This is a genomic window from Aequorivita todarodis, from assembly GCF_028561335.1.
GTDB classification, from domain to species: Bacteria; Bacteroidota; Bacteroidia; order Flavobacteriales; family Flavobacteriaceae; genus Aequorivita; species Aequorivita todarodis.
In genome coordinates, this window is the sequence record NZ_JAQQTG010000002.1 from 57,672 (window position 1) to 222,286 (window position 164,615).

At 41.3% G+C, this 164,615-nt stretch carries 152 protein-coding genes, 3 tRNA genes and 1 pseudogene (1 of these 156 only partly in view); 89 read left to right on the plus strand and 67 right to left on the minus strand.

The annotated features are described in order from the left end of the window. The 13 genes from POV26_RS00570 to POV26_RS00630 form a co-directional block, all read left to right on the plus strand. A protein-coding gene (locus POV26_RS00570) for an MFS transporter (RefSeq protein ID WP_272854550.1) crosses the window boundary here: on the plus strand, positions 1-11 show its 3' portion. The gene continues 1,354 nt to the left of window position 1, outside the view; only the last 11 of its 1,365 coding nucleotides appear in the window; the start codon falls outside the window, past its left edge; the stop codon is at positions 9-11. 151 nt (positions 12-162) lie between these two features. Next, complete coding sequence (locus POV26_RS00575) at positions 163-1,464, plus strand: APC family permease (RefSeq protein WP_272854551.1); 1,302 nt, start codon at positions 163-165, stop codon at positions 1,462-1,464. Continuing rightward, positions 1,461-2,273, plus strand: a complete 813-nt coding sequence (locus POV26_RS00580) for a DUF6090 family protein (protein WP_272854552.1) — start codon at positions 1,461-1,463, stop codon at positions 2,271-2,273. The genes POV26_RS00575 and POV26_RS00580 overlap by 4 nt, the downstream gene beginning before the upstream one ends. Positions 2,274-2,515: 242 nt before the next feature. Next, positions 2,516-3,655, plus strand: coding sequence for an FIST signal transduction protein (locus tag POV26_RS00585; protein WP_272854553.1), 1,140 nt, complete (start codon positions 2,516-2,518; stop codon positions 3,653-3,655). A gap of 170 nt (positions 3,656-3,825) precedes the next feature. Continuing rightward, positions 3,826-4,995, plus strand: coding sequence for an FIST signal transduction protein (locus POV26_RS00590; RefSeq protein WP_272854554.1), 1,170 nt, complete (start codon positions 3,826-3,828; stop codon positions 4,993-4,995). A gap of 134 nt (positions 4,996-5,129) precedes the next feature. After that, entirely contained in the window at positions 5,130-6,365 is a 1,236-nt protein-coding gene (locus POV26_RS00595; protein WP_272854555.1) for an FIST signal transduction protein, read from the plus strand. A gap of 176 nt (positions 6,366-6,541) precedes the next feature. Continuing rightward, positions 6,542-7,612 (plus strand): sensor histidine kinase, encoded by a 1,071-nt coding sequence (locus tag POV26_RS00600; protein ID WP_272854556.1) that lies wholly within the window; start codon positions 6,542-6,544, stop codon positions 7,610-7,612. Positions 7,613-7,614: 2 nt separating this feature from the next. Continuing rightward, on the plus strand, positions 7,615-11,793 hold the full coding sequence (locus POV26_RS00605) for a nuclear transport factor 2 family protein (RefSeq protein WP_272854557.1): 4,179 nt from the start codon (positions 7,615-7,617) through the stop codon (positions 11,791-11,793). 12 nt (positions 11,794-11,805) lie between these two features. Next, on the plus strand, positions 11,806-12,177 hold the full coding sequence (locus POV26_RS00610; protein WP_272854558.1) for a response regulator: 372 nt from the start codon (positions 11,806-11,808) through the stop codon (positions 12,175-12,177). A 98-nt stretch (positions 12,178-12,275) separates the two neighbouring features. Next, positions 12,276-13,316, plus strand: a complete 1,041-nt coding sequence (locus POV26_RS00615; protein ID WP_272854559.1) for an adenylate/guanylate cyclase domain-containing response regulator — start codon at positions 12,276-12,278, stop codon at positions 13,314-13,316. Positions 13,317-13,352: 36 nt separating this feature from the next. Beyond that, positions 13,353-13,916: a Pycsar system effector family protein gene (locus tag POV26_RS00620; protein ID WP_272854560.1), complete on the plus strand. Its 564-nt coding sequence runs from the start codon at positions 13,353-13,355 to the stop codon at positions 13,914-13,916. A 90-nt stretch (positions 13,917-14,006) separates the two neighbouring features. Then, entirely contained in the window at positions 14,007-15,527 is a 1,521-nt protein-coding gene (locus POV26_RS00625) for a tetratricopeptide repeat protein (RefSeq protein WP_272854561.1), read from the plus strand. A 103-nt stretch (positions 15,528-15,630) separates the two neighbouring features. Beyond that, positions 15,631-16,257 (plus strand): carbonic anhydrase, encoded by a 627-nt coding sequence (locus POV26_RS00630; protein ID WP_272854562.1) that lies wholly within the window; start codon positions 15,631-15,633, stop codon positions 16,255-16,257. 141 nt (positions 16,258-16,398) lie between these two features. Here POV26_RS00630 and POV26_RS00635 read toward each other — a convergent pair whose 3' ends face one another. The 7 genes from POV26_RS00635 to POV26_RS00665 form a co-directional block, all read right to left on the minus strand. Continuing rightward, on the minus strand, positions 16,399-16,977 hold the full coding sequence (locus tag POV26_RS00635) for a T9SS type A sorting domain-containing protein (RefSeq protein WP_272854563.1): 579 nt from the start codon (positions 16,975-16,977) through the stop codon (positions 16,399-16,401). Positions 16,978-17,124: 147 nt separating this feature from the next. Further along, positions 17,125-18,012 (minus strand): DUF5777 family beta-barrel protein, encoded by an 888-nt coding sequence (locus POV26_RS00640; protein ID WP_336375894.1) that lies wholly within the window; start codon positions 18,010-18,012, stop codon positions 17,125-17,127. 5 nt (positions 18,013-18,017) lie between these two features. Next, on the minus strand, positions 18,018-18,395 hold the full coding sequence (locus POV26_RS00645) for an OB-fold protein (RefSeq protein ID WP_272854564.1): 378 nt from the start codon (positions 18,393-18,395) through the stop codon (positions 18,018-18,020). Between the two features lie 8 nt (positions 18,396-18,403). Next, positions 18,404-18,946, minus strand: a complete 543-nt coding sequence (locus tag POV26_RS00650) for a YceI family protein (protein ID WP_272854565.1) — start codon at positions 18,944-18,946, stop codon at positions 18,404-18,406. A gap of 6 nt (positions 18,947-18,952) precedes the next feature. After that, the gene (locus POV26_RS00655) at positions 18,953-19,312 is read right to left on the minus strand and encodes a c-type cytochrome (RefSeq protein ID WP_272854566.1); all 360 of its coding nucleotides are present in this window, start codon (positions 19,310-19,312) and stop codon (positions 18,953-18,955) included. A gap of 164 nt (positions 19,313-19,476) precedes the next feature. Continuing rightward, a complete protein-coding gene (locus POV26_RS00660) occupies positions 19,477-19,944 on the minus strand; it encodes a hypothetical protein (RefSeq protein WP_272854567.1) in 468 nt (155 codons plus the stop codon). A 196-nt stretch (positions 19,945-20,140) separates the two neighbouring features. Next, positions 20,141-21,901: a hypothetical protein gene (locus tag POV26_RS00665; RefSeq protein ID WP_272854568.1), complete on the minus strand. Its 1,761-nt coding sequence runs from the start codon at positions 21,899-21,901 to the stop codon at positions 20,141-20,143. A gap of 103 nt (positions 21,902-22,004) precedes the next feature. On the opposite strand from POV26_RS00665, the gene POV26_RS00670 reads away from it, so the two are divergent. The 3 genes from POV26_RS00670 (at position 22,005) to POV26_RS00680 (ending at position 26,159) form a co-directional block, all read left to right on the plus strand. Then, positions 22,005-22,514: an RNA polymerase sigma factor gene (locus tag POV26_RS00670; protein ID WP_272854569.1), complete on the plus strand. Its 510-nt coding sequence runs from the start codon at positions 22,005-22,007 to the stop codon at positions 22,512-22,514. 191 nt (positions 22,515-22,705) lie between these two features. Beyond that, positions 22,706-23,617 (plus strand): FecR family protein, encoded by a 912-nt coding sequence (locus POV26_RS00675; protein ID WP_272854570.1) that lies wholly within the window; start codon positions 22,706-22,708, stop codon positions 23,615-23,617. A gap of 52 nt (positions 23,618-23,669) precedes the next feature. After that, entirely contained in the window at positions 23,670-26,159 is a 2,490-nt protein-coding gene (locus POV26_RS00680; RefSeq protein ID WP_272854571.1) for a TonB-dependent receptor, read from the plus strand. Positions 26,160-26,330: 171 nt separating this feature from the next. On the opposite strand, the gene argS is transcribed toward POV26_RS00680, so the two are convergent. From argS to ctlX, 3 genes are all read right to left on the minus strand, one after another. Beyond that, complete coding sequence (gene argS / locus POV26_RS00685) at positions 26,331-28,124, minus strand: arginine--tRNA ligase (RefSeq protein ID WP_272854572.1); 1,794 nt, start codon at positions 28,122-28,124, stop codon at positions 26,331-26,333. Positions 28,125-28,226: 102 nt separating this feature from the next. After that, the gene (locus tag POV26_RS00690; protein WP_272854573.1) at positions 28,227-28,433 is read right to left on the minus strand and encodes a hypothetical protein; all 207 of its coding nucleotides are present in this window, start codon (positions 28,431-28,433) and stop codon (positions 28,227-28,229) included. A gap of 175 nt (positions 28,434-28,608) precedes the next feature. Then, complete coding sequence (gene ctlX, locus POV26_RS00695; RefSeq protein ID WP_272854695.1) at positions 28,609-29,511, minus strand: citrulline utilization hydrolase CtlX; 903 nt, start codon at positions 29,509-29,511, stop codon at positions 28,609-28,611. Between the two features lie 148 nt (positions 29,512-29,659). Between ctlX and POV26_RS00700 the strand changes: the two genes are divergently transcribed. Together POV26_RS00700 and POV26_RS00705 are read left to right on the plus strand one after the other, a co-directional pair. Continuing rightward, positions 29,660-30,154 carry a DinB family protein gene (locus POV26_RS00700; RefSeq protein ID WP_272854574.1) on the plus strand — a complete coding sequence of 165 codons (495 nt, stop codon included), beginning with the start codon at positions 29,660-29,662 and terminating at the stop codon, positions 30,152-30,154. A gap of 58 nt (positions 30,155-30,212) precedes the next feature. Next, complete coding sequence (locus POV26_RS00705; RefSeq protein ID WP_272854575.1) at positions 30,213-31,793, plus strand: T9SS type A sorting domain-containing protein; 1,581 nt, start codon at positions 30,213-30,215, stop codon at positions 31,791-31,793. A gap of 4 nt (positions 31,794-31,797) precedes the next feature. Here the strand turns inward: POV26_RS00705 and POV26_RS00710 are convergent, their stop codons facing one another. From POV26_RS00710 to POV26_RS00720, 3 genes are all read right to left on the minus strand, one after another. After that, positions 31,798-32,175 (minus strand): hypothetical protein, encoded by a 378-nt coding sequence (locus POV26_RS00710; protein ID WP_272854576.1) that lies wholly within the window; start codon positions 32,173-32,175, stop codon positions 31,798-31,800. A 123-nt stretch (positions 32,176-32,298) separates the two neighbouring features. Then, a complete protein-coding gene (locus POV26_RS00715; protein WP_272854577.1) occupies positions 32,299-32,697 on the minus strand; it encodes a rhodanese-like domain-containing protein in 399 nt (132 codons plus the stop codon). Between the two features lie 100 nt (positions 32,698-32,797). After that, a complete protein-coding gene (locus POV26_RS00720) occupies positions 32,798-33,109 on the minus strand; it encodes a rhodanese-like domain-containing protein (protein WP_272854578.1) in 312 nt (103 codons plus the stop codon). Between the two features lie 306 nt (positions 33,110-33,415). Between POV26_RS00720 and POV26_RS00725 the strand changes: the two genes are divergently transcribed. From POV26_RS00725 to POV26_RS00775, 11 genes are all read left to right on the plus strand, one after another. Continuing rightward, positions 33,416-34,885 carry an anthranilate synthase component I family protein gene (locus POV26_RS00725; RefSeq protein ID WP_272854579.1) on the plus strand — a complete coding sequence of 490 codons (1,470 nt, stop codon included), beginning with the start codon at positions 33,416-33,418 and terminating at the stop codon, positions 34,883-34,885. A 73-nt stretch (positions 34,886-34,958) separates the two neighbouring features. Further along, entirely contained in the window at positions 34,959-35,600 is a 642-nt protein-coding gene (locus tag POV26_RS00730) for an anthranilate synthase component II (RefSeq protein WP_272854580.1), read from the plus strand. A 125-nt stretch (positions 35,601-35,725) separates the two neighbouring features. After that, positions 35,726-36,718, plus strand: coding sequence for an anthranilate phosphoribosyltransferase (gene trpD, locus POV26_RS00735; RefSeq protein WP_272854581.1), 993 nt, complete (start codon positions 35,726-35,728; stop codon positions 36,716-36,718). A gap of 85 nt (positions 36,719-36,803) precedes the next feature. Next, the gene (gene trpC, locus POV26_RS00740) at positions 36,804-37,586 is read left to right on the plus strand and encodes an indole-3-glycerol phosphate synthase TrpC (RefSeq protein WP_272854582.1); all 783 of its coding nucleotides are present in this window, start codon (positions 36,804-36,806) and stop codon (positions 37,584-37,586) included. Positions 37,587-37,648: 62 nt separating this feature from the next. Continuing rightward, a complete protein-coding gene (locus POV26_RS00745) occupies positions 37,649-38,257 on the plus strand; it encodes a phosphoribosylanthranilate isomerase (protein ID WP_272854583.1) in 609 nt (202 codons plus the stop codon). Between the two features lie 68 nt (positions 38,258-38,325). Continuing rightward, positions 38,326-39,513: a tryptophan synthase subunit beta gene (gene trpB, locus POV26_RS00750; RefSeq protein WP_272854584.1), complete on the plus strand. Its 1,188-nt coding sequence runs from the start codon at positions 38,326-38,328 to the stop codon at positions 39,511-39,513. 47 nt (positions 39,514-39,560) lie between these two features. Further along, positions 39,561-40,337, plus strand: a complete 777-nt coding sequence (gene trpA / locus POV26_RS00755; protein ID WP_272854585.1) for a tryptophan synthase subunit alpha — start codon at positions 39,561-39,563, stop codon at positions 40,335-40,337. A gap of 85 nt (positions 40,338-40,422) precedes the next feature. Continuing rightward, positions 40,423-40,551 (plus strand): hypothetical protein, encoded by a 129-nt coding sequence (locus POV26_RS00760; RefSeq protein WP_272854586.1) that lies wholly within the window; start codon positions 40,423-40,425, stop codon positions 40,549-40,551. Then, positions 40,551-40,682 (plus strand): 30S ribosomal protein THX, encoded by a 132-nt coding sequence (locus POV26_RS00765; protein WP_076692428.1) that lies wholly within the window; start codon positions 40,551-40,553, stop codon positions 40,680-40,682. The genes POV26_RS00760 and POV26_RS00765 overlap by 1 nt, the downstream gene beginning before the upstream one ends. Positions 40,683-40,853: 171 nt before the next feature. Then, positions 40,854-42,170 (plus strand): hydroxymethylglutaryl-CoA reductase, degradative, encoded by a 1,317-nt coding sequence (locus POV26_RS00770; RefSeq protein WP_272854587.1) that lies wholly within the window; start codon positions 40,854-40,856, stop codon positions 42,168-42,170. A 205-nt stretch (positions 42,171-42,375) separates the two neighbouring features. Next, positions 42,376-42,657, plus strand: a complete 282-nt coding sequence (locus POV26_RS00775) for a type II toxin-antitoxin system RelE/ParE family toxin (RefSeq protein WP_272854588.1) — start codon at positions 42,376-42,378, stop codon at positions 42,655-42,657. Here POV26_RS00775 and POV26_RS00780 read toward each other — a convergent pair. Further along, on the minus strand, positions 42,652-42,963 hold the full coding sequence (locus POV26_RS00780; RefSeq protein ID WP_272854589.1) for a hypothetical protein: 312 nt from the start codon (positions 42,961-42,963) through the stop codon (positions 42,652-42,654). The two genes, POV26_RS00775 and POV26_RS00780, sit on opposite strands and share 6 nt — an antisense overlap. Before the next feature lie 48 nt (positions 42,964-43,011). On the opposite strand from POV26_RS00780, the gene POV26_RS00785 reads away from it, so the two are divergent. Next, positions 43,012-43,926, plus strand: a complete 915-nt coding sequence (locus POV26_RS00785) for a GYDIA family GHMP kinase (protein WP_272854590.1) — start codon at positions 43,012-43,014, stop codon at positions 43,924-43,926. An 84-nt stretch (positions 43,927-44,010) separates the two neighbouring features. On the opposite strand, the gene POV26_RS00790 is transcribed toward POV26_RS00785, so the two are convergent. Continuing rightward, on the minus strand, positions 44,011-44,298 hold the full coding sequence (locus tag POV26_RS00790; protein WP_272854591.1) for a GIY-YIG nuclease family protein: 288 nt from the start codon (positions 44,296-44,298) through the stop codon (positions 44,011-44,013). Positions 44,299-44,349: 51 nt separating this feature from the next. Next, positions 44,350-44,422 (minus strand) — tRNA-Phe (locus tag POV26_RS00795). A 146-nt stretch (positions 44,423-44,568) separates the two neighbouring features. On the opposite strand from POV26_RS00795, the gene POV26_RS00800 reads away from it, so the two are divergent. The 18 genes from POV26_RS00800 to POV26_RS00885 all read left to right on the plus strand — a co-directional run bounded on the left by POV26_RS00800 (position 44,569) and on the right by POV26_RS00885 (position 60,996). Continuing rightward, on the plus strand, positions 44,569-45,297 hold the full coding sequence (locus POV26_RS00800) for a type III pantothenate kinase (RefSeq protein ID WP_272854592.1): 729 nt from the start codon (positions 44,569-44,571) through the stop codon (positions 45,295-45,297). Continuing rightward, entirely contained in the window at positions 45,297-46,535 is a 1,239-nt protein-coding gene (locus POV26_RS00805) for a BamG family beta-barrel-assembly machinery protein (protein WP_272854593.1), read from the plus strand. The genes POV26_RS00800 and POV26_RS00805 overlap by 1 nt, the downstream gene beginning before the upstream one ends. A 25-nt stretch (positions 46,536-46,560) precedes the next feature. Next, positions 46,561-47,925 (plus strand): tetratricopeptide repeat protein, encoded by a 1,365-nt coding sequence (locus POV26_RS00810; protein WP_272854594.1) that lies wholly within the window; start codon positions 46,561-46,563, stop codon positions 47,923-47,925. Between the two features lie 2 nt (positions 47,926-47,927). Then, entirely contained in the window at positions 47,928-48,506 is a 579-nt protein-coding gene (gene lptC, locus POV26_RS00815) for an LPS export ABC transporter periplasmic protein LptC (protein WP_272854595.1), read from the plus strand. Then, positions 48,496-48,693: a hypothetical protein gene (locus POV26_RS00820; protein WP_272854596.1), complete on the plus strand. Its 198-nt coding sequence runs from the start codon at positions 48,496-48,498 to the stop codon at positions 48,691-48,693. The genes lptC and POV26_RS00820 overlap by 11 nt, the downstream gene beginning before the upstream one ends. Positions 48,694-48,741: 48 nt before the next feature. Beyond that, the gene (locus tag POV26_RS00825; RefSeq protein WP_272854597.1) at positions 48,742-49,995 is read left to right on the plus strand and encodes a hemolysin family protein; all 1,254 of its coding nucleotides are present in this window, start codon (positions 48,742-48,744) and stop codon (positions 49,993-49,995) included. A gap of 193 nt (positions 49,996-50,188) precedes the next feature. Then, positions 50,189-52,303 (plus strand): peptidylprolyl isomerase, encoded by a 2,115-nt coding sequence (locus tag POV26_RS00830; RefSeq protein WP_272854598.1) that lies wholly within the window; start codon positions 50,189-50,191, stop codon positions 52,301-52,303. A gap of 165 nt (positions 52,304-52,468) precedes the next feature. After that, positions 52,469-53,374, plus strand: coding sequence for a tryptophan 2,3-dioxygenase family protein (locus POV26_RS00835; protein WP_272854599.1), 906 nt, complete (start codon positions 52,469-52,471; stop codon positions 53,372-53,374). A gap of 137 nt (positions 53,375-53,511) precedes the next feature. Continuing rightward, a complete protein-coding gene (locus POV26_RS00840) occupies positions 53,512-53,859 on the plus strand; it encodes a DUF488 domain-containing protein (RefSeq protein ID WP_272854600.1) in 348 nt (115 codons plus the stop codon). Positions 53,860-53,921: 62 nt separating this feature from the next. After that, positions 53,922-54,674, plus strand: a complete 753-nt coding sequence (locus POV26_RS00845; RefSeq protein WP_272854601.1) for a DUF481 domain-containing protein — start codon at positions 53,922-53,924, stop codon at positions 54,672-54,674. A gap of 112 nt (positions 54,675-54,786) precedes the next feature. Next, the gene (locus POV26_RS00850) at positions 54,787-55,125 is read left to right on the plus strand and encodes an arsenosugar biosynthesis-associated peroxidase-like protein (protein ID WP_045081020.1); all 339 of its coding nucleotides are present in this window, start codon (positions 54,787-54,789) and stop codon (positions 55,123-55,125) included. 54 nt (positions 55,126-55,179) lie between these two features. Beyond that, on the plus strand, positions 55,180-56,256 hold the full coding sequence (gene arsS / locus POV26_RS00855; RefSeq protein WP_272854602.1) for an arsenosugar biosynthesis radical SAM (seleno)protein ArsS: 1,077 nt from the start codon (positions 55,180-55,182) through the stop codon (positions 56,254-56,256). A 24-nt stretch (positions 56,257-56,280) separates the two neighbouring features. Continuing rightward, positions 56,281-56,781 (plus strand): rhodanese-like domain-containing protein, encoded by a 501-nt coding sequence (locus tag POV26_RS00860; protein ID WP_272854603.1) that lies wholly within the window; start codon positions 56,281-56,283, stop codon positions 56,779-56,781. Between the two features lie 61 nt (positions 56,782-56,842). Continuing rightward, positions 56,843-57,535 carry a TIGR04282 family arsenosugar biosynthesis glycosyltransferase gene (locus POV26_RS00865; protein WP_272854604.1) on the plus strand — a complete coding sequence of 231 codons (693 nt, stop codon included), beginning with the start codon at positions 56,843-56,845 and terminating at the stop codon, positions 57,533-57,535. Positions 57,536-57,537: 2 nt separating this feature from the next. After that, on the plus strand, positions 57,538-58,356 hold the full coding sequence (locus POV26_RS00870) for a purine-nucleoside phosphorylase (protein ID WP_419179997.1): 819 nt from the start codon (positions 57,538-57,540) through the stop codon (positions 58,354-58,356). A 43-nt stretch (positions 58,357-58,399) separates the two neighbouring features. Further along, entirely contained in the window at positions 58,400-59,296 is an 897-nt protein-coding gene (locus tag POV26_RS00875) for a sterol desaturase family protein (protein ID WP_272854605.1), read from the plus strand. Positions 59,297-59,322: 26 nt separating this feature from the next. Beyond that, entirely contained in the window at positions 59,323-60,126 is an 804-nt protein-coding gene (locus POV26_RS00880) for a DUF547 domain-containing protein (RefSeq protein ID WP_272854606.1), read from the plus strand. A gap of 120 nt (positions 60,127-60,246) precedes the next feature. Next, positions 60,247-60,996, plus strand: coding sequence for a TIGR04283 family arsenosugar biosynthesis glycosyltransferase (locus POV26_RS00885; protein ID WP_272854607.1), 750 nt, complete (start codon positions 60,247-60,249; stop codon positions 60,994-60,996). 45 nt (positions 60,997-61,041) lie between these two features. Here the strand turns inward: POV26_RS00885 and POV26_RS00890 are convergent, their stop codons facing one another. Next, positions 61,042-62,091, minus strand: a complete 1,050-nt coding sequence (locus tag POV26_RS00890; protein ID WP_272854608.1) for a glycoside hydrolase family 113 — start codon at positions 62,089-62,091, stop codon at positions 61,042-61,044. 131 nt (positions 62,092-62,222) lie between these two features. Here POV26_RS00890 and POV26_RS00895 point away from each other — a divergent pair, with 131 nt between their 5' ends. From POV26_RS00895 to POV26_RS00905, 3 genes are all read left to right on the plus strand, one after another. Further along, the gene (locus POV26_RS00895; RefSeq protein WP_272854609.1) at positions 62,223-63,530 is read left to right on the plus strand and encodes an NAD(P)/FAD-dependent oxidoreductase; all 1,308 of its coding nucleotides are present in this window, start codon (positions 62,223-62,225) and stop codon (positions 63,528-63,530) included. Between the two features lie 387 nt (positions 63,531-63,917). Further along, positions 63,918-64,139, plus strand: coding sequence for a hypothetical protein (locus tag POV26_RS00900; protein WP_272854610.1), 222 nt, complete (start codon positions 63,918-63,920; stop codon positions 64,137-64,139). 69 nt (positions 64,140-64,208) lie between these two features. After that, on the plus strand, positions 64,209-65,795 hold the full coding sequence (locus POV26_RS00905; RefSeq protein WP_272854611.1) for a 4Fe-4S binding protein: 1,587 nt from the start codon (positions 64,209-64,211) through the stop codon (positions 65,793-65,795). A 31-nt stretch (positions 65,796-65,826) separates the two neighbouring features. Here POV26_RS00905 and POV26_RS00910 read toward each other — a convergent pair whose 3' ends face one another. Further along, positions 65,827-66,222 carry a DUF2784 family protein gene (locus POV26_RS00910; RefSeq protein ID WP_272854612.1) on the minus strand — a complete coding sequence of 132 codons (396 nt, stop codon included), beginning with the start codon at positions 66,220-66,222 and terminating at the stop codon, positions 65,827-65,829. Positions 66,223-66,351: 129 nt separating this feature from the next. On the opposite strand from POV26_RS00910, the gene POV26_RS00915 reads away from it, so the two are divergent. From POV26_RS00915 to POV26_RS00925, 3 genes are all read left to right on the plus strand, one after another. Next, a complete protein-coding gene (locus POV26_RS00915; RefSeq protein WP_272854613.1) occupies positions 66,352-67,047 on the plus strand; it encodes a glycosyltransferase family 2 protein in 696 nt (231 codons plus the stop codon). Next, positions 67,044-68,534 (plus strand): cellulose synthase family protein, encoded by a 1,491-nt coding sequence (locus POV26_RS00920; RefSeq protein ID WP_272854614.1) that lies wholly within the window; start codon positions 67,044-67,046, stop codon positions 68,532-68,534. Before POV26_RS00915 ends, POV26_RS00920 begins: the two co-directional genes overlap by 4 nt. Before the next feature lie 139 nt (positions 68,535-68,673). Beyond that, positions 68,674-69,279 carry an FMN-binding negative transcriptional regulator gene (locus POV26_RS00925; RefSeq protein ID WP_272854615.1) on the plus strand — a complete coding sequence of 202 codons (606 nt, stop codon included), beginning with the start codon at positions 68,674-68,676 and terminating at the stop codon, positions 69,277-69,279. Between the two features lie 82 nt (positions 69,280-69,361). On the opposite strand, the gene POV26_RS00930 is transcribed toward POV26_RS00925, so the two are convergent. The 16 genes and pseudogenes from POV26_RS00930 to POV26_RS01005 form a co-directional block, all read right to left on the minus strand. Next, positions 69,362-70,717, minus strand: a complete 1,356-nt coding sequence (locus tag POV26_RS00930) for a UDP-N-acetylmuramate--L-alanine ligase (RefSeq protein ID WP_272854616.1) — start codon at positions 70,715-70,717, stop codon at positions 69,362-69,364. A 126-nt stretch (positions 70,718-70,843) separates the two neighbouring features. Then, complete coding sequence (locus POV26_RS00935) at positions 70,844-71,818, minus strand: tetratricopeptide repeat protein (RefSeq protein ID WP_272854617.1); 975 nt, start codon at positions 71,816-71,818, stop codon at positions 70,844-70,846. Between the two features lie 120 nt (positions 71,819-71,938). Beyond that, complete coding sequence (locus tag POV26_RS00940; RefSeq protein WP_272854618.1) at positions 71,939-72,460, minus strand: DUF4136 domain-containing protein; 522 nt, start codon at positions 72,458-72,460, stop codon at positions 71,939-71,941. A 117-nt stretch (positions 72,461-72,577) separates the two neighbouring features. Beyond that, entirely contained in the window at positions 72,578-73,693 is a 1,116-nt protein-coding gene (locus POV26_RS00945; protein ID WP_272854619.1) for a sensor histidine kinase, read from the minus strand. Beyond that, positions 73,690-74,457, minus strand: a complete 768-nt coding sequence (locus tag POV26_RS00950; protein ID WP_272854620.1) for a LytR/AlgR family response regulator transcription factor — start codon at positions 74,455-74,457, stop codon at positions 73,690-73,692. The genes POV26_RS00945 and POV26_RS00950 overlap by 4 nt, the downstream gene beginning before the upstream one ends. A 173-nt stretch (positions 74,458-74,630) precedes the next feature. Continuing rightward, the gene (locus tag POV26_RS00955; RefSeq protein ID WP_272854621.1) at positions 74,631-75,182 is read right to left on the minus strand and encodes a hypothetical protein; all 552 of its coding nucleotides are present in this window, start codon (positions 75,180-75,182) and stop codon (positions 74,631-74,633) included. Positions 75,183-75,497: 315 nt separating this feature from the next. After that, a complete protein-coding gene (locus POV26_RS00960) occupies positions 75,498-79,016 on the minus strand; it encodes a T9SS type A sorting domain-containing protein (RefSeq protein WP_272854622.1) in 3,519 nt (1,172 codons plus the stop codon). Between the two features lie 110 nt (positions 79,017-79,126). Next, entirely contained in the window at positions 79,127-80,125 is a 999-nt protein-coding gene (gene obgE / locus POV26_RS00965) for a GTPase ObgE (protein WP_272854623.1), read from the minus strand. 65 nt (positions 80,126-80,190) lie between these two features. Then, positions 80,191-80,766: pseudogene (locus POV26_RS00970) on the minus strand (adenylate kinase); the annotation flags it as partial. A 116-nt stretch (positions 80,767-80,882) separates the two neighbouring features. Next, positions 80,883-81,227, minus strand: coding sequence for a hypothetical protein (locus POV26_RS00975; RefSeq protein WP_272854625.1), 345 nt, complete (start codon positions 81,225-81,227; stop codon positions 80,883-80,885). Between the two features lie 97 nt (positions 81,228-81,324). Then, the gene (locus POV26_RS00980; RefSeq protein WP_272854626.1) at positions 81,325-81,639 is read right to left on the minus strand and encodes a hypothetical protein; all 315 of its coding nucleotides are present in this window, start codon (positions 81,637-81,639) and stop codon (positions 81,325-81,327) included. A gap of 4 nt (positions 81,640-81,643) precedes the next feature. Beyond that, complete coding sequence (locus POV26_RS00985) at positions 81,644-82,153, minus strand: hypothetical protein (RefSeq protein WP_272854627.1); 510 nt, start codon at positions 82,151-82,153, stop codon at positions 81,644-81,646. Between the two features lie 136 nt (positions 82,154-82,289). After that, a complete protein-coding gene (locus POV26_RS00990; protein ID WP_272854628.1) occupies positions 82,290-83,858 on the minus strand; it encodes a phage tail sheath family protein in 1,569 nt (522 codons plus the stop codon). Between the two features lie 126 nt (positions 83,859-83,984). Further along, positions 83,985-84,527: a GNAT family N-acetyltransferase gene (locus POV26_RS00995; RefSeq protein WP_272854629.1), complete on the minus strand. Its 543-nt coding sequence runs from the start codon at positions 84,525-84,527 to the stop codon at positions 83,985-83,987. A gap of 143 nt (positions 84,528-84,670) precedes the next feature. Continuing rightward, positions 84,671-86,428 carry a serine hydrolase gene (locus POV26_RS01000; RefSeq protein ID WP_272854630.1) on the minus strand — a complete coding sequence of 586 codons (1,758 nt, stop codon included), beginning with the start codon at positions 86,426-86,428 and terminating at the stop codon, positions 84,671-84,673. 195 nt (positions 86,429-86,623) lie between these two features. Next, entirely contained in the window at positions 86,624-86,980 is a 357-nt protein-coding gene (locus POV26_RS01005) for a DUF6249 domain-containing protein (RefSeq protein ID WP_272854631.1), read from the minus strand. A 145-nt stretch (positions 86,981-87,125) separates the two neighbouring features. Between POV26_RS01005 and POV26_RS01010 the strand changes: the two genes are divergently transcribed. Next, positions 87,126-87,716 carry an RNA polymerase sigma factor gene (locus POV26_RS01010; RefSeq protein ID WP_272854632.1) on the plus strand — a complete coding sequence of 197 codons (591 nt, stop codon included), beginning with the start codon at positions 87,126-87,128 and terminating at the stop codon, positions 87,714-87,716. After that, positions 87,697-88,107, plus strand: a complete 411-nt coding sequence (locus tag POV26_RS01015; protein WP_272854633.1) for a hypothetical protein — start codon at positions 87,697-87,699, stop codon at positions 88,105-88,107. Before POV26_RS01010 ends, POV26_RS01015 begins: the two co-directional genes overlap by 20 nt. Before the next feature lie 29 nt (positions 88,108-88,136). Here POV26_RS01015 and POV26_RS01020 read toward each other — a convergent pair whose 3' ends face one another. Next, positions 88,137-88,718, minus strand: coding sequence for a YdeI/OmpD-associated family protein (locus POV26_RS01020; RefSeq protein WP_272854634.1), 582 nt, complete (start codon positions 88,716-88,718; stop codon positions 88,137-88,139). 125 nt (positions 88,719-88,843) lie between these two features. Beyond that, positions 88,844-89,044: a hypothetical protein gene (locus tag POV26_RS01025; RefSeq protein WP_272854635.1), complete on the minus strand. Its 201-nt coding sequence runs from the start codon at positions 89,042-89,044 to the stop codon at positions 88,844-88,846. A gap of 416 nt (positions 89,045-89,460) precedes the next feature. On the opposite strand from POV26_RS01025, the gene POV26_RS01030 reads away from it, so the two are divergent. From POV26_RS01030 to POV26_RS01060, 7 genes are all read left to right on the plus strand, one after another. Next, positions 89,461-92,727, plus strand: a complete 3,267-nt coding sequence (locus POV26_RS01030) for a toxin-antitoxin system YwqK family antitoxin (protein ID WP_272854636.1) — start codon at positions 89,461-89,463, stop codon at positions 92,725-92,727. A 5-nt stretch (positions 92,728-92,732) separates the two neighbouring features. Continuing rightward, positions 92,733-94,454 (plus strand): hypothetical protein, encoded by a 1,722-nt coding sequence (locus tag POV26_RS01035; RefSeq protein ID WP_272854637.1) that lies wholly within the window; start codon positions 92,733-92,735, stop codon positions 94,452-94,454. A gap of 138 nt (positions 94,455-94,592) precedes the next feature. After that, positions 94,593-95,747, plus strand: a complete 1,155-nt coding sequence (purK, locus tag POV26_RS01040) for a 5-(carboxyamino)imidazole ribonucleotide synthase (protein ID WP_272854638.1) — start codon at positions 94,593-94,595, stop codon at positions 95,745-95,747. 342 nt (positions 95,748-96,089) lie between these two features. Further along, a complete protein-coding gene (locus POV26_RS01045; RefSeq protein WP_045081779.1) occupies positions 96,090-96,269 on the plus strand; it encodes a hypothetical protein in 180 nt (59 codons plus the stop codon). After that, a complete protein-coding gene (locus POV26_RS01050) occupies positions 96,266-96,646 on the plus strand; it encodes a type II toxin-antitoxin system death-on-curing family toxin (RefSeq protein ID WP_272854639.1) in 381 nt (126 codons plus the stop codon). Before POV26_RS01045 ends, POV26_RS01050 begins: the two co-directional genes overlap by 4 nt. Before the next feature lie 73 nt (positions 96,647-96,719). Then, positions 96,720-97,205: a 5-(carboxyamino)imidazole ribonucleotide mutase gene (purE, locus tag POV26_RS01055; protein ID WP_272854640.1), complete on the plus strand. Its 486-nt coding sequence runs from the start codon at positions 96,720-96,722 to the stop codon at positions 97,203-97,205. 106 nt (positions 97,206-97,311) lie between these two features. Then, on the plus strand, positions 97,312-99,390 hold the full coding sequence (locus tag POV26_RS01060; RefSeq protein WP_272854641.1) for a M3 family metallopeptidase: 2,079 nt from the start codon (positions 97,312-97,314) through the stop codon (positions 99,388-99,390). Between the two features lie 56 nt (positions 99,391-99,446). On the opposite strand, the gene POV26_RS01065 is transcribed toward POV26_RS01060, so the two are convergent. Then, positions 99,447-100,892 (minus strand): M20/M25/M40 family metallo-hydrolase, encoded by a 1,446-nt coding sequence (locus POV26_RS01065; protein ID WP_272854642.1) that lies wholly within the window; start codon positions 100,890-100,892, stop codon positions 99,447-99,449. Positions 100,893-101,062: 170 nt separating this feature from the next. Here POV26_RS01065 and POV26_RS01070 point away from each other — a divergent pair, with 170 nt between their 5' ends. Both POV26_RS01070 and POV26_RS01075 read left to right on the plus strand, forming a co-directional pair. Then, positions 101,063-101,611, plus strand: a complete 549-nt coding sequence (locus POV26_RS01070) for a sigma-70 family RNA polymerase sigma factor (protein WP_272854643.1) — start codon at positions 101,063-101,065, stop codon at positions 101,609-101,611. A gap of 5 nt (positions 101,612-101,616) precedes the next feature. Then, entirely contained in the window at positions 101,617-101,865 is a 249-nt protein-coding gene (locus POV26_RS01075; RefSeq protein ID WP_272854644.1) for a hypothetical protein, read from the plus strand. 2 nt (positions 101,866-101,867) lie between these two features. Here the strand turns inward: POV26_RS01075 and POV26_RS01080 are convergent, their stop codons facing one another. After that, on the minus strand, positions 101,868-102,686 hold the full coding sequence (locus tag POV26_RS01080) for a UbiA prenyltransferase family protein (protein ID WP_272854645.1): 819 nt from the start codon (positions 102,684-102,686) through the stop codon (positions 101,868-101,870). A gap of 196 nt (positions 102,687-102,882) precedes the next feature. Between POV26_RS01080 and gcvP the strand changes: the two genes are divergently transcribed. The 8 genes from gcvP to POV26_RS01120 all read left to right on the plus strand — a co-directional run bounded on the left by gcvP (position 102,883) and on the right by POV26_RS01120 (position 112,115). Then, positions 102,883-105,747 carry an aminomethyl-transferring glycine dehydrogenase gene (gene gcvP, locus POV26_RS01085; protein ID WP_272854646.1) on the plus strand — a complete coding sequence of 955 codons (2,865 nt, stop codon included), beginning with the start codon at positions 102,883-102,885 and terminating at the stop codon, positions 105,745-105,747. A gap of 114 nt (positions 105,748-105,861) precedes the next feature. Beyond that, positions 105,862-106,920 carry a 3-oxoacyl-ACP synthase III family protein gene (locus POV26_RS01090; RefSeq protein WP_272854647.1) on the plus strand — a complete coding sequence of 353 codons (1,059 nt, stop codon included), beginning with the start codon at positions 105,862-105,864 and terminating at the stop codon, positions 106,918-106,920. Between the two features lie 119 nt (positions 106,921-107,039). Beyond that, positions 107,040-107,576, plus strand: a complete 537-nt coding sequence (locus tag POV26_RS01095) for a methyltransferase domain-containing protein (RefSeq protein WP_272854648.1) — start codon at positions 107,040-107,042, stop codon at positions 107,574-107,576. A 12-nt stretch (positions 107,577-107,588) separates the two neighbouring features. Continuing rightward, on the plus strand, positions 107,589-108,377 hold the full coding sequence (locus POV26_RS01100; RefSeq protein ID WP_272854649.1) for a class I SAM-dependent methyltransferase: 789 nt from the start codon (positions 107,589-107,591) through the stop codon (positions 108,375-108,377). A 55-nt stretch (positions 108,378-108,432) separates the two neighbouring features. Next, a complete protein-coding gene (locus POV26_RS01105; protein ID WP_272854650.1) occupies positions 108,433-109,287 on the plus strand; it encodes a glycosyltransferase family 2 protein in 855 nt (284 codons plus the stop codon). A gap of 110 nt (positions 109,288-109,397) precedes the next feature. Next, positions 109,398-110,498 carry an alkaline phosphatase gene (locus POV26_RS01110; protein ID WP_272854651.1) on the plus strand — a complete coding sequence of 367 codons (1,101 nt, stop codon included), beginning with the start codon at positions 109,398-109,400 and terminating at the stop codon, positions 110,496-110,498. A gap of 115 nt (positions 110,499-110,613) precedes the next feature. Continuing rightward, a complete protein-coding gene (locus POV26_RS01115) occupies positions 110,614-111,351 on the plus strand; it encodes an MlaE family ABC transporter permease (RefSeq protein ID WP_272854652.1) in 738 nt (245 codons plus the stop codon). Continuing rightward, a complete protein-coding gene (locus POV26_RS01120) occupies positions 111,351-112,115 on the plus strand; it encodes an ABC transporter ATP-binding protein (RefSeq protein ID WP_272854653.1) in 765 nt (254 codons plus the stop codon). Before POV26_RS01115 ends, POV26_RS01120 begins: the two co-directional genes overlap by 1 nt. 3 nt (positions 112,116-112,118) lie before the next feature. Here the strand turns inward: POV26_RS01120 and POV26_RS01125 are convergent, their stop codons facing one another. The 9 genes from POV26_RS01125 to porU all read right to left on the minus strand — a co-directional run bounded on the left by POV26_RS01125 (position 112,119) and on the right by porU (position 124,918). Then, positions 112,119-113,555, minus strand: a complete 1,437-nt coding sequence (locus POV26_RS01125; RefSeq protein ID WP_272854654.1) for a DUF389 domain-containing protein — start codon at positions 113,553-113,555, stop codon at positions 112,119-112,121. After that, the gene (locus POV26_RS01130) at positions 113,556-114,635 is read right to left on the minus strand and encodes a mannose-1-phosphate guanylyltransferase (protein WP_272854655.1); all 1,080 of its coding nucleotides are present in this window, start codon (positions 114,633-114,635) and stop codon (positions 113,556-113,558) included. 93 nt (positions 114,636-114,728) lie between these two features. After that, entirely contained in the window at positions 114,729-115,328 is a 600-nt protein-coding gene (locus POV26_RS01135) for a SprT-like domain-containing protein (RefSeq protein WP_272854656.1), read from the minus strand. Between the two features lie 3 nt (positions 115,329-115,331). Then, a complete protein-coding gene (locus POV26_RS01140; RefSeq protein ID WP_272854657.1) occupies positions 115,332-116,012 on the minus strand; it encodes an SDR family NAD(P)-dependent oxidoreductase in 681 nt (226 codons plus the stop codon). A 54-nt stretch (positions 116,013-116,066) separates the two neighbouring features. Next, a complete protein-coding gene (locus POV26_RS01145) occupies positions 116,067-117,800 on the minus strand; it encodes a pyruvate dehydrogenase complex dihydrolipoamide acetyltransferase (protein WP_272854658.1) in 1,734 nt (577 codons plus the stop codon). Between the two features lie 111 nt (positions 117,801-117,911). After that, positions 117,912-118,910 carry a pyruvate dehydrogenase (acetyl-transferring) E1 component subunit alpha gene (gene pdhA / locus POV26_RS01150; RefSeq protein WP_272854659.1) on the minus strand — a complete coding sequence of 333 codons (999 nt, stop codon included), beginning with the start codon at positions 118,908-118,910 and terminating at the stop codon, positions 117,912-117,914. Between the two features lie 274 nt (positions 118,911-119,184). Continuing rightward, the gene (cdd, locus tag POV26_RS01155; RefSeq protein ID WP_272854660.1) at positions 119,185-119,667 is read right to left on the minus strand and encodes a cytidine deaminase; all 483 of its coding nucleotides are present in this window, start codon (positions 119,665-119,667) and stop codon (positions 119,185-119,187) included. Between the two features lie 123 nt (positions 119,668-119,790). Next, entirely contained in the window at positions 119,791-121,020 is a 1,230-nt protein-coding gene (porV, locus tag POV26_RS01160; protein ID WP_272854661.1) for a type IX secretion system outer membrane channel protein PorV, read from the minus strand. Positions 121,021-121,054: 34 nt separating this feature from the next. Then, a complete protein-coding gene (gene porU / locus POV26_RS01165) occupies positions 121,055-124,918 on the minus strand; it encodes a type IX secretion system sortase PorU (protein ID WP_272854662.1) in 3,864 nt (1,287 codons plus the stop codon). 222 nt (positions 124,919-125,140) lie between these two features. On the opposite strand from porU, the gene gldJ reads away from it, so the two are divergent. Both gldJ and POV26_RS01175 read left to right on the plus strand, forming a co-directional pair. Further along, positions 125,141-126,808, plus strand: coding sequence for a gliding motility lipoprotein GldJ (gene gldJ / locus POV26_RS01170; protein ID WP_419179999.1), 1,668 nt, complete (start codon positions 125,141-125,143; stop codon positions 126,806-126,808). A gap of 68 nt (positions 126,809-126,876) precedes the next feature. After that, a complete protein-coding gene (locus POV26_RS01175) occupies positions 126,877-128,157 on the plus strand; it encodes a UDP-N-acetylmuramoyl-tripeptide--D-alanyl-D-alanine ligase (RefSeq protein ID WP_272854664.1) in 1,281 nt (426 codons plus the stop codon). A gap of 90 nt (positions 128,158-128,247) precedes the next feature. Here the strand turns inward: POV26_RS01175 and POV26_RS01180 are convergent. Continuing rightward, positions 128,248-128,322: transfer RNA gene (locus POV26_RS01180), tRNA-Val, on the minus strand. A gap of 80 nt (positions 128,323-128,402) precedes the next feature. After that, positions 128,403-129,383 carry a YitT family protein gene (locus POV26_RS01185; protein ID WP_272854665.1) on the minus strand — a complete coding sequence of 327 codons (981 nt, stop codon included), beginning with the start codon at positions 129,381-129,383 and terminating at the stop codon, positions 128,403-128,405. Between the two features lie 149 nt (positions 129,384-129,532). Here POV26_RS01185 and POV26_RS01190 point away from each other — a divergent pair. After that, a tRNA-Val gene (locus POV26_RS01190) sits at positions 129,533-129,610 on the plus strand. Positions 129,611-129,650: 40 nt separating this feature from the next. After that, positions 129,651-129,896, plus strand: coding sequence for a GIY-YIG nuclease family protein (locus POV26_RS01195; protein ID WP_272854666.1), 246 nt, complete (start codon positions 129,651-129,653; stop codon positions 129,894-129,896). 309 nt (positions 129,897-130,205) lie between these two features. Here the strand turns inward: POV26_RS01195 and POV26_RS01200 are convergent, their stop codons facing one another. The 11 genes from POV26_RS01200 to POV26_RS01250 form a co-directional block, all read right to left on the minus strand. After that, the gene (locus POV26_RS01200; RefSeq protein WP_272854697.1) at positions 130,206-131,423 is read right to left on the minus strand and encodes a bifunctional folylpolyglutamate synthase/dihydrofolate synthase; all 1,218 of its coding nucleotides are present in this window, start codon (positions 131,421-131,423) and stop codon (positions 130,206-130,208) included. Between the two features lie 125 nt (positions 131,424-131,548). After that, entirely contained in the window at positions 131,549-134,092 is a 2,544-nt protein-coding gene (locus POV26_RS01205) for a T9SS type A sorting domain-containing protein (protein ID WP_272854667.1), read from the minus strand. Between the two features lie 88 nt (positions 134,093-134,180). Further along, positions 134,181-134,417, minus strand: coding sequence for a hypothetical protein (locus tag POV26_RS01210; protein ID WP_272854668.1), 237 nt, complete (start codon positions 134,415-134,417; stop codon positions 134,181-134,183). Further along, positions 134,414-134,626, minus strand: coding sequence for a hypothetical protein (locus tag POV26_RS01215; protein ID WP_272854669.1), 213 nt, complete (start codon positions 134,624-134,626; stop codon positions 134,414-134,416). The genes POV26_RS01210 and POV26_RS01215 overlap by 4 nt, the downstream gene beginning before the upstream one ends. A 74-nt stretch (positions 134,627-134,700) precedes the next feature. Next, positions 134,701-135,534, minus strand: coding sequence for an energy transducer TonB (locus POV26_RS01220; protein WP_272854670.1), 834 nt, complete (start codon positions 135,532-135,534; stop codon positions 134,701-134,703). Between the two features lie 172 nt (positions 135,535-135,706). Continuing rightward, positions 135,707-136,099 (minus strand): ExbD/TolR family protein, encoded by a 393-nt coding sequence (locus POV26_RS01225; RefSeq protein ID WP_272854671.1) that lies wholly within the window; start codon positions 136,097-136,099, stop codon positions 135,707-135,709. Next, complete coding sequence (locus tag POV26_RS01230) at positions 136,099-136,797, minus strand: MotA/TolQ/ExbB proton channel family protein (protein WP_272854672.1); 699 nt, start codon at positions 136,795-136,797, stop codon at positions 136,099-136,101. The genes POV26_RS01225 and POV26_RS01230 overlap by 1 nt, the downstream gene beginning before the upstream one ends. A 48-nt stretch (positions 136,798-136,845) precedes the next feature. Beyond that, positions 136,846-138,225: a sodium:proton antiporter NhaD gene (gene nhaD, locus POV26_RS01235; RefSeq protein WP_272854673.1), complete on the minus strand. Its 1,380-nt coding sequence runs from the start codon at positions 138,223-138,225 to the stop codon at positions 136,846-136,848. Positions 138,226-138,246: 21 nt separating this feature from the next. After that, complete coding sequence (locus tag POV26_RS01240; protein WP_272854674.1) at positions 138,247-139,473, minus strand: Glu/Leu/Phe/Val dehydrogenase dimerization domain-containing protein; 1,227 nt, start codon at positions 139,471-139,473, stop codon at positions 138,247-138,249. A gap of 304 nt (positions 139,474-139,777) precedes the next feature. Continuing rightward, positions 139,778-140,203, minus strand: a complete 426-nt coding sequence (locus POV26_RS01245; RefSeq protein ID WP_272854675.1) for a hypothetical protein — start codon at positions 140,201-140,203, stop codon at positions 139,778-139,780. Between the two features lie 86 nt (positions 140,204-140,289). Beyond that, positions 140,290-141,348 carry an anhydro-N-acetylmuramic acid kinase gene (locus POV26_RS01250; RefSeq protein ID WP_272854676.1) on the minus strand — a complete coding sequence of 353 codons (1,059 nt, stop codon included), beginning with the start codon at positions 141,346-141,348 and terminating at the stop codon, positions 140,290-140,292. 195 nt (positions 141,349-141,543) lie between these two features. Here POV26_RS01250 and POV26_RS01255 point away from each other — a divergent pair, with 195 nt between their 5' ends. Then, positions 141,544-142,686: an acyl-CoA dehydrogenase gene (locus POV26_RS01255; RefSeq protein WP_272854677.1), complete on the plus strand. Its 1,143-nt coding sequence runs from the start codon at positions 141,544-141,546 to the stop codon at positions 142,684-142,686. Between the two features lie 242 nt (positions 142,687-142,928). On the opposite strand, the gene POV26_RS01260 is transcribed toward POV26_RS01255, so the two are convergent. Continuing rightward, a complete protein-coding gene (locus POV26_RS01260; protein ID WP_272854678.1) occupies positions 142,929-144,812 on the minus strand; it encodes a putative porin in 1,884 nt (627 codons plus the stop codon). A 125-nt stretch (positions 144,813-144,937) separates the two neighbouring features. Between POV26_RS01260 and POV26_RS01265 the strand changes: the two genes are divergently transcribed. The 8 genes from POV26_RS01265 to POV26_RS01300 all read left to right on the plus strand — a co-directional run bounded on the left by POV26_RS01265 (position 144,938) and on the right by POV26_RS01300 (position 154,376). Continuing rightward, positions 144,938-145,537: a ribonuclease HII gene (locus POV26_RS01265; protein ID WP_272854679.1), complete on the plus strand. Its 600-nt coding sequence runs from the start codon at positions 144,938-144,940 to the stop codon at positions 145,535-145,537. A 136-nt stretch (positions 145,538-145,673) separates the two neighbouring features. After that, entirely contained in the window at positions 145,674-147,059 is a 1,386-nt protein-coding gene (locus tag POV26_RS01270; RefSeq protein WP_272854680.1) for a right-handed parallel beta-helix repeat-containing protein, read from the plus strand. Positions 147,060-147,124: 65 nt separating this feature from the next. Then, entirely contained in the window at positions 147,125-147,556 is a 432-nt protein-coding gene (locus tag POV26_RS01275) for a LytTR family DNA-binding domain-containing protein (protein WP_272854681.1), read from the plus strand. Positions 147,557-147,656: 100 nt separating this feature from the next. Beyond that, positions 147,657-150,110 (plus strand): hypothetical protein, encoded by a 2,454-nt coding sequence (locus POV26_RS01280; protein ID WP_272854682.1) that lies wholly within the window; start codon positions 147,657-147,659, stop codon positions 150,108-150,110. Positions 150,111-150,219: 109 nt separating this feature from the next. Further along, the gene (locus POV26_RS01285; RefSeq protein WP_272854683.1) at positions 150,220-153,012 is read left to right on the plus strand and encodes an ATP-binding response regulator; all 2,793 of its coding nucleotides are present in this window, start codon (positions 150,220-150,222) and stop codon (positions 153,010-153,012) included. A 123-nt stretch (positions 153,013-153,135) separates the two neighbouring features. Then, positions 153,136-153,288, plus strand: coding sequence for a hypothetical protein (locus POV26_RS01290; protein WP_272854684.1), 153 nt, complete (start codon positions 153,136-153,138; stop codon positions 153,286-153,288). 18 nt (positions 153,289-153,306) lie between these two features. Further along, a complete protein-coding gene (locus tag POV26_RS01295) occupies positions 153,307-153,627 on the plus strand; it encodes a hypothetical protein (protein ID WP_272854685.1) in 321 nt (106 codons plus the stop codon). Between the two features lie 62 nt (positions 153,628-153,689). Further along, entirely contained in the window at positions 153,690-154,376 is a 687-nt protein-coding gene (locus POV26_RS01300; protein ID WP_272854686.1) for a TapB family protein, read from the plus strand. A gap of 80 nt (positions 154,377-154,456) precedes the next feature. Here the strand turns inward: POV26_RS01300 and POV26_RS15320 are convergent, their stop codons facing one another. The 4 genes from POV26_RS15320 to POV26_RS01325 are packed head-to-tail and all read right to left on the minus strand — an operon-like array spanning position 154,457 to position 160,073. Continuing rightward, positions 154,457-157,540 (minus strand): choice-of-anchor B family protein, encoded by a 3,084-nt coding sequence (locus POV26_RS15320; protein ID WP_336375895.1) that lies wholly within the window; start codon positions 157,538-157,540, stop codon positions 154,457-154,459. Between the two features lie 36 nt (positions 157,541-157,576). Then, positions 157,577-158,398: a hypothetical protein gene (locus POV26_RS01315; protein ID WP_272854687.1), complete on the minus strand. Its 822-nt coding sequence runs from the start codon at positions 158,396-158,398 to the stop codon at positions 157,577-157,579. Between the two features lie 19 nt (positions 158,399-158,417). Beyond that, a complete protein-coding gene (locus tag POV26_RS01320; protein WP_272854688.1) occupies positions 158,418-159,257 on the minus strand; it encodes a hypothetical protein in 840 nt (279 codons plus the stop codon). A 12-nt stretch (positions 159,258-159,269) separates the two neighbouring features. Then, positions 159,270-160,073 carry a hypothetical protein gene (locus POV26_RS01325; protein ID WP_272854689.1) on the minus strand — a complete coding sequence of 268 codons (804 nt, stop codon included), beginning with the start codon at positions 160,071-160,073 and terminating at the stop codon, positions 159,270-159,272. Between the two features lie 219 nt (positions 160,074-160,292). Between POV26_RS01325 and POV26_RS01330 the strand changes: the two genes are divergently transcribed. The 3 genes from POV26_RS01330 to hemL all read left to right on the plus strand — a co-directional run bounded on the left by POV26_RS01330 (position 160,293) and on the right by hemL (position 163,417). After that, positions 160,293-161,216, plus strand: a complete 924-nt coding sequence (locus POV26_RS01330) for a 1-aminocyclopropane-1-carboxylate deaminase/D-cysteine desulfhydrase (RefSeq protein WP_272854690.1) — start codon at positions 160,293-160,295, stop codon at positions 161,214-161,216. A gap of 1 nt (position 161,217) precedes the next feature. Next, complete coding sequence (locus POV26_RS01335; RefSeq protein WP_272854699.1) at positions 161,218-162,054, plus strand: glucosaminidase domain-containing protein; 837 nt, start codon at positions 161,218-161,220, stop codon at positions 162,052-162,054. Between the two features lie 73 nt (positions 162,055-162,127). Next, positions 162,128-163,417, plus strand: a complete 1,290-nt coding sequence (hemL, locus tag POV26_RS01340) for a glutamate-1-semialdehyde 2,1-aminomutase (protein WP_272854691.1) — start codon at positions 162,128-162,130, stop codon at positions 163,415-163,417. 105 nt (positions 163,418-163,522) lie between these two features. Here the strand turns inward: hemL and POV26_RS01345 are convergent, their stop codons facing one another. Beyond that, positions 163,523-163,870: a hypothetical protein gene (locus POV26_RS01345; protein ID WP_272854692.1), complete on the minus strand. Its 348-nt coding sequence runs from the start codon at positions 163,868-163,870 to the stop codon at positions 163,523-163,525. A gap of 93 nt (positions 163,871-163,963) precedes the next feature. Then, positions 163,964-164,392: a hypothetical protein gene (locus POV26_RS01350; protein ID WP_272854693.1), complete on the minus strand. Its 429-nt coding sequence runs from the start codon at positions 164,390-164,392 to the stop codon at positions 163,964-163,966. Positions 164,393-164,615: the final 223 nt, after the last annotated feature.

A 164,615-nucleotide genomic window follows, 5' to 3' on the forward strand; every position in this document is an offset into this window, starting at 1 on the left:
TAAAAGATTGATTTCAAAAAAGAAAATCCATTGCGGGAATTTGTTTCGGGTTTTAAATGCGAATGAAAAAAATAAATTAGCACCACAGAGACACAGAGAACACGAAGAAATCTCTGTGCGCTCTGTGCCTTTGTGGTGAAAAATTCAATTAACCAACAACAAATGATTCAAAAAGAGGAAGGTTTAAAAAGAAGGGTTGGCGTATTTGGCTTATCGGCTAATATCGTCAACATCATCATCGGGTCCGGTATTTTTGTGCTGCCTGCAATTGTAGCCAGTTATATGGGAGCATCCAGCATCATTGCGTATCTGTTTTGCGGACTTTTAATGGCAATGGTAATGCTTTGCTTTGCCGAAGCTGGAAGTAAAGTTACAAACACCGGGGGGCCTTACACCTACATAGAAACCGCTTTTGGAAATTACGCTGGCTTTGTAGCTGGTTTTTTTGCCGTTGGAAGCAACTTGTTTGCAGATGCCGCAGTTTCAAATGCGTTAGTAAATGTAGTCGCTTCAGCATACCCAATATTTGAAACCGGATGGCCCCGTTTTTTGTTTTTATTTATTCTTTTTTATGGTTTGGTTTACGTCAATGTAATTGGGTTAAAGCAAGGCATAGGCTTGGTGAAATTCAATGCAATTGTAAAGCTAATACCATTGCTTTTACTAATTACTATTGGCTTTAAAGATGTATCGGTAAGCAATCTGTATTTTCAAAATATGCCAAGTCTCAAAACATTGGGTGAAACCTCGCTTATTTTATTTTTTGCTTTTCAGGGTTGTGAAACGGGAATTATTGTTGGCGGGGAAGTTGTCAACCCAAAACGAACAATTCCGAGGGCTATCTTAATAAGTATTACAACTGTTGCGGTTGTTTATATCTTGATTCAAACCGTTTCACAAGGTGTTTTAGGGGATGCTTTACCAAATTTTACAGCGGCTCCACTCGCAGAAACCGCTAAAGTAGTTTTTGGCAATTTTGGATATTTACTTTTAATTATTGGCGCCGTTATATCTATGTTTGGGTACATGAGCGGCACTATCCTTAACAGTCCAAGGATTGTTTACGCACTTTCAAGAGATAATGTAATCCCGATAAAAGCACTTTCCAAAATTCACAAATCTTATGCTACGCCATACATAGCCATTATTATTTATGCAACCATTGGCTTTATGCTGGCTGTTTCCGGCAGTTTTGAGCAATTGGCAGTCATTGCCAGTAGTTCTATGCTCATTCTTTATTTAGGCGTAGCACTATCTGTAATGAAGCTGCGTAATTCTAAAAAAGAATATTCCGGCGGATTTAAAATTCCAGGAGGTTGGGCAGTTCCCATAATAGCAATTGCTATAATTCTATACTTTTTATCAAGTCTTTCAGCAAATGAAATGATTGGTACGGGAATATTTATAGGTTCATTAACGCTTATTTTTTTCGCTATTAAATTTCTAAAAAAGAAAGTGGTATGATAAAACTCTTTAGAAACATTCGAAGAAACCTTCTCGCTGAGGGCAAGACTTCAAAATATCTTAAATATGCCATTGGCGAAATAATCCTTGTGGTCATCGGTATTTTAATTGCCTTGAGCATCAACAACTGGAATTCCAACCGTATTGAACGTCATAAGGAATCTGTGTATCTATCAAATATTCAACGCGATTTGAAAGAACAGTTCAAATCCATCGAGCAACAAATGGGTTTCGAATTTGAAATTAACAAAGCTGCGAAACCGATTATTATTTACTATAAAGCACATCACGAATTTAAGGTGGACAGTACCTTTACAGCCAGCATTGGCAAATTAAGCGCACGTATAACTTTTGTAAAAAACAACCCAACTTATATTGAACTGCTATCGTCGGGCAATATCGATATTATTAGTAATGATGGCTTTAAAAACGAGTTGATAAAATATTACCAAGAAATGGAACGTATTGAAAAAGTTATCAATAAAAACAACAATCTTTTTACCGATGCTGTATTTGTTCCCGAAATGCTAAAATTGACTGAGATTCAATCGACCGACCTTTATAAAAGAAAAATGTTTCAAGATCTCTTATCTGATATACCTGCCGAAATTTCAACTGATATCGTGAGCCTAAATGAAGCTAATTTAGAAGCCATTACTCGGTCGAATTTGCAAATTCCCGAGAAACAACTTTTAATGATTAATGCGATAAATTTCAGATATCAATTGGCAATTCTTCATTATAGGTATCTGAATAAACAAAAAATAAAAACCCAAGAATTGCTGGACAAATTGAAGACAGAGGATTAAACCTTGAGAAAGGTTCGTATAAATTTCCTGATGCCCTTTAATCAAAATAAAATGCTTCGGTAACAATTTCAAGCGTCTCGGACAGTTTTAAAATGTCTTTGTCCAAAAAAGTTAACTTCTTAAGGCATAATTTCTTAACTTTAGCATACTCCCCATAAAACACATCCCCAATTTAAAAAAAAACACGGATCAGTGCCATTGGCCTACAACGTCATGGTTTATGACCTATAAAAATTAGCATAATGAACGCAAAATCCATCAAAGGAAAATCAGTCGCAGAAATCAAGGCGGCGCTGGAGAAAGCCACAGAAAACGGTTTCAAGCCTACCCTGGCAATCTGTTTTATTTCAAAAAGCCTGGACAGAATGGCCATTTGCAAACTATTGGACGAAAGGAGCATTAGCGTGTTTGGCTGCACCACCAATGGCGAATTTATAGATGAAGTTTCTGAGAAAGCATCGGCAGCCATTTTACTACTCGATATGGACAAAGAATATTTTCAACTTTATTTTGAAGAATATCCCAATGAAAATTATCGTGAGGTTGCCAGGGGAATTGCCCAAAAGGCAAAAGCAAGCTTTAAAGAGCCAGCTTTTTTAATTGGCATCAGCAATGCCGCGGCCGATGGCGAAGAAATCCTCCGCGGTATCGAGGAGGTTGCCGGCCCAGAGGTAAATGCCTTTGGCGGTGCCGCCGGCGACGACTACGCCTTTACCGAAACCTATGTTTTTACCAATGGAAAGGACAGCGGCAATGCCATGGTGTGCCTCGCCCTGGATGAGGAAAAGGTTGAAGTGCAAGGTATCGCCACTTGTGGCTGGAAAGCCGTGGGCACCGTAAAAACGGTTACCAAGAGCGAGGGCAACCACGTTTATACCGTAGATAATATGCCCGTATTGGATCTTACCGCAAAATATGGCGGCATTGAAAATGCAAGTCCACAAAACAATAATCTCCTCATTGAGATTGCCGCAAATTTCCCCTTGCAACTGCAGCGTGAAAAAGGCGATCCGGTAATGCGGCCCGGCCTGGTGGTAGATTGGGAAGACCGTTCCTATTACACCAGCGGTTCGGTGCCAGAAGGCTCAAAAGTACGGTTTTCCCTTCCCCCGGATTTTGACGTGATGGACAAAGTGGTAAAAGGGGTAGCGAATCTAAAAGCGACAAAAATGCCGGAAGCAGACGCTTTGGTGGTGTTCAGTTGTGCGGGCAGAATCTTATCGCTTGGCCCTTTAATGGCCGACGAGCTTGAAGGCATCAAGAATGTCTGGAACGTCCCCATGGCCGGAATGTTCAGCAATGCGGAACTGGGAAGAGCAACGGGCGGAAATCTGGAAATGCACAACCTGACCACTTGTTGTGTGGCTTTGAAGGAAAAGTGAAATGGTTATTGAGTTACTGAGTTATTGAGTTATTGAGTTATTGAGTTTTTTTGGCGAACAGTTCTTAGTAACTTAATAACCAATAACTTAATAACTCATATATCTAAAATGTTTAAATAATTTACATATATGGAAATAAGCAAACTATTTTCAATTTAAGACCAAACCCAATGCAAGCAAAAACCATAAAAGGACATTCCATTGAAGCTATAAAATCAGCTTTCTCTGAAAGCATATCGGATAACTTCAAACCCACCTTGGCCATCGTTTTCCTGTCCATAAAACAGGACTGGGAGACCGTCTGCAAAATATTTGAAGATCCAAAAATTGCCATCTTTGGCGCCACCACTTCGGGAGAATTCATTGATGGCGACATTGAAGAAGGAAGCATAACCGTAATGTTGCTCGATATAAATCCAGATTATTTCACACTAAAATTCTTTGAAACCGGTGAAAAGTCCACTTTTGAAAATGCGAAGCAACTGGGCGCAGAAGGCAAAAATACCTTTAAAAACCCTGCATTTCTCATCGTCACAGGATGGTTGACCGAAGAAGGTGAAAATATCGTAGAAGGTATTACGGCAGGTTTTGGCATGCCTGCCCCGTCGAAGGACGGGGTGACGATTTTCGGTGGGATGGCCGGCGACGACCTTTCCCTCAGTGGCCCGATGGTTTTTACAAAAGACAAGAGTAGCGACAAAGGACTTTTGGCACTCATTATTGACGAAGATAAGATTGAAATAAATGGCATTGCAACCTGTGGGTGGAAAGCCATTGGCACTACCAAAACCATTACCAAAAGCAAAGGGAATATCGTTTACACCATTGATGATAAACCTGCTTTGGATATGATAATAAAATACCTTGGGGTAGATTATAATTTTAGTACGGGAAATGAAATAGTTACCCAAATCGGCGCGTATTACCCATTGCAAATGGAACGTGAAGGCGTGGCCCCAGTAATGCGCACCGCAATGCTCGCAAACCGGGAAGACCGCTCGCTCATCTGCGCCGGCAACGTGCCACAAGGCTCCAAGGTCAAGTTTTCACTTCCACCGGATTTTGATGCCATTGAAACGGTTATAGAAGAATGCAACGAGTTAAAGCAGGAGCATCAACAAGAGGCTGATGCGCTCATCATGTTTTCATGTATCAGCAGACATTTGTCCTTCGGCATCTTAATGAGCGAAGAAATAAGTCAGGTAAAGCAGGTCTGGGATGCCCCCATGGTAGGCTTCTTCACTTATGGCGAATTCGGAAAATCGAAAACCGGGAAGCATGAGTTCCATAACAATACCTGCTGCGTAGTGGCCTTAAAGGAAAAATACAATGGTTACTGAGTTATTGAGTTATTGAGTTTTTTAGCGAACAGTTCTTAGCGACTTAATAACTCAATAACTCTGATATCTAAAATGTTTAAAAAATTTATAAATATCGAAATACGCAAATTATTTTCAATTTAAGAACGAACCCAATGCAAGCAAAGACCATAAAAGCAAATTCCACCGAGGAAATCAAAAAAGCGTTTCAGCATAGCATAGCGGACGCCTGCCGGACGGACGGGCAGGGCTTCAAACCTACCTTGGCCATTATCTTTCTGTCCATAAAACAGGATCGGGAGGCGGTATGCAAACTATTTGAAGATGCCAATATTGCCATCTTCGGCGCAACAACCGCGGGTGAATTTATAGACGGCGACATCGAGGAAGGAAGCATCACAGTGATGATGATGGATATGCCCCAGGCGTATTTCAAAATTGAATTTCTTGAAACTACCTTGGAAACGACCTTTCAGGATGCCAAAAATTTGGGCGCCATTGGAAAGAAAACCTTTCCCAATCCGGCGTTTATTATAGCCACTGGAGGAATATTTATCGACGGGGAACAAATCATTGATGGCATTATTGAAGGTTTTGGAAAACCTGCCAATTCTAACGGCGAAGTAACTATTTTCGGAGGAATGGCGGGAGACGATCTGGTAGCCGAAAAACCACTTGTTTTTACCAACGGGAAAAGTAAGGACAACGCCTTACTGTCCCTCATCATTGACGCCGACAAAATTGATGTTAGGGGAATTGCAAGTTGTGGCTGGAAGGCTATTGGCACTTCAAAAACGGTTACCAAAAGCGAAGGCAATATTGTTTATACCATAGACGACAAACCGGCTTTGGATATGTTAATGAAATACCTGGGCGTGGAGATAAAGCAGGAAGACAACAAAAACATAGCACCATTCCTGAATTCCTGGTATTACCCCTTGCAGGTAGAACGCGACAATGGCGATACCGTGATACGTGCTACCCGTTTTGCCAATAGCGAGGACCGCTCGCTTATCTGTACCGGCGGGGTGCCCCAAGGGGCAAAAATCAAGTTTTCCCTGCCCCCGGATTTTGATGCTATCGAAACAGTCGTTTCAGAATGTGAGAGCATTAAGGACAACGCCCAGCAACAAGCCGACGCCCTGATTATGTTTTCGTGCGTGAGCAGACATTTGTCGTTTGGAGCTTTGATGAAAGAAGAGATAGAACAGGTAAAAAATATATGGAACGCCCCTTTGGTCGGCTTTTTCACCTACGGCGAATATGGAAAATCCCTGTCTGCCGTACAGGCAGGAAAAATCGGCACTAATGAATTTCATAACAACGCCTGTTGTGTGGTGGCACTAAAGGAAAAGGCCCCCTCTAGCTCCCCGAAGGGGGAGAATAAGTAGGTTCCTCCCTCCCGATTGCTATCGGGATTCAAGGGGAAGTGTCCGCCGCGGCGGACGGAGGGGTTAAATAACTCAATAACCAGTAACTTAGTAACTTTAAAAAAGATAAAAACCTCAATGAAAATCATAAATAAAATAACAACAAAACAAGATTTCCGCCTGCGCGGGGAATTAATATGAACCAAAACCTACAGACCATCCTCGATTTTATCCAGCAGTCCGAACATCTTTCGGAAGAAGAAAAAACAGCCCTAACAAAAGCTGCAAAGGAGGCAGACCGCGCGCTGACCATTTCGGAGTTTAAATTGGAACGCACCGAGAAGGTAAAGCGCACCACCGCCATCCTGCTGGAAGAGACCATTGAGGAACTGGAGCAAAAACGAAAATCCATTGAGGAAACAAACGATGCGTTGAGCAAATCGTTGGAAGAACTGAAAGCTACGCAAGCCCAATTGATCCAATCGGAAAAAATGGCTTCCCTGGGCGAATTGACCGCGGGAATCGCACACGAAATCCAAAACCCGCTGAATTTCGTCAATAATTTTTCCGAAGTGAGCAGGGAACTTTTGGAGGAAATGCAGGAAGAATTGGATGCCGGCAACCTGGAAGATGTAAGGGAAATTGCAAGCGATGTTATTCAGAATCTAGAAAAAATAAACCACCACGGCAAGCGCGCAGATGGCATCGTAAAGGGAATGCTGCAGCACAGCCGAAAAAACACAGGCGAAAGAGAGGCTACAGACATCAATGTTTTGGTTGACGAATATCTTCGCCTCGCCTATCACGGGCTTCGTGCAAAGGACAAAAGTTTCAATGCCACGTTGGAAACGGATTACGACAATTCCATCGGTAAAATTGAAATCGTACCACAGGATATTGGGCGGGTTGTTTTGAATTTGATTACGAATGCGTTTTATGCAGCCCCCCTGCCCCCCGAAGGGGGGTTCAAAAACCAATCCCAACCCCACAAACCAACAGTATGGATCAGCACGAAAAAGAACCCCCCTTCGGGGGGCAGGGGGGCTTGGCTTATGATTTCAGTTAAGGACAATGGCCCCGGAATCCCAAAAAAAATAATGGACAAAATATTCCAGCCCTTTTTTACCACAAAACCAACAGGCCAAGGCACCGGTTTGGGCTTGAGCTTAAGCTATGACATCGTAAAAGCCCACGGTGGCGAATTGAAAGTGGAAACCAAAGAAGGCAAAGGCACCGAATTTATAATCAGCATCCCAATCAAAAAGTAAAGATGAAACTGACCAAGCAAATAGAATCGGAAGTATGCAAGGTATATGATACTTGGTTGCAAAGCTATCTCAATGGCGATGTGGAAACGTATGACCACTATTTGGATGATCACTACCACTTTATCGGTTCTACCAATAACGAGGAGTTCTTGAACAGGAAGGAAACCACAAAGTTTTTTGCAGCTACTGCCGAACAACTCGCGGGAAAGAGTGAATTGCGGAACGAAACAAAAATAATTGAGCAGTTTGGCGAACTTATTTTTATCACCCACGTCTTTGATGCATGGTTCCTAAATGGCAAGGAATGGACCTATTACAGCAGGTTCCGATTTTCAAATGCACTAAGAAAAAACAAGCACGGGTGGCGGTTTATCTACCAGCATTATTCCGTTCCGGATGGTAAGGCCGAAGAGGGGGAAACCATTGGTTATGACAAAATAAACGAAGAAAACCAAGCGCTCCGGGAAGCCATAAAACGCAGGACTTTTGAATTGGAAGCGAAAAACCGGGAACTGGAAATTGAAACAGCTTTGGAACGTGTCCGGTCCCGAACCATGGCAATGCAAAAAAGTGAGGAACTCAAAGAAGTGATTCAAACAGTTTATGACCAGTTCATCGGTTTAAAAATCAATATTGAGCATACTGGTTTTATTATAGATTACAAGAAAAATGACGATATGCACATTTGGTTGGCGGACAAAAACGAAGTTGCCACCGAGATAATTCTCCCCTATTTTGACAGTGCACATTGGAACAGTTTCAAGGAAGCAAAAGCAAAAGGGGGAAATTTCTTTGCCAATCAACTCACTTTCAAAGAAAAAAACAAATTTTATAAGGATCTTTTCAAGCTTATCCCTGATGTACCTGAAGGACTTTTGGAAATATATCTAAATTATCCCGGCCTTGCCATCTCCACGGTTTTAATGGACAATGTTGGCCTGTACATCGAGAATTTTGATGGTGTTCCCTATTCCGAAGAAGAAAATAATACGTTGATGCGTTTCGGAAAAGTGTTTCAACAAACCTACACCCGTTTCCTCGACCTCAAAAAAGCAGAGAAGCAAGCAAGAGAAGCACAAATTGAAGCAGCTCTGGAAAAAGTTCGTTCAAGTTCATTGGCCGTCCAAAAAATTGATGAATTTAATAAAGTAGTAAAAGTTGTTTTTGAAAGACTGGACGAATTGGAAATCCCTGCATACTCCGTTACCATGATGGTTCCAAAAGGAGATACGGAAGATTGGGACGTGTTTGGTTGCGGTGTAAGTGATTCTGGACTGATAACCCTGAAATTTAAACTCCCTTACTTCCCCAGTGCGATGATGGATGATTTTAAGCGAATTGGCAACCATCCTGAAGCCGGCTACACCACAAGAATCTATACCGAGGAAGAAAAAAACCAATACTACGAATATGCTTTTAACAATACCGAACTCAAAGCGCTGCCCGAAGATATAAAACAAAAGGTTTGGCAAAGTACCTCCTATGCGGTAAGCATTGCCTACGCTAAAAATTCGATACTTGTGGTAAACGATTTCGAAGGAAATATTTTGGATGAAAACCAAGCCGAGATATTAAAGCGTTTTTCAAAGGTTTTTGAACAAGCCTATATTCGATTTATGGATTTGCAAAAAGCAGAGGCCCAAGCACGGGAAGCCCAGATTGAGGCCTCACTTGAAAGGGTTCGGGCAAAGGCCATGTCCATGCAGAATTCCGATGGGCTGGACGAAGTGCTTTCCGTTCTCTGCGAACAGTTTGATGTATTGGGCATTGTTCCCATGAGCACGCACATGACGGTTTTCAATTTTGAAGAAAATACTTTTACCTTCCGTGAAACGGGAAAATTCGGTAACCGAAGTTTTGGAGAGCAAACGGTTGAGCTCGATGCCATGGACAATTGGAAGGAAACCGTTGACAAATGGAAAGCAGACAAGGCAACTGCCATAAACAAATTGCATTTCCCAAAAAAGCAATTACCTAAAGTCTGGGAAGTGTTTCATGAATCCTTTGCCTCGATGCCAGAAGGCTCACGCATCACACCGGACGATTATCCGGATGGAATTTATCACACCGCAGGAAAACACCCATTTGGCTACATTGGCATGAACCAAATCCGTCCGACAACCGAAGAGGAAGAACAGATTGTCATAAAATTTGCCAATGAATTTGGAAGGGCCTACCAGCGTTTCCTCGACCTTCAAAAAGCAGAAACACAGGCAAAAGAGGCAAAAATAGAAGCCTCGCTGGAAAAAGTGCGTTCTGTAGCGCTAAGTCTGCAAAAGTCCGAAGATATGCTGGACATCGCCAAAGTGCTGTACGAGCAATTGCTGGAACTGGGCTTTACCGAAATCCGAAATGCCATTATCGACATCCACAACAACGAGAAGGAGACCTTTTTAGACTACGATTATTCCCACGATATGTCCAGTGCAGTTACGGAATTCTCTTTCTATGGCGATCCCGTTATCGAGCAACAAATTGCAAAGATTGAATCCAGCAGTGATGCTTTCTTTGAAATTGAACTGAAAGGCAAACAATTGGATGAGCTCATAGAAACGCGCTTGCGCAATGGCGAAAAAGACGACCCACGGCTTCGGCAAACAGACCATCTTACCTATAATCTGTATTCCTTTGGGAACGGCGCCATTGGTATTTCCAACTTCGGAATTTTGAGCGAAGAACAAAAAGTAATCTTGAAACGTTTCCGGAACGTATTCACCTTCGCCTATAAACGATATACCGATCTGGCAAACGCCGAAGCACAGGCACGGGAAGCAAAAATTGAGGCCGCGCTGGAAAAGGTGCGCTCCGTAGCCCTCAGTATAAACGAGTCCACAGAACTGCTGCATATAGCAAAGGCATTGTACGAACAATTGCTGGAACTGGGCTTTACCGATATTCGCAATGCCCTCATAGACGTAAACAACGAGGATGAAAAAACCTTTTTGGACTATGATTATTCCCACGAAATGGGCGGCACCGTTACCTTGATGTCCTACGACGATGATCCCACGCTTGAAGAACAGGTACGGGTTATTGCCAATACCACCGATGGTTTTTCCGAAATGGTTCTGGAAGGCCAACAGCTACAGGATTTGATAGCGATGCGGCGAAAAAATGGCGAGGCGGATGACCCGCGTTTGCTGCAAGCCGATAGCATTTCCTATAATTTGTACGCCTTTGGCAATGGAGCCGTCGGTATTTCCAATTTTGGCACCTTGGGCAAAGATCAAAAGAACATTTTGGACCGTTTCCGCATAGTCTTCACATTTGCCTACCAGCGCTTTAAGGATCTGCAGGTGAAAGAAGAACAATCCGCTGCCCTGCTTGCCGAGAAAAAACAGTTGGAAAAAACCCTTACCGACCTTCAGCAAACCCAAAAGCAACTCATCCAAAGTGAGAAAATGGCAAGTCTGGGAGAACTCACAGCAGGAATCGCACACGAAATCCAAAATCCGTTAAACTTCGTCAATAATTTTTCCGAAGTGAGCAACGAACTTTTGGATGAAATGGAGGAAGAAATACAGAATGGCAATTTTGATGACGCAAAGGAGCTATTGCACGACATAAAACAAAACCTCGAAAAAATCAGCCACCACGGCAAACGCGCCGATGGTATCGTAAAGGGAATGCTGCAGCACAGCCGAAGCAGCAGTGCCGTAAAAGAACCCACGGACATCAACAAGCTGGCCGACGAATACCTGCGCCTCGCCTATCACGGCCTGCGGGCAAAGGACAAATCCTTCAACGCAACTTTAAAAACAGATTTTGATGAATCCATCGGAAGAGTACATGTAATTCCTCAGGATATGGGAAGGGTTATTCTCAATTTGATTACCAATGCTTTTTATGCTGTTAATGAAAAGAAGAAAAGCCCAAGAACCCCCGAAGAGGGAAAATTGTACGAGCCTACAGTTTCAATAAGCACAAAAAAGAACCCCCCTTTGGGGGGCAGGGGGGCTGGACTCGTCATTTCAGTAAAAGACAACGGCAACGGCATTCCAACACATGTTTTGGACAAGATTTTTCAACCCTTTTTTACCACAAAACCCACCGGACAGGGCACAGGGCTTGGCCTTAGCATGAGTTATGATATTGTTACCAAAGGCCATGGCGGCCAATTGAAGGTAGAGACCAAAGCCGGCGAAGGAACCGAATTTAAAATTATTGTACCAATCCATTAAATTAAAAAAGTTATGAATATACTTGTAGTTGATGATGAAAAAGATGTACAGGACCTGTTCCTGCAACGCTTCCGAAAGGAGATAAAAAACGGCGAAATGAATTTCGATTTTGCCTTTTCGGGGGAAGAAGCGCTTGATTATCTAAACAAAAACGAGCAAAAAGCCGTCCTTATTTTGAGCGACATCAATATGCCCGGAATGAGCGGTCTGGAACTTTTGGAACACATCAAACAAAAATTCCACAAACCGCCGCCAACGGTAATGATGATTACGGCCTATGGCGATGACGAAAATTATAGCACCGCCAAAAGATTGGGTGCTGATGATTTTTTGACCAAACCCGTGGATTTCAAAATGTTGAAAGAAAAATTGAGGAAGGCTTGATTTTTTTATGATACGAAATGACGGATGAACGATGAAAGAAATTTTAAAACAACATTAAAAGTCGTTTGAATTTTGAAGACGACATAAACTCAAAAATTATGGCTAAGATACTTGTAGTTGACGACGAAGCAGATCTGGAAACGCTCATAAAACAGAAATTCCGAAAACAGATCCGCGAAAGGAAATACGAATTTTCCTTTGCCATCAATGGCGTGGACGCATTGGAAAAGCTCAGTAGCGAACCCGAAACGGATATCGTTTTGAGCGACATCAATATGCCCGAAATGGACGGGCTGACGTTACTTTCAAAACTCAGCGAACTGAAACCCCTGCTTAAAGCGGTAATCGTTTCCGCCTATGGCGATATGGAAAATATCCGCACCGCAATGAACCGTGGCGCTTTTGATTTTATCACAAAACCCATCAATTTTGAAGACCTCATCATAACCATTGAAAAAACCATAAAACACAGCAATCAGTTAAAAGAAACCCTGCAGGCCATTAAAGAAAACAACATCCTGAAAATGTATGTGGACCAAAACGTACTCAACTTTATGGGCAGCCGCGAGTACGAAAATACCCTTATGGCAAACGAGACCGTTGAGGCCACAGTGATGTTCATAGATCTGTGCGGGTTTACCAAAATTAGCGAGACCGCCCCACCGGACACGGTGGTAACCATGATAAATAGCTATTTTGATGTTATGGTCGCGGAAATAATGGAACAACAAGGCTTTATTGATAAGTTTATCGGCGATGCCGTGATGGCCGTTTTCCGGGGCGATTATCATTTGGATCGCGCCCTCGATGCGGCATTGGCGGTGCGGAACAAAATAAACAAGCTCCCAAAAATGAAAGCCTTGAAGGATTTTGAACCGAAAGTCTCCATCGGCATTAAAAGTGGCGAAATGGTTTCAGGGAACATCGGCTCTTCCAGTTTAAAACGATTGGATTATACAGTAATCGGAGACACGGTAAATACGGCAGCACGTTTTCAGGATGCCGCAAAACCAAACCAGATAATCATTGGCGAAAGCTGCTACCATAAAGTGAAAGAGGCTTTTAAATGTAAAAAACTGGACAGCATCACCGTAAAAAACAAGGCCGAACCCTTATCGGTTTACGAAGTTCTGGAATAAAACCAAATCCAAACCATTTCAAAAAAAGACAGCATTATGGAAGAACAAGAAAAACAACCCATCCAAGCCCCAATCCTAAAAAACAAACATACGGACGATCTGGTGGATCATTATTGGGGCAGCATAAATTACGTAGCTGGCTTGATAAAAGCTTCCGAACTGAAAGCGGGGCTTATCCTTTCGTTCTATGGAATTTTACTGAATTTTATCTATCAAAGTGCGACCATGGCAATAAAAAATGTGCCAAATGGAATGGTGCTTTATATTCTTTTGGGGCTTTGGCTTTGCTGCACCGTGGCATCCATTTATTTCAGCATACGGTGTTTTATCCCACGGATTGAAGCCAAATATGACAAGAACGTTTTCTTTTTCCGCGACGTTATCTCAAAATTTGGGACTATTAAAGAATTTTCAAAAACCTTTTATGGCATAAGCCGCGACGAAGACCAGCTTTTTGACCATTTGGGACAACAGGTGTTTATCATTTCAAAAATTGCGGCAATAAAGTTTAAAAACGTGCAGCGATCACTTAAATTTCTGGCATTGGGATTATTGGTGCTTTTGGTTACCATCGTTTATTATGTGATTACAACCGTATAAGAACTCCAATGAAATAGTCTTATCATAAATGCTTCCAATTAAAATTGTTTAGAAATCGCTATCTTTAAACACCCTCCTAAATTATTAATTATGAGATTTCTAACCTATTTTTTCACATTGCTTTTAATAGTTTCGTGTAAACAAAAAGAAACGGAAAAAAATCATCTTGGCGTAGTAAGCATCACAATAACTGGAAAGGAAAGTGCCCAGCCCCACTTTGAAAAAGGGTTGCTGCTGCTGCATTCCTTTGAATATGAAGACGCCCGAGAGGCTTTTCAAAAGGCACAAAAAGAAGACCCAAAAATGGCAATGGCGTATTGGGGCGAGGCTATGACCTACAACCACAGTCTGTGGCAGCAACAGGATTATGAGGCTGCAACAGCCGTTTTGGCAAAAATTGACAATCCGGATACTGCAAAAAACACAACCGAAATTGAACGGGATTTAATTGAATCCGTCCACATACTTTACCAACCAAAAACCGAAAAAAAACAACGCGATCTTGCCTATTCCGAATTTATGGAAGGTCTGTACAAAAAATATCCTGAAAATCAAGAAGTGGCCGCCTTTTATGCCCTGTCGCTATTGGGCTCTGTGGAAGAAGGCAGGGACGATGTTGTTTATGGAAAAGGGGCGAAAATCGCAAAAGGCATTTTAAAGGAAAACCCAAACCATCCCGGCGCGCTGCATTATTTGATACATTCCTATGACGATCCCGACCACGCTACCCTTGCTTTGGATGCCGCCAATGCCTATTCAAAAGTAGCACCGGATGCCGGCCATGCGCTGCATATGCCCTCCCATATTTATGTTGCCATGGGGATGTGGGACAACGTGATTTCTTCGAATATTGCTTCCTATCAAGCAAGCATTAACAGAATGGAGCAGAAAGAACTGGACAATGATGCCCGTGGCTATCACGCTTTCCATTGGCTGCAGTACGGCTATCTTCAAAAGGGAAATTACGAAGAAGCAAAAAAAATGGTGCTCGATATGAAAAAGTATGCCACCGAAACCCCTTCAAAAAACGCGCGGGCATATTTGGTGTTTTTAAAAGGAACCTATTTAACCGAAACCGATAATTGGGAGGACGAAGTAGCAAGTATTCCTGTAAACATAACCGATTTGAATATTTCCGTCCGTTCCAAATATCACTTTTTGGAAGGGATGAAAGCATATAAAGCGGGCAACACCCAAAAACTGGACAGCATACTTGCTGTTATGGACCAAGACCATAAAAGGGAATCGTTTATTGTTTCGGAAGGCAGTTCCAAACTCTGCGCAGGCGTTACCCGCGATGAAGCTACGCAAATGGACCTGAAAGGAGCTGAAATTAGGCAAAACCAATTAATGGCACTTCGCGCTGAGCTGAATAATGATACAAAACTGGCGGAAGAACATTTCATAAAATCCATCGAGATTGAAAACAGCATAAGTTACAGCTATGGCCCACCAGCCATCCAAAAGCCTACACATGAACTTTATGCTGATTGGCTGATCGCCCAAAATAGAAATGAGGAAGCTGCAGAACAATTCGAACTTGCCCTAAAAAATGGCCCCGGCAGATTGCGCATTTTGAAAGGAATAGAAAAAGCAAAAGAGATAATGTGAGTTTTACAACTTCAAAAAAGCTTCGGACTTAAATTTTCAATTTCCATTTTGTGGGCACACCCGCTTTTTTCTATCTTTAAATTCTGAAAAAAATCAAGAAAACATGAACATAGAGCAAATATTCAAAAACAACCAAAATTGGGTAAACGAGAAACTTGGAACAGATCCTAACTACTTCAAAAACCTGTCAAACGGACAAAGTCCTGAAATACTCTATATAGGTTGCAGTGATAGCCGCGTTACCGCCGAGGAAATTATGGGCGCCAAACCCGGGGAAGCTTTTGTGATGCGCAACATTTCCAATATGGTCTCAAATCTGGACCTCAGCGCTATGAGCGTCATCAACTATGCTGTAAGCGTTTTAAAGGTAAACCATATAGTTGTCTGTGGCCATTACGGATGTGGCGGCGTAAAGGCCGCAATGCAATCCAAGGATCTGGGGATATTGAACCCTTGGCTGCGGAATATTAGGGACGTGTACCGCCTGCACCGTGACGAATTGAAGGATATCACGGATGAAGAACAAAAATACCGTCGCTTAGTGGAGCTAAACGTACAGGAACAGTGCGTAAACGTCATCAAGACCGCCGATGTGCAGTTGGCTGCCAGAAATAGGAACCTCAACGTCCATGGCTGGGTTATGGACATGGAAACCGGAAAATTGATCGATCTAAAAATTGATTTTGACAAAGTGCTGAAAGGCATCATGGAAATTTATCATTTGGATTAATTTAGCCGTGAGCTTTGAGTTGTGAGCCGTGAGCCATAATAAAAGCTTTGTGACTTTGCGTGCTAAAATTTTCTCGCAATGGCGCAATGAAAAAAAAGACCGCCCTTTCGGACAGTCTTTCCTTTAAAAATGTAAAAATTTCTATTGCTTCGTAACTTTAAAAGTTGCCTGTAATTCGCCCGAAGTTGCATTAATAAAATACATACCGCTCTGCAGGTTTGACATATCAATTTCTGTGATATTGCCGTTGGCCGCGCCTTGCGCCACCATTTTGCCCAAAATATTGTAAATTTTGTAGCTGTCCAGTTTAAAAAGGGAAGCAACAGTTAACCTGCTTTTCACAGGATTGGGATAAAAAGAAATATTCAAACGGAATTTATCTTCAATAGAAGTGGTTTGATCCACGGTAATGACTCCTTCCATATTAGAGTGAACATCACATTCGTAGGGATTCACGCCCACTTCCGTAAAAGTGTAGGAAAACTGGGTTCCAGAACCCGTAAGTATTCCACTGTCAAAATCCTCCTGGCTCCCAGAATCGCTAGTTACGGAATGCGGAACTTCATCCGTCCAGGTCCATCGTACCGTATCGCCGGGCGCTATAGTAATACTCACATTGCCACTGGGCACTCCAACGAACCAGTCAAGGTCAAAAGTTGTTTGCGCACTTGCCATTGTAGCGGTAAGCGCAATCATAAAAAATAGTTTGATTTTTTTCATAATGTTTGATTTTAAGGTTAATAATTAATTGTTGTCACTAATTTTTTTATCATCCGCAATTGGCCAGAAATCCAAGTCCTGATGGCTTTGTCATTCCGACGCAGGAGGAATCTCATTAAATTTCATATCCGCTTCGCAACCAATTTCTCAAAAAACCCGGCTGATATTAAAGCCGAAAAAGAAATCGCCGTCGGCCCAATTGCCCTGCCCTTGGACTATGAAGCCATCTTCAAACATACCCTGTGCATTGGTAAAGTGCATTTGAAACACGTGCCCGCCTGTTTCTATATCTACCCCAACAGACAGAGGATTTCTGAAATTGGAATTTTTGTTTCTATTTAAATGAAGCCCGTAGTCTGCATTAATACTCACGCGGTTTGATATTTTGTACCTTCCGCCCATGCCCAGTGCAAATTGATCGTGTTTTTCATCGAAATTTAAAGTGGTCCCATCTTCCAAAACTTCCCGACTTCGGGTTGCCAAGTTTTCGTGGATAAATGTTGGCGCGAACAACAATGAAAGTGATTCATTGAATTTTCTGGACACCAAAAGCTGTGAAGTGTAGGTGAGCCTATCTGCAAATTCCAAGTTTGCATACTGATCCTTTTCCAAAGAACTATTTATTGTTGCCAAATTATAGCCCACGAGCGTTACCGGGAAACCATCCTTTTCCTGTGGCATTAATTGATATTTTGCGTGGATTCCGTATTTTTTCTGAAAGGAGCTTCTTGCAATTCCTATATTTAGCCATTCGGTAAATCCGTAAATGAATTTTAACTGGGTTACGGCATTGTCCAGACCGAAGAAATCGTCAAAACCATTTTTTACCGACCCGAAGCGATGGGCCACCACAAAATAGAAATCCTTTTTACTGGCAAGTTTGGTAGATTCAAAATTTACTACTTTCAAACCCTTAAAGGCCGCAATTACCGTTTTGTCAACTTCTACTTCGCTTTCCAGATCGTTCAGCAAATCCTCTTGTGAAAAAACACAAAACGGAAGAAAGAACAATAAAGCTGTAATTTTTTTCATCATTGAAGCTATTTTATCACGGTACATTGATCCAGTTTTACAATTTCGAAAAGCTCGTCGTACCCAATACACCTGCCTTTGATTGCTATTTTATCATTCACCTTCAGCCCAGAACTTTTCCCGGAAAAACTTGCATATACACTTTCGTCAAGGGTAATGGCGCCTTCCTCCATACCGGTTATCGTTCCCGTTACGGTTATGGTTTTGTTCAGCAGACCAGTGCCATCGTTTGTTTTGAACCGTTCCAGCAAATAGGGTGCGGTAATTTCCAGTTGTGGGGTTTCGGACTTGATGTCCCTATGGTCTTGGTACATATAATTATAGACCATAAAACTACCGACTGCAACCAGCAATATCAGAATCAGAAATATCCTTTTCTTTTTCATAATTATTTTTATTGAAGTTTAAACACTGCGGAAACGTTAACCTCATCGGCAATTTTTTTGCTTACGATGGATGGGATTTTAATATTGAATTCTTCGGGTCGTAGCACAAACTGGGCGGTGACCCAAACTTCTCCATTCCTTTTTGAAATGGTGGCCGGTACCTCCATCGTTTTGTCGGTACCGTGAAGGTTGAAAGTTCCTTTTATAACAAATGCTTTCTCCCCCGATAATCCAGAAAAATTAAAATCGGTGATTTTACCTTTAAAAGTGGCCTTTGGGTATTTGGAGGATTCTATATAGTTTTCGTTAAAATGCTCTTCCATTAAAGCCACTTTAAACCGGAAACCTTTCATTAGGGCAAGTGCCGCAAAATTTCCTGTTTCGGCTTCCAAAACCGCGCTCACATTGGTGTTTTTCGCCTTTACTTCTTCAAAAGAGGGAACCGAAGCCTCAAAAGTGATTTCCCCGGTTTTGGTGGTGTATTTTTCTTGTCCAAAAGCCGTAGCCATAAAAGCCAAGCAGATAATTGATAAAGTGATTATAGTTTTCATCTGTATTTAATTTTCCAGTAGCCCATCTCGGTTCCACTGTATTATTAGATCTATTTGTTGTTGTGGCAAGCGCGGACCGCCCAAGGGCATAAGCCCCTGTTCGCCTTCATTCCTGCTTATCCGATCCAGAAGTGCTCTGGTTTCTACTGCGTTTTTAACTTCGGAATAGTTAGTTAAAGACATCGGGGCACCATTTTGAGGCGGATTGCTGTGGCAGGCAGTACAATTGTTTTCAAAAACAAAAGCCACATCCTGAAAGGTTACCAACGCTGTGGGATCTTCGTCCTGAATTTCTACGATATCATCATAGGTGCTGGTTGTGCAGCTTACTATCAAGGCAGAAAAAAGGAGGAGGTATTGTTTCATAAAGCATTTGTGGTTTTTCCTGTTAGTATTATTAGAACAATTAAAAAAAGAAATACCCTACTTTATTTTAAAAAAAGAACAGTAAAAATCCTGAAGACCAGCTATTTATAGAAACAAAAAAGCCACGGAAAACCGTGGCTCAGTCGTGGGGAGAAAAAAGGCAACTATAGTTTTTCAAAAGTTAGGAAATCGGTGCCGCCATTGCCGCCGCTAACATCGGTAAGTTCAATTTTTGAATTGCCCACGGAAATAATATCCCAATCATCCGAAAGGTCTTCAAAATCTGGTGGTGAAGCAAAGAAAATATTGAAATCGGTATCGTTTGAACCTCCGTCATCATCACTGGAATTGCTGTCTATTACAGACCAGGTTCCCGTTACTGTCGTGCTTCCCTTTACGGCTACTAACGAGCCGTTAGTATTGAAAGTAAACACATAGCCTGTAAAATGGTCTGTCTCGTCTTGGTCGGAGTCAAAAAAGTAAGTGATCTTCCAACTACCACTTTGCGCAGTATTTATGGTCTGCGCAATCGTTGTGTCTTGCTGTTGGCTGTTATCATCGTCTTTATCACAGGACATTGCGAGGCCTGAGTAAATAAAAATTACGAGAATTGCTTTTAGTATGTTTTTCATAAGTAAGGGTTTTTTTGTGATTATTATTTGATTAAAAATATTAGATGACCGTCATAATTGTTACTTAGAAAGCAATGGATAAGGTTTACTATTAAGAGGAGACTTAATGCGATTTCTCCTGCATCGAAATGACAAAACCATTAGGACTCCAGATTTCCAACTCATTACGGACTATAAAAAATTAATTAGGCTTATTTTAATTCTTTTTAAAGATCAAGGTATCTTCAATATTGCCTTGACTGTCTCGGGTAATAAAGGTTACCGAGGTTGGGGAATATTGCAGGGCCTTATAGTTTTGGTCATCAGCTCCGTTAATCGGGCTGTCCATATCAAATTCAAAATTGAGTTCTTGGCCGGTTACGGTAACTATCCAAATTCCATAAACATATACCGTTCCGTTGCTGGCATACACGGTCTGGTTATTGTAAAAATTGAAATCGAAGCCGTAAAAATCCGCGGTCTCGTCTCGGCCATCGTCCAGAAATTTATCTACGTACCAAGTGCCATCCTCAAGAATATCCCGCAATTCCTGTGGGTCCGGGCCGCCACCGCCTCCACCGTTCGGCTCGCGACCAAAAGTGAGAAGATCCGTTCCGCCCCCGCCGCCGCTCACGTCAGAAAGACGGATGATGGTTTGCGTAGCTTCCAAAACATCCCAATCGTCGTTCAGTTCAGCGAAATTACCATTGGTTCCCGTTTCAAAGTTTATAATGAAGTCCAAATTGCCGCTGTCCGTCTGTGCAGTCCAAAAACCGTTGATGGTATTATTGCTGCTTACGGCAACCGCAGAACCGTTTCTTAAGAAAGTGAATTCATATGCATTGAAATTTGCCGTGTGGTCGGTTCCGTTCTCCTCCAGCAAGTTTACGAACCAACTTCCGGTTATCAGATTTTCGATAAAAAGATTCAATTCCGTATTGTTTCCACCCGTATTTGGATTTCGGCCAAAGGTTAAGTAATCTGTACTTCCATCGCCACTAATGTGTTTCAGCTTAATAATTTCAGAAGTGGCTTCCAATATTTCCCAGTCTTCGTCCAGTTCATCCAGCGGCGCGCTTGTTCCGAAGAACAAATCAAATTTAAAATCGGTAAGGAGTGCCCAAGTTCCAGGTATGTTGACTCCAGACTTTACAGCTTGTGCCGTTCCGTCCAAAGCGAAGGCAAATTCATACCCCGCATAATTGTCGGTTTCGTCATAATCGTCAAAAAAATACGCAATGTACCACGGGCCCGTAGTCAAATCTTCCTCAAACTGCGAAATATCTATCGGGTCGTCGTTGGTATTCGCCACACAGTCAACAATCAATGTTTGCAGCTCTTGGTTGCTGTTCACTTCTATCGTAGAACCATTTTCCAAAATAACCGAAATCGGAAAATCAAGACTTATAAAATCGTCCGGTGTCAAATTTTGCAGAAAAGCGAAAAGCTCCAAATCACTATTAACACTAACGCTTCCCGTCTGCTGCTGATCTGCATTATATGTAAAAAAAGAAATGGGGTACACAAAATCCAAACAGCCAATTTCAGTATTGTTTGTGCCACAGCTTGCAGCAAGCGCATCCAATTCGCTCTGGCTGTTTACGGTTACCTGGGTATAATCAAAGAGTTTTAAAGTTATTGGAAATATAATTTCCAACGTATCGGTATCGTTCGGGAACAGGTTGAAAATATCCTTGATTATAGTTACGTCTTCGGGTGAATTGATCGTCACTTGCTGGCCATTGGCAATAACCGTAACGGGAAGCACCACCGAGGCGCAGCTATTTCCGTCAATTATGTCGTCATAAGTACCCGGGTTTTGGGACGTGCGCAACAACATTCCAGTCAATGGCGAATTTGCGGTAATAGTTTCATCGTTGGTTTCGTCTATATACTCCTCTTCTTCCTTTTGGCAAGAAAAAATAGAAACACTTAAAAAAAACAAAACAAAAAAACGGAAGAAGTGCACTCTTTTCAAATTTTCGATCTTTACTTTACATTAATAACAAATTAATAAAAATCTACCCTACCCTGCAAGTTGAAAAACTTTTAAATATATTTGGAATCCATCAACCTCCTTTATGAAAGAACCCGAAAACGTCTGTAACGAAAATACGTTCAACCGTCTGTATGAAGCCCACGGAAAAACGGTTTGGCGGTTTATTTATTTTAAATGCGGAGACACAGCACAGGCGGACGATTTGGTGCAGGAAGCTTTCATAAAACTATGGCAAAACTGTGCGAAAGTTACCAAAGAAAAGGCAAAATCGTTTTTATATACCGTTTGCAACAATGCCTTTTTGAACGAGGTGGCCCACAAAAAAGTAGTTTTAAAGCACGCCAAAAAGCAGCCCGCTAAAACGAATTTCCAATCCCCGGAGTTTTTGATGGAAGAAGCGCAATTTCACGAAAAGCTCAAAAATTCCATCGAAAATCTTACCGAGGCGCAACGTACCGCTTTTCTTTTGAACCGCATTGAAGGAAAAAAATATGCGGAAATAGCCGAAATGCTCAATATTTCAGTAAAAGCCGTAGAAAAACGGATGAGCCAAGCCTTGGCAACCCTCCGGAAGGAAATTGGGAATGTTTGAAATAGACTTAAAACGGTATGACATCGGACTTAGGGCAAAATATTATTGTAAAAGTAAAATTCAATTTTTTTAGTCCTATGTCTTACGTCCTTTTGTCCCACGTCGAAGTTATTATTAAGTTTACTTAAAAAAATAAAAAAAATGGTAGGGTAACGCTCAGTTTGGCTGTTTCACCTATGAACACAAGTAAAATGGAAAAAGACCACTTATTGCACAAATGGCTCAACAACGAAGCTACGGCGGAGGAACTGGAAAAGTTAAAGTCTGATCCGGAATATGCTTCCTATGTCCAGATTGCCGATGCCAGCACGGGCTTTGAGGTTGCCGATATGGATTCGGAAGCAAACTTTGAAGCTATTTCAAACAAAATAAAACCCGTCCGCCCATTAAAAACCCCGAATATCTTTTCAATTGTTTGGAAAGTGGCCGCCGTATTTGCCTTGCTACTTGTGGGGTATTATTATACTACTACGCTCGATACTTCAGTAAAAACTGAAATTGCACAGACCGAAACCTTTTCGCTGCCCGATGGTTCCGAAGTTGTTTTAAACGCAGGTTCAAAAATAACTTACAACAAAACGAACTGGGCCAATTCCCGCGAGCTTTCCTTGGATGGTGAAGCGTATTTCAAAGTAACCAAAGGGAGTAAATTCAGCGTAAAAACTGCCGAAGGCACCGTAAGCGTGTTGGGCACACAGTTCAACGTTTCTGCGAGAAACGGTCTTTTTACGGTTGCCTGTTTCGAAGGTCTGGTTAGCGTTGCCTTTAACGATACACTTCTAAAACTGCCCGCCGGGAAAAAAGTACAGATAGAAAATGGTAAATTGATGGTGAATGAAGCCACCGAAACCCAATTGCCGGTTTGGCTTCAACACGAAAGCAGGTTTGAAAATATCCCGCTACAAATGGTTGTAAAAGAGCTGGAAAGGCAATACCCAATCCACGTCGCTATGAAAAACGTGGATTCTGCCAAGAGATTTACCGGTACCTTTACCCACAAAAACCTAGAACTTGCCCTAAAATCAATTTGTGAGCCCCTTCAGTTGCATTATAAAATAAATAATAACGGAGCAGTAACCATTGATGCCAAAAATAGCAAGTAGCTGCAAAATATTAGTTTTACTTTTGGTGTTCTGTGCTTTTGGAGCAAAAACCATGGCACAGGAAACCGAAGAAACTACCCTTTTGGCCTATTTGGAAACTTTGGAAAAAGAAAAAAACGTACGCTTTTCCTACGTTCGTGAAGAAGTGGAAGGAATAAACCTGAAACTGCCTTCCAAAGAAAATGCTTCCATTGAGGACATCCTTTCCTACCTTCGGGAAAACACGCCATTTCACTTCAACCAAATCAATGAACGTTATATTACCATTGCTTCCAATGAAAATTCCGGCAGCCTTTGCGGAAGGGTAATCGACCTTGAGACCCAGTTGCCCCTGGAAGGTGCGACCATTATTTCTGAAAACAATACGTTCAATACCATTACAAACGCCGAAGGTTTTTTTTATATTCCACCGCAAAAAGGAAACACAGCCTTCACAGTTTCGTTTGTGGGTTATTCAAAAATCACGAAGCATACTTCAGAATTATCAACGGAATGCACCGCTATACTCCTTACTCCCTCGGTTTTGGAGCTTGCCCCCGTATTGGTCCAAAATATCTTTACCAAGGGAATCAGCAAAAACCTGGACGGTTCCATTTTACTTGCCACACAACATTTCGGTTTGTTGCCGGGCCAGGTAGAAAACGATGTGCTGCAGATTGTGCAGGCACTTCCGGGCGTGGAAAGCGCGGACGAAACCATCTCGAACATCAACATTCGCGGGGGAACACACGATGAAAACCTGTTGCTCTGGGACGATATAAAAATGTACCAGAGCGGGCATTTTTTTGGGCTTATTTCCGCCATTAATCCAGACATCACAAAGCAGGTAACCCTTTATAAAAACGGAACCAACATCCGCTATGGCGAAGGGGTTTCGGGCGTGCTAAATATGCGTTCAAAAAATACGGTTTCATCAAAAACCGAAGCGGGTATCGGTTTCAATTTGATAAACGGAAACGGGTTTTTGGATGTTTCCATATCAGAAAATCTTAGCATCCAAGTTGCCGCACGAAAATCCATAAACCATCTTTGGGAATCGCCCGTTTATGAAAATTATACCAAACGGATTTTTCAGGACAGCGAAATTTCAAATGTTGAAAACGCTGAAAACAATATCGCCATTACTACCGATGAAACTTTTGATTTTTACGATTTCAGCACCAAATTGCTTTGGGATATTTCAGAAAAAGATAAGCTCCGAGTCAACTTTTTGACGATTGACAATTCGCTGGATTTCACCGAAACTATGGAAGCCAATTCACAGTCAAAAACCAGCGAGCTGGACCAACGTAGCTTATTGGGCGGGGTTTCGTGGAATCGTTTATGGAACGACAACATTGAAACTACAGCTTTGGCTTACGGAACGTATTACTTGCTGGATGCCATAAACAAAGACATTTTTACCACCCAGGAACAAATCCAAAAAAACGAAGTTTTGGAAACTGGGCTTAAATTTGATGCGAATATTGGGCTTTCGGAAACCTTAAAACTCCAAACGGGGTATCAATTTTCGGAAATAGGAATCGCAAACACACAGGATGTAAATTTGCCGCGATTCCGCGATTACGAAAAGGATGTTTTGCGAACGCACGCCCTTTTTACGGGATTAAATTATGTTTCCAACAATCAAAAAACCTTTGTTTTTGGAGGCGTTCGTGGAAATTATTTTTCAAAGTTTGAAGAGGTTTCAATTGAACCGCGGTTGAGTCTGCACCAAAAATTCGGAAATGGGTTCGCCATCGAGGTTTTGGGGGAATTCAAAAGCCAAAGCACTACACAGCGAATTGATTTTGAAAGTGATTTTTTGGGGATTGAAAAGAGAAGATGGGTTTTGGCTGACGAGGAAAATACCCCAATCATAAAAAGCAGGCAGGCCTCCGCAGGTGTGGTCTATAGCAAAAATGGACTTTTTATGAATGCGGAAGGGTTTTATAAAATTGTGGAGGACATAAATAGCGCAAACCAAGGGCTTCAAAACCAGTTTCAATTTTCAAAAGCGATTGGAAATTACACGGTAAAAGGTGCCGAATTTGTTATCAACAAAAAAACAAAGGCCGTCAGCATTTGGGCCAGTTATATGTACAGCAAAAACGATTATGAATTCGAAGCCCTTTCTCCTTCAACATTTCCAAACAATCTGGATATACAGCACACCGCGACACTGGCGGGAAGCTATGCGTGGAATGCCCTGAAAATTGCATTGGGACTGAATTGGCACAGCGGAAAACCATATACCATTCCTTTGAAAGGTGCCGAAACCACGATGGAAGGTAGCGCAACCACCATTCAGTTTGGTGTGCCAAATGGCCAAAGGTTGCCAGATTATTTCCGTACGGATCTTTCCGCCGAATACCTTTGGAAGCTCTCCCCAAACATCGATGCCAAAATAAACATCGCACTTTTAAATCTTCTAAATACCGAAAATACCGTAAACATCCGCTATGCATTGATCCGGGATGAAAACAATGAAGTTTCGGTAAATAAAATTGAGGAAATCTCTTTGGGGATTACGCCGAATTTTTCGTTTCAGGTTTTGTTTTAAGAAGGGATGAGGAATGAGGAATGAGGGATGAGGGATGAGGGATGAGGGATGAGGGATGAGGGATGAGGGATGAGGGATGAGGGAAAAATATCATTCAAACTTTGCGTCTTGGCGGCTTTGCGTGCTAAAATTTTCTCGCAAAGACGCGAAGGCGCAAAGAAATTCTTTAAATTACATACGTTCGGGAACCTCAATTCCCAATAGTGCGAAAGCACTTTTTATAACTTCCCCAACGGCTTTTGAAAGTTTTACGCGGAAGGCTTTTTCAGTTTCATTATCGGTTGCCAGAATTGGCACATTTTGATAAAAACTGTTGAATTCCTTTACCAAATCGTATGTATAGTTTGCAATCAACGCCGGACTGTAATTTTCCGCCGCCAACTGAATGGTCTCTGGAAATTGCTGGATAATTTTAATGAGTTCCTTTTCTTTGGGGTGTAAGATAATATCGGAAGCAATATGCTTCGACAAGCTCAGCATGACATTTTCATTCTCATTAGCTTTTCGGAGAATAGACTGAATCCGCGCATAGGTATATTGAATAAACGGCCCGGTATTTCCTTGAAAATCCACACTTTCCTCGGGATTGAAGAGAATCCGTTTTTTAGGGTCAACTTTCAGAATATAGTATTTTAAAGCTCCCAAACCGATCATTCTGTAAAGCGCTTCCTTTTCTTCTTTGGAAAAATCGTCAATCTTTCCAAGTTCCTCAGAAATGGTTCGCGCCGTATCGGTCATTTGGGCAATCAGATCATCTGCGTCAACCACGGTTCCTTCACGGCTTTTCATTTTTCCCGAAGGCAGGTCCACCATTCCATAACTTAAGTGGAATAGATTTTTGGCCCAACTATAGCCGAGTTTTTTCAGAATTAAAAACAGCACTTTAAAGTGGTAATCCTGTTCGTTGCCAACCGTGTAAATCATTCCGCCAACGTCCGGGTGATCTTTTACACGTTGAACCGCGGTGCCGATGTCCTGCGTCATATAAACCGCGGTGCCGTCGCTACGCAGCACCAGTTTTTCATCCAGTCCCTCATCGGTAAGATCGCACCAAACGGAGCCGTCGTCCTTCATAAAAAAGACGTCTTTTTTAATGCCTTCTTCAATGATATCCTTTCCGAGCAAATAGGTGTCGCTTTCGTAATAATAAAAGTCGAAATCTACGCCAATGGACTTGTAGGTTTCCTCAAAACCTTTATAGACCCAGCCGTTCATTTTGTTCCAAAGGGCCACGGTTTCTGCATCGCCAGCCTCCCACTTTCGGAGCATTTCTTGGGCTTCCAAAATTAGCGGGGCTTGTGCTTTTGCTTCTTCCTCGGTTTTTCCTTTTGCCTTTAAAGCTTCAATTTGCTTTTTGTATTCTTTGTCGAATTTTACGTAGTAATTCCCAACGAGCTTATCGCCTTTCAAATCAGTAGAATCCGGCGTTTCCCCATTTCCGAACTTTTCCCACGCCAGCATACTTTTGCAAATATGGATTCCGCGATCGTTAATGATTTGGGTTTTATAAACTTTTTTTCCGGCCGCCTTTTCAATTTCAGCAACGGAATAGCCGAGCAATACATTCCGAACGTGTCCCAAATGCAAGGGCTTGTTGGTGTTTGGCGAGGAATATTCAACCATCATCGCCTCATTTCCCTGCGGAACTTTTCCGAAGGAAGAAAAATCTCCCACGGAATTGAAAAAATTTAAATAATACGCATCGCTCAAAACAATATTCAGAAACCCTTGAACAACGTTGAATTTTTCAATCTCAGAAACATGTTCAACCAAATAATTGCCAATAGCCTCCCCAATCTGCGCCGGATTTCCTTTAACCACGCGTAACATTGGAAAAACCACCGCGGTAATATCGCCCTCAAAATCCTTGCGGGTTGGCTGCAGTTCTACCGATTCAAGTTTTGCGCCGTACAGTTTTTCTACTGCGGTCTTAATTTGGGTTTCCAAGGTTTGCTGAAATGTCATTTTTTAAATGCTGGATGTTTGGTGCTGGATGCGTGAAGCTTCCGTTACTGATAGTTATTTTTAAAACCGCAAAGATACTTTTTTGAATTTTGAAGCGAAAAACTATCTGCGGTTTTTAATCAATGCGCCGGCAATAAGCGCCAAGACCCCGATCCCGATCATTCCCAAAGTTTGGTTAGTCAAGCCCTCCTTTTTGTTGACCTCCAATGGGCCGATATCCAAAACTTCCTGTGGCACGAAGGCGTTGTACAGCCCAAAGACGATTAAAACCACTCCGACGATGAGTAAAACTATTTTTAGGATTTTCATAGATAAAATCTTTTTGTTGAAGAATTAAAGATACGGGAAAATGGTTTAAAAATTTATGGGTTTATGGGCTTATGGGTTTATGGGTTTATGGGTTTATGGGAAAATAAAACAACTGCGATAGACTACAAACCTTTTAAATTGAAAAAAACAAAATGCCTTTTGGGTATTTAGGGGCTTATTCCTTCGGAAGAAACACCTCGGCCATCATACAGCGGGCGCTTCCGCCGCCACAGGTTTCAATGGTAGTAAGGTCGCTGCTCAGGATTTCGCAGTGCTTTTCAATGGCCTCAATTTGTTCTTTGTTTAAGCTTTTATGGGCAGCGGCGCTCATCACCAAATATTTTTTGTCGCGTCCCTGTACTTGGAGCATATTGCCCGCAAAATGGTGCATTTGTGCCTCGGATATTTTAATGATTTCCTTTCCGTCCTTTTTTAGGTGTTGGACCACGTTTTTCTTTTCTGCAGCATCATCAATTGATTCCAAACAAATTACGCAGAATTCCTCTGCAAGACACATCATTACGTTGGTGTGATATATTGGCAACCGTTTGCCGTCCACAGTTTGGTTTGCGGTAAAAATTACTGGCAAGTATTCAAAATCCTCGCAGAATTCAATAAGCAATTCTTCATCAGCGCGAGGTGAAAGTGCGCAATAGGCCTTATGGTTTACACGGTCCAACAACAGGCTGCCGGTACCTTCCAGAAAATAGCCTTCGTCCTCAGCAGGGGTATAATCGTAAATATTGTTGATTTTAAAGCCTTCGTTTTCCAAACGGATCAAAACCTCCTCGCGTCTTTCGCGACGGCGGTTTTCAGCAAACATTGGATACAGGCCTATATCGCCATTTTCGTGAAAACTGATCCAGTTGTTCGGAAAAATGGAGTCTGGCGTGTCCATCCGCAAATCGTCATTCTCGACAATCACGTTTACGCCAACGCTTCGCAATTTTTGCACAAAGGCATCAAACTCTTCCTGTGCTTTAGTATTGATTTCAGCATTTTTAAGGGCGATGTCTTCCTGAAAAAAATTATTGACCGCCGTTTGCTCATTCATTCGGAACGCAACGGGGCGAATCATTAGGATGGTATCTGTGATCTGTTTTGCCAATTGAAGGAATTTTAGGTTGCAAATTTACAGGAATTTCCTGTTGAAAAATGCTTTTGAATGGGTAAATTAGTTGTTCAAAATTAATTTGATTTTTTAAAAACCAAAACATTCAAAAATTATGGATACGCTAAAAAATTTAAAGGACGAACTTACCGAAGAGTACAACACCACCAAAAAATTTCTGAATAATTTTCCAAAGGACAAAAACGATTATGCCCCGCATACAAAAAGTATGAAGTTGATGGATTTAACAACGCATATTGTGGATATTTTCGGTTGGCCGCAGGTTATTTTGAATACCGATTATTTGGATTTTGCCGATGGTTACAATCCGGAAAAAATGGGCGGAAAAGAAGATTTGCTGCAACAATTGGACAAACAGTACAAAGCTGGCATGAAAGCGTTGGAAAATGCGAAAGAAGCAGACTTAAAACCCAATTGGAGCATACGGATGAACGGCCAAAAAATTATGGAATGGAGTAAATACGGCGCCATCAGGCACGGACTGAACCAGATTACCCACCACCGCGCGCAACTGGGCGTTTATTATAGATTGCTAAATATTCCGGTGCCGGGCAGCTATGGGCCTTCGGCGGATTCGCCAAATGGATAAAAAAATTATCTTTTGGAACAATCATAAAATTTTCGCCTTCAAATTAAATAATCGAATAATGTCAAAAAGCAATACAAATTCAATACTGGTTTTATTCACACTCCTATTCTTTCAACTTTCTATTGCACAAGAAGGAGTACTGGATTTAAATTTTGGCGATCAAGGAACAACAAGATTTGCCTATACCGATAAAGGTGCAAGAGCAATGGACATGATCCTTTTGGAGGACAATTCAATAATTTTAGGAATAAATAGTGAGCTTAGACAAAACGGGGCAACATATAATCGTGGGTTTTACATTTATAAATTAACACAAGATGGTGAAATTGATACTACGTTTGGACAAAATGGCCAATTATATTTTCCAAACAACGGAACAAACTCTTCCTATTTCAACTCTATGCTTTTGCAATTTGACGGGAAAATTCTAATAATGGGCTCTATAGAAGGAGAAGGAAAATTAATCAGAATAGACCAAAATGGTGTATTTGATCCATCCTTTGGAATCAATGGAATTCAAGATATGGATAGCGGTTATAGAATTGCGCAACAATTCACGGGCAAAATAATCGTCCAAAGTCAATACTTTGATGGCTACAACAATATGTATCGTTTTTCAAGGCGAAACACGGATGGATCATTGGATACAACATTTGGAAATAATGGCATCCAAATTACCGATGTTACAAATTATCGTTTTGATCTTTGTTTCGCCATTAAAATAGACTGGGAAGACAAAATACTTGCTGGAGGCCCTTCCTATAATAATGGCGATGACTACCATCCCGTTATAACGCGTTTCAACGAAAACGGCACCTTGGACACTTCATTTGGGAACAACGGCACGGTAATTACTACTTTTGGTCCAGAATCAAACTTGGGAGAGGTAGATGATATCGCTATTTTGGGCGATAAAATAATTCTCGGCGGAAACTACCAGTATTACGGCGGAACCGGAGGTTTTGGCGGAATTAAACCAGCAGTTGCAAAATTTAATAATGACGGCACACTAGACCAAACCTTCGGCCAAGGAGGCAAAGTAATTATGGATACTTATTTTGAAGCCAATGATTATCTGAGAAGTATTGCCGTTCAGCGGGACGGAAAGATTTTGTTGGGAGGCGGTGCCTCCATGCCCTATCCTTTTGAACAAACAAATTTTTTCGTAATCAAATTGAACAACGATGGTAGTATTTATTCAGATTTTGGGGATAGTGGAATTTTTATAACCGATTTTGGGGGCTCAGACACAAATTATGTTACCGATTTGGTATTGCAAACAGACAATAAAGTTTTAGCTTTTGGCGTCACCGAAGATGCGAACGATGAACATAGAAACGCAATAGTATGCCGACTGGACAATGAATTTTTAGGCATACCGGATTTATTGGCCGACAATGATATTCAAGTTTATCCAAACCCAACAAAAGGTTATGTGAAAATAAAAAGCAAATACCCAATCAAAAAATTGGAAATTTATAATTTCTTGGGACAGCTTTTAGCCTCTAAATTATATAACAATACTACTCTTGAAAAAGAATTTGACATAAATAAATTCCAAAATGGGATATACACCTTACTGATTTTTTCTGAAGGCGAACGTGTTTTTTCAAAAAGCATAATTAAAAGATCAAATTAAACTTTTATGCACTCAATATGTCATCATTTTCACTGGAATAATCACCATATTCAAATAGCATCTTTTTATAAAAATTATGCTGAAGCTGGCCGTCTTCAAGACAGCCTATTAATGTTTCCTCCAAATCGTTGTAGCCTACCCTATCTGAAATTGCCTCGTTTAGATTATAAAGCCTAACAGGATCTTTGGTCAACGGTTTTGAATTCCAAATGGAAATCAATTTGCTTTGGTAATCAATATTTACATCTATTGAATTGAAGAAAAAATTCAATAGATTTTTATGAAATGCTGCGAATTTTTTTGTGGGACGTTTATCAAAAAGGCAACTTGCGGCAATAAGGGTTTGCATTTCCCGACGTACTTTTTCTTTTCCACTCCCCATAACAAACGTATTTTCTTATTTGAAGATACGATACGTTTGCCTTCATAGATTTCGGAAAGAGGAACTTTAGCGCGAGTTTAACTGTAACGATTCCAAGTAGTTAAAAAAATTAAGAAGAAATAGCTATTTTTCATTCGGAAGCCCATCACTTTCCCAGTGCAGGAAACCCCCTTTCATATCATAAATCTGTTTGAAGCCAACGTCTTTTAAGATCAAAGCTGCTTTTGCACTACGTTTTCCGCTTCGGCAATAAATATAGATTGGTTTTTCCAGATCCAGTTTTTCGACTTCGGTTATAAAATCGGTTTCCAAAACATTGATGTTCAGTGCGTTTTCAAGATGTCCTTCCGCAAATTCTTCAGGCGTGCGAACATCAACCAACTGAACATCTTTTTTGTCTGCCATTGCATCGTGGAATTCCTGTGGCGTCAACACTTGGATTTCCTGCGCAACACTATTGTCTTTGCAAGCGGTGAAAAAAAGTATAACAGTAAGTCCAAAAAGGATCGATAGCTTTTTCATAATATTCTTTTTTAAATAACAATGGTTTAGAACAACGTCGAATTCAGATTTCTATTTCCGGGGTTTTAAAATTTCCAGAGGATGCTATAACAGCACTTTTTTAATTAGTGGTTTCGCCTTTCCATTCCATAATTCCACCTTTTAGGTTGTAGGCGTTTTTTATGCCCACGGAATTTAACAACATACAGGCCTGTCCGCTTCTTCCGCCAGAGCGGCAATACACGTAATAATTTTTTTTAGGATCCAGTTCCTTGGCTTTTTTAAGAAATTCGGCACCGTTATATATGTCTATTTGTATCGCTCCCGGAATGTACCCTTCCTGAAATTCGGCATCGGTACGCACGTCCAGAATTACTGCATTGGTGTCCTTTTCACATTGTTCGCACCATTGTTGTTGGGTTAAATCTGCCATTTTTAAAATAATTTTTTGGTAAAATTAAACATTCTTGACTAAGCAACATGCAATTTCAAAAAAAATTGCAATTCATACAATTTTTAAAAAAATGGTTCTATATTTGAACCTCAAACATGAACAACATTACACAAAATACTTGGTGGTGGAAAAACTTACGGCAAACCTCGTGAGCGGAACACCTGTAGTATAAAATATACGAAAAGGCTTGTCAATCACGACAAGCCTTTTTTTATTTGGGTTCCCGCCGCTGGGCGGGACCGCTTAAATGAAATTGATTTATTCTTTTGAAGCTTTCAATAAACAATGAGAACAAAAAATAAAAAATATCAACTAAAAACATATTCAAAAAAACTGCTGGCAGACACCCTAACCCCCGTTTCGGTGTATTTGCGGTTGCGCGATAAATTCCCGAACAGCCTTTTGCTGGAAAGCAGCGACTATCACGCTAACGACAACAGTTTTAGCTATATCTGCTTTAACCCAATTGCTTCCATAAAAGTGGAAAATGAAACCATTTTTCAGCATTTTCCGGATGGAAAAAGTACAGTAACAGATTTGAAAAGTCCCCCTTCGAAGGGGGATTTAGGGGGATGTTCACAAAGTGTTCCGAATACTTTAGATGAATTTGCCGCGACCTTTTCCATTGAGTACATCAACCCATCCCCCGCCGCGGCGGGGTACCGAGGGGGGCATAACGGCCTTTTCGGTTTTATGGCGTTTGATGCGGTGCGTTATTTTGAAGACATTTCGCTTTCAAAAAAAGAAGAAAATCTTGAAATGCCCGATTTATATTATGCGGTTTACCAAAACATAATAGCGATAAACCATTTCAACAACGAAGCGTATATTTTTGCGCACTGTTTTGAAGCTGAAAATAATATTCCACAGATTGAACAAATTTTAAAATCGAAGAGTTTTGCGGAATATCCCTTTGAAAGAAACGGCGAACGCACTACAAACTTGAACGATGAAGATTTCAAAGCTTTGGTGCGGAAATGCAAAGAGCATTGCCAACGCGGCGATGTATTCCAAATTGTTCCGAGCAAACGGTTTTCACAGAAATTTACGGGCGATGAATTCAACGTTTACAGGGCTTTGCGCAGCGTGAACCCCTCGCCCTATCTTTTCTATTTCGACTACGGAAATTTTAAAATCTTCGGAAGTTCGCCCGAAGCGCAATTGGTCGTAAAAGGAAATACGGCAGAAATCCACCCAATCGCGGGAACCTTTAAACGCACAGGAAACGACGAACAGGACGCCGAACTCGCAAAAAAACTTTCCGAGGACAAAAAGGAAAACAGCGAACACGTAATGTTGGTCGATTTGGCGCGAAACGATTTAAGCCGCCACGGCACGAACGTAAAAGTGGAAACGTACCGAGAGGTTCAGTTTTTTTCGCACGTGATTCATTTGGTGAGTAAAGTTACGGCAACGAAAAACCCTACCGTTTCCACAATGCAAATTGCGGCAGACACCTTTCCCGCAGGAACTTTGAGCGGCGCACCGAAACACAAAGCCCTGCAATTGCTGGAAAAATATGAAAATAGAAGCCGCGAATTTTACGGCGGCGCCATCGGGTTTATGGATTTCAGCGGTAATTTTAATCATGCCATTATCATTCGCTCCTTTGTGAGCAAAAACCATACATTGCATTACCAAGCCGGTGCTGGCGTTGTTTCGGAAAGCGATGAGGAAAACGAATTGCAGGAAGTTTATAACAAATTAGGCGCACTAACAAAAGCGCTGGAATTGGCTGAAACGATAGCCCCCTAACCCTTGCCTACGTGCCACTTCGGCAGGCAGGCCCAAAGGGGAATTAATACGGTATTTAATGGAAAGTAAAAATATGAATAAAAATAACGAACAATCTCCCTCCCCTTCGGGGAGGGCCGGGGTGGGGCTGAAAATATTAGTAATAGATAATTACGACAGTTTTGTGTACAACCTCGTCCATTATTTAGAGGAATTGGATTGCGAGGTAACCGTAAAACGGAACGATAAATTTTATTTGGAAGAAGTAGAAAATTACGACAAAATCCTGCTTTCTCCCGGTCCCGGAATTCCCGATGAAGCAGGATTATTGAAAGAAGTAATCCAAAAATACGCAGCTTCAAAACCAATTTTTGGCGTCTGTTTGGGGCAACAGGCCATTGGCGAAGTTTTCGGCGGCAAGTTGGAAAACCTCAGCAAGGTTTTTCACGGCGTTGCAACGACAGCGACAATTTTAAAGAAAGACGAACCCCTTTTTAAGGGAATTGATAAGGAATTTGAAATAGGCCGTTACCACAGTTGGGTGGTTTCAAAGGAAGATTTTCCGGAGGTTTTGGAAATCACTTCCGTAGATGAAAACGGGCAAATTATGTCCCTTCGCCATAAATTTTATGATGTTTGCGGAGTACAATTTCACCCTGAAAGTGTGCTGACGCCAATGGGGAAACAGATTATTAAAAATTGGATAAAAGCCCCCTCACCCCCGAAGGGGGAATAGTGTGCGGTATTTAGTACAGTTGGCAGTAAATCCAACTAAACTTTTAAACTCCTAAACTTATAAACTCATCGACTCAAATAGAAGATGAACTAAAAACAAAAGATACCCGCCTTCGCGGGCATGATATGAAACAGATTTTAAACAGATTAATAAACCACGAACAACTCAGCAAAACTGAGGCTCGAACTGTTCTTGTAAACATTTCCGAAGGGAAATACAACCAAAGCCAGATAGCCGCTTTTTTAACGGTTTACATGATGCGGAATGTGAGTTTGGAAGAACTGGAAGGCTTTCGCGATGCTTTGTTGGATTTGTGTTTGGCGGTTGATTTCAGCGATTATAACACCATCGATTTATGTGGCACGGGTGGCGACGGAAAGAATACGTTTAATATTTCAACATTGGCTTCATTTGTTACGGCTGGTGCGGGAATAAAAGTTACAAAACACGGCAATTACGGGGTTTCATCCGTTAGCGGAAGCAGTAATGTGATGGAAGCGTTAGGCATAAAATTCAGTAATGAAAAGGATTTTTTAAAGCGTTGTTTGGACGAAGCGGGAATCTGCGTTCTGCATGCGCCCCTCTTCCATCCTGCGATGAAAAACGTTGCACCAATCCGCAAGGAACTGGGCGTAAAAACTTTTTTCAATATGCTCGGGCCAATGGTAAATCCAGCGTTTCCGAAGAATCAATTAGTTGGAGTTTTCGATTTGGAGCTCGCAAGGATGTACGGCTATCTCTATCAAAAAAACGAGAAAAATTACGCCGTGCTGCATGCGATGGACGGCTACGATGAAATTTCGCTTACGGGGCCTGTAAAAGTGATTTCAAAAGCCTCCGAAAAGATTTTGAATGCAGAAGATTTCGGAGTGAAGCAGGTTGAGGAATCTGAAATATTCGGTGGCGAAACGGTAAAAGCTTCCGCTGAAATATTTTTGGATATTTTAAACGGAAATGGCACCGAAGCCCAAAATAACGTGGTCTGCGCGAATGCCGGAATGGCTATTTCAGTAGTTGAAAATTGCACGATAAAAGAAGGTTTTGAAAAAGCAAAGGAATCGTTAGAATCTGGCAAAGCTTTGAAATCATTGAAGATATTGCAGCAAATATCCAATTGAATCAAGAAACAAGAAACAAGAAACAAGAAACACGACTCACGACTCACGACTCACGACTCACGACTCACGACTCACGACTATAAATATGACAATTTTAGATAACATAACAGCCTACAAACAAAAAGAAGTTGCCGCAAAAAAGGACGCAATCCCAATTCGTTTACTCGAAAAATTTCCACTTTTTGCAAAGGAAACCAAATCATTGGCGGAAGCGTTGCGAATTTCCACAACGGGAATTATCGCCGAACACAAGCGCCGCTCGCCCAGCAAATCGGTGATTAACGAGCGGGTTTTGTTGCCCGAAGTGGTTTCGGGCTATGAAAATGCCGGGGCAAAGGGAATTTCGGTTTTAACGGATTCCAACTTTTTTGGCGGTTCGCTCGATGATCTTTTGGTTGCTGAAAAAACGGTTTCCATTCCGATTCTTCGGAAGGAATTCATCATCGATCCCTATCAGATTTACGAAGCGAAAGCATATGGCGCCGATGCAATTTTGTTGATTGCGGCTTGCCTTTCGGCAGAGGAACTGAAACAGTTTTCGTTTTTGGCAAAAAGCTTAAAACTCGATGTTTTATTGGAGGTCCACAATTTTGAAGAGCTTCAAAAATCACTTTTGCCCAATGTGGATATGATTGGCGTGAACAACCGGAACTTGAAAAATTTCAAGTTGAATATCGACATCAGCAAAAAACTGTCCGAAGAAATTCCGGCCGATTTCGTGAAAATTTCCGAAAGCGGAATCAGCGATGTGGAAACCATAAAAGAGTTGAGAGCCTACGGTTTTGAAGGGTTTTTGATTGGTGAACATTTTATGAAAACCGAAAATCCCGGCGAAACCGCAAAACAATTTATAACGAAATTAAGATGAAGATAAATAAACAAACTCCCTCCCCTTCGGGGAGGGCTGGGGTGGGGCTGAAAATTTGCGGAATGAAACACAATATTGCCGAAGTGGCCACACTTCAGCCCGATTATTTGGGCTTTGTTTTTTACGAGAAAAGTCCACGTTATTTTGACGGAGAAATTCCTGCGTTACCGCCGCGAATAAAGAAAGTCGGGGTTTTTGTGGATGAAAAGATTTCAAAAGTGATTGATTTGTGCAAAAAATATGCTTTGGATGTAATCCAGCTTCACGGTAACGAAACGAAAGAATATGTCCTCGACTTGCAGGGCTATCTTACCTTGCTTTATCCCGATGTGCTGGTGTGGAAGGCTTTTAGCGTTGACGAAGAATTCGATTTCAGCGAAATAAAAATTTTTGAAAATAAAGTGGATGCATTTCTTTTTGACACAAAAGGCAAAGAAAAAGGTGGCACCGGAAAAACCTTTGATTGGGAAATTTTAAAAAAGTATCCATCGAAAAAACCTTTCATTCTTAGTGGTGGAATTGGTTTGGAAGAAGTTGATCCATTGAGAGAACTGCTAAAAACAGATCTTCCCATACACGCAATTGATGTGAACAGTAGGTTTGAAACTGAGCCGGGGAGGAAGGATGTTTTAGCATTGACATCATTCATAGAACTGTTGAAACACGACTGAAATGACCCACGACTCACGACTAAATACTCATTAATAATTACTCAATCTTGAATTTTAAACTTTGAATTTTGAATAAAAAATATAACGTAAACGAAAAGGGTTATTACGGCGATTTTGGCGGCGCGTATATTCCCGAAATGCTGTACCCAAATGTGGAGGAACTCAGACAGAACTATTTGAAAATAATGGCCGAGGAATCTTTTCAAAAGGAATTCCGACAACTGCTGAAAGATTACGTGGGGCGGCCAACGCCGCTTTATTTTGCGAAGCGTCTTTCGGAAAAATACAGTACAAAAATTTACTTAAAACGCGAAGACCTTTGCCATACGGGAGCCCATAAAGTGAACAACACCATCGGGCAAATTTTAATGGCAAAACGATTGGGCAAAACCCGAATTATTGCCGAAACCGGCGCCGGACAACACGGCGTAGCGACCGCAACCGTGTGTGCTTTGATGGGTTTGGAATGCATCGTTTTTATGGGCGAAATCGACATAAAACGCCAAGCGCCAAACGTAGCCCGAATGAAAATGCTAGGCGCAAAAGTGGTTCCCGCAACAAGTGGAAGCAAAACTTTGAAAGATGCTACAAACGAAGCCATCCGCGATTGGATAAACAATCCTTTGGACACACATTATATTATCGGCAGCGTGGTTGGCCCACATCCGTACCCCGATATGGTGGCGCGGTTTCAAAGTGTGATTTCCGAAGAAATAAAAAAGCAGCTGAATGAAAAAGAAGGACGCAAAAACCCAGACTTTGTGGTTGCCTGTGTGGGTGGCGGAAGTAACGCGGCCGGTGCTTTTTATCACTATTTGAACGAACCCGAAGTTGGAATAATCGCCGTGGAAGCCGCCGGAAAGGGAATTGACAGTGGCGAGAGCGCCGCAACCTCGGCTTTGGGAAAAGTGGGAATTATCCACGGCAGCAAAACGCTGTTGATGCAAACTGCCGATGGGCAAATTACAGAACCCTATTCTATTTCCGCAGGTTTAGACTACCCTGGAGTTGGCCCAATGCACGCCAATCTTTTTGCCAGCGGTCGCGGTGAGTTTATTTCGATAACCGATGACGAAGCGATGCGGGCCGGACTGGAACTCTGCAAACTGGAAGGCATTATTCCCGCCATTGAAAGCAGCCACGCACTCGCGATTTTTGAAACCAGAAAATTCAAAAAAGATGATGTGGTTGTAGTGAACTTGAGCGGACGTGGAGATAAAGACCTCGATACGTATATTAAATATTTTAATCTGTAATTGAGACCTCACAGGTTTTTGAAACCTGTGAGGTCTATTTCTATATTATGAACAGAATTCAAAGTAAACTTTCAGAAGACAACCTGCCTGCCAAACTGCTTTCCATATATTTCACCGCAGGCTATCCAAAATTAAACGACACGGTGGAAATACTTCAGCAATTGGAAAAAAGTGGAGTCGATTTTGTAGAAATCGGTTTGCCCTTTAGCGACCCTTTGGCGGATGGGCCTACCATTCAAGCCAGTTCGCAAATTGCATTGAAAAATGGAATGACTACCGATTTGCTTTTTCAGCAACTAAAAAATATTCGGAAAACGGTTTCCATGCCGCTGATTTTGATGGGATATTTCAATCCCGTGCTTCAATTCGGGATCGAAAATTTCTGCCGAAAATGTGCTGAAGTCGGCATTGACGGCTTGATTCTTCCCGATCTTCCTTTAGCAGAATTCGAAGAAAATTATGCCGAAATTTTCAGAAAATACAATCTTATAAACATCTTTTTGATAACGCCACAAACTTCGGAAGAACGCATCCGGCAGATTGACGCAGCTTCCGAAGGCTTTATTTATATGGTGAGCAGCGCGAGTGTTACCGGAAGCTCTTCAGGTTTTGGGGAGAAACAGGAAGCTTATTTTAAAAGAATTGCTTCGCTTTCACTTAAAAATCCACAAATTATTGGGTTTGGAATAAACAATTCGGAAACATTTCAGCAAGCAACAAAACATGCCAAAGGGGCAATCATTGGCAGTGCCTTTATAAAAATGCTTTCGGAAGAAGGAATAGCCGGAATTTCAGCATTTATAAGCGCTATCCGCAAGGTTTAACCATTCTTTAGCAAGGGTTTAAGGGAATTTGTGATTTGGTTTTTCTATTTTAGAGGTTCAATTAAAAACGAAAAATAGAACTATTATGGAAAAGAAATTTGAAAGAAAAACAGAACAGAAAAATCCCACGAACCCAACGGGAAATACCAATCAAAAGACCAATGAGTTTGACATAGATGAGAAAACCATCAAAAAACAACAAAACAAGAAGTAATGGGCAAAGGTGACAAAAAAACAAAACGGGGCAAGATTAGCATTGGCAGTTTCGGCAAATTAAGGCCGAAACGAAAAAAATTTAACGTGCGCCCAAAACCAACCAAGGACGCCCAAATTAAAGAAACTTAAAATAGATTGATTTTCGTTTTAAGTTGAATAAAAAGGTTTTTGAGAACAGATTTTAGTTCTTAAAAACCTTTTTTAATGCCAATAATCGTCAATAAAACAATTTTTTTAGGAATTCCCCCTGCAAGGGCTAGGGGGCTTCACTATCTTTGCAACCAAATGATATTTACGTAAATGAACCAACCCGTTTCAGGATTTTCAAAAAAAACAAAGCAGGAAAAGATTGATTGGCTTGCAGAAAATTACCTGCAAAACAATCCTGATGCCGTGCAAATCCTAAAAAAGTATTGGAATGAAGATGCCCAACTGCAGCAGCTTCACGACGATTTTATAGAAAATACACTCTCCAACTACTATTTGCCCTTTGGCATTGCGCCCAACTTTTTAATCAACGGAAAACTCTTCGCATTGCCGATGGTTACCGAAGAAAGCTCGGTGGTTGCAGCTGCCAGCAATGCCGCAAAATTTTGGCTTGAACGCGGCGGATTTAAGGCGGAAGTGTTTTCCACTGAAAAAAATGGTCAAATCCATTTCAATTTCTACGGAAGTGAAAAAAGTATCGAAGCATTTTTTGAAGCAGTAAAACCGAAACTTCGCGAGAGCATCCAATCCATCGAAAAAAACATGAAAGCCCGTGGCGGCGGACTTTTGGAGCTTTCTTTAGTAGATAAATCGCATATTCTCGATGGCTATTTTTACATTCACGCCACTTTTGAAACGCTGGATGCCATGGGCGCCAATTTTATAAACAGTTGTTTGGAGCAAATGGCACATACGTTTGAGGAGGAAGCGAAGCATTTTGAACCTTTTCAGCAAAAGGAAACCTATCCCGACGTGGTGATGAGTATCCTTTCAAACTATGTTCCCGAATGTTTGGTGCGTGCCGAGGTGAGCTGTAAAGTAGAGGAATTGACTACCAAACATTACGACGGAAAGCAGTTTGCTGAGAAATTTGTCCGTGCCATTGACATCGCAAAAACCGAAAGCCGCCGCGCAGTGACCCATAATAAAGGCATTATGAACGGGGTTGACGCAGTTGTTTTGGCAACGGGAAATGACTTCCGCGCGGTGGAAGCCGGGGTTCACGCCTATGCTGCCCGAAACAGCTATTACGGCAGTTTGACGCACGCAAAAATCGAGGATGATGTTTTCACTTTTTGGATTGAATTGCCATTGGCCGTTGGAACTGTTGGCGGGTTGACATCACTCCACCCATTGACAAAACTGGCTTTTGAAATCCTCCAGAAACCAAATGCCAAGGAGTTGATGAAGATTATGGCCGTTGCCGGGCTTGCGCAAAACTTCGCCGCTGTTCGGTCGTTGGTTACCACGGGCATTCAAAAAGGCCATATGAAAATGCACTTGATGAATATTTTGAACCAGTTGCAGGCTTCCAAGAAAGAAAAGGAAAAGGCGATGGAGCATTTTATGAAAAATACCATTTCGCACAGTGCCGTTGTGGATTTTTTGGAAGAACTCAGGAAACATTAACAAACTTTGCGCCTTTGCGACTTTGCGTGCAAATTTATCTCGCAAAGACGCGAAGAACTACAGAAATGAAAAACAGCTATCCCAGCAACGGAAAATTATTGCTCACGCGCCAGTATGTGGTGCTTGACGGCGCAACAGCTTTGGCCATTGAGAAAACCAAACCTTAAGTAAATAGTGTGAAAATTGATTGACCATTTACAAAACTATGGAAATTATTTGGACAGATTTGGCTTTTTATAGTTATGACAGGAACGTTGAGTATCTTTTGGGCGAATGGTCAAGGGAAGTTACGCTAAAATTCATATTTAAAGTCGAGGAAGCAGAAAAATTACTGATTAAAAACCCAAATTTAGGAAGGTTTGATGAAGAATTAAACCTTCACAAGTTATTGATTGTGAAACAGATTTACCTCTTTTACGAATTAGAGGGGAACCATATAATTTTTATCGATTTTTGGAATAATTTTCAGAAACCGTATTGGTTATAATTTATATTTTTCTTTGATAAAATCCCTTACCTCCTTACTTGTTTTGGTTCTTCCTTCACGGTAATCTTGCCTACCTCTTTCAATATTTTCCAGCATTTCATTTTTATAAACTTCTTTCGGAAATAATAGGGCGGTTAAAATTTCTACCTCATGGCTCGTAAAGGCATTTTCCCTTAATTTTCGGTACATAGTAGGTTTACTGATATTTAATTTATTCACAAAAAAATCGAGTTTATAATCCGAATTTTCAATTAACTTTGGCAAACTTTCTATATAAGAATTATATTCTTTAACCAATGCTATCATAATTTAATACTATTTCGTTTAAATAATTTATCAAATTTAATCATAATTTTGAAAAAATCATTCCACAGTAACGGAAAATTATTGCTCACCGGCGAGTACGTGGTGCTGGACGGTGCAACAGCTTTGGCCATTCCCACAAAATATGGGCAGTCTTTGGAAGTTTCCGTTTCAGAAAAAGAAGGAATTCACTGGAAAAGCTTCGATGAAAAAGGAACGGTTTGGTTTGAGGATTTCTTCGACTTAAAAACTCTTGAAGGTAAAAACCAGCGGAGTGAACTTTCCAAAACACTTTCAAAAATAATTGTAGAGGCCAAAAAGCTGAATCCAGATTTTCTGTCACATAATGAAGGAATTTTAGCTGAAACCCAGTTAGACTTTCCGCGCAATTGGGGTTTGGGCACCTCATCAACCTTGATAAGCAACATTGCACAATGGGCAGAAGTGGATGGTTTCGCTTTGCTCGCCAACAGTTTTGGCGGAAGCGGGTACGATATTGCCGCCGCACAAAGTGACGCTCCTATTTTATATGAATTAAACCACGGAACCCCAGAATTCAAAAAAATAAAGCTGCCGTGGAACTTTACCGATTCCTTATTTTTTGTGCATTTGAATGAAAAGCAGGACAGCAAAGAAGGTATTGCGCGCTACAGAAATACTTCGGCAGAAGAAAAAAATATTCAAAGAATTTCAGACATCAGCAATAAATTGTTGGCTTGTGATTCGCTTTCAGATTTTGAAAAATTGATGGATGCACACGAGGAAACTATTTCAGAAATTATAAATCTTCCAACGATTAAATCAAAACTTTTTAAGGATTTTCCTGGAACTATCATAAGTCTGGGCGCTTGGGGCGGCGATTTTGTTTTGGTTACGGGCGATGTTTCTGATATGGATTATTTCAAGAAAAAAGGGTTTGGAACAGTTATTCCTTTTGATGAAATGATTCTGAAAACAACTTCTTAAGAAAAGGTTATAAAACAAAAATCCCCAAACAGAAACCGTTCGGGGATTAAATGTGGTGCCTCCAACCCCGAAGCCTCGGGGGAACTAGGGACAGTTTCTTCTTAAAATATCTTTTAAAATTTCAGGATTGGCAATCACTTTCCTTAAAAAAGCACGACTTTTCATTTTTTTGATGAACTTTTCAAGAAACAAAGCTTCATTCCTATCTGAGCATTGGTAGCTGACTAGCACTTTCCAATCATTTGCGTTTTTGGTAAAATTATTTTTAAAATAATTATTATTGTGCTGGTGAACCCTAATCGCTAAATCTTGAGTTTCTCCAACATAATGCTTATCGACCGTTCGTGAATAAATAATGTATAGATAATGCATAATCCATATTAAACAAAAATCCCCAAACAGAAACCGTTCGGGGATTAAATGTGGTGCCTCCAAGAATCGAACTAGGGACACACGGATTTTCAGTCCGTTGCTCTACCAACTGAGCTAAGGCACCATTATTGAGACGGCAAATATAAAGCTATTTTCGTTTTTGCAAAACAATAATTAAAAAAATAAAAAAGATAATCCATACCCAATTTAATAAGGCATTAACAATTACTTGCTGCTTCAAGTTGTATTTTTAACCCCTCAACAAAAAAAATGAATCTCACAATTGATGTAGGGAACACCCTAATAAAGCTTGGAGTGTTCGATTCCGGAAAACTCAAGCTGAAAAAAACGTGCCTAAAAAAAGATTTTTTGCACACGCTTGCCGAAATTTCAGAAGCTTTTCCCGCTATTCAGAAATGTATTATCTCTTCGGTAGCGAATCTTTCAGAACATCAATCAATAAAGCTACAGCATCAATTTGACGTTCTGATTTTAAACCATCAAACTAAAATTCCATTTACCAATAAATATGAAACACCGAATACTCTGGGTATAGACCGGATTGCCCTAGTAAGCGCGGCGGCCGAGCAATATGCTGGCAAAAATGTTTTGGTGATCGACGCAGGGACCTGTATTACGTATGATTTCTTAAATTCGAAAAGCGAATACTTGGGCGGGGCTATTTCTCCAGGCATTTCGCTTCGCTATAAAGCTTTGCATACGTTTACCGAAAAATTACCGTTACTGGAGGCAAGCAATCCAAATTTATATATAGGAAACAATACCGCAACCTCCATCCATTCAGGAGTGGTGAACGGTGTTTTGTACGAAATAGATGGCTATATAAGTGAGTATAAGAAAAATTACGACAATTTAACAGTTATTTTAACAGGTGGGGACGGACATTTTTTGCGAGATAGCATAAAAAATGACATCTTTGCCAACTCAAATTTTTTATTGGAGGGATTGAACCATATTTTAGAATATAACAAACATTGATGTTTAGAAAAATAGTAATTGGTTTATTTATACTTATAACCAGTATCGCCTTTGCCCAGGAAGGAACCACCTCTCCTTATTCTTTTTATGGTATCGGGTCGTTAAAATTTCGGGGAACTGCCGAAAGCAGATCTATGGGAGGCATAGGTGTTTTCTCGGACAGCATCCACTTAAATCTTCAGAATCCTGCTGCCTACGGAGGCCTGCGACTGATCAACTTTTCCGTGGGAGGGAGCCATCAAGCCCTAAAACAAAAAAACGACATCGAAAGTCAAAACACTTCCGCTTCAACGCTCGATTACTTGGCAATGGGTATTCCTATGGGTAAATTCGGAATGGGTTTCGGGATGCTTCCCTATACTTCCGTGGGCTATGATTTTTATTCCGAATTACCCGACGGCATTACACAATACACAGGAAATGGGGGCCTAAACAAAGCATTCCTTTCCCTGGCATATCAAGTAACACCTGAACTGAGCCTTGGTGCGGATGCCAATTATAATTTTGGCAAAATTGAAAACACGGCTGTTACCCAAAAATCAGAACTTCAATACGGAACCCGCGTTGTCAATAGATCAAACCTGTCAGGTTTCACTTTTAATTTTGGAGCGTTGTATAAAAGAATGGTTACCGAAAACCTTGAGCTTTCCGGATCTTTCACTTTTACACCCGGCACAAACATTAACTCAGAAAACCTCCGAAGGACGGGAAGTGTGTCCATACTTCCTTCCGGTATATATGAAGTTGATGAAAGAGAAGTACCCGTGCCCGATACAGAATTCAACTTTCCTTCACAAGTTACATTTGGGGTTGGGCTAAGCAAACCAAAATATTGGGGGCTTGGAGTAGAATATGTAAACCAAAAAACTAGTAATTTTACAAACCGTTCTTTTACCAGCGAAAACGTAACCTATAAAAATGCTTCCAAATATAATGTGGGAGGTTTTTATATTCCCAATTACAACTCTTTCGGAGAATATTATAAAAGAGTCGTTTACCGCGCCGGAGCACGATATGAGCAAACAGGCTTAAGTGTCGATGGGCACGACATAGATGAGTTTGGCATATCTTTTGGAGTTGGGTTACCCATCGGACGATTATTCTCCAATATGAACTTAGGTTTTGAATATGGAAGCCGCGGAACCACAGACTATGGTTTGATAAAAGAAAACTTTTTCAATATATATTTAAGTTTCTCATTAAACGACCGTTGGTTCGAAAAAAGATTATATGATTAAGATTAATACTACTAATAACAATACCATGAAAACAAAATTCATTTTATTATTTACCCTTGCACTCCTTTCTATTTCTGCAAAATCTTTTGCACAAGCACCGGATGACTGTACAATTTTAATGTCCTATTTTACAGAACAGGCCAAAATAAAAAACTACGAGGCAGCGCTTCCACACTACGAAAACCTAATAAAAGACTGTCCAAATTACAATCTTGCCATCTACCAATACGGCATTAAAATGTTTGAATATTTTGTTGAAGAAAAAGGTGATAAAAGCAAAATAAACGATCTTATTAAAGCCTATCAATTGCGATTAGAAAACTTTCCAGAGCAAACTAAGGAAGGTGAAGTTCTTTCAACTATTGCCCAAATAAAATTTGACAACAACATTGGCACAAAAGCGGAACAGTTCAAGGCTTTTGACGAAGCTTTCAAAAAAGATCCAGAAAACTTTACCAGTGGGAAAAGTCTGTATGCCTATTTCTCTTTGGCAGTAGATCTTTTTAATGATGGCCAAAAAGATATTCAGGAAATCTTTGACCTATATGATGTGGTGATAAACAAAATAGACACCGAAAAAAACAGTCTTGCATCAAAACTTACTCCTTTAATGGATAAAGAAGAAGCAGGCACCACCCTTACCGATAAAGAAAAACGCGCCAAAGAAGTTTATGAAAACAACTTAGGTGTTTATGCAACGGTTGAAGAAAGCGTTAACGGAAAATTAGGCCAATTGGCAGATTGTCCTAACCTTATCCCGCTTTATGAAAAAGACTACGAGCAGAAAAAGAACGACATTGAATGGTTGAAAGGCGCCAGCAACAGACTGGATGCGAAAGATTGCGAAAGCCCGCTATCAAACAAACTGGCAGTGCGTCTTCACGAATTGGAACCAAGTTCTACCTCTGCCTACCTTTTAGGGAAACAAGCCGAAGCTGAGGGAAAAGCCTCCCAAGCCTTGGAATATTTCAACCAAGCCGCAGAGCTTGAAAAAGACAATTCAAAGAAAGCACGTATCTATTATAGTATTGCTGAAAACTACCGCAAAAAAGGAAGCTTTGGCACTGCGAGAACCTATTACAACAAGATGCTTGAGGTAAAGCCATCAGCAGGGATAGCCTATTATAAAATTGGCGCAATGTACGCAGACAGCGCAAACAACTGTGGCTCCACGGTCTTTGAAAAAAGAGCCATGTACTGGTTAGCTGCAGATATGATGGACAAAGCAGCACGTGTAGATGGCACAATTGCCGGAAATGCAAGATCAGCCGCAAGCTCCTATAGAGCCCGTGCGCCTCAGGCGAGCGATATCTTTTCTGAAGGTATGGCCGGCAAAACAGTTAAATTCAACTGTTGGGTTGGCGGAAGCGTAAGAGTTCCTAACTTATAAGAATGCACACCCCTCTAAATATGTTTAAAAGCGTGATGGCCCTGGTATTGGCCATCACGCTTTTTGCATGTGAGAGCAATTACCAAAACGTAAAAAGACTGAGCCTTTCTGACGGCGCTCCCATTGCCGAAGGAAAGGGCATCAATTTTAAATATACAGATTCGGGGAAATTGGTGACCAATCTCTTGGCCGATAAATTGCTCGATTATTCAAACCTGGAATTTCCCTATAAAGAATTTCCCGAGGGAATCGAAGTTCACTTTTGGGACGAAAACGACAAAAAAAACATCGTGACCGCAGATTACGCAATCCAGTTCGACAAAAGTGGCTTGGTAGATTTGCGCCAAAACGTGGTAGTGGTAACAGCAGATAGCGTTGTTTTGAAAGCCAACCAGCTGTATTGGGACCAAAAAAACAAATGGGTCTTCACAGACCAGCCCTATCAAATAAAATTTAAGGACGGTTCCTATAACGATGGCGCCGTAGGATTTGACAGTAGTGAAGATTTCACTACCTTTCTGTCCAGAAAAAACCAAGGAGTACAACTAGTTGACAAAACCAAACCAGAAGATGTTAAATAAAGTATATCGTTTTTTTGAATATGCATACCTTATAATTGCAATATTTTTTGCCTACGAAGCAATAAACAACTGGAGCACAGAGCGAAACCGCGCCTATCTCTTCATCTTTTTTGTGGCAGTTGCTATCTTTATGTTTTTCTTTAAAAGAAATTTCAGAAAGAAAATGGAGGAACGAAATAAAAATTAGCTATGAGCCGTGAGAAGTGCTCATAGCTCATAGCTCAAAAACTTAAAATTGGATTACAGTATAATTATCATACTAACAATGCTCCTCCTCTCCGCCTTTTTCTCGGGGATGGAGATTGCCTATGTTTCTTCCAATAAAATCCACATCGAGATTGAAAAGAAACAAAACAACTTCCTGTCCGGAATCCTAAAAAAAATAACCAAGCGCCCTTCAAAGTTTATTGCCACCATGCTCGTGGGGAATAACATCGCTCTTGTTATCTACGGCTTTTTTATGGGCGATCTTTTAATGGAATATATCCCGCTGGCAGGTTTCAGCGGCTTGCTGGTGCAGACTATTATTTCCACGCTGGTCATTTTATTGACCGCAGAGTTCTTGCCAAAGGTATTCTTTCAGATCTACGCCAACAGTTTGGTCAAGATCTTTGCCGTTCCCGCCTACTTCTTCTACGTGCTGTTTTCCATGATTTCTGAATTTATTATTTGGATTTCAGATTTGGTGCTCAAGCTCATTTTCAAATCTGAAGGCGATACCGTGCAATTGACTTTCAGCAAACTGGAACTTGGCAATTACATTTCCGAACAGATGGAAATTGCCGAAACCAAGGAAGAAATGGATTCGGAAATACAGATTTTCCAAAACGCGCTGGATTTTTCCGAAGTGAAATCGCGCGAAGCCATGATTCCGAGAACAGAGGTTGTAGCCGTAGATATTGAAACATCGCCCAAGGAACTCGCCAAGATTTTCACCGAAACGGGCCTTTCAAAAATATTGGTTTACAACGAAAACATAGACGATATTTTAGGCTATATACATTCCTTCGAGCTTTTCAAAAAACCTGAAAACCTCAAAAAGGTATTGATGCCCGTAGTTTTTGTGCCCGAAACCATGCTCGTTAAAGATGTGCTGGGAATCCTCAGCAAAAAAAGAAAAAGCCTTGCCGTGGTTATTGACGAATACGGCGGAACCAGCGGAATTATCACCGTTGAAGATATTATTGAAGAGCTTTTTGGCGAAATTGAGGACGAGCACGACAGCATTGCGCTTATTGAAGAAGAACTTGGGGACGGCCATTTTAAATTTTCCGCCCGTTTGGAAGTAGATTACCTCAATGAAAACTACAAGCTCAATTTGGAAGAAAGTGAAAACTACGAAACCCTCGGCGGCCTAATCGTGAACCACACCGAAGAAATTCCCGAAAAAGGCGAAACCGTTGAAATTGACGAGCATATCTTCACCATCTTAGAGGTTTCCAACACAAAGATTGAACTTGTGGAACTCAAAATTATGCCCGAAGATTAGATTTTGAACATTTCCACAATTTTTTCAATTTACTTTTTTATTAATGCAGGGAAAATGGTATTTTCGCCACCTAAATAATCCAAAAAACAAATCCTCTAAAACCTTGATTAACATTAAGGGATAAAAGGAATTCACAACCAAACCCCTTTCGTCTGGCAAAACGGAGGTAAAGGGATATAAATTTGAACATCAAATGGCAATCTTAAACAGTATTAGAAAAAGAGGGATATTTCTTATCCTTATTATTGCATTGGCGCTTTTTGCCTTTATTTTAAGTGATGTGTTGACCAAAGGCAGCAGCGGCCCAAAAGGGCAGGACACTATCGCTACCATTAACGGCACAGACATTTCCAGACAAAGTTTTATGGAAGAAGTAGAAGCCACGCAGCGCAATATGGGACCAAACGGAAATACCACGCAAGCCATGAACATGGTTTGGGATCGTGAACTGCGCAAGGTTATTATGGACGAGCAGATTGAAAAAGCAGGACTTACGGTTGAGAAAGCCCAAATAGACAATGCCCTAAAAACGCAATTGGCCAACAATCCAACCTTTCTGAACGATGCAGGCCAAGTGGATGAAGGAAAAATACAGGAGTACATTGCAAGCATTAAAGCATCTTCTCCAGAAATGTATAAGCAATGGCTAAATTTTGAAGAAAACGTTGCAGACGGTGTGCTTCAAACCACCTATTATAATATGATTAAAGGCGGGCTTCGTTCCACCGTTGCCGAAGGGGAGCAAGAATATCATTTTCAGAATGACAACTTAACCTTTCAATATGTGATGGTTCCCTACAGCAAGATTGCCGATGAAGATGTAAAGGTTTCCGATGAAGAAATAAAAAAGTACATAGCGGCACATCCCAACGATTTTCAAGTGGAACCCCAAGCAGATATCCAATATGTGCTTTTCGCCGAAGAACCATCTGAGGCAGATACTGAAGAAGCAAAAGCATCAATCGCCTCTTTGTTAAATGACAAAGTTGAGTTTAACCAAGATACCAAAGCGAACGATACCATCGCTGGCTTTAGAAATACAAAAAATTACGAAGAATACGTAAACGCGAATTCCGATGTTCCCTATTATGACCATTGGCTGTTTAAAAAAGACCTTCCGCCCTCCGTTGCGGATACGCTTATCAATTTGAACAAGGGCGATATTTATGGCCCATATAAAGTTGACAATGCCCTTTATCTTTCCAAAGTTATGGACACCAAGAAAATGCCTGACTCAGCAGAGTCAAAACATATCCTGATCCGTTACGTTGGAACCATGCGCGCTCCTGAAACGATTACAAGAACCAAGGAAGAAGCCCAAAAATTGGCCGATAGCATTTTGAGTGTCGTGAAAAAAGACAAGTCGAAATTTGCTGAGCTTGCCGCAAAGTTTTCCGATGACAGCTCAAAGGATAACGGCGGCGACCTGGGCAATTCAACCCCCGGAAGAATGGTACCTCCTTTTGACAAGTTTATCTTCAACAACCCAACAGGTACAATTGGCCTTGTTGAAACCGATTTTGGCTATCACATAGTTGAAGTTGGCAAACAGTCCGGAGCCAAACCAGCCATTAAACTTGCAACGGTTGTAAAAAACATTGAACCTTCAGACAAAACCACAAACCAGGTATTTTCGGATGCTTCAAAATTTGAAGTTGCAGTGAAAAAAGGCGATTTTACCGAGTTGGCCAAAGCACAAAACCTTGAGTTGAAACCCGTAAACAAAATGGGCAATATGGATTCCAACATTCCCGGCATAGGCGAAAACCGAACTATAGTTAACTGGGCATTCAATGAAGACACCAAAGTTGGAGACACCAAACGTTTCAGTGTGCCAAATGGGTATGTTGTAGCACAGCTAACCCGCAAAAACCCTAAAGGTCTTATGACAGTTGAGGATGCCTCTGCAACGGTAACCCCTATTTTGCGCAACGAGAAAAAAGCTGCAAAAATAAAGGAATCCATAAAAGGGACAACCCTCGAAGAAGTTGCCGCAAGTCAAAATGTGGTGGTGCAAAACGCTACGGGAGTTACTATGGCAAATCCGCTAATAGCTTCCTCTAGCGAGCCGAAGGTTGTAGGTATGGCCTTTGGAACCAAACCGGGAGAAACAACTCCGTTGATTGACGGCAAAAATGGTGTTTATAAAGTAAAGGTAACCGCGTTCAATCCAGCACCAAAACTGGATTCATATGTAAACTTTGCCAACCAGATGAGCACCAAAGCGGCCCCTAGCGCACAGAGCCAAGTTTTTAACGCCCTCAAAAAGAAAGCCGATATTGAAGATAACCGTGCTAATTTCTATTAGTAGCCTTTAAATATTTTTTATGAAAAGTCTTGTTGCTGAATTCCGCAACAAGACTTTTTCTTTTAAACTCATCTGGAATATTTCAAAAAATAGAAAAATATCCCTTATTTTTAGAAACGTTTAAAAATCTCCTTTTTTAAACGCGCTTTTCAAAAAAACAAAAGAATGGAAAACAAAGAATTAATAAAAGCAATAGAAGAAAAATATAAAAGTTTGGGCGAAAACCCCGAAACCTATTTAAAAGGACTGCTTCAGGCAAAGCCCATAACGTATTGGGACTATATTCAAGTGGACACCCTCCTTTCACTCCAAAAAACACGGACCGATTTTAAGGATGAGGAAATCTTCGTGATGTACCATCAGGTTACGGAACTAACCTTAAAAATGATGATTCACGAAATAAAACAACTTTCCGAAGGCGAAAATCTTTCGGAAGAAATCTGGTTGACAAAACTGGATAGGTTAAAAAGATACACCCGAATGCTCATTACCTCCTTTGATATTATGAAAGATGGCATGGACTATGACGATTACAACACCTTCCGTTCCACGCTTACGCCTGCCAGCGGCTTTCAGAGCGCTTCCTTTCGGTATTTGGAGCTGTACTGCACTAAGTTGGAAAACTTGGTAAACGAACGAGGAAGGGAGCGCTTGCCTAAAAATCCAACACTTGACGATTATTTTGAAAACATCTATTGGAAAGATGCCGGTTACGACCGAAAAACGGGCAGGATGACCCTAACGCTACGCCAATTCATTGAAAAATACGAAGCCGACTTTAAGGCCTTGGCCAAGAAGACCCAGGGCAAGACCCTTGAAGAACGCATCGCCCAAATGGAAAATCCTTCCGAAGAATTAAAGGATAGACTAAAACAGTTTGACCATTTTTATAATGTGGCCTGGCCGATGGTACATTTGGACACTGCCCAGCACTACCTTAACAGCAAGGGTGAAAGCAAGACGGCCACGGGAGGCTCGGAATGGAAGAAATATTTGCACCCAAAATACCAACAACGCAAATTTTTCCCCGCACTTTGGTCTGCGGAAGAAATTGCAAATTGGGGGGAATGATTGTTTGGGAATCGGGATTTGTTAATTTGGGATTCGTTAATTCGGGATTTGGGTCCCGATAGCTATCGGGATGGGATTTGGAATTTGGAACCTGCCTGCCAGAGGCACGACAGGCAGGTTTGGAATTTTAAAACACTATGGATATACAAATAAAACGCATATACGAAAAACCTGCAAACCGCGACGGCACAAGGATTCTGATAGACCGCGTTTGGCCGCGCGGCGTAAGCAAGGAAGACGCAAAACTTGACGAATGGATGAAGGATATTGCTCCCTCAAAAGAACTTCGGAAATGGTTCGACCACAAAGAAGAACGTTTTGATGGGTTTTCAAAAAAATATAAAAAAGAATTAAAAGACCATTCACATTTGGTGGAACAACTGTTGGAAAAAGCCAAAGAAAAACGCCTCACCCTCCTCTATGGCGCAAAAGATGAAAAACACAACCAGGCCGTAGTCTTGAAAGAATATTTGGAAGACCAATAAATTCTTCTTTATAAAACCTTTTCAGTATTTTTAAAACCAGTAAACCATCTTTGTACTATAGAATGAAGTATTTTCTTGCGCTTTTATTTCTCAGTTTTTCATTTATTGCACAATCGCAAATCCTAAATGCCGAATCGCTTCGAAAGGTAACCGATACTTCAGGTTTTTCGGGTTCGGTAAGTCTCGGTTTTTCACTGAAACGCGATGTGAATGACTATTTCGCCTTTAGCAGCAGCACCCATCTACAATACAAAATGAACAAACATTTGGTGCTATTGAAAAACGATATAGAACTGAAAAATATTGAAGGCAACAAATTTGAAAACGCGGGGATAACCCACGTTCGGTACAACTACAAATTTCATCCCCGAATAGCTTGGGAAGTCTTCGCACAGGCCCAATACAACAAGGTTTCAAAAATTGATTTCCGAGGTCTGGTAGGAATGGGGCCGCGTTTTAAATTGACTACTTCAGAAAATTACAAATTCTATTTGGGCACCCACATTATGTACGAGCAGGAAGAACTCAGCGATGGCGTTACCCCCCTGCAACGCGATTTTAGGAGCACTTCCTATCTTTCCTTCAGTCTGTACCCAACGGAAACCATCAGTTTTGTAAGCACAACCTATTACCAACCAAAACTTAAGGATTTTGGCGATTATCGCCTTTCAAACCAGACCTCATTGCTCATAGACTTCTTTAAAAATTTCGCCTTTAAAACCAGCTATACTTTTATTTACGACGAAACCCCAGCCGTGGGAATCCCGAATTCCCAGTACAATCTGGAAAGCGGCTTTGTTTATTCTTTTGACTAATTTGTTAAACTTTCGTAAGTGTGGCCTTTTTTGAAAGACTACTTCCCTATATTTACCCTAAGTGAAAAAACCAAAATCACTAAAATTCCGTAACTATTACTAAACCGCAATTATGGCCACAAACAATTACTACGACCCAGCCGACCTTAAAAAATTTGGAAAAATATCAGAATGGAGCCAAGAACTCGGCGATAAATTTTTTGAATATTACGGAAAAGTTTTTGAGGAAGGCGCCCTTTCCGCCCGTGAAAAATCGCTTATCGCCCTTGCCGTGGCACACACCGAAATGTGCCCATATTGCATTGACGCCTACTCGCAGGACGGCCTGCAGCGCGGCATAACCAAAGAAGAAATGATGGAAGCCGTACACGTGGGGGCAGCCATTAAAGGCGGTGCTACCCTAGTCCATGGCGTTATGATGATGAATAAAGTAAACAAATTGGAAATGTAGGCACGCCATTCATCGCGCGCACGGAAAAAACATACGAATATTCAGAAAAAATTTATGCTGAAAGAAAAAAAGAAAAAGCAACAATCCCTCCATAAACGCCATAGCGAACTTGCCATGGCGAACAAACAACTCGAAAAACTCTCCAACGGTATTTTTGCCAACGGGGAGCTCCCTACGTTTTCCGAAAAAATAAAGCAGACGGACCAATTTCCGTTGCGCCCCAACAAGCTTGAGATTCTCCAAATTAACGTGGGCTATATGTGCAATCAGGTTTGCGAACACTGCCACGTGGACGCCGGTCCGGACCGAAAGGAAATTATGACGCGCGAAACCATGTTGCAATGCTTGGAGGTAATTAAAAACACCGGCGCCCACACCTTGGACCTAACTGGCGGCGCCCCGGAAATGAACCCGAATTTTCGCTGGTTCGTAGAAGAGGCCAGCAAAGCCGGAATTCAGGATTTTATCGTGCGCAGTAATTTGACAATCATTCGCGCCAACAAAAAATATTACGACCTGCCCGAATTTTTTAAGAAACACAACGTGCACGTGGTGAGCAGCATGCCGCACTGGACCCGTGGCAAAACTGACAAACAAAGAGGCGAAGGCGTTTTTGACCTTTCCATCAAAGCCTTGCAGGAATTGAACGCGGTAGGTTACGGCATGCCGGACAGCACCCTGCGGCTGGATTTGGTGTATAACCCCAGCGGCGCCTTCCTTCCGGGCGACCAGGCCAGTATGGAAAAGGATTTTAAGAAAGCATTGCTTGAGGATTTCGGGATACATTTCCACAATCTTTTTGCTATTACCAATCTACCGATTTCAAGGTTTTTGGATTATTTGATTGCATCGGAAAACTATGAGGATTATATGTATTCCCTGGTCGAAGCATACAATCCTGCAGCGGTAAAAAACGTGATGTGCCGCAATACCATTTCGATAAGTTGGGATGGGTTTTTGTACGATTGCGATTTCAACCAAATGCTGGAATTGAAGGTGGCAAGCAAGATTCAACACGTTTCGGAATACAACGAGGATGTTTTAAACGATAGAAAAATAATTATTTCGCAGCACTGCTATGGTTGTACGGCGGGCGCCGGGAGCAGCTGCCAAGGCGCCGTGGCGGAGTAAAGGATCGATTGTAAATATGCTTCCATGAAACAATTTTCACTTCTTACATTGCTGTTTCTAATGGCAACGAGCAGCTTCGCCCAAAAAAACGTGGACGAATTGCTCGAAGCCTACAATACCCGCAGTGTACCGTACATTTCAGTGGAAGAATTGCGAATGTTCCAAATGAACGATGCCGTTACAATTCTGGACGCCCGCGAACCTGCGGAATTTGTGGTAAGCCATATTAAATCTGCAATAAATGTGGGTTACAACGACTTTACTTCCGAAGAAAAACAACTTCAAAATCTAAACAAGAATATTCCCGTAGTCGTTTATTGTTCGGTGGGAATCCGTTCAGAAAAGATTGGCGAAAAATTAAAAAAAGCAGGATTTACGAAGGTTAAAAATCTCTACGGTGGTATCTTTGAGTGGAAAAACAAGGGCTACCCCGTCTTCGATTCCGCGGGAAAGGAAACTGAAAATGTACACGCCTTTTCCAAGCATTGGAGCCAGTATTTGACCGCGGGAAACCCTGTTTATTGAACCAGTAAAGTAAACCTGTCAAGTTTCAAAAACCTGACGGGTTTGGAAAAACCGTATTAAAATGCCGTTATTAACATCCAACAACACCAGTAGCGACAACGAAATGGCTCGCGATTTCTACTTCCCTACCTCCAAAAAAGCGCTGATTATATTTACCCGAAACCCCGAATTGGGCAAAGTGAAAACCCGGCTCGCCAAAACCGTGGGCGATGAAAGTGCTTTGGAAATCTATAAATTTCTGCTGAAGCACACCGTAGCAATTACCAAAAATTTAAACGTTGATAAATACGTGTTTTATTCCGAAAATATCCACCGCGATGATATTTGGAATCCTGAAATTTTCAGAAAAAAACTGCAAACCGGCACCGATTTAGGCGAAAAGATGCAAAATGCTTTTTCAGAATTATTCGATATGGGCTACGAAAAAGTTCTCATTGTGGGAAGCGATATTTTTGAACTGAACCAAAATGATATAGAAAACGCCTTCGAAGTTTTACAGACAACCGAAACGGTAATAGGCCCTGCCACCGATGGCGGCTATTATTTATTGGGAATAAAGGAGTTGAACGTTGCAATATTTCAAAACAAAAATTGGGGCACGGGCACGGTTTTGGAAGAAACGCTGGCCGATTTAAGGCAAAAGAAATACGTTTTATTGGAAGAGCGGAATGATGTGGATTATTTTGAAGACATTAAAGAGATTGATGCTTTTCAGCAATTTTTACCTCCTTATTTAGACAAAAACTTTTTATAAAAATGAGCATTTTAAAATACATTGAAGAAGCCGCAGATTTTCTAAAACAGCGCGGTTTCGATACACCCGAAGTTGGAATTATCCTTGGCACGGGCCTCGGAAAATTAATTGAAAAAGTGGCAATTGAAGCCGAGGTAAGCTACAACCACATTCCCAATTTTCCCACCGCCACCGTGGAATTCCACAAAGGAAAATTGATTTACGGCACTTTGGAAGGAAAAAAAGTAGTGTTGATGCAGGGCCGATTTCACGTTTATGAAGGCTATTCGCTGCGCGACGTTACCTTTCCCGTGCGCGTAATGTACCTTTTGGGAATCAAACATTTGCTGGTGAGCAACGCATCGGGAGCTATAAACCTCAACTTCAAAAAAGGCGAAATAATGCTGATTGACGACCATATCAATCTCCAAGGCGACTCGCCCCTCGCCTTCCGCGGCGTTGAGAAAATGGGCGAACGTTTTGTGGATATGAGCGCGCCGTACAATGTTGAAATGAACCAAAAAATGGAGCAGATAGCTTCCGAGAAAAATATAAAATTGCACAAAGGTGTGTATGCCAGCGTGGTTGGGCCACAATTGGAAACCCGCGCGGAATACCGCTATTTGAAAATTATAGGTGCCGATGCCGTGGGAATGAGCACCGTGCCAGAGGTTATCGTAGCCAATCATTTGGGCCTACGCGTTTCTGCCGTTTCAATCCTTACCGATGAATGCGACCCCGACAACTTGCAACCCGTGGATATTGAAGAAATAATCGCAATGGCGGCAAAAGCGGAACCGGATATGATTACTTTGTTTACGGAGTTGATGAAACGGTTGTAGATTGCATTCCAGCCCTGACAACAAGTCTATCCCAGAAATATAAATGGAAAAATACCTAAACATATTCAAGGATTCGTATCACGGCTATTTCAACTATCTGTGGAATGAAATAACCCATTTCCATTGGGAAAACTATTTCTATGGATTGATACTCGTTTCTCTGATAGTCTGGGTTTTGGAACTGCTCTTTCCGTGGCGGAAGAACCAAAAAGTTTTTCGAAAAGACTTTTGGTTGGACACTTTTTATATGTTCTTCAATTTTTTTCTGTTGAATTTAATCGTGCTCATTTTCCTCTCAAATGCCACGGCTGAATTGTTCAACGATCTTTTGGGAATGGTTGGATTGAAGCTTTTGGATTTTCAACTTCTCGATTTGGATGCGCTTCCTTTCGGGTTGGGACTTTTGATTTTCTTTCTCGTTACCGATTTTGTGCAATGGAACACGCATCGCCTGCTGCACTACTCCCCTTTTCTGTGGAATTTTCACAAATTGCACCATTCGGTAAAAGAGATGGGGTTTGCCGCGCATCTTCGGTACCATTGGATGGAACCAGTGGTTTACAAATCTATCCTTTACATTCCGCTCGCCATCATTGGAGGTTTTAATGTGGAATCGGTTGCAATTGTCCATTTCTCGGCACTCGCAATCGGGCATTTAAACCACGCCAATTTGGGTTGGGACTACGGGTTTTTAAAATATATTTTCAACAATCCAAAGATGCACATTTGGCATCACGCTAAAGTTTTGCCAAAACACGCACAATACGGTGTTAATTTCGGGATCAGTTTAAGTGTGTGGGATTATCTTTTTAAGACAGATCACATTCCGCACGACGGCCGTGACATTGCCCTGGGCTTTGATGGCGATGAAAATTTTCCTTCAAAATTCATCTCGCAGGAATTATATCCCATTAAAACCAAACGTCGAAATAGTTCGTAACTATTTTAAAATAAAACCAAAAAAAAATGAAAACCGCATTTAATCTCGCCACCGTATTCTTTCTCGCGTTCTTTTTGCAAAGTTGCAATCTGCTTTCGGCCGCGGGCGTTAGCAGCCAAGGCCAGCCTACAAAGGAAGTGAAAAACGGACTTACCTCGACCACAGCAAATTCTTCAGTAAATGTAGATCATTCGCAATGGGACAAATTGCTGAAAAAATATGTGGACGACGAAGGAATGGTAAATTATAAAGGCTTTAAAAAGGACGAAGCCAAGCTAAATGAATATCTGCAAATGCTTTCGGAAAAAAACCCGACTGATGATTGGAGCGTGCAGGAATTGCTGGCGTATTACATCAACCTTTACAATGCGGCGACCGTAAAATTGATCGTGGAAAACTATCCTGTAAAAAGCATAAAAGACATTGACGGTGCCTGGACCAAAGGCCGTGTGGCAGTGGGCGATAAAATGCTATCCCTCGGCGGAATTGAAAACGGAATCCTTCGGAAAATGAACGAGCCGCGTATCCATTTCGCTATCAATTGTGCTTCCATTTCGTGTCCAAAACTTTTGGATGAGGCTTACACCGCTGCAAAAATCAACGAACAATTGGAACGCGCCACCGGAGTATTCATCAACAGCGACAAAAACGAAATTTCAGCCAGCAACCCAAAGGTTTCCTCTATTTTCGACTGGTATGCCAAGGATTATAAAGTGAATGGAAAACAGGATGTTATCGGATTTATCAATAAATATTCAAATACGAAGATAAATCCCGGGGCGACTTTGAGCTACAAGAATTATAACTGGGAATTGAACGAACAAAAATAAGTAGTCAGTTTTCAGTAGCAGTAAACAGTATTTTTAGGCATAAATCAATTGCGAGTCTAATCATAACATTATATTTGAAACGGTTCGATTTACTTCGAAACTGAAACCTGAAACCAAATAATGCTTTCCATCATCATCCCAGTTTTAAACGAGGCCGAAACCATTACGGAATTGTTGAATTATCTTTCGAAAAATCTTTCGGGGGAAAATGATATTGAATTGATTTTGGTCGATGGCGGCAGTAGCGATGGCACCCAAGACATCATCCTTGCTTTTAAGCCTAACAGGTTTTTAAATCCTGTTAGGTTTATAGAATTTGACAAAGGTCGCGCCAGACAAATGAACAAAGGCGCGCAAGCAGCTTCGGGCGACATACTTTACTTTCTGCATGCCGATTCCTTTCCTCCGAAAAATTTTGACAGATACATTCTTTCCGAAGTAAAAAAAGGAAATCCCGCAGGCTGTTTCCAAATGAAATTTGACAGCGACCATTGGTGGCTAAAGCTGGCCGGATGGCTTACGCAATTCCGTTGGAGAGCTTGTCGCGGTGGCGACCAAAGCCAATTTATAACCAAAGAACTCTTTGAGGAAATTGGAGGTTTCGACGAAACTTACACGATTTACGAAGACAATATTTTAATCAACGAACTCTATAAACGGAAAAAGTTTGTGGTAATCCAAAAATGCATTACCACCTCTGCGCGTCTTTACAGACAAAAAGGCGTTTGGAATCTTCAATACCACTTTTGGGTAATTTATGTGAAACGTTGGCTGGGCGCGGATGCAGACCAATTGTATGCTTATTATGTGAAATATATTAAACTTTCGGAAAAACCAATTTCACCAATAAAAAACCTTGATAAAGTCTGAAAAACCGAAAGCCCAAACCCAAAGGTCTTCAAGACTTTTGGGGTTTTAATAGCCACCGTAATTCCGTTTTACAATTAACTCTGCAGGTTTGTTCTGCGGCGTAAATTGATTGTCATCGGGGCCTCCCACTTTTTCGTTCAAAACAAACCATTTCCACAGAAAACCACCCGCAAACCAATCCTCTCCCCAAACCGATTTGTAGAGTCCTTCCAGTAAATTTGCCTGTGCCTCTAAGTTCACGGAGGTCATTTCCCTATGGCTCTTCCAAGGTTCTTTCCCGCTGAAGTTAACACTTCGGTAGCCGTATTCCGCAAAGAGGATTTTTTTGTTTTCCTTTTCTGAAAAAACTTTCAACTCCTTTTTCCATCGCTCCCAGCCTGCTATTGCCTCTTCCACTGTGGGAGTTTCGCTCTCCGAAACTGGGAAATAAGCATCCACGCCAATATAATCCAGCGCATCCCAAAACGGTACGCGCCTGTACTCGTCCCAATTGGCGGCATAGGTCAATTTTCCGTTGTAAACCTTTTTTACTTCCGCAATCAATTCGCGCCAATAATCGGGACGGTGCTCTATAAATTTTTCCAATTCGGTACCGATACAGAAAATTTCAATACTTTTTGCCTCGGTAATTTTCGCAAAATCGAGGATAAAATTTTTATAGGTTTCCTCAAGTTGGCGCCAATCTTCTTCCGAAGCCATTTCTACCAGACCCGTAAATTCGCCATTCCAAACCCAAATTTGGGGTTTCATCATTACGTGTATTTCGTTTTTGTGGAGCAATTCAACATATTGTGTTACCCCTTCGCGCGTTTCGCCAAACCATTGCCATTTTTGGTCGTAGATTATTTCGGGATGGCTTAAACTTCTTATAAAACCGAAAGGCATTACCGTAACATAATTGGCGTTTACTTCCTTTAAAAATGCTATGTTTTTGGTGGCAAGTGAATCGGGAGCGGCCACAAGGCTCAGGCCGTTTATTTTGGAAACGGTCAAATTTTGAAATATTTTTTCTTCGGAAGAATTTTTCTTTTGGGCGCACCCGCTTATAATGGCAAAAAGAAGCATACCGTGCACAAAGCGATGAAGCAATATCATTTTGAAAATATTAAAAGCTGAATTTAAGGCTTTATTTCAGAAATTAGGGAAATATTAATACCCGATTTGAATCCGTCCCATTTGTAATTGCGTAAATTTATAAACGACTGAAGAAACCAATTACCAAAAGTATGGAGCACATCGTCATTATAGGCAACGGAATTGCAGGTGTAACGGCCGCTCGGCACATTCGTAAACTTTCCGAAAAAAAAATAACCATTATTTCTGCTGAAGCCGATCATTTTTTTTCCCGCACTGCCTTGATGTACGTTTATATGGGCCATATGCGTTGGCGTGATATTGAACCTTATGAACATTGGTTTTGGGAAAAGAACAGGCTGGAACTTAAAAAAGCCTATGTTGAAACGGTTGATACCAACAACAAAACACTTCATTTTAAAGAGGGCGGATCAATCACTTATGACAAACTTATAATCGCAACAGGTTCCACCACCAATACTTTTGGGTGGGAAGGTTTGGAACTGAACGGCGTGCAAGGTTTGGTTTCGAAACAGGATTTGGAAAACCTTGAAAAAAACGCTCCAAACAACAAAGACTGCCCCCGAGCGGTAATCGTCGGCGGCGGATTGATAGGTGTTGAAATGGCTGAAATGCTCCGAACCCGAAAGATTGAAGTAACAATGCTCGTCCGTGAGTCTGCCTTTTGGGAAGGCACCCTTCCAAAACCAGAGGCAGAAATGATTTCACGTCACATTATTTCTCACGGCGTCGATCTTCGTCATAATGCTGAACTCGATAAAATTTTAGGCGATGATAAAGGAAATGTCCGTGCCATTGTAACCAAAGAGGGCGAGGAAATTCCGTGTTGTGTGGTTGGAATTACCACGGGCGTTAAACCGCAGATTTCCTTTCTTCAACATTCAAAAATTGAAACCGATAAAGGTGTTTTGGTAAACCGAAAACTGGAAACAAATATTGAAGACGTTTATGCCATTGGCGATTGTGCACAGCAACGCGAACCCATCGGCAACCGCCCACCAATAGAGGCGGTTTGGTACACCGGACGGATGATGGGCGAGGCTTTGGCGCAGACCATCTGCGGAAAACCTTTTGAATACAATCCCGGTAACTGGTTTAACAGCGCCAAGTTTTTTGATATTGAATACCAAACCTACGGCTGGGTTTTCTCAGAAAGTAAACGGAAGGATTACGAAGCCCAATTCCACTGGAAATGTGCGAGCGACCTTCGATGCGTAACGATTTCATATAATAAAAACTCCAATGAATTTCTGGGTATAAATACTTTCGGAATACGGATGAAACACGAAGTTTTTGACAGATGGCTGAACGAAAAACGAAGTGTGGATTATGTAATTGAAAATCTGAAACAGGCCAATTTTGACCCTGAATTTTATAAAAAATATGAAAAAGAGATTTTGAAGGAATATGAGATTTTTACCAATATAGTAACGTCTTAAAACCTCACAGGTCTCAAAGACCTGTGAGGTTTAATTTCCATTTACCCATGCAGTACGAACCATTAAAGTCTGAACAATACTATCATATTTTCAACCGTGGAAACAACCGGGAAGATATTTTTTTGGAGGAAAAAAATTATTATTTCTTAAATCTAATGAAAAAGTATGTCGTTCCCATTGCAGATGTTTTGGCTTATTGCTTACTTAAAAATCATTTTCATTTATTTATCAGAACGAAACAAGTTGATGATGAGCATCTTATTTCAAAGAAATTTTCAGACTTCTTCAATGCCTATGCGAAAGCAATAAATAAACAAACAATACAATAGAAGCGGAAGTTTATTCAAGGATAGATTTTCCAGAAAAATCATTAAAGATGAAAATCAATTGAGAAATTTGATAATCTATATCCATACAAATCCAACCCATCACGGATTTGAAGTAGATTTTGCAAAGTATAAATATTCGTCCTACAATTCTTTTCTTTCAGATCGAGAAACACTATTGGATAGGGAGTTTGTTTTAAATCAATTTGGAGATAAAGAAAACTATAAATATGTCCACCAAATGAAAAATTTTGAAATAGATGATAGTTTTAGTTTGGAGTAAGACCTCACAGGTCTTCAAGACCTGTGAGGTCTGGTCCCGCAATCACTAATTCTTTAAAAAACGACAAACATGAGTACGGTCCAACGAAATATGTCGCTTACGGGCGAACCGCCAAAAACGATAAATACCCAGCAAAAACTTGCATCGGCCATCGGTTTGATAGGTTTGGCGGTGCTTTTTTTGGCGTTATTCAATATAAATTTTCCCAATAAAACCCTTTGGCTTACCGCCTCATTAATCGCCATTGGCAGCGGCACGGTTTGGTTTTCAATAGCCGCCTACGGCAACAAACACGAAGGGATTAAAAACGATGGCGTATATTTTAAGTCGCTTACTTCCAAAGGATTTTGGGCATGGGTTCTGGGCATTACCCTTACTTTGTTTTACGTGGTGCTCTATTGGTTTCCGCAGTATTTGGGCTTGGTACAGGATGGCGACAACAAAGGATTGGTAGCGCTTTTTGACCCATTGAGCAAGTTGCTGAATGGCGGCCCCGCAAGTCAATGGTTTGTATATGGAACGCTTTATACGCTGGCCATTTTGGCCTTTGGAATTAAATTCATCCTAAAATATCGCCACAACAAATACGAAAAACTGCGAACCTATTCCGTGATGTTTTTCCAGTTGGGGTTTGCGTTTCTGATTCCGGAATTGATGCAGCGGCTGAACAGTGAATCCTTTTCCCTGCCCTATTACGACCTTAAAAATATTTGGCCGCTCAATTACTACAATTTTGAGCAATACCGCGTTGACCAATTTATTTCCGCAGGCGATATTGGCTTGGCATTGTTGATTTTTGGAATCGTTTCCATTTTTGTAATCACGCCAATTTTAACCTATAAATACGGCAAACGCTGGTACTGTAGTTGGGTCTGCGGTTGCGGGGGATTGGCAGAAACCGCCGGCGATCCGTTTCGGCATTTGAGCGACAAACGGCAAATAGCCTGGAAGGTGGAACGCTGGGTAATCCACAGCGTACTGGTATTTGTGGTTTTGATGACCACGGCGGTGGTGCACAGTTATTTGGGTGATGACAGTTCAAAATATTGGTTGACTAAAGACGTGTTCCTAATTTCCGTGGCAGTAATCCTAACGGCCGTTTTTGCGGGAACCTTTATTTTTAAAAGAGAGGAATTACAAAAAGACGCCCGTTATGGGGCAATCGGTTATTTCGTGATTATTATTTCGTTAATTGGGTTTCACTATTTTTCAGGAAAAACTTTGTTTCTATTTGAAGCCGAAACCCTTCGCCAAAGCTATGGTTTTTTAATAGGCGCCGTTTTTAGCGGGGTGATTGGCGTAGGATTTTACCCAATCTTCGGGAGCCGCGTTTGGTGCCGTTTCGGTTGCCCGATGGCTGCCATTTTGGGTTTTCAGCAACGGCTTTTTTCGCGTTTCAGAATAACGACCAACGGTGGCCAGTGCATCAGTTGCGGCAATTGTTCCACCTATTGCGAAATGGGAATCGACGTACGCGCCTATGCCCAAAAAGGCGAAAATATTGTCCGTTCCAGTTGTGTGGGCTGCGGAATCTGTTCGGCAGTTTGTCCGCGTGGGGTTTTAAAACTTGAAAACGGTCCGCTGGAAAAGCGAATTGATTCCAACGAGATCCTTTTGGGAAATGACGTGGATTTGATGAAGTATGTGAATAATTGATTAGTTTTCAGTCGCAGTCGCAGTCGCAGTTTCAGAGGTTAGTAGAAAAATCGTTCTTTTTTTTGAAAAAATTTACCCAAAGGGAACAAATTAAAGCCAGCAACGTGAAAACCAATGTCAAAATTTCGACGAGTTGTGCATCCGGCCGCCAGCCCGAAAGGGTTTCCACCAAAAAGGTTATATAACTATTCGGAAGGTTGGTTTTTCCCAATTGGCGCAGGATGTCGTAATGCCAATCGGTGAGGAGGCAATACCCAAAACCTTTCCAAATGCCTAGCACGAGCCACGAAAAAAGAGTAACCGCCAAAGTGAAAAGATGCAATTTTCGGGTCTTCGGAAAAATCCAACCAAAGAGATTAAAAACAATAAGCACCGTATGAAAAACGATAAAAAACCAATTGCCAAGATGGAGCCAGAAATTTTCCAAGGTTAAGTATGAATTTTGAATTTGTAAATAGCTACAATTTAAAGTTTATTTTTCTGAAATTCGCAATCCGAAGAAACCTTTAAAGACCTAACAGGTCTCGAAGACCTGTTAGGTCTAATCCTTATCCGAATGAATAAAAACATCAAAGTAATAATTCCCGCCTATAACGAAGAAGCCTCCATTGGGAAAGTGATTGCTGAAATTCCGGACTTCGTTTCGGAAATAATTGTGGTTGACAATAATTCTACCGATAATACTTCGGAAGTAGCCAAAAGTGCAGGCGCAACGGTGCTCTTTCAACCCAAAGGTGGCTATGGCAATGCTTGTTTGAAAGGGATGGAATACATTTCAGAAGAAGACATAAAACCTGAAATCATAGTTTTTCTCGATGGCGACTACAGCGATTACCCTTCGGAATTGACAAAAATAGTTGCCCCCATTTTAGAGGATGACATAGATTTTGTGGTGGGCGCACGCGTAAAAACATTGCGGGAAGCTGGTTCGATGACTTTTCCGCAGCGCTTCGGAAACGCATTGGCAACCAAGTTGATGAAACTTTTTTTCAACTCAAAATTTACGGATCTTGGGCCTTTTCGCGCCATTAAATACGAAAAATTGCTCGCCCTAAATATGGAGGACAAAACCTACGGCTGGACAGTAGAAATGCAGCTGAAAGTATTGAAAAAGAAATTTACCTACGTGGAAGTACCCGTAAAATACAAAAACCGCATTGGCACCTCAAAAGTTTCGGGTACCGTAAAAGGTGCTATCTTTGCGGGCGTAAAAATCCTAAGCTGGATCTTTAAATACAGTTTCAAAAAATGATTCTTGAATCAATAATCATTGCCGTTTATTCCATCGCCCTGCTCCTCATTTTTATGTACGCTTTGGCGCAACTCAACTTGCTGTTCAATTATCTAAGTGCCCGAAAACACCACAAAAACGCACCGACTTTCGATTTTTCAAAAGAAGAAGAAATTCCCTACGTAACCATCCAATTGCCAGTTTATAACGAATTGTATGTTATGCAACGCCTGTTGGATAATATTTCTGAAATTGATTATCCGAAGAAGAAACTGGAAATACAAGTGCTGGACGACAGTACCGACGAGTCTTTTGAAGAAACCGCAAATCACATAAAGCAACTCCGAAAAACGGGTTTGGACATTCAGCACGTAACCCGTAAAAATCGTGAAGGCTTTAAGGCTGGCGCACTAAAGGAAGGCTTAAAGACTGCCAAAGGCGAATATATCGCGATTTTTGACGCAGATTTTCTTCCGAAGAAAAACTGGTTGAAAAATACCATCCCTTATTTTAAAGACCCCGAAATAGGCGTCGTACAGACCCGTTGGGGGCATTTAAATCGCGATTATTCCATACTTACGCGGGTGCAGGCTTTTGCACTCGACGCGCATTTCACTTTGGAACAGGTGGGCCGAAACAGCAAGGGACATTTTATAAATTTCAACGGTACGGCGGGGGTTTGGCGCAAAGCATGCATCCTCGATGCCGGGAATTGGGAGGGTGACACACTTACCGAAGACCTCGACCTCAGCTATCGCGCCCAACTTAAAAACTGGAAATTTAAATATTTGGAGGAAGTGGAAACACCGGCGGAACTCCCCGTGGTTATCAGTGCCGCGCGTTCGCAACAATTCCGATGGAACAAAGGCGGCGCGGAAAACTTTCAGAAAATGGCTTGGCGCGTTTTTAAAAGTAGGGATATTTCCCTTAAAACCAAATTGCACAGTTTTCTGCATTTGCTGAACAGCACTATGTTTTTGAACATTTTGATTGTGGCAATCTTGAGCATCCCGATGCTTTACATCAAAAACGAATACGAGCATTTGAAGCTCTATTTCTACGTTATGAGCTTTTTCGTGATAAGCACGCTTATCTTTTTTATTTGCTATTGGTTTACCTACAAAAGCATTTATGGCGGTGGATTCAAACATTTTCTGAAATACACGGCAATGTTTTTTACCTTCTTTTCAATAGCCATGGGGTTTTCGCTGCACAACTCTATTGCGGTTTTGGAAGGCCATTTCGGGAAGAAAAGTGAATTTATCCGTACGCCTAAATTTAACATTGGAGCACTGAAAGATGGTTGGAAAGGCAATAAATACCTCACCAAAAACATATCGCCCAACGTGATTATTGAAGGGATTTTGATGCTCTATTTTGCCTTCGGAATGTACAGCGCCTTCGTTGTGGGCGACCAAGGTGGCGATTTCGGGCTATTCCCGTTCCATCTGATGCTTTTTTTGGGGTTTGGGTTTGTGTTTTTTAAATCGCTCACTTCCAAAGCGTAAAAACTTTATGAAACTTTGAGTTTCTTTGTGCAACTTTGTGAAATAGTTTTACGACAGAGCTTCACGTAGAAATGTCCAATGCCTAATGCCTAATGCCTAATGCCTAATGCCTAATGCCTAATGCCTAATGCCTAAATAAATGTATCCACCCCCGCACCACCAAAGCCACGATATTGAAAAAATGATTTCGGTACTAAAACATTTTCCGTTGGGAATGCTGCTTACTGCGAAGGATGGAAAACCGTTTGTAACGCACATACCTTTTATTTATAACGAAACTTCAAAAAAACTTGTCGCTCATTTAGACCGAAACAATCCGCAATTGGAAACATTAACCGAAAATGCCGAAGTTACCGTCGTGTTTAAAGGTCCCGATACTTATATTTCGCCAAGCATTTACACTACGCCCCAATTGCCAACTTGGAATTACATAATCGTACACGTTACAGGAAGGCTTCAACTTATAAATGAGCCAGAGGCGATAAAGCAAACCATGGTGGATATGACTAAATTTCTGGAAGGCAAAGAACAAAATTTCATTCTAAAAAAAGACGATCCGAGAATGGAGCGTTTGATAGATTACATTCAAGCATTTGAAATTGAAATCACTAATTGTGAAGGGAAATTTAAGCTTTCGCAGGATAAAAATTCGCAGGATTTTGAGAATGCGAAGGAGGAATTAAAGCGAAATTCCCAGAAGGACGTTTCAATATTTATTGAAGAAATTTACAAGAAAATGACATAAGACTTTAGGACCAAGGACGTAAGATGAAATCCTTATTAACAGCGTCTTAAGTCCTTTCTCTTATAGCGCAGCGGTCCTAAGTCTATTTCAAATAATTTTTCACTTCCTCAAAATCCAACCCCCCATAATTCCCACTGCTCATCAAAAGCAGACACGTATCGTCGTACTCCTGCGAAAAAAGATAGGTTTTAAAATCTGCTGGATTTGTGAAAACTACCAAATCATCTCGCTCAAAGGCTTCCTCAATTTGTTCGCCTTTTATTTCTTCCAACTGTTTAATCATCACTGCGTGTGGCGAGTAGAAAACCACGGCACTATCGGCAGCGTCCAATGTGCCTTTGTATTCTTTTAAAAATTCCGGATTTAAGCTGCTGTATGTGTGTAATTCCAAACAAGCTATTAGCTTTCTTTCGGGGTATTGGTTTTTTACGGCCTGAGTGGTCGCTTTCACTTTGCTCGGCGAATGTGCGTAATCTTTATACGCCACCGCGGTTTTGGTTTCGGCAATTTTTTCCAAACGTTTACTGGCGCCTTTAAAGGTTGCAATGGCTTCGTAAAAATCCTCGGCATCCACGCCCATCAATTGGCAGATCCAGCGGGCACCCTCAAGATTGTTTAAATTGTGTTTTCCGAAGATTTCAACAGGCATTGGGCCTTCGGGAGTTTCCAAAAGCGTGGTTCCGTTTTCCACGGAATATTCGGGAGTTTGGTACGGATATTTTTTTATGGGATTTGTCGCTGCTTCCACAACGCGTTTTACCTCGGCGTCTTCTTCGTTGTAAATTATTGCGCCGCCGTTGGTTATTTCCTTCAGAAAAATTTCAAACTGCTCCACATAGTTTTCATAGGTTGGAAAAACGTTGATGTGGTCCCAAGCAATTCCGCTCAGCAAGGCAATATTCGGTTTGTAAAGGTGAAATTTTGGGCGACGGTCTATGGGCGAGGAAAGATATTCATCGCCTTCAATGACCATAAAATCATTGTCGTCAGTAATTTTCACCATCGTATCAAAGCCTTCCAATTGGGCGCCCACCATATAATCCACATCTTTTCCGTGATAGTTCATCACGTGCAGAATCATGGAAGTAATAGTCGTTTTTCCGTGGGAACCACCAATAACCACGCGGGTTTTGTTTTTGGACTGTTCGTAAAGAAACTCGGGATAGCTGTAGATTTTTAGACCGAGTTCCTTCGCCTTTAAAAGTTCGGGATTGTCTGCTTTGGCGTGCATTCCGAGGATAACGGCATCAATTTCCGAAGACAATTTTTCGGGAAACCAGCCTTCTTTTTCGGGCAACAGACCTTTGCTTTTCAACCTACTTTTTGAAGGCTCAAAAACCTCATCGTCGCTTCCGGTTACCGTATCTCCTTTTTGATGTAATGCCAATGCAAGATTGTGCATCGCGCTGCCGCCAATGGCTATGAAGTGGATTCTCATAAAATGGTTTCAGGTTTCAAGTTGCAGGTTTCAAGTTGCAAACTAAATTTTTGAATTTTACTTCAACAAAGATACTTTTTCTAATGTTGTCCCGATAGATCTCGGGATAGAATTCATAATTCAGAATTAAAGTGCCAAAATAAGGGATTTTTCCTGTTGGGCTTCCTTAAAATCGTTTCTGCTTAACAATGCTTTGTTTATCCACGTAAGGGCGATTTGCTTTTTGCCAAGGTTTTTATAGATCTGCGCCAATCGGTAATAGGCCCAATCCTTGGGCACGCCGTCTTTTATGGAATAGTTGGCCAAGTACTCGCTGAGGCATTCAATACCGTATTCGGGTTCCAAATTGTACTGTGCCGAGATCTTGCCTATTTGGTAATTGAGCTGGTTGCGCTTGTGGATTTTTAAGGATTTTGAAGTGGTTTCCAAAGCTTCCTTCGGCTGGTTGTTCTTTTCATAAAGACCGGCAAGTTTTTCATAGGTATGTGGTGAACCGCCTACTTCTATTGCTTTTTTGTAATACTTCTCCGCATCTTTCGGTCTGCCGGAATACTCGGCGATGTAGCCCTTGGCGAGGAATTCGTCCACTTTTGAAATGGTTCCCAATTCATCAGCATAGGCAATTGCCTTTTTTTCACTTCCGCCTATAATGCCCGGCAACTGAATGTAAAATTCCACCAAGGCCCAGCGTGTCTCAATATGCTTTGGGTCGAGTGCTGCGGCACGTTCCAAATGGTGTTTTATATCGCCAATATAGGTTACCGCCCGAATTCGGCTAACGGACAATGCCTTGAAGCCCAACGCGCCGCCGTATTTAAAATGGTAATTGGCGTTACTTTCCTCCTCGTTTACCAAACTTTTATAATAGGAAATCGCCGTGTCCCAATCCTTTTGGTAGCCCGCAATATCACCCAGATATTCACGGGTCTTTTTATCACCGGGATTTTGTTTCAGATACTTTTCAAAAATAGGTTTTGCCTTGCTGAAATTTTCCTGTTTGAAGTATTCCTCTGCCTGTTGGTAGTTGGTTTGGGCAACTGCAAATAGGGGAAGCAATAACAGAAGAACTATTACTTTTCTAAAGAAATCTATATGATTCAAAATTTAAGATTCAAAATTTAAAAAAAAATATTATTAGGTAATTAATTGGTTGTTGATTAATTAAACATTCGGGCACGCGATAAATCGCGAGCCTACTGACTACTGTGTACTGAACACTGCTTACTTTTTTCCCGGTGGATACTTGGCTAAAATTTTCTGTATAACTGAAACATAATACGCTTCCTTCTGCTGCGGGGTTGCACGTTCCTTCATTTCGCCTTCCGCTACGGCCTGCCAAACCAGCTCGTCTTTTTCAACATCTATAAAATCCATCGTTAATTGCTGGTTTACCACATTGCCCCCAATGGGAATTCCACCACTCACGCCCACGCCAACATTCCCGCCACCGCCGCCAACTCCAATACCAATAGTGTTCCGCGAGCGGGAAACGCTCTCGCGTGCATAAAAATTGATAAACAGCTGGGGAGTTTCACTTTTAACAAAACCACGTTGCTGCAGCAGGCTGTCCGTAATCTGCACAATTCGGTTATCGTCGAGCTCGCTAAGACCGGAGTCTATAGTCGGGAAATAATTATAGGAAGTGTATTTCGAAAAATCTACCTGTTTGTCATAATCCACTGCAACGGTTGCGCCGCAGGAAACCAGGAATATGGAGAGTACTAATATTGAAAGGAGCTTCATTGCATTTTTCTTTTCAATAAAAATACGCAAAAACCGAGGACTTGGATTTTAGAAAAGGTTAAAGTTGAAAAACCATTTTAAGAGAAAACCTAGATTTGCACTTTAAAACGGTTTCGGCTAATTCTCTAACGGAACTCGAATTACGGTTTCAACCCCCGAACCAGTGTTTTTATTTCTTACTTCAAAAAAGTAATTATTGCCATAAAGGTTTTCTAAACGGTCATTGATATTGGCCAGACCCATTCCCCGTTTTAGCAATAATTTATGGCCCGCTTCAACGGGAGCGCCATTATTTTCAACCCTTATTATCAAGGTTTTTCCTTCTGCGTAAATTTTTACGAGAATTTCCAAATCGGTATGGTTAAAATCATAGCCGTGTTTTATGGAGTTTTCCAGAATGGGCTGTAGCAGAAGTGCCGGCACCAATTTGGGAAGCAGGGATTCATCTATTTCTGTCGAAATTTTCAGATGATCGGAAAACCTAACTTTTATGATATTGAGATAGAATTCCAAAATGCGCAGTTCCTTTTCCAACGGAATGCGGTTGCTGTCGTTGTCATAAAGTATTTCCCTTAAAAAATCACTGAGATCGGCTATGGTATCCTTTGCTTTGGCGGCGTCAATATCGGTAAGGACGGCGATTGAGTTTAAGGTGTTGAAAAGAAAATGCGGCTGCAATTGGGAGGAGAGCATTTTCATACGCGTATTTACCAATTGGGCTTCCAATTTGCCCTGCTTTTTTTCAGCCTTTTTCACCTCTTTCACATAATAATAGGTGTAGATTATAAAGACCATGGCAAAGTAGATAAGGAAATTGAGATCTATTACGTACATAAACCTATACATGCTGCGCTCAAAATCATATTCGGCAAAGGTTGTTCTGCCCAAAAGGATGTAATACAGGTCAACAACCAGCCGAATTACTATTCCTATCAATAGCGAAAATAAAATGTGGGTAGAAATGATTTTGGTCCACGAGTAGTTTTTTCGAAGAAACCGCTTGGTGCTAATGGCGATCAACGTCATAAAACTTACCACGATTATATAGTCGAAAAGCAGGTTGTCTATTAAAAATTGGGACCATGAAAAGACCATCATCTTATCCATCCCGAAGATCTGCATATAGGCAGTTTTGGCAATCAGCACCAAATCGAACAGCGCATAAAAGCCTGCCAAAAGAAGGACTAATTTCAGGTCTATGTATTTCTTGCTTATGGTGTATTTTTTATTCATATTCCTACTTTTTCCAAAAAATCCTTTTTATAGGATTTGCTGACACGCAATAACGTATTATCGGCCATACGGGCATCTATTTCCGAAAATTCTGAATGTACTATTTCCTTTATATGCCTCAGATTGACAATGCTGGATCTGTGGATCCTAATAAATTTACCGCTGTCCAATGACTCACAGAGATTGCTCAAGGTTTCCCGGAGCACGTACTTTTTGTTTTCAACAAAAATTTCGGCATAACTTCCCGAAGCGGTGATGTACATTATATCTTCGGGGTTAAGGAGTATGGTTTTGTTTCCCTGTTTTATCGGCAGCTTGTCAAGAGCCTCCATTTTTTGCGATTTGGTTTTGTACAAATTGAACAGCTCAATTATGCGCTTCTCAAAGTTTTGGTCCGCTTCGTTTGCTGAAATTTTCCGTACTTTTTCAATAGTTCTAAAGAAACGTTCGTCCTTAAAGGGTTTCAGCAGAAAGTCGAAGGCGTCCACATCAAAAGCCTTTAGGGCGTAATTGTCGTAGGCCGTAACGAAGATGACGATGGGTTTTGGCGAGAGGGTAATCTTTTGCAAAACCTCAAAACCGTTCATATCCTTCATATTGATATCCAGAAAGATGAGGTCGGGCCGTTTTTGGTCTATTTCTGCAATTGCGCTTTTCCCGTTGGAACATTCGCCCAGCACTTCCACATCCGGTACTTGCCGGAGCAGGTAGAGCACCCTTTTTCGGGCAAGCTCCTCGTCGTCAATTACAAGTACTTTTATCATGGAAGGCTATTTTTATAATCGTTGTGAAAGGATGTTTTTTTACGTAAAGATATTCAAAATGAAATTGCTCGGTTGTGTTCCGAATTAAATTTTAGGAACCCATCAACTTATAAAAAGACCATCAGTAGAGTTGTTCCCTGACGGTCTTCCCATAAATTGCAAAGCAACCTCTTTCAATTAACGGCAACTCCAACGCCACTGCTTCTGGCGTCTATTTTCAGGTTCTGTTTGTCCTTTCCGTTTTCAAGACGGATTTTATAGGTGGCATTGGCCAAAATTTCACCTTTGGTGCGGGCGGTATATTTTGCCTTGGTCAAGGTGTAGCCCTGGAAGGAGTTGTACACTTCGTTTCTGAGCTGCGCCGGCAAAATCACGTTCTTGAATTGCTGACGGGTTTCGAGGAGATTGCCCTCGCTGTCAAAATCTGCCTCCAAAGCACCGTTTGTACTTTTAAACGTAACCAAATAGGCGTGATATTTCTTTTTAGCGGTATGGGCAATAAAGCTTTGAATGTCAAAATTAGCTTTCATAAATCCGATGGGATCGCGCGCAAACTGGCGCGCTTGGCTTTCTTTAATATTATAAACATAACTGTCGCCCTCTTGGGTTACCGCTACATTTAACGGTGCATAAAAAAGTCTGGCCTCGTCGAGCACTGTAACCTCTTGGGCGCTGAGTATCGCCGCGGTCAAACTTAACAAAATGGAAATAACAAAAGTTTTCATAACTGATAATTTTTAGGATTAATAACTTGTTCTTCAAACTGGTAAACACTGATCAGGTATTTTTACAGACACTAAATTAAAGGAACAAGCCGCTGGATGGGCAGGAATGATGTGAACGTCAAAATTTGACTATCGGAAATACTGGATTATGATGTGAAATAAATTTCCACACCCGAAAAAGAAGGTAAAATTGTTAATAATCAGTAGATTATGAAAAGTGGATTTTGCAACTTATTGTGCCAAATTACTTTTTTGGGGAAATAGAATCACAGCATTGGCATTTGGGAAATGATACTTTATTAAAGAGGCAGCTGCTTATTGCTTGACAATCTTTTTCGTTACGACTCCTTTATCGGTAATCACTTCCACGAAATAGATACCTGCGGAAAGGGTTTCAAAATTGATTTGGTTTTCTGAGGTTTCAAGGATTAGTTTTCCCAATGTTGAATAAACCGTTGCTTTTTCGAAGGAAATGGTTTTTGAAGTTTTTATTTGAAACGAGGCACTAACGGGATTGGGGTATAATTGAACCATTCCATCTAAGCCAAATTCCTCAACACCCAAATTTTCTACTACTGTTGTTGAAACGGTATTAGTAACTATTGCGGGGTTAAAATCGAAATAGATACTAGCGCTATTAAGTATTACATCTCCAACTTCCAGTGAATTTTTTGGTTTTATTTTATAAGCGATAAATCCATGTGAACTTGGCTCATCCACACTACTTGAGGGAAGATAAATATTATCAAAAATAAAATCTATGTTATTTTGGTTCCTTATTTCTATTCTGTTTGCATGGCTTACATTTTCCATCTGTAAGGTTGACCAATCTAAATTTGCATCTAATATATTTTTAACTTGAATGTTTATGGCTTCTGCCGTTCCAATATTTTGAAAGCGGATTACGTAATGCAAATACTTGTCAATATCATCAAGATAAATCTCGCTTCCCTCTAATACCGTAATGTCATTTGGGTCGTATGATCCAACAACCTTTTGCTTAAAATAAAACACATTGTCTTCGGGTAAAATATCTCCCGAAATCGGGTTAACAGTAGTAGTAAAAAAAAGTTCATCACCTACATTAGTACTAGTTTGAACATTAAAAACCAAGTCAATGGTTCTTGTTTCGAATAAGTCAAAATTTGAATAGTTAAATGTCAGCAAATTATTAGTTTGCGAGTCAACATTTTCACTTGCACTTAAAAAGGTGATTTTTGAATCGTCAAATTCCAGCATAACTTCACCATTCAATAATGTTGTTCCAATATTTTGGTATATAATTCTATATCTCACATCAAATCCTGGGCGTGCTTGTGTAATGGGCACAATACTTATATTTAAGTCATTTATTGAAGTATTAAATCCTGCACAAAAATCTATGGTTTCTGTATTGCCAGCACCGACGAATGTGGTTGTTTGTGAACCAGGTAAAGAAATATAATAATTCGGTAAACCATTAGAAGCTGTTGTAGAGAAATCTCCCTCATTTACCCGCATAGAATAATTTCCATTAGGATCTGTGAAAGTGGCAAAGCTATCAACGCCATTATTTGTTGTAATCATTATGGATGAAATGCCAGCATCAGACCCATCACATCCATTAGAATTTGCATCCAAAGTTAATTTTCCCTGTAAAATATTTCCTAAAGCACCCATATTTTCACACCATTTGAATAAATTAGAATTGGACGAAATTATATCATTATTACCATCGTTGTTAACATCAACAATTTTGATCTTGTCATTATAAGGAAAGGGGTGGGAAGCTATCGGCTGCGGAGAACCAAATGTTCCGATTCCATCTATATTTTCTGCCCAAACAAGTCCGGGACTATCGTCAAAAACTACATCTATATCTCCATCGTTGTCAATATCGCCCACTTGAACTAAATTTCCATAAGCTGTATAATCACTTTCATTAATAATGTTTTGAGGGCCAAATTGACCAAGACCATTTTCGTTTTCATACCAACTTACCAAATCGTTTTCTTTTGACGCACAAAAAACGTCTAAGTCTCCATCATTGTCGATATCTCCGGTAGTTATGCAGGCAGGTTCGTCTAAATTTGTTGTAGCTATTGGACCTACATATTCAAAATTTCCCAAACCATCTGTATTTCTACTCCAAAATATGCCCACATTGTTGCAATATAACAAGTCTTTATCCCCATCTGAGTCCAAATCTGCTGTATAAGTCAGGCTGACATTTGTAACCGGATTCACAATAGGTCTTTGTGCACCAAAAGAACCCAAACCATCTGTATTTTCAAACCAAAAAATATCACTTTGCTCGTTTGAGACAAGAATATCCATATCGTTATCTCCATCAATATCTACCATATTAAAAGAGTTCATACGTTGTATTTGAGGGAGTAGGGTCTGTTTTGGGTTGAAATTTCCCAAACCATCACTATGTTCAAACCACACTATTTCACCATCAAAAGTAACTATATCTTTATCGCCATCTTGGTCTAAATCAACTATAGAAGTGAATTCCGAACCAAGTGAGCTGTTTGATATGATATGTTGATAACTAAAATCTCCCTGACCATCTAGATTTGGATACCAAGCAATTTCATTATCACCTGTAGATGTAGTAAGCAAATCCAAATCTCCATCATTATCTAAATCTTCGTAATATATTCCAGAAATGAAATAAGCATTTTTAGCAATGGAAATAGGTAAGCTAAATGTGCCAGCACCATCTTGGTTTTTATACCAAGCTAATTTTCCATCATCATAGGATCCGGAAATTATATCTACATATCCATCATTGTTTAAGTCGCCAGAAACTATTGAACGAACGTCCATTGCATATCTTGTTATAAGATTTTGCGGCCCAAATTGACCCATCCCGTCTAAATTTTCATACCAAGCTACTTTATTGTCGTATTTGGAACTAGAAATAATATCTAAATCTCCATCATTATCAATATCAACAGCAATTATATCTGACATAAATAATGCGAGATCGGTTACCGATTGTTCAGGCCCCAAAGTCCCCAATCCATCAGTATTTTCTCGCCACGCTACTTTCGAAGCGTATGAATAAAAAACATCTTGATCTCCATCAGCATCTATATCCACAGTATAAACTACCTCAAATCCTGAATTTGTATAAGAAGCTATTTCTTGTTTAGGACCAAAATTACCTGCTCCATCCAAATTTTTTAACCAAAAAACTTTTCCATAATTGGCGTCTTTTGTGAAAAACACATCCATGTCACCATCGCCATCCATATCTGAGGAGTATAAACCACTTGCAAAATTTTCGGTTGCTATAACGTTTTGGGGTCCAAAATTCCCCAATCCATCAAGATTTTCATACCAAGCAATTTTCCCATCATTGCTAGACGCAGACAGTATATCACCATCGCCATCACCATCAATGTCTGAGACTTTAATGGATTGCACCCGTACTGCTACTTGTGTAATGATTATGGCATTTCCAAAATTACCATTGCCATCAAGATTTTTATACCAAGCAACAGTATTATCATTACTAGAAGCTAAAATTACGTCAATATCACCATCTCCATCCATATCTGCAGTTTCAACATCCTTTTCCAGAACTGGGGTGGTTGTAATTGTGTTACGGCTTCCAAAAATTCCTTCTCCATTATTTGCATACCAATACAAGCCACTACCAGTCGCTGATTGGGCGAAAATTACATCTAAATCACCGTCACCGTCCAAATCGGCTGTTGCCACAGAGTTTATTCCGATAGAATTTTTCGGATCACTTACAATATCGTGATTTTGAAATCCAATTTGACTGAGTAAATTCGTAGAAATAAATAATAACAAAGCAAAGAGAAATCCTTTTTTCATAGCGCACAAATTAAGGGCTGTAAGAAAAGAGAAAAAAACGACAAGCAAAAATTTATTTAAGAATTTTTTAAGAAAAGTAACATTGCTAACAGACAACTGACAACCGATAACTAATTAAGCATCTTCCAAAGCTTATCCTTCAGCTCCGTCAATCCTTGTTGCGCTACTGAAGAAATAAACAAATAAGGAATGCCTTTAAACTGTTTGTCGAGAATCTTTTTCATCTCGGCCTTCAGTTCCTCGTCCAGCATATCACTTTTGCTGATGGCAACCAAACGCTCCTTATCCAAAAGTTGTGGGTTGTAACGGCGCAATTCATCGACTAGAATATCGTACTGTTCTTTAATATCCGGCGCATCGGCGGGAATCAAAAACAGCAGTGTAGAGTTTCTTTCTATATGGCGAAGGAACCTGTGCCCAATGCCCTTGCCTTCGGCAGCGCCCTCAATAATCCCGGGAATATCCGCCATTACAAAAGTTTTGTAATCGCGGTATTTTACAATCCCCAAGTTGGGTTTTAGGGTAGTGAACTCATAATCGGCAATTTTCGGTTTGGCTGCGGTTATTACAGAAAGCAATGTAGATTTTCCGGCATTCGGAAAGCCAACGAGACCTACATCGGCAAGAATCTTAAGTTCAAGAATAATATCTACTTCTTCACCTTCCTCACCGGGCTGCGAATAACGGGGCGTTTGGTTGGTCGCACTTTTAAAATGGGCATTCCCCAAACCGCCGCGACCGCCTTTGGCCACTATTTTTTCTTCGCCGTCTTCTGTGAGTTCAAAAAGTATTTCCTCGGTTTCCTTATCGCGCACTACTGTCCCCAGCGGTACTTCAATATAAACATCGGCACCATCGGCACCGGTGCTGGTCTGCTTGCTACCGTGCTCGCCATGCTCGGCCTTAAAGTGTCGTTTGAATTTTAAATGGTAAAGCGTCCAAAGGTTTTTATTTGCTTTTACGATTACGTGCCCGCCGCGGCCTCCATCGCCGCCATCGGGCCCGCCTTTGGGAATATACTTTTCCCTCCGCATGTGCTTACTGCCCTGCCCTCCCTTACCGGAAGTAACATGTACTTTTACGTAATCTACAAAATTGCCTTCAGTCACCTTTTATTGTTTATTGTTTATTGTTTATTGTCTATTGTTGGAAACCCCAAACCATAAACAATAAACTATAAACTGTCTATAACCTTACTTAAACGTTCCGTAATTTCTTCGATACTTCCCACACCATCAACACCGTAATATTTATCTCTCTTTTCGTAATAATCCTTTAGGATGGCGGTTTCATTGTAGTAAACCTTGATGCGGTTCCGGATGATGCTCTCATCGGCATCGTCTGCCCTTCCGCTGGTTTTGCCGCGCTCCAGCAGGCGTTTTACCAAAACCTCGTCGTCCACTTCCAAAGCTACCATGGCGTCAATCTGGGTGTCCTTATCGTCCATTAAATGGCCCAGTGCTTCGGCCTGCGCTTCGGTCCTTGGGAACCCGTCAAATATAAAACCATTAGCGTCGGGGTTTTTATCAACCTCGTTGCTTAGCATGTCGATCGTGATTTCATCCGGAACCAATTTTCCCTTTGCCATAAAAGACTTGGCGAGGTTGCCCAGCTCGGTTTCATTCTTGATGTTATAGCGAAAAACGTCGCCCGTGGAGATGTGAACCAAATTGTATTTTTCCTTTAAAAAATTGGCTTGCGTTCCTTTTCCCGCGCCGGGAGGGCCGAACAAAATTATATTTGTCATGTGTGTGATTTAATTAATAAAAACGAAGGTGCAAATTTACGAAATTATAATTGGGGAAACGGTACTTTGGGATTTGTTAATTTGGGATTCGTTGATTTGAGATTTGTTGATTTGGAAATCTATCTTCCAGTTAAAAAACGGATTGCCTCCAAAGGTTCTTCCACTTCCACAATCAGCATGCTGTAATGTTCATCACGTAATTCAATGGCAATGCTATTTTCATAATTCACAACATCACAAAAAATAGTATCTCCGTCAATCCAATAGGTTCCCGCACTTATGAGACCGGGAAAACCCGTGCCGAGCAGACGAAGCCCTGGCAAGAAATCCAATCGCTGCTCATTGGGATAGGCACTGACTATATGATGGGCTGGAATTATTAGCTTGTTCACAAACGTCAAGATTTTGTGAAATCCCACCACTTCAAAAACGAAATCGTTATCTATTCTTTCAATTCGGACCATGTATTAAAATGCTGAAATTACTTTTAGAAGAAGATTAAAAAATAATGAAGTTGTTTCAATGCCAAACAGAAAATTTTGAATTTTGAATCTTGAATTTTCAAACAACAACCCCCACCGCCTTATAAAGAAAATTTACCAAGGCATTCCAAAGTTTTTCCAAGGTCACCATCAAAATTCCCTTTAAGGTGTTTACGAAATTGAGTGCCATGGCCTCCAGCCCATCAAGGAAAAACTCCCGAAGGTCTTCGTCAATATCACCGCTGGCCACTCCCTTTTGGATAATTACCGTTTGTTTGGCTATGGCTTCCACTTGTCGTTCACTAAACCCGCGCACCGCCGAAATATCCTTCTCCAAAATATTGGAGGCAATATCCTTTATACCCTTAACAATTGTTGCTACATCTTCAGCCATAATCTTATCTTTTTAAGAAACTTTCATACGTAATTGCCTGGTCCAAAAAAATTTCAACCTGCCCTTTAAAAGCCTGTAATGCCAAAGGTTTTATACCGTTTTCGCGATCGGTTTCCTTCATTTTTTTAAACGTAGCGGCTATCTGTTCAAAGGCGAAGGCGCTGGGATACTCTCCCGAAATTGCGTTGCTTCCCTTGGATTGGAGCAACTCATTTATCTTTTCCAAAGCAATATTATTAGGCACTGGCCGTGCTTTGGCTTGAAGTTTTAGTGACTCGAAGGCGCCAATCAGCGTGTTATAAACAGGCTCCCGTAGCGCAAAACTTTCGTTAGTTGTACCGCCATCAACCTCCGCGAAGAACCGCATAGCCAAATCACTGCTCGCGGTTACCTTTTCAACAATGGCTTGGTCATAGGCGGGGGCAAGCGTAACTTCGCAGCCACTTAGGACGAGTAAAGCCAATAAAAATGACAGCGGCAAGAATTTTCTGCGCAAAAAACCTAAATGCATCATGCTTTTAATGAATAAGTTAGCACTAAAGTAAGCAATTTAAAGCTTTAATTTCAGAAAAAGAGAATTGAATAAAAAGTGAAGCATGCTGTGATGTGTCATTCCGCTATCTTCCCCATTCTTTTTTCTGAATTATATATTACGGAGAAACCATTTGTTGCTGGCTAAAAGAGATGATCATAAATTCTGCCGGCCTAATTAGGGCGACACCAATATTTACGATAAGCCTTCCATCTAAAATATCATTGGTGGTCATTGTTGTTCCCAATCCACATTTTACGAAGTATGCATCTTTTGGCGTGGCTCCGGCCAGTCCTCCCTGCCTCCATAGCGAATTCAAAAAGTTTTCAATCATTCCTTGTATTCGCACCCAAGTATTTGCATCGTTGGGTTCAAAAACAAAACCTTTACATGCGTTTTTACAGGATTGTTCTATAAAAATCATTGTTCTTCTCACGTTTATATATCGCCATTCGTTGTCATTGCCTGCCAGTGTTCTAGCTCCCCACACAAGTATTCCTCTTCCCGCAAGGTTTCTAAGTGCGTTTATGGATTTTCCGCTTATGGCATCTACATTTAAACCTTGCTGTTCTGTATTGTTAATTTGAATTGGTAAAGACGCTACTCCTGCCATTGAAACATTTGCGGGGGCTTTCCAAACACCTCTTGTGTTATCAACCCTAGTAATAATTCCTGCCATCCCGCCACTGGAAGGCAATAGGTTTACGCACTTCAACACTGCTGAAATAATAGTTCTATATGTAGTACTTGTATAAAGTAACTCACGGTGGTTTTCACTAATCGACCCTGAATTTTCAGAATTATAAATTGCCTTCAATAGCTCCAAAACCCTTTCTTCGGGCGGAAGCGTTGAATTTAGAACAGTAGCCAACTTCCGAACATCTCCACCAAACAAATTGGTATAATTCAAATCTCGTTCACCCATCATTGTAGTTCCAACAAAAGGATAATATGCTGCTCCAAAACCCAAGCCCGTTGCGCCTGTATGGTTTCTAAATGCTTCTATATCCACATCGTTTCCAAGGGGATTTTCCCGGTTGCCGCCAATAATATCAAAAATACTTATCGCGGTCCGCATTTCGCTGTTCTGTAAAAGCATCTGCTGCATCAGCGTTCCATTTTCCGCCAAAGGCAATAATGTGGCTTCCGGGCATATATACATGCTTACTTCTTCCTTCTTTTTCAATGCCTGCACTCCTTTCAGTAAATCGGCAAGCTGAACATTTGGATTCACTAAAGGCGCTCCAAGTTGTAAAGGTGTTCCTGCAGTTTTTCCATAACCACCGACCGAAACAATATAAGCCTTGCCACCTCCGTTTTGATAAAACAGCTTTACACTGTTATACAAATAATAAATGCTATGGGCATCTGGAACTATGGAATAATATTCGCTTCCTATTAAAATAAAATCTCCCTCTTTGGGTTTTGAGTTTTGCCGCACCAAATAATATTGCGGACTATATTGCTGGACAGGTTCAGGGCTATCGGGAAAACCAAAGATATGTTGAAATTCTAAAAAGGAAGTGATCTTGGTGGGTACAAAAGTACAGTCATTGCCATTCAAATCGGCCTGTGGTGTGTACCCAATAAAAGCGGGGATAGCCGTTTCAACAGCAGCCACCGAACTTGGAAAAGCGGAAACTTCCTCAACATAAACTCCTGGGGTTTTGTATGTTTTTTTGCCCATTTTGAAATGGTATTTCTCTATTTTCCCAAATAATTAGTTTGCTAAACAGCTGATAATAAAGTAAAAATACTAAAACAAAAAGGCTATTTGTGAATTTTTAAATAGGAATATAATTCGTCGAAAATATCAGGTTGAAATATCTTGCCATTCTTTTTTTGTAAGCGAATAGAAATTATGAAGCGTTCCGTCATAGATAAATTCATTCCTTTTAATAAGCCCTACTTTTTGTAAAATTGTGTTGGAGGCTGTATTCGCAACATCGGCAATGCCGACGATCTCTTCAAAACCTAATTCGCCAAAACCGTGGTTTAACGAAGCAATTGCGGTTTCGGAAGCGTAGCCTTTTCCCCAGTATTTCCTTAGAAATCGATAACCGAGATCGTAATATTGCGTTCTGCCGTTTACCACGTCCGTAACGAACTTAAACCCGCTCCAACCCACAAAATTACCGCTCCTCTTTTCCACAACCGCCCATCTTCCTATTCCGTTTTCAATATATTGTTGTTTTATGGAATCAATCATTTTTTGAGATTCCTCCAGAGTTGAAATTGGTTTGTTTCCCAAAAAAGTATGCACTTCGGCATCACTATCCATTGCGAACATTCCGTGCGCGTCTTCATCCATCAAATCGCGCATTAGTAAACGGTCTGTTTCAATATGTATTTTCATCTTATTGTGTTTTAAAAGAAAAAAGCCTGTAGGTTTAAATTATAAACCCGCAAGCTAAATTTAAAGAAAAATAAAGCAAAATCCTCAAACGATTCACTGACTACTGACTACTGATTACTGAATTACTGCGTACTGAAAACTGACTACTGAATTTTCTTCCCAACAATTTCCTGCCCACCCTGAAACAAGGTCAAGCTTTCCACTGCTCCGTTTCCATCTTTATTGAAATTGATCTGGGCTGAAACCACTTTTACATAAAACTCGTTTTCAGACTTCGGAAAAATCTCAAAAGCAGGCTGCCCCGTTGCCTGGGCTTTCAGTTGGCTCCCTTCCTTGGTAATGGTTATCACAAAGCCGGGCTTCAATTCATATTGGCCCACATAGCTTGCCAAAACAGCATCGGGCACTACGGCATCTTTTACCATATTTTCGGTTTCCACGCCCAGCTTTTTCAGCATATCAATGCCATTTTGGTTTGCGGGATTCAAGGCTATCGATTTCTTGTAATTTGCAATGGCCAAATCATTTTTCCCCTGCTCCATCAAGGCTTCCGCATAACTGTCATATACATTGGAGGATTTTGGATAGGCTTCCACATTTAATTTAAAAACCGCCTCCGCCGCCTTTTTCTTTCCGGCTTGCAGCAACGTATAGCCCATACCGTTCATTTCGCTTTCGCTATTGGAATACTCTTTTGAGCCTTTATTTTTTTCATAAAAAGCAAGCCCTGCCTTTAAATCCTTATCCATAATCTCTTTATAAACCAACTTGGCCAAAGCCTGCTTCGGAAGATCATAGGTCGCAGCGTGCAGAATTCCATTTATGGCAACCGTGATATCGGCCAAAGGCGCCCTTCCTGTATTGTTCAAAAGGATAACGGTAGATTTTTCCTTGGGCATTCGGGTAATAAGGGTGTTGAACCCATTGATTCCGCCTCCATGGCCTATTATTTCCGTACTGTCTTTGGTATTTCCCACCGGAAAATAACCAACGCTCCAACCGTAGCCGTAATACTGTCCAAAGGCGGGCACGTATTTTTCATACATCATATCCCTGTATTTCTTCGGAAGTAATTTTTCGGTGTAAAGGGCTTGGTCCCAAATAAATAAATCTTCCACGGTTGAATACAGCGAACCCGCCGCATAGGGTGTGGACATATCGATATAGGGTGCGTTTTCAAACTGGCTGCCCTTCATTTCATAGCCTGCGGCACGTTTTTTAAGAATTGTATTGTGATGGTCATAACCGCTATTTTTCATTTTTAAAGGTGTGAAAATTTTCTCCTGTAAAACTTCTTCGTAGGTTTTACCTGTAACCTTTTCAATGATGGCTCCCAAGGTGATGTAGCCCGAATTGCTATACGAAAATCGTTCTCCCGGCTTAAAATCCAAGATAGAATCCGCATATATTTTTACCATCTCTGTGGGCGTGTATGGATTTCGGCTCAGTACTTTAAAAAAATTGGGGAAAGAGGTATAATTGGGCGTTCCCGAAGTATGATTCAGCAACTGATGAATAGTGATTTTATCGCCATTCACTTTTGAATAATCCGGCAAATATTTGGAAATCGGTGCCTGCAGATCCAGCTTTCCTTCGGCTACCAACTGCATAATGAGCAGGGCCGTAAATTGTTTGGTAATACTTCCCAAACGGTGCTTGGTATCGGGCGCGTTGGGAATATCCCATTCCATATTCGCCATGCCGAAGCCTTTTTTATAGATAACCTGCCCGTGGTCCGCCACCAGTACCGAACCGTTAAACTGGCCGTATTCGTTGTATTTATTTAAAAGCTCATCCAATTGCGCGGTTTTTGTCTGCGCAAGGCTAAACGTAAGGGTCGCCATAAAGGCAATAACCGCCAGAAATGCGGTTCTGCGTAAAGAATTTTTTGATGTTTTCATGCCTTGATTGATTTTGATCGATGAATTGTTTTGATTGCAGATAGGACGTGTTATAACAGTTAGCGTTACAAATACTATAGAAAGAGCCATTCTTTAAAAGTACATAATCCATTGGAAAAGCGCGCGGTATCGCTCATAAAAAAAGTGTGCTTTTGCCAAAGTCACACTTTTTCAACTTTAAGTAGCGATAGCCTTCTAAGCTTCATTTTCCTTATCCAGATTCTTGGTCATGGTAAAACCTGCAAACAAGCCAATACCCGCCATCAAGAATATGGTTCCCGGGTACGCCACTTCTTGTTCCACCCCCATATTGTAGTGCAGCAGCGAAGCGATGAAAATACCTACGCCTATTCCCATTAACAAAAGCGCCAAGTTCAGGATAAGCACTTTCCATATAGGGGCTGTGTGCGATTTTCCCTTTACAAAAATACTGGCATCCGCCCCTTTTTCTATAAGCGCCATGCGCTCTTTGTTGCGTGTGGAATAATGCAGGTAAAAGATTCCGAAGACGGCACCGATAAACAGCGGCATAATAATAAATTCTACTCCCATGATTGTTCGTTTTAAAATGATTGATTGATTTCAATGCGTTCATAAGGTATGACGGCAACTTTTTATTTTAGGTTACACCCTTTGTCAATTATTTTTTTTGCATCCACTTGTAACCTAAGTTCATTAGCCGTCGTCTTATCTACATATGACCACTGACCAAGAATCATCAATCATCAATCAAATTATTGGGGGAGACACCCAGGCTTTTGCGGTATTGGTAGATCGTTATAAGGACTTAGTGTTTACCTTGGCACTACGAATGCTAAAGAATCGGGAAGAGGCCGAAGAGGTTTCCCAAGACACATTTATAAAAGTTTACAAAGCCTTGGCAAAGTTTAAAAGAGAATCCAAACTATCGACCTGGGTCTATAAAGTGGCATACAATACCTGTTTGGATAGAATAAAAAAGAACAAAAGCCGATATAACGAAGTTGCCATCGATTCCTTTACAGGAAACCAACTTAAAAGCTTGGACAATGCCTTAGAGGTTTTGGAAAATGAAGAACAGCAGCAAACCATACAGGATTGTCTGCAACAATTGGCCAGCAAGGACAGTTTTTTACTTACCTTGTTTTATTTTGAGGAACTTTCTTTGGAAGAGATTTCAAAGGTTGTGAATATGGAGGCCAATACCGTAAAGGTAAATATCCACAGAGCCAGAAAGCGATTGGCAAATATTTTAAAACAACGGTTGGAACCGGAAACAATACAAAGCTATGAAAGAGCAGGAAACTAAAGATTTAGAACAATTGGTAGCCAAAGCGATGCGAAAAGCTACTTTGGAAACGCCTTCCCTTCTGTTTACCGATAAGGTAATGGCTGCAATAAACGCTGAACACCAGAATGTTACCGTTCGCTATCGCCCATTGATCCCAAAATATGTATGGATTGGCATTGCCGCAGCTATTGTTGGCATCACGGCTTATCTATGGTTTTTGATACAGCCCACACCCCTAAATTTGCCCGCGCTTTCTTTTGATTTTATGGCAGCCAACTCCCTTTCCAAAGAATTTTCAGCTTTTACGCCCTCAAAAATTACGGTATATGCCTTGTTATTATTAGCTGTGATGCTTTGTGTACAGGTTCCGGTGCTTAAGCGGTATTTTGAGAGGCGAGAGGGGCCTTAAACAAGAAATGGTTTCTGATAGTTGTCTTTTTAGTCATTTACCCCCTTCCCATCAAAAATTTTAGGGATATACTTTTCAATTCTTGACGTCCGGGTTTTGGATTGTTTTGCTTGGGAAAAATACAATAAATACCCACGTTGCCTTCCCGGAGTCAATGCTTCAAAAGCGGTTTTCAATGAGGGATCTTCCTTGAATTTCAATTGCAGTTCGTCAGGCATATTGAACTCAGCTACTTTTTTCATCTTTACTTCCAGTCCCGCCTTTTCTACCTCAATGGCTTCAAATATATAAGCCTTGATTGTGGATTCAAGCGCGATAATTTCTTCAATATTGGTAAACCGAATCTGACGGGCCGCCTGTACATTTTCAGTCTGCTGGACCAATATATTTTCCGTATCCTTTAAAAGCGCCCCCTTGTGAAATAACAGGGCACAATATTCTTTAAATTCATGGATTAAAACCACATTCTTCCCTTTCAACGTATAACACGGGTGCATCCATTTAAAATCTTCGGTCAGGCCACAATCAAGACATATTTTTCGCAGCAATTTCATTTCTTCGTTCCATTTTTCGGCTCTGTCCAAGAACCTATCTACCACTTTTGGATTCATATTTAATGTTTTATTTAATAGTATTATTTTTTTTCCGACGGGTCAAATATAAAATTACAAACTTGTTAACCGCACATCCAGCTATGGCATGAGAATATGCTGATAGCACGCGGATAACCCCAAAACTATTGAATTTTTACAGATTCGCTTACCTTTTGATAAACTTCATCTGTGGACAATTCAACAATTACTTTTACTTTGTAGTTTTCATCCAATGTAGGCTTTCTATCCACAAACAATTGAATGCCTGTAAACTGTATATTTATGGTATCGTTTACCAAATAGGCCGGCAAATATTCATCTACTTGCGAATAGAAATCCTTCACTAAAATTATGTCGTTTGGGGTATCATTTGCCCGATGGTTTTCGTCAAAATCATTTAGGGTAATTACCGTAAGATTGGAGAGCTTTTCGTTTTTGGCAGTTATAAAACTAAACTATCGTTTGTTTATTTACAAGTTTAAACGTCGGTAAAATAATTGGGGAACCCGAGGGAACGCCCGAACCATTAAGAAGTTGGCGCACTGCAAACGCTTGATGTAAATAGAATTGTTTCTCGGAAGCACGGCAAAAAAATAAACTGCAGTGGCGGGTCCCGTTTCTATTAAAGCAGCAATATGTATTCTTTAAAGAAATTTTTTTTGAATCCCTTCAAAAGTAATTTATAAACCCTCAAAAATTATTCACAACTTCAAAATTAGGCGAAGATCGGTATCTTTGTTACTTCAAATCCTCAAACCCAATGCGCTTTCAAAACGCTTTTCAGTACTCACTTTTCTTTATTCTCGCGCTTTTTGCGACGCCTTCTTTTGCACAGCCGGGAGATTATTCGTTGCGGCAACGCAATGGCGATACCATTTGGAAGAAAAATAAGATGTTCGTTCTAAATGCCGCCAAAGAGACAATTGAAATAAGTGAAACCAAAAATGGAAAGAAACACGGGGTCCAAAAATTATTCTACCCAAAAGGTGTTTTGAGTTCCGTTATTCATTTTAAAAACGGCGAGAAAAATGGGCGGTATTGGCTCTATAACCCCACCGGAAATCTCAGGGAAAAGGGAAGTTTCAAAAACGGGCTCAATATAAATAAAAAGAAAACCTACGATGCCAGCGGAACGCTGCTGCGTGATGAAAACTATATTATAGTCACTGACGAAACAGGAAAAAAGGTGTCGGTTTTGGACGGGCGGATAAGATATTACTACAACAACGGCAATATTTCACAGGATTATTCCTATAAAAAAGGAAAGAGAGATGGCGTTTTAAAAGAATACTACAGAAACAAAACCAATAGTTTAAAATCGGAGGTTTACTATAAAAATGATTTGCCACACGGTGCCTATTCCCATTACTATTTTGACGGAAATCTTGAGCGAAAAGGCATTTATTATAAGGAAATTAAGGTGAATGATACTATTCTCAAAAATGTATATGAAGGCGAAATAATAACAAATCAACCAAATGGGGTAAGACAGCGCGTGGAGCACTGGAAAAATTTCATGAAAAATGGTGCTGTGGAATCGTTTACGTCTCGAACGGGCGAATTGTACAAAAGGGAAAACTTCACAAACAACTTAAAAGATGGCATTGAAGAGCGTTGGGACAATACGGGCAAATTAAGTTATCAGGCATATTTTGAAATTGTGGAAGTGGACAATAAACTTGTTTCCCAGCAAACGGGCACGGAAACAACTTGGCAGAATGGTCTATTAAAAACAACAACTGAATATCAAAACGGACTCAAAAACGGCGTTCAAAATCTCTATTACGCTAACGGAAATCTTGAAAAGACAATGCATTTTAAAGATGGGATTCTCAAAGGTCCCTATAAGAGTTTTTATGAAAACGGCGTCCTTTATCAAGATTTCAATTATCAATCCAACGGAAAGGATTCTGAGTATATCGGATGGAATAAAACCTACGACCAAAACGGAAATCTATCGCATCAGTTTTATGCCAAAGGCGATGGCGATAATATTATTGCGCAGAGTTTTGAAAACGGATCTACAAAAGACATACATGTAGTTGGCGTCTTTAAACTTGAATTTTTTCCGGAACAAAAACTGGCCTCTGTTCTTTGGATGATGAATTCTTCGCACCCGTTATATGGCTATGATTTTTTCAGCAACCAGCAAATTAGAAGAATCCATTTTATTGCGGAGAATGATTACCATCTCCAAACTGCAAGTCTCACCCAAAACGGCGATGTTATTCAAGTCTTGACCAACGGTAGTTTTGAAGAAGAAAAGCAAGAAAGTCTCAAGAAAACGGCAACTAAAATTGAAAGAAAATTCAACCCCAAATGGTTTACCGAAGATCTGGTGGCCAACCCTAAAACCCAAGGAAGATACCAATGGCAATACGCCGATGGCAGCCCTTTTTTCAGCATTGAGTTCGATAAAGGTTTGCCCCACGGAAAATGGACGGTTTACGATGCGGTTTCCAAAGACACAATTATACATTATGAATTTGAGCACGGAAAACCGGTGGGGAATTGGGTAAAAAAGAAATCTGGAGGAATTTTGATCAGCAGCCAAAAATATTATCCAAATCACAAAGTAAAAGAAGCATATCAATATGATGAATTCGGCAGCTTGCTCGAAATGTATAAAAACGATTCGCTCGGGCAAAACCAATTGCGCCTTGCATATTTTCCCAACGGAAAATTAAAGGAAATGAACAATTACATCAACAACACCTATCTTCATCTAGAGGCTACGGGCGACACGCTTTCCAGTAATTTGCTGCAAATTAAAACAGATTCCATTCGCATTACGCGAAGTTTTTACCCAGGAAATAGGTTGAGAAACTACCGGAAAATAAATCTTCGCACCGGCGAAGGCGAGGCAAAAGCCTATTTTGAAAACGGGCAACTGCGAACTTTCCATCAAATGAAAAACGACCAACCAAACGGAGTTTACGAACTTTATGACGAAACCGGAAACTTGCTCACCCGAGGCCATTTTAAAGAACGCAAACGCGACGGGACATGGACGAACTTCGATGCCGATGGAAAAGAGGAAATTTTGCATTACAAAGACGGCGAAATTATAATTGCTGAAGAAGAAAAGGGAGATTGCAAGTGTTACGACCGATCCCTCCCAAACGAGAAAATCAGGTTTGCCCAAACGCTTTCTTCGGTAAGCGACTATCAAAAAGTTTCACCGTATTTTCCACAGTATATTGTTCCTTTTGAAGATTTTAATTACGAGAAAATATTCTTTATCAATTTTCGCTCAGACAACGACCAAAGCGCGGGGCATTCAAGTATGAAATTACTTTTATTTAAAGAATTCTCTTTCTATCTCCCACTTGCCAAACACATTAAAATAAATCTCAATCCGTGTAAAACCGAAGGCTATATAAGCAACTTCAATGTTAATTTTAATTATTATTACAATAAAAACGAAATTATTTACGGAAGTTTACAAACCAATCGAATAGCAATTAGCCTTGAAAACAGTCCTTTAAAAAACGCTTCAAACCATCAAGCATTTACGGGCTATTTCGATACCAAATCCGTTGATCTGAAAGAAGAAAAGTTGGAGATTGAGTATGCTGCCGAGAAAAATGCCTGTTTTACGCCCGGCATCATTAAAAATTTTCTTAAAGTAGAAGTTATAAAAGCCGAACCGAGAATCGAGCCACAATTAACCCATTGGTATCCCCGAACCGCAGATTTCCCCTTGATAAAAAACGAAATAGACAAGTTTTATGGATTTGAGATTACGGAAGCCAAGTTACAATTCGACTATCCGAACCATGGCAAAAACACTCAAATAATTGCAACAACAACCGAAATGCTCGCCGGTTCAAATTTTGTGGCCGCAGAAATAGAAATTGAAGGCAAAAAAGTGGACGGAAATAATTTCGTCCCAAAAAATTCCGATGAAACTATAAATCTCGAAGATTTAAAACGCTTCTTGGAAAGCAACCATTTTTATCGAATTCGACTTGATTTCAGCGAAGAAAAGCAAAAATTAATCCTTCAGTTTTACACAGAAACATAAGTTTAATGAAAAAACAGCTTCTTATTCTGCTTGCGTTTTTTGCTTTCCAAAGTGGATCTGCGCAAATCTTTGATGTTTTTAAAAATAAAAGCTACAAAGTTTCTACCACTGTTTCAAAAGAAAATTTTGACACGGATTATCTTCCATCCGAAGTAGAAATTTATCACGATAAAATAGAACTGCAAAATGACCAATCGGAAAAAATAGTTTCAGCACTTAAAAAGATGGTTACCGAAAATCTTGAAAATGCAGTTTCCTTTTTTGAAATACATGCCGCCGCCAAAAAACAACTGGGCACTGCCCATGAAATTTCAATCAATATTCGCGGAGAACAGCCGCGGGAAAACCCACAGCCCGAGTTTAAAAATGTAAGTATAAATCTTTTAAGCGTGGTCAATAATTTTGCCATTTATGCAGTGAACTATACTTTTGAAGCAGGAAATCAATCTGATTCCAATGCTTTTAAAAAATTACTTACAAGACATTTTTATGCGGCCAATTTAAATACTGGCACTGTGGAAAACATCGACATAAAACCCAATGCCGAACAGCAAAAAATGCTGGAAACGCTTACCATTTCAGAATTCCAAAAAATCTATTTGCTGCAAACCGAAAAACTAAAATTGAATGATGCGGAACGGATTAAAAGCCCAATTGCAATTGACACTTCCTTTAGAAAAATGATTGACTATTCCGAAGCTGTTATTTTCCCTTATGCCGCCGGCGTTATGATTGAATTTCCGGCTTATTCCAAGTCTTCCAAAATTGTGGAGGGCAAAGCATTTCGCGTTTTATTAAAAGATACCGAACTGCAAAATTTGGTAGAAAAATTTCCAAAACTGAAAAAATACGTTACGCAGCATTTGCTTCCTGCCCCAAAAACCACAAAGGAAAAAATGAGGGATGAACACGTTGATTTAAAAAGGTTTAGTCGAGGTCCAGAAGAATTGGAAGTTTTAAAAATGTTCGATTTCGACAAAAAAATCTACGAAATGAAGATTGAGAACTTCCAAGGCATCAATGATGAAAAGAAGTTTTCAGATGCTAAAATATTTCGTTTCAATAAAGATCAAACCCTTCACTTAATAGAAACCAGAGGGGCTAAAGGGGAAATCCATTCCGAAGAAAAATTCACCTATACCAATTTTCAAAAAGTAGAAACCGCGACAAATTTGGCTTATGAAAAAAGTTTGACGCTGTATTATTATAAAGATGAAGCATTGAGTTATTCGGAAAAAATCCAAATTGACAAACAGAAAAATCCATACGATTCTTACCTGCAAACCGATATGGAAATCACGCAGCACCATTTAATTTTTAACGACAAGTATCGGTACGATCTGCGGTTCAATATTGTGGGAGACTTAACGGATAACCTATTTAGCCGCCATATTTCAGAAAACACCGTTTGCGACGATCAACATTGTTTAATTTTTGATGCAAAGGATCGTGTTGTCGGCATCAAAGTTTTAAGAAGCGGTTCCATAGAAATTTTGACCGATACCGATGGAAAGGTTTTGGAAAGCTATTTTGATAGTGATAGGCATCGTTATTTTTTCAGTTATGACGCCAAAAATAGAATCAAAGAAGTAAAACATCTGGAAAGCGGAAAATTAAAGGATACCACTCGCTATCAATACGATCAATCGGAAACAAATCCGTTGTGCATTTTAAAAGAGAAACAATACAGCACCGAGCATTGCTATATTTTCAAATTTTGGGATTGAATTTAGAAACATTTTTATCCACCATGAACGAATCCCTGATTAACCAAGTATCAAATTTGGCACACTGAGCGCAGTCGAAGTGCCGAAATACCTATCTTTGCACAATAAAAAATAGGCAATAACAATAGAAAATAATCCATGAACTACTTCTCCACCAACTTCACTCTCGGCATTCTTGGCGGCGGGCAGTTGGGCAAAATGATGCTCTACGAAACCCGCAAATGGGATATTAAAACACACGTGCTCGATCCCAGCGCCGAGGCACCCTGCCGGATTGCCGCAGACTATTTTGAGCAAGGCGATTTGATGGATTTTGAAACGGTTTATAACTTCGGAAAAAAGGTAGATGTACTCACTTTTGAAATAGAAGGAGTAAATATTGAAGCGCTGGAAAAGTTGGAAAGCGAAGGCATAAAAGTATATCCCAGTGCCGCGACACTTCGGAATATTCAGGACAAAGGAATTCAGAAACAGTTTTATAAGGAACACCAAATTCCTACTTCACCTTTTAAGGTTTACAAAGACAAATACGAGCTCAACGAAGCGATAGTTAGAAAAGAATTGCACTTCCCCTTTGTGTGGAAAAGTTGCACCGGCGGTTACGATGGCAAAGGCGTAGGCATCATCCGCGATGCCGAAGATGTAATCCCGCTGTCAGAAGGCGCTTGCATTGCTGAAAAATTGATTCCCTTTAAAAATGAATTGGCGGTAATTGTTGCGAGAAATCCTTCGGGGGAAGTAAAAACCTATCCCGTTGTAGAAATGGAATTCCACCCCGAAGCCAACCAAGTGGAATACGTAATCTGCCCCGCAAGAATAGACGAAGCGGTAGCACAAAAAGCCAGGGCTGTAGCCACAAAAGTTTCCGAAGCGTTTAAACACGTAGGGCTTTTGGCGGTAGAAATGTTCCAGACTGAAGACGATGAAATCCTCGTAAACGAAGTAGCGCCAAGACCCCACAACAGTGGCCATTACAGCATAGAAGCCAGCTACACCAACCAGTTCGAGCAGCAAATAAGAGCGATATTAAATTTACCTTTGGGAAATACCGACAGTAAAGTAGGCGGCATTATGGTCAATTTAGTAGGCACCGAAGGCCACACGGGCCAAGTAGTCTATAAAAACATAGAAAAAATCCTCGCGATGGAAGGCGTAACGCCCCACATTTATGGCAAAAAGGAAACCCGCCCGTTTAGAAAGATGGGCCACGTAACCATAGTAAACAAAGACCTCAACAAAGCGCGAAGGATTGCGGAGGAGGTTAAGAAGACGATTGAAGTGGTAGCTCACTAATCCGCCACAGCGTGAATATGCAACTTGGCGGGAAATCCGCCAAGTTCAAAAATATAAATTATCAATAACAGCACTTCAAATATCATTATTTATAAGGCCAAAGATGGTCTTTTAGACGTTCAAGTAAAATTTGATAATGAAACAGTTTGGCTTTCCTTAAATCAAATTTCTGATTTATTTGAAAAAGATAAATCAGTAATATCACGACACATTAAGAATATTTTTAAAGAAGGAGAACTTGAAAGAGATTCAGTTGTTGCAAAAAGTGCAACAACCTTTTGAGGTTAAGTTCGACCCTAACAACTGAGTATATTTTGTATATTTATCCAAATTTTGTGGGTTATGACTATAGCTGAAAAGAGAAATAAAATAAAAAAAGCCGTGGAATCTTTTTCCAATGAACAATTAGAAGAAACACTTCATTTTATCGAAAAAGTAATAGATAATGATGAAAGAAGAAAAGATTACATCAAAAATCTATTAATAAAGGAAAAGAATCTTTTTGAGAGGCTTGCCAAATGATTTCCGAAAAACTTGCAAAAGAGATTAATTTAATCATTGCTGAGTTTTCTGGAGGTGCTTCGGGAATAAGGGACAATAATGGACTTCTTTCTGCTCTCAATAGGCCATATCAAACTTTTGATGGAATAGACCTTTATCCTACCGCAATAGAAAAATCTGCCGCAATTTTGGAAAGTATTATTATAAATCATCCTTTTATTGATGGTAATAAAAGAATGGGATATGCCTTTATGAGGTTATTGTTGGCAGAGGATGGCTTTGATATGAAAGCTAAGGAAGATGATATTTATAATTTCGTTATTTCTGTATCTAAAGGTAAAATGAATACCGAAGAAATAATCAAATGGATTAAAAATCACACAACCAAAAAAAAATAAATAAAATCGTATGCGCAGGTGGTTTAAACAAGTTCCAAAATTGGAATTTGGAATTTAAAAAATTTGGAATTTTATGAAAAAAGTAGCGATAATAATGGGAAGCACCAGCGACCTGCCAGTAATGCAGGAAGCGGTGGATATTCTAAAGGAATTCAATATTGAAGTGGAAGTGGACATCGTTTCCGCCCACAGAACTCCGGATAAACTTTTCGATTACGGGAAAAATGCCCACACCCGCGGTATTGCGGTAATTATTGCAGGCGCGGGCGGCGCGGCACACCTTCCGGGGATGATTGCTTCGCTGTCGCCACTTCCGGTTATTGGCGTGCCCGTAAAATCCAGCAACTCCATTGACGGCTGGGACAGCATCCTGTCCATCCTCCAAATGCCGGGCGGCGTGCCCGTTGCCACCGTTGCGTTGAATGGCGCCAAAAATGCGGGTATCCTGGCCGCACAGATTATCGGCGCTTCCGATAAGGCTGTTTTGGATCGGATTATTGCCTATAAAGAAGAATTGAAGATCAAGGTTGAATCCGCTTCAAAAGAATTAAACAAATAGTTTTCAAAAATGTTTCCCGCAGATTTCCGCAGATTTTCGCAGAAAATAAACGGAATGAGTTCTGCGAAAATCTGCGAAATCCGCGGGCAAAAAATCATAATTTAAAATGAACAATCCCCTATTAAAACCCTATAATACTGTCCCATTTTCAAAAATTGAAAACGCACATTTCCTGCCGGCAATAAGTCAGTTGATTGAAAAAACCAGAGACGAAATTGATGCTATAACTTCAAATACAGAAAAACCTACTTTCAAAAACACAGTAGAAGCCCTTGAAAACACCGGCGAACAATTAGATAGGGCAACCAGCATTTTTTTCAATCTAAACAGCGCCGAGACCAACGACGAAATACAAAAGATAGCACAGGAAGTTTCGCCTATGCTCACGGAGTTCAGTAATGATATGTTGCTGAATGAGAAATTGTTTGAAAGAATAAAAACGGTTTATAAGCAAAGGGATTCCTTAAATCTTACGGAAGAACAGCACATGCTGCTCGACAAAAAATACAAGGCTTTTTCCAGAAATGGCGCCAACCTTTCCGAAGAAAAGAAAACCAAACTGCGCAAAATTGACGCAGAACTTTCAAAGTTGAAATTGACTTTCGGTGAAAATGTTTTGGCCGAAACCAATAAATTCGAACTTCATATTACAGACGAAAAAGACCTTTCAGGATTGCCCGAAGGCGTGATTGAAGCCACTGCCCAAACTGCTGATGAAAAAGGAAAAGACGGCTGGGTTTTCACTTTGGATTACCCCAGCTACGTGCCGTTTATGACCTATGCCGACAATCGCGAACTCCGCAAAAAGATGGCGATTGCCTTTGGCGCAAAAGGATTCCATAATGACGAATTGGACAACCAACAAAACGTTTTGCAGATTGCAACCCTTCGCCATAAACGGGCCAATTTGTTGGGCTATGAAAGCCACGCCCATTTTGTTTTGGAAGAACGCATGGCCGAAACGCCCGAAAAGGTAAAATCATTTTTAAATGAGTTGCTTGAAAAAGCCAAGCCAGCGGCACAAAAGGAGTTTGATGAATTGACCCAATTCGCGAAGGAACTGGACGGCATCGACCGTTTGGAAAAATGGGACGGCGCCTATTATTCCGAAAAATTGAAGCAGAAATTGTTCAATCTCGACGACGAAAAGCTGAAGCCCTATTTTGAGTTGAAAAACGTCATCAACGGCGTTTTTACCGTTGCCGAAAAACTCTACGGCCTTCATTTTGAGGAAGTACATAACATCGATAAATACCATCCCGATGTAAAAACATACGAGGTAAAGGACGACGAAGGCGAACTGGTCGCAATCTTTTACGCAGACTTCCATCCGCGGCCTGGAAAAAGGAATGGTGCGTGGATGACTTCGTATAAACCGCAACGTAAAATTGAAGTTCAGATAGATCCCAATCAAGTTGGAAATTCTAATGGTAAGATACCCGCCTCCGCGGGTATTAAAAACGACCGTCCGCATATTTCAATCGTTTGCAATTTTACCAAGCCTACGGCCAGCAAACCTTCGCTTTTGACTTTTAATGAAGTAACAACGTTATTCCACGAATTTGGCCACGCGCTGCACGGTATGCTTGCGAACACCCACTACCCCAGCCTTTCGGGCACCAGCGTGTATTGGGATTTCGTGGAATTGCCCAGCCAGATTTTGGAGAACTGGTGTTACGAAAAAGAAACTTTGGAACTTTTTGCAACACATTATAAAACCGGAGAAGTCATTCCAATGGAATACGTGGAAAAAATAAAGGATTCCGCCACTTTTTTGGAGGGAATGGCAACCCTGCGCCAATTGAGTTTTGGAATGCTCGACATGGCTTGGCACGGCAGCGACCCATCGGGAATCAAGGACGTAAAAGCCTTTGAAGTCGCCGCTTTTGACGACACCCAACTTTATCCCGACGTGAAGGAAAACTGTATGAGCACTTCCTTTTCACATATATTCCAAGGTGGTTATTCTGCTGGTTACTACAGTTACAAATGGGCAGAGGTGTTGGATGCGGATGCTTTCGCCCTCTTTAAACAGGAAGGTATTTTCAACAAAAAAGTGGCCGATAGGTTTAAAGGTTTTGTGCTTTCGCAGGGCGGAACCATGGACCCGATGGAGCTCTACATAAAGTTCCGAGGGCAGAAACCAGACCCCGAAGCACTTTTAAAACGAGCGGGATTGCTATAAAAAAAGACCCCAAAGGTTTTGAAAACCTTTGGGGTCTGGAATTTGTTCGGAATCATTTAATTCAATATAAATTTCTTTGTAAACGTGTGTCCGTTTTCCAAAGCGAACTGCGCAATATAAAAGCCTTGTGCAAATTGCTGCAGCTGAATGCTTCCCGCTTCGTTATTCGTTTCTTTAGAAACTATTCTTTGTCCCGTTACGTTGAAAACCGATACTTCCTTTACGTTTGAAATAGTATTATTTAGGCGATAATTCAACGTTTTGTCTTTCACAAATACACTTATTGCGTTTTCAGAAAAATCATTCACCGAAAGGGTTTTTGGTTTGGCGGCTTCAATCAAAAACTCCAATCCGAGCTTTGTGAATTTTACGGCGTGGTCTGGGGTGTTGAAAAAAGAATAGACATCCCCAGAACTGTGGATGTTGGGATTGTCCTGCCCCATGGCCGCCTCAAATGGAAAAGCCGCAGCATACCCATTATCGGCCCAACTGGCGTGGTCTGAACAGCCATAACCACATTCGGTAAAGCTATAGGTAAAACTATGGGCCCCCGAATCGTTGTAATGATCCATCAAATCAGTCAAATAATCGTTCAGCTCACTACTGTTGTACCAATCCGTGGTTATGTGAATATCACTGCTTGACCCTTTATAGCCCGTCATATCAAACTGAACATAAGCAGCTACGTTAACGCCGTTATTGGCATACGCTGCCGCAATTTCGGCAGAACCTACCAAGCCAATTTCCTCTGCGGCAAAAGCCATTACCTCAATGCTTCTGTTGGGCACAAAATTCTTTGCCAAAAGCACGCGCACCATTTCGTTCAATGACGATATCCCAGAAGCATTGTCATCAGCTCCGGGAGCATCGTTTTTGTTGCCAAATGTTGTTGAATCTATATGTCCGCCAATTATCACAAATTCGTCTGGCGTGTCTGCGCCGTCCATGGTTAAGATAACCGAAGGCATTGGCGTGTTCACATGATTGTAAATACGGGTGTGTACATCCGTTCTTCCGGAAGCCAAGATCATATCGTCCCATTTTGCCTGTTGGTCCATCACCGCTTGTATCGCTTGCGATTTTGTGTGATACCGTGTTCCATAACCCTGCAATTCTAAAATATTGTCTTCTATATTCTGTCCGTCCACCAAGTCCAAACATTCGTTTACAAACACATCTTCGGTTATGGTATAATCTATCGTGGGGTTTCTACGCGGCACCCTGTTCAAAGCCATGAGCGCCTTTTCTTCCGAAGCCCTAAAGATATAACCGGGGCCGTGGGTGCGAACGTTGTCATGGATTTTATGGGCCACTTCTTCGGAAAGGAGAACAGCAGCCTGACTGTCCTTGCTGTCCAAAATCTGCATATCGTTTGGATAAAGCGCTTTAAAGGAAATAGCATCCTCGGCATCCATAGTTGCATAAAAGGAGGTGCCGTTTTGAGCAATTGCGGCAATTGAAAATAAAAGAAACGTAAAGAGTACTGTTGTAAATTTTTTCATTGGGAAGTGTATAATGTTAATCTTGTAAAAGTAAGACTTATAGCGAATTTATTCACCCTTTCTAAAAGTTTAACTATTTAAGCCATAAAATACTTCAAACTAATTGATTAGTATCTTCGTATATGTTCTTAAAACTTCCCTATTTTTGAAATAGGCTAAAATTTATTCTTTTGGAACTACTAAATCCGGACCAATGGGTTGAAAATTATGCAGATTATCTTTACAATTACACTATTGTAAGGGTAAATGACCATATTGTGGCGCAAGACCTTATTTCTGAAACTTTCTTGGCCGGGCTTAAATCGAAAAAAAACTTTAAGGGAGAAGCTTCGGAGCGCACGTGGCTTATTTCGATCCTAAAGCGAAAAATTATCGATTATTACAGAAAGATCAATTCAAAGAAAGGAAAGGCCGAGGTGCATATTTCATACCGCAACGAGGATGCCGAAGGCGATTGGCTGGAAGAAAACGCCGCCGATCCATTCGACAAAACCGCTGAGGACAAAATGGAAAATGAGGAATTGGGGCTCGCTATTTTGGAGTGTTTGGACAAGCTTCCGAAAAAGCAAGCGACCATTTTCAAAAAGAAAACCATTGAAAATTTTGACACCGAAGCCATTTGTAAAGAATACAATATTACGCCGTCTAACCTGTGGGTAATAATTCACCGGGCACGAAAATCAATGGTTGAATGTTTGGAAAAAAATTGGTTCAATTAGCAGCTATGAAGTTTTTTATGAAATGTGACGATGCTGCACACATATGCGACAAAACCCAGTACAAAGAAGCGGGTCTTTTTGACAAATTGATGCTAAAGATACATTTGCTTATGTGCAAATTGTGCCGCGGGTATGCAAAGCGCAACGCAAAGCTTACGGAAACCATAAAATCGGCAAATATCAAAACTCTCCACCCGGAGGAAAAACAGCGCCTGAAAACACGTCTTCAGCAAGAAGAAAATAATCGGCCCTAATTTTAAAACTGTTCAAAGAGCACAAAGAGCAAAAGCCAAATTATGGGCAGTCCTTCCACCCAAAACGAAGCAAAATAGCGACTTTGATTGGTTTTGGAGATAACCAGCAACCAGCCCAGCAGCATACAAAAACCCAACAGACTTATAATATAAGCCACTTCAGGACTGTCTTTAAAAAACTCCAAGGTCAGACAAACCAGCAAAACAGCCAAGCCCAATAATTTTGTGTTCCGGACGCCAAGCTGTTGTGGCAAAGTTTTAAGGTTGAGCGAATCATAGGGCACATCGCGAATTTCAAATGGCAGAATGAGCGCCACAACGATCAAGATACGCTGAAAAAAAGTTAAGAGCACATCGCCCGAAACAGCTGTTTCCGAAGCTATAAATGGCACGATCACAGTAACGCCGGCCCAAACAAACGCTACTATAAATATCTTTAATCCCGAAAAGTTTCGCAGGTTTTTATGCCTCACAAAAGGTACTGCGTAAAAAAAAGTGGCCAGACCAAATCCGGCCGTGACCAAAAGTGTGGTTATGGAAAGTCTGAATGCTATAAGAACAAGCAAAACAAAGCATATTCCCGAAAAAACCTGAATGGTCTTTAAGGAATTCGTCAAACTGCGGTGGTGCAGTCCCGCTATCTTGGCGTATTTCACAAAATTATAGCCCGTTAAAGCGCCCAGAAAAACGAAGGCCCAAAGTTCCTTGGGAATCGTTAAACCGTACTCCAAAACCGAAACCGCCAAGAGTGCCACAACAGCCAAAGCAACGTGGATGCTACTGTTGATATAAAAAGCAAAAACACGTTTAAAAAACTTCATAACATCAAAAATAGCCAAAGTGTTAGTAACCTTTACATTTAGTTGAAAAAATTAATTTTTCAGGCATTCAAAAGCAAACTATTTTAGGTTAAATATTGTAATTTTGCCACCTCTTTGGAAACTATTTAATAATGATGGTTCACAGATTAAAAATTGAACAGTAATTAAAAAGATACCCGCCTGCGCGGGCATGACTATGAACACAGATTCTTTTGCTTTAAGGCATATCGGTCCCCGGGAAAACGACCTTCCCGAAATGCTTAAAACCATTGGCGCAAGCTCTATGGACCAACTTATTTACGAAACCGTGCCAGACGATATTCTGCTCAAAAAAGCACTCGATCTGGACACCGCGATGAGCGAGCAGGAATACCTTGAGCACATCACCGAACTTTCCACAAAAAACAAGCTTTTCAAAACATATATTGGGTTAGGTTACCACCAGTCCAACCTGCCTCCCGTAATCCAACGGAATATTTTGGAAAACCCGGGATGGTACACTGCTTACACCCCCTATCAAGCGGAGATTGCACAAGGCAGATTGGAAGCTTTGCTGAATTTCCAAACCGTAGTTAGTGATTTAACCGGGATGGAGCTTGCAAACGCCTCCCTTTTGGACGAATCAACCGCCGCCGCCGAAGCGATGGCACTTCTTTATAACGTGCGTGAAAAAGAAAAAAAACAGAGCAACGCCTCGAAGTTTTTTGTTTCTGAAGAAATACTTCCGCAGACCCTTGCCGTGCTTGAAACGCGCTCCATTCCGCTTGGAATTGAATTGGTCGTTGGCAAGCACGACGATTTTGACTTTTCCGAAGGGTTTTTTGGAGCTATCCTCCAATATCCGGGCAGAACGGGCAAAGTTCATAACTATAAAAGCTTCATTGAAAAGGCAAACAACAGCCAAATAAAAGTTGCCGTTGCCGCAGATATTCTAAGTTTAGTGATGCTGGAATCACCGGGCCATTTTGGGGTAGATGTGGTTGTGGGAACCACGCAGCGCTTCGGCATTCCATTGGGTTACGGTGGGCCACACGCAGCTTTCTTCGCAACAAAGGACGAATACAAACGGAGCATTCCGGGAAGAATTATCGGCGTTACCAAAGATACCGACGGCAACCGTGCCTTGCGGATGGCGCTTCAAACCCGCGAGCAGCACATTAAACGCGACAAGGCAACTTCAAACATTTGCACTGCCCAGGTTTTATTGGCGGTTATGGCCGGAATGTACGCAGTATATCACGGCCCGGAAGGCTTGAAATACATTGCTAAAAAAGTACACAACGGCGCTGCTACACTTGCAAATGCTTTGGAGAAATTGGGCTTCGAGCAAATAAACGAAACTTATTTTGACACCATCGCCATCAAGACCGATGCTACCAAAATCAAGTTTTTGGCGGAAGCGAAGGAAGTGAATTTCTATTACCCAAATGATGAAACGGTTTCAATCTCTATCAACGAAACCACTACGGTCAAGGATTTGAACAAAATAGTTGCAATCTTTTCCGAAGCCATTAAAAAGGATTTCCAAAAGATCACAGAACTTGAAACCGGCAATAAAATCCCAAAGGAAGTTGCCCGTAAGACCGAGTTTCTTCAACAGGAAGTTTTCAACAAATACCACAGCGAAACCGATTTGATGCGCTACATCAAAAAACTGGAGCGCAAAGATCTTTCATTGAACCATTCCATGATTTCCTTGGGCTCGTGCACCATGAAACTGAACGCCGCTGCGGAAATGCTTCCGTTGAGCGACCCGATGTGGGGCAATATACACCCGTTCGTTCCCGTGGAACAAGCGGAAGGCTACCAGATTGTGCTCAAAAAACTGGAAAAACAACTTACCGAAATTACCGGATTTGCCGGCACATCCCTTCAACCAAATAGCGGTGCACAGGGCGAGTATGCCGGTTTGATGGTTATCCGCGCCTATCACGAATCGCGCGGCGAGGGCCATAGAAATATCTGTTTGATTCCGGCTTCAGCCCACGGAACAAACCCCGCCAGTGCCGTTATGGCAGGCATGCAGGTGGTCGTTACCAAATCTACGGAAGAAGGAAATATTGACGTGGAAGACCTTCGCGAAAAAGCCATAAAACACAAGGACAATCTCTCCTGTTTGATGGTTACGTATCCATCAACACACGGCGTTTATGAATCTGCCATTCGCGAGATAACCAGTATTATCCACGAAAACGGCGGACAGGTTTATATGGACGGCGCAAATATGAACGCACAGGTTGGTTTGACCAATCCGGGTGCCATTGGCGCAGACGTTTGCCACTTGAACCTTCACAAAACGTTTGCTATCCCTCACGGCGGCGGCGGTCCGGGCGTGGGGCCTATTTGCGTTGCCAAGCAATTGGTGCCGTTTTTACCTTCAAACCCCATTATTGCCACTGGTGGCGAAAAGGCCATCACGGCTATTTCCGCAGCACCCTATGGCAGCTCGTTGGTTTGCCTGATTAGCTACGCCTATATCTGCATGCTTGGCGTAAATGGCTTGAAAAAAGCAACCCAGTATGCCATTTTGAACGCCAACTACATCAAAGAACGCCTGAACGGTCATTACGAAGTACTTTATGCAGGCGAACGCGGCCGCGCAGCCCACGAAATGATCGTGGATTGCCGCCCGTTTAAAGCGAAGGGAATTGAAGTAACCGACATCGCAAAACGACTGATGGATTACGGTTTCCACGCCCCAACGGTTTCCTTCCCAATTGCGGGAACGTTGATGATCGAGCCTACGGAAAGCGAAAGCAAAATTGCCTTGGACCAATTCTGTGATGCGATGATTTCTATCAGAAAGGAAATTGAAGCGGCGGATAAAGACGACCCAAACAACGTTTTGAAAAATTCGCCACACACCCTGCAAATGCTCACCGCCGACACTTGGGATTTTCCATATAGCAGACAGGAAGCGGCATATCCGATGGAATATATTTCAGACAATAAATTCTGGCCTTCAATACGCCGGGTAGATGACGCGTATGGCGACAGAAATTTGATTTGTACCTGTAACCCAATTGAGGCTTATATGGAAACGGCTGAAAGTACGCAGTAAGTTAGTACGCAGTAGTCAGTAATTATAATTCGTTCCTAAACTTACTTACGGCTTACTGACTACTGCATACTGAATTACTGAATTTTCCGTATTTTTAACAAAACTTTTCAATTTATGAATGTCAAAATAACCGGTATAGGCAGTTATATTCCGAGTGAAATTGCAAAGAATGAACAATTCGGCAACCATCATTTTTACAATGAGGACGGTACCCGTTTTGGCCAAGAAAATGAAACTATTATTGAAAAGTTCAAGGCTATTACCGGAATTGCTGAACGACGCTATATTCCCAAAAACCTAAGTACTTCAGACATTGCCTCCTTTGCGGCAGAAAATGCTATTAAAAGCGCGGGAGTAGATAAAGAAACGCTTGATTATATTATTGTGGCGCATAATTACGGCGATGTAAAACACGGTTCGGTGCAGAGCGATACTGTGCCCAGTATTGCAACCCGCGTAAAGCACAATCTCAAAATCCAGAATCCAACCTGTGTGGGCTACGATGTACTCTTCGGCTGTCCAGGCTGGATTGAAGGCATGATTCAGGCGTATGCATTTATAAAGGCAGGCATTGCCAAAAAATGTTTGGTCGTAGGTGCCGAAGCCCTTTCCCGGGTTGTTGACCCACACGACCGCGATTCCATGATCTATAGTGATGGCGCAGGCGCGGCGGTGGTGGAAGCTACTGATGAAGCTGGAGGAATACTCACGCATTTCAGCGCGACCTATGCCTTTGAGGAAGCGCATTTTATCTTTTTTGGCGAAAGCAACAATCTGGAGAAAAAAGACAACCGCCGTTACATAAAAATGTATGGCAGAAAGATTTATGAATTTGCATTGAACCACGTGCCAGATGCCATGAAAACCTGTCTGGATAAAAGTGGAATGGACATAGACGAGGTAAAAAAGATCTTTATCCACCAGGCCAACGAAAAGATGGACGAGGCCATCGTAACCCGTTTTTATAAACTTTACGGCAAAACCCCTCCCGAAAAAATAATGCCGATGAGTATTGACAAATTAGGCAACAGCAGTGTGGCGACCGTTCCTACGTTATACGACTTGGTGCTAAATGGGGAGCTAAAGGGCCATTCCATCCAAAAAGGCGATGTTGTTATTTTTGCAAGCGTGGGCGCGGGCATGAATATTAATGCGATTGTTTATAAGGTTTAGTCCCACTAACCCCCCAAAAGGGATTTTAGCAAAACCCAAACCATAGTACTTATAACTTTTTATACATAAAAGCTACAACTTTAGGCACTTACAACTTTTCAACTTTAGGCACTAAAAAAATGTACGAAGGCAAGTTTCCGAAAAAAAGATACAAAAAAACCCTTCTTTTCCTTAACGAAGTTGTTTCTAAAGAAGAAAAGATCCTCGATTTGGGCGTTGCAAATCCATTCTCTGAAATTCTTACCAAAGAGGGTTTTAATGTAACCAATACAAGCGGCGAAGACCTCGACTTAAACACAACAGTTGTAAAAACTGGACAATTCGATGTGGTTACGGCCTTTGAAATCTTTGAACATTTGGTTTCTCCTTTTAATGTATTGCAAGATATTCAAGCCAAAAAATTGGTAGCTTCCGTCCCTTTAAAATTGTGGTTTGCTTCGGCTTATAAAAGCAAAACCGACAAATGGGACCGCCATTACCACGAGTTTGAGGATTGGCAATTTGACTGGCTTTTGGAAAAAGCCGGTTGGCGAATCGTGAAAAGCGAAAAATTCACCAATCCCGTAAAAAAGATAGGGGCACGGCCAATTCTTCGTAAGATTACCCCGCGGTATTATTTGGTTTATGCGGAAAGGCAATCTTCTTTTAACCCTTAAAAAAATTGATAAATGCATAAAGATTGGATTCTGCTTATCAAGAAATACACCCCAAAAGAATGGAGGTTTTTCCTTAGAAAATTAAGGCGTGGGGCATTATATATCTCACAAGTATTGTTCGGGTTGAAGATTAAAAAAAAATACTATTGTCCTATAAATGAAAAAAATTATAGAACATTTATAAAAGATGGAAAATTATTGCTTTCGCTTCATTTAGGCGCAAGGGAACGCCATCGGTTTATTTGGCATTATCTCACTACAAGTACCAAATTATTCATAGATGAAGCAAAACTGTTACATATTTCGCCAGAATATTGTTTTTATGAAAAATTAAAAGGGAAGAAGAACCTTCAATATTTCCCAGCAGATAAATTTGAGCCCGGCTACGATTATCTTTCCCTAACCAAAGATTTCGATTTATTGGATTCAGAAATACAGACGGAACAATTTGATTTTATTATATGCAACCACGTTTTGGAACATATAGTAGATGATACAATTGCGATAACCAATTTGTTCAAACTATTGAAAAAAGACGGGACCGCCATTGTCAGCGTACCCATTTTAGAGGACGATGCACCTACGTATGAGGATTATTCAATTATTTGCCCCAAAGAACGAAAACTGCATTTCGGGCAATGGGACCATGTGAGATATTACGGGACGGATATTAAAAATCGTTTTATAGATGCCGGATTTAATGTAAAAACCGTAAACTCCTTCGATTATTTCAATGAAGTGGGGAGAATACGGTTCGGTGTCCCCAAAAAGCAATATCTTTTCCATCTAAATAAATCATAGCTGAACACGGTTTCCAAAATAGAATTCGAAATCTCGATTTAAGTCCAATTTTGCCTTGAATATCTACATCGTCATCCCCGCCCATAACGAAGAAGCACATCTTTCAAAAACGCTTCAATCCTTGGCGGAACAAACCTTTCTTCCGAAGAAAGTAGTCGTGGTAAACGATGCCTCTACCGACGGCACCCAAAAAATAATCGATCAGTTTTCAGAAGAACACCCCTTTATTAAAGGGATCTTTTTTGATTCCGAAAAACTGCACGCGCCGGGAAGCAAAGTAATAAATGCTTTTTACAAAGGTTTTGAAACTGTCAATACAGATTTTGACATTATTTGCAAATTTGATGCAGACTTGATCTTCCCAGAAAACTATCTTCAAAAACTTACCGAACACTTTCAAAAGAATCCAACTTTTGGTATGGTAGGTGGCTTTTGTACCGTTGAAAAAAACGGCCATTGGGTTTTGGAAAATTTGACTGATAAGGACCACATTCGCGGGGCGCTGAAGGCCTATCGCAAAAAATGTTTCGAACAAATAGGCGGGCTAAAAAAATCCATGGGCTGGGACACCGTGGACGAACTCGTCGCGCAGTACCACGGGTGGAAAGTAAAGACCGATCCTTCGCTGCACGTAAAGCATTTAAAACCTACGGGCAAAGTCTATACAAAAGCCTCAAAACACAAACAGGGCGAGGCTTTCTATAAAATGCGCTATGGGTTTTGGCTAACGCTTATGGCTTCGGCAAAACTCGCTTCCAAAAAAAGAAGTTTTTCATTTTTCGTGGATACGATGAAGGGTTTTTCCAAAGCGAAAAGAGCCAATCAGGAATTTATCGTTTCAGAAAAAGAAGGCACCTTTATTCGAAAATTGCGTTGGAAAAACATTCGAAGGAAATTGGGGATTGGTTGATTCGGGTCCCGATAGCTATCGGGATTGGAATTTTGAATATAACAACATCCCCTTAACACTTCATCCCTTTTATATTCTTTATTTTTGCAGATTAAACTTATATCATCAAAATGCGATTTAAATTCCCCTTCCTCCTACTTTTATTGGCCTTAACGGTAAGTTCCTGTGTTTCGGTGCAGGTAAAGGACAACACGGTTACGAACGTTTCCCGCGAAATCAAAAAACCCAAAAACATCATTCTAATGATCGGCGATGGCATGGGCCTGAGCCAGGTTTCCGCGGCTATCTATTACAAAAATGGCAAACCGAATTTTGAACGTTTCAGTACAATTGGCTTGAGCAAAACCTCATCTGCCAGCGATCTGATTACCGATTCGGCTGCCGGGGCTACCGTTTTTTCCACAGGTGTGAAAACATATAATGGCGCCATTGGCGTGAATAATGACACGATCCCAGTACCCACCATTGTGGAGCAGCTATCAAAAAGGGGCTTGGCCACGGGCATTGTTGCAACTTCTTCCATACAGCACGCTACCCCTGCAAGTTTTTACGCACACGTAAAAAGCCGCAGAATGTATGAAGCGATTACCGAATTTGCCCCCGATTCCGGTGTCAACTTTTTTGCGGGCGGGGGGTTGAAATTCTTTAACCAACGAAAGGACGGAAAAGACCTTTTAGCCAAAATGGAAGCCAAAGGCTACGAGGTAATAACGGACAAACTCCCGCAGAAACCTTCTGAAAAAAACGAACTGATTCTGCTTGCCGAAGACGGAATGCCGAAGATGAGTGAGGGCCGTGGCGATTTCCTTCCAAACGCTACCAAACTTGCCTTAGAGAAATTATCGCAAAACGAAAATGGTTTTTTCTTGATGGTCGAAGGAAGCCAGATAGACTGGGGCGGCCACGACAACGATGCGGATTATCTAATTGAAGAACTCTTGGATTTTGACAAAACCTTGGGCGTAGCCTTGGATTTTGCCAAACAAAACGGCGAAACCCTCGTAATTGTTACCGCAGACCACGAAACGGGCGGGTTTACCCTTGCATCAGATGGAAAGGATTACAATAAAATAAAGCCGAGATTTTCCACCACAGGACATTCGGGCACCATGGTTCCCGTATTTGCAGAAGGCCCCGGCGCTTCCCTTTTCAATGGCATTTATGAAAGCAACGAGATTTACCATAAAATGATGGCACTTATCGGGAAATAGTTCGGCATACTGCAACTGAACACTGAACACTGCTTACTGCTTACTGACTTTCTTAACTCACTTTTATAAAATACAATGATCTAATTTTAGTACTTTAGCCCAAGCTATCTGTTTTATGAAGTATTTAGAAGATATTGGTTCCTATTTTTTGATGATTAAGAGGGTGTTTGGCAGTTTTACCAAAACATCTGTTTTAAGGCATCTTATTTTTAAGGATATCAACGACCTTATTATAAGCTCCCTGGCCATTGTTTCCTTTATCTCCTTTTTTGTGGGCGGGGTTGTGGCCATACAAACGGCCTTGAACATGGACAATCCCATCATTCCGGACAGCTTGATAGGTTTTGCCACACGCCAGTCGGTTATTCTGGAATTTGCGCCTACTTTCATGTCCATAATTATGGCGGGTAAGGTAGGGTCTTTTATCACCTCAAGTATAGGGTCTATGCGGGTAACGGAACAGATTGACGCCCTGGAGGTAATGGGGATCAATTCGTTGAACTATTTGGTTTTTCCAAAAATTGTTGCCTTGATGTTCTATCCCTTCGTAATTATTCTTTCCATGTTTTTAGGAATTTTGGGAGGCTGGGTTGCCGGAGTGTATGGAGGTTTTACCAGCTCTTCCGATTTTATTGCCGGGCTCCAGGAAGATTTTATTCCATATCAACTATTTTATGCGTTTTTTAAAACCACCGTATTTGCATTTATCCTTGCCACCGTGCCTTCTTGGCAAGGTTTTTATATGAAGGGCGGCGCGCTGGAAGTTGGGAAGGCGAGTACCAATTCCTTTGTATGGACCAGTGTGCTTATTATTGCGGCCAATTATGTTATAACCCAGTTAATGCTGAGCTGATGATAAAGGTAGAAGACGTACATAAAAGTTTTGGTGACGAGAAAATTCTAAAAGGGATAACCACGGAATTCGACAAGGGAAAAACAAACCTTATCATCGGTCAAAGTGGTAGTGGGAAAACCGTTTTACTAAAATGCCTTCTCGGACTCTTTAAACCTGAGCAAGGAAGAATTTATTATGAAGACAAGGCCATCCAGGATATGGATGATGAGCAGCAACGCAAGCTACGCGAGGAAATTGGGATGCTTTTCCAAGGCGGAGCACTTTTCGATTCCATGAATATTGAAGAAAATGTGATGTTCCCTTTGCGCATGTTCACCAAACAGAAAAAAGCCGATATGCTTGCAAGGGTAAACGAAGTTTTGAAACGCGTTAACCTTGAAAACGTGAACAAAAAATTTCCCGCAGAAATCTCCGGGGGAATGCAAAAGAGGGTTTCCATTGCACGGGCTATCGTGAACAAACCAAAGTTTCTGTTTTGCGACGAGCCCAACTCCGGTCTCGACCCAAAGACGGCAACCTTGATAGATACCCTGATCCAAGAAATTACCCATGAATATGATATCACCACCGTTGTAGTAACGCACGATATGAACTCGGTGATGGAAATAGGCGAAAAGGTGGTCTTGCTGAAGGACGGAAAACTTGTTTGGCAAGGCACCAATCAGGAAATCTTCAAGACCGATAACGAAGACGTGACCAACTTTGTGTATTCTTCCGATCTTTTCAAGAAAATTCGCGATGTCCAATTAAAGGAAGGGTAATCCTTAAGGATATTCCGAAACCTGAAGGGTATCCAGTTTCAATTTAAATTTAAGCCAAGCTTCAATTTTCTTCAAGTCGGCTCTTCGCTCCCGGGAAGGCACGTTCTTTTTCCAGCGGATGTTTATAACTGGAAGCGTATCGGTTTTTTGAAAGTTTGTGGTAATTTTATTGGAATAACTGAAAGTTTCAACACCTTCATAATTAATTTTCAGTTCTTCACTCAACTCCTTGAAAGGAACATTTTGAACTTTCATCAAGGCGATTTCATTTTCCAAAAAACGAATCTTTTCGTCCTTGTTCTGAATCAATTTTTCATTCTTGACATAGAGATCTTCGAGTATGCCAGCCTTAATTTCACCTGAAAGCTTGGCAGATATTTCACCACTTTGGTCTGCACCTTGGTATATTCGCAAATGTGTTTGCTCCAGCTTCTCTGTTTTCTCCAGTTCTGAAAGCCATTCGTTTATCTTATTCTGTGGAACGGGACGCCCAATTAAGTAAACATCTATGTTTTTAGATTTATAGTCTTGCGTGAATTTCACTACTTCCGCACCTTCATATTTAATGATGTTCTTTACAAATTCTTTGGTCTTATTCTCAAAAACCTGTTGGTCCAATAATTTAACAAACAACCAAATGCTTGGCACAATAACGGCAATAGCAATTAAGGAAGCAATTTGGGCAGTCCGTCTTCGTCTTTTGCTATTGGCATAGCGCACCAGAGGAAAACGCAATATTTTTGAAACGATAAATGTGGAAAGCGCAATAAAAACCGCATTAATGCTAAATAAATACAACGCACCCCCTGCATAGGAAGCATTGCCAACAGCCAAACCATAGCCCACAGTACACAAAGGCGGCATTAAGGCAGTGGCAATTGCCACCCCAAAAATAACACTCGCAATAGTGCCACTCTTTGTTTTTGCCACAATCAGTCCCAAACCGCCAAAAATAGCTATCAAAACATCCAAAATTGTAGGATAGGTCCTTGCTATAAGTTCTGGGGTCTCTTCCGTTAGCGGCGAAAGTTTAAAATACAGAAAAGCCGTGAGTACGCTCAGAAAAACCATTACGCCCAGGTTCATCATGGACCGTTTCAAAGTATCAACATCGTTGATGGCAACGGAAAGTCCAACCCCCACAATCGGGCCCATCAATGGCGAAATAAGCATCGCTCCAATCACCACGGCGGTGCTACTAACGTTTAACCCGATAGATGCAACGAATATGGAGAAAATAAGGATCCAAGCCGTATGCCCCTTAAAGGAAATATCCTTTTTTACCGCTTCAATCGTGGCATCGCGGTCGGAATCGGTTTGGATATCAAAAAGCTCTACCAAGAATTTTTTGATGCTCTCCCAAGTGTTGAGCTTTACCTGATCAAATTCCTCTTCGTTTGGGGTTATCTTTATATCATTTTTATTCTCCGTATTCTCCATCTACAAATATTTTTTTCCAAATTTAATTGAAACCTCTTTCAAAAGCTCCTTTATTTCCTGCTCTTTCCGCTTCGGAAATAATAACAGTACCTCTTCTTTGTCCACTATAATATAATCTTCAACTCCATCCAAGACAACGAGTTTTTTTGAATCGGTAAAGACCATATTGTTTTTGGAATTTTTCAGAATTGTTTCAGCATTTACAACGGAATTGCCGCTTTCGTCTTTTTTCAATTTATCGTGAAGCGCGCCCCAAGTGCCCAAATCGTTCCAATCAAAGGTGGCCCTTTTCATAAAAACATTGTCCGCCTTTTCCAGTATTCCAAAATCTATGGAAATATTTTCTGCCTCGGAATAATTTTCTTCAATAAATTGTTTTTCTTCGGAAGTATTCAAAACAGGAATCCCCTTTGAAAACAGTGAACTCATTGCGGTCAAATGCCTTTCAAAAGCCGAAACAATGCCCTGCACGCTCCAAATGAAGATACCTGCGTTCCACAGAAAATTTCCGTCGGCAAGAAACTGTTTTGCCGTTTCATAATCGGGTTTTTCGCGGAATTGTTTCACTTTTTTAATTTCCGAGTCATCGTTTTTATCGCTTTCAATATAGCCATACCCTGTATTCGGAAAAGTAGGTTCGATACCCAGGGTCAATAAAATATTTTCACGTTGTGCAGCATCAAAACACGCTTGAATATCTCTTGCGAAGGCGTCCTCATTTTCAATCCAATGGTCGCTGGGGGCAACGAGCATCAGGGCGTTGGGGTTTTTCTTTCTTATTTTTAAGGCGGAAAGCAAAATACAGGGGGCGGTATTTCGCATTGCGGGCTCCAGGACTACCTGTTTTTCCGAAATTCCCGGCAATTGCTTCAGCGTAATTTCCAGATAGGATTCATTGGTAAGAATATAGATATTTTCCGAAGGGATAATCTTGTTGAGCCTTGAGAACGTTTTTTGCAGCAGCGTTTGCCCCGTGCCAAGCATATCGTGAAATTGCTTTGGAAATTCGCGCGTGCTCACGGGCCAAAACCGCGACCCGATACCACCTGCCATAATTACTGCAAAATAATCTTTGTTCATTCAAAAAAGTTTAAATGTTTAGCGTTTATAAGTTTAGCGCCGGTACTAAAGATAGTTTTTAATTTAAACACCTAAACTTTTAAACTTATAAACTCATCGACTCAAAAATTCCACCTCCGCATTCGGATTGAAAAGATACGTTCTTCCCGTGGCAACTTCCAAACATTCAAAACGTTTTACGCGCTGTTTGCCGCGCTTAAAAATTTTGCCGTTGTACAATCTGAAATGCCCCCCAAAGGGAATCTCAAAGATATAGTTTTTATCGTTCTCTGGGTCGAATTGTTTTAGCGCCAAAGCCAATGCCGCATCGGTATCGCTGGAGGCTTTCGGGTTTTTGAAATGGCGCGCAAGCAAAGGCAGTAGCTGGTTTGGGAAAACCTCTGGCCGCAAAAAAGGCAGCATCAAAAGCTGAAAGGTGCGCTTCCACTCCAAACCGTGCGGCTTTATGAGCCGACCGTATTTTGTAAAGGCTTCCAAATGGGCTATTTCGTGCACTAACGTAATTAAAAAACGGTATTTGTTCAAGGTAGCGTTTACGGTAATTTGGTGCTGGCCGTTTGCCATTTTCCGATAATCGCCGTGCCTTGTTACACGCTCGTTGACTATTTTCAGATGCACCTTATGGGATTTTATCATTTCAAAAACAGCGGCAACGGATGCTTGGGGTATGTATTTCTCTAAAATTTCCGTCATAAATCAAGGCGTAGTACTGGAAACCTGCAATATTTTTCCGTTGTAAAACTTATTCCCCGTAAGGGAAAAACCCATAATATATTGGGCCATTTCTGCTGCGGAAAGTGGAGCGGCAAAACCCGGGAAAGCTTCTTCGAGCATTTCGGTCTGCACCGAGCCCAAAGCCAAAACGTTGAAGGATGGGCCGGTTTCCTTGTATTCCTCGGCAAGCAATTCGGTTAAGGTTATTACCGCGCCCTTGCTGCTGCTGTAAGCGCTCAGGCCGGGAAATTTCACGCTGCCCTGCACCCCGCCCATACTGCTGATACTCACCACATGGCCCTCTTTCTTCATAAAGGGAAGTACCGTTTTTATCAAGGAAGCCACGCCAAAAACGTTTACGTCGTAGCATCTTTTAAATTCTTCGGAAGTGATTTCGGAAAAAGGTTTGTTCACCAAAAACCCGGCGTTGTTTATTAACACATCCACAGATTTCATCCCGGTTTGAAGGTATGCCGAAAGTTTTACGATTTCAGATTCATCGGCAATATCGAATTCCAAGGCCGTAACATTCTTCAGTTTTAAATCTGAAACGGGTCTTGAATTACGAGAAAGTGCCAAAACGTTGTGGCCGGCTACGGCAAAAAGTTTGACCATTTCAAAACCGATGCCGCGGGAAGTTCCTGTGATTATTATGTTTTTCATGGTTTTGTATATAAGTAGGCGCGCGATTAATCGCGCGCCTACCGAAGGAATAATTTACACGAACATCGTCACGGGATTCTCAATATACTGTTTTACTGTTTGCATAAATTTAGCTCCTGTTGCACCGTCAATTGTGCGGTGATCGCAAGCCAAAGTAACGTTCATCGTGTTGCCTACTACAATTTGTCCGTTTTTCACAACCGGTTTTTGAACGATTGTCCCCACCGATAAAATAGCCGAATTTGGTTGGTTTATAATTGAGGTAAATTCAGTAATCCCGAACATTCCCAAGTTGGAAACCGTAAACGTACTGCCTTCCATTTCCTGTGGCGTAATTTTTTTGTTGCGCGCCTTTCCGGCAAGCTCCCTTACCTGTGCGCCAATTTGTGAAAAAGTCATTTGGTCCGCAAATTTCAAAACAGGAACCAGCAACCCTTCATCAACGGCCACGGCCACGCCTATGTGGATGTGCTTGGCTATTTTGGTAACCTCTGGCGTCCACTGACTGTTTACCTGCGGATGCTTTCGGAGCGCCATCGCACAGGCCTTTATAATCATATCGTTGAAAGAAATCTTTACATCCGGGTCGGCATTTATGGCCTCGCGCGCCGCAATGGCGTGGTCCATATCCAGTTCCACGGTCAGATAATATTCGGGGGCGGTAAACTTAGATTCTGCCAAACGTTTGGCAATGGTCTTCCGCATTTGGCTGTTCTTCACTTCCTCAAAACTTTCCGTACCCACGGGAACGTATGCTTGTCCGCCGCCAGCTGCAGGCTGGTAGTTTTCAATATCGCTTTTCACGATACGGCCGTTCTCGCCGCTTCCGCGCACTTGGCGCAAGTTGATGCCCTTTTCCTCCGCCAATCTTTTGGCCAATGGCGACGCAAAAATGCGGCCTTCGTTTGAAGCTGCTGAGGTTTCCGATTTCTTTTCAGAAGAAGTTTCCTTTTCTTCCTTTTTTGAAGATTTTTCGGAAGTTTCTTTTTCTTCTTTTTTAGCTTCCTTTGAAGTTTTTTCTTCAGACGATTTTTCTTCGGAATCGGAAGATTTTTTTTCTTTTTTGAAGTTTTCAGCAACACCGGAAACATCCGTACCCTTGGGGCCGATGATAGCGAGCAAGGCATCAACCGGCGCCGATTCGCCTTCGCCCACGCCAATCTTTAAAAGCGTTCCGGAATAGAACGATTCAAATTCCATAGTGGCCTTATCGGTTTCTATTTCAGCTAAAATATCGCCTTCTTCCACCTTATCGCCTTCCTTTTTAAGCCAAGTGGCAACGGTACCTTCGGTCATGGTATCACTCAATCTTGGCATGGTTATAACCTCAACGCCTTCGGGAACATTCCCGTGAAGACCGGAATCTCCTTCTTCGCTGTCATTTTTTTTCTCAGAATCCTTTTCTTTTGAATCCTTTTCGGAAGCATCATCTTTCCCATCTTTCTCTTTATCCTCCTTTTTCTCAGAAGACTTTTCTTCTTCTTTGGAATCGTCATCTTTCGATTTCGTATCGGAAGCCTTCCCATCAATCAAATCTGAAATATCCTCGTCCTTTTTTCCAATGATAGCCAAAAGGGAATCCACGGGAGCGGTTTCGCCTTCCTTGATTCCTATGTGGAGCAGCGTGCCCTCATAAAAAGACTCGAACTCCATCGTCGCTTTATCGGTTTCAATCTCAGCAAGAATATCGCCTTCCTTTACAGTGTCGCCTACCTTTTTAAGCCAGGTGGCCACCGTACCTTCTTCCATGGTGTCGCTCAAACGCGGCATGTTTATTACTTCTGCCATTTCTTTTATGTAGATTTTAGATTTGAGATATTAGATTTTAGATTGCTGTTTTAAAAAGAATTTAAACCATCGATTCTCAAATAATACCTGCTGTTCAATGCTTAACTTTTCTTATAATTTATCGGATAAAAACGGGTAATCCTCTTGCTCATAAACAGCATCGAACATTACGTTCTTTTCTGGGTACGGCGAATCTTCCGCGAACTTTTCGCATTCGTCCACCAAATCCTTCACTCTTTGGTCAATCTTTTTTATCTCGGCTTCCGTCGCCCACTTATTTTCATAAATCTGGTGAAGCACGTAGGTAATCGGGTCTTCTTCCTGCTTTTTGGCAACTTCCTCTTTGGTGCGGTAATGCTGGGCATCGCTCATGGAATGGCCTCTATAGCGATAGGTACGCAATTCCAAGAAGGTAGGGCCATCGCCGCGACGGGCGCGTTTGATTGCTTCGTCCATTTCCTTGGCTACCACTTCGGGCTTCATTCCGTCCACAGGTTTGCAGGGCATTTCATAGCCAAGTCCGAGTTTCCAAATGTCGGTATGGTTGGCGGTTCGCGCTACGGAAGTTCCCATGGCGTATCCGTTGTTTTCACAGCAAAAAACCACCGGAAGTTTCCAAAGCATGGCGAGGTTAAAAGTTTCGTGCAGCGAACCCTGGCGCACGGCGCCATCGCCCATATAGGTTAGGGTAACCGAATCCCTTTCAAAATATTTATCGGCAAAGGCCAAACCTGCTCCAAGCGGAATCTGGCCGCCCACAATGCCGTGGCCGCCATAAAATCGGTTTTTCTTATCAAAAATGTGCATGGAACCTCCCAGACCCTGCGATGTGCCGGTGCCCTTGCCGTACAATTCGGCCATTACTTTCTTGGGGTCGGTGCCCATCCCGATAGGCTGTACGTGGTTTCGGTAGGCGGTAATCATCCTGTCCTTAGAAAGGTCCATGGCGTGGAGCGCCCCTGCCAATACGGCTTCCTGGCCGTTGTAAAGGTGTAAAAAGCCCCTTACTTTTTGATTGATATATACTTGCGCCAGTTTATCTTCAAACTTGCGCCAAAAGAGCATGTTCTCGTACCAATCCAGATACGTTTTTTTGGTGATTTTCTTCATTAGTAATTTTATTGAGCGGATAACAAAAGTAGTACTTTAAAAGGGAAAGCACCAAATTCAAAATTCCAAATACCAAAGAAATTACAAAATTCATGTTCCTATCGAAGTTTCGGGGCCAAAGAAATCTCAAATTCGGGATTTGGGTCCCGATCGCTATCGGGATGGGATTTGGAATTTGGAATTTGGAATTTGGAATTTTTTTATTAAGAATCGTATAGTTCCAAAACAAGATTTAGGGCATCAAAAGCTCCCCCTTCGGGAGCTGGGGGGCTTTTCAAAGGTATTTCGCATCAAACCCCAACGGCAGTAAATCCATAACCGAAGCCACTTTAATAATCTCGCCAGTTTCGCCCGTAAAGTAGATGTTGATGGGCGATTTCTGTTTTTGCTCATACTCTGCCAACGACTGTCTGCAGGCGCCACAGGGGGCAATGGCCTCAGTAACTTCGTGGCTTTCGGCGCGCACGGTAATGGCGAGGTCGGTTATCGTTTCGTTCGGAAAATTGGCGCCCGCGCTGAAAACGGCAACCCTTTCGGCACAAAGTCCCGACGGAAAAGCGGCATTTTCCTGGTTGCTGCCCAAAACGATTTCTCCCGAAGCAAGCCGGAGCGCCGCCCCGACCCTAAAACGCGAATAAGGCGCATAAGCATTTTCACGTGCTTGCTGCGCCTTATTCATTAATTCTTGAATGTCTTTTGGTAGCTCTGAAACGGTTTCAAAAACTTCCAACTGAATTTCAATTTTTTGTTTTTTCAATTTTTTGTTTATAGGTTTAGGAGTTTAAGCGTTTATGAGCCTACCCGCAGAAAGAAATTGAGTAAAAAGAAAACAATTTTGTTTGTCTTCACATCTAAACTTTTAAACTTTTAAACTCTTTTTCTAATATTCGTCGTACGTATCGCCAAAATTGAAGGTCAGGCCAAAACGAAGGGTTCCGTCCAGTGGGCTGTTTGCCAATTTAGAGGTAGAGAACAAATATGAAATGTCAATGTTGATTGCGGTATAGCGGAAACCGGCTCCAATAGTAGCAAATTTTCTTCCTCCTTTATCATCGCTTTCGTTAAAGTAACCTCCTCTAAAGGCAAAAACGTCTTGGTACCAATATTCAGCACCCAGAGCCCAAGTGAATTCCTTTAGCTCTTCACTAAAGCCGCCTGGCGCATCACCGAAGGATTGAAACATTCCTTTAATAAAAGTTACATCATTTTCCTTACCCTCATATATGGCTTGGTCGGTTATTTTTGTGTCAATACCGTTTTCATAGGTACCATTTCCATTTTCATCGATGAATTCAGTTCCTCGTATTGGAGGAGTTGGCACCAATAATTTATTGACTTCTGCCGAAACACCTATTTTGTTGTATTCGTCAAGTATGAAATCAAAACCACCTCCCAGGGCAAGATTAGTAGGCAAGAAGCTTTCAGAGCCTACTTCGTCATATTTTAGTTTTGGACCGATGTTTGAAATGTTGAATCCCATTCTCCAGCGTCCGTCAAAATCGTTATAAGGAATTTCCTCACTTTGGTAATAACCTGCCACATCCACTGCGAAAGTATTGGCAGCAGTGGCATCACTTCTTGGGTCGCTCTGTAATTTTAGGTCAGATCTAATATACCTACCAGCGACGGCCATGGAAAAACGCTCGCTTAATCGAAGTGAATAGGAGACGTCAAACATGAGTTCGTTTGGCTTTACTAAAAGTGGCTCTTGCTCTGCCGTTTCGCGAAGCTCTATATCGCCATTGCTGAAATAACGAAAACTTGCAGCAACCGCACTACGCTCATTCAATCGGTTGTAATAGGTAAGGTTTCCTAAGAATATATCGTTTACCAATTTGCTTAAGTAAGGCGTGTAAGTTACCCCAACGCCCTGTTTTGACAATGAAAAAGCATATTTTGCCGGGTTCCATTGTTGCGAAAAGGCATCCGCAGAAGTAGTAACCCCTATATCACCCATACCCCCCGAACGTGGATCGGCACCTATGAGAATAAATGGCACTCCAGTAGTAATAACCCTGGAGTCATCGCTATTTGGAACTATTATGGTTTCTTGGGAATGTGCCTGAAAAGCAACAAAGCCTATCAAAATTGGAATAAGTAATTTCTTCATAAAAGTTAATTTTGAGCAAATATAATTTTAATTTTTAAAGGATGACGAGTTTCTCAAATTTTTCAACCCGCTGATTGGTTAACGCAGATCTTACGGTTATCTTATATACATATACCCCTTTTCCGATACGGTCGCCAAAATCGTCGCGGCCGTCCCAGGTTATATCGCGGCATAAATAACTGCCCGACGGCGGTAGGGTGGCGTTTTTGGTCCAGACCACTTTTCCGGTAATGGTAAACACCTGTACTTGCACGTCCAAGGTTTCATCGGGTCTGTTGTGGTTGAACCAAAACTCGGTATAGTTCACAAAGGGGTTTGGGTAATTTAGCACCCGGGAAATCTCAAGTTTTCCGCTGCCCGCTACAATAAACTGTATTTCGGCGGTGGAGGAATTGTTATAGACATCCCAAGCTTTCAGCGTGAGCGTATGCAGGCCGTCTTCCAAATCGCGGAATTTATAATGGGTTTTTCCTTTTGTATAATCGTCCACTTCGGCTTGGTAAAATTCATTCAAAACAAACGGATTGGATTCGTCGCCATCCAAAATTGCGACAATATCGTGGCCAATGCCACTGGCGGTATTTATCCCGTTCGGATCTTCCAGCTTGGCAAGCAGGATTGGGGAATCGTCGGTAATTCCGCCAGAAACAAAACTTTCGTCATTCATAAAAAGCCTGATCAATGGCCCTTCGTTGTCCTCGGGGGCATTTTCATTAAGCCCACCTACATTTAATTCAAGGTTTACCCCTGTTTGGTCTTCCAGCGCATTGGTTCTTTTTGCATACATGCTCACCCTGCCCTTGCCCACAGGTATCTGTATATCACGCGGCACGACGAACTCAAATTCAAAAACACCGTTGGCAATGGTTGCTTGGCCATTGAAAAGACCTTCGCCCAAAGTCGTGAAATCCATAAAGATATTGTGATTGTCGTTGTCCAAGGTTCGGCGCATTACGTTTTTGTCGAAAATTTTAGCCTCAAGAACCCCGTTGTAGTCTGCCATTAATGTTCCCGTGGCATTTACCACTTCGCCTTCAAGTTTTATTTTGCTCAATGCCTTCAACGTATCTGTGGCTTGCGCAATTGGCACGTCGTTCAATTTTGTTAAGCGAATACTTTGTTTTGGAAAGGCGAGCGGCATTGCAGGGTCGCCAATAAAGAATATAACCCGTCTTAAAGAAGTACCCGTTATATTTTTTGCAACTCTTAGTCCTTCAGCAGGAGGACTAGGCGTTTCAACGTCATAACCGAATAGTTGATTCCCCAATTTTTTGTTTAAAGCTATTCCATCATTGATAAATACTGCCCGCGTAGTGGTTACCAATGAAATAGCACCGCCATCTTTATTTTGATAGGTCAGCTCGCCAGCCGTAATCCGTAAAGGATTGTCAAATTTTGTGAACTCGCAAGTAACGGTTATTATGCACGGAAGTTTGTCTTTGTTCTTAAGTTCCTGCGCCGTTTCTTTGGTATAAATGGCTTCGTGGGCCAAACCATCCTCCCCTCCGTGACCGAAATAATCTATAATGATGGCTCCGGCCTCGATAGCTGTCTTTATGGCATCATTAACCTCCGGATAGCGGTTACCGCCTGCAGAGGCTTGTTGCTGGTAAGCGTCGGAGTGTATTTTTTTTACATTAATGAAGGGTTTTCTTGCCGAAATAGTATCGCCAAGTCTATCAAGTTCAATCTCTAAATCATCCTCGCCCGGTTTGTCAACATCATCCGAAATAAGTACAAAATTGTTCCGCCAATTGCCATAGGAAGCTTTTTCGCTATACTTTATAATTTTGTCCACCATCGCATTTGCCAAGGAAACGTTATCCGCAATAATTCTTCCCATGGCAATGTCTAATCGGTCAATATCATTAAGTGGCCTTGGATCATTAGAATTCTCATAATTAGTACCCCCAATAGTGCCTTCATTCTCGTCCATATTCCCAAAGAAATCATCAGACATAAAAGAATTACTAATACTTGTGCCTAACAGGGTTTGGAAAGTAGGGACATTATTGTTATTGTTTGGGAGCCTGTTCTTATAGTCTATGGAAGCATCGCCCATTATGCCAACATACTTTATACGTTTTGATTCTGTGGAAGCATTGTAGTAAACGTATCTAATAAAATTTCGGATGGCACTTATTTCCTGTCTTCCGGAACTGAACTCTTCATAAATCTTATCGGTCGTCACCACTTTTACGTTAAGCCCTTGCAGTACTTTGTGATGCTGAGCCAATCGCAATGCGGGTTGAATAAGAAATGGAGGTGTAATAATAATATAATCTATATCTTTAAAATTACCTGATTCGTCCTTAAATATAGTTCCTTTTAAATCTTGGTTCTGAACCGCAGGTTGGGCAATTTTTACGGGAATATAGTAATCATTTGGGTTTATCGCCACATACTTGCGTACTTCGCCAAGCGTTTGCTTAAAGGCGAAAGACGAAGCATTGCCTTCATTTTGCTTTGAAGTAATAAATTGGAAATCGGTCACATCCCAAACCTGTGAAAACTCGGTGGCGTTGCTTATTTGATATTCTCCAACCCCCGCTAAGGTAGTCGCATTGTTATACTGAAAAGCCAACTGGCCTCCCGCGCCCTTCAATTGTCGTACGGCCCAAATACCGATATAGTCCAGATAGCCAATACTGGAGGGATTGCCGGCGTTGTTGTAAGCCAAATCTACTTTAACTGTAGCATTGTTTGCAGGAACTTCAACATCCAGAAAGTCCATGCTCAGCAAACCGCCTTCACCCAATCGTGAAAAATTAAGCGGATCCAAACTGGTACTGTTTATGGAAATGGCCATGGAAGTATCACTTTCAGAAGCCGCAGCGGCCTTTACTATCAACCGCATCGGTTTTCCGGCAACTATATTTGGAAAATCAAAAGTATAGCTCTGTTCGCTTTCAATATCAAAACGGTTTCCAAACCATTTTCTCCCTAATTTTGTGGGACTTATTTCGTCCTTTTCGTAAAATTGATATTCATCAAACTCGTTAATATTATGTTCAACAGTGCCCGTAGGTTCCACCATTGGCCTAACACGTTTTCCCGGAGCGCCACCTGCTGTAACATAATAATAGGAGTCGTCACTATACGGATTTATGTTAGAGTCGTTATCTCTATTATAACCATAAGTACTGGTTCCGTAAAACAATATATAATCGCCTCCGTCAAAGCTCCCGTCTTCTTCCCCTATCACTTGTATGGCATTTTCTGGAAGATCAAAAAAACGTGTATTCCTATTTAGTAGTGGCAAAGATTGCCCACCATTGCCATAAACTTTAAGACTTCTGGGGTCAATACCGTCTGAGTTCATTCCTAAACTGTTCAAAAAGTTTTTGTCCAATTTATAAACTCCCGTCTTTTCTACTTTAAATTTAAACCATTGTCCTGTAGCTAAAACCGAATTAGTGAGCGGCGGCGGATTATTGCGGCTTTGCGGGCCATACCTATAATTAACATCAAAAGAAAGTACTTTTTGGTAGCTTCCATTTCTTTTTATTATGGGCGAAATACTAAAAATAGTGTAGAGCACGTCTCTTGCCATCGTGCTGGCAATTTGGTATTCCAGTTTGTTCGGCAGTGTTTCGGGGGTAATTTTTTTTAGCTCCTCGGAAGTTACGGGGCCAAAACGTACATTGGTAACGGTTAATGAATTTCGGTCTGCAAATGCAGCGTCTTTCCACTGAGTAGTGTACAGAACAGCGTTCTTGTCCAGTTGAAGTTTCAGCCTTTCCAATGCCATCTCATTAGATGAAATGGCAGGCTTAGCACCACCAAAGGTCTCCGTAGCAGTATCGCTTCCGCCCCAATATATATTTACACTTTTTGATTGAGCCCATCCCAAAAAAGGCATCACAAACAAAACAGAAAGAAGTATCGCTTTTCTCATTAGTACCATTAACGCTTCAAATATACACTTAGTATAGGGCAACATTTTAAAGTTTTTCAGCAAAATGATATTAGGATAATAATTTTAAAACTAATACGTTTGCATACGGGATTGGTCATAAAACCATTTAAAATCCCACAGCGCAATAATAACAAAATATTATTGTGTTTTTGTCGTTAATTACTATATTGCGAACCCAATTTTATCATATTTGAATCTATGATGTTAAGAAAAAACCTAGCATTAAAGCTATTTGTTACTGTAATAGCGGCCTCACTTCTTGTAGGCTGCAACAAAACGAGAGACTATAAAAACAGTTCCCGCGCCACAGGCTGGAAGATGAACGCCAAAGAAGGTGGTTTCCAGTATGACCCAAAAGCCAAAGAACAGGAAACAGGGCCAGGCCTTGTGTTTGTTGAAGGGGGAACGTTTACCATGGGAAGGGTTCAGGACGACCCGATGCACGATTGGAACAACTCTCCAAACCAGCAGCACGTTCAATCTTTTTACATGGATGAAACAGAGGTAACCAACCTAATGTATCTTGAATACTTAGACTGGCTGAAGAAAGTTTTCCCTCCATCCGATGAAAATTACAGAAAAATTTATGAAGGCGCAGTGCCAGATACCCTTGTTTGGAGAAACCGTTTGGGCTTTAACGAGGTAATGACCAACAACTACCTTCGCCACCCTGCCTATTCGGAATATCCCGTAGTGGGAGTTAGCTGGATTCAAGCTGTTGAGTTCAGTAATTGGAGAACAGACCGCGTTAACGAAGCAGCCTTGGAAAGCGCAGGAATTACAGCCCGAAATGCGCGTTATGATGTGAAACCAGGCGAAACATTCAGTACAGAAACTTATTTAAACGCTCCAACATTAACCTACGGTGGCAACGATTCCATTACCCGTGGTGGAAAAAAATCTGAAGCCATTGCCAAAAGAAGCAAAGACAGCACAAACTTATACATCGGCCGAAAAGATGGAATCCTTTTGCCGGCCTACCGACTTCCTACCGAAACAGAGTGGGAGTATGCCGCACTTGGATTAGTTGGGCTCCGTAACTACAATGTTTACAGAGGAAAGAAAAAATATCCTTGGGAAGGACAATATACCCGCTCGGGAAAAAGAAGATCCCGCGGCGACCAATTGGCCAACTTTAAACAAGGCGATGGCGATTATGGCGGTATAGCAGGCTGGAGTGATGACGGTGCCGATATTACTGCTGAAGTAAAATCTTATGAGCCAAACGATTTCGGCCTTTATGATATGGCTGGTAACGTTGCAGAGTGGGTTGCCGATGTTTATCGCCCCATTGTTGATGACGAGTTTAATGACTTCAACTATTACCGTGGAAACGTTTACACCAAAAACGCCATAGGCGAAGATGGAAAAGTAAAAGTAGTTACTATGGACTCTATTGTTTTTGACACGTTGAGCAACGGAAAAATTGTAGCCCGCAACTTGCCGGGAGAAATTCTTCAAGTGCCGGTTGATGAAAACGAAACATACTTACGCACAAACTTCTCCAAAAGCGATAACCGCGATTATAGAGATGGAGACAAAAGTTCCTCACGATACTACCAATCTTTCGCAGATGACGAAAGCAGTGATGGCACCCACCGTATGTACAACTCGCCAATTCAAAAAGTATATGCAGATAGCCTGGGAGAACTGGATCGTCAGTACGATAAATCTTCAAACAGGACTACTTTGATTAACAATGAAGTTCGCGTGTATAAAGGAGGTTCCTGGAGAGATCGGGATTATTGGTTAGACCCCGCGCAAAGACGTTATTTCCCACAGGATATGGCAACGGACTATATTGGTTTTAGATGTGCTATGAGCCGCGTTGGTTCAAAATCCAAAAAAGGAAAACGACCACGCAATTAGAAATTAGAAATTAGAAAAACAGCCCTCCTGGCATACAGCTTCGGAGGGTTTTTTAGTATATTTATTTTATGAATATAGCATTGCTCCACAAACATTTTTTAAACAGCAGCGGGGTTTGTACAGACACTCGCAAAATTTCACGAGGCTGTGTCTTTTTTGCCCTTAGGGGGGAAAATTTCAATGGAAATCTATTTGCGCAGGAAGCCTTGGATAAAGGTGCAGCAAAGGTAATTGTTGATGAAGAAGCTTTTCATAAAAATACCGGGGAAACCATTCTGGTTGAAAACGTGTTACTGGCGCTGCAGCAATTGGCCCGGTTTCACAGAGAATTTCTTGGCCTTCCCATTATTTCTTTAACGGGAAGTAACGGAAAAACCACTTCCAAAGAACTTATAAACGCGGTACTTTCCCAAAAATTTAAGACCGTTGCAACCCTGGGAAATTTGAACAACCACATTGGCGTTCCCTTAACCCTGTTGGCCATGAACAAGGAAACGAAGTTTGGAATTGTAGAAATGGGGGCCAACCACTTGGGCGAAATAAAAATGCTGAGCGAAATAGCCGAGCCAGACTATGGCTACATTACCAATTTTGGAAAAGCACACTTGGAAGGATTTGGAAGTATTGAAGGAGTGATCCAGGGTAAAACCGAGCTCTACCAATTTCTGAAAAAACATAAGAAAAAGCTATTTGTAAACGCAAACGACCCAAAGCAATTGGCCAATTCTGAGGGAATTGACCGCATAACCTTTGGCACGCCCCAAAGTGATTTCGATGTAAAACTGGTGGACAGCACACATCATCTTTTAGTGCAATTCAAAGGAAAACAGATCCAGAGCAACTTAGTGGGCGCTTATAATTTTGCAAACCTTTCTGCCGCAATTGCTATTGGCGCTTACTTTAAGGTTTCCCCTGAAAAAATTAAAATTGGAATTGAAGGTTATGTTCCGTCCAACAACCGGTCGCAACTGATTGCAAAAGGCACAAACACCATTTTGATGGACGCCTATAATGCAAACCCAACAAGCATGATGGCAGCTTTGGAAAACTTCAAACAGGCAAAGGGCGAAAACAAAATCATGTTTCTGGGCGATATGTTTGAACTGGGCAGGGAAGCCGAAACCGAACACCAAAACATCGTAGATTTTTTAGCTGAAAATTCTTTTGGAAATGTGTTTTTGGTGGGAAGCAATTTCTTTAAAACAAGGAGCAATGCCTCCCACATAAAACAATTTGAAACTTTTGACGGATTGAAAACTTCCATTGAAAGCAATTTACCAAAAAATGCAACAATCTTGATCAAAGCTTCCCGTGGTATGGCCTTGGAGCGGATTTTGGATATTTTATAATTCTAAATTCAGAATTAAAAAAGTGGGCTATGTTGCCCCGAAGCCTCGGGAGAACCAACCCTCCCCTAAAAAATATACGGGTTCCGATTGTGGGCCATGTTGGATTCGAACCAACGACTTCCACGTTGTCGACGTGACACTCTAAACCAACTGAGTTAATGGCCCTTTTTTCTGAAGCTCCAAAATACAAATTCCAAATAACAAAATACAAATTAATCCAAACCTTCAAATATCAAATTTAAAACTTATTTGTCAAATTTTTTGATGGGTTTCTTTTTTATCATTCCGCCTTTGGCATCCTTAACCGATGTCATAATGATAAACGCCTGGCTGTCTATTTTATCTATTTCGGTCTTGAGCTTGCTCATTTCCAAACGCGTGATTACAGTATATACCACATTCACGGATTTACGGGTTTCGCCTTCTTTTGCAAACCCATTTTCAGCCTTAAAAATGGTACACCCGCGGCCCATTTTTTCGATAATTGCAAGACGTATTTCTTCGTTATTTTCAGAAATAATTGTTATTCCCATAAATTCCTCAATGCCGTCAATTACGAAATCTACCGTTTTTGAAGCGGCAAAATACGTAAGGATCGCATAGAGCGCGATTTCTGTGGAAAGAAAATAGGCCGCCGTCATAAAAATAATAACGTTGAAAATCAAGATCACGTTCCCCACGGTAAGGCTTGTTTTACGGCTAACGTATATTGCCAAAACCTCCGTTCCATCAATAATGGCGCCTCCGCGAATGGCCAACCCTATCCCAAGGCCCAAAAACAGACCGCCAAATGCCGCAATTAATATTTTATCATCCGTGATTTGCGGGAAAGGAATTAATGCAACGGCAATGGCCAAAAACAGGATGCCCATTACACTTTTTATCGCGAACCTCCTGCCTATCGAAAAATAGGCAAGTATTAAAAACGGAAGGTTAAAGCACACCAACAAAAGCGAAAGTCCTACGCCCGTAAGCTCATTTATCATTAACGAGACACCGGTTACACCACCATCTATAAACGCATTGGGCATTAAAAATCCTTTTAGGCCAAAGGAGGCGGACAATACCCCGAGCAAAAGATAGAAAAAATCGGTAAGCTCGTGTTTTACTTCTACTTCAAGATTTGTAACGCTTTTGTCAAAAGACTCCAAAGGTTTGGCCCCCGTTTTGCTTTTTCGGCGGTTCTTTACAACGTTTACCAGTATGTTTTTGAAGATTGGATTCAAGGATTTTTTAGTTTTAAAAGATGAATGAAGCCAAAGTTAAACTTAAATCGCGGTACAGCAACCAAACGTATATTTCATTTTGAATAATATTTCAAATAAATGTTTGGCGAAATTAAAAAGTAACTTATATTTGCAACCGCTAACAAGAAGGGCGATTAGCTCAGCTGGTTCAGAGCACCTCGTTTACACCGAGGGGGTCGGGGGTTCGAACCCCTCATCGCCCACCAGTTTTTTTAAAACCGAAGTGAAAGCTTCGGTTTTTTTATTATGAATTATTTCACTTACATACTATATTCCGCCAAACTTGACAGGTATTATATTGGATCAACGGAAGATATTTCCATCCGCTTGAAGGAGCATCTTTGGGAACACAAAGGTTTTACCTCAAAAGCGAAAGACTGGGAGTTGAAGTATTTCGAAAGCTATACCTTAAAAACTGATGCCGCTAAACGAGAAAGACAGATAAAAAAATGGAAAAGTAGAAAAATGATTGAGAAATTAATAAATCCGTAGATAAAGCTCAGCTGGTTCAGAGCATCCCGAATTAACTTCGGGAGGGTCGGGGGTTCGAACCTTCCGAAGTTAATTCGGAACAGGCTCTCATCGCCCACCGGTTTTTAAGCATCCCGACGAATTTGTCGGGATTTTTTTATATATATTCATTCCTTCACATTTTAGTGACTTCAATGGTCAATTTAGTTATAAATGTCAGTCTGAGCTTGTCGAAGACCCCCGTGATGTGTTTCGACAAGCTCAGCGTGACAACATCATTCCCAATTCACATTGAGAAAAAATTCCATAATAGGTTTATATTTTGTTCACTTAAACAACTTCCGCCACTACAAAAGTACTCCCGCCAACAAAAACCAAATCATCATTTAAAGCAGCTTTGACTGCCGCTGAATAGGCTTTCTTTACGGAAATATATTCCTCTCCATTCAATCCAAAACCCTTCGCCTGCGAGAACAACAACGAAGCATCCAAACCGCGCGGAATGTTTGGTTTGCAGAAATAGTAAACTGCTTCTTTCGGAAACAAGGGCAATACGGACGCCAAATCCTTGTCGCTAACTACGCCCAAAACAATATGCAACTTTTTAAAACTTTCTTTTGAAAGCTGCTCCATCACCAACTGCAACCCATCTTTGTTGTGGGCGGTATCACAAATCACTTTCGGATTTTCGTTCAAAATCTGCCAGCGGCCCATCAATCCTGTGTTTTTGATTGTATTCAGCAATCCGTTTTGTATGTTTTCTTCGGAAATGTTCCAGCCTTTTTTTTGAAGGATTCTTAATGTCGCCAAAACGGTTTTTATATTCCTTTGCTGATAGCTGCCCTTTAAATCTGAAGCATAGCTTGATGCATCAATTGTTTCGGCAAAAAGGATTTCAGCATTTTTTTCCGAAGCGATTTTTTCAAAAACCTGTTTTGTTTCGCGCAACGTTTCCCCAATGATTACAGGAATGCCTACCTTTATAATTCCTGCCTTTTCAGAAGCTACTTTTTCCAAAGTATCGCCCAAAAACTGCGTGTGGTCCAAACCTATATTTGTAATCACCGACACTTCCGGCGTTATTATGTTCGTGCTGTCCAATCTGCCTCCCATTCCCACTTCAACAATGGCGATGTCAACTTTTTCATTTCTGAAATAATCAAATGCCAAGCCCACGGTCATCTCAAAAAAAGAGAGTTGGTTTTTTTCAAAATAGGGTTTATGGTTTTCAACAAATTCCGAAACGTACTTCTTCGGGATCATTTCGCCATTAATTTTTATGCGCTCCCGAAAATCCTTTAAATGTGGCGAAGTGTAAAGTCCTGTTTTATAACCAGCTTCCTGAAAAACGGAAGCCAACATATGGCTTGTGCTTCCTTTGCCGTTGGTGCCCGCCACGTGTACGCTTTTAAAATTTTTTTCGGGGTTTTTCAGATAATTGGAGAGCAAGTGGGTCGCGGTCAAATCTGCTTTGTACGCAGACTGCCCCACCCGCTGGTACATTGGCAATTGGGCGAAAAGCCACGCTATGGTTTCTGGATAGTTAATGGAGAAAAGAGTTAGGCGTTAAGCATTAAATGTTAAGCGTTAAGTGTTAAGCGTTAGGCGTTAGGTGTTAAGTGTTAAGCGTTAGGCGTTAATTGTGATTCATGAAACCTAATAATAAAAAGCAGTTACTTCACTATCAATTTTTTTGTGGTCTGTTTCGTTTTATCAGAAATTTTTAAATAATAAACGCCCGCCTGTAAACTTTCAACTGAAAAACGAATTTCTTTATTATTTTGAAAATTTAATTGTTTTACCATTTTTCCCATAACATCATAAACCAGTAGAGAAGCCTTTTCCGAAGCATTTTTTAGGGAAATCGTTACCATTTCGGAAGCGGGATTTGGAAACACTTTCACTTCCGAAGCGAACAAATTTTCATCGGTATCCAAAATATTTCCGGAAATATCAATTTTATAGGTGGAACGGCCATAAGTTGCGGCAAATAAAAACTGCGAGTTTTCGTGAATGAACAAATCGGAAACCACTGCGGAAGGCATATTTTCACCCAACACATTCCAGTTTACACCTTCATCATTTGAGGCCAAAACGCCTACGTCCGTTCCAATAAAAAGATTTCCGAAACTGTCCTGCTCAATGTCGTTCACGGGAATGTCCGGTAAACTGGTTGATATATCCACCCAGGTATTCCCGAAATCGATGCTTTTGTAAACGTGCCCAACATCTTCCCCAAAACGATAGCCCGAAAGCGTTAAATATACCGTATTTGCGTTTTCCTTTGAAGCCAAAATTTTCGTTACCCAGCGATTTGGAATTCCCGTTGAAATTTCTGTCCAAGTTGTACCCCCATCTTGGGTTACCCAAGCTTTGCCGTCATCGGTTCCAACGTAAATAACTTGACTGTTAAATTGAGAAACGCTAATAGTGGTAATCGTTCCAAAAGTCAAGTTTCCAGTGTGCGGCCCATCGGTTAAATCGGGACTGATAGCGCTCCAATTGCCCGCCGCATTTGTGGTTTTATAAAGCCTATTTGCGCCAAAATAAAGAATTTGGGAGTTATTGGGGTCGAATGCAATGGGAGTGTCCCAATTTTTTCGGTCGCCGCTGGATATTCCGTTTGTAGCATTGGAAAAAGAACTCCCATTATTGGTTGATTTCCCCAAGGAACCATATTGATACAGTGCATAAATAACGTTGGTATTCGTAGGGTCAACCAAAGGCTGAAAACCGTCGCCGCCGTAAATGATGTTCCAATCACTCAATCCTCCAGTTTGTGTGCGGCTCGTGCTATTGTCCTGCGCGCCTGCATAGATTTTATTTTCGTTTTGCGCATCCACATACATTCTGTTGAATTGTGTTATTGGCAGTTTTAAATCTTTGGTGGCGGAAGCACCGCCATTGGTGCTGTAATAAAGGCCGCCGTCATTTCCCAATAAAACCTCATTGGAAGCTGAGGCATTGAAAGCCATTGCGTGCTGGTCCACGTGTGCGTTCGTAAAAACGCTGCTCCAACTGTTACCGCCATTGGTCGATTTTTGTACTTCAAAATCTACATTATAGAGCACGTCTTCATCGGTCGGGTCAATAAAGATGCCGCCGAACCACCAGTGAAACCCAACATCGGTCAATTGGCTGGAATTAACAGCCGTCCAAGAATCGCCCCCATTTGTGGTTTTATAAACCCCTTGGATATTTCCATTGGCGTTGGCATAGCGTGCATAAAGCACATTGGGGTTTGATTGTGAAATATCGATACCAATCCTTCCTTTTTGGGAAGCGAGGCTTGGCAAGCCATTCATTAGTTCCGTCCAATTGGCACCACCGTCGGTAGTCCTGTAAATCCCGGAAGTTATTCCGCCGTACTGTCTTCTATTTGGTCTTCGAATTCGTTCCCAACTGGCCGCATACACAATGTTTCCGTTTGTAGGGTGAATTGCCATATCCACAATTCCTGTGGAATCGCTCACGGCCAAAACCTGCTGCCAACTATCGCCGCCGTTTGTGGATTTATAAACCCCGCGATTGCCACTATTTCTGAACAATGGCCCCATCGCGCCCACAAAAACTGTATTGTCATCATTTGGGTCCAAAACAATTTTTCCGACGCTGCCTATATCCGGCAACCCTTTAGATTGCCACGTGGTTCCGCCATCTGTGCTTTTATGGATTCCATCGCCGTCATAAACCAAGGAGCCGCCGCCGGCGTTCACTTCGCCAGTGCCTGCGTAAATTAAATTGTTGTTGTTTTTTGAAATTTCAATATCGCCTATGGAAAGCATTTGCTGGTCATCAAAAATGGGCGCCCAATCATTTCCGCCGTTTACGGTCTTAAAAATTCCGCCGGAAGCAGCGCCAACGTAGTAAACCTCGGGTTGGGAAGAAGGGATTTCAATATCGGTAATACGTCCGCCAATATTCAACGGACCGCTGAATTGCCATATTTCAGTGGCCGTATTTCTGTTTGCAGCCTGCCTTTTCCATTGGATTGCTTCGGAATATGCCGAAGTATTTATTTCGCCACTGGGGTAGGCGCGCTGCATAAATAGTAGATCGAAAGGATATTTTTTCCTCCATTCGGCGGACGCGGCGTTTTTTTCTTCTGAATTTGAAGAAAATAATTTTTCGGAAGAAGCGTGTTTATCTTTTTCCAAAGAATTTTTACATCCCACAAAACAAATGGCAATAAAGAGAATAGTAGCAATACGAGGCATAGTATCTTTTTTTGAAGTTTAAAGATACTGAAAAATGGAAGGTTTTTTAAAATGAAATGGTTATTTGAAGGGAAGGTTCTTGATTCTACTATTGGTGGTCGGAGATTTCGAAAACCACGAGATTTCCAGCTTCTTTAATAGCAAGCCCCCGAAACTTTCCGGTAATACGAAATTGATAAATACCGTATTCTTTTGGATGCAATAATTTTAACTTTACGGTTTCATAAAAACCCAATTCTATATAGCTACAAGCTTTGAGATATTGGGAGAGAATCTGTCGTTTTTCGCAATAATCAACAATTCCAGGTTTATTGATAACATTCATTGAATTGCCCGGTTAAAATTTTCAGGACAATCATTAAATGCTTCTCTTGTTTTTTTTGCGCGTTCAATAAGTTCTTCCGTCAAAACAGTGTCCTTAAAATCCGGATCGTTAAAATCTTCATCGTTTTTTGCCAAATACTGTAAGAATTCAGAAAATCCCTCAAAATGGGTTTTTTGCAATTTTCCATTTTTAATGGTTATTGTTGTCATAATTTGTGACTTTAAACTTTTATAAAGATAGTAAATTTTAAATTTTGAAGTGGTAGCGAAAAAGTACCGATTTTCTATTCAGAAAGACTGAATTTGTAGATAATCTTTCCAATCTGCTTTGCAGGTGCCTTATCGTCAGCATTGAATTTAGTTGCCAAAGCAGCACGTTTTGCGGGTTCGGTAAGACATCGGGAATTGTTGGTGGTGCCGCGTACGCCGGGAGTGGCACTAATTACTTTTCCGCTTCGGTCAACTTCAATGCTCACAACCACGGTTCCGGCTTCGTTGCAATCCTGAATAAACTTTTCTTTATTTAAAGCTTTTCTTCCGCCGAGCAAATAATTGCCGTCTCCGTCCAATCCCTTTCCGGTGCCGTAATAACTATTCGCATTGGGATCGCCATCTGGGCTACCTTTGTCTCCGGGATTGTTGTCGTTGCCCTCGCCTCCTTTTGCGGTGCCGTCACTTTTCGGGCCGTTCAAAATACTGGAAAGCGCATCTGTGGTGGATTTATCGGGTTTTGGGTCTGGTTTTTTGACCTCTTTTTTGGGTTGTTCTTTTACGGGAGTTTCCGTTTGCTGTTTTTTGGGTTTTTCTTTTTTAATTACCGGCGCATCTTCGTTATCCTGCGTTACCACTTCTTCTTTTTCCCGATAGCTATCGGGATCAGATTTTGGTTGTGAAACGGGCTGGGCAGTAGTTTTTTGAGGCGCCGATTGTATTTTTTCAGTGGGCTGAATGTTTCCACTTCCAGTTTCCGTTGTGCCAAAATTAACCGCTATGCCCTGCTCCAATGGCGGATCCAGATACTTCATTCCCACATAAAACAAAAGAATAAGAATGATTACATGCACGATTACCGTGATGATCATACTTTTTCTTTTATGTTCGGTATCTAATAAATTCAAGATTTAAAATTTAAGATTCAAGATTCAAAGTTTGGGGTTTGGGGTTTGGGGTTTGGGGTTTCAGGTTAAAAATTGTGAAGTTTTTAAAATCAAAATACTTTCTTTTTTTAAAAAAACTATTTTCAAAATCTGGGCACGCGATAAATCGCGAGCCTACTGGATACTGCAAACTTTAATTAGGCCTCACGGCAAGTACTACTTTGAAGTCGTTTCTATTTGCAATATCCATCACGAAAACAGCATCTTCAATAGGTACGCCCTCTTCGGCACGAAGAATCACCGTAGGTTCTTCCTCCCCTGCGAGTGCTTTTTTTAGTTCGCTTTCAATGCTGTATTCACTAACGCGTTCCTTATTTACGTAATAGGCGCCATCTTTGGAAATGCTCACCGATGCTTTCTGCACATTGCTGGTTTTCCCTTTTGCCTTCGGAAGTATCAAATCCAGGGCATCCGGTGTAATCGCTGGCGAAGTTAACAGGAAAAACACCAACAACAGAAAAACAATATCTGTCATGGAACTCATGCTGAATTCGGCACTTACTTTATTTCTTCCTCTTAGATTCATTAAGCAGGCTCATTTAACATGTCAAGAAAATCTACTGCTGTGGCTTCCATTTGGTGCACCACTTTATCGGTACGCACCACCAAATGGTTGTAGCCCATATAGGCAATAATACCCACGATCAATCCTGCAACGGTTGTGGTCATTGCGGTATAAATACCTTCGGCAAGGCTTCCCATCTCAGCTTGTCCGCTACTGGTGGCCAATTGGTGAAAAGCCAAAACCATCCCGATTACCGTTCCCAAGAAACCGATCATAGGCGCTGCCCCGGCAATTGTAGCCAAAACGCTTACGTTTTTTTCAAGTTTATAAACTTCGAGGCGACCGGCGTTTTCAATGGCCGTATTTATATCTTCCAAAGGGCTCCCAATTCTGGAAATTCCCTTTTCCGTTAAATGCGATACCGGCGTATTGTTTTGGGCGCAAAGTACTTTGGCGGCTTGGATATTGCCTTTGGCCACATGGTCGCGAATTTGGTTCATAAAGTTCCCGTCCATTTTGGAGGCCGCTTTTATGGCGAAAAGCCGTTCAAAATAAATATATACTGCCACAAAAAGAAGCACAAAAAGTACCGCGATAATTATTTGGCCGGCAACGCCTCCGGTCAATAAAAGATCCATGATGGAAAGGGTTTTCTCCTGGGCAACTGGTTCAAGATCTTGCGCAACTTCAGCGCCCTCTTGAATAAAGAAGTTTAACATAAAAAAGGTTTTGTTTTAGTGAATAACGAAATTAGGTTTCAGAAATTGTTATGCATTGTGAAATAGCACTCTTTCAATAAAAAGAAATACCCCAGCCCCGGCAATAAAACCGATAAAGGCAAGCCAGGCTATCTTTTTAAGATACCAGATAAAGTCTATTCGCTCCATTCCCATGGCGGCCACACCAGCGGCTGAACCGATGATGAGCATACTTCCACCCGTTCCGGCAGAATAGGCAATGAAATGCCACAGGACGGAATCAATCGGCAAATCGTACATTCCCATAGAAGCCGCAACCAGTGGCACGTTGTCTATTATGGCAGATAAAATACCAAGTAAAATAACCACGACATCCTGATTTGGAATAGCACTTTGCAACACTTCGGCAAGATAGCGGAGGGTTCCTACTTCTTCCCCATTAACCACACCATATACAAGGCTTTCAAGCCCTGCAACGGCCATTAAAATTCCGAGGAAGAAAAGAATACTTGAAATTTCAATACGCGACAAAGCTTTATGTGCAGAATACAGATGCCTTCTTTCCTTGCTGAAATCTTCCTCTGGGTGAATATATTCTGAAACCAACCACACCACGCCCAATGCAAGCATCATACCCATATAGGGCGGCAAATGGGTCAAGGTTTTAAACACGGGAACGGAAACAATCATACCAAGCCCCAGAAAAAGCATGGTTTTACTGCTTAAAAGCGCTTCCTCTTCTTTATCTTCACGGGCATCAACATCAATATTTCCGCGGAAAGCGGGCATGTAGCTCGCAATAACAAACGGTAGGGCAAAACACACAATAGAAGGGATAACCACATATTCTATTAAACCAGCGGCAGATACTTTTTTGGCTATCCACAACATGGTTGTTGTTACATCGCCAATGGGAGACCATGCCCCGCCGGCATTTGCGGCAATAACCACCATAGCGGCGTACCAAAGCCTATCTTCCCTTCTGTGAATCAACTTTCTTAAAAGTGTGATCAATACGATGGTTGCGGTAAGGTTATCAATAATTGCGGAAAGGAAGAACGCCAGTATCCCGATAATCCACAAAAGCTTTCTTTTGCTCTTGGTCTTAACAGCACTTTTCAATACTTCAAAGCCACGATGAAGATCGATAATCTCAACGATGGTCATCGCTCCAATTAGGAAAATAAGGATTTCGGCGGTTTTTCCCAAATGGTGAAGCAACGTGCCCTCAAAACCCTCCATGGCGTGTTCACCGCCACTCAAAAAATTAAATGCCTGTTCCTCGGTATTGATTACATCAAACCAACCACTTGTGAAACCTATGGCCAAAACCGCCCAAATCAAGGAGGCCATGATAAGCGCAGGAACGGTTTTATCTAGTTTTAATGGGTGCTCCAGCGTTATGGAAAGATACCCGATTACGAAAATTAAAATGATTATTGATGCCATACTATAGTTGATTACAGTTAATTATATTAATTGTTTCAGTGCAATTTCAAAAGCGGTTTTACTGATGTTTCTCTTGGTACTGTTGTTATCAAATGTATTTTGGATCGCATTTTTGATGGTAATGGAAGTATCGTTGAAAATGGCCTCATCCGTCATTTGTACTTTGCGTTCCATAAAATAGGCAAAAACGCGCGCCATCCCGCAGTTGCTCACAAAATCCGGTATCAAACTAACGCGCTCATCGGTATATTCCATTATGGGGCCGAAGAAAATTTCCTTATCGGCAAATGGTACGTTTGCGCCACAGCTTATAACCTCTAAACCTGTCTCAATCATTTCAGAAATCTGCTCCTTTGTAATCAAGCGCGAAGCGGCACAGGGCGCGAATATCTCCGTTTCCAATTTCCAGATTTTTTCGTTTATCTCATCAAAAGGAATCATGTTCTCGGCAACTAAAGTGTTCCCGTTTTTCTTAAGAAACAATCGTTTTATTTCCTCAAAGGAAAAACCTTCCTTGTTTATTATTCCACCATCGCGGTCAATAATACCAACAACCTTGGCTCCCATTTGCGAAAGATAATAGGCCGCAGCGGCACCCACGTTTCCAAAACCTTGCACAATGGCGCGTTTTCCTTTTACGTTTCCGCCGTAAATATCGTAATAATGGCGAACAGCCTCGGCAACGCCATAGCCTGTGATCATATCGGCGACGGTATATTTCCGGGAAACATCGGGTGAGAAATTTACGTTCTCCAACACTTTTATGACCCCTTGGCGCAACTGGCCAATTCTGTTGATTTTATCGGCTTCCGTTGGCGAAAAATGGCCATTGAAAACCCCTTCCTGCGGGTGCCAAACGCCACTCTGCTCGGTCATGGGGATCACTTCGTGGATTTCATCAACGTTTAAATCGCCACCCGTGCCATAATACGCTTTCAATAAAGGTGAAACGGCTTTAAACCAACGTTCCAAAACCCCTTTTTTTCGCGGGTCTGACGGGTCAAAGTTGATACCGCTTTTGGCCCCACCAATTGCCGGCCCGGCCACGGTAAATTTCACTTCCATTGTTTTGGCGAGCGAGAGCACCTCATTGGCATCAAGCCCTTTTCGCATACGCGTTCCGCCCCCCGCAGCACCACCGCGCAGGGAGTTGATGACTGTCCAGCCTTCGGCCTCGGTTTCGGGATCATTCCAATGAAAAACTATTTCGGGATCTTTTTCTTCGTACTTTTTGAGTAATTCCTTCATTAAATGTGGAGAGTTAAGGCACTGCTTCGCTAAGCTCCGTAGTGTGAGGACAAATATAAAAAACTTGTGAGGGGTTTGTATTTTTTTTGGATAAAATTTAAGGAGCCATTTTCTCGAAGGAATATTTTGGATTGAACGGATGCTTACCCACCCCGCCCTCCGGGCACCCCTCCCTTTCAGGGCGGGGAACGTTTTTAATCTAAACTTACCTTGAGGAAGTAACACGAACAAAAAAAATCCAGAACAAAAAATCCTCCAAAAATTACTTTTGAAGGATGCTATAAAATAGATTATTTAAAATTAGTTACTCGGGCAACTTCACATATCTTTCTGCACATATCTCGTCGCAGCCCGTGCTTCCGTCAGCAACAATAAATGACAATAAAAGTTTTCCTTCTTCAAAAGTGAAGGCATATTGAATGAGGTTGCCGTTATCGCATACCAATGAAATAATATCCATATTAAAGTTCTGTGACGAGTCTTCCGTAATTGCATAAGTTCCCGACGCACATTCTATTGAGCTATCTAAAACTTCAAAAGTATCGTCATTTTTAAAAATAATGGTTTGCCCATTTTCAATGGGGGTCACATACCTGTTGGCTCCATCGCTTCCAATCAAAGCCTCTGCTTTCCAATTTCCAGTTATGGAATTTTCTTCTTCTGTTTTATCACTTTTGCTACAGCCAAATAGCACAACACCAAGCACCAAAATATATAATAGCTTTTTCATAATTTTTGAGAATTTATTTATTAGGAATACTAAAATAAAAAAAAACAAATAAGTCCGATAAAAAGGGTGGAAATATCTCGAAAAAATTAATAATAAATTTTCCCCGAAGAATGATCCTCCAACGCCCCAGTTACACTCGCCAAACAATTTACCTCGTCGCGCAATTTCAACACACCCAAAAGTCCAAAAATAAGCGCTTCCTTATATTCCACAATTTCTGGGGAAGGAATAATAACCTCAACCGGAGCGCAATTTTTCAGCCTTTCAATCAAAAAAGAATTGTATGCGCCACCGCCGGTTATCAATACGGAAGCATTATCTGAAAATTGATTGGCAAGCTGCAGGGCAATATGTTCCGTAAACGTCCGCAAAATAGCTTCGGAAGAAATTCCGGAAGCGTCCAACAGTGGGAAGATTTGCGCTTTTACCCATTCCAAACCCAAGGATTTAGGCGGTTCTTCCGCATAAAAAGAAAGCGAGTTCAATTTTTGAAGCAATTCTTCATTCACTTTACCCGAAGCGGCCAGTTTTCCGTCTTCGTCAAAATCCTGCCCGAGTTTTTCGGCGTAATTGTTTAAAACGATATTCACCGGACAAATATCAAAAGCAATCCGTTCGCCATTTTTTTCAAAAGAACAATTCGCAAAACCGCCCAAATTCAAACAATAATCGTATTCCGGAAACAGCAAGCGATCGCCAATGGGCACCAGCGGCGCGCCCTGTCCGCCCAACTCCACATCCTGCACCCGAAAGTCGCAAACCACGGTTTGCCCGAGCATTTTTGAAATGCGCGGCAGATTGCCAATTTGGTAGGTCAATCCTTTTTCGGGGCGGTGCAAAATGGTGTGGCCGTGACTACAGATTGTGTCAATTTCAAGAATGTTGTATTTTCTTATAAATTTTGAAATTTCTTCGGAAAGTTTTTCGGTGTATTTAAAATCGAGCCGCTCCAGTTTTTCTTCGGAATAGTTGATGGCTTCGCGAAGTTCATCTTTCCAAAAAGAGGAATAGGGAACGGTTTCGGCAGCGAGGATTTCAAACTTCCATTTTGCTTCGGAATACGTAAAAACAATTTCCGCCAAATCAATCCCATCCAGCGAAGTGCCGCTCATTACGCCAACAATATGATATTTCTGTTTTTTCAAATAATTTTAATTTACAGATATGAAAGATACATTTGAAAAGCTTGAAATCCCAAATTACAAGCACCAAATTCCAAAACATTTTTTTTTTGGAATTTGGAATTTGAGATTTGGTGCTTAAATGTTATTTGGGATTTGCTTTATTTTTAAAGTACATTTGCAATTCTTTAAAACGAACTTTTCTCAAAAATAAAGCCTATGGATTTCAACCTATCCGAAGAACAAATGATGATCCGCGATGCCGCTCGCGATTTTGCCCGCACCGAATTGCTTCCGGGCGTTATAGAGCGCGATAACCTGCAAAAATTCCCGACGGAACAAGTCAAAAAAATGGGCGAGCTCGGTTTCCTCGGAATGATGGTGGATCCAAAATACGGCGGGGGCGGAATGGATACCGTTAGTTACGTTTTGGTAATGGAAGAACTCAGCAAAATAGATGCTTCCTGCTCTGTAATTGTTTCCGTAAATAATTCCTTGGTTTGTTACGGCCTTGAAAAATATGGCTCCGAAGACCAAAAACAAAAATATCTTACAAAACTGGCCATGGGCGAAAAGCTGGGTGCCTTCTGCCTTAGCGAGCCGGAAGCGGGTAGCGATGCCACTTCGCAAAAAACTACCGCAATTGACAAAGGCGACCATTACATTTTGAATGGCACCAAAAACTGGATCACCAACGGGGGGACCGCAGATTATTATTTGGTAATCGCGCAAACCGATAGAGAGAAAAAACACAAGGGCATCAATGCTTTTATTATTGAAAAAGGCTGGGAAGGTTTTGAAATTGGCCCCAAGGAAGACAAACTCGGCATCCGCGGAAGCGATACGCATTCGTTGATTTTTAACGATGTGAAAGTTCCAAAGGAAAACCGAATTGGGGAAGATGGTTTCGGCTTTACATTTGCGATGAAAACCCTTTCCGGAGGACGCATTGGGATTGCCGCCCAAGCTTTGGGGATTGCCGCCGGAGCTTATGATTTGGCTCGTGAATATTCCAAGGTGCGAAAAGCTTTTGGCACCGAAATTTGCAACCATCAGGCCATCGCCTTTAAACTCGCCGATATGTACACCAGCATTGAAGCTGCGCGCCATTTGGTGATGAAAGCGGCTTGGGACAAAGACCAAGGCAACAATTACGATATGAGTGGCGCCATGGCAAAATTATACGCCAGCCAAGTAGCTATGGATGTTTCTGTGGAAGCGGTCCAGGTTCACGGCGGAAATGGTTATGTGAAGGAATATCACGTAGAACGCTTGATGCGCGATGCGAAGATCACACAGATTTACGAAGGAACCTCTGAAATACAGAAGATTGTTATTTCTAGGGGGCTTTTGAGGGATTGATAGGCTTTAAGTGTTAAGTGTTAAGTGTTAAGTGTTAAGTGTTAAGTGTTAAGTGTTAAGTGTTAAGTGTTAAGTGTTAAGTGTTAAGTGTTAAGTGTTAAGTGTTAAGTGTTAAGTGTTAAGTGTTAAAAAAACGAATATTCTTATCCATGACAGTTAATTATATAAAGAAAAGACATTTTTTTTACACTTAAAAGAGCTTATTTCTTAGGATTTTTATTTAAGAGATTATTTTACTTTGCTTACAGGAAGAAATTCCAAACCAACCCAAATCGCAGCACATTATCGCGATACGGATAGCCCGGCGCGGCAAAATATTCGTTCTTTCCGCCAAAGAGTGCGGTAAAGTTTTCATAAATAAAGTAAATGCGTGTCTGCCGAATTTTGGCATTGAAGAAAATATCCACCAACGGAAACCCGCCCAATTCCTGATCGTTCTGCACATAAAACTCTGCCAGCACTGGATCGTAGGCGTTCATATTATATTGTGTGAAGTATTTAAAAGTAACACCCGTCTGCATAAACAAAGCACGCTTAAACCAATGGTCCTCAAAATAAAGCGAGTTTCGGGTAATGAGCTGTGGCACATTAAAAACCATTTGGCCGCTTAACACCTGCTGGTACATCAACGTGTTGTCTAATCCAAAATGCCCGAACTTAAATTCCTTTTCGGCCTTTACTTTTAAATAATCTACCCGTTCCGAAGCCTGCAATGGCGTAGGAGTGCTGTCGTTGGCCTTTATTCCGAAGTATGCGTAATCGTCAATTCCCGTGTAGCTCACGGAAGCATTCCCGAATTTTTTGGTATTGATTTCAAACTTCAGTTCTTGGGTTTTTACATTGTTCAGCTCGGTTTTCCAATTGTAGTTTTGGTAATCGCTTTGGTACAATTGAAAATTGAAATTTGGCGCTACGGAATGCACGGTTATAGAAGCCTTGGCATTATAATCTTCATTCAAATCATACGATGCTGCGCCTTGCAGATAATTGCCATCATAATCGCCGGCCACGTTTATCGCCCCTTTTCCGCTGAGCTTAAACCCGCGATATTCCTTTTCATAAGCCGCCCCGGCTTCAATGATGTTTCCTTTTATTCGGTTGGGAATACGTTCTTCATCAAGTATTAAAACCGAATTATACCCATAATTAAAATCGGTATAACCTGCCCAAGCCGTAATTTTTCCGATGAGGGAATTATTGAAATCGGCATAGGCCTTCACATTGAAATCCTCCAGTTTTGTTTCCGTTTCCAAATTGCTGCTTTCATACGAAGGCCCAAAAGCACTGTACGGCGCACTTTGAATATATCTAAAAAATTTATCCTCATAACTCAGCACATTTCCAATGGTAAGCACCGAATATCCCGTGCTGTCGCGCTGGCTGAGCAGTTCGTAGTAATGGTCGCCATAAAAACGCAGGCCTTCCAGTTTGTTTTCGGCATTTTCAAAATTTACGTCCAACCTGCCCCGGTCCCTAAATTCGGGGTCGTCGCTTATGAAAAGCTGCAACGAGTTATCGGTCAGCCCGCCGTTCTCTTGGTTATAAATGTCCTGGGCCGCCACGTGGGCACGGGCAACATAGCGCTTGCTTTTGGTGTGATAGTTTGAGGTGAATAGAAAATTACCCGTGCTCGTTAAAATATGTTGGTACTTCCCGAGCGAGCGGACCCCTTTATAGCCAATTGAAAAATTGAATTGCGGCGAAGTGTTCACCGTAAAAAAAGCATCCAATTGTTGCCCTTGCTCATAAGCGGTCTTAAAATAAAGCTCGGTAAGCGGCGTGGGCACGTTGAAATAATTCACACCCGCTATTTCTTTATAATTGAAATGGTGCGACTGCGCGGCAAAAAGCGGTTTCAAGTTTAATCTGTCGAAGGAATAGGCAAGCGAATTGTACGTCTGCCCCACGTTTGAAAACTGAAGCAGCTCAAAATTGTCCTTTCTTAAATAATTGAATTTATATTTTTTGTGAATGGAAAGTGTCGTATCCACAAAAGTAGTATCGCGGGCGGTCGAAATGATTTTGTAATAATCAATCGGCGGTTTTTCCTTTTTTGCGGAAGGAGTTTGCGAAAACACAGTTGCCGAAGCAGAGATAATAAGAAGGAGCAAAAGTGTCTTTTTCATTCTTTAAATAAACTTTCGGGCAAAGGTATATTTTTTTTGGCTGAAAGGGTTATTGTGTTATTGAGTTATTAAATACATTTAAACCATCCTTTTTCAATAACTGAATAACTTATTAACTTTGCGGCATGCTCAAGTCAAAAATAAACCCCAATCTCTTGGAATGCGGGACAGACGAAGCAGGCCGAGGCTGCTTAGCCGGACCTGTTACTGCCGCTGCAGTGATTCTTCCCGATAATTTTCAGCATCCTTTTCTGAATGATAGCAAGCAACTTGCAGAAAAAAAACGATTGGAACTGAAAGCTATTATTGAGCGCGAAGCTATTTGCTATAAAGTGGTTCACGTAATGATGGACGAGATTGACGAGATAAACATCCTAAACGCTTCCATTTTGGGAATGCACCGCGCCATAGAAGGACTGTCGTGCGCTCCCCAGTTTATAGCCATTGACGGCAACCGCTTTAAACCTTTTGGGAAAACACCTTTTGAATGTGTGGTAAAGGGTGACGGAAAATTTCTGCACATTGCGGCTGCCTCCATTTTGGCAAAAACCTATCGCGACGAATATATGACGGCGCTCCACAATGATTTTCCGCAATACAATTGGAAGCAAAACAAAGGCTATCCCACCAAAGAGCACCGCGAGGCAATCCGCAACAACGGAACGACTATTTTTCACAGAAAAAGCTTCAAACTGCTTCCCGAACAACTGAAATTCCCTTTATAAAAATTCTTGCCTCCCTCAAAATTGGCTGCAACTCCTAAAATTCCCGTTCAGCCCCAATAATACGCCGTTCACAATTTTATATTTAAAATTTTTTAATAGTTGGTTTAATTTTAAAAAAAAAAGAAAAACTACTATTATGAAAACAACTATACTCACACTTTTCATGTTTGTGGCTATATGTACTGCAAAAGCCGCAGAACTTTTGGTTCCCTCGCAATATGCAACTATTCAGGAAGCCATTGTGGCAGCATCGCCTGGAGATGTTATTATCGTTTCAAACGGTATATATGTTGAAAATTTAGATTTTTTGGGCAAGGCCATTACGGTTACCAGCAATTTCCATACTACGGGCAATGTAAATGATATCCTAAACACCATCATTGACGGAAGCCAACCAATCGACACGGATTTCGGCAGCTGTGTGAGGTTTGCCAATAACGAAACCGAAACTTCCGTTTTAAAAGGTTTTACCATCACGGGTGGCAGTGGCACCAAAACATACAACCCAGCAGAAAACCGCTATTTTAGGACAGGTGGCGGTATTTTAATTGACCACGCCTCTCCTACCATAATCCACAATATAATCCGAAACAACGCCTGCGTTGCCGAAAGCGGTGTGTTTGGCGCAGGTGGCGGAGGGATCCGCATGGGGTTTGGGCAGCCCGTGATAGAAAACAACGTTATCAAAAACAATCTGGGCGGCTATGCCGGAGGTATTATGATTGCCTATTGCGGCGGAACTGTTTTAAGAAATAACCTCATAGCATATAACCTTGCAACAGGTTCATTTAACGGCGGTGGCGGCGTATATGTAGATTGGGAGCCGATAACCCTGGAAAACAATACCATTGTAAAAAATCATTCTGACGATAAAGGCGGCGGGATCATCTCTACGGGTACCAGCACCGTCATCGTTAATTGTATAATCTATGGCAATACCGCCACCAACGGTTTCCCGCAAATCTTCAAACGTTTTGGAGGAGGGAACGCCACCCTTACCTATACCGCCATTGAAGGTGGCTTTGACGGAACGGGCGATGAAGAGGGAATGATCACCGACGACCCCTTGTTTGAAGATACAAATAGCTTTTACCTTACTCCATCTTCGCCTTGTATAGACACTGGAAACCCCGATCCGCAGTACAACGATGTGGAGGATCCATCAAATCCTGGGAATGCTTTATTTCCAGCCATGGGCACGCTTAGAAATGACATGGGCGCCTATGGGGGGCAAGGCTCCGCGGTAATTCTTGGCATACCTGAACATGAAGTGGATCCTGAAAGAATACGGGTTCAATATGTTAATCCGTATAATAACGAAGGGCTTTATATTATTTCAAAAGAAGTAGCCCATATAAACCTACAATACATTTCGATAGATGGAAAAATACTTTTCCAGAAGCAAGACCTCCCGTTAAACCCCGGGAAAAACCTAATTCCATTGGAAATCAGTACCTCTGGATTGTTGCGCATAACCCCGACCAAAGGAGCGCCCATAATACTAAAACTTATTAAAAAATAATTATTCTTACATAGAGTTACCCGATTTCATTTTTTGCATCGGCCCCTTTCCGGTAATTTTATGCTATGGCTAAAAACTACCGTTCCCGATACGATACAAAAATCATTGTCATTCTGGCAACGATTCTTCAAAATGATGCAAAAACGGCCCATAATCCCGCTCAGCACAAGTCCCGGTTTTTTACACAGATCAACCATTCCATCTTTTGCATTCCGGTGGAAGAGGTGCTCTGCTTTATTTTTGAGGATGGCGCAACAATCCTAACAACAACCTCAGGCCGTAATTATATTGTAAAATACAGTTTGGAAAGTTTGGAAACCTTATTGGATCCGCAATATTTTTTCAGGATAAACAGAAGGTGTATCGCAAACATCGATAGTTTCAAAAAGATAAATATTCTCTCCAAAAGCAGAATAGAACTCGTTTTAAGAAATGGCTCCAAAGAAATACTCAGTCGGTCCAAAAACGCTGCTTTCAAAACCTGGCTTGATTGTTAGCCATGTTTTCCACCCCCTCGGCCAAATCTTGTTGAAAACCCGTCAATAAACTATTTCAACTAATTATAGAACCATCACTTTTCCTTGCTATTTTTGTGTTATGGGAAAAATTCTGGGGAAACTTTTTGCGCTTTTACTTTTCGTAGCGATCTTTTTGGGAGTTTTTGGGGCTTGCGACAAAACCCCGCCAAAAACGGGCACTCTGATGGATTTCGTTCCAGAAAATACGTCCGTGGTCTTTAAGATTTCAAATTTTGAAAATCTGCAGGCCGATATTGAAAATAATTCGCTGCTTTCCAAATTTGAAAAAACAGTGCCTTATTCCTTTTTTACCGAAAAGAAGGCATTGCTGAAGAAGCTGCACCCCAGCTCGCAAAGCCTTTTCTGTATAAATGAAGTGAATGATTCCGTTTCGGCATTTACCTTTATTTCAAAACAGACGAAGCACCTTTTTCAGACAGATTCCATCAAAAATAGAACTATTGAAACTTTAACGTTGGACGGCCAATCATTCCAACGGATTACCATTGACAAGGAAATTGCATATTCCGCGACCATAGACAGCGTTTTTGTGGTTTCATCTTCGCAACAGCTGTTGCAGGATATTTTAAATAGAAAAACCGAACGCGATGAAACCTTTAAAAAAGTTTTCAATCTGCCGTCTTCAAACGGTTTTACGGCTTTGATCCGCGGAAACAAAGTGGCGTTGAACGATTCCAAAAAAGTTGCTTTCACTTCTTGGAGCGCCCTGGACGTTGCTATTGCCCCAGAAGCTTTTACAGCTACCGGAATCACTTTGGCAACAGACACCATCCCGCAACTTTTAAACGTTTTTGAAGGACAAGTGCCACAGCAAAACGACGTTTCGGCTTTGGTGCCTTCGGATGCGCTGGGCGCTGTGAGCTTTACGTTTAACGATGCTGAAAAATTCCAAAAAAACCTGCGGAACTTCCGTGGCGAAAAAAAAGCCGTGCAAACCACAGGGATTTTCGGCTCCGTTAGTGAAGTTGGCTCCATTCAGTTTAAAACAGAAACCGCAATCTTCATAAAAAGTATTGACGCCTCCCTAACGGGTGATGCCCTGGCGCGCTATGTTTCGGCAAAGAGTGAATTTCGTGAGATTAAAATAAGCAGTTTCAGCGAACCGCAGTTGTTCCAAAAAACCTTTTCGCCTTTTATAAATTCCGAAAAGGCACATTTTGTTTTCCAACTGGATAATTTCTTTGTTTTCACGGAAAGCGAAACTACCGCACAGCAGCTAATCAGCGATTTTCAGAATAACAATACGTTAAAAAACACTTCCTATTTTGAAAATACCGCAACCGATTTGAGCACGGCTTCTTCCCTATTGATCCTTAAAATGAAGGGCGAATTTTCGGAAGCTATTGCAGGGTTTTTCAACGCCAAAAGCAAAGCAGCGATACAAAATATCTCGTTCGATGAATTTCCACTGGCTGCCCTGCAATTAAGTTATGACAGAAATTTTGCGCATCTAACCTTAAGTTGCAAAGAAGCGGGCACAGCAGCAAAGAGCATCTCGGGAACGGTTACTGAAAAATTCAGCTTAAAACTTGAAAATGCCGTGCTGGGCGATCCCCAGCTAATTGAAGGCCATAACGGAAGCAGCTATATTGTAGCGCAGGACATTGGCAACAAACTCTATTTTATTTCAGAAAACGGAAAAATTCTTTGGACCAAAAACCTCGGCTCGGCCATTTTGGGCAACGTGAAGGAAGTTGAAATTTCAGGCAGTAAACACATTGCCTTTGCCACGAAAGAAGCATTCCATATTTTGGACCGAAACGGAAAAGAAGCAAAACCGTTCCCCATAAAATTCAAGGATGAAGTTACCCAGCCACTTTCCGTCTTTGATTATGACAACAACCGCAATTATCGGTTTGTGGTCGTACAGGGAAAAGAAATGTTGATGTACGACAAAAATGGCAAGACCGTGAAGGGTTTCGGCTTCAACAAAGCGAAAAGTACTATTGTGCAATCGCCCGTGCATATTAGGATGGGCAATAAAGATTACATCGTGGTTGCCGAAGAAAGCGGAAAGCTCAACATTTTGAGCCGTGTGGGAAAACCCCGGGTTACGGTTTCAAAAAACTTCAATTTTTCTGAAATACCGATTGCGGAAGAAGACAATACTTTTGTTGTGATTACGAAGGAAAATACCAAGGAACGCATTTCCCAAAACGGAAAGGTTTCATCGCAAAAGTTGGATGTTGGCAGCAATTACTGGTTTGCTATTTTAGAAAACACAAAAGTAACCTTGGACGACAACAAGCTCCGGATAAATGGAAAACTTGCGGAACTCCCGCTTGGGCTATACACAAGACCACGACTCTTCAACGTGAAGCAAAATAGCTACGTTACCATTACGGAAACCCAAGAAAAAAAGGTTTATGTTTTTGATAAAAATGGCGAGCCTCTGAATGGGTTTCCCGTTTATGGCACCTCTGCGGCTTCAATGGATGCCAGCAATGGAAAAAGCTCTAAAAATCTTGTGGTCAAGGGAGAAGCAGATACTGTTTTAATGTATTCCTTATAAAAAATAGCCTGCGTTAATTCCCTGGCTATTAAAACAGTTGCAAAAATATACTGCTTGATCGCTGCAAATTTGCTACCTTGTAATTCCAATTTATCTATCCCCGCAAAAAGTGAAAAGAGCAATATTCTTCCTCCTATTGTTATGCTTTGGGGTTTCCGCAAAATCCCAGGATTTTGCCCATGGATTAAAGTTGCTGGAAAAAGCCGAGAACCTCAACCAAGAAAAGGTTTGGGACAGCGCATATACTTCAGCCAAAGAGAGCTTGGCCATTTTCGAAAACCTTAAAAACGATTCATTGGTAGCGCAAGCCGCTATGGAATTGCTTTATACCACCAGCCACATACACTACACAGAACAGGCCCAATATTTTGACCTTGCAAAGCAAGCCGCGCTGAAAGCCCAAAACCCAAAACTTTTGGCCGAAGTTTATTATATGAAGGGGCGAACACTATATGAAAATAAGGAAATGGGCCAAGCTCAACCCTATTTTTTTAAAGTGGATTCCTTGGCCAACAAACACGGTTTTTTAAATGAAACCATCGTAAAAGCCTTGATGGCGCGGTCTGAAATTTCACGCATCACGTTTACCCACGAAGGGGTTGAGCAGGGCCACGACCTACAGATGCAGGCACTTGAACTGGCCAAGAAACTAAATTCCGAAGAACTCATAAACGACCTCTATCTGCGTTTGGCCGATATGAACGGACTGATAGAAAACTATCCCAAAGCCAAAGAATATGCGGATCTGGCGTTTAATTACTATAAAAAAGAAGACAATGTTGAACGAATGGCGCGTGTGTACCTGGTTTATATGAATTATTACTACGCAGTTGACGATTACACCAGTGCCGGAAAAAAGCTGGAAGAAGGCATTGAATATCTTTCCAGGAAAGACAATCCCGAACAATTGGCAAGTATGCTCACGGCTTACGGCACCTATTTCCGGAAACGCAGAAATGATTGCGCAAACGCCTTGGTGCAGTTTGAAAAGGCCAAAACAATTTACGACAGCATCCATCTAAAATTGAGCGACCGCTATATGTATCTTATGGAGGGGATGGCGCTGTGCTATGCCGAAACAAAAAACTTTGAAAAAGCCTATGTTTTCTATCAAAAAGCATATGAAACCAAGCGCGATTTGGTAAAAAAGGCAAATAATGAATTCACCCGCGATCTGGAAGCCAAATATCAAAGTGAAAAAAAAGAACGGCAAATTGCACTGCTCGCCTCCCAAAAGCAACTGGCCGAACAACAAAAGAAAAATGAACGCCTGCTGTTTTTGGGAGGGCTATTTCTTTTACTCATTACCAGTGCGTTTTTCTTTTTTCAATTTAGAAACCGTCAAAAAACAAATGGAAAACTTAAGGAAATCGATAAGGCAAAATCTACTTTTTTCGCGAATATTTCGCACGAGTTCCGCACGCCGCTTACGCTTATCAATGGCCCCATAGAAGATCAGCTCGCTTCCACAAAACTGTCAAAAAACGATCGGAAAAATCTCAACATGGCCTTGCGCAGCGTGCAAAGATTAAAGGATTTGATAGACCAATTATTGGCGCTCTCAAAACTGGAAAGCAAAAATTTAAAACTTCAAGTACAGCAAGCCAACCTTCCACAATTTTTATTGGCCCAAGCAGAGGCATTTGGTTTTAGTTGTTCCGAAAAAAACATAACCTATACCCTACAGATTGAAAAAGATGAAATTGTGGATTGGTTTGATAGAGATGTGATTGAAAAAATAGTTTACGACCTCATCAGCAACGCCATAAAATATACTCCAGATCAAGAATCCATAACCGTGAAAGGCCTCAGGAAAGATGGCATCTATGAAATCAGGGTCCAAAATTCCGGAAACTATATAAAACCCGAAGAGCGGGAAAAAATATTTGAGCGGTTTTATAAATCGAATATCGTAAGTCCCGGCGCAGGCATAGGGCTTGCCCTAACCAAAGAGCTTACGGAGCTGCACCACGGAAGTATTTCGATGACCAGCGAAGAAGATGGACTGACTGAATTTACGGTGAAAATACCCATTGACAAAGATGCTTTTGAGAGCAGTGAAATTTTTTGTGCAGCAATTTCAAAAACAGGAGATGCCGCCCCAATACAAGAACAATTTGGACTTGAAAAAACCATTGTAGCGCCCGAAGATGCCCCCATACTCTTGGTGGTCGATGACAACCAGGATATCCGCGCCTACGTAAGCTCCATTTTTGAAAACACCTATCACGTTCTCTGTGCCAAAGATGGGAAAGAAGGATTTGAAATGGCACTGGAATATGTGCCCGATATTGTAATAAGCGATGTTATGATGCCCGAGGAAGATGGTTTTGGGCTTACCAGACATTTAAAGGAACATCAGCTTACCTCGCATATTCCCGTGATTCTCCTTACCGCAAAAAACCAGGTGACCGCAAAACTGGAGGCTATGGGCATAGGGGCCGATGCCTATGTAACCAAACCTTTCAATCCGCAGTTGCTTCGGGCAAATGTGGACAACCTCATTGAAAACCGAAGAAAACTGCAGCAGCGGTTCGCGCAGGAAGTTATTTTAACACCAAAGGATATTGCCGTTTCTTCGGAAGACGAAAAGTTTTTGGAAAAGCTACAAAAAGTACTTGACGATCATTTGACCAATGCCGATTTTTCTGCAGATGCTTTTAGCGCAGCAATGGGCGTGAGCCGCATGCAACTGTACAGAAAATTAAAAGCGCTCACAGGCCAATCCTCAACAGAATTCCTTCGTTCGCAACGTTTAAAGTTGGCTGCAACTTTATTAAAAACCAATAAAATTTCCATTTCCGAAATTGGTTATACCGTTGGCTTTAACGATCCCTCCTATTTTACAAAATGTTTCAAACAGGAGTTTGGCTGTTCCCCTTCGGAATACCTTTCAAAATAAAAATCCATACCCACTGAAAAGGGCCTCAAAATCAGCTTTGTTACATCTGTTATAGTTTTGGTTACAATAATCACAGCCATTTTTATCTCTTCACTTTATTTTTACTTCACCTTTTCCCCAATTATGAAAAAAACAAAACAATATTCAGGCAACCTGGGGATTGTACCGGGAAAACAGATTTATTTGAACATCAATAATCTGGCAAATGGCATATATACTTTAAAAATAATGCTCAACAATAAAGTGATAAAAGAAGTAACCTTTAAAAAAAAATAACCTTTAAAATCGAACAGTATGAAAACCATTTTAACGATTATCTGTATTGGCATCACCGGTTTTTGCAACGCACAATTTTTGGACAAATTGGGCGACAGAGCCGCAAATGCCGTAGAGCGCACCGTGGAAAGGCGCGTTGAGAGAGAAACCACAAAAAGTACGGACCGTGTGCTGGACACCATCGTGGATGCCCCCAAAAAGAAAAAGGATAAAAAAGAAAAAAAGAAAAAGAAAGCTTCCGGGAAAAATATAATAGGGGGCGATCCCGATGAAGACAATTCAAATACTTCGGGTACACAAAATAGTGATGCGACCAAAAAAGCCGACGATGAAGGCTGAAAAACGCTATAGACTTCAGACTAATTTCTAAAACAATTATTTATCAAAAAAATCAATTCCCTATGAAAACATGGATCAATACCTTCGCTTTACTTTTTATTAGCTGCATTGCGGTCTCACAGAACGATTGCAACAAATTCTATCCGCTTAACGAAGGAACTAAATTTCAAATCACGGTGTACGACAACAAAGAAAAGCCGGCTGCCGTAATAGATTACAATGTGGTAAATGTAAGAAAATCCGGGGGTGATAAAATTGGAACGATCAACTCGAAGATGAGCGATGGAAAGGGAAAGCAAATCGCGGACACCTCTTTTGACGTAAGCTGTAATGGAGAAGTGGTTTCCATAGATTTTAAATCCCTTATCAATCCGCAGATTTTTGAACAATTTGGCAATATGGATTACGAAATATCGGGCGCCAATATGGAATGGCCCAACGAACTTACGGTAGGTCAGGAGCTGCCTGACGCAACGATGGACATGAAGATAAACATGAGCGGTATAAACATGAACATGACGGTAGAAATTACAGACCGAAAAGTAATTGGGAAGGAAACCATTACATCGCCAGCGGGCAGTTTCAACTGTTTTGTTATAACCTATACCACAAATATGAAGATGGGCATGAGCCAACGCTCCACTTCAAAACAGTGGGTCGCCGAAAAAATAGGCACCGTTAAATCTGTAAATTACGACAAAAACGGTAAAGTTACCGGCAGTAGCTTGCTTACCAAATTTGAAGAATAATTTATCTGAAAAAAAGCCATAAAAAAACCGCCAGCATTTTGGCGGTTTTTTAGGTTAAGTGGATAATTGATTGTGGGGATTTATTGTTTGATAATCTGTTTTGTGATGGCGCCCATATCTGTACTGATTTTTACAAAATACACTGCGCTTTGCAAGGAACTCAAATCTATTTGATAATAGGTATTGCTCGATAAATCTACGCGCTTAAGACTTCTTCCGCTTACGTCAAAAATTTCCAAAGTGCTTACTTTCGCTTCAGGCGATATAATGTTCAGCAAACTGCTCGTTGGGTTTGGAAACACAGAAACCTTATCTAATGCACTTGTAGCATCTCCCAAAACTTCATTGCTTCTAAACTGTAATGTAAAACGACTGTTATACGTTCCCTTTTCAGCTTTGAAGGTGTAGCTTTCCTGTGATAGATTGGTTGTTATATTGCGCTCATTGTCTATTAAGAACACGGTTACATTATCAAAAGAAGGCCCCTGAATATCTTTTATGGAAATGGTGTATTCAAGATTTTCGTCCAACAAACTGGAGAAACCCATAAGTACCTTTGCCCCATCCTCAAATACCTCGCGGCTCTGGATGCCCAATTCCTTACTGCCATCGTCAAAATGTGTGTACAGCGAAAGTACCGTTGCCAATCTTCGGCTGTCATAGCCTTCATCCATTCCCGCAGTGGTCAAGGTAGAAAAGCCAATAAGTGTATTGTTCTGCATTTGATACTGATCGTTCTTAACCTGTACCCAAATCCTATTATTGCCATCTACCAATGGGCGGTTAGCGGTATTGTTATGTCCAGTTACTCGCATAGCGTTTGAAAACGTGGCAACCCCAGCTGCGGTTGCTTTAATTCCAAATCCCTGCCCTGTGGAAATATATCCGCTTGGATCAGTCTGCGTAGGGTCTGACGGAGCAGGCGTACCTCCCATTAGGTTATACATGGAAATATCTTCCATACTGAAATTCATAGTGTATGCGCCTGGCAATAATGGACTTGGCGGGGTGTTTGGATTCCAGAAATATACTTCATTAACCATAGCATTGGCATTAATAAAATCAACAGCGCTGATGGCCGATGGATATGGATTGGCCAATACATTGGGGCTACTGTTTCTGCTTCCGTTGTATTTTACGGTAAAAGCAACATCACCTGTGTTTAGCGTTCCTTGTTCAAAGGTCATATCATAGGTTTTATTGCCATCATTTCCATTTAATTGTGGCCGGGCAATATATCCTTCGCCAGGGTTTATGGCCCCGGTGTAATTAACCCAGTTATCATAGTTGTCATCGGCAAAGTTTTCGGCAAGCGGAAACTGTGCGGCCACATCGGGATTGGGAACAAAGTTTTCCGTAAGGTGGTTCAGGAACATATACGAATTTCCAAAGGCACCATTTCGGGTCTCTGCCGTCATGGGGCTTCCCATTACCACAAATACCCTGGGCACCATATAGGGCGTGGTATAGTTAACATTAATGGTTCCGTTGTTGGTTACCACGGCATTGTCAGCTTCCTGGACCACGCTTCCTTTGTGCTGTACTATCAGGTTTCCGTTAACGGTAATGTCTTTGGTAACCTTCAGATAATCTTCCGCAGCTACGGTAAGGGTTCTATTGGCATCCACTTGACAGGTACAGGCATCTATACTTCCTTTTGCCGAAGTATCATAATCTTGGCTGATACGTGCATTGGAGCCTGCATGTGGAGCGCCGTTGTTCCAAGCATTGCTGATGTAACGTGTGGTTGGGGCCACTACTGTAACTGTTGCGGTACAAGTAGATTTGTTGCCATAGTCGTCTTCCACGGTAAAATCAACAAGGTTAGGGCCTAGTTCGTGACAGGTAAAAGTAGTCTTGCTGATGGTCCTTTTTACGATTCCCTTATTATCTGTTGAACCATTGTCAAGCATATTGGCCGTAATGGTAACCGAGCCCGAATTCGTTAGGGTAGCGGTAATGTTTTTGCATATTGCAACGGGGTCTGTGTTGTCATAATTGGGATCTTTCAGAAGAAAAAATCCACGCGTGTAGTCGCTTACCAATAGGTTACCACTTTCAAAATAGGGGTATATATTCCAGACTCCGTGGAAGTTTGCGCTGTTTGCCTCCGGATAAGTATCGAAGGAATTTATTTCAGTCATAACACCACTGGCGATATCCGAAATTTTTATTATTCGCACCCCAGCTTCATAATTAGCAAGGTAGAATCGGTTTTTACGAACATAGCCATTATGGTCTATTGCCGCAGTTGGGCCATAGTAAGTAAATTTCAAGGTAGGGGCATCCAGGTCGTTAAAATCAAAAACAAGCGTTCGCGTATTGAATCCATTGTGAACTTCATCTTCTTCATCTCCAAGTATAAAATAACGCTCATCTTCCGTAAACCACCCTTGGTGTGTATAGTTATAATTGCTGTATGAAAGGGAAGAAATTTTTATGGGATTATTTTTATTGGTAATGTCCATAATAACCACCTTAGATTCATTGCTTCCAATAAGTATTTCCCGGCCTTGATAATCAGGGTCAGGGCCGTGGTAAACAATGACTTGGGCATCATGGGTATAGCCGTCCCCAGAATATCCCCCGGCGTTGGTAGGATTTGTAGGGTTTTGGATATTAATGAAATGGGGGCCGCCACTGTAAAGGCCAGAACCCACAACATAGGCATACCCTGTTTCTTCGTTTATTACAATATTGTGTGATTTTCCGAAGGCACCGTAATGCGCATCTTCACTAAATGTGCGACTGGGATTGGCACTTAAACCTCTTAACCTCGTGAGATCAAAAACCTGCATACCATGACCATTTGCTTCACTTACGATAAATGCATGGTTGTTATAGGTTTTGATATCGCGCCACAAACTACTGGAGCTATTGTGTGATCTTAACTTTCCGAGATTCTTTGGATTGGTTGGGTTTGAGATATCAATAAAGACGGTACCGTTGTTCACTCCCATCAATGCGTATTCCTTTCCTGTTTGTGGGTCCGTCCAACCCCAGGAATCATTTCCGCTTGTGGCGCCCATGGACGAAAGTGAAATGAAGGATTGTAGCGTAAGCCCATTGCAGGGATAACTTCCCGCACTACCTCCCGAACATGGAGTTTGGGCTGCCATGAACGCAAAGTTCATTAAAACAGCAAAGAATAATATTTTTTTCATAGTTGAAATTTTATTGATTAAATGGGTTTGGTTATTTTATTCCAAAAAGGTAAATTCTACAGTACAAGGTTTATCGACGCCTATATAGCCACGGCCGGGACCTGTTTCCGGGTCGTCAAAATCATCGCCAACTACCATGTCAAATTCTAACGTAAAAGGATATGAGACCCCCGCTGTCAGATTAAGATATAAAGTAAGTTGGGTATCGTGCGGAAATTGCTCAAAAAAGGTTCCGCCATTAATAGCGGCGTTGTGCATGGAATAGGAATGGCTGTACGTTAAATAATTGGTGCCGTTAAATTTGAACCGGAATAGACCTTCCTGTGTGGCCATCTGGATTTTGTTGGGCGAAACAGCTGGCTTAACCTTTCCCGCCCCCAGTTGTTGGTTCACTTTAACTTTATACATACCGGTATAAATCGGGGTAAAGGAATTATCTCCCGGCGCAAAATTGTTAATATACACCCAGTTTGATGCAGGGTCATTATACGCTTTGCTTCCAAGGGTTACTCTTTGTTGCAAAGGGGTTTGTTTATAAATTTCATAATCTTCCCGCATGTATTGGGGAATCCATCGGGTGCCGTCCCAAACGTAGATTCCGGGCGATACATCGTTTGCTGTGTTTGTATTAAAAATGGCAGTTCCAGCCACCAACGGCCCACCATTGGGATTGATTACTGGGGCTGCAAAACTTGTAGCTGTAAGTGCCGCTTTCGGAAAAACCAAACCCGCAGCATTGTTGTTCTGCAAATCCAGCATCCCTTTTGGCGCAACTGTACCCACGCCCACTTGCGCATTGATGAATGCCCAAGAGAACAATAAAGCTAAGTATATTCCTATTTTATATATACGTTCCATATTCTGGGGTTTTTTTTTGTTATTCTTTTAAATAGGTAAATTCAACGATACAGGGAATGTCTTGGCCTACATAACCTCTTCCGTCCCCATTTCCGCCACCGTTATTCCCGTTATTAAGATATCCAATAAGTAATGCCGGATCCGGGTCGGGATATTGATCAAATTCCAATGAAAATGTATAAATGGTGCCCGCAACTAAATTTACGTAGATCGTTTTATAAACTTGGGCAGAAATATTTCTAAACTGTGTGCCTCCCCCAATGTAATTATTGTAAGTAGAATATGATTTTGCGTGTACCAAATATGGGGTTCCATTAAAAGTGAATCTAAAATCACCCTCAAATAAGCCTACATTTATATCCCCATTATTATACATTGATCCACCTCCATAATTCAGTTTCAAATCAATTTTATACTGGCCTGTGTATTTTGCAAAGAACGTCTTTGGCGCAATTTTGGGAAAACCAGGTACTTCCACGAATGAAGCATCGGACCTAATTCGTAACGCACTGGTCTGTTTAAAACCTTCCACCTGTCTTTTATAGTAATGGCGCACCCATATGCTACCGTCCCAAGAATAAATGCCCGGTTCCACATCAAAGGAGCCGTTGCTGGTTGTATTGGTGTTATAGACTGTAGTCCCTACCTCCAAAGGATCGGTAGTTGGGTTAATTACGGGAGCTTCCGAATTGGTAGCGATAAGTGCCACACTTGGGTAAACCACCCCATATTGTGTACTTTCTATATCAAGCACTCCTTTTGGGGCTGCTGTTCCAATACCGACCTGGGAAATTGCAGAGCCTGTGGTCAGTAAAAGCAAGAAGGCTGTTTTATAAAAAAATAAGTAGTTTTTTTGCATCTTTTTCTTCTTTTAGTTTCCTATATAAGTAAATTCAACAGAGCAAGGCACGTGATCGGGAATACCAATAAAGCCTCGGCCATCACCCGAATTTCCGCTGTTTTCAAACCCTGTCGCCGGATCCATATCAAAAGTTAAATTAAAAGGATAAGCCGTATTTGCACTCAGATTAAGGTATTCTATGATGAAAGTTTGTTGCCAAATGGCATAATAGCGCGTCCCAAAAAGCGTACAATTTGTTTTTGCCGGAATGTTATAGGTATTGCCATTGATGGTAAATGCAAAATTACCCGTTTGAGAGGCCACATCCATTTGTGGGGAAGCATCGCTCAAATAGCCACCACCAAAATTTACGCTGACCTCCATTTTATAGGGACCGCTGTATTTTGGGGTAAATGTTTGATTCATGCCCGGAATGTATTCCACTCCAGCACCGGAACTAGGCCGAAATCCTGCTGGTGGATTAAGAGGCTGTTTAAAAATTTTCGTTTCCTTTTTTGTGAATTTGTTCTGCCATTCCGTACCGGTCCATACATAAATACCAGGGAAAACAGCATTGATTCCCGAAGTAGTTGCGGTATTATAAACCACGGTTCCAGGAACAATGGCTCCACCTTGTGGGTTTTGGACGGGCGCCTGTACAATTTTGGAAGTGAGTGCTATGCGCGGAAGCACAATTCCTTGATTGGTTCCGTTTACATCAAGTATTCCATCTGGAGTAGTAGTATTGATCCCTACTTGGGCGTAGGTAACACTAGAAGCCAAGAAAAGAGCGGCCACAAAAGCTGGCCACAGCGTAGGTAGTTTTATTTTCATGATTTGGGGTTGTTGAAAATATTAACGCAATAGTATGACAAAATTTCGATAAAGTGCAAATTTTATTGACAAAAAGTTAAAAAAATTAACAAATAAAGGCTTAATTATCAGTTGTTTCTTACAAAATTCTCTTTGAAAGTTAAAACTTTAGGGTTTTTTTGCAAGAACGGACCAAAAGATATTTCCTAATAACTTCGTGCATTATCTATCTTTGCAATAATGTTCCCATTTTTAACCCATGCCGCCTTACCCTCTGTTGAAATAGACCTTTCAAAATTTGGAATTGCAGGCTATTCTCTGGTTCTTAAGCGCGAAGACCTATCGCATCCTTTTGTTTCCGGCAACAAATTCCGAAAACTGAAATACAACCTCGAAGCGGCCCGCGAACAGGGCCACAACACCCTATTGACATTTGGCGGGGCTTTTTCAAACCATATTGCCGCAGTGGCAGCTGCGGGCAAGGAATTAGATTTTAAAACCGTCGGAATTATTCGCGGCGAAGAGGTTAAAAATAAAGTCTCGGAAAATCCGACCCTCTCTTTTGCCGAAAATTGCGGTATGCAGTTGCATTTTATTTCGCGCGAAGCATATAGAAGTAAAGACGAGACCGATTTCATAAATAATTTGAAAGAACAATTTGCCAATTACTATCTTTTGCCCGAAGGCGGCACCAATGCATTAGCCGTAAAGGGCTGTGAGGAAATTTTAACCGAAACAAATCTGTCTTTTAATTATATCTGTGTTCCCGTTGGCACCGGCGGCACTATGGCCGGACTGGTAAAAGCTTCAGATGAAAGCCAACAAGTTGTGGGATTTTCGGCTTTAAAAGGAACTTTTCAAACGGCTGAAATTGAAAAATATACCTCCAAAACAAATTTTGATATTACAGACGCCTACTGTTTTGGCGGCTATGGCAAAATAGATACCGATTTGGTACGTTTCATTAATGAGTTCAAGGAAAAGACAAACATTCCACTAGATCCAGTCTATACCGGAAAAATGATGTTTGGCACTATGGATCTTCTAAAAAAGGGGTATTTCAAAGAAAATAGCCGTATTTTTGCGGTCCATACCGGAGGCCTGCAAGGCATTGCCGGAATGAACCAGAAATTGAAAAAGAAAAACCTACCCATAATTGAATAACATGATTGGCAGAACCGTTACCCTTCTTCTTATTTGTATTATTTGCTTTGGCAGTTGCAAATCGAAAAAAACAGCTACTACCCACAAAAAGAAACACAGAACCGAACGCGTGGTTCGGGTAAAACAGCCTATTAAGGAAAAGGATACGAAAGCAGAAGAGCCCGATGTTGTGGTGGTTCCCGTAAACATTCCATACAGTGAGCGCGTAGCCAATTATATTAACGAATTCAGCGATATTGCCAAAGAAGAAATGCTTCAGTACGGAATTCCCGCCAGCATCACCCTTGCCCAAGGGATATTGGAAAGCGGTGCTGGGGCGGGAGAACTTACTTTAAAGGCCAATAACCATTTCGGAATTAAATGCCATACGGGCTGGGAAGGCGATACCGTATATCACGATGACGACGAACGGGGCGAATGTTTCAGAAAATATAACGACCCAAAATACTCCTACAGGGACCATTCTTTGTTTTTAACACAACGCAGCCGCTACCGAGATCTCTTCAAACTTCGGAAAGACGATTACAAAGGTTGGGCAAAGGGCTTGCGAAAAGCTGGCTATGCCACGGACCCCAAATATCCCGACAAGCTTATTGGTATTATTGAACGCTACAATCTAGAGGCATTTGACGAGGAGGTTTTGGGCAAAAAAGTGAGCACCACAAACCCCGACGATTCTAAAATAGGCACCTATTCAGTAAAGCCCGGCGACACGCTTTACAGCATTTCAAGGCGTTTTAACCTGACGGTGGAAACCTTAAAAGAGTACAACGGACTTCGAAATAACGATATATCCATAGGCCAGGTTTTATATCTCCACCCAGTAAAAAATCAGTAAAAAGTTTTCAGTCGCAGTCGCGGTTTTAAATATTTTTTCTTCAATTATTAATACAAATTTCTTAAAAATTAATATGAAATATCAAAGAAGCAGTTCCCTTTTCGCAGAAGCCCAAAAAGTTATTCCCGGCGGCGTTAACTCACCGGTTCGTGCTTTTAAAGCCGTTGGTGGCACACCCATTTTTGTTGAAAAGGCAAAAGGAGCTTACCTATATGATGTTGATGGCAACAAACTGATTGACTATATAAATTCGTGGGGGCCGATGATTCTGGGCCATGCACACGAACCCGTGGTAAACGCCGTTGTGGAAAAAGCACAAAAGGGAACTTCCTTTGGGATGCCTACGGAAATTGAAACCGAAATCGCCGCGCTTGCAGTATCCATGGTCCCGAATATTGACAAAATCCGTTTTGTAAACAGCGGCACCGAAGCTTGTATGAGCGCCGTGCGGTTGGCACGTGGATTTACAGGAAAAGATAAAATCATAAAATTCGCAGGGTGTTACCACGGACATAGCGACTCGTTCTTAATTCAGGCGGGAAGTGGTGCCGTTACTTTCGGAAGCCCAAACAGTCCCGGCGTTACCGAAGGAACTGCAAAAGATACACTCTTGGCAACCTACAACGATTTAAAAAATGTGGAAGAAGTAATTGCCGCCAACAAAAACGAAATAGCATGCATCATCCTTGAGCCCGTTGCAGGAAATATGGGCTGCATCCCTCCTGCCAAAGGGTTTTTGGAAGGCTTGCGAAAACTTTGCGACGACAATAACATTCTTTTAATTTTTGACGAAGTAATGACCGGTTTCCGCCTTGCCGCTGGCGGGGCGCAGGAACTTTTCGACGTGAGGGCCGATATTGTAACCTTCGGAAAAGTGATCGGCGGCGGATTGCCCGTGGGCGCCTTTGCAGCACGAACAGAAATTATGGATTATTTGGCTCCCATTGGCCCGGTTTATCAAGCGGGAACCTTAAGCGGAAATCCACTGGCGATGGCTGCTGGTTTGGCTATGTTGAGGGAGTTGGATGAAAATAAGGAAATTTTCAACTCCATAAATAAAAAAACCGAATACCTTCATAAAGGTTTGGATAAAGCACTTTCATCGGAAAACGTCAAGTTCACGATTAACCGTATCGGTTCCATGATTTCGGTACATTTCTCAGAAAAACCCGTAATCGACTTTGCTTCTGCCGCGGAAGCGAACAACGAAAATTTTAAAAAATTCTTCCACGGATTGCTGAATGAGGGTATTTATATTGCGCCCAGTGCTTTTGAAACTTGGTTTATCTGTGATGCACTGAGTTATGAAGATTTGGATGCAACCATTAGAGCTTGCGGAAAAGTGGCGAAAATCTTGAAATAGACAAGGAAACCTCAGAAGCGCAGAGCATACAGCGCTGTTTTTAACTTATAAAAAAAGGCCCTTTTTAAATTTAGAAAGGGCCTTGACTTTAAATATAATTAATCACTAATTATTCATTTTGAGCCATTTGGCGTATTGGTCTGCAGTCAAGGTTTTTTTCATTGACTCCTTTAACTGGTCGTCCAGTTTTTTCTTTTCGGCAATTACCGTGGCACTTTTAGCGTCTTTGCCATCCACATTTTTTTGATAGCCAACTTCCTTTGCTACAAGCGCCCTAAATACGGCACGGCTTTGGTCTCCATTTAGGCCCAATGCTTCCGTAAGATTTGCAGTTTCGGTTTTGGCAATTACCTCTGGCCTGCTTTTATCTTGGGACAGCTCTTGGGCAGAACTTGTTTGAACGCCCATAAACACGGTTGCCACAAATGCAAATACTGTTAGTATGTTTTTCATTGTTTTAAATTTTTAATTTTAGGTTACTAATGTAACTATTTTGTATCTAACTAAAACAATAACCGCACCAAAAGTATCAATTTTAAGAATATTTTATTGATGGGACTTTCTTTCCATTGTTGCTTTAGGCCTTGATTTATCCCGCCTATGGTCTTGTTGAAGCTCCCATTTTGTCATTTGTTCTTCAGTAAGAATTTCCTTTAGCTCCTTCTTCATTGCGATGCGACGATCCAGCATAGCGCTTTTGGCTTCGTATTTTTGGGTATCGGTCATTTCTTTCCAATTTTCTGGGCGTTCCGGTTTTTCATTTTCCACTTTTAAAATAAGTTGTTTCACTTTTTGTTGTTGTGAAGCGGTGAGATCTAAAGCCAATGTCATTTTTTTTGTTTTTAGATCGGCTCTTTGCTCGGGGGTGAGCTTTGCTTTCATCTCTTTGCGGTTTTCTTTTCTTTCAGCATTCCTGTTTTGTGCATTTACCGCAAAAGTGGCCAGGGCCATAAAGATTAGCAGTACTTTTTTCATAGGTTTTATTTTTAATGTTTAACAATACTATGACGTTGGAATTTTGAATAGGTTTAACCTGTTGTTTACGGAATAATAAATTTATTTTAAAAAACAAAGAAGCCGTCTCAAAACCTGGGGCGGCTTTTTCTATTAAAAAGCTTGCTTAAAAATTGGTTATTTTTTATCTTTAAGTACTGACAATCAAAGATATGAATACCAATTTTCAATCCTACAACCAACA

Coding starts and splice junctions, on each gene's coding strand:
- POV26_RS00575 (WP_272854551.1), top strand. CDS start 163: ATGATTCAAAAAGAGGAAGGTTTAAAAAGAAGGGTTGGCGTATTTGGC.
- POV26_RS00580 (WP_272854552.1), top strand. CDS start 1,461: ATGATAAAACTCTTTAGAAACATTCGAAGAAACCTTCTCGCTGAGGGC.
- POV26_RS00585 (WP_272854553.1), top strand. CDS start 2,516: ATGAACGCAAAATCCATCAAAGGAAAATCAGTCGCAGAAATCAAGGCG.
- POV26_RS00590 (WP_272854554.1), top strand. CDS start 3,826: ATGCAAGCAAAAACCATAAAAGGACATTCCATTGAAGCTATAAAATCA.
- POV26_RS00595 (WP_272854555.1), top strand. CDS start 5,130: ATGCAAGCAAAGACCATAAAAGCAAATTCCACCGAGGAAATCAAAAAA.
- POV26_RS00600 (WP_272854556.1), top strand. CDS start 6,542: ATGAACCAAAACCTACAGACCATCCTCGATTTTATCCAGCAGTCCGAA.
- POV26_RS00605 (WP_272854557.1), top strand. CDS start 7,615: ATGAAACTGACCAAGCAAATAGAATCGGAAGTATGCAAGGTATATGAT.
- POV26_RS00610 (WP_272854558.1), top strand. CDS start 11,806: ATGAATATACTTGTAGTTGATGATGAAAAAGATGTACAGGACCTGTTC.
- POV26_RS00615 (WP_272854559.1), top strand. CDS start 12,276: ATGGCTAAGATACTTGTAGTTGACGACGAAGCAGATCTGGAAACGCTC.
- POV26_RS00620 (WP_272854560.1), top strand. CDS start 13,353: ATGGAAGAACAAGAAAAACAACCCATCCAAGCCCCAATCCTAAAAAAC.
- POV26_RS00625 (WP_272854561.1), top strand. CDS start 14,007: ATGAGATTTCTAACCTATTTTTTCACATTGCTTTTAATAGTTTCGTGT.
- POV26_RS00630 (WP_272854562.1), top strand. CDS start 15,631: ATGAACATAGAGCAAATATTCAAAAACAACCAAAATTGGGTAAACGAG.
- POV26_RS00635 (WP_272854563.1), bottom strand. CDS start 16,977: ATGAAAAAAATCAAACTATTTTTTATGATTGCGCTTACCGCTACAATG.
- POV26_RS00640 (WP_336375894.1), bottom strand. CDS start 18,012: ATGATGAAAAAAATTACAGCTTTATTGTTCTTTCTTCCGTTTTGTGTT.
- POV26_RS00645 (WP_272854564.1), bottom strand. CDS start 18,395: ATGAAAAAGAAAAGGATATTTCTGATTCTGATATTGCTGGTTGCAGTC.
- POV26_RS00650 (WP_272854565.1), bottom strand. CDS start 18,946: ATGAAAACTATAATCACTTTATCAATTATCTGCTTGGCTTTTATGGCT.
- POV26_RS00655 (WP_272854566.1), bottom strand. CDS start 19,312: ATGAAACAATACCTCCTCCTTTTTTCTGCCTTGATAGTAAGCTGCACA.
- POV26_RS00660 (WP_272854567.1), bottom strand. CDS start 19,944: ATGAAAAACATACTAAAAGCAATTCTCGTAATTTTTATTTACTCAGGC.
- POV26_RS00670 (WP_272854569.1), top strand. CDS start 22,005: ATGAAAGAACCCGAAAACGTCTGTAACGAAAATACGTTCAACCGTCTG.
- POV26_RS00675 (WP_272854570.1), top strand. CDS start 22,706: ATGGAAAAAGACCACTTATTGCACAAATGGCTCAACAACGAAGCTACG.
- POV26_RS00680 (WP_272854571.1), top strand. CDS start 23,670: ATGGCACAGGAAACCGAAGAAACTACCCTTTTGGCCTATTTGGAAACT.
- argS (WP_272854572.1), bottom strand. CDS start 28,124: ATGACATTTCAGCAAACCTTGGAAACCCAAATTAAGACCGCAGTAGAA.
- POV26_RS00690 (WP_272854573.1), bottom strand. CDS start 28,433: ATGAAAATCCTAAAAATAGTTTTACTCATCGTCGGAGTGGTTTTAATC.
- ctlX (WP_272854695.1), bottom strand. CDS start 29,511: ATGATTCGCCCCGTTGCGTTCCGAATGAATGAGCAAACGGCGGTCAAT.
- POV26_RS00700 (WP_272854574.1), top strand. CDS start 29,660: ATGGATACGCTAAAAAATTTAAAGGACGAACTTACCGAAGAGTACAAC.
- POV26_RS00705 (WP_272854575.1), top strand. CDS start 30,213: ATGTCAAAAAGCAATACAAATTCAATACTGGTTTTATTCACACTCCTA.
- POV26_RS00710 (WP_272854576.1), bottom strand. CDS start 32,175: ATGGGGAGTGGAAAAGAAAAAGTACGTCGGGAAATGCAAACCCTTATT.
- POV26_RS00715 (WP_272854577.1), bottom strand. CDS start 32,697: ATGAAAAAGCTATCGATCCTTTTTGGACTTACTGTTATACTTTTTTTC.
- POV26_RS00720 (WP_272854578.1), bottom strand. CDS start 33,109: ATGGCAGATTTAACCCAACAACAATGGTGCGAACAATGTGAAAAGGAC.
- POV26_RS00725 (WP_272854579.1), top strand. CDS start 33,416: ATGAGAACAAAAAATAAAAAATATCAACTAAAAACATATTCAAAAAAA.
- POV26_RS00730 (WP_272854580.1), top strand. CDS start 34,959: ATGAATAAAAATAACGAACAATCTCCCTCCCCTTCGGGGAGGGCCGGG.
- trpD (WP_272854581.1), top strand. CDS start 35,726: ATGAAACAGATTTTAAACAGATTAATAAACCACGAACAACTCAGCAAA.
- trpC (WP_272854582.1), top strand. CDS start 36,804: ATGACAATTTTAGATAACATAACAGCCTACAAACAAAAAGAAGTTGCC.
- POV26_RS00745 (WP_272854583.1), top strand. CDS start 37,649: ATGAAACACAATATTGCCGAAGTGGCCACACTTCAGCCCGATTATTTG.
- trpA (WP_272854585.1), top strand. CDS start 39,561: ATGAACAGAATTCAAAGTAAACTTTCAGAAGACAACCTGCCTGCCAAA.
- POV26_RS00760 (WP_272854586.1), top strand. CDS start 40,423: ATGGAAAAGAAATTTGAAAGAAAAACAGAACAGAAAAATCCCACGAAC.
- POV26_RS00765 (WP_076692428.1), top strand. CDS start 40,551: ATGGGCAAAGGTGACAAAAAAACAAAACGGGGCAAGATTAGCATTGGC.
- POV26_RS00770 (WP_272854587.1), top strand. CDS start 40,854: ATGAACCAACCCGTTTCAGGATTTTCAAAAAAAACAAAGCAGGAAAAG.
- POV26_RS00775 (WP_272854588.1), top strand. CDS start 42,376: ATGGAAATTATTTGGACAGATTTGGCTTTTTATAGTTATGACAGGAAC.
- POV26_RS00780 (WP_272854589.1), bottom strand. CDS start 42,963: ATGATAGCATTGGTTAAAGAATATAATTCTTATATAGAAAGTTTGCCA.
- POV26_RS00790 (WP_272854591.1), bottom strand. CDS start 44,298: ATGCATTATCTATACATTATTTATTCACGAACGGTCGATAAGCATTAT.
- POV26_RS00800 (WP_272854592.1), top strand. CDS start 44,569: ATGAATCTCACAATTGATGTAGGGAACACCCTAATAAAGCTTGGAGTG.
- POV26_RS00805 (WP_272854593.1), top strand. CDS start 45,297: ATGTTTAGAAAAATAGTAATTGGTTTATTTATACTTATAACCAGTATC.
- POV26_RS00810 (WP_272854594.1), top strand. CDS start 46,561: ATGAAAACAAAATTCATTTTATTATTTACCCTTGCACTCCTTTCTATT.
- lptC (WP_272854595.1), top strand. CDS start 47,928: ATGCACACCCCTCTAAATATGTTTAAAAGCGTGATGGCCCTGGTATTG.
- POV26_RS00820 (WP_272854596.1), top strand. CDS start 48,496: ATGTTAAATAAAGTATATCGTTTTTTTGAATATGCATACCTTATAATT.
- POV26_RS00830 (WP_272854598.1), top strand. CDS start 50,189: ATGGCAATCTTAAACAGTATTAGAAAAAGAGGGATATTTCTTATCCTT.
- POV26_RS00835 (WP_272854599.1), top strand. CDS start 52,469: ATGGAAAACAAAGAATTAATAAAAGCAATAGAAGAAAAATATAAAAGT.
- POV26_RS00840 (WP_272854600.1), top strand. CDS start 53,512: ATGGATATACAAATAAAACGCATATACGAAAAACCTGCAAACCGCGAC.
- POV26_RS00845 (WP_272854601.1), top strand. CDS start 53,922: ATGAAGTATTTTCTTGCGCTTTTATTTCTCAGTTTTTCATTTATTGCA.
- POV26_RS00850 (WP_045081020.1), top strand. CDS start 54,787: ATGGCCACAAACAATTACTACGACCCAGCCGACCTTAAAAAATTTGGA.
- arsS (WP_272854602.1), top strand. CDS start 55,180: ATGCTGAAAGAAAAAAAGAAAAAGCAACAATCCCTCCATAAACGCCAT.
- POV26_RS00860 (WP_272854603.1), top strand. CDS start 56,281: ATGAAACAATTTTCACTTCTTACATTGCTGTTTCTAATGGCAACGAGC.
- POV26_RS00865 (WP_272854604.1), top strand. CDS start 56,843: ATGCCGTTATTAACATCCAACAACACCAGTAGCGACAACGAAATGGCT.
- POV26_RS00870 (WP_419179997.1), top strand. CDS start 57,538: ATGAGCATTTTAAAATACATTGAAGAAGCCGCAGATTTTCTAAAACAG.
- POV26_RS00875 (WP_272854605.1), top strand. CDS start 58,400: ATGGAAAAATACCTAAACATATTCAAGGATTCGTATCACGGCTATTTC.
- POV26_RS00880 (WP_272854606.1), top strand. CDS start 59,323: ATGAAAACCGCATTTAATCTCGCCACCGTATTCTTTCTCGCGTTCTTT.
- POV26_RS00885 (WP_272854607.1), top strand. CDS start 60,247: ATGCTTTCCATCATCATCCCAGTTTTAAACGAGGCCGAAACCATTACG.
- POV26_RS00890 (WP_272854608.1), bottom strand. CDS start 62,091: ATGATATTGCTTCATCGCTTTGTGCACGGTATGCTTCTTTTTGCCATT.
- POV26_RS00895 (WP_272854609.1), top strand. CDS start 62,223: ATGGAGCACATCGTCATTATAGGCAACGGAATTGCAGGTGTAACGGCC.
- POV26_RS00905 (WP_272854611.1), top strand. CDS start 64,209: ATGAGTACGGTCCAACGAAATATGTCGCTTACGGGCGAACCGCCAAAA.
- POV26_RS00915 (WP_272854613.1), top strand. CDS start 66,352: ATGAATAAAAACATCAAAGTAATAATTCCCGCCTATAACGAAGAAGCC.
- POV26_RS00920 (WP_272854614.1), top strand. CDS start 67,044: ATGATTCTTGAATCAATAATCATTGCCGTTTATTCCATCGCCCTGCTC.
- POV26_RS00925 (WP_272854615.1), top strand. CDS start 68,674: ATGTATCCACCCCCGCACCACCAAAGCCACGATATTGAAAAAATGATT.
- POV26_RS00930 (WP_272854616.1), bottom strand. CDS start 70,717: ATGAGAATCCACTTCATAGCCATTGGCGGCAGCGCGATGCACAATCTT.
- POV26_RS00940 (WP_272854618.1), bottom strand. CDS start 72,460: ATGAAGCTCCTTTCAATATTAGTACTCTCCATATTCCTGGTTTCCTGC.
- POV26_RS00945 (WP_272854619.1), bottom strand. CDS start 73,693: ATGAATAAAAAATACACCATAAGCAAGAAATACATAGACCTGAAATTA.
- POV26_RS00950 (WP_272854620.1), bottom strand. CDS start 74,457: ATGATAAAAGTACTTGTAATTGACGACGAGGAGCTTGCCCGAAAAAGG.
- POV26_RS00955 (WP_272854621.1), bottom strand. CDS start 75,182: ATGAAAACTTTTGTTATTTCCATTTTGTTAAGTTTGACCGCGGCGATA.
- POV26_RS00960 (WP_272854622.1), bottom strand. CDS start 79,016: ATGAAAAAAGGATTTCTCTTTGCTTTGTTATTATTTATTTCTACGAAT.
- POV26_RS00975 (WP_272854625.1), bottom strand. CDS start 81,227: ATGGTCCGAATTGAAAGAATAGATAACGATTTCGTTTTTGAAGTGGTG.
- POV26_RS00980 (WP_272854626.1), bottom strand. CDS start 81,639: ATGGCTGAAGATGTAGCAACAATTGTTAAGGGTATAAAGGATATTGCC.
- POV26_RS00985 (WP_272854627.1), bottom strand. CDS start 82,153: ATGATGCATTTAGGTTTTTTGCGCAGAAAATTCTTGCCGCTGTCATTT.
- POV26_RS00990 (WP_272854628.1), bottom strand. CDS start 83,858: ATGGGCAAAAAAACATACAAAACCCCAGGAGTTTATGTTGAGGAAGTT.
- POV26_RS00995 (WP_272854629.1), bottom strand. CDS start 84,527: ATGAAAATACATATTGAAACAGACCGTTTACTAATGCGCGATTTGATG.
- POV26_RS01000 (WP_272854630.1), bottom strand. CDS start 86,428: ATGAAAACATCAAAAAATTCTTTACGCAGAACCGCATTTCTGGCGGTT.
- POV26_RS01005 (WP_272854631.1), bottom strand. CDS start 86,980: ATGGGAGTAGAATTTATTATTATGCCGCTGTTTATCGGTGCCGTCTTC.
- POV26_RS01010 (WP_272854632.1), top strand. CDS start 87,126: ATGACCACTGACCAAGAATCATCAATCATCAATCAAATTATTGGGGGA.
- POV26_RS01015 (WP_272854633.1), top strand. CDS start 87,697: ATGAAAGAGCAGGAAACTAAAGATTTAGAACAATTGGTAGCCAAAGCG.
- POV26_RS01020 (WP_272854634.1), bottom strand. CDS start 88,718: ATGAATCCAAAAGTGGTAGATAGGTTCTTGGACAGAGCCGAAAAATGG.
- POV26_RS01030 (WP_272854636.1), top strand. CDS start 89,461: ATGCGCTTTCAAAACGCTTTTCAGTACTCACTTTTCTTTATTCTCGCG.
- POV26_RS01035 (WP_272854637.1), top strand. CDS start 92,733: ATGAAAAAACAGCTTCTTATTCTGCTTGCGTTTTTTGCTTTCCAAAGT.
- purK (WP_272854638.1), top strand. CDS start 94,593: ATGAACTACTTCTCCACCAACTTCACTCTCGGCATTCTTGGCGGCGGG.
- POV26_RS01045 (WP_045081779.1), top strand. CDS start 96,090: ATGACTATAGCTGAAAAGAGAAATAAAATAAAAAAAGCCGTGGAATCT.
- POV26_RS01050 (WP_272854639.1), top strand. CDS start 96,266: ATGATTTCCGAAAAACTTGCAAAAGAGATTAATTTAATCATTGCTGAG.
- purE (WP_272854640.1), top strand. CDS start 96,720: ATGAAAAAAGTAGCGATAATAATGGGAAGCACCAGCGACCTGCCAGTA.
- POV26_RS01060 (WP_272854641.1), top strand. CDS start 97,312: ATGAACAATCCCCTATTAAAACCCTATAATACTGTCCCATTTTCAAAA.
- POV26_RS01065 (WP_272854642.1), bottom strand. CDS start 100,892: ATGAAAAAATTTACAACAGTACTCTTTACGTTTCTTTTATTTTCAATT.
- POV26_RS01075 (WP_272854644.1), top strand. CDS start 101,617: ATGAAGTTTTTTATGAAATGTGACGATGCTGCACACATATGCGACAAA.
- POV26_RS01080 (WP_272854645.1), bottom strand. CDS start 102,686: ATGAAGTTTTTTAAACGTGTTTTTGCTTTTTATATCAACAGTAGCATC.
- gcvP (WP_272854646.1), top strand. CDS start 102,883: ATGAACACAGATTCTTTTGCTTTAAGGCATATCGGTCCCCGGGAAAAC.
- POV26_RS01090 (WP_272854647.1), top strand. CDS start 105,862: ATGAATGTCAAAATAACCGGTATAGGCAGTTATATTCCGAGTGAAATT.
- POV26_RS01095 (WP_272854648.1), top strand. CDS start 107,040: ATGTACGAAGGCAAGTTTCCGAAAAAAAGATACAAAAAAACCCTTCTT.
- POV26_RS01100 (WP_272854649.1), top strand. CDS start 107,589: ATGCATAAAGATTGGATTCTGCTTATCAAGAAATACACCCCAAAAGAA.
- POV26_RS01110 (WP_272854651.1), top strand. CDS start 109,398: ATGCGATTTAAATTCCCCTTCCTCCTACTTTTATTGGCCTTAACGGTA.
- POV26_RS01115 (WP_272854652.1), top strand. CDS start 110,614: ATGAAGTATTTAGAAGATATTGGTTCCTATTTTTTGATGATTAAGAGG.
- POV26_RS01120 (WP_272854653.1), top strand. CDS start 111,351: ATGATAAAGGTAGAAGACGTACATAAAAGTTTTGGTGACGAGAAAATT.
- POV26_RS01125 (WP_272854654.1), bottom strand. CDS start 113,555: ATGGAGAATACGGAGAATAAAAATGATATAAAGATAACCCCAAACGAA.
- POV26_RS01130 (WP_272854655.1), bottom strand. CDS start 114,635: ATGAACAAAGATTATTTTGCAGTAATTATGGCAGGTGGTATCGGGTCG.
- POV26_RS01135 (WP_272854656.1), bottom strand. CDS start 115,328: ATGACGGAAATTTTAGAGAAATACATACCCCAAGCATCCGTTGCCGCT.
- POV26_RS01140 (WP_272854657.1), bottom strand. CDS start 116,012: ATGAAAAACATAATAATCACAGGAACTTCCCGCGGCATCGGTTTTGAA.
- POV26_RS01145 (WP_272854658.1), bottom strand. CDS start 117,800: ATGGCAGAAGTAATAAACATGCCGCGTTTGAGCGACACCATGGAAGAA.
- pdhA (WP_272854659.1), bottom strand. CDS start 118,910: ATGAAGAAAATCACCAAAAAAACGTATCTGGATTGGTACGAGAACATG.
- porV (WP_272854661.1), bottom strand. CDS start 121,020: ATGAAGAAATTACTTATTCCAATTTTGATAGGCTTTGTTGCTTTTCAG.
- porU (WP_272854662.1), bottom strand. CDS start 124,918: ATGAGAAAAGCGATACTTCTTTCTGTTTTGTTTGTGATGCCTTTTTTG.
- gldJ (WP_419179999.1), top strand. CDS start 125,141: ATGTTAAGAAAAAACCTAGCATTAAAGCTATTTGTTACTGTAATAGCG.
- POV26_RS01175 (WP_272854664.1), top strand. CDS start 126,877: ATGAATATAGCATTGCTCCACAAACATTTTTTAAACAGCAGCGGGGTT.
- POV26_RS01195 (WP_272854666.1), top strand. CDS start 129,651: ATGAATTATTTCACTTACATACTATATTCCGCCAAACTTGACAGGTAT.
- POV26_RS01205 (WP_272854667.1), bottom strand. CDS start 134,092: ATGCCTCGTATTGCTACTATTCTCTTTATTGCCATTTGTTTTGTGGGA.
- POV26_RS01210 (WP_272854668.1), bottom strand. CDS start 134,417: ATGAATGTTATCAATAAACCTGGAATTGTTGATTATTGCGAAAAACGA.
- POV26_RS01215 (WP_272854669.1), bottom strand. CDS start 134,626: ATGACAACAATAACCATTAAAAATGGAAAATTGCAAAAAACCCATTTT.
- POV26_RS01225 (WP_272854671.1), bottom strand. CDS start 136,099: ATGAATCTAAGAGGAAGAAATAAAGTAAGTGCCGAATTCAGCATGAGT.
- POV26_RS01230 (WP_272854672.1), bottom strand. CDS start 136,797: ATGTTAAACTTCTTTATTCAAGAGGGCGCTGAAGTTGCGCAAGATCTT.
- nhaD (WP_272854673.1), bottom strand. CDS start 138,225: ATGGCATCAATAATCATTTTAATTTTCGTAATCGGGTATCTTTCCATA.
- POV26_RS01240 (WP_272854674.1), bottom strand. CDS start 139,473: ATGAAGGAATTACTCAAAAAGTACGAAGAAAAAGATCCCGAAATAGTT.
- POV26_RS01245 (WP_272854675.1), bottom strand. CDS start 140,203: ATGAAAAAGCTATTATATATTTTGGTGCTTGGTGTTGTGCTATTTGGC.
- POV26_RS01255 (WP_272854677.1), top strand. CDS start 141,544: ATGGATTTCAACCTATCCGAAGAACAAATGATGATCCGCGATGCCGCT.
- POV26_RS01260 (WP_272854678.1), bottom strand. CDS start 144,812: ATGAAAAAGACACTTTTGCTCCTTCTTATTATCTCTGCTTCGGCAACT.
- POV26_RS01265 (WP_272854679.1), top strand. CDS start 144,938: ATGCTCAAGTCAAAAATAAACCCCAATCTCTTGGAATGCGGGACAGAC.
- POV26_RS01270 (WP_272854680.1), top strand. CDS start 145,674: ATGAAAACAACTATACTCACACTTTTCATGTTTGTGGCTATATGTACT.
- POV26_RS01275 (WP_272854681.1), top strand. CDS start 147,125: ATGGCTAAAAACTACCGTTCCCGATACGATACAAAAATCATTGTCATT.
- POV26_RS01280 (WP_272854682.1), top strand. CDS start 147,657: ATGGGAAAAATTCTGGGGAAACTTTTTGCGCTTTTACTTTTCGTAGCG.
- POV26_RS01290 (WP_272854684.1), top strand. CDS start 153,136: ATGAAAAAAACAAAACAATATTCAGGCAACCTGGGGATTGTACCGGGA.
- POV26_RS01295 (WP_272854685.1), top strand. CDS start 153,307: ATGAAAACCATTTTAACGATTATCTGTATTGGCATCACCGGTTTTTGC.
- POV26_RS01300 (WP_272854686.1), top strand. CDS start 153,690: ATGAAAACATGGATCAATACCTTCGCTTTACTTTTTATTAGCTGCATT.
- POV26_RS15320 (WP_336375895.1), bottom strand. CDS start 157,540: ATGAAAAAAATATTATTCTTTGCTGTTTTAATGAACTTTGCGTTCATG.
- POV26_RS01315 (WP_272854687.1), bottom strand. CDS start 158,398: ATGGAACGTATATATAAAATAGGAATATACTTAGCTTTATTGTTCTCT.
- POV26_RS01320 (WP_272854688.1), bottom strand. CDS start 159,257: ATGCAAAAAAACTACTTATTTTTTTATAAAACAGCCTTCTTGCTTTTA.
- POV26_RS01325 (WP_272854689.1), bottom strand. CDS start 160,073: ATGAAAATAAAACTACCTACGCTGTGGCCAGCTTTTGTGGCCGCTCTT.
- POV26_RS01330 (WP_272854690.1), top strand. CDS start 160,293: ATGTTCCCATTTTTAACCCATGCCGCCTTACCCTCTGTTGAAATAGAC.
- POV26_RS01335 (WP_272854699.1), top strand. CDS start 161,218: ATGATTGGCAGAACCGTTACCCTTCTTCTTATTTGTATTATTTGCTTT.
- hemL (WP_272854691.1), top strand. CDS start 162,128: ATGAAATATCAAAGAAGCAGTTCCCTTTTCGCAGAAGCCCAAAAAGTT.
- POV26_RS01345 (WP_272854692.1), bottom strand. CDS start 163,870: ATGAAAAACATACTAACAGTATTTGCATTTGTGGCAACCGTGTTTATG.
- POV26_RS01350 (WP_272854693.1), bottom strand. CDS start 164,392: ATGAAAAAAGTACTGCTAATCTTTATGGCCCTGGCCACTTTTGCGGTA.